Source organism: Salipiger sp. ABN3_019, assembly GCF_056158605.1.
In genome coordinates, this window is record NZ_JBSWTP010000006.1 from 112,298 (window position 1) to 298,023 (window position 185,726).

The 185,726-nt window shown below is 63.2% G+C and carries 153 protein-coding genes and 6 pseudogenes (1 of these 159 cut by a window edge); 72 read left to right on the forward strand and 87 right to left on the reverse strand.

Annotation, left to right across the window (positions count from 1 at the left end):
- The 13 genes from ACXAD2_RS06905 to ACXAD2_RS06965 all read right to left on the reverse strand — a co-directional run.
- On the reverse strand, positions 1-919 hold the 5' portion of the coding sequence (locus tag ACXAD2_RS06905; protein WP_475168556.1) for a HEAT repeat domain-containing protein. The gene continues 635 nt to the left of window position 1, outside the view; the window shows 919 of its 1,554 coding nt (coding positions 1-919); the start codon lies at positions 917-919; its stop codon lies off the left edge, out of view.
- Between the two features lie 531 nt (positions 920-1,450).
- Positions 1,451-2,755, reverse strand: a complete 1,305-nt coding sequence (locus ACXAD2_RS06910) for a hypothetical protein (protein ID WP_475168557.1) — start codon at positions 2,753-2,755, stop codon at positions 1,451-1,453.
- A complete protein-coding gene (locus ACXAD2_RS06915) occupies positions 2,752-4,374 on the reverse strand; it encodes a VWA domain-containing protein (RefSeq protein ID WP_475168560.1) in 1,623 nt (540 codons plus the stop codon). The genes ACXAD2_RS06910 and ACXAD2_RS06915 overlap by 4 nt, the downstream gene beginning before the upstream one ends.
- On the reverse strand, positions 4,371-5,396 hold the full coding sequence (locus ACXAD2_RS06920; protein ID WP_475168562.1) for a VWA domain-containing protein: 1,026 nt from the start codon (positions 5,394-5,396) through the stop codon (positions 4,371-4,373). Before ACXAD2_RS06920 ends, ACXAD2_RS06915 begins: the two co-directional genes overlap by 4 nt.
- A complete protein-coding gene (locus ACXAD2_RS06925; RefSeq protein ID WP_475168563.1) occupies positions 5,393-5,890 on the reverse strand; it encodes a DUF4381 domain-containing protein in 498 nt (165 codons plus the stop codon). The genes ACXAD2_RS06920 and ACXAD2_RS06925 overlap by 4 nt, the downstream gene beginning before the upstream one ends.
- Positions 5,887-6,864, reverse strand: a complete 978-nt coding sequence (locus ACXAD2_RS06930; protein ID WP_475168565.1) for a DUF58 domain-containing protein — start codon at positions 6,862-6,864, stop codon at positions 5,887-5,889. The genes ACXAD2_RS06925 and ACXAD2_RS06930 overlap by 4 nt, the downstream gene beginning before the upstream one ends.
- A gap of 9 nt (positions 6,865-6,873) precedes the next feature.
- Complete coding sequence (locus ACXAD2_RS06935) at positions 6,874-7,878, reverse strand: AAA family ATPase (RefSeq protein ID WP_475168568.1); 1,005 nt, start codon at positions 7,876-7,878, stop codon at positions 6,874-6,876.
- A 284-nt stretch (positions 7,879-8,162) separates the two neighbouring features.
- On the reverse strand, positions 8,163-8,462 hold the full coding sequence (locus tag ACXAD2_RS06940) for a hypothetical protein (RefSeq protein ID WP_475168570.1): 300 nt from the start codon (positions 8,460-8,462) through the stop codon (positions 8,163-8,165).
- A complete protein-coding gene (locus tag ACXAD2_RS06945; protein WP_475168572.1) occupies positions 8,447-9,418 on the reverse strand; it encodes an HAD family hydrolase in 972 nt (323 codons plus the stop codon). Before ACXAD2_RS06945 ends, ACXAD2_RS06940 begins: the two co-directional genes overlap by 16 nt.
- 98 nt (positions 9,419-9,516) lie before the next feature.
- Complete coding sequence (locus ACXAD2_RS06950; protein ID WP_475168574.1) at positions 9,517-11,121, reverse strand: arylsulfatase; 1,605 nt, start codon at positions 11,119-11,121, stop codon at positions 9,517-9,519.
- 194 nt (positions 11,122-11,315) lie between these two features.
- Entirely contained in the window at positions 11,316-11,675 is a 360-nt protein-coding gene (locus ACXAD2_RS06955; RefSeq protein WP_475168577.1) for a response regulator, read from the reverse strand.
- A gap of 55 nt (positions 11,676-11,730) precedes the next feature.
- A complete protein-coding gene (locus ACXAD2_RS06960) occupies positions 11,731-12,321 on the reverse strand; it encodes a response regulator transcription factor (RefSeq protein WP_475168580.1) in 591 nt (196 codons plus the stop codon).
- A 35-nt stretch (positions 12,322-12,356) separates the two neighbouring features.
- Positions 12,357-13,784: an ATP-binding protein gene (locus ACXAD2_RS06965; RefSeq protein ID WP_475168583.1), complete on the reverse strand. Its 1,428-nt coding sequence runs from the start codon at positions 13,782-13,784 to the stop codon at positions 12,357-12,359.
- 339 nt (positions 13,785-14,123) lie between these two features.
- On the opposite strand from ACXAD2_RS06965, the gene ACXAD2_RS06970 reads away from it, so the two are divergent.
- Positions 14,124-15,242, forward strand: a complete 1,119-nt coding sequence (locus tag ACXAD2_RS06970) for a hypothetical protein (protein WP_475168585.1) — start codon at positions 14,124-14,126, stop codon at positions 15,240-15,242.
- Here the strand turns inward: ACXAD2_RS06970 and ACXAD2_RS06975 are convergent.
- Together ACXAD2_RS06975 and ACXAD2_RS06980 are read right to left on the reverse strand one after the other, a co-directional pair.
- Positions 15,189-15,695 carry a hypothetical protein gene (locus tag ACXAD2_RS06975; protein ID WP_475168588.1) on the reverse strand — a complete coding sequence of 169 codons (507 nt, stop codon included), beginning with the start codon at positions 15,693-15,695 and terminating at the stop codon, positions 15,189-15,191. The genes ACXAD2_RS06970 and ACXAD2_RS06975 overlap by 54 nt on opposite strands.
- Positions 15,696-15,782: 87 nt before the next feature.
- The gene (locus tag ACXAD2_RS06980; RefSeq protein ID WP_475168590.1) at positions 15,783-17,285 is read right to left on the reverse strand and encodes an arylsulfatase; all 1,503 of its coding nucleotides are present in this window, start codon (positions 17,283-17,285) and stop codon (positions 15,783-15,785) included.
- An 89-nt stretch (positions 17,286-17,374) separates the two neighbouring features.
- Here ACXAD2_RS06980 and ACXAD2_RS06985 point away from each other — a divergent pair, with 89 nt between their 5' ends.
- On the forward strand, positions 17,375-18,016 hold the full coding sequence (locus ACXAD2_RS06985) for a Crp/Fnr family transcriptional regulator (protein ID WP_475168591.1): 642 nt from the start codon (positions 17,375-17,377) through the stop codon (positions 18,014-18,016).
- 95 nt (positions 18,017-18,111) lie between these two features.
- Here ACXAD2_RS06985 and ACXAD2_RS06990 read toward each other — a convergent pair whose 3' ends face one another.
- Genes ACXAD2_RS06990 through ACXAD2_RS07000 form a run of 3 tightly spaced genes read right to left on the reverse strand, consistent with a single transcriptional unit; the run spans position 18,112 to position 32,439 of the window.
- Entirely contained in the window at positions 18,112-28,305 is a 10,194-nt protein-coding gene (locus ACXAD2_RS06990; RefSeq protein ID WP_475168593.1) for a hypothetical protein, read from the reverse strand.
- A 20-nt stretch (positions 28,306-28,325) separates the two neighbouring features.
- Complete coding sequence (locus ACXAD2_RS06995; protein ID WP_475168594.1) at positions 28,326-31,739, reverse strand: hypothetical protein; 3,414 nt, start codon at positions 31,737-31,739, stop codon at positions 28,326-28,328.
- A 19-nt stretch (positions 31,740-31,758) separates the two neighbouring features.
- Positions 31,759-32,439, reverse strand: coding sequence for an OmpA family protein (locus ACXAD2_RS07000; RefSeq protein ID WP_475168598.1), 681 nt, complete (start codon positions 32,437-32,439; stop codon positions 31,759-31,761).
- A 141-nt stretch (positions 32,440-32,580) separates the two neighbouring features.
- Between ACXAD2_RS07000 and ACXAD2_RS07005 the strand changes: the two genes are divergently transcribed.
- The 4 genes from ACXAD2_RS07005 (at position 32,581) to ACXAD2_RS07020 (ending at position 39,439) form a co-directional block, all read left to right on the forward strand.
- Positions 32,581-34,011, forward strand: a complete 1,431-nt coding sequence (locus ACXAD2_RS07005) for a TolC family protein (protein ID WP_475168599.1) — start codon at positions 32,581-32,583, stop codon at positions 34,009-34,011.
- 26 nt (positions 34,012-34,037) lie between these two features.
- Positions 34,038-36,263: a type I secretion system permease/ATPase gene (locus tag ACXAD2_RS07010; protein ID WP_475168601.1), complete on the forward strand. Its 2,226-nt coding sequence runs from the start codon at positions 34,038-34,040 to the stop codon at positions 36,261-36,263.
- Complete coding sequence (locus ACXAD2_RS07015) at positions 36,260-37,582, forward strand: HlyD family type I secretion periplasmic adaptor subunit (RefSeq protein WP_475168604.1); 1,323 nt, start codon at positions 36,260-36,262, stop codon at positions 37,580-37,582. The genes ACXAD2_RS07010 and ACXAD2_RS07015 overlap by 4 nt, the downstream gene beginning before the upstream one ends.
- Before the next feature lie 1,461 nt (positions 37,583-39,043).
- Positions 39,044-39,439 (forward strand): hypothetical protein, encoded by a 396-nt coding sequence (locus ACXAD2_RS07020; RefSeq protein WP_475168609.1) that lies wholly within the window; start codon positions 39,044-39,046, stop codon positions 39,437-39,439.
- A 151-nt stretch (positions 39,440-39,590) separates the two neighbouring features.
- Here the strand turns inward: ACXAD2_RS07020 and ACXAD2_RS07025 are convergent, their stop codons facing one another.
- Positions 39,591-39,848 (reverse strand): hypothetical protein, encoded by a 258-nt coding sequence (locus ACXAD2_RS07025; RefSeq protein WP_475168614.1) that lies wholly within the window; start codon positions 39,846-39,848, stop codon positions 39,591-39,593.
- Between the two features lie 245 nt (positions 39,849-40,093).
- Between ACXAD2_RS07025 and ACXAD2_RS07030 the strand changes: the two genes are divergently transcribed.
- Entirely contained in the window at positions 40,094-41,185 is a 1,092-nt protein-coding gene (locus ACXAD2_RS07030) for a helix-turn-helix transcriptional regulator (RefSeq protein ID WP_475168617.1), read from the forward strand.
- A 269-nt stretch (positions 41,186-41,454) separates the two neighbouring features.
- Here the strand turns inward: ACXAD2_RS07030 and ACXAD2_RS07035 are convergent, their stop codons facing one another.
- Positions 41,455-41,661: a hypothetical protein gene (locus ACXAD2_RS07035; RefSeq protein ID WP_475168620.1), complete on the reverse strand. Its 207-nt coding sequence runs from the start codon at positions 41,659-41,661 to the stop codon at positions 41,455-41,457.
- A gap of 649 nt (positions 41,662-42,310) precedes the next feature.
- On the opposite strand from ACXAD2_RS07035, the gene ACXAD2_RS07040 reads away from it, so the two are divergent.
- The 5 genes from ACXAD2_RS07040 to ACXAD2_RS07060 all read left to right on the forward strand — a co-directional run bounded on the left by ACXAD2_RS07040 (position 42,311) and on the right by ACXAD2_RS07060 (position 50,410).
- Entirely contained in the window at positions 42,311-44,455 is a 2,145-nt protein-coding gene (locus ACXAD2_RS07040; protein ID WP_475168622.1) for an FG-GAP-like repeat-containing protein, read from the forward strand.
- A gap of 393 nt (positions 44,456-44,848) precedes the next feature.
- Positions 44,849-47,149 (forward strand): FdhF/YdeP family oxidoreductase, encoded by a 2,301-nt coding sequence (locus ACXAD2_RS07045; protein ID WP_475168624.1) that lies wholly within the window; start codon positions 44,849-44,851, stop codon positions 47,147-47,149.
- Positions 47,146-47,922 (forward strand): formate dehydrogenase accessory sulfurtransferase FdhD, encoded by a 777-nt coding sequence (gene fdhD, locus ACXAD2_RS07050; protein WP_475168627.1) that lies wholly within the window; start codon positions 47,146-47,148, stop codon positions 47,920-47,922. The genes ACXAD2_RS07045 and fdhD overlap by 4 nt, the downstream gene beginning before the upstream one ends.
- A 448-nt stretch (positions 47,923-48,370) precedes the next feature.
- Positions 48,371-48,694 (forward strand): PRC-barrel domain-containing protein, encoded by a 324-nt coding sequence (locus ACXAD2_RS07055; protein ID WP_475168629.1) that lies wholly within the window; start codon positions 48,371-48,373, stop codon positions 48,692-48,694.
- Positions 48,695-48,826: 132 nt separating this feature from the next.
- The gene (locus ACXAD2_RS07060; protein ID WP_475168632.1) at positions 48,827-50,410 is read left to right on the forward strand and encodes a sodium:solute symporter family transporter; all 1,584 of its coding nucleotides are present in this window, start codon (positions 48,827-48,829) and stop codon (positions 50,408-50,410) included.
- An 845-nt stretch (positions 50,411-51,255) separates the two neighbouring features.
- On the opposite strand, the gene ACXAD2_RS07065 is transcribed toward ACXAD2_RS07060, so the two are convergent.
- From ACXAD2_RS07065 to rfbC, 6 genes are all read right to left on the reverse strand, one after another.
- Positions 51,256-52,629: a phosphomannomutase gene (locus ACXAD2_RS07065; RefSeq protein WP_475168634.1), complete on the reverse strand. Its 1,374-nt coding sequence runs from the start codon at positions 52,627-52,629 to the stop codon at positions 51,256-51,258.
- An 82-nt stretch (positions 52,630-52,711) separates the two neighbouring features.
- A complete protein-coding gene (gene kdsA, locus ACXAD2_RS07070; protein WP_475168635.1) occupies positions 52,712-53,533 on the reverse strand; it encodes a 3-deoxy-8-phosphooctulonate synthase in 822 nt (273 codons plus the stop codon).
- Positions 53,530-54,318, reverse strand: a complete 789-nt coding sequence (locus ACXAD2_RS07075; RefSeq protein WP_475168638.1) for a 3-deoxy-manno-octulosonate cytidylyltransferase — start codon at positions 54,316-54,318, stop codon at positions 53,530-53,532. Before ACXAD2_RS07075 ends, kdsA begins: the two co-directional genes overlap by 4 nt.
- Positions 54,319-54,513: 195 nt before the next feature.
- Positions 54,514-55,392 (reverse strand): glucose-1-phosphate thymidylyltransferase RfbA, encoded by an 879-nt coding sequence (gene rfbA, locus ACXAD2_RS07080; protein WP_475168640.1) that lies wholly within the window; start codon positions 55,390-55,392, stop codon positions 54,514-54,516.
- Between the two features lie 2 nt (positions 55,393-55,394).
- Positions 55,395-56,441, reverse strand: a complete 1,047-nt coding sequence (gene rfbB, locus ACXAD2_RS07085) for a dTDP-glucose 4,6-dehydratase (RefSeq protein WP_475168641.1) — start codon at positions 56,439-56,441, stop codon at positions 55,395-55,397.
- Positions 56,438-57,007: a dTDP-4-dehydrorhamnose 3,5-epimerase gene (gene rfbC / locus ACXAD2_RS07090; protein ID WP_475168643.1), complete on the reverse strand. Its 570-nt coding sequence runs from the start codon at positions 57,005-57,007 to the stop codon at positions 56,438-56,440. Before rfbC ends, rfbB begins: the two co-directional genes overlap by 4 nt.
- 1,053 nt (positions 57,008-58,060) lie before the next feature.
- Between rfbC and ACXAD2_RS07095 the strand changes: the two genes are divergently transcribed.
- The 6 genes from ACXAD2_RS07095 to ACXAD2_RS07120 all read left to right on the forward strand — a co-directional run bounded on the left by ACXAD2_RS07095 (position 58,061) and on the right by ACXAD2_RS07120 (position 66,535).
- On the forward strand, positions 58,061-58,699 hold the full coding sequence (locus ACXAD2_RS07095) for a hypothetical protein (RefSeq protein WP_475168644.1): 639 nt from the start codon (positions 58,061-58,063) through the stop codon (positions 58,697-58,699).
- On the forward strand, positions 58,696-61,116 hold the full coding sequence (bcsA, locus tag ACXAD2_RS07100; protein ID WP_475168645.1) for a UDP-forming cellulose synthase catalytic subunit: 2,421 nt from the start codon (positions 58,696-58,698) through the stop codon (positions 61,114-61,116). The genes ACXAD2_RS07095 and bcsA overlap by 4 nt, the downstream gene beginning before the upstream one ends.
- 4 nt (positions 61,117-61,120) lie before the next feature.
- On the forward strand, positions 61,121-63,367 hold the full coding sequence (locus ACXAD2_RS07105) for a cellulose biosynthesis cyclic di-GMP-binding regulatory protein BcsB (RefSeq protein WP_475168647.1): 2,247 nt from the start codon (positions 61,121-61,123) through the stop codon (positions 63,365-63,367).
- Complete coding sequence (locus tag ACXAD2_RS07110; protein WP_475168651.1) at positions 63,364-64,437, forward strand: family 8 glycosyl hydrolase; 1,074 nt, start codon at positions 63,364-63,366, stop codon at positions 64,435-64,437. Before ACXAD2_RS07105 ends, ACXAD2_RS07110 begins: the two co-directional genes overlap by 4 nt.
- Positions 64,434-65,879, forward strand: coding sequence for a hypothetical protein (locus ACXAD2_RS07115; protein WP_475168653.1), 1,446 nt, complete (start codon positions 64,434-64,436; stop codon positions 65,877-65,879). The genes ACXAD2_RS07110 and ACXAD2_RS07115 overlap by 4 nt, the downstream gene beginning before the upstream one ends.
- A gap of 524 nt (positions 65,880-66,403) precedes the next feature.
- Complete coding sequence (locus ACXAD2_RS07120) at positions 66,404-66,535, forward strand: hypothetical protein (RefSeq protein ID WP_475168655.1); 132 nt, start codon at positions 66,404-66,406, stop codon at positions 66,533-66,535.
- Positions 66,536-66,713: 178 nt separating this feature from the next.
- On the opposite strand, the gene ACXAD2_RS07125 is transcribed toward ACXAD2_RS07120, so the two are convergent.
- From ACXAD2_RS07125 to ACXAD2_RS07135, 3 genes are all read right to left on the reverse strand, one after another.
- The gene (locus ACXAD2_RS07125; RefSeq protein ID WP_475168657.1) at positions 66,714-67,472 is read right to left on the reverse strand and encodes an anti-sigma factor; all 759 of its coding nucleotides are present in this window, start codon (positions 67,470-67,472) and stop codon (positions 66,714-66,716) included.
- Positions 67,469-67,933: a sigma-70 family RNA polymerase sigma factor gene (locus ACXAD2_RS07130; protein WP_475168868.1), complete on the reverse strand. Its 465-nt coding sequence runs from the start codon at positions 67,931-67,933 to the stop codon at positions 67,469-67,471. The genes ACXAD2_RS07125 and ACXAD2_RS07130 overlap by 4 nt, the downstream gene beginning before the upstream one ends.
- A 398-nt stretch (positions 67,934-68,331) precedes the next feature.
- The gene (locus tag ACXAD2_RS07135; protein ID WP_475168660.1) at positions 68,332-69,138 is read right to left on the reverse strand and encodes a DUF4394 domain-containing protein; all 807 of its coding nucleotides are present in this window, start codon (positions 69,136-69,138) and stop codon (positions 68,332-68,334) included.
- Between the two features lie 456 nt (positions 69,139-69,594).
- On the opposite strand from ACXAD2_RS07135, the gene ACXAD2_RS07140 reads away from it, so the two are divergent.
- From ACXAD2_RS07140 to ACXAD2_RS07165, 6 genes are all read left to right on the forward strand, one after another.
- The gene (locus ACXAD2_RS07140; protein WP_475168662.1) at positions 69,595-72,696 is read left to right on the forward strand and encodes an autotransporter outer membrane beta-barrel domain-containing protein; all 3,102 of its coding nucleotides are present in this window, start codon (positions 69,595-69,597) and stop codon (positions 72,694-72,696) included.
- A 753-nt stretch (positions 72,697-73,449) separates the two neighbouring features.
- Positions 73,450-74,238 (forward strand): hypothetical protein, encoded by a 789-nt coding sequence (locus ACXAD2_RS07145; RefSeq protein WP_475168665.1) that lies wholly within the window; start codon positions 73,450-73,452, stop codon positions 74,236-74,238.
- On the forward strand, positions 74,235-75,512 hold the full coding sequence (locus ACXAD2_RS07150) for a TolC family protein (RefSeq protein ID WP_475168668.1): 1,278 nt from the start codon (positions 74,235-74,237) through the stop codon (positions 75,510-75,512). Before ACXAD2_RS07145 ends, ACXAD2_RS07150 begins: the two co-directional genes overlap by 4 nt.
- A 33-nt stretch (positions 75,513-75,545) precedes the next feature.
- Positions 75,546-77,678 carry a type I secretion system permease/ATPase gene (locus ACXAD2_RS07155; RefSeq protein WP_475168669.1) on the forward strand — a complete coding sequence of 711 codons (2,133 nt, stop codon included), beginning with the start codon at positions 75,546-75,548 and terminating at the stop codon, positions 77,676-77,678.
- A complete protein-coding gene (locus tag ACXAD2_RS07160) occupies positions 77,678-78,850 on the forward strand; it encodes an HlyD family type I secretion periplasmic adaptor subunit (protein WP_475168671.1) in 1,173 nt (390 codons plus the stop codon). Before ACXAD2_RS07155 ends, ACXAD2_RS07160 begins: the two co-directional genes overlap by 1 nt.
- 14 nt (positions 78,851-78,864) lie before the next feature.
- On the forward strand, positions 78,865-80,226 hold the full coding sequence (locus ACXAD2_RS07165) for a BamA/TamA family outer membrane protein (RefSeq protein ID WP_475168674.1): 1,362 nt from the start codon (positions 78,865-78,867) through the stop codon (positions 80,224-80,226).
- 155 nt (positions 80,227-80,381) lie between these two features.
- Here ACXAD2_RS07165 and ACXAD2_RS07170 read toward each other — a convergent pair whose 3' ends face one another.
- The 3 genes from ACXAD2_RS07170 to ACXAD2_RS07180 all read right to left on the reverse strand — a co-directional run bounded on the left by ACXAD2_RS07170 (position 80,382) and on the right by ACXAD2_RS07180 (position 84,671).
- On the reverse strand, positions 80,382-81,644 hold the full coding sequence (locus ACXAD2_RS07170) for a glycosyltransferase family protein (protein WP_475168677.1): 1,263 nt from the start codon (positions 81,642-81,644) through the stop codon (positions 80,382-80,384).
- A gap of 150 nt (positions 81,645-81,794) precedes the next feature.
- Entirely contained in the window at positions 81,795-82,436 is a 642-nt protein-coding gene (locus ACXAD2_RS07175) for a response regulator transcription factor (RefSeq protein ID WP_475168679.1), read from the reverse strand.
- A 129-nt stretch (positions 82,437-82,565) separates the two neighbouring features.
- On the reverse strand, positions 82,566-84,671 hold the full coding sequence (locus ACXAD2_RS07180; RefSeq protein WP_475168681.1) for a hybrid sensor histidine kinase/response regulator: 2,106 nt from the start codon (positions 84,669-84,671) through the stop codon (positions 82,566-82,568).
- Between the two features lie 487 nt (positions 84,672-85,158).
- Here ACXAD2_RS07180 and ACXAD2_RS07185 point away from each other — a divergent pair, with 487 nt between their 5' ends.
- Entirely contained in the window at positions 85,159-87,882 is a 2,724-nt protein-coding gene (locus tag ACXAD2_RS07185; protein ID WP_475168683.1) for a BapA prefix-like domain-containing protein, read from the forward strand.
- A 527-nt stretch (positions 87,883-88,409) separates the two neighbouring features.
- Complete coding sequence (locus ACXAD2_RS07190) at positions 88,410-89,399, forward strand: response regulator (RefSeq protein WP_475168684.1); 990 nt, start codon at positions 88,410-88,412, stop codon at positions 89,397-89,399.
- 321 nt (positions 89,400-89,720) lie between these two features.
- On the opposite strand, the gene ACXAD2_RS07195 is transcribed toward ACXAD2_RS07190, so the two are convergent.
- From ACXAD2_RS07195 to ACXAD2_RS07220, 6 genes are all read right to left on the reverse strand, one after another.
- Positions 89,721-90,478 (reverse strand): IS5 family transposase gene (locus ACXAD2_RS07195; RefSeq protein ID WP_475168685.1). Its coding sequence is split into 2 segments (ribosomal slippage): positions 89,721-90,142 and positions 90,142-90,478, totalling 759 coding nucleotides; the frame shifts between segments, so codons are not numbered across the junction.
- A gap of 62 nt (positions 90,479-90,540) precedes the next feature.
- Positions 90,541-91,674, reverse strand: coding sequence for a sensor histidine kinase (locus ACXAD2_RS07200; RefSeq protein WP_475168687.1), 1,134 nt, complete (start codon positions 91,672-91,674; stop codon positions 90,541-90,543).
- A complete protein-coding gene (locus ACXAD2_RS07205) occupies positions 91,671-92,684 on the reverse strand; it encodes an anti-sigma regulatory factor (RefSeq protein WP_475168690.1) in 1,014 nt (337 codons plus the stop codon). Before ACXAD2_RS07205 ends, ACXAD2_RS07200 begins: the two co-directional genes overlap by 4 nt.
- A complete protein-coding gene (locus ACXAD2_RS07210; RefSeq protein ID WP_475168693.1) occupies positions 92,681-93,100 on the reverse strand; it encodes an ATP-binding protein in 420 nt (139 codons plus the stop codon). The genes ACXAD2_RS07205 and ACXAD2_RS07210 overlap by 4 nt, the downstream gene beginning before the upstream one ends.
- Positions 93,093-93,437, reverse strand: coding sequence for an STAS domain-containing protein (locus tag ACXAD2_RS07215; RefSeq protein ID WP_224906250.1), 345 nt, complete (start codon positions 93,435-93,437; stop codon positions 93,093-93,095). Before ACXAD2_RS07215 ends, ACXAD2_RS07210 begins: the two co-directional genes overlap by 8 nt.
- A 10-nt stretch (positions 93,438-93,447) precedes the next feature.
- On the reverse strand, positions 93,448-94,323 hold the full coding sequence (locus ACXAD2_RS07220; protein ID WP_475168695.1) for an STAS domain-containing protein: 876 nt from the start codon (positions 94,321-94,323) through the stop codon (positions 93,448-93,450).
- Between the two features lie 672 nt (positions 94,324-94,995).
- Between ACXAD2_RS07220 and ACXAD2_RS07225 the strand changes: the two genes are divergently transcribed.
- Positions 94,996-95,343, forward strand: coding sequence for a PRC-barrel domain-containing protein (locus ACXAD2_RS07225; protein ID WP_475168697.1), 348 nt, complete (start codon positions 94,996-94,998; stop codon positions 95,341-95,343).
- Between the two features lie 1,041 nt (positions 95,344-96,384).
- Here the strand turns inward: ACXAD2_RS07225 and ACXAD2_RS07230 are convergent.
- Entirely contained in the window at positions 96,385-97,146 is a 762-nt protein-coding gene (locus ACXAD2_RS07230) for a MauE/DoxX family redox-associated membrane protein (protein ID WP_475168699.1), read from the reverse strand.
- Between the two features lie 689 nt (positions 97,147-97,835).
- On the opposite strand from ACXAD2_RS07230, the gene ACXAD2_RS07235 reads away from it, so the two are divergent.
- Positions 97,836-98,165, forward strand: coding sequence for a hypothetical protein (locus ACXAD2_RS07235; protein ID WP_475168702.1), 330 nt, complete (start codon positions 97,836-97,838; stop codon positions 98,163-98,165).
- Between the two features lie 134 nt (positions 98,166-98,299).
- Positions 98,300-98,509 (forward strand): hypothetical protein, encoded by a 210-nt coding sequence (locus ACXAD2_RS07240; protein ID WP_475168704.1) that lies wholly within the window; start codon positions 98,300-98,302, stop codon positions 98,507-98,509.
- Between the two features lie 226 nt (positions 98,510-98,735).
- On the opposite strand, the gene ACXAD2_RS07245 is transcribed toward ACXAD2_RS07240, so the two are convergent.
- Positions 98,736-99,386 carry a PRC-barrel domain-containing protein gene (locus ACXAD2_RS07245; protein WP_475168707.1) on the reverse strand — a complete coding sequence of 217 codons (651 nt, stop codon included), beginning with the start codon at positions 99,384-99,386 and terminating at the stop codon, positions 98,736-98,738.
- A gap of 263 nt (positions 99,387-99,649) precedes the next feature.
- The gene (locus ACXAD2_RS07250; protein WP_475168709.1) at positions 99,650-100,420 is read right to left on the reverse strand and encodes a hypothetical protein; all 771 of its coding nucleotides are present in this window, start codon (positions 100,418-100,420) and stop codon (positions 99,650-99,652) included.
- Positions 100,421-100,532: 112 nt separating this feature from the next.
- Between ACXAD2_RS07250 and ACXAD2_RS07255 the strand changes: the two genes are divergently transcribed.
- Positions 100,533-100,727, forward strand: a complete 195-nt coding sequence (locus tag ACXAD2_RS07255) for a hypothetical protein (protein WP_475168713.1) — start codon at positions 100,533-100,535, stop codon at positions 100,725-100,727.
- Positions 100,728-100,977: 250 nt separating this feature from the next.
- Here the strand turns inward: ACXAD2_RS07255 and ACXAD2_RS07260 are convergent, their stop codons facing one another.
- Positions 100,978-101,271, reverse strand: coding sequence for a helix-turn-helix domain-containing protein (locus ACXAD2_RS07260; RefSeq protein WP_475168716.1), 294 nt, complete (start codon positions 101,269-101,271; stop codon positions 100,978-100,980).
- Positions 101,268-101,609, reverse strand: coding sequence for a type II toxin-antitoxin system RelE/ParE family toxin (locus ACXAD2_RS07265; RefSeq protein WP_164185549.1), 342 nt, complete (start codon positions 101,607-101,609; stop codon positions 101,268-101,270). Before ACXAD2_RS07265 ends, ACXAD2_RS07260 begins: the two co-directional genes overlap by 4 nt.
- A gap of 109 nt (positions 101,610-101,718) precedes the next feature.
- On the opposite strand from ACXAD2_RS07265, the gene ACXAD2_RS07270 reads away from it, so the two are divergent.
- The gene (locus ACXAD2_RS07270) at positions 101,719-101,952 is read left to right on the forward strand and encodes a DUF6429 family protein (RefSeq protein ID WP_475168717.1); all 234 of its coding nucleotides are present in this window, start codon (positions 101,719-101,721) and stop codon (positions 101,950-101,952) included.
- 612 nt (positions 101,953-102,564) lie between these two features.
- Positions 102,565-102,888: a hypothetical protein gene (locus tag ACXAD2_RS07275; protein ID WP_475168718.1), complete on the forward strand. Its 324-nt coding sequence runs from the start codon at positions 102,565-102,567 to the stop codon at positions 102,886-102,888.
- Positions 102,889-103,105: 217 nt separating this feature from the next.
- On the opposite strand, the gene ACXAD2_RS07280 is transcribed toward ACXAD2_RS07275, so the two are convergent.
- A complete protein-coding gene (locus ACXAD2_RS07280) occupies positions 103,106-103,336 on the reverse strand; it encodes a type II toxin-antitoxin system ParD family antitoxin (RefSeq protein WP_475168720.1) in 231 nt (76 codons plus the stop codon).
- A 370-nt stretch (positions 103,337-103,706) separates the two neighbouring features.
- The gene (locus ACXAD2_RS07285; protein WP_475168721.1) at positions 103,707-103,877 is read right to left on the reverse strand and encodes a hypothetical protein; all 171 of its coding nucleotides are present in this window, start codon (positions 103,875-103,877) and stop codon (positions 103,707-103,709) included.
- Positions 103,878-104,508: 631 nt separating this feature from the next.
- Here ACXAD2_RS07285 and ACXAD2_RS07290 point away from each other — a divergent pair.
- The 7 genes and pseudogenes from ACXAD2_RS07290 to ACXAD2_RS07320 all read left to right on the forward strand — a co-directional run.
- Positions 104,509-104,760: a type II toxin-antitoxin system RelE family toxin gene (locus tag ACXAD2_RS07290; RefSeq protein ID WP_475168724.1), complete on the forward strand. Its 252-nt coding sequence runs from the start codon at positions 104,509-104,511 to the stop codon at positions 104,758-104,760.
- An 11-nt stretch (positions 104,761-104,771) separates the two neighbouring features.
- Positions 104,772-105,101, forward strand: coding sequence for a helix-turn-helix transcriptional regulator (locus ACXAD2_RS07295; RefSeq protein ID WP_475168726.1), 330 nt, complete (start codon positions 104,772-104,774; stop codon positions 105,099-105,101).
- A gap of 1,159 nt (positions 105,102-106,260) precedes the next feature.
- Positions 106,261-106,584 (forward strand): IS66 family insertion sequence element accessory protein TnpB, encoded by a 324-nt coding sequence (gene tnpB / locus ACXAD2_RS07300; RefSeq protein ID WP_475168730.1) that lies wholly within the window; start codon positions 106,261-106,263, stop codon positions 106,582-106,584.
- Positions 106,585-106,607: 23 nt separating this feature from the next.
- A pseudogene (gene tnpC, locus ACXAD2_RS07305) lies at positions 106,608-107,990 on the forward strand (IS66 family transposase); the annotation flags it as partial.
- Between the two features lie 153 nt (positions 107,991-108,143).
- A complete protein-coding gene (istA, locus tag ACXAD2_RS07310) occupies positions 108,144-109,376 on the forward strand; it encodes an IS21 family transposase (protein WP_475168869.1) in 1,233 nt (410 codons plus the stop codon).
- Positions 109,373-110,215: pseudogene (gene istB, locus ACXAD2_RS07315) on the forward strand (IS21-like element helper ATPase IstB). Before istA ends, istB begins: the two are co-directional and overlap by 4 nt.
- Positions 110,216-110,293: 78 nt before the next feature.
- Positions 110,294-110,458: pseudogene (locus ACXAD2_RS07320) on the forward strand (transposase domain-containing protein); the annotation flags it as partial.
- Here the strand turns inward: ACXAD2_RS07320 and tnpA are convergent.
- Positions 110,401-110,808: an IS66-like element accessory protein TnpA gene (gene tnpA, locus ACXAD2_RS07325; RefSeq protein ID WP_475168732.1), complete on the reverse strand. Its 408-nt coding sequence runs from the start codon at positions 110,806-110,808 to the stop codon at positions 110,401-110,403. The pseudogene ACXAD2_RS07320 and the gene tnpA overlap by 58 nt on opposite strands.
- Before the next feature lie 414 nt (positions 110,809-111,222).
- On the opposite strand from tnpA, the gene ACXAD2_RS07330 reads away from it, so the two are divergent.
- Entirely contained in the window at positions 111,223-111,435 is a 213-nt protein-coding gene (locus tag ACXAD2_RS07330) for a hypothetical protein (RefSeq protein ID WP_475168735.1), read from the forward strand.
- A 506-nt stretch (positions 111,436-111,941) separates the two neighbouring features.
- Here the strand turns inward: ACXAD2_RS07330 and ACXAD2_RS07335 are convergent.
- From ACXAD2_RS07335 to ACXAD2_RS07370, 8 genes are read right to left on the reverse strand one after another with little or no spacing between them, the layout of a single operon-like run.
- Entirely contained in the window at positions 111,942-112,616 is a 675-nt protein-coding gene (locus ACXAD2_RS07335) for a hypothetical protein (RefSeq protein ID WP_475168738.1), read from the reverse strand.
- Positions 112,617-112,634: 18 nt separating this feature from the next.
- The gene (locus ACXAD2_RS07340) at positions 112,635-113,003 is read right to left on the reverse strand and encodes a response regulator (RefSeq protein WP_475168741.1); all 369 of its coding nucleotides are present in this window, start codon (positions 113,001-113,003) and stop codon (positions 112,635-112,637) included.
- Complete coding sequence (locus tag ACXAD2_RS07345; RefSeq protein WP_475168743.1) at positions 113,000-114,997, reverse strand: ATP-binding protein; 1,998 nt, start codon at positions 114,995-114,997, stop codon at positions 113,000-113,002. Before ACXAD2_RS07345 ends, ACXAD2_RS07340 begins: the two co-directional genes overlap by 4 nt.
- Before the next feature lie 3 nt (positions 114,998-115,000).
- Positions 115,001-115,933, reverse strand: coding sequence for a response regulator (locus ACXAD2_RS07350; RefSeq protein ID WP_475168748.1), 933 nt, complete (start codon positions 115,931-115,933; stop codon positions 115,001-115,003).
- A gap of 13 nt (positions 115,934-115,946) precedes the next feature.
- Positions 115,947-117,356 carry a hypothetical protein gene (locus ACXAD2_RS07355; protein ID WP_475168752.1) on the reverse strand — a complete coding sequence of 470 codons (1,410 nt, stop codon included), beginning with the start codon at positions 117,354-117,356 and terminating at the stop codon, positions 115,947-115,949.
- Positions 117,353-119,272: a glycosyltransferase family 2 protein gene (locus ACXAD2_RS07360; protein WP_475168757.1), complete on the reverse strand. Its 1,920-nt coding sequence runs from the start codon at positions 119,270-119,272 to the stop codon at positions 117,353-117,355. The genes ACXAD2_RS07355 and ACXAD2_RS07360 overlap by 4 nt, the downstream gene beginning before the upstream one ends.
- 6 nt (positions 119,273-119,278) lie before the next feature.
- Positions 119,279-121,210 carry a hypothetical protein gene (locus tag ACXAD2_RS07365; RefSeq protein ID WP_475168759.1) on the reverse strand — a complete coding sequence of 644 codons (1,932 nt, stop codon included), beginning with the start codon at positions 121,208-121,210 and terminating at the stop codon, positions 119,279-119,281.
- 24 nt (positions 121,211-121,234) lie between these two features.
- A complete protein-coding gene (locus ACXAD2_RS07370; protein ID WP_475168762.1) occupies positions 121,235-121,588 on the reverse strand; it encodes an Hpt domain-containing protein in 354 nt (117 codons plus the stop codon).
- 844 nt (positions 121,589-122,432) lie between these two features.
- On the opposite strand from ACXAD2_RS07370, the gene ACXAD2_RS07375 reads away from it, so the two are divergent.
- On the forward strand, positions 122,433-123,050 hold the full coding sequence (locus tag ACXAD2_RS07375) for a response regulator transcription factor (RefSeq protein ID WP_475168764.1): 618 nt from the start codon (positions 122,433-122,435) through the stop codon (positions 123,048-123,050).
- Between the two features lie 161 nt (positions 123,051-123,211).
- Complete coding sequence (locus ACXAD2_RS07380) at positions 123,212-124,294, forward strand: IS5 family transposase (RefSeq protein WP_475168766.1); 1,083 nt, start codon at positions 123,212-123,214, stop codon at positions 124,292-124,294.
- Between the two features lie 58 nt (positions 124,295-124,352).
- Here the strand turns inward: ACXAD2_RS07380 and ACXAD2_RS07385 are convergent, their stop codons facing one another.
- On the reverse strand, positions 124,353-124,571 hold the full coding sequence (locus ACXAD2_RS07385; RefSeq protein ID WP_475168767.1) for a hypothetical protein: 219 nt from the start codon (positions 124,569-124,571) through the stop codon (positions 124,353-124,355).
- 723 nt (positions 124,572-125,294) lie between these two features.
- Here ACXAD2_RS07385 and ACXAD2_RS07390 point away from each other — a divergent pair.
- Positions 125,295-125,573 (forward strand): H-NS histone family protein, encoded by a 279-nt coding sequence (locus ACXAD2_RS07390; RefSeq protein WP_475168768.1) that lies wholly within the window; start codon positions 125,295-125,297, stop codon positions 125,571-125,573.
- Here ACXAD2_RS07390 and ACXAD2_RS07395 read toward each other — a convergent pair.
- On the reverse strand, positions 125,566-125,724 hold the full coding sequence (locus ACXAD2_RS07395; RefSeq protein WP_475168875.1) for a hypothetical protein: 159 nt from the start codon (positions 125,722-125,724) through the stop codon (positions 125,566-125,568). The two genes, ACXAD2_RS07390 and ACXAD2_RS07395, sit on opposite strands and share 8 nt — an antisense overlap.
- A gap of 190 nt (positions 125,725-125,914) precedes the next feature.
- Here ACXAD2_RS07395 and ACXAD2_RS07400 point away from each other — a divergent pair, with 190 nt between their 5' ends.
- The 11 genes and pseudogenes from ACXAD2_RS07400 to rodA all read left to right on the forward strand — a co-directional run bounded on the left by ACXAD2_RS07400 (position 125,915) and on the right by rodA (position 139,867).
- The gene (locus ACXAD2_RS07400) at positions 125,915-127,081 is read left to right on the forward strand and encodes a DUF3500 domain-containing protein (RefSeq protein ID WP_475168771.1); all 1,167 of its coding nucleotides are present in this window, start codon (positions 125,915-125,917) and stop codon (positions 127,079-127,081) included.
- Positions 127,078-127,635: a hypothetical protein gene (locus tag ACXAD2_RS07405; RefSeq protein WP_475165364.1), complete on the forward strand. Its 558-nt coding sequence runs from the start codon at positions 127,078-127,080 to the stop codon at positions 127,633-127,635. The genes ACXAD2_RS07400 and ACXAD2_RS07405 overlap by 4 nt, the downstream gene beginning before the upstream one ends.
- A gap of 554 nt (positions 127,636-128,189) precedes the next feature.
- Positions 128,190-129,014 (forward strand): ion transporter, encoded by an 825-nt coding sequence (locus ACXAD2_RS07410; protein ID WP_475168772.1) that lies wholly within the window; start codon positions 128,190-128,192, stop codon positions 129,012-129,014.
- A 1,029-nt stretch (positions 129,015-130,043) separates the two neighbouring features.
- Positions 130,044-130,418, forward strand: a complete 375-nt coding sequence (locus ACXAD2_RS07415) for a hypothetical protein (RefSeq protein ID WP_475168775.1) — start codon at positions 130,044-130,046, stop codon at positions 130,416-130,418.
- 168 nt (positions 130,419-130,586) lie between these two features.
- The gene (locus ACXAD2_RS07420) at positions 130,587-132,314 is read left to right on the forward strand and encodes a cation:proton antiporter domain-containing protein (RefSeq protein ID WP_475168776.1); all 1,728 of its coding nucleotides are present in this window, start codon (positions 130,587-130,589) and stop codon (positions 132,312-132,314) included.
- Positions 132,311-132,943: an exopolysaccharide biosynthesis protein gene (locus tag ACXAD2_RS07425; RefSeq protein ID WP_475168777.1), complete on the forward strand. Its 633-nt coding sequence runs from the start codon at positions 132,311-132,313 to the stop codon at positions 132,941-132,943. The genes ACXAD2_RS07420 and ACXAD2_RS07425 overlap by 4 nt, the downstream gene beginning before the upstream one ends.
- Positions 132,944-133,202: 259 nt before the next feature.
- Positions 133,203-133,760: pseudogene (locus ACXAD2_RS07430) on the forward strand (TerC family protein); the annotation flags it as partial.
- Between the two features lie 73 nt (positions 133,761-133,833).
- A complete protein-coding gene (locus ACXAD2_RS07435; protein ID WP_475168779.1) occupies positions 133,834-134,184 on the forward strand; it encodes a TerC family protein in 351 nt (116 codons plus the stop codon).
- 6 nt (positions 134,185-134,190) lie between these two features.
- The gene (locus ACXAD2_RS07440) at positions 134,191-135,468 is read left to right on the forward strand and encodes a hemolysin family protein (RefSeq protein WP_475168781.1); all 1,278 of its coding nucleotides are present in this window, start codon (positions 134,191-134,193) and stop codon (positions 135,466-135,468) included.
- A gap of 596 nt (positions 135,469-136,064) precedes the next feature.
- Positions 136,065-138,659, forward strand: a complete 2,595-nt coding sequence (secD, locus tag ACXAD2_RS07445) for a protein translocase subunit SecD (RefSeq protein WP_475168783.1) — start codon at positions 136,065-136,067, stop codon at positions 138,657-138,659.
- Positions 138,660-138,725: 66 nt separating this feature from the next.
- Positions 138,726-139,867, forward strand: a pseudogene (gene rodA, locus ACXAD2_RS07450) (rod shape-determining protein RodA).
- 498 nt (positions 139,868-140,365) lie between these two features.
- On the opposite strand, the gene ACXAD2_RS07455 reads toward rodA, so the two are convergent.
- From ACXAD2_RS07455 to ACXAD2_RS07465, 3 genes are all read right to left on the reverse strand, one after another.
- Positions 140,366-140,779 carry a RidA family protein gene (locus ACXAD2_RS07455; protein WP_475168784.1) on the reverse strand — a complete coding sequence of 138 codons (414 nt, stop codon included), beginning with the start codon at positions 140,777-140,779 and terminating at the stop codon, positions 140,366-140,368.
- A gap of 170 nt (positions 140,780-140,949) precedes the next feature.
- Complete coding sequence (locus ACXAD2_RS07460; protein ID WP_475168786.1) at positions 140,950-141,336, reverse strand: ester cyclase; 387 nt, start codon at positions 141,334-141,336, stop codon at positions 140,950-140,952.
- 416 nt (positions 141,337-141,752) lie between these two features.
- The gene (locus ACXAD2_RS07465; RefSeq protein ID WP_475168788.1) at positions 141,753-142,703 is read right to left on the reverse strand and encodes a DMT family transporter; all 951 of its coding nucleotides are present in this window, start codon (positions 142,701-142,703) and stop codon (positions 141,753-141,755) included.
- Positions 142,704-142,801: 98 nt separating this feature from the next.
- Here ACXAD2_RS07465 and ACXAD2_RS07470 point away from each other — a divergent pair, with 98 nt between their 5' ends.
- Both ACXAD2_RS07470 and ACXAD2_RS07475 read left to right on the forward strand, forming a co-directional pair.
- Positions 142,802-143,584: an AraC family ligand binding domain-containing protein gene (locus ACXAD2_RS07470; RefSeq protein ID WP_475168790.1), complete on the forward strand. Its 783-nt coding sequence runs from the start codon at positions 142,802-142,804 to the stop codon at positions 143,582-143,584.
- A gap of 910 nt (positions 143,585-144,494) precedes the next feature.
- Positions 144,495-145,451, forward strand: coding sequence for a DMT family transporter (locus ACXAD2_RS07475; protein WP_475168792.1), 957 nt, complete (start codon positions 144,495-144,497; stop codon positions 145,449-145,451).
- 82 nt (positions 145,452-145,533) lie between these two features.
- Here ACXAD2_RS07475 and ACXAD2_RS07480 read toward each other — a convergent pair whose 3' ends face one another.
- From ACXAD2_RS07480 to ACXAD2_RS07490, 3 genes are all read right to left on the reverse strand, one after another.
- Positions 145,534-145,707: a class II aldolase/adducin family protein gene (locus ACXAD2_RS07480; RefSeq protein WP_475168870.1), complete on the reverse strand. Its 174-nt coding sequence runs from the start codon at positions 145,705-145,707 to the stop codon at positions 145,534-145,536.
- 410 nt (positions 145,708-146,117) lie between these two features.
- Positions 146,118-146,441, reverse strand: coding sequence for a hypothetical protein (locus ACXAD2_RS07485; RefSeq protein WP_475168794.1), 324 nt, complete (start codon positions 146,439-146,441; stop codon positions 146,118-146,120).
- Positions 146,442-146,569: 128 nt separating this feature from the next.
- Positions 146,570-147,289 (reverse strand): FadR/GntR family transcriptional regulator, encoded by a 720-nt coding sequence (locus tag ACXAD2_RS07490; RefSeq protein WP_475168797.1) that lies wholly within the window; start codon positions 147,287-147,289, stop codon positions 146,570-146,572.
- A gap of 91 nt (positions 147,290-147,380) precedes the next feature.
- Here ACXAD2_RS07490 and ACXAD2_RS07495 point away from each other — a divergent pair, with 91 nt between their 5' ends.
- The 4 genes from ACXAD2_RS07495 to ACXAD2_RS07510 all read left to right on the forward strand — a co-directional run bounded on the left by ACXAD2_RS07495 (position 147,381) and on the right by ACXAD2_RS07510 (position 151,219).
- Positions 147,381-148,136 (forward strand): sulfite exporter TauE/SafE family protein, encoded by a 756-nt coding sequence (locus ACXAD2_RS07495; RefSeq protein ID WP_475168800.1) that lies wholly within the window; start codon positions 147,381-147,383, stop codon positions 148,134-148,136.
- A 53-nt stretch (positions 148,137-148,189) separates the two neighbouring features.
- Positions 148,190-149,335, forward strand: coding sequence for an HPP family protein (locus ACXAD2_RS07500; protein ID WP_475168803.1), 1,146 nt, complete (start codon positions 148,190-148,192; stop codon positions 149,333-149,335).
- Between the two features lie 913 nt (positions 149,336-150,248).
- Positions 150,249-150,566, forward strand: a complete 318-nt coding sequence (locus ACXAD2_RS07505; protein WP_475168806.1) for an H-NS histone family protein — start codon at positions 150,249-150,251, stop codon at positions 150,564-150,566.
- A 170-nt stretch (positions 150,567-150,736) separates the two neighbouring features.
- On the forward strand, positions 150,737-151,219 hold the full coding sequence (locus tag ACXAD2_RS07510; protein WP_475168871.1) for a plasmid pRiA4b ORF-3 family protein: 483 nt from the start codon (positions 150,737-150,739) through the stop codon (positions 151,217-151,219).
- 46 nt (positions 151,220-151,265) lie between these two features.
- Here ACXAD2_RS07510 and ACXAD2_RS07515 read toward each other — a convergent pair whose 3' ends face one another.
- Together ACXAD2_RS07515 and ACXAD2_RS07520 are read right to left on the reverse strand one after the other, a co-directional pair.
- Positions 151,266-151,862 (reverse strand): RES family NAD+ phosphorylase, encoded by a 597-nt coding sequence (locus ACXAD2_RS07515; protein ID WP_475168810.1) that lies wholly within the window; start codon positions 151,860-151,862, stop codon positions 151,266-151,268.
- Positions 151,863-152,525: an antitoxin Xre/MbcA/ParS-like domain-containing protein gene (locus ACXAD2_RS07520; RefSeq protein WP_475168812.1), complete on the reverse strand. Its 663-nt coding sequence runs from the start codon at positions 152,523-152,525 to the stop codon at positions 151,863-151,865.
- A gap of 244 nt (positions 152,526-152,769) precedes the next feature.
- Here ACXAD2_RS07520 and ACXAD2_RS07525 point away from each other — a divergent pair, with 244 nt between their 5' ends.
- Positions 152,770-152,976 carry a cold-shock protein gene (locus tag ACXAD2_RS07525; RefSeq protein ID WP_475168813.1) on the forward strand — a complete coding sequence of 69 codons (207 nt, stop codon included), beginning with the start codon at positions 152,770-152,772 and terminating at the stop codon, positions 152,974-152,976.
- Positions 152,977-153,597: 621 nt separating this feature from the next.
- A complete protein-coding gene (locus ACXAD2_RS07530) occupies positions 153,598-154,776 on the forward strand; it encodes an MFS transporter (RefSeq protein ID WP_475168816.1) in 1,179 nt (392 codons plus the stop codon).
- A gap of 158 nt (positions 154,777-154,934) precedes the next feature.
- On the opposite strand, the gene ACXAD2_RS07535 is transcribed toward ACXAD2_RS07530, so the two are convergent.
- Positions 154,935-155,692 (reverse strand): IS5 family transposase gene (locus tag ACXAD2_RS07535; RefSeq protein WP_475168685.1). Its coding sequence is split into 2 segments (ribosomal slippage): positions 154,935-155,356 and positions 155,356-155,692, totalling 759 coding nucleotides; the frame shifts between segments, so codons are not numbered across the junction.
- 27 nt (positions 155,693-155,719) lie between these two features.
- Positions 155,720-155,932 (reverse strand): WGR domain-containing protein, encoded by a 213-nt coding sequence (locus ACXAD2_RS07540; protein ID WP_475168817.1) that lies wholly within the window; start codon positions 155,930-155,932, stop codon positions 155,720-155,722.
- A 449-nt stretch (positions 155,933-156,381) separates the two neighbouring features.
- Here ACXAD2_RS07540 and ACXAD2_RS07545 point away from each other — a divergent pair, with 449 nt between their 5' ends.
- Together ACXAD2_RS07545 and ACXAD2_RS07550 are read left to right on the forward strand one after the other, a co-directional pair.
- Positions 156,382-156,705: a hypothetical protein gene (locus ACXAD2_RS07545; RefSeq protein WP_475168819.1), complete on the forward strand. Its 324-nt coding sequence runs from the start codon at positions 156,382-156,384 to the stop codon at positions 156,703-156,705.
- Positions 156,706-157,120: 415 nt separating this feature from the next.
- The gene (locus ACXAD2_RS07550) at positions 157,121-157,489 is read left to right on the forward strand and encodes a hypothetical protein (protein ID WP_475168822.1); all 369 of its coding nucleotides are present in this window, start codon (positions 157,121-157,123) and stop codon (positions 157,487-157,489) included.
- Between the two features lie 361 nt (positions 157,490-157,850).
- Here the strand turns inward: ACXAD2_RS07550 and ACXAD2_RS07555 are convergent, their stop codons facing one another.
- The 8 genes from ACXAD2_RS07555 to ACXAD2_RS07590 form a co-directional block, all read right to left on the reverse strand.
- The gene (locus tag ACXAD2_RS07555; protein ID WP_475168823.1) at positions 157,851-159,068 is read right to left on the reverse strand and encodes a relaxase/mobilization nuclease domain-containing protein; all 1,218 of its coding nucleotides are present in this window, start codon (positions 159,066-159,068) and stop codon (positions 157,851-157,853) included.
- Positions 159,061-159,612 (reverse strand): plasmid mobilization relaxosome protein MobC, encoded by a 552-nt coding sequence (gene mobC / locus ACXAD2_RS07560; RefSeq protein ID WP_475168826.1) that lies wholly within the window; start codon positions 159,610-159,612, stop codon positions 159,061-159,063. Before mobC ends, ACXAD2_RS07555 begins: the two co-directional genes overlap by 8 nt.
- 438 nt (positions 159,613-160,050) lie before the next feature.
- Positions 160,051-161,151 carry a ParB/RepB/Spo0J family partition protein gene (locus ACXAD2_RS07565; protein ID WP_475168829.1) on the reverse strand — a complete coding sequence of 367 codons (1,101 nt, stop codon included), beginning with the start codon at positions 161,149-161,151 and terminating at the stop codon, positions 160,051-160,053.
- Between the two features lie 2 nt (positions 161,152-161,153).
- Positions 161,154-162,089: a ParA family protein gene (locus ACXAD2_RS07570; RefSeq protein ID WP_475168830.1), complete on the reverse strand. Its 936-nt coding sequence runs from the start codon at positions 162,087-162,089 to the stop codon at positions 161,154-161,156.
- 171 nt (positions 162,090-162,260) lie between these two features.
- On the reverse strand, positions 162,261-163,145 hold the full coding sequence (locus tag ACXAD2_RS07575; RefSeq protein WP_475168832.1) for an ArdC family protein: 885 nt from the start codon (positions 163,143-163,145) through the stop codon (positions 162,261-162,263).
- Positions 163,146-164,149: 1,004 nt separating this feature from the next.
- A complete protein-coding gene (locus ACXAD2_RS07580) occupies positions 164,150-164,731 on the reverse strand; it encodes a hypothetical protein (RefSeq protein ID WP_475168834.1) in 582 nt (193 codons plus the stop codon).
- A 164-nt stretch (positions 164,732-164,895) separates the two neighbouring features.
- Positions 164,896-165,219, reverse strand: a complete 324-nt coding sequence (locus ACXAD2_RS07585; RefSeq protein ID WP_475168836.1) for a YnfA family protein — start codon at positions 165,217-165,219, stop codon at positions 164,896-164,898.
- A complete protein-coding gene (locus ACXAD2_RS07590; RefSeq protein WP_386375959.1) occupies positions 165,219-165,647 on the reverse strand; it encodes a MerR family transcriptional regulator in 429 nt (142 codons plus the stop codon). The genes ACXAD2_RS07585 and ACXAD2_RS07590 overlap by 1 nt, the downstream gene beginning before the upstream one ends.
- A 134-nt stretch (positions 165,648-165,781) precedes the next feature.
- Between ACXAD2_RS07590 and ACXAD2_RS07595 the strand changes: the two genes are divergently transcribed.
- Positions 165,782-168,067: a heavy metal translocating P-type ATPase gene (locus tag ACXAD2_RS07595; RefSeq protein WP_475168838.1), complete on the forward strand. Its 2,286-nt coding sequence runs from the start codon at positions 165,782-165,784 to the stop codon at positions 168,065-168,067.
- 11 nt (positions 168,068-168,078) lie between these two features.
- A pseudogene (locus ACXAD2_RS07600) lies at positions 168,079-168,545 on the forward strand (DUF411 domain-containing protein).
- A gap of 321 nt (positions 168,546-168,866) precedes the next feature.
- Here ACXAD2_RS07600 and ACXAD2_RS07605 read toward each other — a convergent pair.
- The gene (locus ACXAD2_RS07605) at positions 168,867-169,571 is read right to left on the reverse strand and encodes a Crp/Fnr family transcriptional regulator (protein WP_475168839.1); all 705 of its coding nucleotides are present in this window, start codon (positions 169,569-169,571) and stop codon (positions 168,867-168,869) included.
- 156 nt (positions 169,572-169,727) lie between these two features.
- On the opposite strand from ACXAD2_RS07605, the gene ACXAD2_RS07610 reads away from it, so the two are divergent.
- Entirely contained in the window at positions 169,728-172,061 is a 2,334-nt protein-coding gene (locus ACXAD2_RS07610) for an arylsulfatase (protein WP_475168840.1), read from the forward strand.
- 424 nt (positions 172,062-172,485) lie between these two features.
- On the opposite strand, the gene ACXAD2_RS07615 is transcribed toward ACXAD2_RS07610, so the two are convergent.
- The 4 genes from ACXAD2_RS07615 to ACXAD2_RS07630 form a co-directional block, all read right to left on the reverse strand.
- The gene (locus ACXAD2_RS07615; RefSeq protein WP_475168841.1) at positions 172,486-172,881 is read right to left on the reverse strand and encodes a (R)-mandelonitrile lyase; all 396 of its coding nucleotides are present in this window, start codon (positions 172,879-172,881) and stop codon (positions 172,486-172,488) included.
- Positions 172,882-172,931: 50 nt separating this feature from the next.
- On the reverse strand, positions 172,932-173,693 hold the full coding sequence (locus ACXAD2_RS07620) for a carboxymuconolactone decarboxylase family protein (RefSeq protein WP_475168842.1): 762 nt from the start codon (positions 173,691-173,693) through the stop codon (positions 172,932-172,934).
- Between the two features lie 78 nt (positions 173,694-173,771).
- Positions 173,772-174,227 (reverse strand): (R)-mandelonitrile lyase, encoded by a 456-nt coding sequence (locus tag ACXAD2_RS07625; protein ID WP_475168843.1) that lies wholly within the window; start codon positions 174,225-174,227, stop codon positions 173,772-173,774.
- A 69-nt stretch (positions 174,228-174,296) separates the two neighbouring features.
- A complete protein-coding gene (locus ACXAD2_RS07630; RefSeq protein WP_475168845.1) occupies positions 174,297-175,373 on the reverse strand; it encodes an alpha/beta hydrolase in 1,077 nt (358 codons plus the stop codon).
- 179 nt (positions 175,374-175,552) lie between these two features.
- On the opposite strand from ACXAD2_RS07630, the gene ACXAD2_RS07635 reads away from it, so the two are divergent.
- Positions 175,553-176,449, forward strand: a complete 897-nt coding sequence (locus tag ACXAD2_RS07635; RefSeq protein WP_475168847.1) for a LysR family transcriptional regulator — start codon at positions 175,553-175,555, stop codon at positions 176,447-176,449.
- A 359-nt stretch (positions 176,450-176,808) separates the two neighbouring features.
- Here ACXAD2_RS07635 and ACXAD2_RS07640 read toward each other — a convergent pair whose 3' ends face one another.
- From ACXAD2_RS07640 to ACXAD2_RS07655, 4 genes are read right to left on the reverse strand one after another with little or no spacing between them, the layout of a single operon-like run.
- Entirely contained in the window at positions 176,809-177,768 is a 960-nt protein-coding gene (locus tag ACXAD2_RS07640; protein ID WP_475168848.1) for an ABC transporter substrate-binding protein, read from the reverse strand.
- A gap of 12 nt (positions 177,769-177,780) precedes the next feature.
- On the reverse strand, positions 177,781-178,578 hold the full coding sequence (locus ACXAD2_RS07645) for an ABC transporter ATP-binding protein (RefSeq protein ID WP_475168849.1): 798 nt from the start codon (positions 178,576-178,578) through the stop codon (positions 177,781-177,783).
- Entirely contained in the window at positions 178,575-179,402 is an 828-nt protein-coding gene (locus ACXAD2_RS07650; RefSeq protein WP_475168850.1) for an ABC transporter permease, read from the reverse strand. Before ACXAD2_RS07650 ends, ACXAD2_RS07645 begins: the two co-directional genes overlap by 4 nt.
- Positions 179,393-180,016, reverse strand: a complete 624-nt coding sequence (locus ACXAD2_RS07655; RefSeq protein WP_475168852.1) for an aryl-sulfate sulfotransferase — start codon at positions 180,014-180,016, stop codon at positions 179,393-179,395. Before ACXAD2_RS07655 ends, ACXAD2_RS07650 begins: the two co-directional genes overlap by 10 nt.
- Before the next feature lie 256 nt (positions 180,017-180,272).
- Here ACXAD2_RS07655 and ACXAD2_RS07660 point away from each other — a divergent pair, with 256 nt between their 5' ends.
- Entirely contained in the window at positions 180,273-180,530 is a 258-nt protein-coding gene (locus ACXAD2_RS07660) for a hypothetical protein (protein ID WP_475168853.1), read from the forward strand.
- A 161-nt stretch (positions 180,531-180,691) separates the two neighbouring features.
- Positions 180,692-181,720, forward strand: coding sequence for a substrate-binding domain-containing protein (locus tag ACXAD2_RS07665; RefSeq protein WP_475168855.1), 1,029 nt, complete (start codon positions 180,692-180,694; stop codon positions 181,718-181,720).
- A gap of 192 nt (positions 181,721-181,912) precedes the next feature.
- Here the strand turns inward: ACXAD2_RS07665 and ACXAD2_RS07670 are convergent, their stop codons facing one another.
- From ACXAD2_RS07670 to ACXAD2_RS07680, 3 genes are all read right to left on the reverse strand, one after another.
- Positions 181,913-182,050: a hypothetical protein gene (locus ACXAD2_RS07670; protein ID WP_475168857.1), complete on the reverse strand. Its 138-nt coding sequence runs from the start codon at positions 182,048-182,050 to the stop codon at positions 181,913-181,915.
- A gap of 120 nt (positions 182,051-182,170) precedes the next feature.
- Positions 182,171-182,542 carry a DMT family transporter gene (locus ACXAD2_RS07675; protein ID WP_475168858.1) on the reverse strand — a complete coding sequence of 124 codons (372 nt, stop codon included), beginning with the start codon at positions 182,540-182,542 and terminating at the stop codon, positions 182,171-182,173.
- A gap of 2 nt (positions 182,543-182,544) precedes the next feature.
- On the reverse strand, positions 182,545-183,066 hold the full coding sequence (locus ACXAD2_RS07680) for an N-acetyltransferase family protein (RefSeq protein ID WP_475168859.1): 522 nt from the start codon (positions 183,064-183,066) through the stop codon (positions 182,545-182,547).
- Positions 183,067-183,347: 281 nt separating this feature from the next.
- Between ACXAD2_RS07680 and ACXAD2_RS07685 the strand changes: the two genes are divergently transcribed.
- Positions 183,348-184,148, forward strand: coding sequence for an isochorismatase family protein (locus tag ACXAD2_RS07685; RefSeq protein WP_475168861.1), 801 nt, complete (start codon positions 183,348-183,350; stop codon positions 184,146-184,148).
- A 66-nt stretch (positions 184,149-184,214) separates the two neighbouring features.
- Positions 184,215-184,814: a helix-turn-helix domain-containing protein gene (locus tag ACXAD2_RS07690; RefSeq protein WP_475168862.1), complete on the forward strand. Its 600-nt coding sequence runs from the start codon at positions 184,215-184,217 to the stop codon at positions 184,812-184,814.
- A gap of 149 nt (positions 184,815-184,963) precedes the next feature.
- Here the strand turns inward: ACXAD2_RS07690 and ACXAD2_RS07695 are convergent, their stop codons facing one another.
- Positions 184,964-185,491 carry a tyrosine-type recombinase/integrase gene (locus tag ACXAD2_RS07695; RefSeq protein WP_475168873.1) on the reverse strand — a complete coding sequence of 176 codons (528 nt, stop codon included), beginning with the start codon at positions 185,489-185,491 and terminating at the stop codon, positions 184,964-184,966.
- Between the last annotated feature and the right edge of the window lie 235 nt (positions 185,492-185,726).

Consider the following 185,726-nt stretch of genomic DNA (forward strand, 5'->3'; position numbering starts at 1 on the left):
GCGCGGCACGGGCGGGATCGCGGCGGCCATGGGCGAGGATCTGGCCGTAATGCGCGCCGCGGTGGGTGCTGTCGGGGAACCACTCTTTGAGCTTGGCCGCCGCCCATTCGGGGCTTTGGTCCTCGTGGCAGGTGGTGCAGGCGTCGGGCGCGCCGGTCTCGGCGCTGAGGTCCGGGCGCGGGATGCGGAAGGAATGATCTGTCCGCCAGTCGTTGCCCATATAGACGCGCTCGGTCATGTGGCAGGTCTTGCACTCCGCGCCTGCCGAGCCCTCGGGATGATGCGTGTGCTCGGGCCCGTCGAAGACCTTGAGCGGCAGCGAGGGGAACTCGGGATTGCCCGCCGGACTGTGGCACTGGGTGCAGACGGCGTTGCCCTCGGCGATCAGCTCGGCCTCATGCGGCAGGTGGCAGTTCGAGCAGCTGACCCCTTCGGCGTACATCTTCGATTGCAGGAACGAGCCGTAGACATAGACCTCGTCGAGGATCTGCCCGTCCGCCTCATAGGCGCCCTCGCGCAGCAGCGAGAGGTTGTAGCTGTCGTGATAGGGTGTGCCGTGCAGCGGGTTGCCGTCGGTGAAGGGCTCGCGGCGGGAATGGCAGGTGGCGCATTGCTCGATCATCTGCGCGGGCTGCGACATGTCGACGGTGAAGCCATAGGCCGGGGGCGGGGCCTCTCGCGTCGTCTCGTAGCTCTCGGCCCAGGTGACATGCGCCGAGCCGGGGCCGTGGCAGGCCTCGCAGCCGACGCCGATCTCGACCTGCGTCGAGGCGAAGCTGCGGCTCTGCGGATCATAGCCCGCCTCGAAGCCGGTGGCGTGGCAGGCGGCGCAGCGGCTGTTCCACGTCTTGTAGGGGCCGGTCCAATGCAGCCCATCGTCGGGCGCGTAGTTCTGTTCGGGGTAGAGGTGGCCAGCCACCTTTTTCCGTGTCCCAGACCACGTCGAAGCTCTGCAGGCGGCCCGGCGCGGTCTCGAGGATGTATTGCTGCAGCGGCTCGACGCCGATCACCGAATGCACGTCGTACTCGGTGGTGACCCCGTCGCGCTCGGTGACGCTGACATGGGCCTTGCCCTCGGGCGTGAGGCTGAAGCGCGCCTGCATGTCGCCGAGGGTGAACTCGGTACCATCGAAATTGGCAGTGATGTTGTCCGGCGTCGCCTCGGTCCAGGCCAGGGCGTGATGTGAGCCTTCCCATGCTGCGCCTGCTGCCTCGTGGCAGGTGATGCAGCGCTCGGAGCCGAGGTAATCCTGAGCGTGAGCGGGGATCGCAGCCACGACTAGTGCTCCGCCCGTCAGAATGAGAGTTCCTATGCCGCAGAGCTTAGGACATGCGTCCGCGTCTCTGCGCTCGGCTTGAGCTTCCGTGTGGCTAGGAACACCATTTGCGAAGGAGCGGAGAGGCAGGCGTTTTCTCTTAAGCACAGATCATTTCCACGGTTGTTTTCAGCTCAGGCGCGGTCAAAAGCTCGAGGCGCTTCTTTAGGATTGAGAGGCGGAAGGGCACTGACTTCGGAATTCTTGTGACGGCTCGGTCGCGCGACCTCCAGCGCTCCCCGCAGCGACGTCCAGGCAGTGTCGCTGGGATTGGCAGCCCCGCCGCCTCCGTAGCGCTGCGCGCCAAGCGCCAGCAGCGCCGCCTCGACCGGCGCGGCGTGGCGCGGGTCCGGCCCCTCGACCCGCCCGGCCCAGAGATCGAGCGCCGGGCGCAGCGCGGCATGATCGCGCCGCCCGATCACCTGCATCAGCGCGCGCCAGGCATGCCGCTCCGAGGCAAGCTCGGCAGCGCGCCGCAGCGCCCGTCGCCGCGATACCGCGGGCAGCAGCCAGCGCAGCGCCAGCCACAGCAGGCCAAGCGCCAGCGCCGCAGCCAGCGCCAGCAGCGCGATGCGCCGGGGATCGAGCGGCGTGCTGCGCCCCGGCGGCGGGCCGTCGATCTGTAGCTCCAACCCCTCGGCAGAGGCCGTCTTCACCACCCCTTCATCGGTGTCGAACCAGTCGAGCGTGATCTCGGGCAGCTGCCCCCCGCCCCCGGCCTCGGCGAGATAGGTCACGCTTTCGGTCCGGGTGCCGCTGAGCGTGCCGCGATCGTCCCGCTCGGACAGCCGCGGCTCGTCCGGATAGGCGGCAACCCCGGGCAGTTCGACCGGGCCCAGCACCTGCGGCAGGAACATCGGCGAGAGCCCCTCGACCGCCACCGTCACCTGCCGTTTGAGGCTGTCACCGGGCACCATGGCGGCCGGATCCCCCTCGACCTCCTGCGTGAGCGTCAGATCGGCGGCGGCGATGAAGGGATCGAGCCCCTCAGCCCCCTCGGGGACCACCCCGGCGAAGGTGATCGGCCCGGTGCTCAGCGCGGTCTGCCGCGCCTCGCCGGTGGCAGTGTCCTGCCAGGTGACCAGCACCTCCTGCGGCGGCAGCGCCATCTGCCCCGGGACCATGGGCGAGATACGGTAATGGCGCGAGATGCCGGACCATGTCTCGCCGTTGATCCGTTCCGAGACCGGGTTGGTGGAGCGCGAGGGCAGCCGCACCAGCAGGTTCGGCGCCTCGAGGCTCGGCCAGACCGGAGGCTTGGGCATGAAGCTCGGCACCAGCACCGTCAGGCGCAGGCTGAGCGGCTGGCCGGGGATCGCCTCGGTCTCGGGGAAGTCGACGACTAGCTGCGGCAGATCCTCCGCGCCCGGCGCTTCTGCATCCTGCGCCACGGCAAATCCCGGCAGAAGGAGAAGGACAAGCCAAAGCAGGCGCCTCATGGCTCGCCCTCCTGCGCCGCCGGAGTCTCGGGGGCCTCGGGGGGCTCAGCGGTCTGCGGCGCGGCATCAGAGCCGGTCGCAGGCGCAGGCCCCGATCCGCCGGAGGACGGCGGCGCGGCCGCTTCCAGCGCGAAACGCATGCGCAGGAAATCCTCGGTGCGGGTGTCGACGGTGTTCATCCACTGATCGGCGGTCAGCAGCCCGCTGCCCTCCTCGCTGCCTTGCTCGCGCAGGGTTTCCTCACCCTGCTCGCTTTCGTTGTCATAGACCTCTTCGTCCGCGCCGATGCCGCGATCCTCGCCGGTGTCCGACTGCGCCTGCTGGTCCTCGACATAGGTGACGATGCGCTGCGCGGTCTCGAGGTTCTCTGCCGCGCCCGGATAGTCCGGGTCGCGCGCCAGTGCCGTCTCGAAGGCCCGCACCCCGTCGCGGTAGTGCCGCCCCTTGATGTTGGCCATGCCCTGGATGAACGCCGCCTGCGCTGTCTCGACACGGTCCAGCACCTCGATCGCGGCATCGTACTGACCGTCCCGGTAGAGCGCGTAGCCGCGCCAGAGCGGATCGACATAAAGCTCGGCGGCGCGCTCGAAATGCCTGCGGTCAAAGGCGATGCGGCCCTGCTGATCCGGGGTCAGGAACCAATCAGCCACCCCCTCTGACCGCGCTGCCTGCGGCTGGCCCAGCACCGCCAGCGCCGCGAGCGCCGCCCACCGCATGGTCCAGCCGCGGCGGAACCACAGCAGCAGCAGCAGCGCCGCCGGCCAGGCCAGCCAATGCGCCCGGTCCTCCCACGGCTGCTCGACGTCATCCAGCTGCGCCCGGCGATAAGCGGCGTTGAGCAGCCCGTCGAGCCGGCGGATATCCGAGGGATCGGGCGAGACCGCGACCACCGGCACCGACAGCGCATCGAGGCCGCGGTCGCGGCTGCCCTCGGGGCGGGTCGCCAGCACCGCCACCGGCACCGCACTGGCATCGAGCGGAGCGGCATCCGCCGGATCGAGGCTGTCAGTGACAAAGAGAATGCCGCCCGGTGCCCCCTCGTCGGCCAGGATACCCTCGGCCAGCGCCAGTGCCTCTGCCGCCACCGCGCCCTCGCGCGGCATCACCTCGGGGCTGAGCCCCTCGAGATAGGGCACCATGACCTGCGCGTCCTCGGTCATCGGCAGCAACACGTGGGCGGTGCCCGCATAGGCCACCAGCGCCGTGCGCGCCCCGGCGCGCAACTCTAGGAAGTCGCGGATCTTCTGCTTGCCACGTTCGAGCCGCGAGGGCGCCACGTCGCTCTGCTCCATGCCCGGGGTCACGGCCAGAACGATCACCGCCGGGGCGGATTGCGCAGCGAAGGGGTCGGGCTGGCGCGACCATGTCGGCCCGGCCGCGCCGAGCGCGCCGAGGATCAGGATCGCGGCGGTGCTGTCGATCGGCGTGAGGCGGCGGCGCTGCGGGCGGCCCACGGTCAGCGCCTCGCGCAGGTGCGGGGCGATGCCCTCGACCTGCATCGCCCCGCGCTGCAGCGGGCGGCGCACCCACCACCAGACCAGTACGATCAGCGGGATCAGCAGCAGCCAGAGCGGGCGCAGGAAATGGAAGGCCTCGAGGAAAAGCGGCAGGTCGGTCATGCGGCCTCCTCCGCCCGCCCGGCGGCTCGCGCCGCAGGGCTCCGCTGGGACCGCCGCCGACCGCGCAGCTGCAGCCAGAGCACCGAGGCGAGCCCGAGCAAAGCTGACAACCCCATCGGGATCCACGCCAGCGACCGGCGCGGCCGGAACGACAGGGTCTCGGTCTCGCGCGGGGCCAGCGCGTCGATGCGGTCATAGACCGCTTGCAGCGTCGAAGCATCTTCGGCGAAGAAATATTGCCCGCCGGTGCGGTCCGCCACCGCCTGCAGCGTCGCCAGATCGACGCGGTTCTCGCCCGTGGCCTCGGGATCGCCGACGCCGATGGTGAAAATCTCGACCCCGCGGTCGGCGGCGATCTCGGCGGCGTTGACCGGGCTCATACGGCTGGCGGTGTCTGAGCCGTCCGACAGCAGGATCAGCAGCCGCTGGTCGATGTCGCTGGCCTCGAAGGTGCGGATCGCGAGGCCGATGGCGTCGCCAAGCGCGGTATGCGGCCCGGCCATGCCGACCTCGGTGCGATCCAGGAGCTCGGTGATCGTGGTCAGATCGTCGGTCAGCGGCGCCTGCAGGTAGGCGGCGGTGCCGAAGACCACCAGCGCCATGCGATCGCCGTCGCGCCCGGCGACGAAGTCGCGCACCACCTGCCGCACCCCGGCAAGCCGCTGGAGCCGCTCACCGTCCGGGGCTTCGAAATCCTTGGCGTCCATCGAGCCCGAGATGTCGATCGCCAGCACCACGTCGCGGGCGGCGGTCTCGATGGTGATCGGGGCGCCCACCCGCTCGGGCCGCGCCAGCGCCAGCACCAGCAGGGCCCAGCACAGCGCCGCCGTGAGCACCGAGATCACCGGGCGCGACAGCACCACCGCCCCGGCGCGCGGCTCGGCCCCCGCCGCCTCGGCCATGCGGCGGAAGAACGGAAAGCGCAGCGCGCTCTCGCGCTCGCGGTGCGGCGGCACCAGCCACCAGACCAGCAGTGGCAAGGGCAGCAGCAACAGCAGCCAGGGCGCGGCGAGCGAGATCATGTCGCCACCCCTCGGTCCGCTGCCGCCGGCGCGGCTCGATGACGCTTCAGCCAGCGCTCGACGGCGCGGCGCAGTTCGGGCGACGGGGCGGCACCCGGCGTTTTATAGGGCGCGCGGCGCAGCTCCTCGCCGGCGGCCTCGGGAAAGCGCTCGGGCCCGGTGCGGCTGAGAAAGCCGGTCCACTCCGCCCCGGTGAGCGCGGCGACCTCGACCCTTGGATAGGCGGCGAGCGCGGCGCGGCGCAGGATGGCGGCAAGCTCGGCGGTGGTTTCGGCCCGCGCCGCCCCGGCCAGCGCCTCGCGCCGGTAGGCCGCCGCCTGATGGCGGCGATGCCAGCGCCAGAGCCCCCATGCGACCAGTGCCGCCAGCACCAGCGCCAGCACCAGCCAGCCCCAGGTCTGCGGCACCAGCGGCACCGGCACCGGCGGCACCGGGTCGATCAGCTGGTTGATCATCCCGACGAGGCTTTGGATTTCCGGCGTCTCCTCGTTCATCGCGGGCCGAGCCCCAGCAGGCGGCGCATCTGCGGCAGGGTCTCATCGCCCGCCGAGAGCGGCAGGATCGGCACCCCGAAGCGCCGCTGCCAGTCGAGCACATCGGCCAGCCGGCCCTTCGACATCTCGATCAGCCCCTTGCGGGTACCGGGCGCAGCGGTGTCTATCTCGGCCTGCAGCGCGCCGTCGGTGACGATCAGCTTCAGCCCCGCCGGGATCTCGCCCGCGCTGGGGTCGGTGACCGGCACAAGGATCAGATCGTTGTGCCGCGCCAGCCCCGAGACGATGCGGTCGGTCTCGGCGTCGATGCCGTCGAAGTCGCTGAGCACGATGATCAGGTGGTTGCGCGCGGCGATGCGGGCGACGGCGCGCAGCACCCGCGTCAAGCCGATGGGGGCCGGGTTGGGCGCCTCGGCATGCAGCAGGCCATTGGCCTCGGCCAGCGCGGTGAGGAAGCGGTTGAGCGCGGCGCGGCTGCGCTGCGGGCGGACCTCGGCGATCATCTTGTCGCCAAAGACGATGCCGCCCACCCGGTCGCCCTGATCGAGGATGCGGAAGGCGGTCATCGCGGCGGCCTCGGCGGCGGTGACGGATTTCATCGCGCGGCGGGTGCCGAAGAACATCGACATGCGTTGGTCGACGACGATCAGCGCAGGGCGGTCACGCTCTTCGGTCATCACCCGGACATGCGGCGTGCCGGTGCGGGCGGTGACCTTCCAGTCGATGGCGCGGATGTCGTCGCCGGGCAGGTAATCGCGCAATTCCTCGAAGTTGAGTCCACGCCCGCGCAAGCGCGAGGCGTGGCGGCCGTTGAGCACCGATTGCGCCGGCTGGCGCGGCAGGAAGCTGAGACCGCGCGCCGGACCCTCGAGGCTGCGCAGATAAGCGAGATCGGTGCGAACGCGCGGATCCTCCGTGACCTGCGCGGGTTTGCGCAGGGTGCCGGTGCGGATACTGACGGCGCGGTCCTTCATCTTGCCTCCCTAGGGCAACGCCACCTGCCGGACGATCTCGGACACCACGGCATCCGGGCTGATGCCCTCGCCCTGCGCCTCGTACGACAGGCCAAGCCGGTGGCGCAGCACGTCGGGCACCACGGCGCGGATATCCTCGGGGTCGACATAATCGCGCCCCGCCAGCCAGGCGTGGGTGCGGCCGCATCTGTCGAGCGCGAGCGAGGCGCGCGGGCTCGCCCCGACCTCGATCCAGCGCTTGAGGTCATCGCCGAACTCCGCCGGAACGCGGGTGGCATTGACCAGATCGGCGATGTAGCGCTCCATCTCGGGCGCGACGCGCAGCGCGGCGATCTCGCGGCGGGCGGCAAACACCGCTTCCTGCGGGATAGGAAAATGGGTCTCGGAGCCAGCCTTGCCGCTGCCCTCCTGCGCCGCAATCTCCTCGGCGCGCACGAGGCGGATCACCTCGACCTCATCCTCGACCGGCGGATAGGTGATGTTCACATGCATCAGGAACCGGTCCATCTGCGCCTCGGGCAGTGGATAGGTGCCCTCCTGCTCGATGGGGTTCTGCGTCGCCATGACCATGAACAGTGGCTCCATCTTGTGGGTGGTGCCGGCCACGGTCACCTGCCGCTCTTCCATCGCCTCGAGCAGCGCCGCCTGCACCTTGGCGGGCGCGCGGTTGATCTCGTCCGCCAGCACGAGGTTGGCAAAGATCGGCCCGGCCTCGAACCGGAACTCGCCGCCGCCCTCGCCCTGGAAATAGACCTCGGTGCCGGTGACGTCCGAGGGCAACAGGTCGGGGGTGAACTGGATGCGGGAAAAATCGCATTCGAGGTTGCGCGCCAGCGCCTTGATCGCGCGGGTCTTGGCAAGGCCCGGAAGCCCCTCGACGAGCAGGTTGCCATTGGCGAGAAGCCCGATCAGCAACCGCTCGATCACCTCGCGCTGGCCGATGATCGCCTCGCCCATGCGGGCGCGCAGGGCCTCGATCTGCGCCCGCGTGCCCCTTTCGGCCATGCCTTCCATGATCCCGATTCCTTTCAAGTCTTCCAAGAAAACGAAGAACCCAAGCTGCGTTTTGGATCTCACCCAAGGCCCACAGTGCATATGCCTTCAACCACATGGACCGGGGAGCTCCTCTGGAGCGGTCTCCCTAGGACTGCTGAGACCCACTGCTGCGGAAGCCCGTCAACATCGACGAGCTAGCCTCAGCGTGCCAAGTGCGTTGTCGATCCGAGCACCCGATACGTACATTCTCGCGCACCCAATTCAGGACGTTTTCCAGATAGCTCCGATTCTCGCCATCGCTTTCAGTGCTGTAGATAGTGCCGCGGACTTGGCCGATCTGCTTCTGCAAGAGCGTAGCGGCGTCGATTCCCGGCCGAAGTGTCATCAGCTGCTGCGCCTCTGCTGGCATCCAGCCGCGGTGTCGGCGCGCCGCGCAGGATGCCGCCGCCATAGGCACCGAGCTCACCCCAACCAAGGTTGTCGGTGAGCATGAGCACGACATTGGGCTTTGCGCTCGCTTCGGTCTGCGCGAATGCTGAGCCTGCGATGCAGACTCCGGCCACCGCCAGCAGCGTGGCGCCTGCGATCACTCCCCGGGCCATACCTTGCTCCAATCCTGTGCCATGTCGACGATCAGCCAGCCGCGGTCTTCGCCCTCATCGAGGCCGCGGGCGAGTTGGCCGACGTGGCTGTCCCGGTCATAGGCGAACTCGCGATCCGCGTCGGTGTGATGCACCAGCATGCCGAAGCGGGCACCGTCGCCTGCCGTGGTGTATTCGAGCATCTGGAAGTCGCCGTCCGAGTTGCCCGCCGCAAAGATCGGGCGTTGCCCGATGTGGCGCATGATGCCGACCGGCTTGCCTTCCTTGTCGTCGAGGAAGGTGATGCCGCCGTTCTTCGTTAGCGTCGGCGCGCCGCCATCGGCCGTGTAGGTGGTGTCGCCCTCGGTGCCGACGACCTGCCACGGCGGGATGCCATAGGTGTCCTCGGCAAAGGCGCGGATGAAGTCGATGCCGCCGCCCGAGACGATGTAGGTGGTGAACCCCTCATCGCGCAGGTAGCTCAGGAGCTCGAGCATGGGTTGGTAGATCATCTCGCCATAGGGCATGCCCGTCGAGGGATGCGTGGCGCTCTCCAGCCAGGCGCCGGCGCTGGACTGGAAGTCTTCGACGCTGACCCCGGAATGCGAAGCGTTGATCACCTCGAGCAGCCCCTCCATGCCGCCGGCGAGGATGCCTTCGAGATCGCCCTCTGCGCCTGCCTTCAGGGCATCCGAGGTCAGGATCGAAGGGTCGCTTGCGGCTTTCTCCTTCAGCACGTCGATGGCGTAGAGAAGCTGGAAGTAGACCGGCTGTTCGGCCCAGAGGCAGCCATCGTTGTCGAAAGTGGCAATGCGGTTGGCCTGTGGAACGAACTCTTCGGAGGACGGGTCGGTGACCGTCTCCACAAACTCGATGATCGCCGACTTCGCCTCGGTATCATTCCAGGATGGCAGCGGGTCGGCGTACGCTGCAACGGCCAAAAGCGTCAGGCAGGTGGTAGCGGTGAACAGGCGCATGGGAAACGACCTTTCGCAAAAATTCGCGGTGGCGGACTTGGGGCCGGCCCTGCGCTCATTGCGCAGGGCCGGCCTTCTCAATCGTCACGAGCCCGCGGTCATTGCGTGCCGCCCGCTTGCGAGAGCTTCTCCATAACCTTGTCGAGGCTGAAGGAGGCCGCTTCCTGACGCGGCGGGAATTCCTGGAAGGTTTCAAGGAAGTTCGCCACATAGGATTGCGCCGGCACCAGCATGTAGGCGCGGTCGAGCATCCAATCGTAGTAGGTGTTCGAGGTCCGGTAGCCACGCTCGTAGGGATCGCGGCGCAGGTTGAAGATCAGCGGCGTGCGCAGGGGCGTCAGCGGCTCGATCCAGGCGCGGAACGTGCTCCACGCCTTTTGCTCCAGGAAGGTGATCTTCCAATCGGCATAACGCAGAGCCATCAGGTCGCCATCATCGGAGAAATAGAAGATCTCCTTTCGCGGGCTCTCCTCGGTTTCACCGGTCAGCAATGGCAGGATGTTGTAGCCATCGAGGTGGACCTTATAGTCGCGGCCTTCGCCCACTTCAGCGACAGTGATGCCGCCGAGCAGGTCATCCTTGATCGTCTCGTTCCCGGCCGCGGCCAGGAAGGTTGGCAGCCAGTCCATGTGGTGGACGATCTCGTTGACGACCTCGTCCTCGGGGATGTGACCCGGCCAGCGCACCATCGCGGGCACACGCCAGGCGCCTTCCCAATTGGTGTTCTTCTCACCCCAGAAGGGCGTCATCCCCGCATCCGGCCAAGTGTTCATATGCGGGCCGTTGTCGGTGGAGTAGAAGACGATCGTGTTGTCGGTGATACCAAGCTCATCGAGCTTGTCGAGGAACACGCCGATATCAGCATCATGCTCGAGCATACCGGCCGTATATTCGTCGACCGGTTTGCCGACGGTTTCGTTGGCCAGTGCCCGGTTCTCTTCACTGACGTGCGTGCGGAAGTGCATGCGAGTGCCGCTCCACCACACGAACCAAGGCGTGCCCTGCTCGTTCGCGCGCTCGATGAAATCGATCGCCGCAGCGGTGGTCTCGTCATCCACGGTTTCCATGCGCGTCTTTGTGAGCGGTCCGGTATCCTCGATTTCACCGTCAGCATAGGAATGGATGACGCCACGAGGACCAAAGGCCTCCCGGAAGGTCTGTCCGTCGCCGATCATCATGTCGGCCGGGTAGTCCTCGTTCTCGGGCTCTTCCTCGGCGTTGAGGTGGTAGAGGTTGCCGAAGAACTCATCGAACCCATGGTTGGTCGGCAGGTGCTCGTCGCGGTCGCCGAGGTGGTTTTTCCCGAACTGACCGGTGGCGTACCCCTCGGCCTTGAGCAGGCCCGCGATGGTCGGATCCTCGACCTGCATCCCCTCCTGTGCGCCGGGCAGACCCACTTTGGACAGGCCGGTGCGGAACACCGACTGGCCCATGATGAAGGAGGAACGGCCGGCGGTACAGGATTGCTCACCGTAGTAGTCGGTGAAGATCATGCCCTCTTTAGCGATCCGGTCGATGTTGGGCGTCTCGTAGCCCATCAGCCCCCGCGTGTATGCGGAAATGTTGGACTGGCCGACGTCATCGCCCCAGATGACCAGAATGTTCGGCTTTCCGGCGGAGTTCGACGAAGTCTCAGGCTCGGTCGTCTGCAATTCCTGGGCAACGACCTGACCGCCCGATATCCCAAAGGAAATCACGGCCATCAAAAGTAAGCGTACTTGAAGTCTCGGTGACATAAGTGTCTCCCTTTCATCGAAATACTTCTGGCGCCGCCTGTCGCTTGAAAACGAGCAAGATAAAGGTCCTGGCAAAGCCGGTGCCATGTGGGCAGCTTCGCTTCCCTGGCGTAATCTGGATAGTTAGACCAAGTACCTACTCCGCTCCCTGGCTCTTCACCTCAGCTTGAGAGCAACGCCGTGAGATCAGCACGAGAAATCGGCTTGTTGATGTAGGATATGGCCCCCGCCGCGAGGCAGGCCTCTCGAGCCCCTGCAATGTCGCGGCCTGTCATTACGACGATCCGGAGTTGAGGCGCGCGGAGGAGGATTTCCTTGATCAGATCCGCGCCCGTGATGCCTGGAAGGTGCAGGTCGAGCAGCAGAAGCGCCGGGGCCTGAGCTATTTCACTTGCAAGCACTGCCTCACCGTCTCCAAAGACGGTGACATCGAATCCCAGGGACCGCACTGCGCGAGAAAGTGCCCGACTCACGGCGGCGTCATCTTCGACAATCAGAGCGGTTGCGGCATGAGTATCCATGGCGAGAGTCTACGAGACTCACGATCAGCCTTACTAGTTGGCCTCAAGGCCTACATCAGGATAGATCGATGCGTTTTGTAACACTGACTCGAACGAGTTCCGCAACGCTGCGCACGCCCATTTTTTTCATGACCCGCGCTCTGTGAACTTTGACAGTTTTCTCAGACAGACCAAGATCATGCGCGATCTGTTTGTTCAGATCTCCAGCGACAACTGCATCCATCACTTCAGCTTCGCGTGGGGTCAGATTCTTCAACCGCTCCTCGTAACGCGCCGCGTCGCGCGAGAAAGATTTGCTCTCGGCGACATGTTCTTTGGCAGCAGCAATGGCCGCAAGAAATTGCTCTGGCTTTACAGGCTTCGTGAGAAAATCAAACGCGCCTTCCTTCATCGCTTGCACACCCATTCCAATATCGCCACGGCCGGTGAGGAATATCACTGGCAAGCTCGGCGCGATCGCTGCGATTCGCTGCTTCAATTCAAAGCCATTCATTTTCGGGAGGTACATGTCGAGTATCGCGCAGGCAGGAGGCTGTGGCGAAAGTTCTATCAGTAACTCCTCGCCGCTTGAATGTGCCCGGACGTCGAGACCCGTGCTTTTCAGCAAGCGACTGAGCGCACGGCGTACGCTGTCATCATCATCCACGATATGAACTCGAAACGTCTCTTGCAGTTCTCGGGTCAAGGCGCAGGCAAGGCCAGCTCAACACAAGCCCCCTCCTTCGTGCTCCGAGTGAAGCGCAACTCGCCGCCATGCGCCTCTGCGATGTTCTGGCTAATTGAAAGCCCCAGTCCCATCCCTTGTGACTTTGATGTCGCGAATGGCTTGAAAGGGTCATCGGTCAGCGCATCAGGCAAGCCCGGACCATTGTCGGACACGGTCAGCAAGCGCCGGCTATTCATATCTAGGCCCGTCGTGATGATCATCTTCCGCGTCTGTTGATCCGCCATCGCGTCGGCGGCGTTAAGAACGAGATTGAGAAGCACCTGCTGCAACTGTTGCACATCTGCTTCCACGATGAGTATTTCGCGCGACAAGCGCAACTGCACGTCCACTCCACGAGCGACCATTTCGTTCGAGATGAGCCGCATGGTCGAGCGCGCGACATCATTTAGATCCGCGCGTTCCAAACCACCGCTATCATTGGCCATGAGACGCCGAAGATTGACTATGATATCTGCTGCGCGCCTGTCATCCTCCGCAATATCTAGAAGCACCTCGCCGACCTCGATCAGATCGGGCTGTGCTTGCGCGAGGAGCGCTGCGCCTGCCTCGGCATTCGCGAGTATGGATGTAAGGGGTTGGTTCAGCTCATGTGCGATAGCTCCGGAAAGTTCCCCAAGTTGAGCGATACGAGACAGTCTGGCCATCTCAATTCTGCGCTTTATGAGCTCCTCGCTGCTTCTCCGGCGACGGCGCTCCAAGGCGATGAGCGCTGCGATGGTGCTCGACTGAAGCAGAATGATCGCAATGGCCGCAAGAATTTGTGGTCCATACCGCTCCCAAACGCTCGGATCGTAAAAGAGAAGCTGACTACCCGCCGGCCGCCTCTCAGGGTCCAGATCAAAGCGCTTGAGCTCTCGCCAGTCCAGAACAGCCGACACCGGCACCAGAACACCCGACTCTGCCGCGGAGGGATCGTCCAAAATCTTCAATGCCTGTTCCGCAATCGCAGCGCCAGTGGCTTCGAAGGTTGAGAAACTGCCCCCTGCGACCCCGCGACCGATGTTGGAACTATAGACACCGTAAGTGGGCGCCCCCGAAACTTCCGAGATGGCCGCCAAGGCATCTGCGGGCACGAACCTTCGGCCGTCTGCATCCTCGAAGATGGTCAACACCAAGAGAATGTCCGAAGGATGAAGAGCGGCCGCACGGGCCTTGAACCCCTCTAGCGTCAGACCCGAGACCATTTCAACGCTCGGCTGCGAGACATCCGCCAGTTCCTCGACAGCAAATGACCGCCATCTCTCATCGAAAGCGGCGGATCCAGTGAAGACCACAGCGCGCGTCGCTTCGGGTTGCATTTGACGCGCTAGTTCAAATGTCCCGCGCAAATCAAATATTGAAATGACGCCAGACAGACCTTCGATTTCGGAATACTGTTTCAAAGTTGCATCTTGAACACCTCCAAACACAAGAGGAGCGCTAGGTGCTATTGAACGCCTTAACTCTATGCCCAAGCGAAGCGCTTCGGGGCCCACTGTTACAATGACGTCGAAGCTTTGATCTCGATATTTGGCAACCATGGATTCAAGAAAAGTCCGCTCGTCGGCGTTTGTTGGAAACCTCTGCGCGTCCCGGTACTCTCCATATATCTCGTATCTTGGCTTCCTTTCGGCAGACGAAAACACCGACGCAAATCCGGTTTCAACCGCAACGTTTGCGGCGAGCGTGCTAGATCCAGAGTAGATGGCTAGAATTCTTAGCTGTTTCGTCGAGGGCTCCTCTTGCGCCAAGACTGGAGAACAAGTCACCGATACAACCAGAATAAAACACGCGCCGGCCTGAGAGCACCGCGACGCAAGAGCCTTAAATTTTCGTCCGAGTTTGCGCAGTGTCTTTTCCCCCGCGCGGCAGCTAAAGACCAAAACTACGAAAAATACACACACGGCGAACCAGAAATTCTCGCCTTATCACTAACTTACACTGATCACCGCCAGCATGATGGTTTCCGTTGGCGGGTCAAGCCCCCGCAATCCAAACGTTTCACTTGCACGAAACCTGATGCGGCCCCACCATTGCTGGACCTTCCGCATCGAGGTCTCATGCTTTCCGGGTTTTCCGAAGGCGCCGCGCAAACCTATCTTGCACGGGGTCTCACCACCAAGTTGATAATAGAAGCAGCGGCACAAGAGCCTGCCCCAGACTTTGTTCTGGAGGCGTTCTCGAAGAAAACCGGACGAAACCTGATCGCGCTCGGCAGAGTGGCAGCGCGTCTCCGGCGGCACCCAGGTTGCATCTATGCCAGAGCTGAAGAACACGAAAAAAGGTTGTTTCTCAGCCTCGTTGTTCGATGTGCGAGTCGTGACTCTCGGCTGAAGTATGTCGCCGCAGCGGATGGCTTCGAGCAGGACTTGTTACGCTACATCCACAGGACAGTGGAAATATCAAACGGACAGGCGACAAATTCTATCCTCGTATTGACCCGACATTCGATCCAGAGATGGATCGAGCGTCGGGGTGCAGGCGATCCACGCGTCGAATTACTGCGCAAGATTGATCACTCGGTCCTCCTGGCGCTCACAAGCTGTGATCTTTTCACACAAGCGCTCCACATTTCTCGCTACGAACTGCGTGACAGAAAAGGTCAATCTGCGAGGTTTGGCGTCCCGGATCGCAACGGTGGAATCTGGGTATCCGCGCTCTCCGGTTTTTCGCACAAATCCACCTCGGGACAGAAAAAAGGTAAATTGCAACACGGCGCTCTGGTGTCATTCTTGACCTACTTGGGCGCGAGCCAATTGAGCGATGAGCAGGGAACCTATAGGGATCACGTACTAGAGTTCGGCCTTTTATCGGCCGCGCGCAATTACCCAAATCAATTTCTTCCGAAAGACGAGAGATAATATCCTGACGGAGCACTCGCGATAGCGCGAAGATCGCTTTTCCAGAAGGCATCGACCCCGAGAGATGGTTATCAGGAGGTTTCGTCGTATGACGGCGCTTTGCTGTTGACCGGCGGCGTCCTCGAAAATGATCTCCACACCGGGTGGAGGTCCGCCTCCCGGCGCATTGATCTGCGCAACTGTTATGCCATCGACCTCCAGCTCACCTGTTGCGACGGCGTAGTCGCCTCGGTCCACAACATCTTCTGCGGCGCCCAAACGCACCAGGATCGACAGATCGATCGTGTCTTCGCTCGGCGTATAGTCGGTGATTACGTCGGCGACCGTCAGGTCGCCGAGCAAAAACATATCTGCTCCCGTACCTCCGGTGAGAGTATCTGCCCCGAGCCCACCGGACAGGGTGTCTGCGAAGGAGGACCCAACAAAGACATAGTTCTCCGTACCGTCGTCCACCGCGATCTCGGTCGCTGCCCTAGGAATTCTCTCTATCGTTATCACACAGGAAAGGGAGCAACACTAAGCATTGCCCCCTTCTATTATTTACTGTTTCGGAGTGAAGGAGCCGGCTTCCTGCCGCTGCGGATATTCTTCAAAGGTTGACATGAAATCGGCGACAAGGCCTCCGACTGGCCCGAATGCCCACATGCGACGAAGTTGCCATTCGTCGTAGTGCGACGAGTCAATCGGTGCCATCTCGAAGGGGTCTGCCTTCAAATCGATGAGCAAAGGAGCCTTGAGCTGGGTTTGTGGTCGACGCCAAGCATCCATACCTTCATGTTCCTGAATGCTGAAGTGCGCTTTGAAGCGGCCGTAGCGAACAGCGCCCAAGCTGCCGTCATCGACGAACGCGAAGAAGTTCTGACGCGGCCACTCTCCTGCGTCTTCTGCGCCCGTTAGATTAGGGAGAAGGTTGTAACCATCGATGTGAACATTGAAGGTCTTGTCGCCAGCAGCATATCCGTCAAGAAGCTTCTGTTTGATGTCAGGCTCACCCACGGCCGCGAGAAGTGTTGGGAACATATCTTCAAGAGAAAGGATCTCATTGCTCACCTGACCGGGTTCGATTTGGCCTGGCCATTTAATCATGAATGGCACACGGATGCCGCCTTCCCAAGTGGTTGCTTTCTCGCCGCGAAAAGGTGACGTGCCGCCATCGGGCCAAGTGAACTTTTCGGCACCATTGTCGGTAGTGTAAATAACAATAGTGTTGTCCGCTGCGCCGAGTTCGTCGAGCTTGTCGAGCAGCGTCCCGACCATGCCATCGTGCTCGGTCATGCCATCAGCGTAGACACCGAGTCCTGTTGCCCCTTCACTTTCCTCCTTGAGATGCGTGAAAATGTGCATGCGAGTAGTATTGTACCACACGAACCAGGGTGTATCGCTTTCCTCTTGGCGCTCGATGAAGTCCATAGCAGCGGTGAGGAACTCCTCATCTACGGTTTCCATGCGCTTCGAATTTAGGGGACCGGTGTCTTCTACTTGGCCATCTGCCGTCGCCTTGAGAACGCCGCGCGGACCATACTGCTCTCTGAACTCCGGATCCTGCGGGTAATCGGAATTTTCGGGCTCTTCTTCAGCGTTGAGGTGGTAAAGGTTTCCGAAGAACTCGTCGAATCCATGATTGGTTGGCAGATACTCGTCACGGTCACCAAGGTGGTTCTTGCCGAATTGGCCGGTAGCGTAGCCGAGCGGCTTCAGCATCTCCGCAATGGTAGGGTCTTCAGGTTGCAGACCAAGGGGATCGCCCGGCATGCCGATTTTGAGAAGACCCGTTCGCTTTGGTGACTGCCCTGTGATGAACGCGGCCCGGCCGGCAGTACAGCTTTGCTGCCCGTAAGCGTCAGTGAAACGCATACCGTCTTCGGCGATACTATCGATGTTAGGGGTCGAATACCCCATCATTCCATTGTTGTATGCGCTGGTATTAAACCACCCAATGTCGTCCCCCATGATGACTAGAATATTGGGTTTCGTGTCGTCCTGCGCCACTGCCATCGAGGCGGAAATCAGCGTTGCAACAACTGCACAAGAAAATCGGTCCATCGAATCGACTCCAGATTGATCGAAGTGCTTGAACGTTATCGGTTTACGCAGCAGAAAAATGGGTAAACTTTCCCATTCTAGGTTGGAAAATGAGAAATTTTACACAGGTCTTTGCGCGCACGGGTTGGCTCTCGCGTACGCCGGCGCAATTCAGACGCGCTCTGCTGTCGCGCGTCGACGTGATTAGTTTGGCAAAGAACGAGTCCGTCTACCGTGTCGAAGACCCTACGGGAGGCATTTATGGGGTCGCGAGCGGCGCAGTTGAACTCCACCTTCCAAACTTGCGCGACGACAGGTCTTTGTGCCACGTGGCCGGCACAGGGTACTGGTTTGGCGATCTCTCGGCTGTTTCAGGAAAACCGCGCATGTTCGAAGTTCGCGCAAGAGATGACACGGCCTTGGTGCGGCTCACCCGCGCCGAAATGGGGCGGCTGATGGAAGATATTCCCGAAGGTTGGAGGTATCTCTCTTTGATGTTGGCTGACAACCTTGCTTTGGCACTGCGTTGCATCGAGGCAATGAAAGCAGAAGATCCAGCGATGCGCATCAGAGGCATATTGCAAAACCTAGTCGCTGATCTGGGAGGCGATCACCGTACGGTTGATCTGGCCCAAGACGACATCGCAGCCATAGCAGGCCTATCTCGTAAGTCGACAAACGCTGCACTCAAGAAGTTGAGTGCCGCCGGGGACATCACAGTAGCATACCGATCGGTACGCCTAAATGTCTGATTTTTGCTCTCTGCTATACGCACCGGTACCCGGCTCTGCCCCAGTGTGCGCGTCGCTAATGATCAGGCTGCCCCTCCCTGCCCCCGCGCCTGAGTTCAGAGGGTCGCAACTTGTTGCTGCCCGGCAGCGTCTTCGAAAATGATCTCCACACTGGATGGAAGACCGCCTCCCGGCGCATTGATCTGCGCAACTTTGATGCCATCGACCTCCAGCTCACCTGTGGCGGCGGCGTAGTCAACTCGGTCCTCAACATCTTCTGCGGCGCCCAAACGCACCAAGATCGATAGATCGATCGTGTCTTCGCCCTGCGAATAGTCGGTGATTACGTCGGCGACCGTCAGGTCGCCGAGCGAGAACACATCTGCTCCCGTGCCTCCCGTGAGTGTATCTGCCCCGAGCCCACCAGACAGGGTGTCTGCGAAGGCGGACCCGATAAGGACATCGTTTCCCGTTCCGCCGTCCACCGCGAATCCGGTCGTTGCCCCGCTCAGATCGATCAGGTCGTCACCGCCCAAAAGGGTGAAGCCTGCGATGTCGGTATAGGGGCGCGCCAGGTCCACGATCACTGCGTCATCGCCATTGGTCCCCTTTGCGCTGTCTGTTCCCCCGCTCTGCCCCGTGACCTCCGACAGGATGTCGCGGCCGTCCGCATCCGAGCTGCCTGTGGCGACCATTTGCAGTGTATCGATGTTGAGTACCGCGCTGGCTGACGCAGAGGCGCTGGGTGTGCCGTCATCCACGATGTCGAAGCGCAACACCGGAGAGCCGGCATACCCGGCCGGGACACTGACCTCGATATCGCCCTCAGCGTTCAGCGACAGGCTGACATCCGGATCATCGCTTTTAGGGTTGGAGAGTGCGAAACGGTCGCCTTCTGCGTCCGATGTTCCGGTCAGAAGGTCCGTGGCCGCAATCGTGTAGCCTGCCTGTCCGAAAATATCGAAACTCTGCTCGGGCCCCGGAACCGGTGCCGAGTTCAGCTCGACCTCGAAGCTTTGTGGCACGGACGATCCGTGGTTTGTGGAGACCGTGATCAGCCCGTCAAGCGCCGTCGCCGTGCCTGCAGGCAAAGTTACGGAAAGCGCTGCGACCATCGCCGCAAACGTCGCTGTATCTGTGGTGCCGCGCGTATAGGTCAGCGTATCGCGCGCAGCATTGAAGGTGCCCGCAGACGCGCTCACGCCTGCCGGCAAGGTGCGTCCGAAGGCCACGACAACTTCTTCAAGCGTCTCCCACGTGTTTGATATCGGGTCTGGTAGGATCTCGGCCTCGATACCAAACTCTACGACGACCGCTGCACCGGTTTCGGCAATCGGGATCGAGCTCTGGGCGGTGACCTCGAGGTCCAGCTCCCCATTCACCGTGATCTCGAAACCGCCCGCCTCGCTGCCACCTTCATTGGTCGTGACCGAGATCGTGCCGGTGATCGGCGTCCCATTGCTGGCGAAATTGGCGGGTAAGCTGATTTCGAGCGTCTGGAACTCCGCAAGGCTCCCTTCGAATGCAAGTATGCCGCCGGTCGCAGATGCCATACGCGCGCCGCTCGTCCAGCTTGTTCCGTCGGGGACGCCGGTGAGCGTGTAAGTGACACTGTTAACTTCTTCCGAGCCATCCAAATCCGTGACCTCGATGGTGACGTCGTTGGTCGGGACATAGACAAGTGCAGCATCGGTTTCCTGAAGTTGCACCGACGGGGTGTCGACGGTCACTTGAAGGTCGGGTGCGGGTTCGATCGTCAATTCGAGCTGAAGCGGCTCGGACTCCTCGGTGTCGAGGTAGATTGCGCCTGCGTCCGTAGAGTCGATGCTCACAGCGACCACGGAAAGAGAAACACCGCCCCCGAAATCTGCGGGAGGCACATAGGTGACGATCCCGTCAGGCAGAAGGACCACCCCCGGCCCGCCGGCGCCGGCGGCAGGGATGGTCACTACGCCGTCTTCAGGCTCCAGCGCGACTCCATCGAGCAGGATTTCGCCAAGTGGGGTGCCGTTCTGATCTACCGGCAAGGTGATCCGGAACTCCATTTGCTCGTGCGGATCCGGGGTCGTGCCGCCAAGCGTGATACGATAGCTCTGCCCGTCGTCCTCGAAGCCAGTTTCCGGCGCAATCTGACCGTCGAGCCCCGGAATGTCGGCGTCGGGGCGAACGCGCACAATAAAGTCTCTGCTCGCCGTGTTGGTATCGGCGTTCGAAAGTTCAAGCGTCTGGATGGTGATGGTAACCGGAAACTCGGCAGGAATGCCGTTGATACTGTCCGGCGTTCTCGCGTGGTCAGGATCGAGTGAGAAATAGACGCTGGAGTAGGCAGTTTGCGAGATCGTGTAGGTGCCGTCACCGTTGTCGATGAACCCGCTGCCACTTGGTCCGGTCACTGTCAGGCCTGGCGCATTGCTGAGATCGAGGACGATCGACGTCGTCTCCGACCCGTCCTGATCCGGCGTTTGCGGCTGCACGATCTCAAAGGGCGGAAACGGGATATCCTCGATGATCGTGAGCACGGGGACCGACTGGCCGACATCAAGATAAGGCAGTCCCGTGTCGGGATCGAGCACCGAATCTTCCAGCGTGAACACCGGAATATCCGCGACTGCGTTGATAAGGACGGTGCGGTTCACCGCGTTTGTCTTGGTGGAGCCGTCGATGTCCTCGGTTGTTGCGGCCACCCTGATCTGAATGCTGTCGCCGCCAAAATTTTCCGTGGCGTTCATGTAGAGCCCGTCCAGATCATCCGGTGAGACCGCAAAGACGGCTCCTGAGGCAAAGACTTCCGTGCCATCAGCAAGAAAGAGTCGCGCGCCGTCCACGCCGCCGCCGATGAGGCGTATCTGGACATCACCCACAAGCCGCTCACCGCCGTCTATCTCGCCGATCTCGATGCCGAGCGCATAGGAGGTGTCTTCGTCGAACGCCGCGGCGCCTGTCAGGGTGATATCGGGACCATCCGCGATGGGCGTGATATTGATGTCGAAAGCGCCCGTCGTCGACTGGGTCGTTCGACAGTTCACATTGATCAGCTCGGTCGAGAACGTCAGCTGATCGAGGCTGTCGTAGGGATCGTCAGCGCCCAGCGTCTCGTCGGGATCAAACGGGTTCTCCGGACTCGATTGGTGTTCCGGGGGCGTGAACAAGATGCTCCCTGCGGTCATCGTCGGGTCGCCCGGATCAACGCCCAGCTTGCCGAGATCGACCACCCATTTGCCCGATGCCGGGTCGATAAAGACGGCGCCGGAAGGATCGCTGCTGAGCGTAGCTCCTGCGGGCAAGTCGATGGCCAACGTGAAGCTGCCAACCACGCCGTTCGGCAGGTTCACCAGATCATCGATGCTGTCGTAAAAGCCAGGTACGGCCTCCACTCTTATCTGGAACGCAATTTCGGTGTCTTCATCCCCGCTGCCGACCAAAGACAGGGTCGGGGTTGGCAGCTTCTGATTGTCCCCACACGGCAGGTCTTCACCGCCCGAGACCGGCAGTACGATGATCGTGAAATCGGTGGTGACGACAGCGCCGCCCGGAAGACTGTCCAGATATGTGAGGTTCGCATCCGCGTCTGGCCCCGGCAATGTGCCGATCTCCTGATCGTCCTCAAGAACGATCGCATGTAGTTGCATCTCGTGGTAAGTCACCTCGGTCACCGAGCCGGACACAAACTCGAGCTCGGCGAGCCGATCGCCTGGAACCAGGTAAGTCTCGCCTGTCTCATCTACCGGCGTTCCGCCGACGAAGAGTGTGCCGGGCTGCACGCCGGTGATGAAATAGTAGATCGTCTCGGAGCCGTCATAGTTGCCCGACGCGTCGGTGATCTCGGTCATCTGCCCGGCAAGCGGCGTCGCGGCATCAAATTCGCTGCCAGCCGATACATTGCCATAACCGTTACGCACCGCTGCCTCGGAAAGGGTCTGCTCGAGCCTGAACACCGAGTTTGCGTAGCCCGCATATCCGTAGATCAGCTCATAGCGGTAGCCGCCACCTGCCCTATAGCTCTCGTCCACCTCTGCTTCGGCAATCGTCGGGTTCGCGGGATCGGCAGGGTCGGACATCTGTACTTCGACGATCGGCACGTCGGCGATGCCCTGAACGCTGATGGTCACCGTGCCTGTCGCTTGAAGCGTCTCGGTCGGCTCGATGGTTTCGTAATAAACAATGGTCACGTCGAACTGCAGCGTCTCGTTGCTGTCCTGCCCCGGCAGAACCCAGAGGTTCTGCGCCTCCGAAGGAGACAGAACCAATTGCCCAGCTGTCGGAAAAAGCTCGGTGCCCCCCGCTGCTGGATCCCCGGCAAAGAAACGCGGAGATCGTCCGAAGGTATCGACCGGAATGTTCTCGAGCCGAACGACATTGTAGATCGCCTCGGGAGATCCGGGCGAGTTGTTGGAATTGTCGATGATGTTCCCGTCGATGACCACCTGCACAGCAGTGTCTTCGCGCGTCTCGGCAGCTTCAGATGGATCGCCGCCATCCGCCACCGGCTCAACTCGGATCGAAACCGAGGAGTTCGTAACGCGGGTGGTGCCGTCGTCTTCCGTAGTCACGACGTCGACAGAAGCCGCGACATCCCCGGCGAAATGGGTGGGAATGCCACGTATTTCGACATCAGACCACTGGATAACGCCATTTTCGTAATTCGCCTCGAGGCTCCAGGTGTTCAGACCCGGCGGGCTGTTGAGCGCGGTGATAAGCGCAGGAACCTTTGGACCAGTGGGGTTCTCGGTGTCTGGAACATAAACCGTCATGAAGCTGGGCACGTTGCGCAGCACCAGCGCGGTGATCTGCTCGGAGCCATCCTGATCGCGCAGCTCGGGCACGATCTCGAAGGCAAAGACCCCGCCTGCGTCGTCGATCTCCTGCTCGTTGCCCACGATCGGGAACGAGATGATCGCGAAGTTGTTCACTGGATCGACATCCACATCTAGCGTGACGTCAGCGCCCTGAGAATCTTCGGTGGCTGTGTTCGTGTCGCGGGAAGTCAGCTCAATTCTCAGGTCTTCCCCGAAGAACGCCCCTGCCGCCGAGTAAGGATCGCCCTCAATCCGATCCACGTCATAGTCTTCATAAAGGGTGGGCAACAACTCAAGCGAGGCATTGAATTCGGTAACGTCGGGCACGAAACTGACAGTCAACGTCCCCATGACGTTGTCGTAGATCGCACTTTCAACCTTGGCCCACTCACCATCGCCGAGAGGTGACGTGCCATCAGTTCCGAAGAACGCCCCGCGATCCACGACGCCGCCACCTCCGACATGACCCGCGATCCAATCGGTCGGGATGTTGCGGATGAAGAGCGTTTCAAGCTCCTCAGAGCCGTCGGTGTCCGGAGTCGCGGCGTCGACTGAGACAAAGAGCTGGACCTGCCCGTCAGCGGGGTTGCTTTCGCCCGCGGGGCTGGACCCATCGTCGGTGCTTTCAAGCAGGGTCAGGACGTCGGCAACGGTGACCGATCCGCCGTCGGCGCTGCCAGAAATCATCTGAGCCGATCCGGTGCCGACCTCGCCAGCGCGAAGAACGAAGGCCGCCGCGTTGAGCACCGCCTCCGCAACCGGAGCGACGGTCTGGGTGAAACTGAATTGCTGCTGCGCGGTGTTGTCGCCGAGGTCGTATTCCTGACCCGAGAGGTTGAGTTCAGCCCACTCCAACGTCCCGTCAAGGCTTAGAACGCCGCTGAAGTGCTGCGGGAACGTGACTGACAGCCCCGCAAGGGCATCAGTGAACTGCGCGGTCGTGACACCAGCCACGGGCAGAATTGTGATGGTCGCGGTCGTGTCCGAAAGAGGCGTGAGCGAGATGTCGAGATACCCTGCGAAGGCCGGATCCGAATAGGCCACGCCAAGGTCCCGGGAGACGTCGAAATCATCCGAGGCCGTCGCGACCGAAAGATCGAATGAGAGCGACGTGAAGGCTTCGGAGCCATCGGTGTCGGTGAGGCCGATACCGTTCAAATTCAGCGAGACGATCCGCTCCCCCGCGGTGTTCTCCTGGGCCGAACTGTCGCCGGATGCATTGGTGATCGGGTCGACGACCGCATCGACATCGACATCGACCACGCCCGAGGCACTGGCGGTGTCGGTCGTCAGCCCGCTGGCCACATCCCGGGCGGTGACCGTCGCGACAAGATCAGCGCCGAGTGCCGGCAACCCGTCCACGTCGGTGTCGTCATTCGCCAAGGACGTAACGAGGATCGCGCCTTCAAAACTGGTCATCCCAGGGGCCAGTGAAAGGGTCAGCGTCGTGCCGGAGAGATTTGCCGAGGTAATGCTGGTCGTGTCGCCGCTAAGCAGGTCCAAGGGAATGTCGCCACTCGGCAGCCAGCCCGCGGGAATGTTCTCGACGACAATCTGGGTCAGGTCTTCCGACCCATCGGTATCCGGCGTCGAGGCCGCAATGCGCAGCGCGAACTGGGTGTCTTCCTTGACGACATATGCCCCGCTTGCATCCTGCGTCACCTCCGGTGAGGCGAGGTCGACGGAGAGATCGATCACGGGTTCCGCGACCGGCTCGATGTTGACGGCGAAAGTCTCGGTGGTGGCGCCGCCTTCATTCGTCTGCACCGATACGGTGACCTCGATGATCCCGGAAAAATGCGGCGGGAGTCCAGTGAGCGTGAGCGCCTGAAGCTGCGCGGCGGACAAGCCCGCAATCTGGTCACTGGGTCCGGTCAGCGCAAAGTTGGTGCTGCCGTCGCTGATCACTGTGCTGTCCGCAGGAAGACCTGAGAAGCTGACGTCGATCTGCTGCAGCGTTTCCGAGCCATCTATGTCGGTGATCTCCACATCGAGACCAAGCGCGATGCTCCGCCCCTGCCCCACCGGGGGTGGCCCGACGTAGTCTTCCTGCTGAGTGATGTCCGCAGCCTCAATGACCACATCGGCTTCTGGCGCAACCGTGATCGCGATAGGCTCGCCCTGCAGTCCCCCCTCGTCTGTGCTGAAGGTCACATTGCCGGTGATCGGACCGTTCGTTCCCTGCCCTGCCCCCCGGCTCTCGGTCGAAAAGTCATCGGGCAGGCGCAAGATGACCGCGCGATATTCCTCGATCGTCGCAAAGGTTCCACTGTATCCACTGCCCGCGAGGGCGGTGAAGCTCAGGCCTCCATCCGTAGAGATCAGCGTGCCATCCGGGAGGTTCGAGAGCGTGAGAACAATGCTGTCGACCACTTCCGAGCCGTCAATGTCGCTGACGGACGCGTCCCAGGCGTTGCTCAGCAGAACATCGCGTGGGGCCTGAGAGGACGCGTCTTCGTCCCGATTCCCGGGAGCGTCGTTCTCGGTCTGGACAATCACACCGTTGCCGGCGAGCACAAGGTCCTCTTCGGCGGCGACCGTGACATCCAGCCTGCCAAGCGCAAAGCCAGACTCGTCCGTGCTTGCGCCGACCAGCGCAAAAAACTCCGCCGGCGGGTTCTCCGTAGAGAAATCTTGCGGCAATTCAATGACGAGAGCTGCGTATTGCTCCAAGGCCGTCTGCCCCGAATCGCCCGTCAGCACCAGCGTGTCCGAGCTTGCAACATTGAAACTGGTCCCGCCATCGAGCGAGATACGCATGCCTTCTGGAAGGATGTTGAAGACGACGGTTATTCGCGTAACGCTCTCCGAGCCATCCACGTCGGTTGCCACTGGCACGACTTCGTCCGCCGGGCGGAAGGTGACCGTTCCGTCGGTCTCCGCAAGTGCGAGTGTCCCGTTCGGAACCTCGACATCTCCCTCAGCCTCGACAGTGATCGGCACAACCACCGCATCCTCGGACGTGGGCTCAACGCCAAAGGTCGCGACAGGCGACGTCGCAGGGTTCTCGGTCGAGTAGTCGCGAGGGAAGACCATGACGAGATCTTCGGCCTCGGCGACCGTAAGGGGTGCAGCTGGTGTCCACGTAAAGGTGCCATCAGGGGCAAGCGTGCCGACCGGGGTTCCGCCCTGCAGAAGCTGGAAGTTGCTCGCGGGATCAGCGCCATCGTAGTGCAGGCCGGTGATCGTGACAGAGGTGATCCCGGTCACCGCAGGATTGCCACCATCGGCACTGTCGATATCCAGACTGTCGCCAATCCTGACCTGCAGGATATCGTCCGTCTCGCGGGATATGATCACCCCGCCGATAACATCAGGGGTTGGTGTGATCTCGACGGTTTGCCGCGCAATTTCTGTCCCCTCGGGCGTCTGCACAAAGACGACGGTCCCGAAACTGCCGTTGTAGTTGCCCGGCAGAGACACTGACAGGGCGTTGACCTCCGCTACTGTGCCCGACCAGAGGTTCGTAGCCGGATCATAGACACCGCCATTGACCATGCTGCCGTCTGGCAGGCCGAGGAACAGCACGCGCACCGTGGGCGCAAAGGGGGTGTCGGGATCCTCGATCTCCGAGCCGTCGGCGTCATCGATCGAGAGCGCGATCTGCAGATCGACGCTCACCCCGCCAGAGCCGTCCACCGCGCCCCCGTCTTCCTGATCCGTGATTGTGGCCGGCGCCGCGAGCTCGATATCCTCGCGGGCCGCGACATGCAGCTCGCGCTCCGCCTGCGCCCAGCCATCCGTGGGATCGGCATCGGGACCGGCGGCGGCGCCAGCAGCGATATCCTCGCCGGTCTGCGCCGAGAGCCGGAATGTCAGAGGAAGAGCTGCATCAGGCGGCACCCCGCCGATATCGATACGGTTCTCGGTTGAGAAATCCTCGGGAAGCATGAAAGAGATGGTCTCATAGGCCGCCGCGATGTCCGTGACTGGACCTTCTTCGAGCGTGATCGTCATGGTCACTGAACCGTCGGCGGCCCTCGCGAACGCGACAACTGCGCCTGGATCGACCGAAAGCTGCAGATAGCTTGGGTCGATCGGATCGATGAGCGGAGCGCCGGCCGCATCAGTCGCGGGCAGGCCCTCGACGACGAGAACCAGCGTCTGGAGCGCCTCGGACCCATCCGCATCTGTCGCAAGCGCGACCAGCAGGTCGGCGGGCCGGATGGGCGCGGCATCGTCTTCAAGCCGATCCGCGAAAGCCATGCTGGCGTTGATCCCGACGTCCCCCTCCGGCGAAATCGTGAGCGTGACATTTTCGGTCTGCCCAAGGCTGTCCTCGTTCGAGGCAACGCTCAGAGCGCCCGTGATCGGACCTCCAGGCAGCGGACTCTGGGTCGAGTAATCTGCCGGGAACCCGAGGGTGAGGGCGGCATATTGCGCGTATGTGCCCTGAAAGGTGAACCCTCCTCCGGCAGTCTCATCGTAGGACACCATACCGCCGAGCGGCGTTGCGATCTGCACGTCCGAAGGAAGACCCGACAAAATAAGCGTAACGGTATCGATGACCTCGCTGCCGTCTGCATCAGAAATGCTCGCCTGCCAAGCCTCGGCCGGGCGAAGGATAACCGCGGCATCGGTTTCCGCGCCAACCAGATCCGTCACGTCAAAATCGATGTCGCCAGTTGGAGTGGCGATGATGGAGAGCCCAGTTTCGACGCTCCCTTCGGGGCTGACTGCCCGAACGGTCGCAGTGATCGGCGCGCCCGCCTCCGTCGAGAAGTCTCCCGGAAGCAGCAGGCTGACCACTTCAGCCTCAGCCATGCTCCCGCGCCATACGCCCGTTGACGGATCGTAACTGCCCTGCGTGAAGCTCGCTCCGAGTGGCAGCCCCTCAAACTGAATCTCGACGGTCGTGCTGTCCTCTGACCCATCCAGGTCGGAAGCAGTGACACTGATCCCGAGATCGATTGTCACCCCGCCGCCATCGGGACCGTCCCCATCCTCCTGCACGGCGATTGCGCTCTGCGCGACGCTCAGGTCCACGTCGAGCTCATATCCAATCTCGATGGTTCGCTGACGGGTCATTTCACCATCGCCCAGCCTATCCGTGCCGGGATCCTGGTCCTCGTCGGTGCGTGCCGACAGCCGGAACGTCAGCGGCAGGGATGTCGCCCCAGCGTTCGTGCTGGAAAAGTCGCTCCTGTTGGCCGTGGAGAAATCTTGGGGGAGCGTGAAACTGATCTGATTGTAGGCGGCCGCTACGTCGCCGACACTGGCCGCGTCGAGCGTGAGCGTCATTGTGACCGTGCCATCTCCGGCAAGCGCGAACTCCGCTACGCCACCGCCATCGTTCAGCAAAAGATAAGACCCATCGACCGGAGGAAGCGGATCGAGTGGAGCGCCGCTCTGGTCCGTCGCCGGCAGCCCTGCGATGGTCAGGACAAGCTGCTCCAGAGATTCCGAGCCGTCTGCATCGGACGCAAAGGCTTCGATGACATCCCCGGCGCGGATGACTGTCACCTCATCCGTCTCGACGGGCGCCACAAAGGGCTTGGTGTTGTCGATCCGCACGTCCCCTTCCGGCGTCACCGTCAGGCTGAGGGGGGGCCGGCGGTGGCAGCGCCTTCGGTCGATACCGCTGAGAGTGTGCCAGTGATGGGACCTTCTGTGCGCTGCCCCGGTCCCCGGCTCTCGGTGGAGAAATCAGCCGGAAAGACGAACGCGAGCTCGGTGTACTGCGCTGCCGTGCCCGTGAAGACCAATGCCCCGCCAGATACCACATCGTAGGTGAGCGTGTCGGTCGGCACGTTCAGCACCGTCACGCCCGGTGGCATGTCCTCCAGCGTCAGAGTGATGGTCTGAAGCTCTTCGCGTGGAAGGTTCGTGTCGAAATCGCTGATCTCGACCCGCCAGACGTCCGAAGGGCTCAGGCGCACCGGCCGGTCGGTCTCGGAGAGCGCCGCGTCTTCGATGCCGAAATCGATGTCCGGAGCGGGCGTGATCTCGATGATCTGGTCGCCCAGCACCACACCTTCCGGACTACGCGCCTCGATTTCCAGAGACACCGTGCCCGAGTAGTCGCCCGGCAGCCGCAGGCTGAGGGCCTCCGCCTCTGCCTCACTGCCCTGCCAGATCCCTGTTGCCGGATCGTACCGGTCCGTCAGGTCGGTGCTGCCGTTTAGAAACACCGTCCCTGCGGGCAAGGTCTCGAAGCGGATCGTCACCGTGATGTCGTCTTCCGAACCGTCGATATCGTTCGCCGCGATGTCTATGCCGAGAGCGACCTCGACACCTGTCCCGTCGCCAGCGAGGCCGTCTTCGATTCTATTCAAGGACGCTGGCACATCGAGCGTGAGATCCGCTTCGGCTGCAATGTCCACCACGCGCTCCGCAATCGCGAACCCGTCATCTGCGGTCTCAATCCGCAGGTCCGCCTCTTCATCGGTAAGGCCGATGAGCCGCAGTGTCAGCGGCAGCGAAGTTCCAGCCGAAAGATCGCTGCGGTTTTCCGTCGAGAAGTCCGCCGGCAGCTCAAATTCAAGGGCAGAATAGGCTTGCAAGACATCGCCGACCTGTGCCTGCGTCAGCAAGATATATGCGGTGACGGTTCCATTCGGCAGGCTGTCGAGCAGCGACTGCGCGCCTGTTGGCAACGCAAGGCCGAGCGATGCGAGGGTCGATCCTCCTGGCAAGCCTTCGATCACAAGCATGGTACCCACAAGGCTTTCGGAACCGTCGAGGTCGGTGATCTCGGGAAGCATAAGCTCAGAGGGGGACACCCGGGTTGGCGCGTCCGTCTCATCCGCAACCGTATCAGGCAGATCTCGGATCACGAGATCTCCTTCGGGCGTGATCCGGAGCGATATTGGAACATTCTGCCCGCCGGTCGGGTCTTCGCTCGAAGTGGCGCTGATCGTGCCTGTCAGTGCGCCACTTGCTCCGGAGAGCGGACTCTCGGTGGAATAATCTGCGGGGAAGGTAAGGGTCAAAGAGGCGTATTGTTCGGCCGTTCCCGAAAAGGTTAGCGTGCCACCTGTCACGGCGTCGTAGGTGATAGCACCGGTCGGAACTCCTGCCATGATCACGCCCGGCGGCAGCCCCTCGAGTGTGAAGGTCACGCTCTGCAGGGCTTCAGACGGCTCCCCAGGATCGTCATCAGAAATTGACGCGTTCCATGCCGAGGACGGGATCACGACCACTGGCGCGTCGGTCTCTGCCGCAACCAGTTCTTTGACGTCAAAGTCGACGTCTCCTGTCGGGGAGATGCGGATCGTTTGACTGGTCTCGGTTGCCCCCTCCGGGCCGATGGCCCGAATGACCGAGGTGATCGTCCCCGAGTAGTCGCCGGGAAGCGTCAGGACCAGCGCATTCGCCTCGGCCATGGTCCCGGCCCAAAGGCCGATGCCTGCGTCGAAACTGCCGCCATTGAAATAGGCGAATGGCGGCACCCCCGAGTATTGGATCTCGACGATGGTGCTGTCCTCTGACCCATCCACATCGGTGGCCGCAACGCTGATCCCGAGCGCAAGACGCACGCCAGATTCATCCCCGCCCCAGCTGTCCTCTTCGGCTTCGATCAGTGCCGGCGCGGAGAGATCAACGTCGAGCTCATAGGCAAGGGTCACGCCAAAATCGCCGGTGACCACACCCCCCTCGTCCGTGAGCGCTGTGACAGTGCCGATGATCGCGGTTGCGGGGTTCGCGGTTGAGAAATCCGTCGGCAGTCTCACCACCAGTTTCGCGTAATCCCCCGGTGACCCGGAGAATGCAAAGGGCTCGTCCTGTTCGGAAAAGGACACGCCGCCATCTCGCGAAATCAGCGTCCCCGCGGGAAGGCCGATGAGCTCCAACGACACGGTGGTGACGCTTTCCGAACCATCAGCGTCAGTCGCTCCCGGCACCAGTGCGTCGATGGGGCGAAAATCGACCGGGCCATCCGTCTCGGCCAGCTCCAGCACCCCCGGCCCATCCATCGCGACGTCGCCTTCGACCGAAAGCCCGATGGTGAAGTCAGAGCTGACATCGTCGCCAAAGCGCGAGGTGACATGGAACGTTCCCTGAAGCGCGCCCGGCTCGAAGTCCGAGCGGCTGTCTGTTGAGAAATCCGCCGGCAACGTGATCAGGAGCGCGCCGATCTGCGAGGCCGATCCGGTCGCCTCGAACACGAGCAGCCCGTTCTCCGCCAGCGTGAACGTGCCGAAGCTGGCGCTCGTGCCGACCGGCAGGTCAACGATCCTGGCACTTACGAAAGCCGAGCTTGTGTCGCCATTCCCGACCTCGGAGGTCAGCGTGAAATAGTCCCCCAGCCTGAAGGTCACCGGCTCATCGGTCTCGGCGAGCCGAACGTCCGACGTCTCAAGGGGGACAATCTCGAAGCCCCTCGTCCCTTCGCGACCGCCGTAGCGGTCTTCGAAACGCTCAGGTTCGGGATAAGCGACCGGCAGCAGGAGCGGATTGAAGGCGAGGCCGAAAAGCGGATCAAGGACGCGTAGCGTGAGCTCGAGGCCACTGCCGGGGGACCCGTCCGTGACCTGGCGTCCGAGGGAAATGGTGCCGTTCCAGGTCTCGGCGGGTTGGGCAATGTCGAGCAACGCCACCGACTCCACGCTTTGCCCATCGGAGACAAGGGTGAAGTCATGATCCGTCGCCTCGAGAAGCACGATCAGTGTTCCGTCAGTCAGGACCAGGATCAGTGCATTGTCGAGCACGAGCACCCTTGCTACCTCGATCCCGGCAGGGATGCTCAAGGCGTCCTGAGCCTCGGTATTGAGGAATGTTACGCCGTCAATGGCGAGACCAGCCCGCCCGGCGTCGAGCACCTGACGAAGCTTATCAACCAGCGTCGCGCCTGCCACATTCGGCGAGAATACGAGATCCCCATCGGCCATGAATTCGCTCCTCGTCAATACCATCCCCCCATAGACGGGGGCAAAGAACCGCTTCTGAAGATCCTCGATGCTGCCCCGGAAACGCGGGGGCGCGATGTTCAGTCCGATCAAGGTCATACCCGTGCTTACGCACGGCTTAGTTTGCCTGCAGCGCCACCTTCATCCTGGCGAAGTTGCATAGACACCTTTGCGCATATTCGACCTTACGCACGGCATCGTCCCTGAATCCCAACGCCGTTCCGCAATCCTCTCGGGCCGCGCCCGCCATTTGGTACGCCGGGCCGTTCACTCCAGATTGGCGAAGCTGCTCGTAGGCACCCGCGGCTTCGGCCAACCGTGACCTGAGGTCCTGCGCGAGTTCGGCGCCAACCGAGGCCTCTGTCAGTCCGAGATCACGCCAGCTTCGGCAGGCCGCGAAAATATCATCGAGCGTAACGGTGACCCGGCGGTTGCGCCTCTCGGGGCCGGCGACGGCGACCAGCAGCTCGTTCTTACCGCGGCTCGCCACCGTGCCGATCCGGGAAACTGGCACGCCTTCGGCGATCAGAGCTTCCTGCACTGCACGAGCCCGCGCGAGACCGAGCTGCTGGTTATACCCTTGGCTGCCCACCGCATCGGTGAACCCGACCACGACCGTCGGCTTGTAACTTGGGCTCGACAAAAGGCGTCTGGCAATCTCCTTGATCTCTGCCCGCGCAGACGGATCAAGCACCGAGGAGTTGAACCTGAAGTTGACCGTGCCGATGTCCTGCGCCCGCAGCGGCAACACGAAAGCAAGAGAGGCGAGGAGGCACAGCACGAAAGTTCGGATGCTCATGGGCTTACATTTCCTTTGGAATCCCTTCACAAGGTGTCGTTGGGTAAACCTTTTTGCAACTCTCTTCTCGGTTGAGCGCAAATAAACACGTAGTTGCACGCGCAACGGTTGATTTGAGGGATTTTTCCGGGTCAGGTTTTCATGACTATTTCAGCGGAGAGGTTCGAAATCTTGCTTAACCGCCCTATCGCGCTCAGCCTTATTGCGTTTCTGTCGCTTACATCTCAGGCTCAGGCCTTCGAAGTTCGGCAGGCCATAGTCTATGTTCTGGAGAGCAATCCAGATATTCAGGCTGCGGAATACAACAAGCAGGCCCGTGAATTCGAACTCGGGCAGGCCCGCTCATTTCGAGCTCCGAAATTTTCACTCAATGGATGGGCCGGCAGCAGCCGAGACCTTGGAGAAAACAGCAGCGGCACCGGCGATTACGTCGATGGCTACGAGCTCAATGCCGAGGTCTCTCAGCGGCTTTTCGACGGCTATTGGACGCGGTCCGAGATCGAGCACCAGGCTTACCGAGTGGACGCGGCGGCCCTGCGGGTGCTCGAACGCTCGGAATTTCTGGGACTCGAAGCGACGCGGCTCTACGCCGATGTGCTGCGGATGCGCGAGCAAGTCAGCGTCGCGCAGTCCAACCTTGCCTACCACCGCGACGCCGTTGCTCGCCTTCAGCGCGCTTTTGACAACGACGTCGTCAGTGCCAGCGACCTGTTGCAAGGCGAGGAACGCTTGCTGACCGCCGAGGACATCTTGCTAGAGTTTGAGCTCGATCTCGCGGACACTGAAGCATTCTTCGTCGAAGTGGTGGGCGTCGAGCCGACCAGCTTGAGTTCGGTGCCTTCAGTCTCAAGCGCCGTCGCCCCGTCTTTTGATCGTGCTCTCGCGACCGCGCGCGCGCGCAACCCAACCATCCGCTTTTCGCAGGCAGACGTCGGGGCATCCGAAGCCCTTTCGCGACGCGCGCAAAGCAACCGCTTCCCGACCCTCGATCTGGTCATGGGCGGCCGCTACGGCGAGGATGTCGACGGCGTCACCGGAGAGGTGAACGATCTCTCGGTGGGCTTGCGGTTCAATTACGAATTCCAGGGCACTTCCAACCGATCAGAGCGGGAGGCAAACGCGCGCCGTGTAAACGAAAGCCGCGCACGCCTGCTATCGCAGACCCGGCTGGTCGAACGTGAGATGCGGCAGAGCTGGAACGCCAGAGAGCAGGTACGTAAGCGCGTTTCGGTCCTGAGCTCGCGGGTCAATGAGTTGCAAGACCTGCGCCAGACCTACGAGACCGAGTTCGGCATCGGCGCGCGGTCGCTTCTGGACGTGCTGAACACCCAGAATGCCTATGTGCGTGCCCGAGCCGAACTCATCAACGCGCGCTCGCTCAGCACCTACATCGACTATCGCGTGCTCGCCGCGTCGGGGGTGTTGTTGGCAACACTTGGCATCGAGCCTCCCGAAGACGCCAAGCCATATGCGCGCGACCAGGTCGGCGCGCCACCGGTCGCCGCCGCGGAGACCCAAGACCGCTTCGACGCGCAATCGTTCAGCGATTGGCGCAAGTCCATCGGCAGGTGATCCTCGAAGGGAGGCAAGGAGAGGGCATGTCAGAACCAGCCGAAACCTCCCAGGCCAGCGGACCACGGCTTCGCATTGCCCCAAGAGTTGCGCAATCGGAGCCAACCGGAAGCGCCCCTCCGGAATGGCAGTTCCCCCGGCCCGAAGGCGACCCGCTCGCAGCCTGCCTGCTCGACGCAATGCGCCATTTAGGGCGGGATCTATCGCTGGAAACACTGCGCAGCGGACTGCCGCTGCCGCCCGATGGAGCACTGTCGCCGGAATTGGCGCTGCGCGCGGCGGACACGCAAGGCTTCGACGCGATGATGGTCAGCCGAAGGCAACTCGACTCATTGCCGAACGAGGTTTTGCCAGCCATCCTTTTCCTGGCGTCGCGCGAGGCCTGTCTGTTGCTGGGGCGGCAGGACGATGGGTGCGCCCTGGTGTTCTGGCCCAGCCGAGGCGAGGAGAGGCAGCCCATTGCGCTTACGGAATTGCAGGAAGCATATGTCGGGCACGCGCTCCTGCTGCGTCAGCGCAGCGAGACCTCCCATACCTCAGAAAGAGCGGAGACGGCACGACACTGGTTCTGGGGCGCGGCTCGGGCAAATTGGCCCGACTATCTGCAGGTTGTCCTGGCCTCCGGCGCAGTCAACCTCCTCGCCCTCGCGGTGCCGCTTTTTACCATGAATGTCTATGATCGGGTGTTTCCAAACGCGGCGCTGACGACGCTCTGGTCGCTTGTGGCGGGGGTGGCGATCGCGCTTCTCCTCGACGCCGGGCTGAAATGGCTGCGTGCCGGCATCGTGGACGCGGCCGGCAAACGGCTCGACCTGACGGTTTCTGCAGCTCTGTTCCGCCACATATCCGGGCTACGGCTAGAAGCGATGGACCGATCCTCAGGTGCGCTGATGAACGCGCTGAAGGATTTCGAGCAGGTCCGCGACTTCTTCGGTTCTCAAACCGTCGCCTCATTCACCGACCTGGTCTTCAGCATACTTTTCCTGGTCGTGATCTTTTACATCGGCGGTCCGCTTGTCCTGCCGCCAGCAATCGCCTTGGCTGCCATCCTGCTTATCGGTCTGGCGATCCTCATCCCTTTGCGTCAGGCCGCCAACTGGGCGCGGCACAGCAGCGGTGTCAAGAACGCCGTTGCCGTTGAAGCCATCACAGCGCTCGAGACGCTCAAGGCGACTACCGGTCACGGCCGCATGCAGGGCCGTTGGGAACGTCAAGTCCTGGAGAGCGCCACAGCGCAGGAGGGCAGCCGGACGCTCGCGACCTTGGCAACCACCTCGACCGCCTTTATTCAGCAGTGCTCATCCATCGGCATTGTCATTATCGGGGTCTACATGGCCCTTGAAGGGCATATCACCATGGGCGCGGTGATTGCAGCGGTGATCCTCTCGGGCCGAGCGCTTGCGCCCAGTGGCGCCCTCTCCAGTCTGTTCCTGCGCGGTAGCTACGCCATGGCCACCCTGCGTAGCCTCGACTCGCTTATGTGCCTCGAGTTTGATGCCTTGCCGCGCCTGTCCACGGTTAATGCCTCCAATCTGCATGGCGCGCTGACGCTTGAGGCCGCCACTCTGCGGTATCCGGCGGCGCCGCTGGACGCGCTCGACGCCATCACGCTCGAAATTCCGGACGGCGCACATATCGGCGTGCTTGGGTCCGTCGGCGCTGGCAAGAGCAGTCTCGTGCGCCTGATGTCGGGGCTCTATCGCCCGACGGGCGGACTGGTCTGCCTTGGCGGCATCAATTTGCAGCAAATCGACAGCGCCCAGCTTCGAGCCATGATCCAATTGGTTCCCCAGGACGCCGTTCTCTTTTCCGGAACTCTGGCTGAGAATATCGCCTTCGGAGTGCCGGGTGCGCGCGACAGTGACGTCCTGAGCGCCGCCCGGGAGGCTGGTGCGGATCGGATTGCCGCGCAGCACCCAGATGGCTTCGCCATGCGCATCTCCGAGCGCGGCAGCAACCTCTCAGGGGGGCAGCGCCAGTTGGTTGCGCTGGCGCGTGCACTGCTGATGCGCCCCAAGATCCTGGTACTGGACGAGCCGACCTCTGCCATGGATCAGGCCAGCGAACAGCTTTTCGTCGAGCGCCTTAGAACTGTACTGGACCGACGCCCGATGACCCTCATCGTCTCGACCCACCGCATGGGACTTCTTGCGCTGACCGACAGGCTGATTGTGCTCGATCAGGGTAAACTCGTTCAGGATGGACCCAAGAGCGAGGTTTTGGACAGGCTTGCTGGCGGGGCACGGTCATGAGTGCGGACCGAAGCTGGCAACTCCAAGACTTCGCGCCCGGGGCGGCGGCCGCGCGCCTCCATCGTCCCTCGCGCGTGCTAACCTTCGCGTTGCTGCTTGTTCTCATCCTGGCCGGCAGCGGCATCTCGTGGGCCGCCTTCGCCCATATCGAAGAGGTCGCCCGCGCGCCCGGACGTGTCGTGCCATCAGGCCGCGCACGGATCGTTGAAAGCCTGGACGGCGGCATCGTGCGGGAAATTCATGTCGCCGAGGGGAGCAAGGTCACGCGGGGCGACATCCTCGTGCGGATCGACGATACAGCAAGCTCTTCGAGCCTCGGCGAGCTTCAGGCTCAGCGCAATGCGCTTGCCGCCCGCAGCCTCATGCTCGAGTCCGAGGCGCGCGGCGCCGTGGAGCTCGACTTTGGCCTCTCCGGGCTCGATCCGGATTCTGCGCTTGCCTTGCGTGAAACCGCGCTGCTTGCCAGCAGGCGTGCCGCCTACATGGGCCAGCGTGCCGTTCTGCAAGCACAAGTGGATCAGGCGAGCCAGGAGATCAGCAAGCTGCAAACTGCCATTGAGCGCAATGCCGAAGGGCTCGCACTTCTGGACGAGGAGATCAATCTTAAGGCCAGCTCCGGTGTCGTCCCGCGGGCGCAGATGCTTCCGCTCGAACGCGAAGAATCCGGGCTGCTGCAGGCGCGCGATGGGCAAACAGTCGCCCTCGTGCAAGCCCGTGCAGCCCTGCGCGAGGGCGAGGCGCGTCTCGAAGAGGTTGCGCTGAACCGCCGTGCCGAAGTCACCGCCGAGAGGGCAGAAACCCGGAACCAGCTCGAGGTTATCGACGAATCCATCCGCCGCGCGACGGACGCCGTTGCTCGCGCGAACCTTCGCGCGCCGGTAGATGGCATCGTCACCGAGCTCAATGTCAATACAGTCGACGAGGTCATCAAACCCGACGAGGAAGTGCTGCGGATTGTCCCGGCTGGCGATACGCTTCAAGTTGAAGCGCGCCTACGTCCCGAAGATGTGGCCTTCGTGCGGCCGGGCCTCGAAGCACGCGTCAAGCTCACCTCCTTCGACTTCACCATCTACGGTGCCCTCGACGGGACCGTAGAGCGCATCGGAGCCGACGCGATGACCGACGAGGCGAGTGGGGAAATCTACTTCCCGGTGATCGTCGAGACCGCGACGTCGACATTGAGCCGCGGCAGTCAGACCCTTGAGATCAAGCCGGGCATGGTTGCCTCTGTTGATATCCTGACGGGCGAACGAACTGTGCTCGACTACCTGCTGAAACCGTTGCGCAAGGCCCAAGCTGAAGCGCTGCGCGAGCGCTGACCAGATGCTGAAACTCCAGTCCCGAAGTTCACGAAGTGAAGCGTCAGTATATGATGCGCGGCAAGATAACCGATTTCGACCACTGGTGAAATCTGCTGATTGGTCGCGGCGATGCCAAATGCATCGATTGATATACTGGCTTGGAGGGGCGGGCCCGAGGCGCAGCAAACCTCGGCTGCGCCTCGCTGTATTTTGGATCCGTGAGTGGCGTTTCCATCAAACAACATAAAGCTGCAACTTTCCCGGTCAATACAACTTTCAAGTACTAGAAATACTAGGTGAAATGGCGCGCGCCAGTGGGCGAAACGATCACGCCTAGCATGAAAGGTTCCATCAAGAAGCGTAGGCCTTATTCAGCCCATCAGCAGCATCTGAAGTCGAAACCCTCTGCCCGGCCCCTAGTCGAACCCCCGGTAGTTTTCCCAAGAGCGCAACCTGCTCATCAAGTTTTGAGGAAAAAGAGGACCGGCTCGCCCGGCGCCAGACGACGACCCGTTCTGGCAGTACGAATTGGTGCCAGGGCATGGCGAGCGCGGTACGATCAAGAGCGAAATTGCAAGGATGTGTTCCCGATGGCCAAGACTAGCTCCGTCCAGCCATCCTCTGGGTCGACCGCGCTCAAGGTAGTTATATCATAAACTGCCCTTTTGTCCCTACTGGCTTCGAAGCCATTCAAACGGGAAGGTAGCTTTCGGCTTTGCGACATAAGGCTGGAGATCATGGCACGAAGAGGCTCCAAGCAGGATCATGCCGGATGAGAATTTTGTTCCATTGTCGAAAGTTAATTGACCGGTCGCCTGCGTCGCATCAAGCTTTCCGCGAGGTGGTATGTGCGTGCCAGACCGGAGTGATATTGGCGGCAGGCAGGTTCGTGTGGAGGATTGGCATTGCGATCTGCGTGGTTGATCAAAACGGGGGCCATACTGATGGTCTCGGGAATTACGCTCTGCTCCTCCGCAGCGCATGCACAGGCCGTGGTGGATCTTGTTGGCGGCTCAATCGAAAGCCGCGCTTCGGGCGCCCTTGCGCTCCTCGGGCTGGCTGCAGTCCCCAGCGAAACTGCAAGCACACTTACTCTGGACACCGGCAGGCGGCCGGACAGGGGCGTGGACTTCCGGGCGGGACAACTTGGCGGCGGCTTCACCTTCAGTGATGATATTCCGCTCTATCTGGAAGGCTATTGGGGCTGGAACCGTTATGATCCCGTCTTCGTGGCGTCCTCTGGCGCCGAACAGCGCAGGCTTCCGGTGAATTGGAACAGCTTCGCAGCCTCAGGCGCGATCGGCTGGGACTTCAGGCTGACAGAGACTCTTGCGCTCAGGCCCCTGCTTATGGTTGCACTCGGCACCATTGCGAGCGACGCCACGCTCGGCGCATTCTATGTGGGCAAGAAGCTCGAAAAGGATGTGAACTTCCTATTGGACGGCAACCTGACGGCGGGGGGGGCTCGGAACCGCTCTGGTGCTCGACTACAACCGCAAGCGGGAGAACGACTGGGAAGTCGATGTGACCCTTCGCCAGAACTACCTCTACCTCGAGCCGATCTGGGGCGACAGGGACGTAGTGGGCAGTGCCGAGGCCATCACGACGGCGATATGGTCCCGGCTTCGGGTCCCCACGCGCGAGACCGCATTTGAACGGCCAATCCGCGCTGTGGGGGAATTCTCACTCGGCCATTATGGCGGCGATCAGGAAGAGATCTTCAATTCACCATGGATCGCACAGGTCGGGCTGGGCGCCGAAATAGATGTTTCGCAGACCAAAATCCCTTGGGTCACCACGGCCCGCACAATCGTCCGGTACACCAAAGGTGAAAATCTCGAGGGCTACGCGCTGGGGCTTGCGGTCAGTTTCTGACGTTCCGCAGGTTGAGAGCTTCGGCCGAAGCCCGGCTTTACGCTCACACGCAGACCATGCCCCTCTGGTGCTCGACAACTCAGCTCCTCGGCCTCACGTTACCCGCTCTTTCGCCCGCCGCTTGCCTCGTATCGAACACGTCGCGGGGTGGTCAGTAGACATCCATCGAGGCTGGCCCAACGTCCATCTCGGCGAACTGGTGCTGTTCGGCCTCCTGCTCAATGCGGCGTCTAAGCATACGTGCTTTGCGCCAGGCGGCGACCAGATCTTGGCTCACCCCCCTGCCCTTTACGTGGTCGGCGCTCAGGACCAGAGCTGACCAGTAGGTTTCGTAATGCCTCAGCGCGTGCAGCAAAGCCGCAACCTCCTGCCCGTCGAAGCTGGTCTCCAATTTCCGGTCCTGCGACATCGAATCCCCCGTGTCCCTGTTTCCCTGCGCCCGTTCGAAGCGCGCGAAGAGTTTGGAGCATCGCGCAAGGCAGTCTACCTATGGGAAACCATAGGTCGCCCCCGCCGGCCTCTTCCGACAAGTCCAGTCCATAAAACGTTTTTATATTTTCAACACCTTGGCGCAGGGTATCGCCACGCCCGGCAAGTGAATTGACGACCGGCGCCACAGTTTGCAGACTGACCATGCGGCAATCGGTGTGCTTAATGAGTTCCACTCTCTCCCATCACGACATCTACGACGCGGCGCTGGACCAGTCCCTGTTCGAGACCCTGCCGGGGCGACTGGCGCGGGCGCTGGACGTGCCCTCGGCCATGTTCTTCTGGCTGCATCCCGGCGACATCCAGGAAATCACCGCCGGCACCCAGCCCGAGGCGAACTCGGATTACAACGCCTTCCTCGAGGATGATCCCTGGATGGCGCAGGTCAGCGACGACAAGATCGGCCAGGGCGCGTTCCGCCTGTCGCGCTTCGTCAGCGCCGCGACCTTCGAGAAAAGCGCCATGTACAACGACTACATCGTTAAGAACCGGCTTGACCGGTTCTGGTGCGCCGGGCTGATCCAGAAAACCCGCGACGGCATCGTCGCCACTGCCTTCCACAAGGGCAGGACCGCGGGCGATTTTAGCGATTCGGACATGCGCTACGTCAATCGCCACGCCGCGGATCTGGGGCGGCTGCATGCGATCCGGCGCGAGCTGCTCCGCACCGGCATCCGCGAGATCGCCGCCCCTGACCGCAGCCTGCGCGACGAGGTGCCGACCTTCGAGCTCGACCACGAGGGCCGGCTGATCCGCATCAACGGGCTGGCCGAGACCCTGCTGTCGCTGCACCCGCGGCTGATCGTGAAATACGACCGCAGCCTCGCCATCGCCGGCCCGGGCGCAGAGGCGTTGCGGCGGCGGGTCGCGGCGGCCACCGGCCAGAGGGCGAGCGCGGCCGGCACCGTCGATCTGCCGGGCTTGCGCGCGGTGGATGGTCGGCTGTTGCCGGCGATCCGGCTGAATCTGCTGCCGCGGCACGAGGGCGGGCGGCGGGTTCTGGTGATCGTCACCACCGAAGACCCCACGGGGCTGCGCAACAGCATCGCCTCGCCCGAGGAAGTCGTTCAGCTGACCCCGCGCGAGCTCGACGTGCTTCACGGGCTGGCGCGGGGATACCGGCGCGATCAGCTCGCCCATGCGCTGGGGCTGGCGCTGCCGACGGTGGATTTGCACGGCGCCTCACTGCGCCGCAAGCTCGGCGCCCGCACCATTCCCGAAGCCGTCGCGATCGCCTTCCGGCTTGGGCTGCTGTGAACCCGGACGGACCGGCGGGTCGGCGGCGCGTGACTGTCTGCCGCATTTCGACCATCTTCCCTGACAGCTTCGCATTCGTAGCACAAACTTAGCATGTGCGGCGAACGGCGAAAGGTCCCGCGCTGCTGACCTCCATGCCGCGCGCGGCGAACGGCAGTCCGGAGCACCATCAGGCCTTTCAAGCGTCGCCCCGCCGCCCCGCGATCAGGATATAGACTATTCCGGCAGGGCCGGGTCGGTGAAAAAGACATGCGGTCTTACGCTCATTTTCAGAATTCGCCCACATTGATCTCGACACTTTCTTTTTCCCAATTTTTTTCCGGAGAGAACCAGTGCTTTCCCAGATTTTCCGCGCGCCCGCCGCCCTCCCAATTCTCTTGCTCAGCGCCATCCGGACGTACGTCGAAAAGATTACTGCCACTGAGTGCTTTAATGCGAAAAAGCCGAGACAAGAATTCATCTCGTGAATCCAGCATGGTAGCTGGGTGGCATGAGCGGACCGGTCCCGCAGAGCTACAACACAAAGAACTGGCCAGCCTACAACGAAGCGCTTAAGCAGCGTGGCTCTATGAAATGTGCGGGAATGACGTCCAGCCGATCCGAGATATCTTCGCCGATGCAGTGCAGGCAGCCCGCGCTCAATCGATGGCGTCTTCGCACACTTTGACAAAGACGGCGACAGAACTGTGTCCCGCGAGGAGATAATGACCGCCCGCCGCGGCGAGGAGTAACTCCTGATGGCCCCGGACGAGCGCGAAGCATTCTTCCGGGACACCATGAAAAGGCAGCCGGTTGTCCCAGGTCAACAGCAAAGCCGTATGCTTGACGATGCTCTTGCGATGGTGCCAGCGCCATCGCGGAAGCCCTCAAGACGACTATTTCTGGCGCGTCTACCTACCGGCTCGGGCAGCTCATTCCCGGGCCGGCGTCGGGTGGCGCGCTGCTTGCTGCGAGCAAGACAGTTTCGAATAAAATGCCTTCATTGCGCATTCGGCAGCGATGCCCCGCAACTCTGATGGTGCAGTAAGTTGAATATGTCTTGCAGGCTTGACCCGTGAGAGTGGAGCATGCACATTTCGCACATTCTTTGAGCGAATTTGAGTCGCGCATTCTAGGGAGGTGACTATGCCTGCTAACCCCTTGTCTGTTTCTGTTTTTTCTTTTCCCGAGAGACTTTTTGCGGCACCCGTGTCCGTTGGTCGAACCGAAGCCGAGGACCTGACAATCGGTGCTGGATTTGCAGCGCGCTCGAACCCACATGCATCCGGAAAATCCTATCTTCAGGCAACTGGCGACGCCTCGCAGGCTGGCGGAATATTCTCAGGGCCTGGCGCGATATATCATCCCTCCGGGACGTACGATATCACCATTGGCTACTTTGATGAGACAGACGGAGTTTCCGAAATGGAACTCGTCGTCAATGACATCCTCGTTGCATCATTCACCTGGGCTTCCCTTCTCGGCACCGAAATCGTAACGCCGCAGACACGTGCCGAGTTCATCGCGTTCAATGTCGCCCTGGAGGCCGGCGATACAATCGAGTTTCGAGGGTCCGGCGACGGCAGTGAACCCCTGCGCACAGACTACATAGATATTGTTGCCACAACGCCTCCCTACGGCGAAACGATCCGGATCGAGGCAGAGGACTTCATTGTTGTGGAAGGGTTTTCGGTTGTTCAAAATGGCGCAGCCTCAGGCATGAAAACCCTTCAGCACACTGCCGGGGGAGGTGCCCGGGCTGAATATGTTGTCCAGCACAGCGGGCTCTTCGATCTGACCATCGCCTATTTCGATGAAACCGACGGCATCTCAAATTTGAGCTATGGAATCAACTACGGCACTCGTGGGTCATGGCAGTTCAATGATACAACCGGCGATGCCATCGCAAGCAAGGGCAGCCTTCGAACGATTACCTTCAGCGATCTTAGGCTCGAGGCTGGCGATGTTCTGAACCTCTCCGGTGCCGGTGACGGCAGAGAACCTCTGCGGATCGACTATATTGACCTTTTTTCCGCGGAACCTCCGCCCTCTCCGATACCAACGCCTGACGTCTGGTTTGCGGAAGCGAGCACCACCACCACTGCCGACTTCGTCACAGCGGTCTACAATGATGGCACTGCAACCTTCATTGAGAACGCGGCCGGCATCCGGACTGACTATCGCACGCTCATGTCGATCGATTACGACGGCGACGGGGACGACGATTTCATTGAAGTCCAGGGGCCCTTTGACATCTACCCATATACCGAGCCGGACCGTGTCGAAACGATCAACTTTGCGTTCCGACCCAAGGAAAATGTTGGAGGTGGAGAGTTCATCCCCACCCCCAGCCATATTCTCCAAATCGACATCGACGTCGATACCGAAGATCGCGAAGATGCCTCCCTTCCTGAAGACATGATCATGCTTCACGATGTCGGCGACGCCGACGGGGATGGCGATCTGGACCTGCTTGCGACCAGCTACCTCGGAGAACGGCTCATCGTCTTCGGCAATGATGGGTCCGGAAATTTCAGCGTTCTGTCCCAAAGCCCTGCAACGGTGGGTGACGGGAACAACGACGCGCGGTTTGCCGACTTCAACGGTGACGGCCTTCAAGATGTCGTGGTCTTCTCTGCCTACGATTACAATGCCATGACAATCATGCTCAATGATGGCTCTGGCTCTTATGTAGCCACGGAGTCATACGCTCCAAGCGACGCTCCGATGGGTGACCCGCATGTTGCCGATATCGACCATGACGGCGACATGGATGTCCTCTTCGTGGTTGGCGGCGAAGGACGGGGCATTTACGGCTGGCTCAACGACGGCTCCGGGTACAGCCAAGCGGGCGACAAGCTCTACATCGATCCGATTGATGGTGCACTCGGATCATTTGAAGTCGCTGACTTTGACGGGGATGGTCTGGTGGAGTTGGTGACGGCCGGCATTACCCAAGACCCCGCGAACACCTTCGCCGGGCTTCGGACCTATAAGGTGGTGAACACCACTACCGGAAAACAATTCGCTCTCGGCAGCGCACAGGTCTCCTTGCTGCAGCAACTAAGCGGAAATGTTCAGGCTGCGGCAGACTATGATCTCGATGGCGATGTCGACCTGCTTCTGGCCACAGGGATCTACACGGAGACCGAGCTCAAATTTCTGGAAAACAACGGGACTGGCTTCTTCAACAACAGGGGCGCGATCGTCGAGCCCTTCGAGGCTTCCGACTACTCATGGGGCCCCAGGGTGCATACGGCCTTCTTCGATGATGGCACCCTGCTTTCGTAAATGACATCCCTCATCGACAAGACCGGTCGGCGGAGGCGTGAGTCCGCCAGCCGGGAATGCCGCGACTACGCCCGCGCCTCGCTGCTTTGGAACAGAGCTCCGGAAACATCCGTCGGGCACCCCGGGCCATGAACACGGGGCAATCTTCAGCTCACGGTCATTACTGCGAGGAACGGAGCCGCTTACCCGTTTCTAGAGACGAGGAAGATGCTCAGGCAACCGCCCTTGAGAGCTCAAGGGTAGCCGCAACAAGCTCCGCTTTCTCAGTTTCGCCATTTCCTTTCTGAGGGCTTCTAGCGTTGTGCGTCAGGCTTCACAGCCTTGGCACCGGCGGAACCATCGCCGCCAAGTGCCCGTTGGACCGGAAACCCCAGTACCCGCAGGAGCGATTTCATGGACAGGATTCCAGCCGACGATCACCGCGCCGAAGCGCAGGATCCGGACACGCCCTTCGACAAACATCCGGCGGGCGGATGGGGCTCGCTCCGGGGCGTGGCGCGCATCGCTGGCGAGACCGGGCTGCCGACTGTGGCGACCAAAGTTCTTGCCAAACTCAACAAGCCCGGCGGGGTCATGTGCTCGTCCTGCGCGTGGGCCAAGCCCGCCAAACCCAACACATTCGAGTTCTGCGAAAATGGCGCGAAGGCTACGCTCTGGGAGCTTGATCGCAACCGCGCGGGGGCTGAATTCTTTGCGCAACACAGCGTCGAGGATCTGCGCGGCTGGCACGACCACGATCTCGAGAAATCCGGGCGGCTCACCGAGCCGCTGCGCTATGAACCCGCGCTCGATAAGTATGTTCCGGTCAGCTGGGGCGAGGCCTTTGCCGAGATCGGACGCGAGCTGCGCGGCATGGCGCCGGAAAAAGCGGTGTTTTACGCTTCGGGCCATGCGGGGCTAGAGGCTTCTTATCTTTATGCGCTTTTCGCACGGGCGATGGGGCACCAAAACCTGCCGCAAAGCTCGAACATGTGCCACGAGACCACCAGCGTGAACCTGCAGACTTTCATCGGTACGCCCGTGGGCACCTGCACGCTCGAGGATTTTGAGCATTGCGACACGATCTTCTTTTTCGGCCAGAACACCGGCACCAACAGCCCCCGCTTCCTGCATGTGCTGAAAGAGGCCGTGGAGCGCGGCTGCCGGATCGTCACCTTCAACCCGGTGCGCGAACGCGGACTGATCGAGTTCACCGACCCGCAAAGCCCCAAGCAGATGTCCCTCGGCAAGCCGACGCAGATCTCGGAGAAATACTACCAGCTGCGCCCCGGCGGAGACATCGCGGTGATCGCGGGGCTGATGAAATGCGTGCTCGAGGCCGAAGACGCCGCGCCTGGCACAGTGCTCGACCAAGACTTCATCGCGGCGCATACCACCGGCTTTGCCGAGACCCAGCTGGCGGTGCGCGCCGCCGATTGGGCCGAGATCGAGCGCCACTCTGGATTGACCGAGGCGATGATCCGCGAGGCGGCGGAGGTCTATCTCTCGGCTAGGAACGCAATCGGCATCTACGGCATGGGCATGACCCAGCATGTGAACGGCTGGCTGAATCTCGGGATGCTGTGTAACCTACTGATGATGCGAGGTAATATCGGCAAACTTGGAGCGGGCATCTCGCCGGTGCGCGGCCATTCAAATGTGCAGGGCCAGCGCACCGTGGGCATCGGTGAGAAATCCTCGCATATGCCCGCTGACAAGCTGCGCGATCTTTTCGGGATCGAGGCCCCCACCCGCGAGGGGCTTAACGCTGTGCGCTCCTGCGAGGGTATTTTGGATGGCAGCGTCGAGGCAATGATCTCACTCGGTGGCAACCTGATCCGGGCCCTACCCGACCGCGAGCGCATGGAGGCGGCTTGGCCTAGCCTGCGGCTGACGGTGCACGTGTCAACTAAACTCAACCGCTCGCATCTGGTGCCCGGTGAGGTCAGCTACATCCTGCCCTGCCTTGGCCGAACCGACCGTGACATTCAGGTGACCGGCCCGCAGGCTGTGTCCATGGAGGATACCTTCTCGCATATATACGGCTCACTTGGCGGCGCCGAGCCCCCCTCGGAACACGTACGCTCGGAACTGGCCATCGTCGCTGGCATGGCCAAGGCGACGCTGCCGGAAGACCCACGGCTCGACTGGGACGGCTGGACGGCAAACTATGATCTGGTGCGCGACCTGATCGCCCGCACGTTCCCGGATGATTTTGCTGATTTCAACGAAAGGCTGATGCAGCCCGGCGGCTTTTACCGCGGTAATCCGGCGCGCGATCGGGTCTGGAAGACGGAAAGCGGCAAGGCCCAATTCACGCCCCCGACCACGCTTTCGGCGCTCGGCGCGGCCCCTCTGGACGAGGAGGTGATGACGCTAATCACCCTGCGCTCGAACGATCAATTCAACACCACGATCTACGGTTTTTCCGATCGGCTGCGAGGGCTGAGTGGCGCACGTGAGATCGTCATGATCAATCGCCGCGAGATGCGGCGGCTCGGGCTGACCGAGGGCCAGAAGGTGGCGCTTGTAACCGCCATCGAAGATGGGGTGACGCGGCGGGTAGAGGGCTTTGCCGTCACGCCCTACGATCTGCCCGACGGCTGCATCGCGGGCTATTACCCCGAGCTTAATCCACTAGTGCCGCTCGCTTATCACGAGAAGAACTCGCAGACCCCCGCTTATAAGGGCACGCCGGTGAGGATCGTCGCATGAGCCTGCACCAGACCCTGACCGGCACGCGCCCTGCCTTGCCGCCGCTGATCGAGGAAACCCCGGTGGCGCTGACCTGCGATGGCAGCACGCTGGCGGTGATGATGGCCACCCCCGACGATCTGAAGGATTTCGCGCTCGGCTTCGCCCTGACCGAAGGTATCCTTCACCGTCCGGACGAGCTGCGCGAGCTGGAGATCGTGTGCCACACCGACGGGATGGAAGCGCGCATGTGGCTGGCGCCTGAAGCGTCGAGCCGGGTGATGAGCCGCCAGCGCGCCATGGTCGGTCCGGTGGGCTGCGGGCTGTGCGGTATCGACAGCCTCGCCAAGGTCGCGCGCGAGCTACCCACGCTGCCTGAGGGTCCGCGCTTCGACGCTGCCGAGCTTGCCGAGGCGCCGGACCAACTGCGCGACCACCAGCCCCGGCATGACCGCACCCGCGCCTGCCACGCCGCGGGCTTTTTGGTGCCGGGGCGCGGCATTGCCTTGGCACGCGAGGACGTGGGGCGGCACAACGCGCTGGACAAGCTCGCCGGGGCTCTTTGCCGCGCCGGGCTTGACCCGGCGCAGGGTGCGGTAGTGATCTCGTCGCGGGTTTCCGCCGAGATGGTCCAGAAAACCGTTGCCATCGGGGCGACGGCCCTCGTCGCGCCCTCCGCCGCCACCGACTATGCGCTGCGCATCGCTCAGTCGGTCGGGCTCACGCTTGTTGCCCGAGGAAGCACGCGCGAGCCTTCCTGTCTAGTTGGAAGCGCTAGGGTCAACTGGCGGTAATGCCCCCGACGTAGGTGATGTATGGTACGTTTACGGTTCGGGAACCGTGTCGCCACGCTGGGGTGGGCAGCGAACGGGCAGGACCGCGCCGCAACCCGGCGGTCCAGATCAGAGAGTGTGATGAACGACAGGTCCAACGGCGAGACGCGACGCAAACCCGGCGAAATTCCTGCCATTTCGGTCCTTCTGAGCGCTGTCTGCTTTGAACCGTCCTGCTGGTTGCCGTGTCGCTTGTCACCTCGTAGGCCTCATCAGGATTGGCTATATCGCGAGGCAGCAGGTCACGCAGGCGTTCACGCCTCTGCACTCCGCATCGCAATATCACTCGGTTCGTATTCCCGGCACGAGTGACAGGCCGCACAAGCCTAAGAAATCTTTTGCAAAAAAGGAACTCTCGGCAGCCACGCGGCGTTGAACTTTAGCAACTTTAGGAATTGTGGAGATGACAATGCGCTATCTAGGATTGCATGCCCTTGCCTTCGTGATGATCGGCGGTGCCGCCGCGGCCCAGACGATGGACATCAGTAACCTGAGCTCGATCGACGATGCGGACATAATGACCGCGGAAGGCGACAAGGTCGGCGAGGTCGAGGAAATCCTGGTCGACAAGTCGGGCACCCCGGTTGCCGCCGTAATCGAGGTCGGTGGGTTCTTAGATATCGGCGACGAAGACGTGGTCATTATGCTCGAGGACATGACCTACGAAGACGGCGACTTCACCACCCAGCTCTCCGAAGGACAGCTCGAAAGTTTGCCAGTCTGGGACGACTGATGCCCCGCCGCGCGCCTTCTGGCGCGCGGCTTTTTCACGCCCGACACGGCATGCCTGAACCATCTGCCCGAACCTGCGCTTGCTTAGGCAATGGCCCCGCCAGCCCGCCTGTTTCGATATTGGAGAATTAAATTGGAATCCGTACAGGCCAACATCACGGCGCTCGATATTGCGGTCATCATCGGTTACCTTCTATTGGTGCTGGTCATCGGCATATGGGTCTCGATGCGCACCAAAACTGGAGAAGACCTCTTTCTCGGCGGACGTTCTCTGGCTTGGGGAGCCATCGGCTTTTCGCTGTTCGCCTCCAATATCTCCACAACCACAATAATCGGGCTGACCGGCTCGGCCTATGCGACCGGCATAGCCAGTTCGGCCTTCGAATGGATGTCGGGCATCCCGTTGCTTATGCTCGCCTTCATTTTCGCGCCTCTCTACCTCAAGGCCAAGATCACTACGACACCCGAGTGGCTCGACTGCCGCTATTCACGTCGCGTGCGCCTGTATTTCTCTGCACTGACCATCTTCTTCACCGTCGTCGTGGAAACAGCGGGCGGCCTTTACGCCGGAGGCGTGGTGCTGACTACGTTCTTCCCCGACGTGCCACTCTGGGCCAGCTGCCTCGCAATCGGCATGTTTGCCGGCGGTTACGCGGCCTCTGGCGGCCTCAAGGCGGTGGTATACACCGACGTTCTGCAGGCGATCATCCTCCTAATCGGGTGCTCAATCACCGCCTTTCTTATGTTCCGCTCGCTCGATTTTTCCTGGACCGCGGTGCGCGACGCACTTCCCGAGGGCCACCTCGACTTGGTCAAGCCGATAGACGACCCGAGCCTGCCCTGGCCAGGCCTGTTCCTCGGGGTCTGGATGCTCGGCTTCTGGTACTGGGTCACCAACCAATACGTCGTGCAGAGGGTGCTCGGCGCGCGCAGCCTGCAGGACGCGCAGCGCGGGGCGCTGCTCGGCGGGCTGCTCAAATGCGTGCCGCTCTTTATCATGGTGCTACCGGGCGCGATGGCGGTGCCTCTGTTGCCTGATTTGCCCGAACAGGACATGGTGTTCCCCGTGATGATCACGCAAATCCTACCGGCCGGTCTGACAGGGCTCGTCCTCGCGGGGCTGGTCGCGGCGATCATGTCCACGGTCGACTCCACGCTCAATAGCTCCTCGACGCTGGTGGTGCATGACTTCATCACCAAGCCCGCAGAACCGGTCGAGCCGACGATGGCCCGCAAGTACGGCAGTATCTGCACACTGGTGTTCATGATCATGGCGGTGCTCGTCGCGCCCCTCATCCAGTACGCAGGTGGTATCTGGTCCTACCTGCAACAGGCCTTTTCGATCATCGTACCGCCCATCGTGGCGATCTATTTCCTCGGCGCGGTTAGCCGCCGTGTGAGCGAGCGCTCGGCCTTCGCAACGCTCATCACCATGCATGCGCTGGGAGTGGTGCTGTTTGCTCTAGGGCAGACCGGTGTCTGGCCGCTGCACTACACCGTCACTGCCGGGGTGATGACCATCGCCTCCTGCCTTCTGCATCTTAGCCTCTCGGCAACTGTCTACCCGTCCCGCGAAGCGCCCGAGGAAATGCTCATCTGGAAGCCCGCCGCGGCGTTTTCTAAGGCGGATGGCACGACATCGGGATTGCTCGACGTACGCCTGTGGGGGCTGGTGCTGGTAGCCATGATGGCCGCAATTCTCTTCGCCTTCTGGTAGACCCCTTCTCGGGTCGCATGATCGTGGAGCACGCTGACTAAGTCGGCAGGCTCTCTCTGCGTTGCCCCAAGACAGCTCTAGTCCCAAAATTCGACATTCACTTCATTTACAGTCCTGCGATCCTCGCCCGGTCTCACTGCGAGCAACGCGATAGCTCTCAGTTCTTGGATTAGGCTATGCACTCCATCGGCGTCCGTCAGATGCTCCTTTCTCCAGCTGTGCTTGCCACAGTAACAGTGGATTGGTGGGAAGGCAGTTCATCCCACTAGGCCATGCGAAGCCTCCTTTGGCCATCTGTCAGACAAAGAAATCCTACGCAGCCTTGGCACCACCGTCTCGCCAGAAAACGACAAATCTGCCGACCCGTTTCGGCAAAGGAGCGAACTTCTTCATCACTTTGGAGAGAGATTCTCCTGATCTTCGGCGCGCCGCAAGCCCTCCGAAAAAGCCACTTCCTCCACGCGCTCGAGAAAAAAACTCCTCGCCTTTTCGGTAAGTCCGTACCGGCTGATGTAGTCCGCCACTACGTCGCCCAAAGACACAGTTTTCGTCCTCATGGCACTCCTTTCTCTCGGCACATCATACAAATGAAATGCTGAACGAAAGGTTAAGGCTGCGCCTCAATGCGACGCCCCGCACATACCGGGACTACCGAATGCCTCCCTAAAGTCTTCAAGGCTAAGCTCGTCGATCTCCAGAACTGACTTACGTAGATTGGAAGATCAGACTTTGCGGTCAGGCGTGAGTTCACGACCTTAGCCAGACAAATCAGCGCCATCTCAGAAAGCCTGAGAGCCCCTTGGCAAAGCAAAACGCTTAGCCATGAAATTGGGTCTGCCACATCATTATCCTAGGATGGCGCTGCGAAGTTCTACCAGCCCGCGCTCCATCAACTCCTCGGCTCCGGCCCTGTCCGAGGCCTCAACGTAGAGCCGCAATTCCGGCGCGTTGCCCGAGGGGCGCACATGGACGATGCGCCCATCGGGCAGCGTCATACGCACACCATCGGTGAGATCGCAGCCCACCTCCGCGGCGCCGAGCCGCGACAGAAACTCCGCCCGCGCGCCCGCGTCCTCGCGCAGCTGCGCCACGAAGGGCTGCGAGGCTTCCTGCGGCACCTCCTGCAGCCGGTCGGCCATGGTCACCACCGGCGGCTCGGCGCCGACCCGTGCCGAAACCGGGCCCTCCCCGGCGGCGATCAGCACCGTGATCAGCGGCAGCATGCAATCGCGGGTGGGCAGCGGCGCGAGGCTGCCGTCGGGCCCGGCGGCCTCGAACCCCAGCAGAAAGCCGCCATTGGCCTCATAGCCGACGACCTTGCCGCCCAGATCTTCCATGCCGGCGATGACGAAGGGCGAGCCGATGCGGGTGGTCAGCACCCGGCCAAAGCCCTTGCGGGTGACGCCCGAATTCGACGAGATCGGCGTGACCACCGCCTCGGCCCCCAGCGCTTCGGCGGTGATCTGGCCCATGATGTCGCCGGGCACAATTGTGCCGGTCTCATCGGCCAGCAGCGGCCGGTCGCTGTCGCCATCGGTCGACACCAGCGCGTCGAGCCCATGCTCGGTGACCCAGGCTTTGATCTGCGCGCGGGTGTCGGGGTCCACCGCCTCGGTGTCGACGGGGATGAAATGCGAGGAGCGGCCAAGCTCCAGCACCTCGGCGCCGAGGCCTTCGAGCATCGCCCGCAGATCGTCGCGGCCGACGGCGGAATGGGCATAAAGGCCGATGCGCTTGCCCGCCAGCGCCGTGCTTCCGAGCGTGCCAGTGTAGCGCGCGACGAAACAGGCCGCGGCCTGCTGGTCCTGCTCCAGCGCGCCTTCCGCGCTGCCAGCCGGGCGCCCGAGCGCCGCCGCGATCGCCGCCTCGTCGGCCTTGGTGATCTCGCCGGAGCGGGTGTAGAACTTCAGCCCGTTTCGGTCGGCGGGGATGTGGCTGCCGGTGACCATGATCGCCCCGGCGCCCGCCTCCTGCGCCGCCAGCGCCAGCGCCGGGGTCGGCAGCGCGCCGCAGTCGATCACCCTCAGCCCTTCGGCGCGGGCGGCAGAGATGATGTCATCGGCGATGCGCGGGCTGGAGGGGCGCAGGTCCTGCCCGACGCAGAGCGTGCCGCCGTGATCGCAGGCGGCGGCAAAGGCGCGCACATGGTCCGCCACCAGATCCGGCGTCAGCTCCACCACCAGGCCGCGCAGGCCGCTGGTTCCAAACTTCGGTGCCATCTTCTACCTCTCCATGTCCTATGTCCGGCCGCCAGAGGCCCCACCCGGGCGCGCCTGCCTCAGCCCGTCTTGTCAGCCCACCTCAGCTGGTCTTGGCGATCTCGTCGAGCGCCCGCAGCTTGGCCAGCAGGCCGCCCAGCTGATCGATCGGCACCATATTGGGCCCGTCCGAGGGCGCGTTGTCCGGATCCTCATGGGTTTCGATGAAGACCGCGGCGCAGCCCACGGCGACGGCGGCACGCGCCAGCGTCGGCACATACTGCCGCTGGCCGCCCGAGGAGCTGCCCTGCCCGCCCGGCAGCTGCACCGAATGGGTCGCGTCGAACACCACCGGGTAGCCGGTCTCGGCCATGATCGGCAGGCTGCGCATGTCCGAGACCAGCATATTGTAGCCAAAGCTGGCGCCGCGCTCGCAGAGCAGCAGCCGCTCGTTGCCGGTGCTGGCGATCTTGGCGGCCACATTGGCCATGTCCCACGGCGCGAGGAACTGGCCCTTCTTGACGTTGATCGCCGCGCCGGTCTCGCCCGCGGCGAGCAGCAGATCGGTCTGGCGCGACAGGAACGCGGGGATCTGCAGGATGTCCACCGCCTGCGCCACCGCGGCGCATTGCTCGGCGGTGTGGATGTCGGTGAGCACCGGCACGCCGAACTCGGCGCCGATCTGCGACAGGATCGTGAGGCCCGCCTCCATGCCGAGCCCGCGCTTGCCGGAAAGCGACGAGCGGTTGGCCTTGTCGAAACTGCCCTTGAACACCCAAGGCGTGCGCGCGGCCTCGGCGGCGGCGGCGATCTTTTCGGCCAGCATGCGCGCGTGATCGAGGCTTTCGAGCTGGCAGGGCCCGGCGATCAGCGCCAGCGGCGCGTCGTTGGCAAAGGTGACGTCTTTGACCGTTACGGGTTTCATGCGATGCCTTCCTTTTGCAGCACGGCCTCGATGCGGGCCACGTCGACGGGGTTGTTGAGCTCCCAGAACACCCGGCCGCGCGCCTCGACCGCAACGCAGGTGACCGGCGTGCCATTCTCCAGAAACCGCAGCTGCTCGAGCCCTTCGGCGCGCTCCAGCGGCCCCTCGGGCCAGGCGGCATATTGCGCCAGCGCCGCGGGGCGATAGCCATAGACCCCCACATGATGCCAGACCTCGGGCGGGGTTTCGAGGTTGCCCACATAGGGCAGCACTTCTTTGGAGAAATAGAGCGCCGTGCCGTCGCTGCGCATCACCGCAGTGGTGCCCCCCACCCGGCCCGCGTGACGGTCCGAGACGAAATTGGCCAGCGTCTCGGGATCGGTCTTCAGCACCGGGGTGGCCATTTCGACCGCCGGGTTCTGCATCGCCTCGATCAGCGCCTCGATGAACCACGGCGGGGTCAGCGGCGCGTCGCCCTGCAGGTTGATGACGATGTCCGGCGCCTGCTCCAGCTGCGCCACGCCCTCGGCGCAGCGCTCGGTGCCGTTGCGCGCCGCCTCCGAGGTCATCAGCACCTCGGCGCCAAAGCCGCGCGCCGCCTCGGCGATGCGCGCGTCATCGGTCAGCACATAGACCGCCGAGACGCCCTTGACGCTCTGCGCTGCCTCCCAGGCACGCTGGATCAGCGATTTTTTCTCGCCATTGGCGCCGGTCAATTCGACCAGCGGCTTGCCCGGGTAACGCGATGAGGCATAGCGGGCGGGGATGAAGATGACCGCGCTCATGATCGCTCCCCGGCGCAGCACGATTGTACGGAAAAGACCGCCCAGAGGGCGGCAGAGTGAGATTGACGCATCGGGACCACCCGCCTCAAGAAATTTCCTGCTGGATAGCGCGGCGGCAGGCGGCGGATCAACCGAAACCGCCTTGAGGTGGTCCGCGGTCTGGCCTGATGCGTGACCAGAAGGGTGCTGGTGCCTTTAGGAGGTCAGCAGCGCCTCGAGATAGGCACCATAGCCGTTCTTGCGGAATTTCTCGGCGCGTGCCGCCAGCGCTGCGCGGTCGAGCCAGCCCATCTGGAAAGCAATCTCATCGGGGCTGCCCACCTGCTGGCCCTGGCGCTCGGTGAGCGTGCGCACGAAGTTGCCCGCGTCCAGCAAGGACCCATGGGTGCCGGTGTCGAGCCAGGCATAGCCGCGGCCCATGCGCTTCACGTCGAGCGCGCCCTCGTGCAGATACATCTCCAAAAGCGTGGTGATCTCCAGCTCGCCGCGCGGCGAGGGCTGCACCTGACGCGCCCGCTCGGGGGCCGTGCCATCGAGGAAATAAAGCCCGGTCACCGCGTAGTTCGACGGCGGCACCGCGGGTTTCTCGATGATCGAAGTGGCGCGGAAATCCTCGTCGAAATCCACCACGCCGTAGCGCTCGGGATCGGCCACGTGATAGCCAAAGACCGTGCCGCCGCTCTCTCGCGCATCGGCCTCGGCCATCATGTCCGGCAGCCCGTGGCCGAAGAAGATATTATCGCCCAGCACCAGCGCCGAGGGCGCGCCATCAAGGAAGTCTTCGGCCAGCAGATAGGCCTGCGCCAGCCCGTCGGGGCTGGGCTGCACCACATAGGTCAGCGAGATGCCCCATTGGCTGCCGTCGCCCAGCGTGCGCTGGAACTGCGCCTGATCCTGCGGCGTGGTGATCAGGCAGATCTCGCGGATCCCGGCCAGCATCAGCACCGAGAGCGGGTAGTAGATCATCGGCTTGTCGTAGACCGGCAGCAGCTGTTTCGACACGCCGATGGTGATCGGATAGAGCCGCGTGCCCGAACCGCCGGCCAGAATGATGCCCTTGCGTTGCTGTGCCATGTTTACCCCTTCCCCAGCCGCTGCCCGACGCCGTGCCGCGCCTGCAGCGGGCGCCACCAGGCCTCGTTGCCCAGATACCAGTCCACGGTCTTCTCGAGGCCTTCCTCGACGGTCACCGAGGGGCGCCAGCCGAGCTCGTCGCGGATCCGGCTCGGGTCGATCGCATAGCGCGCGTCATGGCCCGGGCGGTCGCTGACGAAGCAAATCTGATCGGCGTAGCTGCCGCTCTCCTTCGGGCGTTTGCTATCGAGGATCGCGCAGAGCGTTTTCACCAGCTCGAGGTTGCTGCGCTCGTTCTCGCCGCCGATGTTGTAGCTGCGCCCCAGCGCGCCCTTTTCCACCACCAGCAAAAGCGCGTCGGCGTGATCCTCGACGTAGAGCCAGTCGCGGATGTTGTCGCCCGTGCCGTAGATCGGCAGCGGCTTTCCGGCCAGCGCGTTCAGGATCACCACCGGGATGAGCTTTTCGGGGAAGTGATAGGGCCCGTAGTTGTTGCTGCAGTTGGTCAGCACCACCGGCAGCCCGTAGGTCTCATGCCAGGCGCGCACCAGATGGTCCGAGCTGGCCTTGGACGCCGAATAGGGCGAGCGCGGATCATAGGGCGTGTCTTCGGTGAACTTCACCTGCGGATCGGCGGGCAGCGAGCCAAAGACCTCATCGGTGGAGATATGGTGGAAGCGAAAGCGCTCGGGCTTGCCTTGCGCCGCCCAATAGGCCCGCGCGGCTTCGAGCATATTGTAGGTGCCGGTGATATTGGTCTCGATGAAATCGCCCGGCCCGTCGATCGAGCGGTCCACATGGCTCTCGGCGGCGAGATGCATCACCGCGTCGGGGGTATGCGCCGCAAACACCCGGTCGAGCGCCGCGCGGTCGCGGATGTCGGCCTGCTCGAAGGCGTAGGCTGGGCTGTCCGACACGGAGGCGACATTGTCGAGACAGGCGGCATAGGTCAGCGCATCAACGTTCACCACCTCATGGCCGCGCGCCACCGCCAGCCGCACCACGGCCGAGCCGATAAATCCGGCGCCGCCGGTGATCAGCAGTTTCATGCGAAAGACCCCTCAAAGGTGAACGGGCTGTCGATGTCCTTCAGCCGCGGCGCGTCGGCGTCTTTCTCGGAAAGCACCGCCTCTCCCGCGAAGGGCCAGTCGATGCCGATGTCCGGGTCGTTCCAGACCACAGCGCCCTCGGTCTCGGGGGCGTAAGTGTCCGAGCATTTGTAGATGATCTCGGTCTCGGGCTGCAGCGTCACAAAGCCATGGGCAAAGCCCGCCGGCACCAGCAGCTGGCGTCCGTTCTCGAAGCTGAGCTCATAGCCCACCCATTGGCCGTAGGTGGGCGAGCCTTTGCGGATGTCGACGGCGACATCGAAGAGCGCCCCGCGCCCGCAGCGCACCAGCTTGTCCTGCGCCCGCGGCGGCGCCTGAAAATGCAGCCCGCGCACCGTGCCGGGGGTCATCGAGAGCGAGTGGTTGTCCTGCACGAAATCGTAGTGGAGCCCCGCCTCGGCGAAGGCCTTGCGGCTGTAGCATTCGGAAAAAAATCCGCGGTGGTCACCGAACCGCCGCGGGGTCAGGACCAGAACGCCCTGCAGTTTCGTCGGTTCGATTTTCACCCGTCGCGCCCTTCAAATCAGCAAACACCGCTTGACTAACACAACTCCGATCATGCTTCCCGCACCGCTCCCAACAAAATGAACAGCGTGTCTTCTTGGCATGCTCAGAAGAGACTCCCAGCTGACCTCCAACTCAAAAATGAAAATTCACACTGGCTCGCGCCCCACCGGATGGCCGGTAGTGAGAGGGGTGAGAAGCGTCTCAGGTCGTGAGGCTGCTCATTGATCTGGTGGGCAAATAAAAGATCGAAGGCGGCTATGTCGCACAGCACGTCAATTAGCAAGACGTGCATCGGGTCCATGAAGCGAAAGACCTGCTGTTCCCAGATTTTGCCAGCAAGGCATGCGGCGCGCACAATCCTTTGATGGCCCGCTGCTTTTCACCTGCACGCCCTCGCTCCGAGAAGGTACATGTTCCTCCCCGTGAAACGGCTTCGACACTTTACACACGAATGACAATGGTTCGACACTTCGCACACACCGACCTCCATCATGCGTGTCAGGCCGCCATGCGGCGTCCGCCCTACCCTGCTCTGGATTCGATTGAGCGCCAATTCGTTGAATGTCAGCTCAGAATTTACCCCATCCCGCCATAACCCATGAATCCGACGGTCGGGTTACTCCCATCCGAGCCCACTTGGCAGCGCCAGGGGGCGCCGCTCGGACCGATCCTCATGTAGACCGAGCTTCTTGCGCCCGCGGCTTTCGATCCGACGACCTTCAGTCTGCCCGAGGTTTCCGCCCACAGCTTGGCCCGGCATGCCGCCACGGCCGCATCGCTCGCGGAGAAGCTGCCCTCGACGAAGCCCTTGGTCAGTGGTTGAATTTGCTGACCATCCGCACAGGCGGCGACGAAGGCAAGCACCACGATAAGGCTAAGGCTGCACGTTTTCTGGCGCGTACCAAATCAGCAACGCATGGCCCTGCAGCGAGACTTCGCCTATAGACCTGCTATCTGAGTCCGCTCAAGCTAGTTACAAGCGCTTGATGCTAGGTTTGGTTTCCACGTTTATGCCCTGTCAGAGCAGTAGAATGGCGGCAAAGGTCGCCCGCATGACTTGCCTCCTCTTGCTGGGGTTTCCATGCCTTTTGCTTGCGGCCTGCGCGAGCTTTCCGCTCAGCTACACCGAGTTTCAAGCGCGCCTTGACGACGCGCCCTACCAGTATCAGCCTCTGTCGAGCGCGTGGATCTCGGTGCCGGAGGCCGAGATGGTGCTGGAGCGCCGCTACCGCTCTATCACCGAGCAGCGCATCCTACTGCCCAATCTGACCGCCATGCGCGGCGAAAATTTCATCCTGCTGCAGTCCGAACGCTCGCCGCTCTCGCTTGGCGGGCGCTTCCGTCCGGCCGATCTGCTGGCCTCGTCGCAGGGCACGCCGCCGCCCTTCGAACGCTTCGAGGAGCTGACGTTCCGCACCACCGAGGACGCGCTCGGCATGATGAGCTGGGCGCGCTGGACCAACAATGCCGGGCTCAACTGCGTGCTGGCGTTCCGCCGTCTCGAGGCCACTAGCCGCACCGTGCTGCGCGGCACGCCGGCCATGGACATGATGCTGCGCAACTGTCTCCATGGCAGCGAGGAAGAGGCGCTGGCCCCGATCGGGCCCGCAGCGGTCGGATTTGCCGCAAGCCCGCTTGATCCCGTCGCTGCCCCACAAATGCTCTCACCGCTGGCGGGGCCGCTTCCATGAAGTCATCCAATGCGCAGCCCGCCACCTCTCTCCTGCTGTTCGGAGTTTGGGTGGTGCTTACCGTGCCGTTGCTGTTTCTGGCCTCGGTGCCGATCTCGGTCAGCACGCAGGGCCTGCTGGCGCTGATCGCCTGTGTGCTGATCTACGCGTTAAAACCGCTGGTCGGCACGCGGATCTCGATACGCTTCGTGGTGATGTCGATCGCCGGAGTGTTCGTGCTGCGCTACTGGCTCTGGCGCGCCTTCGAGACGCTGCCGTCGCCGGACGATCCGGTCTCGCTGATCGCGGCGCTGATCCTGTTCGGGGCCGAGACTTTCACCGTCGGGCTGTTCTTTCTCACCGCGCTGGTCACCGCCGATCCTGTAACCCACCCGCGACCCGCGCCGATCAAGCTCAGCGACGTGCCGACGGTCGATATCCTTGTGCCGAGCTACGACGAGAGCCCCGAGCTGCTGGCGGTCACGCTGGCCGCAGCCAAGCGCATCTCGTACCCCGATGACAAGAAGACCGTCGTGCTCTGCGATGACGGTGGCACCGATCAGCGCTGCGCCCATAGTGATCCGGCGATTTCGGAAAAGGCGCAGGCGCGCCGGGCAAACCTGCAGGCGCTCTGCCGCGAGCTCGGCGTGGTCTACACCACCCGTCCAAAGAACGAGCACGCCAAGGCCGGCAACCTCAATGCAGCCCTGCAGAAGGTCAGCGGAGAGCTTGTGCTGATCCTCGATGCGGACCACGTGCCGACGCCGGATTTCCTTGCGCGAACCGTCGGCTACTTCGCCGAACGCCCGCGGCTGTTTCTGGTGCAGACCCCGCACTTCTTCACCAACCGCGACCCGATCGAACGCAACCTCGCCCTTCCCGAGAACTGCCCCTCGGAGAACGAGATGTTCTATTCTGAGATCCACCGGGGGCTCGACCGGCTGGGCGGCGCGTTCTTCTGCGGGTCGGCCGCGCTGTTGCGGCGCCGGGCGCTCGACGAGGTCGGCGGCATCTCAGGCGAGACCATCACCGAGGACGCCGAAACCGCGCTCGACATCCATGCCCGCGGCTGGGAGAGCATGTATCTCGATCACGCCATGATCGCGGGTCTGCAACCCGAGACCTTCGCCTCTTTCATCCAGCAGCGCGGCCGCTGGGCGACGGGGATGATCCAGATGCTGATCCTCAAGAACCCGATCTTCCGCAGCGGGCTCTCGCTGCCACAGCGGCTGTGCTACCTCAATTCCATGAGTTTCTGGCTGTTCCCACTGGTCCGCACGATCTTTTTGCTCAGCCCGCTGTTCTACCTGTTCTTCGGCCTCGAGATTTTCGTCGTCGAGCCCGAAGAGGTCTTCGTCTACATCCTGCCCTACCTGCTGATCGGCTTCATGGTGCAGAATGCGCTGTTCTCCGAGGTGCGATGGCCGCAGATTTCCGAGGTCTACGAAATCGCGCAGACCCCCTATCTGCTCAAGGCGCTGGTCGAGACCGTGCTACGCCCGCGCGCGGCGACCTTCAAGGTGACCGCCAAGGACGGCAGCCTCGAGCATGCGTTCCTGTCGCCGATCTACCGCCCGCTCACGCTTCTGGTGCTGCTGCTGCTGGCGGGGCTCGCCGCCGGGGCCTACCGCTGGTACGCCTTTCCCGGCGACCGCTCGGTCGTGCAGATCGTCGGGGCCTGGGCGCTCTACAATTTTGTGCTGGCGGCTTTCGCCCTGCGCGCGGTTTTCGAGCGCCCGCGCCGGCTGCTGCGGCCGCGCACCGCGGTTTCCGCCTCGGGGCGGATCACCCGAGCCGAACCCGCCGGCAGCGCCAATCTCACTGCCGATCCTGTTGGCAACTTCAGCGCCGAACACGGCGCCCCGGAGGCGCAGCGCGAGGATCAGGTGGCGATCGTTTCCGCCAGCCCCGAGCGCCTGCAGCTGCAGGTCAAGGACCTCGCGCATGAGGCTTGGAGCGCCGAGCAAATCGGCGCCAATGTCACGCTCTACCCGAGCCTGCCCAAGGCCCCAGACCTCGAAACCGCCCTGCCGCTGACCGTCTCCGAAGTCCGCGCGGGGGTCGACGGCACCATGATCGAACTCAGGGTCGCCCCGGAGCAGATGGTACAGGCGGCACGGCTGACGGCCCATGTGGTCTACGGCGACAGCCGCAGGTGGCAGTTCTTCCGCAAGCTGCACGCGCAGAGCAGCACACTGGTCGCCGGTCTGCTCTATGTTCTGGCCAAGAGTGCGATCGCCCTGCCGCGCACCATCTTCGACTTCGCGCGCGAGCTGACGCGGCGCAGCGGCGAGCCCGAGGCCGATGAAACCCTGTTCGAGGATGCCTTCACAGCGTCCGCAAGGGCCACCGAGCGGGCAGCTGTCCCAGCGACCGTTGCGGTGACGGTTCCGGCGATTGCCGCGCAGCCCGACGACTACCTCAGGGTCGAGGAGTAGCGCCATGCATGCGACCAGACGACTGATCCTGGCCATCCTTCCCGCCCTCGCGCTGCAGACTTCCTGGACCGGCGCGCAGCAGATCCAGCTTGATGCGTTCCCGCCCGCCGGGACCTCGCGCGATGCCCCGTTGCGCCCGCAACCCGGGCTTCCGGGCGAGCCCGCCAACCGGCAGCAATGGCCCGCCCCCGACACAGCCGCCGGACCGGCCTCCGGCGAAAGCGAGCAGGCCAGCGATGTGCTGCTGCCGCTGCGTCCGCGCAGCCCGCAGGACGGCGAGACCGCCGGCCACCGCATGCAGGGCGAATACCCAGCGGAGGGCTTCTGGCTGTTTCTACCTCGGCAGATCGACGGCGCGATGCTGGAGGTGGCGACGCTGAGCTCGATCAACCTGCTGCCCGAGCGTTCGCATGCCACGGTCATGGTCAACGGCACCGAGATCGGCACCATCCGGCTCGACAACTTTTCGGCGGCGGGCACGGCACCGCTCGCCGTTCCCGACGGTGTGCTGAAGGCCGGGCGCAACCTTGTGGAGCTGCGCCTCGAACAGGTCCACCGGGTGCTCTGCGGGCCGGATGCCTCGTTTGGGCTCTGGACGGATATCATCGCGCACCGCAGCGGCATCACGGTGCCACGGTCCGATCTTGGCCCCGACCCGCTGGGCTTCATGGCCGCCATCGCGGCGCAGCTCGGTCAGGGCGGGAATTTCGAGCTGGCGAACGCGAATTTCGTGCAGGTGATCAATGCCTCGCCGTCGGTGGCGCGGATCGAAAGCCTGTTCGGCGGGCTGCCGCCGGAGATCACCGTCGACGACTACTATTCCGTGGCCCCGCCCGGCACCACGCTGGCGCGGGTGACCGCCCTGCCCGAGCAATACGCGATGCCCGACCTGCCGGCGTTTCGCCACGGCGGCGACGGCGCCATCGTGCTGCTCACCAACAGCGGCGAGGCCGAAAAGATCGAGGCGCTGCTGACCGGCGCGCTCGGCGAATTGCGCTACGAGAAGACCCTGCCCGAAGCGACCCCCGGTGCGCCGCAGACCCTGTCTGATCTCGGCGTCGGCACGCTCGAAGGGCGCGGGCATTACATCGACCAGTCGATTTCGTTCCGATTGCCGTGGGACTGGCTGGTGCTCGCCTCGCAAGAGGCGCGCCTGCGGCTGGACTATGCCTTTGCAGAGGATCTGCCCGCCGGCTCGCTGCTGCTGGTGAAGCTGAACGGCGAGACCGTGCGCCTGCTGCCGCTGGACGATCCCGCGCAGGCCGGACGGCGGCTTGATCCGCTGCCGATCCCCTTCGCCGCCAGCAAGCTGCAGCCCGGGGTGAACGAATTGAGCTTCGAGGCGCTCGTGCCTGGCGAGCCCGCCGATGCCGCCTGCGCGCCCAGATCCGAGCCGGTCTTCCAGGTCTTCGACACCACCCGGCTCGATGTCCCGGCAAGCCCGAGCATGACGCTGCCGCGGATCGACCGCACCCTTGCCTCGCTCGACGTCTCGCGGATTTCCATGAGCGAGGCGGCGCAGCGCAGCCTGCCCATCGGCCTACTGCCGCAGATCGCCTCGATCTACGCCCCGGACGAGCGCGGCGCGGCGGCGCAGAATGGCCTGCCGCGGATCGGCAGCATCCGGATCGGGATCCCCGCCGACCTGTCGAGCATTCCCGGCGATATCGTCAGCAAGAACGTCTCGATGCTCGAGGAGGTGCTGCTTTCGGCGCCGGCGCCCACCGGACAGGGCCCGGACCCTTGGGCCACCGTCGATCAGCGCGGCTGGTGGCGGGTCTTCGTCGACCGCCGCGAGGCCATCGGCCGGCTGCGCGAGCTGAAGGGCAAGATCGCCTCGCTCTGGCGCGGCCCCGAATCCGATCTCGACAGCTGGCTGCTGGACCGCTCCGCCGAGGCGATGCTGATCCAGCCGAGCATGGAGACCCCCGAAGACCTGTGGCTGGTGGTGCGCCCCAACACAGATTACGAGCGACTGGTTGCCTCGTTGGTGGACATGCATGACCGCTCGGAAGGGCCGAAGGGACAGGTCTCGCTGTTTGGCTTCGACGGCAAGTGGCAGGTCTGGAGATCGGCCAACCGCCCGCTCAGCCTGCTGGAGCCGCTGACCCTGCGGAACGCCCGCGCCGTTGTCGGCAACTATGTTACACTCTCGCCGGGAAGGTACATCGCCCCCCTTTTCCTGCTCGCCATCGGCTGCGCACTGTCGGCAATGGGGCTCCTGATCGTGAGCCGACGGAGAAAGACATGAACCGGCGCAGTTTGCTTTCGGGAATGGCAGCCCTGGCCGCGCTGAATGGCGCTGCCCCGGAGGTTGCGGCCCAGGCCCTCGGGCTGGAGGCGAAGCTGGAAGATGTCTGGCTGGCGTGGCGGTCCTCGAACCTGGATGCGACCGGCCGCGTCGTCGATCAGTTGCAGCGCAGATCCAGCCATTCCGAGGGCCAGGGCTACGGCATGCTGTTGGCGGCGACCCTCGGCGACCAGCGCTCATTCGACAGTATGGAGACCTGGGCGCGGCTGAACCTCGCCATCCGCTCGGACAACCTGATGGCCTGGCGCTGGTTCCCCGACGATCCGGTGAAGGTGCCCGACCTCAACAACGCCAGCGACGGCGATCTCTTCCGGGCCTGGGCGCTGCTGCGCGCCGCGCGCCGGTTCAACGTCCCCGAGTACCGCGAGACCGCGCGGCTCATAGTCGCCGACATCGTGGCGTCCTGCATCGCGCCGCATCCCGGCGGTGAAGGCTTGGATCCGCTGCTGATCCCGGGTGCCCAGGGGTTCGAGACCGACACCGGCTTCATCTACAACCCGTGTTACGCCATGCCGCTGGCCATGACCGAGCTTGCCACCGACCTCGATGCGCCTGTCCTCGCGCAGGCCGCCCGCGGTGCCGTCGAGGTGGCGCGGACACTGGCGCAGGACGGCGTCGTGCCCGATTGGGTCGAGGTGACACCCAGCGGCATCCGCGCCGCCGAGGGGTATTCCTTCGATTCCGGCTACGAGGCCATGCGTCTGCCGCTCTACCTGATCTGGTCCGGGCTGCGCGATCACCCCGCCGTATATCGCTACGCCGAGGCACAGGAGCAGGTAGCCCCGGGCCTGGTCGCCACGGTTATTGACCGCGAGACCGGGCGCGCGCTCTCGACCAGCAACGATCCGGGCTACAAGGCGATCTCGGCGCTCGCCAAATGCACTGTGCGGCAGAGCGTCGGATCTCGAATCCCGCCCTTCTCGACCGGATCGCCCTACTATCCGGGAACGCTGCAACTTTTTACCATGATCGCCCAGATCGAAGCCTCGCCGATGTGTATCCCGATATGAGCAAACTCAGGCACATAGGTCTTTCGCTCGTCGCTGCCTGCTGCCTCACCGGCGCACCGGCGCTGTCGCAGTCTCCCACCGACGCCGACCTTCAGGCGCTGCGCTTCTACATGTCCGAGAACAACCAGCAGGCGGTCACCTCCGAGATCCGACGGCTGCAGCTGCAATACCCCGGCTGGGTGGTTCCCGATGATCTGGGCCAGCTCGAACGCAACGTGCCCGGCGAGATGATCGACCGCATCTACCGGCAGGTCGAAGCCGGGGAATTCGAAGCCGCGCGCGGGACCATCGCCGACATCAGCCGGGAATACCCCAATTGGGCCCCCTCGGCGGAGCTGCTGGAAACCCTGGCGCTCTCTGAGGCGCAGGCCAGTTTCGATACCGCGGTCGCCGCGAACAACCCCGACGTAGCCATCCGCGTCGCGCGCAACAATTCCGCCCTGCTGCGCTGCGAGCGGGTCAACAATGCCTGGCTTCTGGCCGAGCAATACCAGTCCATCGGCGATGTCACCTCGGCACTCGGGGTCTACACCGGCATCACCCGCAGCTGCTCCGACCCCGACATCCTTGTCGCGACGCTGGAGAAATCCGCGGATATCGCCAGCCTCGCGCAGCTCGAGCGGCTCGCCGATCTCACCCGCGAACAGGCCCCCGCCGCCGCCGTCCGCCTGACCTCGATCGAGGACAGGCTCCGCGCCGGGATGCTGGCGCAGGCGCAGGCCGAGACCGGCGCGCGCCCGCTCGATCCCCTGACCCCGCTCGAGATCGCGCCGGGCGCGCCCGGCGCGGCGGGGGTCCCCCCGGCCGTCAGCCTGCGCCCGGTGGGCCGGCCGCAGCGCGCCGCAGCGCTGCAGTCGCCGGCACCGAGCACCACCCGCACCGCGCCCGCCTCTGCCGGGCTGTCGCAGGCGCGCGGCGCCGCCGAGCGCGGCGATTGGGCCAGCTGCCTAGCCGCCACTGCCACCGCGCGCAATCCCGAGACCGTTGCGCAGCGCGGCTGGTGCGCGCTCAACGCGGACCGGCCCATGCAGGCGCTTTCAGATTTCGCCGATGCCGCCAGCCGCGCGCCGTCCGCGCAGGGCCGCCGCGATGCCCGCTATGGGCAGGCGCTGGTCATGCTGCAGCTGAACATGGTGGACGAAGCCGCGGGCGTCGCGGCGGCGACGCATTTCACCCCGGATCAGCGGCTTGAGATCGAAAGCCAGATTCTCGACAAGCGTGGCGTCGCCGCCTACAACCGCCGGGACTACGGTCGCGCCATTGCCTATTTCGACGAGCTTGAGCGCGTTACCGGCGTGGTGCGCCGCGATCTCGCGCTGCTGCGCGGCTACGCCTACCTGAACTCGGGACAGAAGGCACAGGCCCGCGCCGAATTCCAGCAGCTTCACGATCAGATGGCGACACCGGCCTCGCGCCGCGCGCTGTCCGAGGCCCTGCGCTGACCTTACCTGCGGGCGGGCACCCCTCCGCGGTTCAGGTCGCTCGTTGGCAGACTTTGTTGCTGCCGCCTCTCCCGATGCGGGCCGCCCGTTGGCAGGGCAGGTCTTGGCACCCTCCGGTTCAGGCTCTGCAGCGCTGGCCGCTCCTTGGCAGGCTGGTGGCGCGGCTCTCCTGTTGGCGAGCCGCTTTTGCAGGCCCTCGTCCGGCCATCGCCCGCAAACTCGCCTTAAAACAGCCCCTTGCCAACAGCCCCGCAGGCCATGCGGCACGCACCGGGCGGCCGCGGCGCGCGGGGGGCTGGCCGGTCTGGGGCCCGCGGGGCTCTCCGAGAACCAATCCTAAAGGATAGGTTCGAGATACCCGCGGGCCGGGCCCTCTCCGTTCGCGCTATCCGGTGCCTCCCTTTTCGCCCTGATCTAGCCCGGCGCGGGGCTGCTCCTCGGCGATGGCGCGGGGTATCCATGTCTTCAGAGCGGGACAGCAAGTGACCTGCTCTGAAATTCAGGAAGACCCGGAGGACGACACCATGAGCCAGCTCGAAATCGAACGCGCCGCACAGCAGAAATCCCGCCGCTGGATCCGTGCCCAGGCCTTCGAACTCATCGTCGGCGCCGCGGTCCTGGTGACCGTCATCAGCTTCCTGAGCAGCGCTGCCTGAGCAGCCACGCAAGCGGCGGAAGGCACCTAGCGCTGCCTTCCCGCGATGTGGTGAAGAGCCCCGTCACCACATCCCACCTCCACAGCCACACCACTACTTCCCCTCAGGCCAGACGTTCCGATGGTCCTGACGGCAGCCCCCTCCCGTTGCGGGTCGCCCCCCTTTCATCCTCACCCCCTTAGGTCACCGGCTCCTTGGCAAGCCCCTTGCCGAGGATCGGACCCGTCGGCAGGTTGGTCGGCGAGCCGCCCGCAGGCTCGAAGGTGATCTCATAAAGCTGCGTCGGATGCGGCTCGGGCAGACCCTCGACGCTCAGCACCCGTGACAGCCCGGCAGAGAGCAGGCCAAGCGACACCGGCTGGCCATCTTCCTCGGGCTTGGTCCAGACCTGCATCACTTGCCCGGCGGGCACATCCGGCCGTTCCAGCAGGGTGACGCGGGTCGTGTTGTCCGAGCTGCTTTCGACGAGTGCGATGGCCTCGCCGCGATCATCCAGCAGCACCGCCACCACCCGCGACTCCGGCTGCGACAGCAGCGACCAACCGAGCAGCGCGGCCAGCAGCAGGCTGGCGGCGATGCCACCGACGGCGGCACTGCGCCAGCGGGCGACGCGCGCGCGCAGCGGCACCAGCGCGATGACGTCGGCGCCAGTGGTTTCATGCTGGGCAGTTTCAGGCTGGGTGATTTCGGGCGCGGCGGGCGGCACCGCCTCGACCGGGCGCTCCAGCCGCGGCGCAAGGCGCTCCCAGAAGCCATCGGGCAGCGGAACCTCCTCGGCGGTCTCGTCGAGCGGGGCGAAACGCTGGCGCGCCCGCTCGAGCCGCGCGGCGACCTCGGGATCGCCGGCAGCCAGCGTTTCGAGCCGCGCCACATCGACCTCGGACGCCAGCCCGAGGACGACCTCGTCGATCAGCAGGTCAAGAGAACGTTCCGTCATGACAGACACTCCCTCAGCTTGAGCAGGCCGCGGCGGATGCGCGCCTTCACTGTCCCCAGCGGTGTCGCTAGCCGCCCGGCGATCTCGCCATGGCTGTGGCCCAGCACATGCGCCGACAGGATCGCCAGCCGCGTCGCCTCGTCCAGCCCTTCCAAACAGTGCCGCAGATCCGATGCGCTTGGCAGCCGGTCGAAGGCGGCATCGACCACTCCGCGCTCCGAGGCGCGGTCGATGACCTCGGGGGCCGTTGCCACCTCGCGGTCCTCGCTGCGCAGCATGGTCAGGCAGCGGTTGCGCAGAATGGTGTAGATCCAACCCCTGGCGCTGCCCCGGCCCGGGTCGAACTGATGCGCCCGGAGCCAGACCAGCGCCAGCGCCTCCTGCACCGCATCCTCGGCGAGATCGGCGCGGCCCAGCATGCGCCGCGCGATGCCTAGCATGCGCCCGCCTTCCGCCGACATGATGCCGTGCAGGGCCGCGGTGTCGCCGCCTGCGCAGGCCCTGATCAAGGCTGCATGATCCGTCACGTGACCTGTCGCTCCCCCTGTGCCACCCTGTTGCGAAGCGGCCATGTCCAAGGGCTAGAGGCCATGATGCGGCCTGTCAAATTCTGCGGTGCCGCGGGCGCCTGCGCGCCCAGTTCGATAGGCCTGGTTCGAGCTGCCCGGTTCGCATTGCCCAGTCCGATCTGCTCGGTCCCAACCGCCCATTCCTGACCGCCCGGCTCACTCCGCCAGTCCGCGCCGGAAGCGCACGCTCAGCGGGCGCTCAGCGGGCGCTCAGCGGGCGCGGAGACCCCGCGCCCGCCGGAGCGGCTTGCCCTGGCGTCCTCTGCCGCGGGGCTTCGCGTTGCCCGGCCTTACATGCCGGTGGTCATGAAGGTGATGTCGCGCAGCATCGCATCGCCGGCGTCCTCGATGTCCCAGCTCTCCTGAACCAAGCCATCCTCGAGCGAGACGGTGTGCAGCTGGCCCGCCGCCACCAGCCAGGCGGTGTTGCCGCCCTCGGCGTCGGTGGCGATATCGAAGGCGTAATGCTCCGCGCCCTCGATGCCGAGCTTGCCGATCGCCGCCAGCGTGCCGTCATTGGGCGAGGTCTGCTGGATCAGCGCGATAATGGTGCTGTCGATGTCATACATCGCGGTGCTTTCGGGCTTGCCGTAGCTGTTGATATAGGCCGCCGCGACGATGGCCGGAGCCTCGCCCGCATGCATGTCGGCCTCTTCGAAGGCCAGCGAGCCGTCGACCGTCACGCCGCCGCTCTCGATATCGACGCGGTGGTTCGTGATGCCCGACATGAAGCGCAGCTTGTCCGCCATCGGATTGAAGTCGACGATCACCGGGGCGTCGCCCTCGATCATAAGCTCCTTGTCCATGGTCGAGATCACCGTGGCGGCGCCGGTCTCGGGGTCGATCTCGACGATCTCGAAGCTGTCGGTGACGCCGATCAGCTGACCGTTCGAGGGGCGCAGATCGATGCCGAGCAGCCGGTCGACGCCAGAGACTTCCATGGAGCTGGTCACCGTGGCGGTGGTGGCGTCGATCATATGCAGCATCTTGTCGCCGCTCAGTCCGATCGCCGTCAGCGCGCCGTGATCATCGGCAAGCGCGCCCGTGGCGGCAGAGGTGGTCAGCAGCAGGGTCAGGGCGGAAATATGCTTGGGCATGGGTCGGTCTCCTCAGGTCTCGGCGCGGCCAATCCGCGGCCTTGATACCCAGAGGACTCGGCGGCGGTCGGGTTTGGATGCATCCCAGAAAAAAATTGTCCCGTCCGAGATGTCTGAGGGCATGGGCGCACTGGCTCGCCCGCGCGGGGCCCATGGCCGGCCCCGTGACTCGCCCCGTACATGGCCCCCTGTGTGTGACCCCCCTATGCATGGCCCCATGCGTGCCCCCGCAACGCCCCGCCCGACCGGCGCCGACGGGCCTTTGCGCTATCGTCGGGCGGACACATACTTTGGGTTATAGACTTTTAGATTTCTTTTGCTGTATTATCGCTGTGGCGCGGTATACCCTGCGCGAAAGACTCCCCCCCTCGCCCAGCCCCGCGGGCGCCGGGATGCCCGCAAGACCGTATCAGCGCGACCGGGAGCGCAGCGTGAATCGCAAAAGGAGAGACCTTGGTGTCTGACTCGAAGGGCAAGGATCGCAACAGCGAGCAGCGACTGTCGAAAGAGACAGCCGCCGCCGAGCCCTATGCGCCGCACCGCACGCCGTCTTCGTCGCGCAGCGATTTCGGCCAAACCGCCGCTGCCGCCAATGCCGCGGCGATCGGCATGGGGCTGGCGGCGCAGACCGGCACCGCCTCTGCCCGCGAGGCGCTGCGCGACCCGAATTTCGAGCCCCCCCGTTCAACCGGCACCCCCGCCGCAGATGCGGCCCCCGGCGCTGCGCTGGCAGCCGACGGTGCGGGACGCACGGCTGCCGCGAGCGACATGTCCGACAGCTCTGAGCCCTCCGCACCCGGCGCCACGGCCACCACGCCGACCGCCGCGCTGCAGGCAAAGACGGACCCCACCGCGCCCGCCGGACAGGCAGGGCCGGTTGCCGCCACGCCAGACGCACCCGTGGCTCCCGAAGGCGAGAGCACGCCGACACAGGGCGACACCGCCGCGCCGACGTCCGAGGTCGCAGCCCCCCAGACAACTACCGCCAAGCCCGCGCCACTGGCCCCCGCCAGCGACACCCCCACCTCCACCGCAAACCCCACCACAAGCCCCGCAGCAACCGAGGCCCCCGGCACCCCAGTATCCCCTCCCGCAGCGGACCCGGCAGAGAACGCCGAACGGGCCCAGGCCGACACGCCCCCCGGGACGGAGGAAACCCTCGCCGGCGACGATGGCCCGCTGGATGGGCTTGCCGGAGAAGAGGAGATCGTCACCGGCACGCTCGATGTGGTCACCGGAGAAGACGGGCTTCTCGACTCCACCCTCGATATCGTCGCGGGAGATGACGGTCTGCTGGATAGCCTCACCGGCGAAGAAGGCATCGTCACCGGCGCGCTCGATGCGGTCGCCGGAGAGGACGGGCTTCTCAACTCCACCCTCGATATCGTGGCGGGGGACGATGGCCTGCTGGATAGCCTCACCGGCGAAGAAGGCATCGTCACCGGCGCGCTCGATGCGGTCGCCGGAGAGGACGGGCTCCTCGACTCCACCCTCGATATCGTGGCGGGGGACGATGGCCTGCTGGATAGCCTCACCGGCGAAGACGGTATCGTCACCGGTGCGCTCGATGCGGTCACCGGAGAAGATGGGCTTCTCAATTCCACGCTCGATACAGTCGCGGGAGACGACGGCCTGCTCGACAACCTCACCGGCGAAGAGGGCATAGTCACCGGCACGCTCGATGTGGTCACCGGAGAAGACGGGCTTCTCAACTCCACCCTCGACATCGTTGCAGGCGAAGACGGCCTTCTCGACAGCCTCACAGGCGAAGAAGGTATCGTCACCGGCGCGCTTGATGCGGTCACTGGCGAAGACGGGCTTCTAGACTCCACACTCGATATCGTGGCGGGGGACGATGGCCTGCTCGACAGCCTCACCGGCGAGGAAGGTATCGTCACCGGTGCGCTTGATGCGGTCGCCGGCGAAGACGGGCTCCTAGACAACACGCTCGATATCGTCGCAGGCGACGACGGCCTTCTCGACAGCCTCACCGGCGAAGAAGGTATCGTCACCGGTGCGCTCGACGAAGTCACCGGCGAAGACGGGCTCCTCGACAACACGCTCGACGTCGTCGCGGGGGACGATGGTCTGCTGGATAGCCTCACCGGCGAAGACGGTATCGTCACCGGTGCGCTCGATGCAGTCACCGGAGAGGACGCGCTCCTCGAGAACACCCTCGATATCGTTGCGGGGGACGACGGCCTGCTGGACAGCCTCACCGGCGAAGAAGGCATCGTCACCGGTACGCTCGATCCGGTCACCGGAGAGGACGGGCTCCTAGACAACACTCTCGATATCGTCGTGGGGGACGATGGCCTGCTGGATAGCCTCACCGGCGAAGAAGGCATCGTCACCGGTGCGCTCGATGCGGTCGCCGGAGAAGACGGGCTTCTCGACTCTACGCTCGATACAGTCGCCGGCGATGACGGCCTGCTCGACAGCCTCACTGGCGACGAGGGCATCGTCACCGGTACGCTCGATGCCGTCACCGGCGAGGACGGTCTTCTAGGCTCCACGCTCGATATCGCTGCGGGGGACGACGGCCTGCTCGACAGCCTCACAGGCGACGAGGGTATCGTCACCGGTGCGCTCGACGAAGTGACCGGCGAGGACGGGCTTCTCGAGAGCACACTCGACATCGTCGCGGGGGATGGTGGGCTGCTGGGGTCGCTCATCGGTGCCGGCAGTGACGGTTCGCCCGCGGCAACGCGCCCCGAGCGCGACCCGGTCGGTGTCATCGCGCAGATCGCCGGGCTCGACGCCAGCCTCACCGAAGCCGACACCCCCGCCGAGCCCTCGGTCACCGACCCGGCGCCGGAGCCCGAGCCCGAGGCAGGTCTCCTCGACACGCTGCTCGGGGACGCCGAGCCGGACCTTGCCGCGCTGGCCGATACCTTGGTGCCGGACCTGTCGCTGAACATCTTGGGCCAGGGTCCGGGCGCGCTGGCGGACCCCGAGCTTGACGCGCAAACCCCGGACCCTGCGCCGGAAGCGGAAACTGGAGCCGCGGCCGCCCAACCCGCGACGGCCGAGGACGATTTTGTCGAATCGCTGCTCTCGAGCAGCGGCGAGGACATGCTGCTCGATGATGTGCTTGGCGGGCTGCTTGGCGAAGACGATCCGTTCGGCGTCGCCAGCGACGGCGAGGGCAGTGCCGCGCCGGACGACAGCACGGCCGAGCTTCTCGCCGGCCTCGGGCTCGACGACGGGCTGGGCGGGGCGCTGGTGGAACAGCCTGGGGCGGATAGCCACGAAGATGCCGACGACAGCGCCGAGATCGACGCCCTGCTCACCGAGATTCTCGGCAGCGCGGTGGATGGCGACATTCTGTCGGGCGCCCAGGGCGCCTTTGACGCGCTCTTCGAGACCGCCGAGGATCCGGCTGGCGACCCCTTCGCCGAGGAACCGGCGGGCACGGTGGCCGAAGGCGACGACAGCCTGCTGGGCGAGGACGCGATCGACGGCACCCTGGCCGGCCTCTTCGACACCGGCGCGGGTGAAGGGCTGCTGGGCGGGCTGCTGCGCGACGGCGGCGGCAGCGACGACGAACACGCGTAACGGCGCGGCGCAATTTGCCCGGCGCAATGCGTCTGACCGACAGCGCCCTGACCAGCTGCCGGTTTTGAGCTGATGTTTTCTTCTGGCCCGGCGCGTCGCTCTTGCCTGACACCCTGCTCTGGCCTGAGCGTTTCCCCCGGCCCATCGTTACGCGCAGGCCCGACGACTTACTCAATTCCAGCCTCCAATCCGACGGACAAGACCCTTGGTCAGCGCTGAAATCACTGCACAATCACGGGTAAGGTGCCCCGTGCGCGACATCCGCCAACGGCTCCCCGCCCTGACGCTGCGCAACAGCGGCCGGGGCCTGTTGCCATTTGCGACCCATCCCCTGCGCCACGCCGTTAGCGCAAATATGTTTCGGCGCGCGAAATTTATTGGGCCGCCCGCCCAATTTCAGACCAAATTCCCCGTGATACTTGCATGTAGGTGGCGAAAACCGGTACCTGTGACTGCTTCGCATATCCCACGCGGCGATGAAAAAATTATTGCACCTGTGGGTTGATTGCGGCAAAAATATAGATCTAAATCAGATACATGTTTCGTGATCGGGTAGCGCTTCACGACCCTTCCCGGAGAGTACGAAATTGCGAAAGTCTGTGTTTGTGTGCGCCGTTGGGCTGCATTCTTAAGAGGAGCATGTGGGGCAAGACACTGCCGTCCATTCGGTGAGGAGTGATTGGTATGGCAATAGAGTTAATTTCGCGCCCCTTGTCTGGACATTTGTCCGGAGAGCCCGGGGCATCAAAGGTCGTGACGTCGCATCTTGCGCTGAACGAAATCTCGGAGGTTCGCCTTTTCGAGGCGCAATCCGGTGTTGCTGGATTTCGGAAAATTGGCCCTGATCTGGAAATATCTTTCACGGACGGTCGTAATCTTCATCTCGGCAACTTCTTTGTTGCGGGCCCCGACGGGGAATTCAGCACGGTTGTTTCCAGCGATGGCGCAGAGCTCGTATCGGGGCTCCTGGTGCCGGAGCCCGACGCCGAGGCCCTGACATTCCGGTTCGAGGGCGCCGCTGATTCTTCTGCTGTTTCCTCTCCGGCGTCGCCGCCGCTAGCGCGCGCCGATGCCGAGGCAGCGCCGTCGCTGTCCTTCGCCGCCGAAAGCGGTGCTGCGCCCGAGGGTGGCGCTGACACGGGCCCGGGCGGTCTGCCCGGCGGTCTTGGGCTTGCCGGCGGGCTTGCCAGCGGCCTTGGCGGCCTGTCGCTGCTTTCGACTGGCGAGGGGTCAAATTCAAGCTCTGCCGCCGAGGCCGCCCCGCTCGACCACCAGGACGAAGCATTCGACGAGGCGTTTGCCGATGCCGCTTTCAGCGATGGCGCAGAGCTGAACGATGCCGAGATCATCGCGCTGCTCGGCATCGACACGGACCCCGAAGACACTCTGGATCACGCGCTCGGAGCGCTCGTGTCGCCCGGCACCGAAAGCGCGGTCGGCGGCCCGCTGCTGCTTGCGAGCACCGATGACGCCCCCACCGCGCTCAGCCCGCTGGCCTTTGACGACCTCCTCCCAGACACCCCCATCGAAAGCGACCTATGATACGACCCCGACTCCCCGGCATTCGCGGGCTTCTCAGCCGTACCGGCGCCGCCGCAGCGCTGGCGCTCTGCCTGGCGCCTGCCCCGCTCGCGGCGCAGATGAGCCTGACGCAGGCGCTTGGGCTGGCGACCGAGCTTGACCCGACGGTCACCGCCAAGCGCCAACAGGTGGCCAGCCGCACGCTCGGGATCCAGGCCGCGCGCGATGCCTATTATCCCAGCGTCAACGTGTCGGCGGACAGCAATACCACCGATGCCAACGGCCCCGGGATCACCCTGACCATCTCGCAGGTGCTCTATGACTGGGGGATGATCCGCAGCCAGATCAAATCCGCGACGCAGGCCCGGGTGCGGGCTGTCTCGGACCTGAAGATGGCGGTCGAGGCGCTGACCCTCGACGTCGCCGAGGCGTTCCTCGATGTCGAGATCGCCGACCGCAAGATCGCGCTGACCCAGGAGTATGCCAGCTATGCCGGCCGGCTTGCGCAGCAGGCCGAGGATCGCGCCCGCGCCGGGCTCGGCGACAATGGCGAGGTGGCCCGGGCCCGGCTCGAAATCGCCCGCGCCGAGGACCGCATGGCCACGCTGCGCTCGGACCGCGCCCTGAGCCTGTCGCAGATCGCCTTCCTGACCGGGCGCGACCCCGGCGGCGTGGTGCCGCCGCCGATGCTCGGCTATTCCGGCCGCTACGGCAGCGGCGCGCAGATCGCGCAAGCGGTGCAGATCGCGCCGGAATACCTGTCGAGCCAGGCGCGCGCCGCCGAGGCCGAAGCCGAGGTTCAGCGCACCAAGGCTGCGCGGCTGCCTACGATCAGCCTGCAGGCCGAGGGGCGCACCGATCTCAACGGCGGGCGCACCCGCACGGCGCTTGGCATCGCCGCCGGGGTAGACCTGAATGCATCGAACATCGGCGGGCGCAGCATCCAGATCTCGCAGCGCGATTTCGAGGCGGCAAAATTCAATCTTCAGGGCGTCGAGCGTCAGCTTACCAACGTCGCGCTGACCTCGCTCCAGCAACTGCGCGCGCTCAGCGCTACCGAAGCCGCCCGCGCCACGCAGCTCGAGGAATTGCGCCGCGTGCTCGACACCTACGAGGAACAGTTCACCGCCGGTCAGCGCGACCTGATCGACGTGCTGACCACCGGACGCGACCTTTACGATGCGCAGATCGACCAGGTCGAGACCTACGAAGACCGCAAGCGAACCGAATATGAGGCAGCGCATGACCTGGGAGTCCTGGGCACGCTGATCCTTGAAGCCACCCGAACCCAGTGATGTGACCTGATTGACGAGTTTCGGAGAAGCCATATGACCGACCCAGCGCAGACAGACCCGCTTGTCGCAGGGCTCATCGAGCTATGCCGCAGCCAGGGGGTATCGACTTCCGCGGTACGGCTGACCGATGGGCTGCCAATGCCTAAGGATGGCAGCATCTCAATGGAGACCGCAGCCGCGGCGCTGCGCCGGGTCAACATGAGCTGCCGGACCAGCCGCGAACCGCTGTCCTCTTTCCCAGCGCACAGCCTGCCGATCCTGCTGTTCCTGCGCTGCGGTCGCACCGTAGTGCTCGAGAAGCTGAGCAAGGTCAGCGCCACGGTGGTGCTGCCCGAGGCCGACGGCGGCCGTGCGATCTGGGGCCGGCGCGAACTCGAGACGTTGCATGACGGCCGGGTGCTTGTGTCGAAGCCGATCGACATCACCTCGGACCGGCTCGATGAAGAGAGCCCCGACCGGCGCCACTGGATTTTCGGTCCGGTGCTGCGCAACTGGTGGGTCTATCGCGACGTCGTAATCGCATCTTTTGCCGCCAACCTGCTGGCCATCGCCACTGCGCTTTTCTCGATGCAGGTCTATGACCGGGTGGTGCCCAGCAACGCCTTCGACACGCTCTGGATCCTCGCCTCGGGTGTCGCGTTAGCGATCCTCCTTGAGCTCGTGCTGCGGATCACCCGTGCTGCGCTGGTGGACATTTCCGGGCGTGACCTCGACCTGCAGCTTTCTGCCAGGCTGTTCAACAAGGTTGCCAACATGCGGCTGGCACATCAGCCGGCCTCGACCGGGGTCTTCGCCAACCAAGTGCGTGACTTTGCGACGGTGCGTGAATTCTTCACCTCAGGCACGGTCACCGCGCTATGCGACATTCCCTTTGTGTTGATCTTCATCGCGGTGATCTGGTTCATCGGCGGCCCGATCGCGCTTGTGACCATGGCCGGCGTGGTGCTGACCGTGGTGCCTGGGCTGCTCATGCAGTCGCGCCTCGCGCGGGCCTCGCGCGAGAACACCCGCGAGGCGGCGGCGCTGAACGGGCTGCTGCTGGAAACAATCTCGAACCTCGAGACGGTCAAGGCCGCACGCGCCGAGACCCGGCTGCAGCGCGCGCATTCCCAGCTCTCGGCGACCATGGCCAACACCGCGGTGCGCACCCGGCGGCTGACCACGCTGATGACCCAGCTGGTCGGCGGGGTTCAGAAATTCGCCTATGCCGGGGTCATCATCTGCGGCGTCTACCTGATCAGCGCCGGCGAGCTCACCGTCGGCAGCCTGATCGCCTGCACCATGCTCTCGAGCCGCACCCTGACCCCGATGAGCCAGGTCTCCGGGCTGCTGGCGCGCTGGCAGCAGGTGCGCGCGGCGCTCGAAGGGCTCGACCGCATCATGGCGCTGCCGGTCGAGCGCCCGGAGGACCGCCATTTCGTGCGCGCCACCGATCTGACCGGAAGCTACCGCGTCGAGGATCTCGCGTTTCGCCACGACCCCGCCGCCCCGCCGATTCTGCAGATCCCCGACTTGCGCATCAAGGCGGGCGAGCGCATCGCGCTGCTCGGCGGCAACGGCGCGGGCAAATCCACCTTCCTGCGGCTGATGGCCGGCTATGTCGACGCCCAGCAGGGCAGCATCCTGCTCGACGACCTCGCGCTTGGCCAGATCGACCCACTCGACCGCCGCCGCCAGATCGGCTACCTGCCGCAGTCCGTGGCGCTGTTCCAGGGCACGCTGCGCGACAACCTGCTGCTCGACCACGGGCTGCACAGCGATGACGATCTGCTGGCGGCACTGGATGCGGTCGGGCTCGGCAGCTTCGTGCGGCGGCATGTGCGCGGGCTCGACCTGCAGCTCAGCGGCAATGGCAATGTCTCGGGCGGGCAGCGGCAGTCCATCGGCCTGGCCCGGGTGCTGCTGCAGGATCCGCGCGTGGTGCTGCTCGATGAGCCGACCGCTGCGCTTGACCACATCACCGAGGCCCGGGTGATCGCCCACCTCAAGACCTGGCTCGAGGGCCGCACCGTCATCATCTCGACCCACAAGCGCGAGCTGCTGGCGCTGACCCAGCGCACGCTGGTGCTGAAGGACGGCAAGGTCGCGCGCGACGGAGATCTGGTGCAGATCCTCAACGCCGCCCGCGCCCGCACGGTGCAGAACGCCAAGGTGAAGGCCGTCTGATGAGCACGCCCGAGTATTTCGACCCAAGCCATGTCGACGGCAGCTTCCGCCGCCAGACGCTCGCTAAGTCGCGGCTCACAATCCAGGTCGTCGTGCTCAGCCTGATGGCCGCGATCGGCTGGGCGGCGGTCGCCCAGGTCAACGAGGTCACGCGCGGCGATGGCCGGGTGATCCCGGCGCGGCGCATGCAGACCATCCAGAGCCTCGAGGGCGGCATCCTCTCCGAGCTCAAGGTGCGCGAGGGCGACATCGTGCAGCAGGGGCAGGTGCTGGCCCAGCTCGATCCGACCCGCTCGCAATCCGCCTTCATGGCGGCGCAGTCGCAGATCACCGCGCTCACCGCCGAGGTCGCCCGGCTCGAGGCCGAGGTGCTCGAACACCCCGAGTTGGCGTTCGGCGACACCCCGAACGAGGCCGAGCGCACCGAGCTGCGGCTGTTCACCGCGCGCCGCACCAAGCTCGAAGCCTCGCTCACCGCGCTGGAAAGCGAACGCAGCGCCATCCAGGAGCAAATCGCCATCACCGCGCCGCTCGCCGAGCGCGGCTCGGTCAGCCGCATCGACCTGCTGCAGCTGCAGCAGAAGAAGGCCGAGCTTGACGGCCGCATCGGCGAGGCCCGCAACGCCTATGTGCAGGACGCCTACAAGGACCTGGCGCAGCGCCGCGCCAAGCTGGCGACGCTGCAGGAAGAGGTGGTGCAGAAGCGCGACGAGCTGCAGCGCACCGATGTGCGCTCTCCGGTCGAGGGCCGGGTCAACAATATCGCCATCACCACGCTGGGCGGGGTCGTGCAACCCGGCGAGCCGATCATGGAGATCACCCCGATCGACGACCAGCTGGTGATCGAAACCAAGGTTCTGCCCCGCGACGTCGCCTTTGTCGCGCCGGGGATGGCCGCCAGCGTGAAGATCACCGCCTATGACTTCTCGACCTACGGCGATTTGCGTGGCACTGTAATGCAAATCTCCGAAGATACGGTGGAAGAAGAAACCAAACAGGGGCCGCAGGATTTCTACAGGGTCATGGTCGGAACTGAGCAGAACTACCTCGAACGCTACGGCGAGAAATTTCACATTCGTCCCGGCATGGTGGCGCAGGTCGACATCGAAAGTGGCGACCGCTCCGTGCTCAGCTATCTGACCCGTCCGCTGTTGAACGCGCGGCTGCGCTGACAGGAATGCCTGCTGTGACGACCTATTCGCATGTCCGCGTGCTGCGCGCGCCCCGCCCGCCGGAACCCCCGACCTCGCGCCGGATCGCGATGGCGGCCGGTGCCGCGACGCTGGCGCTCGGACTGCTGGCCCTTGCCGCCCCCGGCGCGGCAAAGGTGTACCGCGAGGTCGAGGTGCGCGGCGCCCGCTTCGTCCCCGAGGATGACATCCGCGCCACCTGCGACGCCCGGCCCGGCGTCAATTACGCCGAGTTCGACCTGCGCGCCATCCAGGACTGCCTGATGCTCACCGGCGTGTTCGAGCGCGTGCAGCTGCGCGGCGAGGGCGACACGCTGTTCATCGACGTGACCGAGATCGACACCCGCCCGGGACGGCTCGAGGGCGCGCTGTCCTACATCACGCAGGATGGCTTCCTGGCCGAGGCCTCCTACGAGCAATACGACCTGCTGCCCGGCACCTTCGGCTCGGCGCATCTGTCCTTCAACCGGCAGGTCCGCGAGCTGCAGGGCCATCTCTACGGCGCCGACGCCTTTGGCGACACGCTCGATCTCGGACTCGACACGATCTGGCGCGAGACCGACTATGACGACCGCAGCTACTCCGATGGCGGCTTCCGCATCGAGCCCTACCTTGCCTGGACGCCCACCGAGGATTTCCGGCTTGAGGCCGGGCTCGGCTGGCGCGACTACCGCATGTACGAGGTCGAAGACGATGCCAGCCTGCTGCTGCAGCGCGAAAAGACCGATGGCATCTCGGCGCCCTACACGCGGCTCGCGCTGACTTTCGGGGCCAGCGCCGAGTTGGTGTTCGGCGAGGATTGGGCCCGCCCGGCCTATTCCATCGAACTGCAGCAGTATTTCTGGAACCTGGGCAGCGATGACGCGCTCTCGGACAGCCGCGTCGAGCTGCGCGCGCGCTCGCCGCTGGCGCCCGAGCTGAGGCTCCTGACCACGCTGCGCGGCGGCAGCGTCACCGGGCTGCACGGCAACGACACCCGCGCCACCGACCGCTTCTTCCCCGGTGCCGACACCTTCCGCGGCTTCGCGCCGCGCGGTATCGGTCCGCGCGACGGCGACGATATGCTGGGCGGCAACAAGTATTTCGTCGCCTCCTTCGAGCTGCAGCATGACTTCGGCACGGTGCTGTCGCTGCCACTGCGCGGCGGGGTGTTCCTCGATACCGGCGCGGCCTGGGGGCTTGATAACACGCTGGACGGGCAGATCGACAACTCGCGCCACATGCGCAGCAGCTCGGGGCTCTCGCTGACCTTCGACGTCGCCGAAATCCCTGTCTCGCTCTACCTCGCGAAACCGCTGCGCAAGCAATCCGGCGACGAGACCCAAGCCTTCGGCCTGTCCTTCAGCGCCCGTTTCTGAGCGCCGGAAGGCCGCGCAGGACCGCGCTTGGCAAGGACGGGTCGAGCGGACAGCGCGGCAAGGTGCGGGCTCTTTCGCTCGGCTGGCAAACACGGATCGCGTCGGGGGCCTCGGGGGCCGAGGGGCAGATCGAGCCCCCCGCTCTCGAGCCCTTTTCAGCGACCTGCCGGGCCGCCGTCGGCCGCGGCGCGGGCGTCGCGACGATCCATGGCCTGCCGGAACAGCCCCATGTAGCGCGGCGCCACCGCAGGCAGGCTGTAGTGCAGCCGCGCCAGGTAGCGCGCCTTCTGGCCATAGCGCAGACGCCGCGCCGGATCACCGGCCACCGCCTCGATCTCGGCGATCCAGGCATCGTCGTCGTCGGGCAGCAGCCGGCCGTTGATGTCATCGAGAATCAGCTCGGCGGCATAGCCCCGGTTCGGCGCCAGCACGCAGCCGCCGCGGCCGAGGATCTCGACCAGCCCCCAGTTGGCGACACCGAACTGCAGCGGATAGAGGAAGAGGTCGATCCCCGCGAGCTGCTGCGCGAATTCCTCGTAGGGCAGCTTGCCCGGAAAGCGGATCACCTCAGCGGCGCGCGGATAGAGCTTCATCAGGTGATCGCGGAAGCTGGCGACCGCGCCGCCGTATTTCCGTTCCACCCATTGTTGCTCGTAGCCGTAGGTGCTGCCCTCGGCACCGCCAAGCGCGACGAACTCAGCTAGCAGGCCGCGCGCAGCGAGCTTGTCGACCAGCCGCACGAAGACCTCGAACCCTTTCGAGCTCGACAGATCCCGCGCCGAGAAGCCGATGGTGAAGGGCCGCGCCCTGCCCTCGGTGTCAGAGGCGCTGGTGGGCCGATCCTCGAAAGCGAAGCCCTCGAGCTGCACCTCGATATTGCCCTGCAATGCCGCGGGAAACATCTGCTTGGCGTGGTGGCTGGGGCAGATCACCAGATCGCTGCGCAGCGCCTGGTGGAAGTTCAGCATCTCGAGGTTCTTGTCGCCCATGCGCTGCGACTGGTCGGGCGGGTAGTCGGAGCTCCAGCCGTGGGCGCGGTAGCTCGGGAATTCGATGTAGCTGACGATTGCCGCCCCGGTTTCGCCATAGAGAAAATGCGGCGCCCCCCAGAGCGAATGCGCGACGATCACGTCGATCTTCTTCTTTTGCTCGAATTGCTGCACCGCGCGCAGCAGCCCTCGCCCGATCCGTGCCGAACGCTCGAGCTTGGCGGTGTAATAGTAGCTTTGCGGTCCGACCACCGGCCCGTCGGGCTTGAACGCCAGGATGTGCTCGCCCCGCTCGGTGTTGCGAGCGCGGTGGCCGGGGGTGGTGAGGAAATAGGTCTCGGCCAGCTTGGCCTGGCGTAGGTAGTCGCACAGCTGCCCGAACTGCCCCGGATAGACCGCCCCGGCGAACACGATGACCGGCTTTTGCATGCACTCCCCCCTTGCCGCATGGCCCCGGCACAGCGGGGACGCGAGCCGAAGTTAGGAGACTACACACCAGAGCGATACATACTTTGGAGAGGAGTGCTGCAATTGCGGCAGATCCGCCACGCTCCGCCTTCGGGTCAGGTCAGCATGCGGTCAGATCAGGTTCATGTCGCGGGCGACGATGACCGCCTGCGTGCGGTTGCTCGCCTCGAGCTTCGAGCAGATCGACTTCACGTGCATCTTCACCGTCGCCTCTTTGAGCCCCAGTGCGGCACCGATGTCGCGGTTTGACTTGCCTTCGGCCAGCTCTGCCAGCACATCCGCTTCGCGCTCGGACAGATGCGCCGTCGCGCGCGGCTCGCGCGGGGTCACGCGCTGGCGCTCGATCAGTTCCACGGGGATGTAGCGCCCGCCCGCCGCCATGAAGCGGATCTCGTTGGAGAACGCCTTGAGCGAGGTGGTCTTCAGCACGAACCCAGCGCCGTTCATCGCCAGCACTTCGGGCACCAGATGCGCCGGCGGATTGCTGGTCAGTAGCGCCACTGGCTTGCCGTCATTGCGATCGATCGCCTTTGCCAGCCCCTCGAGCCCGTTCATCCCCGGCATGTTCAGATCAAGCAGGATCAGATCGTAGGGCCCGTCACGGTCGACCGCTGCCAGCGCCTGTTCGAGGTCGGGCGCGGTCGAGGCGCTCACGTCGTCGAGGTTCTCGATGAACTGGGCGAACATCTCGAGGACCATGGCGTGGTCATCGGCGATGAGGATGCGAACCTGCTCCGCAGTCTTGCTGGTCATGCTTTTACTTTCTCTTCCTGCACGGGTTCCGCGATCAGCCCTTCCCCACTGCCAACGCGTATCGTGCATCAATATGACAAGCTCTGCCGCGATCCGCCAGCGGCGGCGGGCAGGCCAGCGCGGGCAGGCTCAGCCAGCCTCGCCGCGCAGCCGCGCGCCGGTGCCCTGCACCGCCGCTTCCAGCGCTCCGAGATCAGCGGTCAGATCCCCCGCGCCCGCCTTCACCGCATCCTCGAGCGCGCGCAGGCGCCGCTCTACCAGCGCGAGGCCGGTCAGCCCGCAGGCGCCGGTTGCGGCGTGGAGCGTGCAAGCCGTGGTCTCGCCGACACCGGCGCGCACCGCGACCAGCGCCTGCTCGGCCTCGGCAAGCGCGCGCGTCATAAAGGCCAGTGCCCGGTCGCGGCCAAGCTCGCTTTCGAGCTCGGCGACCACATCGGCATCAAGCAGCGGGTCGCTGCCGGCGGGTGCCCCGCGCCGGGGTGCATGCGTCGGTGCCGGAGTGGCTGCGGGCGTCATGGAAGGCGTAGGTGCCCGCTTGGGTGCCCTTGTCGCCTCCTGAGGATCCGGCCCGGAGGGCTGCGCCGCGCGCAGCGCGCCAAGCGCGGTGCAAAGTTCACCGGGGCGGATCGGTTTTTCCAGCACCGTGACCATGCCCGCCTTGAGACAGGCGGCGCGGATCCGGTCGTCGGCATGGGCGGTCAGCCCGACAATGCGCGGCGCGCCGGGCACGATGCCGGGCCCCGACCGCACCCGGATGCGCCGCGCCAGCTCGACGCCATGCATCCCGGGCAGGGTGACATCCGACAGCACGAGCTCGATGCGGTCCGCACCCTCCTCTGCCAGCAGCCCGAGCGCTTCGGGACCGCTGCCCGCCGCTGTGACCTCGGCCCCGGCATTGCGCAGCACCTGGCACAGCCAGGTGCGGCTCGCGGGGCTGTCCTCGACCAGCAGGATGCGCGCGCCCTGCAACCGCGGGTCCGCCGCGGCGGGGCGCGGCGCGGGCGGCACCGAATCCGCCGCAGCCGCCGTATCGGCGGGCAGGCTGAAACGCGCCCGCAGCACCGTTCCGATCACCCCCGCCGCGCCCTTACCCGCCGCGCCCCCGCCCGCCACACCAGAGGCCAGGCGGTCCTCGACCTCGAGCTTCCCGCCAAGCTGCAGCAACGCATGCGCCAGCACGTCGAGCCCACCTGATGGCCGGCTCGATGTCCGACCCTCCACCGGTTTCGCAGTGCCCTCCTCCGGCGCGATACCGCCGCGCTCAGCGGCAAGCCCGAGCGCCGCTTCAAGCCGGTCGCGCTGCGCCTGCGGCAGACCGCCGCCAAGGTCGCGCACCTCCAGCAGCACCTCCTGTAACGGCGCATCCGCGCCCTGCCCTGACCCCTCCGGCGCGGCGGGCAGCGGTGCCTGCCGGAAGGTCACCTCGATCTCGGGGCCACCGTATTTCACCGCATTGTCGAGCATGTTCTGAAACAGCGCGCGCACGAAGCGCACCGGGCCGACCAGCGGCTCGGGCCCCGAGACCCTGCTGCTCAGGCGGATCTCGGCACCGCGCGCGGTGGCCACCGGGTGCAGCACCGCGATCAGCGCATCAAGCTCCTGCGCCGCCGAAAACGCCGTGTCCGGCTGTAAACCGCTGAAGCTCTGTTCGCCGCGCAGCACCGAGAGCACGTTGCTGACGTGCTGCAGCGACAGATCGGCAGCTCGGCGCAGGCGCGCCAGCGCCCCAGGCTCGGGGGCATCGCCAGCGATCAGCCCTTCCGCCGACGCCAGCAACGATTGGATCGGGGTCCGCAGGTCATGCGCAACCCGTAGCAGGGTCGCCGCTCGCGCCCGGTTGCGCAGCCATGTCGCCTCATCCTCGGAGTCCGACAGGCGCAGAAAGAATCCGGTGGCCGGTCCCACCGGCAGCGCCACCAGCTCACCCTCCAAAGGCTGTCCGCCGCGGTTCGCACAGACCCGGACGCTACCAGCGCGCCGCGCCCGTGCCATCATGTCGGGCCACTCCCCCTCTAGCGCGAGAGGGCCCTGACCGCCGAACACCTGCTGCAGCGGCGCGGACCCGAGCCCCAGCGCCTTGGCAGGAGCATTGGCAAGTAGGATGTTCCCCGTTTCGCTGGCAAGCAGCGCCGCTCTCCGATCAGTTGCGATCAGCCGCGCGATGACCTGCACCACGGGACGGTAGACCGAGAGATCCTCGTCGCTACTGGCGGTCTTGCGGATTTTATCAGCCATGCATCCTGTCCTCCCTGCCACGGCCGGTCATCGCTATCATCTTCCGGCAGCTGCGGAGCCCAAGTATAGGCGCGGACTGCCGAAAAGGCTCCCACCGGGCGCAAAAGATTTGCGGCAGCGCAAATTGACCACATACTTTAGTATGTTCACTTAGCGCCTACACCCGGGCGATGCGATGGATCGGGCGCGAATGCCACTGCGCGTAACCCGGCCAAATCCCCTCAACCCGCGGCGCCAAGCGCTCGCGCCTGCCAAAAACCCAAGGAATTTCCGCTATTCCCGCGCGATTTGTTTCCACAACTGCCGTCAATCCGCCCCTGATTTGCAAATTACCCGCGGCATCGGAGGGCAATGCCGGAAATTTCGAGACCCACCCAAAGGGATGTTGACGAACTAATCTTTAGTATGTTTTGCTACATACTAATTAATGTAATTCATCTAAGTTTCCTCGCGGCAGGTCACGCGAGGCTATCGAAGGGGTTTAGAGATGGCTGACACGGTTATTCAGGCAGGTCCGGAAATCGGCATTCGCATCGACGCGGTCTCCGAAGACATTGCGCGCTATGGTCGTCAGGGCAAGACGCTGATCGTCGATCTGAAGAACGGCGACCGGGTGATCATCAAGGATTTCTATACCCCTGCGGAGAACGACTCCCTGCACAGCCTGATTCTCGGCGATTCCACCGAAGCCGGAGTTGAGGGTGAGCTCGACGAGGCCGCCGGCCTCGGCATGAACATGGAGGAGCAGGCGGCACTGGCAGCAGCCGGCATCGCCGGCCTGGGGCTTGCCCTGTCCGGCGGCGGCGGAGGCAGCAGCTCGCGGAGCGACAGCACCGACGGAACTGACGGTACGGACACAACCGACGGAACCGACGGGACGGATACCACCGACGGTACCGATGGCACGGATACAACCGACGGCACCGATGGCACGGACACAACTGACGGCACCGACGGGACGGACACCACCGACGGAACCGATGGCACGGATACCACCGACGGAACCGACGGCACGGACACAACCGACGGTACCGATGTCACGGATACAACTGACGGCACCGATGGCACGGACACAACTGACGGCACCGACGGGACGGACACCACCGACGGAACCGACGGCACGGATACCACCGACGGAACCGACGGCACGGACACAACCGACGGTACCGATGTCACGGATACAACTGACGGCACCGATGGCACGGACACAACTGACGGCACCGACGGGACGGACACCACCGACGGAACCGACGGCACGGATACCACCGACGGTACCGATGGCACGGACCCCACTGATGGCACCGATGGCACGGATACCACCGACGGAACCGACGGCACGGACACAACCGACGGTACCGATGGAACGGATACCACCGACGGTACCGATGGCACGGACCCCACTGATGGCACCGATGGCACGGATACCACCGACGGAACCGACGGGACGGACACAACCGACGGTACCGATGGCACGGACACAACTGACGGCACCGACGGCACGGACACAACCGACGGTACCGATGGAACGGATACCACCGACGGTACCGATGGCACGGACACAACCGATGGCACCGATGGCACGGATACCACCGACGGAACCGACGGGACGGACACAACCGACGGTACCGATGGCACGGATACCACTGATGGAACGGATGGCACCGACCCTACCGATGGCACCGACGGCGCTTCCACGCAGGGCGTGCTCGACCCGCTGGTTGCCGATGCCGGGCTACTCGGCGGGCTGACAGGGAACGAAAGCGCGCTCGGCGAGGTGACCGGCTCTGACGGGCTGCTCGGCGACATCGCCGGCCCGGAGGCTCCGCTTAGCGAAACCGTCGAGCAACTCTTCGGCCAGCCCCTGGTCGGAGATGGCAGCATCAGCCGGGAAACCGGGCTCGCCGACGCCGTGATTGCGGATGACGGGCTGCTCGGGGACATCACCGGTAACTCTGGCGCGCTTGGCGAGGTCACCGGCTCGGACGGCCTGCTTGGCGAGATCGCCGGCAACGACGGTGCGCTCAGCGCCATCACCGGGGCCGACGGTCTGGTCGGCGAGCTGACCGGAACCGGACTGCTCGGCGAAGGCTATGGCAGCGACGATCCGGGTGAGGAGCCGGGTACCGGCGAACTGCTCGACGGCGTCATTGGCGAGGATGGGCTGCTCTCCAGCCTGCTCGGCGAGGGCGAAGAGCCCGGTGACGGCGGCAGCCAGGGTCTGGTTGATCCGCTGATCGCGGACGGCGGGCTGCTCGGCGATATCACCGGCAACGACGGCGCCCTTGGGGAGGTCACCGGCTCGGACGGCCTGCTCGGCGCGATCGCCGGCAACGACGGCGCGCTCAGCGCCATCACCGGGGCCGACGGGTTGGTCGGCGAGCTGACCGGATTTGGCCTGCTGGGTGACGGTAACGCCGGCGGCGACGATCCGTCGGAAGACCCGGGGACCGACGAGCTGCTCGACCGGATCATCGGCGAGGATGGGCTGCTCTCCGGCCTGCTCGGCGAGGGCGACGCGCCCGGCGATCCCGGCGACGGCGGCAGCCAGGGTCTGGTCGATCCGCTGATCGCGGATGGCGGGCTGCTCGGCGATATCACCGGCAACTCTGGCGCGCTCGGCGAGATCACCGGCTCTGACGGCCTGCTCGGCGAAATCGCCGGCCCTGATAGCCCGCTGAGTGACCTGACCGAAGAGCTCTTTGGCCAGCCGCTGCTCGGCGACGACATGATCTCCCCCGAGATCGGCCTCAGCGATGGGATCATCGCCGATGGCGGGCTGCTCGGAGACGTCACCGGCAACTCGGGCGCGCTCGGCGAGATCACTGGCTCGGACGGCCTGCTCGGCGAACTCATTGGCAATGACGGCGCGCTTGGCGACATCACCGGGGCCAACGGGCTGGTCGGCGAGCTGACCTCCACCGGCACCATGGGCGAGACCGATGGCGGCGGCACACCGCAGGAGGACCCGCTCGGCGACCTGCTCGACGGGCTGCTCGGAGGCGACGGCGATAGTGCCGGAGACCTGCTTGGCGGCGGGCTTGAAGACGGGCTCAGCGAGACGCTGCTCGGTGACCAGGGCCCGGTGGGCGGCTTGCTGGGTGGCGGTGGATCGCTGCTCGGCGGCTTCTCCGGGGATCACGGGGATAGCCCCTCCTCCGGTCCTGACCTGCTCGACGGACTTTCCGGCCCAACAGACGAAGATTTCAGCTGACCCCACTCACGGATCCAGTTGAAACGGCCTGCCCTGCTGCCCCTTCCCCCCTTCGGGCGGGGCAGGCCACCTAACTCCCACACATACATCACAGACGTCATGTGACCAAGGAGTGCCAATTGATGCCCGCTCACCTCACCTCCGCCGCCGCACTAACATCCCAGTCGAACAGCGCGTCGCAACGAGTAGCCGCCACAAAGCCACCGGCAGCGCAGCGTGTTGCGAGTTTCGAACACGCCTGCGTCGAGACCCAAGTGGCCGCCATTCTTAGCACGACATTGGCAAAGGAGGAGCAGGCCGAGAATCCCGCTCTATCGTCCGCCCGCCCCGAACAGGACTGCGCCGACCCGTCCCAGACTTACTCGCGCTTCTGTGCCGGATGGTGGCTTTTGCCCGGTGCCTGCCTCGGCTCGCTATCCTGGGTCGGACTCTTGGCAGCCCTGCTCTGACCGAGGGCTAAGCCCGACAACGCCAAAGAACGTGCGAACAAACGCGTCACAAGCCACTGCCATCATGAGGAATCACCCATGCGCATACTCGCTGTTGACGACAGCCCCCTGATGCAAGATCTCCTGCCGTTGCTGCTCGAGAGCGACATGGTGGTCCACAGCGCGGCCAGCGGCCGCGAAGCACTTCGTCTGCTGAATGGATCGGAACTGGCATTTGACTGCCTGCTGCTGGATATCGAGATGCCGGAAATGGATGGCATTGAACTCTGCCGCCATATCCGCGCCCTTCCGCGCTACGCTTCGACCCCGATCATCATGTTGACAGCGCGCACCGATGGCGGAGATATTGAGGCCGCATTTGCCGCCGGGGCCAATGACTACATCCTCAAGAACCTCAGCGCCCGCTCGCTCAACGGTCGGCTGCGGGTCGCCGAGCGCCTGCGCGCCGCACCCGAGATCGTTCGCGTTGGAACGCAGCATCTGCAGGCGCCGCGCGGCACTCATCCTTTCGGCTACAAAGACAGTATCGCGCTGCCCTCCAGCGAGGCGTTAGTCAACTCATTTTCGCTCGGAAATTATTTGGCGCAGTTGCCTCGTAAGGACATCCAGCGGAGCCGCATTTTTGGCGCGCAAATCCATGACTTTGCAAGCCTATATGCCAATACAACCACGGGAGAGCTGACCGCACTCTTGGAGCAAGTCGCACAAGGTCTGCATTCCGCGAGCGAGGCGCCTCGGCTACTCACCAGCTACGAGGGCAGCGGTACCTTTATCTGCATCGCGCGCAGTTCAGACCTGCCATCACCCAATCGTATGGAGGCCAGACTCAGCGACTATCTGAACAGCCTCTTGCCGCTCACCGAACCAACTCAAAATATCAGCCGAATGCCGGCGGCCGTGGGAGCGCCCGTACCGCCGTTTTCCAACAAGACGCAGCGTGTGAGAAAATCCCTCCTGCGTGTCCGCGCTCGGCTAAAAGCGCGCTGCGTGCAGCACGAACCTCGAGATAGTCGCTTTCGCTATCCGCTGGAAACAGTCGCCGCCCAGGTCAACGCATCCTCTATTTAGCTTGTCGCGCTGAAAGGCGTGAGGATGCAGGACCGCGATTTGAGTCTCGTCTTAGCCCCGAGTTGATCAGGCAAGGTCTTCAGCGCAACCATGGTGCTGCGCTGTGTCACAGGGCCGCAGATGGAGCTTGGCGCCTGAAGCTCCGAGAAGGCTCCTTTCCAATCTCGCACAGGCGCCTCGATATCCTTGGCATGATGAGTTTTCGCAAGCTTTAGCAGTCGAATGGTGCGGCCTCAGGAACAAGGCGTTCCATCCGCCGAGACCGCGCCATCTAGCCAATGAATTCTAGGCAGCAACCTTAGGCTCTGGACTCATTGAGTTTCAGAGCCAGTAGATGACGACTGCTGCGAGAGCGATGACAGAGAAGAATGTCGTGGGGCATCTGTCGTATCTGGTTGCGACACGCCGCCAGTCCTTGAGCCTGCCGAACATGATCTCGATCCGGTTGCGCCGTTTGTAGCGCCGCTTGTCGTATCTGACAGTCGCCTTGCGCTGTTTTCGGCCAGGTATGCAGGCGCGTATACCCTTGTCTTGCAGGGCTTCCCGGTACCAATCGGCGTCATAGCCCCGGTCCCCGAGCAGCCAGTCTACATCTGGCAGACCGCTCAACAGGGCCCGCGCCCCGATGTAATCGCTCACCTGCCCGGCAGACACGAAGAAGTTGAGCGGCCGGCCTTTGCTGTCGCAGATGGCATGCAGCTTGGTGTTCATGCCGCCCTTGGTGCGGCCAATCAGTCGGCCACGCCCCCTTTTTTCACGCCCAGGCTGGACGCGGTGCGATGTGCCTTGAGGTAGGTTGCGTCGATCATCACGGTCTTCTTCTCACCGTGTTCGGCGGCCAGCCCGGCCATCATCTGTGCGAAGATGCCCTTATCACTCCACCGCTTCCAGCGGTTGTAGAGTGTCTTGTGGGGACCATACTCTTTGGGCGCATCCCGCCAGCGTAACCCATTGCGGTTGATAAAGATAATCCCGCTCAACACGCGGCGATCATCGACGCGAGGCTTGCCGTGGGACTTCGGGAAGTAGGGCGCGAGGCGCGCCATCTGCACATCGCTCAGCCAAAAGAGATCAGACATGTCACCGCTCAGTTTTGGCGCGGTGAATCATCTCACGCAGCTGAAATCAATGGGTCCAGAGCCTAGGACTGCGGAGGAAACCTAATCTGGACGCTCATGCCGTTTGTCCCATTCACGGTCAAGGTCGCGTCATTCTGGAAGGTCAGGGTCCGGATCATCCGCCAGCCAAGCGAATTCGACCGCTCGGGTCTCTCAGCATCCTCCGGCAGACCGACACCGTTGTCTGACACGAGCAGCGCGATGCCCTGCTTCAGATCTCCGGACACCTCAACCCGGATGAGACCTTTGTCGCGGCCGGCGAAGGCGTACTTGAACGCATTGGTGATGAGCTCACCGACAATTAGCCCGATGTCGATGGCAAGCTTGCTATTGAGCGTCAACTCGCCACAGACAACCTCGATGCTGGCCTGAAGGGTCCCACCGCTGAATGCCCGCTCCGAATTTCTGGCGACCTCATGAAGCATTTCCGATAGTTCAACATTCCCAGCATCGGTGCCGCGCTGCATCAGCTCGTGAGCCTTGGCCAGCGATCCGACGCGCACCTCAAGTTCGGTAAGGATCTGATGGGTTTCTTCCTGCGCTGCCTGCGACTTGCTCATTCTTATGAGGGCGACAATGAGAGCCAGATTGTTTCCTGTTCGATGGTGCAGTTCCTTCATCAGAAGGTCGCGATCTGCGATTTCCTCAGCGAGTTCCCGGTTTTGCTTGCTGAGCGATGCGGCGGGGTCCTTGGCCTCCAGCTCCCTCAGAGCTTCGGTCGCCTGACTGACGAGCTGGGCGCTCACCGGCAAGCGTGTGGAGGGCAGGAACGCAGCGTCGATCCGCGTCCCCTCGTGTCCAGTTTCGACATCGAAACGCGTCGCTATTCGCTGCACCCCACGCAGGCCCAGTCCCATACCCGCAGCAGAGGTCGGAGCGCCGTCGCGGATAAGGTTTTCTTTAGGTATGCCCTTCCCCTGGTCGGTTACAACAAGCCCGAGCGCCGTTCGGCCATCAACCTCGGTGATGGAAAAAGTCGCACGGCCCTTCTGGCCATGTTCGATGGCGTTACGACCAAGTTCGATAACCGCGGTCACCGTGCGCGTCCGCTCGAAAGCGCCAAACTGCAGCACGTTGGTGAGCGTCATTGCCACGTCGCGCAGACGAGCAACATCTGATCCCTTTTCCAACGTCAGGGTTGTCAGCTTCTCTTTCATTCTTGTTCTTGGCTCTGGCTTATCCGCATCACGACTATGCTGGCGTCATCCCTGCCGCGAAAAGCTCGGTCTAGAAAGAAGCCGGCAATCAGCAGCGGACTTTTCCTGAGCAGCCCCATTGGGAAATGGGCTTCCCGCAGAGTTTTCAATCCGTCGCTGTGCAGGATCACCATGTCTCCGGGATGTAGCTGCGCGATTTCCTCGTAGCCCCGCGTGGCCGCGCCGCCGATCCGGCCGTCCCGCACGGCCAAACGGCGAACCCCGCCCTCGCTGATCAGCACAGTCGAGATATTTCCGAGACCTGCGTAGCGCATTTCCATCTCGGGCTCGTCAATATGAACCAGAGCCGCCACAGCGCCGCGCCGCCCGATGAGCTGCTCGGTGATCTGGCGCATGAGTTTGCCCGGTTCGGAAGACAGGCCCCCAGCGGCAAGCGCGGCTTCAGTGACTTCGGCGGCAGCCTCCGCGGCCAACGGGCCGTGCCCGAGACCATCGCAGAGCAGCACATCGGTCGCCTGAGGAATTTGTCGAATTTGGAAATCGTCTCCGCAGGTGTCCTCGTGTGGGTGGCAAACGCGCAAACCCACCACCTCGACACGGGTATCCACTCCTTTGGCCTGCTTGCCGAAGGTGCAGACAATGGTGGTGCCGTTCTCGGGAGAGCTGAAGATGTCGAAGGTGTCTGACAGACGAACGATGGCCCCGAGGCCAAGCCCTGCGGACTCCGTGGAGCTTTCGCCGTCCTGGAACATCCGGTCGATATCCGGGATGCCCGGCCCGCGATCGGTGAAGATCATGGCGATGAGCTCGGCACCGGGGGCCCGCACGAGTTCGATCAACGCCCGGCCGCGCTCGGCGTAACGCAGGATATTCGTGGTGGCCTCTGTCGCGACGATCGCGAGTTCGTCCAGACGTGTCTCGGGCAGGCCGATCCCGGCGCCATGGCGCCGCGCCAGCCGCCGCACCACGGCGACGGCGCTCCGATCATCAATCTCGACCCACTGGTTCATAGCTTCACGCTCATGGAAACGGTTGTACCCTTCCCGGGCGCGGACCGGACCTCGAACCCATGTGAGAGCCGCTTGGCGCCGCCAAGCCCCCTGCCCAGCCCTCCCGCGGTCGTGTACCCCTCGGTCATGGCCAGCGTCACATCTTCGATCCCCGGACCGTCGTCCCGGCATTCGACGCGCAGATACTCGTTACGAGTATCGAGATAAATCGAAATCCGGCCACCACCACCATGCACGATGGTGTTGCGAGCAATTTCGCTCACCGCCGTCGCGAAACGCGTGACGCGCATTACCGAAAGCCCGCGTTCCTTGAGAATTCGCGCGACCGCCTGCCGCGCGGCTACGACGTCCCGGCTGGTTGCGAGCGTGATCTCCGCGAGCGCGGGCGTGCCTGATGTCCCTTCGGGATCAGGCACGCCGTAACTGGGAAAGCGCGTGGGTCAGGCTGAGCGCCGTGCGGATCTCGGGCAGGTACATCCCCAGTTCGACCAGGGTCACGGCCACCGCCGGGCGCATCCCGACAACGTAGGTCTCGGCCGCCAGCAGACGCGAGATCCCCGCAAGCTGGGCAATGACGCGCCCGACAAACGTATCGACGATCTCCAGCGAACTGATGTCGAGGATCACGCCCTTGACGTTCTCCTTGGCAATCCGGTTCGAGAGCGTCTCCTGCAACTCCACGATTTCGGTATCGGTGACGTCGTCCTGAATGGAGACGAGAAGCGCGTTCTCGACCAGATTTATGGACGTCACACCCGACACGTCAGGAGGCCTCGGTGGTCTTGATCACATAGCCGACCTTTCGCAGCGCATCGGACAGCGCGGTGCGGATGCTCGACCGGGTCGACACAGTGCCCACGTCGATGCCGAGCTGCACCATGGTCTGGGCGATCATCGGGCTGATGCCGCTGATGATGCATTCGGCCCCCATCAGACGCACGGCGGCTGCAGCCCGCAGAAGGTGCTGTGCCACTTGCGTGTCGACGGTGCCGACGCCGGTGATGTCCATGATCACCACCTCGGCCTGACGTTCGAGGATGGTCTGCAGCAGGTTCTCCATGACCTCCTGCGCCCGGGCGGAATCCAGCGTGCCGATCAGCGGCAACGTGAGAACCCGGTCCCAGAGTTCGACCACGGGGGTCGACAGTTCGAGCATTTCCTGGCGCTGACGCTCGATGATCTGGTCGCGCTCGCCGATGAAAATCTCGTTGGTATAGATCGCGAAGGCATCGACGAGGCGGGTCACCATGAGAACGTCGCGAATGAGCTTTCCGCCCTCGACGCCGGGCATGGCCTCGAGCCGCTTGAACAGCGGCGCCTTGAGGGCCAGCACAAAGGTCGCCATTTCAGTCGGCGTGACGCCGCGGCTGACGCGTTCCTTGCTGACGTCGGCCAGAACAGCGCGCAGGTCTTCCCAGGCGTCATCGTCCAGGCTGAACTCCTCGTTCACGACACCGGCCCGAACGCCCTTGCCGAAGGCTTTCAGGAGTTCCTGGTTCTGCGCGCGACTTTCAGAGTCGGAGAACAGGTCGGAGCGTTTTACACCCTCCTTCACCTGGGTGCCGAGCCACTCTTCCACGACCCCGGAGAAATCGGTTTCGAGGATGGTCAGAATATTTGCCGTCGCCGTCTGCGGCATGTTCGGGAACCCCAGTAAATTTGTGATGGGACAGGTAAGACAAGGTTGTCACGAAGAGTCAACGCCTACCAGTATTTCAATACCTTGCCAGGATATTCCGGGGGCAACGGCCACTGAGTGCTGTGCGGCTGCGAGCGCCCTCTCAAGCAGTTCGTCGCAACTGCCACCCTCCCTAGGATTCCAGAACGGCCTGATCTCTTGTTACAAGCACGAACATGGCCGCCTCGGCATTGCCCGGCCTCGGTCTATTGCCGTGCGCAAGCCTTCCAACGCTCTGTGTCGCAGGTCAGGTACGAGGGAACGGCGATACGCAAGGGCCAATAGAAGACAGTCGAACGTTCCCTCACTCGGCAAGGGCCGGTCGAGGATGACACGCCGCATCTGCCTCCCCGACGGGATCGATACCGTCAGGGGGCGGTGGTTGCAGCGAAAACGCCCGGCGGATGCGTTCCCATTCTGAGAAATACGGGGGCCACCGGAACACCAGCGGCAGACCCAATGCGGAGAGGCTCAACGCGATCAGCTTGCAGGCGACACGGCAAAGGACACCTCCGAGTTCAATCTGCGCAAACTCGGCGGATAGGCGCTCTCGGCTGCCGTCCGGCCGAGCCTGCTGCGGAACATTGCCCCTACCCGCCCGTTCTACCGGACACATCAGGAGGAGATGTCACAATGCATGATAACTCGACAATGATTTCGTCCGACGAAGTCAATGGCACTGCGGTCTATTCCCGCACCGGCGAACACATCGGCACGATCGACCACCTCACCATCGACAAGGCGAGCGGCAAGGTGGCCTATGCGGTGATGGGCTTCGGCGGTTTTCTGGGGATGGGCGAAGACCACCACCCGATCCCCTGGGCCAAGCTGAACTACGACACCAGCCGTGGCGGCTATGTGACCGACATCACGTCCGAGCAGCTGGAGGGGGCGCCTGAGCGACGGGACGACTGGCACCGCGACCGCGACTGGGAGGCCCGCACGCACGACTACTACGGCGTGCCAAACTACTGGGTTTAAGTAGTCCCCCTCCAACGAGCAGGAAACGCGTGGGCCCGGCCGAGAGGCCGGGTCCTGCCATTCTTGAATGCTGCCCGTTCGAGAGGCGCGCTACACTGCGAGGTGTCATCCAGGGCAACTCATCAGCCCTCGCCCTCGTCGAGCCGGTCCACCGGCCAGCCTACGCAGAAGCCGTACAGCACCGTAGACAGAACGATCACCAGCGACCAGATTTTAAATGCCCTTGGCGACCATGACTACGACGATTGTTCTCTTGGTCCTCACTTTGCTGCGGGTCCTCGAGCGGAAGCTGGGCAGGCGCGAGCGCGAGGATTGATTTTCAGGCCGCCGAAGAAGTGGAGAGCCGGATATCAGGGCTTAAGCTTGGCGACTTAGGCTACTTGCCGAGTGTAAGGACTTTCCCATCCTAGATTTGGGAGCTCTCCAGATTCTCTGGCGTAGCTTGCAACCAGCCGCGTTTTCCTTGGCGCCGCTTCACGGACATCCTCCAGCGAAAGGCTGCGCAAACTGGCTGAAGCGGGCATCGCCGCTTGCGTAGCCCTAACCGTTTCGCCGATACTCATTTCAAGGTGAAAAAAGCATCAGGCAAGGCATCGGGCGAAGGCATCGTTACGCTGGAGGGTGACATGTCAGCCGAATGGACCAACGTCCAAATCATGGAATGCGAAGGCGCGGACGGTCTTCCGATCACCGTGTTCAGGCAGTCTGACGGGAATTGACAACGCCTCGTCTTGGGGAACGGGCGAGAGGTTCTTCAGAACCCTGACGGAACTTTAAAGATTCCGGAAGCCGCAAGCGTTCTCTACGTGATGGGCGTGAGCAGTCACCCCAAGCAGCGCAGCCTGCCAGAGAATGCAGGCTAGTCGGCCTATCGCCTTGGGGTGTCTGCGCTCGGCTCTGGCACAGGTATGGTACGTAAATCGCACATCAGTGCGGAGCACTGTCCTATACGCGGCGAGAATGAGCCGCGTATCTGATCCTCCTTGCCGGAGACCTTAGCCAAGCGCAGAAGTCTTTTCGCCTTCCCGTCATCGGTTGCCGTCAGGCCGCAATAATATGCTGCAACCCTATCCAGAGCCCCATCCCGAGCATCATGAGGTTCTCGGTGAGCGATACAAACCCCAACGGCACATTGCTCCCGCCGCCGACACATGCGCACTTCAGCTCTCGTTTGTCGACATAGACGGCCTTGAACACGGAGACCGCTCCGACTGTGCCGATGAACAGAGCGAGCGGCGCAGAAAGCCATGTCAGCGCGCCAGCGATCATCAGCACCCCGGCGAGGGTTTCGGCGAACGGGTAGATGTAACCGTATCTGACCCAGCGGCGGGCAAGCAGGTCATAGTTCAGGAACATCGTCGAGAACCCTTCCACGTCCTGAAGTTTCTGGATGCCGAGCAAAGTCATCGAGATCGCGATAAACCACTCGAGGACTCGGACGCTCAGGACGGTTCCGAGCGCCGCCCAGCCGACGGCCAGCGCCATCAGGAAGGCAACGCCAAAGATTGCGATCACCGGCGTATAGGTGGTCTCGCCCTCCTCGCGCAGGGGTCTGCCAAAATACTTGCGTAGGGCGTCGTAGCCACCGATCCGCTCATTGTCGATCCACGCTTGCGGCGTCGTCTGCACATCGTGCCGCTGCTTGAAGCGCTCGGTTTCGTCGTGGCTCTCGAGTAGGTGGTCCTCGACCTCGAACCCCTCTCGCTCCAGAAGATCCTTCGACTTGAGGCCGAAGGGGCAAAGATGGTCGGGCATGGCCATTCGGTATAGCTGCGCTGACTTCCTCTGAGCATCAAGGGGCATCGATCTCCTCCGGTAAATGTCGCTCCTAGTTCCTCAACGACCTTCCAGCGCGGGAAGGTTCCGAACAGAACCAGTACCGCGGCTTGAAACGACGATGCTGCCGCGTCGACCACAGCTTCTAGTGTGCTGGGGTTCTTCCGCGCGCGGGTGGAAAGCGAACAAACGTCGCAAGAGCGAGCAAGAAATTGCCCCAGAGATGGGCCATCCCCGGGGCTGCTATAGATACAATCAGTGTAGCTGCAATGATATGCCCTCGCCACTCATGCCGGGTAATTCCGGACGAAACTCAGAGGGATTCTTCAGGCGCGTTCGTCCACTCACGGACTATTTAATGTTGCGTCATTTCTCGTTTGCCGTCGAGTCCTCTCGGCTCTGGGTTGCCGACAAATTTATCTTGCTCAACCGCTTGACCGTTTCGATCCATGGCTGGAGGTCACAGTGCCCGCGCTCACTGGCTCGCGGGCCTTTAAACGACGCTCCTACGCTGCGAGAGCAGATCGCGATCGCCGGAGACGCGCTAACTTTTGCAAGATGACCCGACCGGTAACAGGGCGAACCCAGGGAGCTAGAGGTCAAGTTCTGATCCCTTCCGACACTCCCGCAAGGCGGTCAAAGGAAGCGCACTTTTTCGGGACCCCTCCAGCGCTGGAAGACCGTTGAGGCCGAAAGCGACAAGAATGGAGGTGCCGATGACCTATTCCCGTTTCGCCCTCATGATCCTCGCCTCGGCGGTGATCATGTTCGGACTGATGTATCTCAACACCTACGCTTTCAAGCATGTCTTCTTCAGCGAGAGCCGCAAGGCTCTGGGCTCGACTCCCGCATGGCACCTCTCTGCCGCCGAGATCGAGGCAAACGCGTCGCGCATCCATGCGCTGATCAACGGCAAGACGATCAGCGCGGACACCGCAGTACAGGTGGCACTCATCAACAACCGGGCACTGCAGGCTAACTTCACTGACCTTGGTCTTTCCTCCGCCGAGCTCTGGGAAGCGGCGATGTATGTCTTGGAGAGTTGAGCATGCGGTGGCATGGCCTGAGCGCATTCGAGGCGCCGGCGATCGGCACGAACTTGCCATGACCAAGCGCGTGCGAAACTGCGGCCTGGAGGTTAGCGTTGCTGTCGAAAGCTCACCACATCTGGAGGATCGCTATGACCAATCGGGAATGGGAACTATTCGAAGCTCAAGGCGCCCGTGAAGTCTGGCGCCAGGAAATGCCCGGCTCTGATGGAGGCTCCGAGTTCCGCTATCGCGGAGAAGAATACACCGAGCTCGATGGGAAGCGCACGAAGGTCGAGGAAACCCGCGAATTCAAGACACAATCCGATGCGCTGGCTTGGCTGGCCGGTGAAGCCGGATAGAATTGATGATCGGCCCAGTTGAGCCGTTCGCGCGGACCATGCAGCAAGGTCTGTTGGAACTATCCGAAGGGGCCGTGCTCTCATCAGAAAAAGAAGGTCAGGCGCATGAGCATCCAACAATCTTACCGGCTTTGGCAATTCGACCGTAGCAGCTACGCACGGCGCCCGACTGAAATTTCAGCCGGGCGCTGGCAAAATTCGGCAACTCAGACGCGGAGGAAACGCGTCATTCTGTAGGTGCGGCGCCCATCGTTCCGGCTTCGTCACCCGTACTACCGGTCTCGCTGTTCATGTCGGTTCCCGTTGCGCCCATTGCGTCACCCGTCGCTGGGGGCGGGGTCTCCTTGTCTCGGTATTGGTATTCAGGCGCGGCATCTGCTTCCTCTCGCGTCATGGCGAGTTGAATGGCGTTACCGTCGTACTGGATGTCCAACTGGCTATAGTCGACCGCGATGTCCTTTTCGCCGATGCCAAGGAAGCCGCCGACACCTAGGATTACGGCTGTGATCTGTCCGTCCTCGGTGATGATGAAATCCTTGATGCTGCCGATGGTCTCGCCGTCCGGTGAGGTCACCGACGTGCTGAGCAGCCAATCGCCGAGCATCTCGGCGCTGTCCTGTTGCGGCACGACAGCGTCCGAGGGCGCCACCGTAGTTTCGCTGTCTGCGCTTTCGGCCGCCATGCCTTCGGCCGGAGCGGACTCGGTCGCCATGTCACCGACTGCGGGCGCGTCCCCCGCCATCTCAGCGTCCGGAGTTTCGCCCTCCGTCTGTTCGGCGGGGGCTTGGTCCGTTGGCTGGATGGTCGTTTCCTGAGCCCAGGCCGAACCTGTCACGATGGGAAGAGCGATAGCAGTGATATAGAGATACTTTTTCATGGTCTTGGTCCTCCTGTCAGACAAACAAGTGTTGGCAGGAGATGGTTCAGCTGGCTTCTTATCATTTGTTCAAATTGGTGCCGAAGACGCTATTTCTTGCCGAATTATCGGTCGCATAGTGGCAATCCGGCGCGCAACGTGGTGCACGCACCAACGCGGTGGAACTGGGGGTATCCGTTTAGGGTTGAGACCTCTTGTGCAGCTCTTCTCAGGCCCCAAGTGGAGCAGGTAGGCGCACGTTCATTGCGATTTTACGGCATAGCCTATAGCCGTGGAAAATCGCGAGCGTTTGGCCAAGCTTGGGAAGGATCGTGCGACACAATCGGCGCTTCCAAATCGACCGCCAGCTCGATCACCCACGCCGCGACCGACCTGTCCGAAGGGCAGATGTCGATATTGACGTCACGGTCCAGACGCCGACGGAATGCGCGGAGATCACCCTCTTCACCCAACGACGTCCGGCAGGCGTCATGGGCTAAAACGATATGCGGCGTGACCCGCCGCGCCTGCAGCATATCGATCACGGCGCGCAGTGCCTCCAGATTTGCGACCCTTCCCTCCCGGCACATCACATCCATGCCATCGACGATAGCGAGGTCCCGGCGCCAAGCCCGCTGCGTCGCTTCAGGGTCATTGAAGGAGGCCCCGGACGCCTCCTGACTTGGCGACTCCGCTCTGGGATGGGCGCGATCGGGGTCGCCGACGACCAGACCAACTCGGGAGGCGTCTTCCCCGCCGAGAGACTTAATCACCTGCGCAGAGAGCTGTTCCGAGGCCGCGTCCGGGTGCGCGTGAGAGGCGCGCAATTGAGCGGAGTTCGCATCAGCAAGGCGGCCCGTCGCAACGAGCTCCGAAGTTTCCGCACACATGGAAGCTGGATATCTTCGCAACCAGGCAAGCGGCTTTCGAAGGATGTCGAATAAGTACCTGAGAAACATTTTTCGTGTAATTGATGCGGCGTAGCGCAAAGATGATAGAGAGCCCGCCTGCAGCAGCGGCACCGATACGGCTCCAGCCAATTGCCGCGATGCCATCACTTTCGCACCATCACTTTGGCGAACTCCAGCGTCATGATGAATGGGAGCCGCGACGGTGAAGCAATCCCTTTGCAGCCTGCAGATTTTCGTGGATTGAGGACACGGCCCAATGGATGATTTTGTCATTGTCTGCGGCCCGAAAGGGCATGTCTGGCATGGTGCTCACATTCTGGTAACAGAACGGGCCGAGAACCATGTCGTGACAAGTCTGGGCACCTTCAGACGCGACCGCTACGGCACACTCCGCCTCGAGACCGACCCTGCCTTCCACATTGAGGAGGACCCGGACGTAGAGCAGACTTGACCATGGTGCCCGTCAACTACTTGGGATGTCGCGAAGAGCTTTGACTTGGATCGAAACCAACTCTGCAAGGCCTCAGCTGATCCAGCGTCCTTCATGTCCGAAATTTGCTACATATTTCGGACAATCGAAGCGAGAGTGCGGTTCCGCATCGATGCAGGCAACCCCTACGGTATCGAAGCACCGTGGCACCAATCATCAGGGTGCGGCGGCGACAATGCCGGCGACGGTCGCCAGCGCCTTTCCTGGCTGCTCACCTACCACGCAGGAGATCTTGGACGACCGAGGGCTGCTTGGCGATGAGCGCCAGCAACACCTGCGCCGGCCCGGTAGGGTGGCGTCTTCCCTGTTCCCAGTTCAGCAAGGTACCTTTTGCGACACCGATACTCCTAGCAAATTCGGATTGGGACAGCCCGGTCTTTTGACGGACCTTGGCGACGTCAACGCTGGTGACGGCGACGTCATGCACCTTGGCGCCGGCCTGCTGGCCCTCTGCGAAGGCCAGCGCCTCTTCGAGGCCCTTGGTCACAGATTCAAATGCGCTCATCTGTCGTCTCCGTACCTGGCGATGATCGCCTTGCTCATCTCTACGGCCGCGGCCTGCTCCGACTTCGAGAGGTTGGCCTTCTCGTTCTTGGCGAACGCCGTGATCAGGAAGATCGGCATATGAATGCCGCCGAACACGTAGATCGTCCTGAACCCACCGCTCTTGCCGCCGCCTTCCCGCGGGATACGAACCTTGCGCAGACCACCGCCAAGCGACACGCCTGCTTCTGGGTTCGCGGCAATGAAGGTGATCGCCGCCGCCCGCTCCTCGTCCGACATGATCGCCTTTGCGCGCTTCTGGAACTCGGGAAGCTCGACCACTGTCTGCAATCGTGTCATCTTCTGCTACCATATATGCGTCACTGACATATACGTCAACGGCGTACTAGCGAAGTCCGGCCTTTGCAAGTCCCCGGCCTGGTTCTCAATCGCCAAAGGAGCTTCATCCATGGACCCAGACGACGACAGGATCGACGACGCGGTGCTCGCGCTGCTTTGGTTGACACTGCACGACGAACGCCGAGCGTGGAAGGGAATGGATTGGGCGGCCCTGGATCGCCTTTACGAAAAAGGGCTCATCCACAACCCCGCCACGCGCGCCAAGTCCATCATGCTCACCGACGAGGGTTTGAAGGTTTCCGAAGCGCTGTTTCGCAAAATGTTCGCGCGCTCTGGCGGCTAGCTGGCGCGCGAAGTGAACTGCATCGAGGATGCGGGCTTAGCTAACAGGCCGCTGAAAAAGTCTGCTAAGTGGAACGATTTTTCTTGAGCTGGAGCTCGATGCACCCAGGTTTGCGAAGAGGCAGTCCGAGTAGCCCCTTTCAGTCTCAGATTGCGAGCAGTTTCGGCAGCCAAGCGAGGTTGCAGGCCACCATCGCCAAGGTGAAGCGCCGAACCTTATGGTCTCCGAGACATGGCGGTACCACTAAATCTGGGCACCTTCCCGACGCAGATAGCATTGCACCCCCATAACCGGAGTAGCGCGCGCCACATCTGGCAGCGAGACATTGTGAAAGAGATTCCATTCGGAGAAAAGGAAGAGCGCCGAGGTACCTGACAAGGTGATCGGCAGCTCGTTGCGCCTGCCTGCGGTCCCGGGTGATGAGCGACGTCTGACCGCATCGACTGACCGGTCCCTCAGGTGCCCATCGACATCGCGGGATCAGCAGCCAGCTCGAGCGATCCGGCTTCTGATCCCGGTATGTTGCGGGTTTCCGCCGAAGGTTCCCAGCAGCACTTCGACGACAGGGAGATGTTCGTCTATAGGTTGTGCCGTTGAGCAATGGAGAGGCGCATGGCAGAAGAAATCCTGACCCTAACAGAAGTCGATGAGGAGGGGGTTTTCGACAAGATCGGAGCGCGGTTCGACAAGGTCGAACCTGGGACGACGCTACGTGTGCGCATGCCTCTCGAGCTCGGCGTGACGTTCCTGGAGGAGATGGGCTCGACCGACCCAACCCCCGAGGGTCAGGTGGTGCAGGTTTCCGCAGATTTCTCCGCCTTCATGCAGCAACATAGCCTTGCGTGCGCCAAGTATAACCTGAGCATGTTTAAGGAACGAGAGGCGTTCCTAGCGGTGTTAACCATGAAAAAGCGTCCGGCTGGATCACTGGCCTGACGAGGCCCGCACCTCCGATACCATCTGAATTCTTAGAGACGCGCACGGAAAAGCTCTCGGGGCGAGCCGCAACCTGTTCCATCATCGCTTCAACCTCGGCAAGGAGCGACATTGCACTTTCAGGATTGTCCAAAGCAATAAAATCCGCGACATCGACCAGATCGGTGCGCGCCGCCGGCAGAATGACAAGGCGCCGCCAAAGTCAGGACTTCGCCTCTTATCGGGCGCGAAGCTCCGCGAATACCTGGTCAGCCGAAATGCCAGGACCACTCTCCAGCCCCGCCTTGATCGCATCGCGAAGGGTCTCAAGTTCGCGCCGTTCAGTATCCCGGTTTCGAACCCAGTCACGCAAAGCTTCGCGCACGACTTCGCTCGTCGAGGCATATTCGCCCCCTGCGACCGTCTGGCGAAGCACGTCGGCTAGCTCCGCAGGCATCGTGATCGTCATTCTCTCGATCCCAGGCAATGTCTTACCTCCTATAGCCGTGCACTTACTTGATCATACTTATGATGATCTTAACAGCTTACTGGGTCTGCACTTCCGTGAAACCGAGGTCTAAATCCTAAGGTGAGGCGAGCATCAAGCGCTCCACGGGCTGAAGAACGGCCTGTGCGGCGCGCTAGCTCTAAAATATCAGCAACTCAGGATCGTGCAGCGCCGCGCGAGACAGCAGGTAACGCGCGAAAATACCGCCAGCGGATGACTAGTTTCCGATTCCTTTTCAAACAGATACCCGCCGCATTCACGCATCTTCTGCAGACACAAAGAAGCCCGCCAGACGAGACCTGGCGGGGTTTCGAATGTCTTGCGAGCAGGTTCAGAGAGAGGCGCTTGCCTGTCGACGTTCACGGACAGTGCCGACAGCATCCATGAGGATTTCTGGGTCTTCGCCTCTAGCAGAGACCTTCCGAGCGATGTCGAAATCGGACAGGCCGCACTCGAGAAGCTTTTCGACCGCCTGAGATTGTTCGCGGGTAAAAATGCCCATGGTGGTGTTCTCCTATTTGTTCGCCCACGCAAAGCTCCGCACAGGGACGAAATCATCGTCCTGGAAAGCATTCTGCATGTGTGGGGTGCCGGCGAAGCGGCCGGCGGAAGAAAGCTTCTAGCACAAATGGCCATTCCGGCCAAGCGAGTTGAGAGTGTCAATTATGCGTCACATGTGTCGCATTCTCGCATCACCCGGGACCCCACTCACCATACGTCATGGAGGCTGCGACATTTCGCCCCTAGGTCGATCTTGAGCACGGCGTGCAACGAATGGTTGGATCAGCAGCTGTCCCGCACGCCGGTCCAATATCGGCTTTCCCCAGAGCCCTTCAGCGTGCCGTGCTCACCCCGGCCTCAACTCGTGTGCTCATGAGCGACGTCGATCTGCGCGGTCAGTCGCGCCGGGCCGCGCTGCCCCTGCAAGAAGACCGGCCGCCCGCTGGCTGTCCTCGGAGCGCATTCGAGCTAGCACGGCCTCCAAGAGGGCCGCAATCTCGCGACCTTAGGCGTGTGCCAGCTTTCGCCCTGACAAGTGCGCAGGGTCCATTTTCTGGGTTGGCCTGCCCCCTTGTAGCCTTGCGCTACAACGCTCCTTGCAATAGGGCAAAATGTAGCGTAAAGCTACATCCATGAAGACGATCACCTACAGGACCGCCGCCCTTCGCACGCTCCGCAAAATGCCGCGCAACGAGGCGAAGCGGATCACCGAAAAGGTGGAACTCTACGCGACCGACCCCGAAGCGTTGTCGAACAACGTCAAGTCCCTGAAAGGCCGCGAAGGCATCCGGCTGCGGGTGGGCGACTGCAGAGTGATCATGGACGATCAAGGCGAGGTGCTAGACGTCCTAAAAATTGGGCCGCGTGGCGGCGTGTATGACTGACGGAGGTCAACATGAATGAGATGATCACCATCCCCCGCACAGAATACGAAGCGCTCATCGAAGCCAGAGACGACCTTGAAGATATCGCGGCGTTTGATCGCGCGAAGGCCGATGCCGGAGAGAGCATCCCTTCGGATGCTGTTGCTCGCATCATCGAAGGCGAAAGCCCCTTGCGCGTGTTCCGCGAACTCCGTGGCTTGACTCAAGCTGAGCTCGCGTCTCGTGCGGAAGTGCATCGCGTGACCGTGGCCGAGATCGAAACTGGCCGAAAGAACGGCTCTCTAGAAGCCCTCAAAAGGCTTGCCGCTGCGCTGTCCGTCACCGTGGACGATCTGATCTGAAGGATTAGAAGAGCACCGGCGTCGTGCCCGGCGTCGCTTTCAGAAGGCCGGTTTGCTCCAGCCAAATCTCCCGGCATCCAAGTCTTGGCAGGTTCGGCACCGATCCGATCAAGGACCTGGTTGGGCAAGGTCGCAGGGGATTTCGTTTCCATCATGTCAGAAGATTGCCACATATTTCGGACATCGGCCCACGCGCTCGGCCCGGCGGTACCCCTCTAATCTCCGTGATGGGCATCGCCATGCCATGGTGGGATCTTCGCCTGTCGATCCGGTCGATGCCGCGAACGGTCGGGAGCGCCCTTCCCGCCCGCCTACTTACCGCGCAAGAGGTCCTGAACGACCGGGGGCTGCTTGGCGACCCACGTGCGTAGGCGTGTCCCTGTATTCGGGCTCGCCTGCGCGGGAAACCCAGCGGGCTCCAGCAAGCTGGTGACCCACTCCCATCGTAGACATCGACATGGCATCAAAACCTGCGCAACATACCAACGAGCGCGGCTCGGAGCATGATCTCAAGGCGATCTTTGCACCCGTTGCCCGATAAGAGGGGCCCCATACCTCATGTGCCCGCGTCGCGCTCACCCTCGGCTGCCAGCCGATGCCTGCCCCCGAAGCGAAGAGCTCTCCGAGCGTGGCGTCGCTCGCAATGGTGCCGAGTGCAACCATAAGCAGGGGCCTGAGCGCAAGAGTCTCTGTCAGCCTGAAGTCCCAGCCGATCGCGCCTGAGGCTGCGAAGCTGTTCCAACTCACCGGAAGCCTGCGCTGTTCGGCTCCAGAGGACGCCACGAAGACGGGATCATAACGGTTCCAGCCCAAATAGCCTTCCAGATAGAGCGGAATATCATCACTGAAGGTGAAGCCGCCGCCAAGTTGTCCCGCCCGGAAGTCCACGCCCCTGTCCGGCCGCCTGCCGGTGTCCAGAATAAGTGTGCTTGCAGTTTCGCTGGGGACGGCAGCCAGCCCGAGCAGCGCAAGGGCGCCCGAAGCGCGGCTTTCGATTGAGCCGCCAAGAAGATCCACCACGGCCTGTGCATGCGCTGCGGAGGAGCAGAGCATAATTATGCGAAGCAAGTGTGTGCGCATTTACCTATAATTGCTTGATAAAAAAGCATAATATCCGGGTATAAGTAGCTCGCTCCGCATAATCATCGTCGCCACATAGTTGCGGTTATGCAGAGCACTGCATAACCGCAAAGGCCATGATGGTCTCGCGGCGCTGGTGCAGTCGATGCTGGCCGAGGACCCGTTCACTGGCACGGTCTTCGTGTTCCGCTCGAAGCGCGCCGACCGGTTGAAGATCCTGTTCTGGGACGGCAGTGGTTTGGTCATGGCCTACAAGCGGCTTGAGGAAAGCACATTCACCTGGCCTTCGATCCGTGACGGGGCCATGACCCTGAACCGCGCACAGTTCGAGGCCATGTTCGCCGGCCTGGACTGGCGCCGGGTGCGGTCACTGGAGGTCCGCCGTCCGGCTGTGGCAGAGTGACTCACCGCGCTGAATAGCCGGACATCGGCACCCCGGGCGCAGTATCATCCGCCCATGTCCAGCGCGCCGCCGTGCTGGCGCTGTTGCAGGAGAACGACGCGCTGAAGGACGCCAACCGGCGGCTGGAGCATCTCATTGCCGAGCTGAACCATGTCGTGCATGGCAAGCGGTCCGAGAAGCTGAGCGATGATGACCGGCAGCTGGCCTTTGAGGACCTGGAAACCGCCGTCGCCGAGGTCGAGACCCGCAAGGAGCAGGCCGCGCCGTCCACCACGACGCCGCGCCGGTCACGGCAGCGCAACCTCGGCCATCTGCCTGCGGGCTTGCCACGCATCGAGCGTGTGATTGAGCCAGCCAGCCTCGATTGCCCTTGCGGCTGCGGCCGCATGCATCGGATTGGCGAGGACCGCACCGAGCGCCTCGACATCATCCCGGCGCAGCTTCGCGTGCTGGTCGACATCCGGCCGAAGTATGCCTGCCGCATCTGTTCGGATGGCGTCACTCAGGCACCTGCCGCGTCCTGGCTGATTGAAGGCGGTCTTCCAACTGAGGGTGCCATTGCACATGTGTTGGTCTCGAAGTTCGCGGACCACCTGCCATTTTACAGGCAGAGCCAGATCCTGGCGCGCTCCGGCATCCAGGTCGACCGCAGCACACTGGCGGACTGGGCCGGCACTGCAGCCTTCCATCTTGGCCCCGTGGTCGATCGGCTAACCGAGCATCTCAAATCCTCGGGCAAACTGTTCATGGACGAGACCACGGCCCCGGTGCTGGATCCAGGCCGAGGGCGAACCAAGACGGGATACTTCTGGGCGCTTGCCCGAGATGACCGCGGATGGGGCGGAGAAGACCCGCCCGGTGTCGTGTTCACCTACCATCTCAGCCGCGCCGGGGCGCATGCAGAGCAGATCCTCCAGGGCTTCGACGGCACCCTCCAGCTCGACGGCTACACCGGTTACGACCGCCTCACACGCACGTCCCGCAAGGGCGGCGCGCCGATCACGGTTGCCCACTGCTGGGCACACGCTCGCCGCAAGCTGAAGGAAGTCTTCGACCGGGATGGATCCGAGATCGCTGCCGAGGGGCTGCGCCGCATTGCCGAGCTCTACCGCATCGAGGCCGAGATCCGCGGCATGGGCCCGGGCCAACGCCTGTCGGCCCGCCAGACCCGCAGCGTGCCCCTCGTGGCCGAGTTCGGTGATTGGCTGCAGGCACAGCGCCTGCGTGTCTCGGCCAAGTTGCGCCTGGGCGAAAAGCTGACCTACATCCATCGCCAGTGGCGCGGCCTGCAGACCTTCCTTCACGACGGCCGCGTCGAGATCGACTCCAATGCCGTCGAGAACCTGATCCGCCCGATTGCGCTCACGCGGAAGAATGCTCTCTTCGCCGGCCACGACGAGGGTGGCTGTAACCGCCGAACGTAATCTCCCCGAAACCGCCGTTTGAATTTTCCCCAGACGAGAGCGTCAGGGCCAATTCCGAACTTCATCTATTCGGAATTGGCTCTGTCGCGGGACACAGGCCTGATGCTCCGAACGGAGAACGACAGGGGCAGGCAGGTGAAGGGACTGAGGGAGATTGTCTTGATCCAGGATTTGAAGAACCAGGGTCTCAGCATCACCGCGATCGCGCGGAAGGTTGGCTGCGACCGGAAGACGGTGCGGAAATATCTCGAGCTGGGGCTGGAAGCTCCGGTTTATGGGCCGCGGCAGCCACGGGCCCGAGTGATCGAGCCCTATGAGCGCTATCTGCAGGAACGCGTTCAGGCCTTTCCCGATCTCAGCGGCGCACGGCTTCTGCGCGAGATCCGGGAACTGGGTTATGAGGGTGCCTACACCGCGGTGACGGACTTCCTGCGCGAGGTGCGCCCGGCGCGGCACACCCCGTTCGAGCGGCGGTTCGAGACCCCACCCGGCAAGCAGGCCCAGGTCGACTTCGCGGAGTTCACGGTGGAGTTCACCGACGAGCCGGGCGTGGTTCGCAAGGTCTGGTTGTTCTCGCTGGTGCTGGGGCACAGCCGCTGGCTCTGGGGGCGGTTCGTCGCCAGCCAGAACCTGCAATCGGTGCTGCGCTGCCATATCGCGGCCTTCGCAGCGCTCGGCGGCGTGCCGGAGGAGATCCTCTATGACCGGATGAAGACTGCGGTGATCGACGAAGACGAGGCCGGAGTGGTCACCTATAACGCCGCGCTGGTCGCGTTGTTGAACCACTACGGCGCGGTGCCGCGGGCTTGCCAGCCGTATCGGGCCAAGACCAAGGGTAAGGTCGAGCGGCCCTTCCGCTACATCCGGCAGGACTTCTTCCTGGCTCGCACATTCCGCAACATCGACGATCTCAACACCCAGTTTGAGGCCTGGCGGTCCGAGGTCGCCAATTCCCGGGTTCATGCCACGACCCGACGCGTGGTGGACGCGGCCTTCGCCGACGAGAAGCCAAGTCTGAAGCCGCTCCCGGCGATCCCTTACAGCGCCGTGCTGACGGTCGATCGGCGGGTGAGCAAGGAGGGGATGATCTCGGTCGGCGGCAACTTCTATTCCGTGCCCGACACCACCCGCCGCCGGACACTCGAGGTCCAGCATCACGCCGAAGAGCTTCGGATCTTCGAGGACGGGCAGCTAATTGCGCGCCACCCGATCTTGGAAGGCAAGGCTCGCCGTCGTATTGACCCCGCTCATCGCAAGGCGCCGCCGAGGAGACCCGCTCCACCGCCGTCATCGCAAGGGCTTCGGCGCCCGCTCGACTTCTGTGATGTGGTAGGCCGACGCCTGGCCGCTGCGGGGTCGCAATCATGAGCGATCTTCTGGACCGCATCCGCGGCGCCCTCGTCGGCCTGAAGCTGCCGCGTGCGCTGGAGGCACTCGATCACACGGTGCGGCAGCTCGAGGCGGGCGAGATCACCGCGATCGAAGCGATCGACGGGCTTCTTAGCGAGGAGTACGCCACCCGCGAGACGCGCCGGATCGACGTCGCGCTGCGCACGGCCAAGCTGCTGCCGGTCAAGACGCTCGAAGGCTTCGACTTCCGCTTCCAGCCTTCGCTCGATCGGGAGCGGATCGCAGCACTGGCCCAGCTCGACTTCATCCGGCGCGCCGAGGTCGTTCACTTCCTCGGGCCGCCGGGCACCGGCAAGAGCCATCTCGCCACCGCTCTCGGCGTCGCGGCCGTCAAGGCCGGGCGAAGCGTATATCGCGCCACCCTCGCAGAGCTGATCGCCGCGTTGAGCTAGGCCGAACGCGAGGGACGACTGGCTGAGAAAATCCGGTTCTATGCCCGGGCTGCGCTGCTCATCGTCGACGAGATCGGCTATCTGCCGATCACCACCGGCGGCGCCAATCTGTTCTTCCAACTCGTCAACGCCCGATACGAAAAGGGCGCCATGATCCTGACCTCCAACCGTGGCTTCGCTGAATGGGGCGAGGTGTTCGGCGATCCGGTCGTCGCGACAGCCCTACTCGATCGCCTCCTACATCATGCTGTCGTCATCCAGATCGAAGGGGCCAGCTATCGGCTACGCGCCCATGCCGATCTCATCCCAGAGCATGTCAGGGCAAACGCCCCCATCGCTCCGCCGCCACCCCCAAAGCGTCGCGGGCGTCCTCCAAAGCATCACAACGGAGGCGCCGATCACTGAAGCCGGCTGATCGCCGCGACCGCCGTAGTGGGGAATTTTACTTCGGCGCTTTTGGGGAAAATTAAGACGGCGTTGACAGGTGGCCGCACCTGGGCCCGCATCGCCTCCCTGATCGCCACCGCGAAGATCAACGGCGTCGAGCCCTTCGCCTACATCAACGCCACCCTCGAAGCCATCGCCGCCGGTCACCCCGCCAGCAGGATCGACGAGCTCCTGCCATGGAACTTCAACCCGTCAAGCTGAACAGGCGTGCCGCGGTGACAGCGCTTACCTCCGTCCATGCCGCTGTCGAACCTCAAGCATCTCCCGTTGGTCAACCGCAACTCCACCGGAACCGATCTGGTCGGCGTGGGCGCTGGAGCTACCGACTCCGGGAAAACGACTGGAACGAAGTAAGTGCCGTGACCGGGCGACCAGAGACCCTTTCGCTTCAGGTCCCGCCGCCACCCGTAAATCTGAGAGCGTGTCACCTCGTAGCGCTGAGCGACCTGGGTCACCGTCGCCCCGTCAGCACCAGCCGCCAGCACGATCTCGAGCTTTTCGTCGTCGCTCCACCGTCGGCGTCGCTCAACGCCCAGAACTTCGCCCAGCATGACCCCTCCATCTAAGACACGTCGCAAAGGACGGCGTTAAGCACGTGTCTTAGATCAGGTCGCTTCCAACCGGCAGGCGGCCTCAACCGGTCGGTTACCGTCGAATGAAGATCAATGAACACTCTTGCCGAGAACGCGAGTGTGCACGACCTTCCCGATACCGGGTGTCATTACAGACATCATGTCGCTGCAGTGTGGTTAAATCCGTCCTCACTTCTCAGAGACCCGGTCGCGCTCAAGTGCGAGGCTATCACGGCCAAGGCGATTCGACGTGCCGAACCCACGCTCGCTTCGAGAATTCGATGATCCTGCCACTCAGGGATGATAGCTGCGAAGGACATACATCTTGACCTGACGGCAGCTTGGCCTTGTGAATGAGTTCGATGAAAAACGTGGACGGTGGGATGGCGGAAAATGGTTGAAGACGTGAGCGTCGAAACTCTATCCCTTTGGCAAAAGCTAGACTTTCTGATCGTAGCGGTCACTTTTTACCTGGCGTTCGCATGCATGTTAGCGGCCGCTTCGACCGACAGTTTGCTCCTCGCCACTTTTGAACTCTCCATCATTGCCGGCAGCCTGCCCTTTGGCTGCTTGACCTGGGTGCGCATCCGCAAAGCCGCGAAATGAAAGCACAACTCAAACATCGACGCTAGTCGGGGTAGAACACCGATCGAGGCCCATCAGAGCCCTGACCTACAGGCGGCAGCATGATCAACAGGCAAGCTTAGCAGCGCCGCGAACCACCTCTCCGGGAAATGGGTCTACCTCAGTCACATCTAGCACCTTGCCCTGGTTGTAATACTTGACACCGGGAGGGCCTTAGCAATAAGCGTTTCCAAATCTGTAAGGGAGCCCGATGTTGGACTTTATCCTTTTATGTCTTGGCCTGCTCGCAGCGGCCATTGGCGCTTGGGCTGGCTTACGTGGTCGCACTACAGTTTTGGTATTCTGCTTGTCGATTGCGATCGGCTCTATCGCCGGAATGGTGATGATTTGATAGGCCTTGCCACTTAAGCGAGCTCGCCCCCTCGACATTCGCCAACTGAGATGTCCCAATATAGAGAATTTTTGGCAACAGTCTGTCGTACGGGGAGGACGCAACGTGCGATACAAGGCGGATATCGAAACCGAACTCAATAATTTGACCAGATTCCAATCTTGAGAGAGGTTATGTGATTATTGAACTGATATACTCCACCAAACTCGATGAAGCTGTTAGCACCAATTGGAAGAACACGTGAGGGAGCTAAGGCGAGGGTGGCCTCGCCACTGCTCGGTGAGGAACCCTGCAGTTGCGTCATAGTGATCGATCCGTCGTCGTGGTTGATTCCAAAGGTAGCATCCACTTTGACGAGACTCTCTCCTCCGCTGTATCGCGCATAACTCGCATCAACCCCCAACCAGCCCTTCGCCCATGACGCCTCGTACGGGCGTCCCCATGACAATCCTGGCCTAAGAGCAGAACGCCACCGTCCGGATACATCCGCCCCGCCGAGACCAAATTCCAAGGCTAAGAGGTTCTGCTCACTCAAAATATTCAGCGGGATCTGAATGAAGAAAAGGCCAGAGCTGTCATCGGCTAAGAGATTTTTGCCCGCATCAATCCCTAGAGTGACATTTTCGGTCATGCCATGTTCGTAATAAAAGGAGCCATAGTCGCCGTAGTCAAAACCACCAACAGTGGATTGGATCGAAACCGATAGGAACGAACTGCCTTGTTCACGCGGCCACGCACTCGCCAATACAACTGAAGGTTCGGATACCACAAGGCAGAACACCAAAGCCCGGTAACGCTGTCTGTGGATCATTATCTTATGTCCCCACTCTCATGTGGTTAAAGTGACGGATCGGATGTAATCCGCAAGCTTTAGCGGTTTGAAGGGTTTGTGCAGAACGTGGTCAGCACCTAGGCTACGAAACTCGGCCTCCGCCTCCGCCGAGGTACGCGCTGTACACATAACGACGGTAGCTTTTCCGTTATCTGTGTTGGCGCGTGCAGCGCGCAGTACATCTAGACCATCCGGAGGTGGCATCATAACATCCAAAAGCATGACATCGAAAGACTGCGTTTCCAGAAGAGCGAGCGCTTCGACGCCCGATCCGGCAAAAGTCGCCTCGATGTCGTCCTCCATTATAATCGCCAGTTCGATTAACTCTCGGATGTCAGCTTCATCGTCTACGAAAAGAACTTTCATGCGGTAGCATCTTTCGTGCTTCTACGGCGCGGGAACGTCACCTCGAACGTCGTACCACTGCACCGAAAGCCATCGGCCTTAGCCTTGGAAGTGACGGAGATTTCGCCCTTCTGCCGATGAACCAGTTCCCGAGTGATTGCGAGGCCAAGGCCGGTGCCGCTGACCTGCGTCTCTTGGTTGTGAATTGGCTTGGTGAAGCGGTCGAAGAGCCTGTCCATAGAGCCACTTGGAATACCAGGGCCCCGATCTCGGATATAGAACGTGACTCTTTCAGGGGTAGTCCGGGCCCCGACATGCACCTTTCCGCCGGTAGGTGAATACTTGATCGCATTGGAGATCAGATTTGAGAAAATCTGCTGCAACCGGACACGATCCAAAATAAGCGTGGCGTCGTCGTCTGAATCTAGTGGCGTCGCAATTATGCTCACGTCACGACCTATGCCGTATCCTGAGTTGCTGGCTACGGCCTCATCCAAGGCCTGGCTTGCCATCACTGGCTCAAGCTGAATGGAAAGCTGCTGCTGATCAATCGCCTGCAAAGTCAGAATGTCGTTGACCAGCACCAAAAGCCTATCGGCGTTGCGGGCGGCCATGTTAACGAGTTTTATAGCGTTCGATGGTAGCTGTTCTTTGTACCGGTCACGCAAAAGTTCGAGCGCCCCTGCAAGCGATGTCAATGGTGTTCGCAGCTCATGATTAACAGAAGTGATGAAGGACATACGCGCCTCGGAAAGGCGCTCATTTGCGGAGACGTCCGTGAGAACGCAGTAGGCGATATCGGAGCCGTAGAGATGAAGTTTCATGACCCGGCACTCCACAATCTGGTCAATAGGCTCCGAGTTCGCCGGAAGATTAAGTATATAGGAGGTAGGTTCCTCGGCCATTTGTGCCACAGAAGGAAGTCGGTCACGCAACCGCCTGACTGCAGTTTGGTCATTGAAGACATTTAGGAAATTTCGGGCAGCTAGGTTCGAGCGTTGCAGGGTGCCGATATCATCGAAAACGACGATACCGTCCCCGACATTCTCAAAAATCGCATCGAACTCTCGTTGTGTCGTCTCGATCTTGAGCCGGTCCTGTTCTGATCGCCTCAGGCCATTAGCTAACATGATCGACTGAGTTCTTGCGCGTACTGCCGAAAAAAGAACTGTCAGAAACAGCAGGCTCGCGGTCGCGCCGAAGGCTAGAGTACGTTCCCAATAGCTACGCATTATCGCTGTGCGGGATCGGCTTACCTCAACCAGCAGTCCGAGGGATTCTATTGGGTTGCTGGCGGTCATCAGCCGGTCAGGATCCAGATCGCCGAGGATGGTTTCCGTTTCGAATGCTATTTCGCCATTGGTTGCCACGATCCGCACGAGCATATCTTCGTCTAGGTTTTGCAGCGACAGAAGTTCTGCGAAGTACTCTTCGCCCAGCGAAGAAGCGATGACGCCGCGAACAGCTCCGGACCAACTGATGACTGGCCAAGCGATGGGGGTCAAGCGGCGTCCAGTTCCGCGCGATGTGATCGGCTCGCCGATCACAAACTCACTTGGTGACAGGCCGATGGCCTTCTGAAAATAGTTGCGGTCCGATAAGTTCAGGCCGACCAAGCTTTCGACTGAAGCCCACAACACGAAGCCGTCGGCGTCCAGAACAAGCAAGGCGTCGATCTGTGGAATCTCGGCCACCGTGCGCTGCAGCCTGTTTCCATAGATTGCGTCGATATTAGTCGGCAACTCAAACGGCGTGTATGCAATCTCTTGTATCGTTGCCCACATCATTAGATTGGCCACTTCCAAAGATGCGTCCAGCGACTGTTCGAAGAGTTCCGCGAAATGTCTCAACTGCTCCTCTTCTCGGTCTTCGGTGCGATCGTAGTCGGCCCAGCACAAGATAACCATGCCGCTCATAAAGAGCGCAGTAATGCTGACCATCAATATCTGAAACCCAACCCTAGACTTACGCTGCGGCTCGACATCTTCTTCGGGGAAGAACTCGGGGCGTGACATACCTTATCTCGGCTCCACCTCTGAACCCACGATCTGGATGAGCGACCTCGCGGGCTCAAAGGTCCGATCCGCCGCAGCGATTGCTTTGCCAAGGGCCGTCGCTGCAGGACCATTGCCCGGCGGCATCACCGTAGCGGCGATCGAAACAGGATGACTAGCCCAACCCTCGCGCACGCAGACAGCGCTTTCTGCGACGGCACAAATGAAGCGTTCAGCGAGAGATGTCATCTCATCTTCTCTGAGGTCGAGAGTAGCGAGACAGAATAAATCGCCAGCCCAATGGCAGAACATATGCGCGGCGGACAGGTGCACCGCTCCGAGTGGAGCAGCCAAGGTGCGGTAAAGCACCGCAGCCTCATCAGGCGGCAGGACAGCACCATATTTTGGGCTCATTACTCGAAAAACAATTAATCCCACTCGACTAAATTCTCTTTCAGGAATCGCTTGTAGAGCTGCTTGGAATCCCGCCTTATTGTTAAGGATTTCCGTCATCTCAGCAGTGAGTTCTCCAATTTGTCGTCGCCCGCTTCCCGTGGGTCGTCGGCGCTCAAGCTCAGCCTTCAAGCGAAGACAGTTGCGCATGCGGGACCGCAATTCCATTCGGTCGAATGGCTTGGTGACGTAGTCATTGGCCCCCGCCACAAATGCATGGTTAAGTGTTTCCATATCCGCACGGCTTGTCAGCATGATGATCGGTGTATCAACCAGACGGCCAAGTTCGCGGATACGCGCGCACAAATCAACACCATCAATTTCAGGCATCATGACATCAAGTAGTAAGAGGTCTGGCGTAACAGCTCCTGAGCTCAGGTCCTCGAGCGCCTTGCGCGGGCTTTGGTAACAAACAACGCTTTCATAACCGATGTCTGCCAAAGAAGCTCTTATGTATTCTTGCGCGACGTCAGAATCGTCTACTGACATGATGTGGTATGCCATGTAAAATCCCCCTTCAGAACCCTGCCTGCTCGAATACACGCCAGCGGCTATTTTCGTAGATTTGTGTGTAGCCCGGAAGGCGATCTTGCTCGAGCTCAGGAAAGCGAAGCAAAATGCGATCCTTAATTTGCGTTTGGACTTCCGACTTCGGTACAACGACATATGGCGCTTGCAGCAACCCCCCTTCAAGCGCCCAATCGTAGACTGGATCACCTGAAATGACGAGCTGGTCTACATCGCCTATGGTGACCACGATTTCTGGATTACGCTCTGCATCAACCATAACGCCGAGCTTGCCGTCGAGGAATGCAGCTACCTGCGCAGTTGGATTTGGAGTTTCGCCGCCAACCGCCATATTTGCCTTCCACCATTCGCGACTTTCCGGGATCAATGTCTCGCGAAAAACATGCGTTGCGTATACAAGCGTTGCAGCGAAAAGCGCTACGGCAATTGGGGTGCGCACCTCAGACGGAGGCCAGAAGCGTATCCCAATGGCAACAACTGCCATAGTCGGAGCGATGGCAACAATCGGATCACTTTCAACGTAGAGATAGATATTGAGGGCATAGGCACCAAGCACAGACCCCAGAGCCGCAAAGAGCGGCATGAAAAGACTTGGCGTCATGATCGTGCGGAACACCACCGCAAGCGCCACTGGCACGATCCCCAATAGCACGCGTAGATGCTCAGCTGCAGCAATCTGCGAAGGTCCTTCGACAATCTGCGGCACCAAGGTACTGTTGAAAATCTTGGAAACGAAAAAAAGCGACCCAAGAGCAGCTGCTACCGGGTAGAACATGGCAAAAAGGTAGCCGAACGAGGAATTTGAAATCAAGCTTGGCCGCGCCGCGACTATCAAGAACGGAAGCGCACCGAGACTGATCATCAGACCATAGTTGTCCGATAGAGCGACGATCATTAGCCCGACAGCCACTTTCATCATGTCCGGAGCATTGCCGGTAATCCGCAGATTTACGATTCCCCGCGCAAAGACCCATGTCCCCAGCATTGTTAACATACTTTCGGGACCGTCAGCTAAGGCCCTAAGAAAATAAGGATTAAGGCCGAGTAGGGCGACAATCATGCAGCTTCCCGTCAACGAGACCCCGGCATTGAGCCAAAGGTTTCGCAGCCAAAGGACTAGTATGGCTGCTCCGAGGGCCGCTGACAAAATGAAAGGCGAGGGAACGCCGGTTCGTCCCGCAAAAGACTGGACCATTAGAGTAAGGGCATAAGGCACCGGCGGATAGAAGGCATCGAAAGGTATGAAGTGCCCCGCACTGCCGTTGTGCACAATCGCCTTGGCCCAGAGCTGGGTAACATCGGAGGACATGAACCCATGTGCTTCCATCCATCCAAGCACAAGCATCAGAGCCAGGCAGAGCACTAGGGCGAGAGCGGTCCATCCAGCAGCGCGCGTCATGTCATCGGGTCCCGAGCCCCGACCGCTTTATCGAAGCTCGCGGTGCTTTTAGCATTGGCTTCAGCGAGCTCTTTAGCGGTATGTTTCGACAGGCCATGATTGGTTTTCTCCCAATAAAAGGGATTGGAGACCAGCTGCCAGAGTGCTTTGTAGGCTGCGATGGTCATCAATACCCAGTAGCCGACCACCGTCACACCCCAGGGCGCGAGATCAGTCCAGTTTCTCCGAAAAGGAGCCACCATGGTCAGATATATTAAAAGACCATTTCCGGCGAGCAGGTTCACCAGGGACAGATATAGAACCGGCAGCGGGAAGTAGGCCTCGATCGCCAAAGATCCGAAAACAAGCCAGACCGCGAAAATCAGCCAGAAGAGAGGGTTGAGCAGACCAGAGAGGACTGTACCGCCGATGAAAAATACAAAACCGAATACCCCTGCCGATCCAACTGATCTCCAAAGGTGAACTGGACGCCGGGAATGCACCAAGAAGGTTTGCATATAACCTTTGATCCAGCGTGACCGCTGCCTGATCCAGTTGGGTATTGAGACGTTGGCTTCCTCATAGGTCGTGCTGTCGATCACGCCGACCCGGTAGCCTTTCTGGGTTAGGCGAATGCCCAGATCGGCATCTTCGGTGACGTTGAATGGATCCCATGCGTTCAGTTCACGCAGGACGTCCATACGGAAATGGTTCGACGTCCCGCCTAGCGGTATCGGGATGCCCATTCTCTCAAGGCCAGGCAACATCAAGTCGAACCACAAGGAATAATCTAGTGTGAACATCCGCGTAAGCCAATTCTCGCGGGCATTGTAATAATTCAGCCGACACTGGATACAAGCGGTATTGGAAGAGGACTGGTTGAAAGCAGCCACGACCTTTCGAAGCTGGTCGGGTTCCGGCTTGTCTTCGGCATCAAAAATCACCAAGAGATCGCCTTGCGCATAGCGTAGCGCGAAGTTGCAGGCTTTTGGCTTCGTCTGAGGATGAGACTGGGGTACGCGCACGATCTCGAACACGCCTTCAAGATCGAGCTTTTCTGCGGCTTCGATTGTTTCGAGGTCGCCCTCTTCGAGAACAATCTTGATATCAAGTTTCGCCAATGGATAATCGAGATTGCGCAAGGCTTGGGCGAGGATCGGCAATACCTCGGGTTCGCGAAACATTGGGACTAGGACAGTGTAGATCGGCAGATCTTCGTCGCGAAGCAGCTGCGCTTCGGCGGCAATCGCTCGCGACGATGTCTCCTGTGCCGCTCCGCCGATCCAAACCAGCATCCCCTTAAACAGGAAATTTCCAGTATAGAAAATGGTCAGGAGAACATTAAGCGCGATTAGGGTCGTAATCGGCGCAAAGGCGAACCCCAGCAACAGCGCCGAAAGTATAAGGTAGATCACCAATATCTGCGGCGGCGTCACCACCTGCTGCGCCGACATGTCAGGGTCCAGTTCAGCAAGGGCGTAGACAGCCTCGTGGGAGTGCTGGTCTCGGAAGGACTGTTGTAGCGCTGCCGAGATCTGCAAGTGTGACGCCACGACGATGCGTGCATTGGTGCCATAGAGTTCGCGTATATGAAGCAGCGTTCGCGGCCCGGGACGGGAGGTGGCCACGGTAACGCCCTTCGCGTCTTTCTTCAGTGGGATAGTCGAAAAGCGGTTCATTTGCCCGGAATCAAAACGACGCACCAATTCATCGTCGGCCCGATCTTGGTCCAGATCGACCAGCGGAAGGTCATGATATATCGCGATCTGTTCGTACAGCTCTCGCGAAGTCAGCCAGCGCCGAGAAAGCAAGACCTGTATCAACGATACGTTCCAGAGCTCGGCAAGGCCTTCGGCCTCATCAAGCTGCTCTGCCTTCAAGACGCCTCGTTCAAGCAGCAGTGTCCCGATCGCTTGACTCTCCGCATCAAGCTGCATCTGATATTAGCCTTTCAAATCGCCACCGCGATTTCGGTAGATTCGTTGGAATACCACAAGTATGACCAATGTCAGCAGCGCCCAGAGCATACCGACAATCCAAGGACGATATTTTGCAAGAACCTGAGCAAGACTGACGCGATCCGGGTAGCTGACGGAAAGCACCGGGTTCGTCCTCATTGAAGTTGACACGATCATTCCCTCCTGCCCGAGCAACGCCAAGTCACCACGATTGAAGATCAGCGGCGTTCGCTCCGTCGGTTCGGGCGCGGGGCCGCGCCCTGGGCGAAGCCAAAGGCCCTCCTCTTCGTTACGAGTCACGATTTGCACTACACCCAAGCGGTCAAGTTCATCACCCGCGAATACGATTTCACCCTCGCTATCTGAAATCTCAACGCGGCCAGCGTCAAAGCTGATGGTGGGCTCTTCGTCGGCTGGAGAGCTGTCCGAAACCACAAGGAATGGCATCCCGGGCTCAATAGCGCTGATAGAGGCGCGGGGTACGATGTTAGCCCGGTCCGGAATCATACTGCCCGCAACGGTGGCGATCCAAGGCAGGGTTTCGCGGAGGTCAAGCGCAGGATCGAGCACGATCTGCACACCATCGCCATAGTCTCGGCGAAGCGTGAAGAAGTGACTTCCAGTGTTGGATTCAGTTAGGTGTAGAGCACTGCCTGGCAGGATCTGCGCCGGGTAACCCTGCGGCTTGAACCGACAGTCCCCCCCTGTGGGTTGGCGCTGAAACGAGATCCGCAGCTGGTTGTCCCTTGCGATCAGGCCCGGCGGGACATCGAAAGTCAAACGCTCAGGCATACCGGAGGACAACGGCCGATTGCCCAGCAGCGCTTCGTTGAGGAAGACCGAGGCGGTTGCGCCTCGTCCCTCGGCATCAAGCGCCGCTGCCATTACGAGGCTTACCGCCCCCACCGTCTTACCCGCCGGCAAATCGGAAGACTGGAAGGGGACAAGCACATCGTGGGTCGACACGACCGCTCGAGGCGTCAAGTCGGCAGCCAACGCCGTGAGCGGTAGTATGTCCTCGTCCAAGTTGTCCCGCGCGATCGCTGTAGTGATGGCGCTCTCGCCGCCGGCTAGACGGGACCACCTTGTCGCCAGTTGCCATAGTCCAAGCTGCGGATCGGTGCCACGCACCACGAGTTCAGGGAAATCCGCGCCGCTTTTGACTTTCATCTCGCTTTGTACCCCAGAGGTTCCAACATCGATCTGCACGGTGCCTTCCGTCCAATTCTGCCCCGTGTTCGTCTCTGGTGAGACGAACCGGAGGTTGCCCGCCTCGGCGCCGAACAACGCAGAAGCCCGTGTTGTTGCAGCCAATAGACCAAGCGAAGGCTGGCCGGGCAAAACGACGCGCATGCGTTCAGGGCGGAAGACAGAAAATTGAGCAGGCGTTTTGATGCGTTCGGGGTCAAGTGCCAGTGTCACTGTCAATTCCGGCGCGATCTGGATGAAATCGCCAGACGCCCGTTCATCGACACAGACCCGGTCAGAGAAAGCACCTGAATAAGTAAGCCCGATCGCGAGAAAACCGGAAGAGACCGCAGCGGCGTCGAACGGCACCTCTAGGCTGAAAGTTTCCTGTCGGTCTCCGAGACCCTCGGTCAAGGCCGGCCTGCCGGCCACAGAAACTTGAAGGTACCGATCCACTGGTACCGTGGCACCGTGTGAGATTTTCAGAGTAATAATCCCGTTGAGCAAGGGCGTCGCGTCTGGAACCGGTATGAAGACTGTAGCTTGCCCCGAAAGCTGGCGAAAGATCAGCCCGGTTCCAAAGCCTGCCTCGCGTAGCGTGATGCTTCTCTTAATAGATTTCGAAGACATTTCGACGGTAGTGGAGGGCAGATCGTTCGCAATCTCTTGCGCCCATGCCCCAAATGGCATGACGGCAATGACGCCGGCAGCAATACTGGCAAATTTCACGAGAGGTTCATCCCTTGACTTCACTCAGCAATCCGCGAGCTTCGAAGTTGCAACAGCAAGCATATCACAAACCAATTCTTGAATGAATGAGCGGCTTTCCTCATCTAGAGGCGTGCCACGATCATCGGATACTTCTGCGATTGCCAAACCCCGGCGGGCTGCGACTTCAATGTCATAAAGCTCAAGCATCGCGGCACTCCCAGCGATGTCATGCAGCATCCTGTGCAGCATGCGAGAGCGGCTCTCCTCGGTATCCTCATCCTCGATGCCGGCCAGAACATCTGAGATCGTCCGGACGCGCTGGGGCATTTCCGAGAGAAATCGCTTGCGGATACAAGCTACGCGCTCGGAGAACGCCATGCCTTCAGTTTTTGTCATATCTGCTCTCTTCCATCTGCCTCAAGCCTAAGCCCAAAAAGCTCTTGCGGAAAGAGAAAGTAGGCAGCCCTTAGAGCCCATGGTCGCGGTGTGAGCCTGAGTGGGCTGGCGGCCTCTTCGGCCGAACTCCGTTCGGGGACGCGCCCGCCCAGCGGGTGCCGAGCCTCAGCTACAGGCGATAGACTACATGCAGGATAACACGTTCACCGGATTGGATGTCCAGAAGGCGCCGATCTCAGTCGCAGCTGGGCAAGGAGAACGCTGCGGCGTGACTCACCTCTGGAAACTGTCGCACATCGACCTGATCATGTGCGCAAACTGGTCGGCAAAGTCGCCGCTGGCAGAACATAAAATACCACTAGCTTTTGAACTTCCAGCGCTTATAATGAAATAAACACCATCAAAAACAATCAATACACAACACCCATGCCAGGAGATTAATGTGGGCAATAACTACTGAAAAATAAAGGAAGCATTCCCCTTCTCTGCCTGCTATCTAATCTTCCTTTAAAACGAAGACTCAAAGCAGTGATAAAAGGCGCGCCAATATGGAAAAGATTCGCGCAATGGACACAGGCTCACCAATATTTGTAGGATCGGATCGCATCAAATACGGTCATTGAAGACACCTGATTGAACCGCTGATAAATTAAGGGCCGCAAATGCAGGTGAACTTCTATAAATAAAGCCAGAGACTTAGCAGAGGGTTCTCACGATATTTATGGTGATACCGTAAATGGAACCCTCAATAATATCACAAATAATGTAGTCGTTAATCGATATAATAACTCAGCCCAACCCTCACCAAAGGCCATTAAGAACCGCGAAAGGCTCGGGTTCTACAATGAAAATTCTGATTGCTGATGATGAAGCACTTCTAAGAGAAGCGTTAGGCGCAACTCTTGAGAAAGAACACTTCATTTCTACAACAGTTTGCCGAGATGTGGATCAATCTCTCGAGCTATTACGTGAGAGGGATCAGAGGTTTGACGTTATCGTATTGGACTTCAATATGCCAGGCATGGATGGATTTTCCGGGCTGCGAAAAGTGAACCGACTGGCGAAGAGAACGCCCATTGGGGTCCTATCTGCAACTTGCAATTTAGCCACCGCACGAGAGTGTTATCAGAAAGGTGCGTCAGGCTTCATCCCCAAGAGCTTGGGCATGTCTGAAGTCGTCAGCGCAATAAGATTGCTCGCCCTGGGGGAGATTTATTTCCCGAGTGAGTGGTTTGCGATGAGACACCATTTGGAAGAGAACAAAAGAAAGACATTCGGGCTTTCTCCTCGAGAGAGTGAGATGTTATCGGGCTTACTCCAAGGACTCTCGAACAAGGAGCTCGCACTAAGGTCTGGACTGCAAGAAGTAACTGTTAAAATGCATATTAAATCTGTATTTCAAAAGCTAGGAGCTAAAAATAGGACCCAGGCCGCGCTCAAGGCGCGCGACCTCGACCTTTAGACTGAGGACTTCGGCTACGGGGGTTTCCAACCAGAAGTCTTCGCGCATGTCGAATGTCTCGCCTATCCGTGCTTTCGCCCCAAGGAAGTTGGACACCTCCGGAAACCACTAGCTGATTGATGATCATCGTGATTCACTGTCCGTAACGGGTGGAGGGGATCATGGCCAAGCAATCAGGGTTCTGGAGCGTCGACGACCGGCTGGCGGAGATTTCGGCGGGTGGCGATCCGCTCGAGACCCTGAACAGCACGGTGGATTTCGAACGTTTCCGTCCGATCCTTGAGCGAGCGGCTGGCTGCCCGCGCAGTTCGAAGGGCGGTCGTCCGCCGCTGGATGCGGTGCTGAAGTTCAGGATGCTGGTGCTGCAAAGCCTGCATGGCCTCAGCCTCGAGGCGACCGAGCGCATGGTCAGGGATCGGCTCAGTTGGATGCGCTTCTGTGGGTTGGGCATCGCTGACACCGTGCGCGATGCGAACACGCTGTGGGACTTCCGGGAGGCGCTCATCAAGGCCGACGCGCTCGATGAGTTGTTCGAGGAGTTGGACCAGGCGATCAACCAAGCGGGGTTCATTCCGCGCGCCGGTCAGATCATCGACGCGAGCCTCATCGCTGCCCCGCGCCAGCGCAACTCCGACGGCGAAAAGACGGCGATCAAGGCGGGCAAGACCGCGTCCGAGATCTGGCCGGACAGGCCCGCTAAGGCGGCGCAGAAGGACACCAACGCGCGCTGGACAGTCAAGTATTCCAAGGCGAAGACGCGCGCGGACGGCAGCAAGCCGGTCGATCTCGCGATCCCGACCTTCGGCTACAAGAGTTATATCTCCATCGACCGCCAGAATGGGATCATCCGTCGCCAAATCATTACCGACGCGGCACAGCATGATGGCGCGCGTCTGCGCGAGGGGCTTGTTCAGACGGTGAATACCGGGCGCAAAGTCTGGGCGGATACCGCCTATCGGTCGGCCGAGAACGAAGCCTGGCTCGCTAACAACGGCATGGTCAGCGAGATCCACCGCAAGAAGCCGCGCGGGCGCCCCATGTCGAAACCCACATCCCGTGCCAACTGTCGCAAATCCGTTGTCCGCTCGAAGGTCGAGCACGTCTTCGGCCACCAAAAGGACCGCATGGGACTGATCATCCGCACCATCGGTCTGCCGCGTGCAAAGGCTGCTATCACGATGGCAAACATGGTCTACAACATGGGTCGATTGCGATGGCTTCTCAGCCGAGTTGCCCCCGCCTGACGCCAACCCAGCCAGAAGACCCGCCTAACGAATTAAACGTGCCGCGCCAGCGAGCGCATTAGCGCATTCGACCGGACGATCGGTGGCCGCCGAACGGGTTATCGGAGGTCTCCAGTTGATCGGTTGCCCTTTTCGGCTGCCTTCTTTTGAGGTTGACCTGCGCGCAAGCTTCGGCCCTGGTCGGCACGGCGGCCTTTTCCTGAAAAAACTTTCGGGCTCGCAGCAAGGCGCTGCACTGTTGGCTTTCGAGAGTTTTCACATGCACCGAGCGGTACATGTTCCCCTGCTTCATCTATGCGCGGCCCCGCTCATCATTGCGATCGGTCTTGTTCACCTGAGGCTCGAGAGAGGCCTTCGAGTGCCTTGTCTCTATGGAGATCACCGGGGGCCAGTCCCTGCCAGACCTTCGAAAAACTATCGCGACAGTGATCCTGCGTCAACTCCGGTCCGCTCGGCACGAACCCCGATGCTGCTGACCGCGAAGGCGAGGTCATTGAGATGACTCGGCACACTCATCTCTAGGCAGAACTGGCTGTTCTCTTCGCCAACGCAAATGGCGATCTCTTCGACCCCTACATCCAATCCTACACAATGCTTCATTCTCCATTTCTTTCCCAGATGCTAGCGGTTTATTTTCTTAGACCAGGTTTTACCATCAGCTCGAGGCGTAGAATCTACCGCATATGTATTGGAAGAGGTGCGCAAGCTCGCATATACCTACCGACCTTAAAACAAGGAAGTCTTTCTACTTAAGTGTCTCTGAAATGATCCAACTTCCGAAATACCACTGAAGGGCGATTTTTACCTGCACCTAAATGTCTTGGCATCAGTCAAATTTCTCCAAGCAAACATGGCAGCATCAAACCCAATCCAGATAATGCTACTAAGGTCACATTATCGCGACTTGCAGTCAGCTTTCATTCCCACGACATAGGGCCCATCCCAATTTAGAACAATGCCCCCGCAACTCGATCTACAATCAATATCAAGAGAAGATCTGGTGGCGCTGAGCAAGAAAGTTGACAAAGCTCTCGCCGACTATGACGTCCGCAAGAAAGCCGAAGCTCGAGCCGCCGCCGAGGCTCTTGCAAAGGAAGCCGGGTATTCCCGCTCGGAATTGATGGAGGCCGGCAGCACCAAAGGCTCGAAGGGCACGCCCAAGTACGCACACCCCGAGAACTCGGCCCAAACGTGGACTGACCGAGGACGAAAGCCGAAATGGGTTGAGGAACACCTTGCTGCCGGTGGTGATCTCGAAGCCTTGGCAATCGTTAAGTAAGCGTATCGATTTTGGAACTAACCCCGACCGAAAAGGCGGGGTTAGTTCTGGCGCAAGCTGTATTGTTTCGGGCAGCATCTGAATAGCCCCGCTCGGTGATCTGCGCGACCGCGTCCCGCTCGAACTGATCGCTGAACTTGCTGCTGCTCATCATGGCCTCCTTGCCTCAAAATTAGCGAAGAAGGCGTCCACGGTACACGGGGCTATTCATTTCATGCCAATCAGAGCCGGATTGGGAAGCTTGTGGTGTGCTTGGTCGGTTGCCGGGCATCACCTTGCTTTTTTTCTTGGTGCCCCCGATGCTGAGGGCTGAATGCAGTGACTCCACAAATGGATTGCCAATGTCTCATCGTTTTGAACTTGTCGGCGTCGCTGCGCTGGCCGCTTTTCTGGTCTCACCGGTCTTTGCTCAAGGTCACGATGGCCCGCCGCCGATGTCGGAGGAGAATCAGGCGCTGAGCGAAGCGCTTCAGGAGCGCATGGGCGACACCAGCACCTTGATGGAGACAGTGCCGATCCCGGACAGCGCTGCCGAATGCGGTGACACGCCGGGCTATGACCGGATGCTTTGCCTGATTGATCTGCTTAGGGCGGACGTGTCGGAGGATGTCCTCGAACACCTGCAACTGGAGTATTCTCGCACCGAGGCGGAATACTGGAGCAACCTGCCTGCGGGAGCCTTCCCCAAGCGTCCGGGTGTTCTGCTGGGCGAGCTGAACACCAAGCAGCGCGGGCTGGTCAAGGCGATCATGATGGAAGCCACGAGCCGTGAAATCGACGAGGGCTGGGACGAGATGATCCAGACACTCAACGCCGACGACTACATCAACACCGTCAGCACCGACTACAAGGCCGGCTATTCCTCTTTCAACACCAAGTTCGCCTTCCTGGGCACGCCCGGGCCGACCGGTGTCTGGGAGCTATACTACGGCGGGCACCACATGGCCTTTGCCAATACCTTTGTCGATGGGGAGTTGGCTGGGGCCACGCCGTCCTTCCGGGGCGTCGAACCTTTCCCCTATTTCGAAATGAACGGCCGGGTTAACCAGCCCCTGACGCAGGAACGTGACGCCTTTGCTACGCTGCTCAGCGCACTGTCGGAGGATCAACGCGCAGTTGCCGAACTGGAAGGAACCTACCGCGACATCCTCGCCGGGCCGCAAGCCGATGACGCGATCCCGGACAGCTTCGAGGGCCTGCCGGTCTCCGAATTGGGCGAGGATCAGACCGCCCTGCTTCTGGCCGCGATTGAGACCTATGTCGGTGATATTTCCGACACCGAGGCCGCAGCGTACACGGAAAGATACACATCCGAATTGCCCGAGACCTATCTCGGTTATTCCGGCACGCCGCAACTGAGTGCGGAGGATGATTACGTCCGGGTGCATGGGCCGTCGCTCTGGATCGAGTTCTCGCTTCAATCGAACAAGTCCACTGACAAGGTGGGGAACCACCCGCATTCTGTCTGGCGCGATCTGGCGGACGATTACGGCGGACAGAAAGAGTGATCTGGCGGTCCGGCCTGCTCGCGCTTGTGGTATTTATTGGCAGTATCGGGGCTGTTCTGGCACATGCCTTGCCCGGCAGCGTTCTTCTGTTGCGCCAGCAAGGATCCGCATTGCAGTTGACGATCCAATTCCCATTGGACGATCTCATTGTCGCGGCGCCGGAACTCTCTGCGTTGGAGGAAGTGGCGGCAGGCCAACCGTGGCCGCAGGAACTGACCACGGCCCTAGCGCGCTATCTCGAGCGTCATCTTCTCTTGACAGATGAGGATGCGCCCTTGGACCTGACAATGACCGATGCGCGCATTCAGTCCACTTACCATGACCACCTGGGTCAATTTTCCTTGGTCGTCAGCCAGTGGCACGTGACGGGCTCCGTGGATCGCTCACCCCGTCTGGTGCTAACCTATGACGCTGTGATGCACGAGGTGCGCAATCATCGTGCCGCGGTTCTATGGGGTGAGCAGAACGGAGAATTGCGTCCGATTTCAGAGTTCGGCTACTTCGGCGCAGCTGATGGCGTTCCGCTCAATCCGACCGCGGCCGGTCCGGAGTGAGCGAGCGCCAGAACCAGCTCCGATATCTATCGTCTTCGAAGTGACTTGAGCTCCGGCAAGCGCCAGGTAGAAACCCGGCATTTACATGTTTATGCGGTCCAAACGGACCTTGGTGTGAGATGCAGCGAATGTCTGCAAAGTCCGCAAATTGTGAGTTCGCCTTTGCCTCGGCTTCGCAACCGCAGCGAATGGCCGGTCGTGGGAAGATGCCCCACCGCGGCGGAATTGGGACCTGCCACCAGCGCGGCAACGTAGCTGTCGCTCAGCATGCGGGGCGAAAGGCCGCGGGTCATCACCGCCTAAATCTTACCGGACCTCGAGCGTCGTAAATGGTCCACGGTAAAGGGACTGGTCTCCTCGCTCATCTTGTGCGCATGCGACGGAAACCAACGATCCTCGAGGGTCTCTGCACTGCTACGCGGCTTCCCACGACAGATTGCCAAGCCATTCCTCGCAATCGTGATCACACCAAAGCGGCGATGCGTTCCTTCGGGCTGGCACATCACCTCCGCCGAACCTAGATGCCTCAGGATTTCACAGGGAGCCGACGCAGGATGCGCCAGACCATTTCCGATTTTCTCGACCGACCCACAACGCGTTACACGATCATGGGGGTGATCCTATTCAACGCGATCATTCTCGGGCTCGAGACTTCCGGGGCGGTGATGAACGTCGCTGGCGACCTGATCGTCGCGCTAGACACGGTCTGTCTTGCGATCTTCGTGGCTGAGCTCGCTGCCAAGCTCTACGCGCGCGGATTGCGCTTCTTTCGCGATGCTTGGAACGTCTTCGATCTTCTGGTGGTTGGCATCGCCCTTGCCCCGGCCACCGGAGGGCTCGCGGTGCTGCGCGCGCTCCGAATTCTCCGGCTGCTCCGGGTGATCTCGGTTGCGCCGACGCTGCGCCGGGTGGTGGAAGGATTCATCTCGGCGCTACCTGGGATGGCTTCGGTGTTTCTGCTGATGGGGGTGATCTTCTATATCGCCGCCGTGATTGCGACCAAGCTGTTTGCCGCAACCTTCCCCGAGTGGTTCGGCTCGCTGGGCCAATCCCTTTACACGCTGTTCCAGGTCATGACGCTGGAGAGCTGGTCGATGGGCATAGTCCGCCCGGTGATGGAGGTACACCCCGAGGCATGGATGTTCTTCGTGCCTTTCATCCTGATTACAACCTTCGCAGTGGTGAACCTCGTGGTCGGCCTCATCGTCAATTCGATGCAGGACGCCCATGCCGAGGAAACAAATGCCGCCACGGACACCTACCGCGATGAGGTCATCCGGCGCCTCGCAGCCATCGAAGAGCACCTGAAGGATACAGATGGAGCTAAGGATCTGCGTGCCGCCGGCCTGAGTGGCGAACGGGTCCGGGCAAGTCGATAGGTCGGCAGAAGGACGTCCGGGTCGACGAGGTCGAAAGATTCAGGGCTGGCGGAACCCGTCGCCACTTGGATGCGAACCATCGCTGGGTTCCGTTCCTTGCTGCGTCGATGTTCCACTTGCTGGCCAGCCCGCCACCTCGCAAGCGACCGATACCTTGTCTCCCATTCCTCGCGGCAGTCCCGTCGCGCCAGGGTGTCTTCCCAAGAGCATCCACGAACCAGCACAGGACGGAGCCGACCTCATCGTCATGCCCACCTGATTAGCGCTGAATGGGCTCGAGGTCAGGATCACTATGGCGGGACCGCCCAGCCTGGCGTGCGCGAAAAAGCGTCGATGTTGCCATAGTGTGTCGCGGCCCGGCCTTGGCGCTCGCAAGCCAATGCAGCATACAACTCCGCTACAGCGAACAAACTGCCCAAGCATGTACCGAGATGCGCGCGAGGTTCCCCGACGCGACCTTCGCGTGAGGCGGAAACACGCCCAGACTTCATCAGTTTGAAGACACGCACACCTTGAAGGAGAGGTCGGCGATGCTACCTCTGGTTGGCAACATATCCACTCACGGTATGGACGATCAGAGGCGCACTTTCCTTTTTCGGGAAGTGCGCCTCATTCGTGACGGGACCTCTCTCCACAGGCAGCGCTGATTGTAGCCGGTGGCGTCCGAGGCCCGGACCATGCTGCCTCACTAAATGACGATGCCCAAAAGACCCTTTCCCGAACACGAAGTGCGACACCCCAGCGGAGAGACCTCCGGCTCGCTCCATGTCACCGCGACGTCGGCAGCCCCGCGTCACCCGCGCCTTGAAGCGGTGTCTGCCCACCCGCGCGACGCCCTCAAGGGCGCCCCGCACCCCCGCGTCTCGCGGCAGGGCGAACTGCACCCCCGCGTGCATGCAGCCCCGGCGCATCCGCGGCGCACCCGGCGTCCATGACGTTTTGGTATCCAAGCCTCGCGCGCCAAAACTTTTTTCCCCAGCGATGATGCGCCCATTGCATTCACCGCCGCCGCGCCCATCTCCACAACATATGTCTGCAATCCTGTCCCGCCTTGCCCCCACCTTCCGCCTGCTGCTCTGCAGCCTGATCGTAGCGATCGGGCTCATGCAGGCTGATGTCTCGGCGCGCAGTCAGGGGCAAAGTCTGGCACAGGAGCGGGCCGAGCTATCGGCAGCGGTGCGCACCACGCTCACTGCGGATGCGGCCATTCTCGCGCCGGCGATCTCGCTCATCGACCATCACAAGCCGCGCGCGGCGGCGCCGGCCGCGGGGGCGCTGCCGGCGCTCCCCGAGCTGACGCCGCCGCCGCCGCGCTACCTGCTGCTGGCCGCGCCGCGCGCGCCGCCGCTGGCCGAGGGGCTGCCGCCCGGCAGACCCCGCGCAAGAAGCCCTCCGCAAGCCTGACATCCGAAACCCCGACCCGCCCCGCGCGGGCCGGGTGAACTGCGTTGGCGCGCCGCCTTTGGCGGAGCTCCGGCGCCGGGGTGCCCGCGTTGACCATTGCGCGCCCGGCCCTACGCCCGCGCAGTTGTCTCGCTCTATGTCGACGCTTCCAGTCAAGGGCATCCCAACTTGCTTCACGACACCCCTCTCATCGCAACCATCGTTGCGGGCCTCGTGCTCGCATGCCTCCTAGGCCTTGCCGCGCAGCGACTGCGGCTGCCTGCGCTCGCCGGCTACCTGCTGGCCGGCGTTCTTATCGGCCCGTTCACCCCCGGCTATGTCGCCGACCAGCACCTTGCGTCGGAGCTTGCCGAGATCGGTGTCATCCTGCTGATGTTCGGGGTCGGGCTGCATTTTTCGCTGAAGGATCTGAGCGACGTCAAGGCGATCGCCATTCCCGGCGCCATCGGCCAGTTCCTCGCCGCCACGCTGGTCGGCGCCACGCTCGGCTGGGGGCTCGGCTGGGGCTGGGGCGGCGGGCTGATCTTCGGCCTCGCGCTCTCCGTCGCCTCGACCGTGGTGCTGCTGCGCGCGCTGCAGGACCGGCGGCTGATCGAGACCGAGCGCGGCCGCATCGCCGTGGGCTGGCTGATCGTCGAGGATCTGGTGATGGTCCTCGCGCTGGTGCTGCTGCCGCCGCTCGCCGGGCTGCTCGGCGGCACCGCCCCGATGCCGGCCGCCGTGGAGGGCTCTGCCCTGTCCGGTGCGCTCGGCCTCAGCCCCCTCCTCGCGACCCTGCTGCTGACCGGCTTCAAGGTAGTCAGCTTCGTCGCGCTGATGCTGATCGTCGGCCGGCGGGTCATCCCGCGCGCGCTGCAATACGTCGCCGGCACCGGCTCGCGCGAGCTGTTCAGCCTGGCGATGCTGGCCATCGCGCTGGGGGTCGCCTTCGGCTCGGCGCATCTCTTCGGGGTGTCGCTGGCGCTTGGCGCCTTCTTCGCCGGCATGGTGATGGCCGAGTCGCCGCTGTCGAGCCGCGCCGCCTCGGACACGCTGCCGCTGCGCGATGCCTTCGCGGTGCTGTTCTTCGTCTTGGTCGGCATGCTCTTCGATCCCCGCGCGCTGATCGAGGCGCCGCTGGCGCTGGCCGCGACCGTGGCGATCATCGTCGGTGCCAAATCGCTTGTCGCCTACGGCATCGTCCGCAGCTTCGGGCATGACCGGCAGACCGCGCTGACCATCGCCGCCAGCCTTGCGCAGATCGGCGAGTTCTCGTTCATCCTCGCGGTGCTGGGCACCAGCCTCGGGCTGCTGCCGACCGAGGGCCAGGACCTGATCCTCGGCGGCGCGATGCTGTCGATCCTCGTCAATCCGGCGCTGTTCCGCGGCATCGACTGGCTGGCGCGCCGGCGCCAGCCCGAGCTGCCCGAGGGCGCGCCGGTGCCGGAGGTGCCGCCCGCCGATGCCGCCGCCGAGCTTGCGGATCACGTGGTGCTTGTCGGCTACGGGCGGATCGGCAGCCAGGTCGCCGCCGCGCTGGCGCGCGAGGGCGGGCAGGTGCTGGTGATCGACGACCAGCCCGAGCGCTGCGCCGAGGCGCGCGCCGCGGGCCATGCGGCGCGCGTCGGGCTTGCGCAGGACGAGGCGCTGCCGGCGCGGGCCAACATCGCCGCGGCGCGGGTGCTGGTGCTGACCATCCCCAGCGCGCTCGAGGCCGGGACGCTGGCGCGCCGCGCCTGCGAGGCCAACCCGCGGCTCGAGATCCTTGGCCGCGCCGATGCCGAGGGCGAGGTGGCGCATCTCTATGACAGCGGCGTCGATCACATCGTGCGCGGCGACATCGAGGTGGCCCGCGGACTGGCCGAGCTGGTCGCTTCGCCGAGAGTTCGCAGCGCCGCGCGGGGCAACGCGGCATGATGCACGCCTCGCCCCCCAAGGTGCCGCTTTCGGCGCTGCTGCTCGGCCACCGCGCCGGCGCCGGTCACCCGCCGGCCGGAACCGCGGCCGAGCGCGTCTCGATCGGCGACCTCTTGACGCTGCTCGCCGGCCGCAGCGGCGCGGCGCTGATGCTGGTCTTCGCCCTGCCCAACGTGGTGCCGATGCCCCCCGGTGTCTCGGGGCTGCTCGGCTGGCCGCTGGTCTACCTGTCGTGGCAGCTGATGCTGCGCCGTCCGCCCTGGCTGCCGCGGATCATCCTCGAGCGGTCGACCAGCGTGGCGGGCTTCCACGCGCTGATCGCCCGTGTCGCGCCGCTGCTGGAGCGCGCCGAACGGCTGCTGCGCCCGCGGCTGCCGCTGATGACCACACCGCTCGCGATGCGCGCAGCCGGTGCCGTCTGCCTTGGGCTCTCGGTGATCCTGCTGCTGCCGATCCCGCTCGGGAACATGCTGCCAGCGCTGGCGATCAGCCTCTTTGCGCTGGGGCTGCTCGAACGCGACGGGCTGTGCCTGCTGCTCGGCTTTGCGGTGGCCGGGCTTTCGGTCGCGCTGGTCTGGGGCGTGCTCTGGACCCTGCTCAAGGCGGTGGTGCTGCTATGGCCACTCTGACCCCCGCCCCCGCAACACCGCGCGTGCAGAAATGCCCGCGCGGCGCCCTTGTTCTTCCCCTCCGTCACTCCCACCTCGAGAGCCGTGGGCCGGGCTCCTCTGGCGAGCGCCAAAGCGCACGTGATGTCGGACCGCATCGAGAGCGCTCGATGCCCGGCCCGGATCGCCAGACGACCCCCCGCGGACCTCGAGCCTCGTTCCTTCGATGAGGTCCATTATGGAAATCCTTCTTACCCTGTTTCTGGGGCAGCCGCTGTGGATGTGGCTGACCTTCCTTGCCATCGTGATCGGGCTGCTGGTGCTCGATCTCGGCGTCTTCAACCGCGACGACCACGTGATCGGCGTGGCCGAAAGCCTGAAGACCTCGGCGCTCTACATCACGCTCGGCCTTGCCTTCGGCGGCTTCGTGTGGTGGCAGCTGGGCACCGAGCCCGCGGCGCAGTACCTGACCGCCTTCGTGGTGGAAAAGACGCTGGCGCTCGACAACATCTTCGTCATCGCGCTGATCTTCGGCTTCTTCGCCATCCCCGCCGCCTACCAGCACCGGGCGCTGTTCTGGGGCATCCTCGGGGTGATCGTGCTGCGCGGCATCATGATCGGCCTCGGCGCCACGCTGGTCGAGCAGTACCACTGGGTGCTCTACGTCTTCGCCGGCTTCCTGATCCTCACCGGGATCAAGATGCTGTTTGCCGGCGGCGAGGAAGAGCATGACCTTGCCAGCAACCCCGTGGTGCGCTTCCTCAAGCGCCGGCTGCGCGTCACCGACGAGATCCACGGCCACGCCTTCACGGTGCGCAGACCCGACCCCGCAACCGGCAAGCTCATACGCTACGCCACGCCGCTGCTGCTGGCGCTGATCGTGATCGAGCTGGCGGATTCTGGTGTTCGCGGTGGACTCGGTGCCGGCGGTCTTCACCATCACCACCGATCCCTACATCGTCTACACCTCGAACATCTTCGCGACCCTCGGACTCCGGGCGCTCTACTTCGCGCTGTCAGCGATCCTGCGGCGGTTCACCTACCTGAAATACGCGCTGTCGGTGCTGCTGGTGTTCATCGGCTCCAAGGTCTTCATCGCCGACCTGATGGGCTGGGAGAAGTTCCCGCCGGTCTGGTCGCTGGGCATCACCTTCGCCATACTGACTGTGGGCGTGGTCTATTCGCTGTGGAAGACCGGCGGCGATGCCGGCACCCCGCCCGAGACCGGCCCCCACACCCACCCCGCACACGAGGCCCGGTAACCGCCCATGTATCTCGAGATTGCCATTGTTCTGGCGCTGATCCTCGTCAACGGCCTGCTCGCAATGTCCGAGCTGGCCATCGTCTCGGCCCGGCCCGCGCGGCTGAAGGTCATGGCCGAGGAGGGCCGCGGCGGTGCCGCCACCGCGCTGCGGCTTGCCGAGGATCCGGGCCGCTTCCTGTCCTCGGTGCAGATCGGCATCACGCTGGTCGGGGTGCTCTCGGGCGCTTTCTCGGGTGCCACGCTGGGCGCCCGGCTGGCGGCCAGCCTCAGCGACTGGGGCCTCTCGCCTGCGGCGGCGCAATCGCTCGGCGTCGGCGGGGTGGTGGTGGTCATCACCTACCTGTCGCTGATCGTCGGCGAGCTGGTCCCCAAGCAGATCGCCCTGCGCGCCCCCGAGGCCGTGGCGGCGAGCGTCGCGCCGCTGATGCGCGGCATCGCGCTGGTCGCCGCGCCGCTGGTCTGGCTGCTCGACCGCTCGGGCAAGGCGGTGCTCGCGCTGCTCGGCCAGTCCGGCGACCGCGGCTCCGACGTCAGCGACGCCGAGGTGCGGCAGGTGCTGACCGAGGCGCGCAGCGCCGGGGTGCTCGAACATGCCGAGACGCAGATGATCGCCGGGGTCATGCGCGTCGCCGACCGCGCCGCGCGCGACCTGATGACCCCGCGGCACGAGGTCGCGCTGCTCGACCTCAGCGACCCGCCGGCGCAGCTTTTTGCGCAGCTGCGCGACCACCGGCTGACCCGCATGCCGGTGCGCGAAGGGGCCAAGGGCGAGGTGATCGGCGTGCTTGCCGCGCATGACCTGCTGAGCCCCGATGGCACGCTCCTCGACCCGCGCTCGCGCCTGCTCGAGGCGCCGGTGGTGCGCGACGGAATGCCCGCGCTCAACCTCATCGAGACGCTGCGCGGCGCGCCCGCCCACATGGTGCTGGTCTACGACGAATACGGCCAGTTCGAGGGCATCGTGACGCCGATGAACATCCTCGAGGCCATCGCCGGGGATTTCGGCGGCGACGCGCACGAGGCGGAGGAGTTGGTCACCCGCGCCGACGGCTCGATGCTGGTGGCGGGCGCGATGCCGGTGGACGAGTTCGCCGACCATCTCGGCGTGACGCTGACGCCGGGCCGCGCCTATTCCACCGTCGCCGGGCTGGTGCTCGACGAGATGGGCCGCCTGCCACAGGTCGGCGAGGTGCTGAGCTGGCACGCCTGGACCATCGAGGTCGTCGACCTTGACGGGCGGCGCATCGACAAGCTGCTGGTCAGCCGCGAGGAGCTCTCATGACATCGGGCGGGACACCTGTCGCCACCCTGTCGCACCGCGGCTCCCGCGGCGCTGAGCCTTGCTTGTGAGACCAGCACCATGAGGATCGGGGTCACGCGGATTGCCGGCAAGATCGGGGCGCTCGTCGCCCTTCTTGTCGTGCTGTCTGCGGTCGTTGCGCATCCCTCGTCGCACATGCCACGGGCCGGCGCCCTGGCCGCCGAGGCGACGATCGACGGCCCGGCCCACCCCGGGGTGCAGGGCATCTTGCCACCGGCGGCAGCCGAACGCGCAAGCCTGCGCGCCATCGACGCCGCGGGGCCAGACCCGCTCTGGCTGCGCGCAATGCCGCCCCAGCCATCTCATCAGGTGCCGCCCCGCGCGTCGGCGCGATGCGCGTTTCCCGCGCCCGCCTGCGCCCTTGCAGGCGAGAGGGGTTGCCCAGCCCACCCGCCGCGCGCCCCTCCCTTCGCATGATCCCATGATCTCCTGAGCCCCATCTGCCGCTGGCCTCATCAGCGCCCGCGCCGGGGTAACTCTTCCGAACTTCTCTTCTCACCAAGACATAACGACACGTCTCTTGTTGCTCCGGCATCGGGAGCTGTCCGGAAACCATCATGCAAAGACCAACTTTCTGGAAACGCCTCGGCATATGGGGCGTCTGCCTCCTCTGCCTCTGGCTGGCCCTGCCCAACGCCTTCTACGCCCGCGTCGAGCAGCACAACGACCTCGCCGCACAAACCGCGACGGGCACCACAGCCCCCGTCTCAAGCACCGACGGCTGGCCAAGCTGGCTCTCCTCCGACCTCGCGAACCTCGGGCTCGACCTGCGCGGCGGCGCGCATCTGCTGGCCGAGGTCGACGTGGACGGCGTCGCCCGCGAGCGCATGGACGGGCTGTGGCCCGAGCTGCGCGACGCGCTGCGGGAGCTGCGCGCGCAGGTCGGCACGCTGCGCCGGCTCGATGCCCCCAAAGGTGAGCTGCGCGTCTCGATCTCCGAGCCGCAGGGCATGGATGCCGCGCTGCAGGCCGCGCGCAGCTTCGCCTCGCCGGTCTCGACACTCGCCGGAGCGGGGCAGTCCGATATCGAGGCCGTGGACGAGAACGGCACGCTGGTCCTGCGCTACACCGAGGCCGGGCGCTCCGAGCTGACCGACCGCGTCGTGGCGCAGAGCCTCGAGATCATCCGCCGCCGCATCGACGAAGCCGGCACCCGCGAGCCCACCATCCTGCGCCAGGGCCAGGACCGCATCCTTATCCAGGTGCCGGGCATCGACAGCGCCGAGACCCTCAAGAGCCTCATTGGCACCACCGCGAAGCTCTCGTTCAACGCCGTGCTCGCCGGCGCGGGGCCGGACGCGGTCACCCTGCCCTCGGCCAGCCAGCCCGAACAGAGCTACAGCCTCGACCCGCGCGCCGTGGTCACCGGCGAGGACCTGACCGACAGCCAGCCCAGCTTTGATCAGAACGGCCGCCCCGCTGTCACCTTCCGCTTCGACAGCTCGGGCGCCCGGGCCTTCGGCGACTTCACCGCCACGCATATCGGCGAGCCCTTCGCCATCGTGCTCGACGGCGAGGTGCTCTCGGCCCCGGTGATCCAGAGCCACATCCCCGGCGGCTCCGGCATCATCACCGGCCAGTTCACCGTCGAAGAGGCGACCGAGCTCTCGACCCTGCTGCGCGCCGGCGCGCTGCCCGCCGAGCTGCAGTTCCTCGAAGAGCGCACCATCGGGCCGGAGCTCGGGCAGGACAGCATCACCGCCGGCGCCCGCGCCGCCGTCGTCGGGCTGGTCGCGGTCTGTGCGCTGATGGTGCTGAGCTACGGCGGCTTCGGCCTTGTCGCCACCTTCGCGCTCGGCATGAACATGGCGATGCTGCTGGGGCTCCTGTCGGCCATCGGCGCCACGCTCACCCTGCCCGGCATCGCCGGGATCGTGCTGACCATGGGCATGGCGGTGGATGCCAACGTGCTGATCTTCGAACGCATCCGCGAGGAGCTGCGGGCCGAGAAATCGGTCTGGCGCGCCGTTGGCAAGGGCTTCGACAACGCCTTCTCGGCCATCCTCGACTCGAACCTCACCGGCCTGCTGACCGCCGGGCTGATGTTCTGGCTCGGCTCCGGGCCGGTGCGCGGCTTTGCAGTCACCATGGGGCTCGGCATCCTCACCTCGATGTTCACGGCAATCTTCGTCACCAAGCTGGTGCTGCAAAGCTGGCTGGAATGGCGCAAGCCGCGCAGCCTGAGGATGTCGGGCCTGCTGAGCCGCCTGCCCGAGAAGACCACGATCAACTTCTTCCGCGCGCAATATGCCACCTTTGGCGCCTCGGTGCTGGCGGTGGTGGTTTCGGTCTTCCTGATCTGCAGCATGGGGCTCAACCTCGGCATCGACTTCAAGGGCGGCACCAGCATCCGCGCCGAGACCGACCAAAGCCTCGACATCGGTGCCTATCGCACGGCGCTGGCCGGGATCGGCATGCAGGAGGCGGTGATCACCGAGGTCTTCGACCCGACCTTCGCGCCCGACCAGCAGGTGGTCTCGATCCGCATCGGCGCCGAGGGCGGCGACGCCGCGCTCTCGCAGGAGACGCTGACCAAGGTGCAGGACGCACTGCGCCAGACCGATCCGGGCATCGCCTTCACCTCGGTCGAGACGATCGGCGGCAAGGTGTCCGCGGAACTGCTCTGGATGGCCCTGCTGGCGGTCGGTGCGGCGACGGCGGGGATCCTCGTCTACGTCTGGTTCCGCTTCGAATGGCAGTTCTCGGTCGGGGCGGTGGCGGCGCTGGTGCATGACGTGGTGGTCACGCTCGGGGTCTTCTCGCTGTTCCAGCTGAAGGTCGACCTGACCATCGTCGCGGCGCTGCTGACCATCCTCGGCTACTCGATCAACGACACGGTGGTGGTCTTCGACCGGGTGCGCGAGAACCTGCGCAAGTTCCGCCTGATGCCGCTGCGCGAGCTGCTCAACCTCTCGGCCAACGAGACGCTGAGCCGGACGCTGATGACCTCGCTGACCACTCTGGTGGCGCTGATCGCGCTGCTGGTGCTGGGCGGCGACGTGATCCGCGGCTTCGTCTTCGCGATCACCTTCGGCATCGTCATCGGCACATGGTCGTCGATCTACGTCGCCAAGAACATCGTGCTGATGCTCGGCGTCGACCGGCGCAGCCGGGAGGAGCGCGAGGCCGCGCTGGCCGCAACCCACAGCTGAGCCCCGGCTCGCCGACCCGCCCGCAAGAGCGGGCGGGCCCAAACCCTTGTCCAGAGCAGATCGGCCATGTCCTACCTCATCAGCACCCACAGGGCGGAGCCCAGGGGGCTTCGCAAACTTCTTCATCTCAACTGGCCGCTCGCCGTCCTGCTGACCGCCATCGCCTGCGTCGGTTTTCTCACGCTCTACTCGCTCGCCGGCGGCTCGGCGGAGCCCTGGATGGCGTCCCAGGTCAAGCGTTTCGGGCTCGGGCTCTGCGTCATGCTGGCGGTTGCCATGACCCCGATCTGGGTCTGGCGGAGCGTCTCGTTTCTCTTCTACCTCGGGCTCCTGCTGCTGGTGCTGGTGCTGGTCGATCTCATCGGCTTCGCCGGCGGCGGGGCGCAACGCTAGGTGGATCTCGGCGTGATCCGCCTGCAGCCCTCGGAGCCGATGAAGATCGACATCGTCATGGTGCTCGCCGCCTATTACGACTGGCTGCCGGTCTCGCGCGTGTCGCACCCGCTGTGGCTGGCGATCCCGGTGGCGCTGATCCTGCTGCCCGCCGCGCTGATCCTCGAGCAGCCCGACCTCGGCACCGCGCTGCTGGTGGTCGCGGGCGGCGGCGCGGTGATGTTCCTCGCCGGGGTCCACTGGCTCTATTTCGCAACGGTCCTCGGCGGCATCGGCGGGCTGGTGCGCTGGTGATGGAGAGCCGCGGCACGCCCTGGCAGCTTTTGAAGGACTACCAGTACCGGCGCATCGACACCTTCCTAGACCCCACGAGCGACCCGCTCGGCGCCGGCTACAACATCGCGCAGGCCAAGATTGCGCTTGGCTCGGGCGGCTGGTCGGGGCGCGGCTACATGCAAGGCACGCAAACCCGGCTCAATTTCCTGCCCGAGAAGCACACCGACTTCATCCTCACCGCGATCGGCGAGGAGTTCGGCTTTCTCGGCACGGCAAGCCTGCTCAGCCTCTACATGCTGACGCTGGTCTTCAGCACGGCGACGGGTCTGCGCACCACCGACCGCTTCGGCTCGCTCCCGGCGTTCGGCATGGTCATGACCTTCTTTCTCTACTTCTTCATCAACATGGGCATGGTCATGGGGATGCTGCCGGTGGTCGGCGTGCCGCTGCCGCTGGTCAGTTACGGCGGCTCGGCGATAATCGCGCTGATGGTCGCCTTCGGCTTCATCCAATGCGCCCATGTGCATCGCCCGCGCTGAGCGGGCGGTGCCGACAACGCGGTCTCGGTGCCCGGTGCCCGCCACAGGCGTCCACGATCTGACCTGAAAATCTGGACCCAAGCCGTGACCCGAGCCCCCAAAGCCGCGCTCATGCATGAAATCTCGGTGCCGAACCTGCCATGCATCTTGCGCAGGCCAGATTTGCGTCGGGGAAGCTTGCGCTGCGCCGCGGCAATTCCTATCTGGGGAGTACAGCACGGCGACGTGCTGGCGGAATTTGCCGGGCTCTCTCCTCCTCCCTGAGCCCCGCATTTCAGCGGCGGCCCCTCTCCTCCTCCCTTGGGGTCGCCGCACTCCACCCCCCTCCTATTTTCCGACCGCCCATCTCGCCGAACGCGTCCGCTATCCGCCGCAGTCAGTCCTGATACACTAGGCATTGGGCCGCGTCGTTCCTTGCCAGGTTATTGGCCTGATGCGCCCTTAGCTGACCGCGGCGTTGATCTGGCCGGATGACCACACCTCGATCAAAGCCGGCGTTCATTCTCGCAGGGCAGCGACCGCCTTGATCTCGACCTTGAGTTCGGGCCGGCTCAGCCCAGAGATGCCTATGATTGACCAGGCAGGGAACGGGCTCTTGATGAAGCGCTGTTTGACTTCCATGAAGTCAGAAAGCGTCTCTTCGATGTCCACGTGATAACTGGTGACGTCGACTAGATCGCTCAGATCCAGCCCGGCGATCCGCAGGAGTTCCTTGATACGTTTCAGGGCCCATTCGGATTGGCCGGCGACGTCTTCTGGGGCACTTCCATCCGGACGAGCACCGACCTGCCCGGAGATGAACAGGAACCCTCGCGATTTGACGGCGGGAGAGAAACCGTATTTTTCGAACGCCGCCCGATAGCCTTCGAACATCTCATTACCTTGCGGAATTTGCAGAACTTCTGCTGCCATGCCTACTTCTTTCGTTTTGTTGCGGAAGGGACGAAACGGCAGCGCGTTTTTTAGAGGAGCTCCCTAAATCCTCAGGCTCAAGATGCCACGCTCAGGGCTGCGACCCGCTACGGTCGTTGGCGTACCGCGTGCCAGGGAAGAACTTCGAGCCCATGCCGGCCTGCAATGTGTCAGATTTGCGCGGCAATACTTGTCTTGTCGATGACGGACCAGACGTTCTGTATCTTTCGATCCTGGAACTCGTAAAACACGTTCTCGTAGAAGCGAACCCTTTTGCCGTTCACTGCCATGCCGAAGAGGTAGCCTACCGGGGTGCAGTCGAATGCCAAGCGGCTGGCAATCATGGGCGGGTCGCAGACAAGACCTGCGATGTTGAAATGGAGATCGGGTATCGCGCGGAAGTCCGCAACGAGCATGTTTGCGTAGCCGTCGAGACCGATCGAGACCCCGTTGTATTGCACCTGGTCGGCGACATAGAGATGAAGATCCTGCCAGCCCTGCCTGTTCAAACACGCGATATACCCCTGATAGGATTCAATGATCTCGTCTCGCCCCACTGCTCCCGCCTCTGTATTCCGCCTCGACGGACTGTAACCTGCGGGAGAGAAGACGCAACGGCACAACCGGCGAGTTCGTCCGCTCTGAGGTCGACCGACGCCGCATTGCCGAGAATCTGCACCTAGGGCTTCGCGATCGCTCACACACTGCGGCACTGCGCAACCAAAAACGCTTGTCGCTGTTTCGTCATGAAGAAACCGGATACAATGCGTAGCGGCGCCTGGATAAGCACGAGACATCGCAATGCTACCTGCCGGCGATGCACAAGCGTGAGCGCTACAACAAGGAACGGCCGCATAGTGCGCTCGGATATCGAGTACCTGCGCCTAAGCTCTTCAGCCCAGTAGATCGAAGGTCAGCCGGCATCAGCATTTCACCCGGACCACCTGCTGGGTTCAGCTCATCTTCCTGCCGGTCAGGCACGCTCACACATTGGCACCCGGTCGGCGCGCAGCGCCCGGCGGCTGATGATCCACTCTTGCGCCTGCACGACGATCATGCCGACAAGCACTAACGCGCCCCCCAGAAGAAACTCCGATGTCAGAGCGTCCCCCAGCAGGACGGCTCCGCTGACCACGCCGAAGACCGGGGTCATAAAGCTGAGCACCCCGAGCCGCGAAGAACGGTAAATCTGCAGCATGCGGAACCAGACGAGGAAGCTGAGGCTGCAGACAACTATCGTCTGGAATGAGAGGCTGACCATCACCGCAGGCGTCGGTTCGAGCGACAGCCGCCCCGTCAGTGTGCAGAAGCCAAGCGCCGCTGCCCCCGCGATAGCCAACTGGTAGAAGAGCGTCTGCGCCGGCGGCGCCTCGGAGACGCGGGTGGTGCGGATCACCACGGTCGTCATCCCCCAGCAGACGCCCGCAGCCAGTCCGAGCACGTCACCGAGGAGCAGCCCGGGGGTCAGCGCGGCGCCCGGCCCGTGCAGCTCGGGCAACACGAAGATCGCAGCGACGCCGACAAAGGTGATCGCCACCCCGACCCATTGCACCGCCCCCATGCGTTCGTCGGGCTGCGCCACATGCAGGCCAATCGCCGCGAAAATCGGTGCGGTATAGAGAAATACCGCCATATGCGAAGCCGTAGTCCAGCGCAGGCCCTCGGCAACCAGAAGGAACTCGAGCGCAAAGAGCGCCCCCGCAAGCAGGCCGGGCCCGAAAAACAGCCCGCGGTGCCAGCGGTCGCGCAGAAACACCCGGCTCAGCGCCAGGACAATCAACGCGGCACAGGCCGAACGAAGGCCGATCTGCAGCATTGGATCGACCGAGTCCGCGACGATCTTCATAGCGCTCTGCTGCAGCCCCCATATCAGGCACAGCAGGATCATCACGGCGATGGCGGTGGTATCAATGGGTCGTTTCATGGGCGCACCTTGGCAGGCAAATCATGAGCCCTATTTAGACTGGCCGAATACCTATATATAGCAACGATACGCCAAACGATCGTCCCGGACCGCCAGCAATGACCCCAGCCCAGAGCGCGCCGCACCTGCGCCATCCGCCTTTTCGCGATAAGCTGCCCGCGCCGATCTACTTCCGGCTCGAGAGCATGCCTGACAACGCCACATACCCGGTGATGCAGCATCCGTGGGGAGAGTTCGTATATTCCTTCAGTGGCGTTACCGAGTTGCGGCTCGCGGGGCAGCACCTGCTCGCGCCCCCACACATGGGCTTTTGGATCCCGCCCCACGTAGAGCACGTGGGCTTCAACCGGCGCGCCGCGGTGCATTTCTCGGCGTATATCAGCGAAAAGTTCTGCGACGCGCTGCCGGATCGCACATGTTCGCTTCTTGTCACCCCATTGCTGCGCGCCATCCTCAATAGCCTCTCGGAAACCCGGTTCACTAATACCGAGACGCAATCCCGCCTGTTGCGCGTCATGGTCGACGAGCTCGAAACTTGTTCAATTGCCGACAGTTTCGTGCCGGAAACCAGTGATGTGTTGCTGGCCCCCGTGCTTGAGGCACTTCGCGATGCGCCTGCCGATCCACGCAGCAATGCGCAACTCGCCCGGGCTTTTGGGATGAGTGAGCGGACGCTGGTCCGACGCTGTACGCAAGAACTTGGCATGTCGCTCAGTGAATGGCGCCAGCGCGTGCGCGTGGTTCGGGGAATCTCGTTGTTGCAGGACGGGGCCAGCGTCGAGAGCGTGGCGCTCGATCTCGGCTACGGCACGGCCTCGGCCTTCATCGCCATGTTTCGGCGCATCACCGGCAGCAGCCCTGCGCGTTTCGTAGGCCGATAGAGATCCCACCTGGTCCGACCACGCCGCCGGACACGACAACGCCCCCCACTTCGTTGGCACCTACGTATGCGCGTCAGGTTTAGCCGTCGCCGCGCGGGGCAAATTCCATGGGTCCACTGAGCTGAGCACCACAGCGCGTAGTCCCAATGGGTGAATCATTCGACTCCAGCTGACCCTAGGTCAGCCCTTTTGTTGCGCAAACTGCCAATTGTTTCACCGTAATACGCCAAAGCACTGCGAGGGGCTATGTGCGGTGCCAGTGTTGTCTCGAGATTTTCATGTGCACCCGCTAATCTGCCTCGGTAGGCTTGGGGAGGCGAGCATGCACATCTCGGTATCACGTACTGACACAGGCTACAGCGTGAAGCTCCTGTCAGCGCAGCGTGCCATCCAGGGCGAGGTCTGCTTTAGACTGAAATCTGATGCCGTGGAATTTGCCGAGCTTTGGCGTGATTGGGTCGGTGCTCAAAGTATCGTTGCATAGGCACACCCTAGGGCAAGAAAAGTGAGACCGCTGCACAGCAGTCCGTCCCCAATGCCCTGACAAAACGCCGGTCATCAAACCCAACGCTGATACCGACCGGCCCGATGCTTCCGCCCACTATATGTCAAAGTCGAGTCCACCTCGCGATGGTAAGACGATACCCGACACAATCCGGTCCGAACCGCTGGGACAGCCTTGGCCGGCGATGTACATGAGCCCAAGCGATGGTCTTCAACTCTGCCATCCGTCTCATCTCCCCGTCACGGATGTTTGGAGACGAGAGATGCACCTTGATCTCGAACGGGTCCGCCGCAAGACCGCGCGTGCCCAGTGGCAGTATCTGCCTTCGCCGAAAAATCGCTGCCCGCCGGGTCCGGGCGACTCTGCCCTCTTGCCAAATAAGGGCGCTCCGCTCATGGCATGCGGATGCAAACCACCAACGCCCCTCTCTCGCCCCCCATCGCATCGCCGCAGCTCGACCGGCCGCTGCTCGGCGCGGTGCTCATGCTTGGCTTCTGCGCCACGGCGCCGCTCATCGATGTCGGCGCGAAGCTCGCGACGCGCAGCCTGCCCGTTGCCGAGATCACCGTAGCGCGCTTCGTCGTGCAGGGCGTGCTGATGGTCGCGCTGGCGTTGGTCCTGCGCATCCGCCTGCGCCTGACCCCGCGCGAACTGGTCCTGACAATCGCCCGCGCGGCGCTGTCGCTAATCGCGACCATCGGTTTCGTTGGGGCCATGGTGCGAATGCCAATCGCGGACGCGCTGGCGATCGCCCAGATCGAACCTTTCGTGCTGATGTTCCTCGGCTGGGCCCTGCTGGGCGAAAGCGTCGGGCCGCGCCGGATCCTCGCCTCCATCGTGGCGTTCGGCGGTGCGCTTCTGGTGGTTCAGCCAGGGCTGGCTAGTCACGGCGTCGCGGCCATCCTGCCGCTGATTACGGCGGTGGCCTTCGCTGGCTACATGTTGGTCACCCGGCAGCTTCGCAGTCTGGCCCCAGTGGCGCAGCAGGCCACGACCGCCATCGCTGCGGTGATCCTTGGGCTGCCCTTCCTGTGGCTTTTGCCAGACAGCCTCGGCGGCGGGGCCACTTGGCCACAGGGCGTGGCGTGGGTCCATCTCGGCGGCATGGGCCTCGCGGCGACCCTCTCGCACATCTTTCTAACCTACGCGCTGAGGCTCGCACCCTCGGCGCTGATCGCCCCCTTGGGATATCTTGAGCTTGCCTCGGCAACCGTCCTGGGCTGGCTGGTGTTCGGTGACTTCCCCGCGACCATGGTCTGGGCGGGGATCGCGCTGATCGTGGGCTCCGGGCTATATCTGATCCATCGCGAGCAGCTGGCGCACCGCCGCCCGCAGGTGCCGGTCACCTCGAGCACGCTTTAGGCATTAGCCCTGCCCCTGCGCATCATACAGAGGATCGCGGCAGCCTCTTTCTCGCTCAGCATGCGCGGCGACAGGCCACGCGTCATGATTTCCCGTCTGGCCCCGCCTCGAGCTCTTCGATGGCGCGAACTGCAGCTTCGAGATTCTCGCCTGCCGCAACTGCCCCATGGTTGGCCAGCATCCCAGCCCATTGCTTGTCCGGCAGCCCTTGGATCGTGTTGTGGATCGCCAGATCGCCGGGCAAGAGATAGTGCAGAACTGTATCCCCCCGAGCTTCATGACCGGATAGGGCGTCAGTGGCGACAGAAAGTCATGCAGATCCGCATCGAGTATCAAAAACATAGCCACGCGATAACACACGGCAGATGCACGGCATTCCGGACGGCGCCAAGGACCTCATAAAGCGCGCTGTGCAGCGGCATATCCTTTGTCGGCGCATCGCCCTCGACATCGGTCAATTGCGCCTCGAGCCGTGGGACAGCCCCCGAGTGGAAAACGTAGAGGCGCAGCCGCAGACCTGTTCGCGTAGGGGCGCGAACTCGTTCATGTTCGCGCCACCAGCACAGAAATCACTTGACGAAAATCGGAGCACCGTTTGCCGCCGAAACGCGCGCGCCGATCACTTCGCCGAGGTTTTAGGAAGCACGCCCCCGTGGTCCTCTGCCGTCACCCCATCCCACCATAGCCCATGAAGCCGACGGTCGGGTTGCTGCCATCCGAGCCCACCTGGCAGCGCCAAGGGGCACCGCTCGGACCGATCCGCATGTAGACCGAGCTTCTTGCGCCCGAGGCTTGCGATCCAACGACCTTCAGCCTGCCCGAGGTTTCCGCCGCCAGCTTGGCCCTGCATGCCTGCACGGCCGCATCGCTCGCGGAAAAGCTGCCTTCGACGAATCCCTTGGTCAGCGGTTGTATCTGCGGGTCCTTGGCACAGGCGGCGACGGCGGCAAGCGCGGCAAGCAGCTCGATAGTCCGGGCGAAATCGACCATCAGGGTGGCCTCCTCTCATGGCAATCCCGGCCAGCCTGCGGCACCGGGGGATCCGGCTCAAGGGGGGCTGGCGAACTCGTGTCCGCTCGTTTCCGCACGCCGATCGCGGTCCGGCGCCGCCTTGCCGATCATGCGCGCCGCGACCGGACCGCCGCCGCCGGCAGCCCGGCCGCGCGCATTGCCTCCGAGATGGTTTCGAGATGCAGCCGCATCGCCGCCGCCGCGCGGTCTGGCTCTCGCCCTGCGATCGCCGCCGCAATAGCCTCGTGCTGGGCGCTATGGCGCTCGGTGAACTCGGTGACGCCAAGCCTGCGGTAGGTCAGCTCCCACTCACGCTGCCAGGCCGCGTGACGCCGCACCCCTGCAAGATAGTCGAGAAGCCCCAGCAGGATCGGGTTGCCGGTCACCTCGGCAATGCCACGGTGAAAGGCCGCGTCGAGCTGCTCGCTCTCGGGCCGCATACGTGCCCTGCGGCCGCGCTGCGCCAGGTCTGCCAGATAGGCCGCCTGCTCTGCGGTCGCGAGCCGCGCCGCCTCGGCGGCCACCGAGGGCTCGATTGTCTGCCGCGCCTGCATGAGCTGCATCGGCGCGGCACCCTGCACCAGGATCTGCTCGCGGATCGGATGGCCGAGCGGCCGCGGACCGCAGAAGGTGCCTTGCCCGACATGCCGCCAGAGCTCGCCCTCGCGCTCGAGCACCTGCAACGCGCCGCGCAGCGTCTCGCGGCTGCAGCCGAGCTGGCGGGCAAGTGTGCGCTCCGCGGGCAGCCGCGCGCCGACCTCAGAGGCCAGTTCCGCCACCAGCCCGCGGAGCTCCGACAGGACCACCTGCCCCCGCTTCGATGTCATGCCGTGCCTCCCGCTCCGGACCGGTTATCAGACCAATTTGCAGACCAATGCCATGCCATGCAACACCGCGCCGCTCTCGAGGAGGACCCAGATGCTGACCACGACCATCCTTGCCCTTGCCGGTTTCGGCGCGGGGGCGCTCAACGCCATCGCCGGCGGCGGCACATTCCTGACCTTTCCGGCGCTGGTCTGGGTCGGCGTGCCGCCGATCATGGCCAATGCCACCGCCACTTTCGCCGCCCTGCCCGGCTATGCCGGAAGCAGCTGGGCCTATCGTCGCGACATTGAGGCAGGCGACGCACCAAGCCTGCGCGCGCTCGTCGTCACCGCCATGCTTGGCGGGGCCCTCGGCGCGCTGCTGCTGCTGGTGACCCCCGAGGACCTGTTTTCCGGCGTCATTCCCTGGCTTCTGCTGATCGCCACGCTGCCCTTTGCCACCGGTCCCGCGCTTCTGCGCGGGCTGCTCGCCTCGGGGCGCCGCCTGCCCGATGCCGTCTCGCCGGCGCTGCTGCTGCTCGTCTCGATCTACGGCGGCTATTTCAACGGCGGGCTGGGGATCCTTCTGCTGGCCGCTTTCGGGCTCATCGGCATGAGCGACCTGCACCGGATGAACGGGCTGAAGACGCTGGCCTCTCTGGTGCTGTCGGTCGTCTCGGTCGTCACCTACAGCCTTGCCGGGCTGATCGAGTGGAGCGCGCTGGTCGTCACCGGCCTTGGCTGCGCCACGGGCGGCTACGTCGGGGCGCATATGGCCCGCAAGGTGCAGGACCTGTCGCTGCTGCGGACCTTCATCGTCACCGTCGGGCTGGTCACCACCATCGTCTTCTTCGCGCAGGCCTACGGTTGAACTTTTCGCAGAATGCTGAATTTTTGCGCGGCAGGCACAGAAGGCAGTTCACCATGCAGATTCTCCGTTCGCTCGGGCCGGCCGTGGCGCACGTCTCCCTCGGCGAGGCGCTCCGCGCCGGTCTCGGTGCTCTGCTCGGCCTTGGCATCACCGGGCTGGTCTTGCTCTCGCCGCAGGTCGACCTGAGCCTCGGACTCTATCTCGTCGCGCCCTTCGGCGCGACCTCGGTGCTGCTTTTCGCGGTGCCCAACAGCCCGCTCGCCCAGCCCTGGTCCGCCATCGTCGGCAATACCGTGGCGGCGCTTGTGGGCGTTGCCACCTGCCTGCTGGTCGCCGATCTGGCGCTGCGCATCGCGCTCGCCGTGGGGCTGGCGATCACCGCGACAATCCTGTGTCGCGCAGTGCATCCGCCAGCGGGGGCGGTGGCGATGACCGCCGCCATGAGCCCCGAGGCCATCGACCAGCTCGGCTTCTGGTTCGCGCTAAGCCCGATCGCCGCGGGCACCACCGCGCTGGCCGTGCTCGCCGCGCTCTACGCCCGGCTGACCGGGCGGCACTACCCGTTCCGGCAGTTCGACGCCCCCGGCCAGCACGGCACCGGGGACCGCAGCCCCTCCGAGCGTCTCGGGCTCTCGGAGACAGAGCTTTCCGGGCTGCTGGAGCGCTACCGGCAGTCGTTCAACCTCGGAGTTGAGGATCTGGCCCGGCTCATCGGCGCCGCCGAACTTCAAGCCGCGAGCCACCATGCAGGCCCGCTCACGGCCGACGACATCATGTCGCGAGATCTGGTCACAGTTGGGAGCGACACCGGCATTGCCGAGGTCGCCGAGCTGTTCCGGCGGCATCGGTTCACCTCGCTGCCGGTGGTCGGACCGGGGCAGAGGTTTCTCGGGGTGATCTTCCAGATTCACCTGATCACCCGCGCCCGCGAGGACGCAGAGCGGCTCGAACGCGGATTCCTGCCCGCTTTCCGGCGGCTCGTTGATCTCGGGCGCGAGACCCCGGTGAGTGCCTCGGACATCATGAAGGTCGCCGGCCCGCGCGCGACGCGCGCCTCGCCGGTCGCCGCGCTGCTGCCGATGATGGCGGATGGGGATGTTGATGCCATCCCGGTGCTGGAGCGCGGACGCATCGTCGGCATCGTCACGCGGACAGACATGATCGCCGCGCTGGCGCGCCAGGCGCTCCGAGAGCGCTGAGACCACCGCCGAAGAGACGCGCAGACAAAAAAATGGCCGAGACAAGCTCGGCCGAAGTCCAACAGGGAGGTAGGGAAAAATGAGCTTTTCAGCTCAAATCCGAACCCTGCGCCCTATCTATGGGCGAAATGCAAACTTCTCAACAAGAAGCACAATGCGTGCGCAGCATACCCGGCACCCGGGTCGCGCGATCCCGCTGATGGTCTGCTCCTCAGTGGGGCCGAAACCCAAGCTTCCAGACACTCGGCCGAAGCTCCGGTCGTGCGCACATCTTGGGCGTCGAACGTCCCATGCATCTTGCGCAGGACAGGTTTGCGTGGGGGAAGCTTGCGCTGCACCGCGGCAATTTCTATCTAGGAGCTACAGCACGGCGACGTGCTGGCGGAATTTGCCGGGCTCTCTCCTCCTCCCTGAGCCCTGCATTTCAGCGGCGGCCCCTCTCCTCCTCCCTTGGGGTCGCCGCGCTCCCGCCCCATCAATTCCGAACCAACACACCCAGCCGAACCTGTCCGGCATTGGTTTTTTTCACCTTTTGGTATGTCGCACTCATCGTGAACGACGCACGGCTCCTTGCGCCATCAGCTGAGTGCGGCGAGACAGTTCATCGCGATTTCTCCAGCTCGATCCTACACGTGGATGACTGCCCTGGATCACGCTTGCGTCGGCGAGTAGTTTAGACCGAGCGACCGGTTGCCACCTTGGAAGGCTATGAACTCTGGCGATGGCGACTATAAGGTCTGAACGCTGCGACTAGGCGTGGCAGGGAACACCGGGTACGCCGTGCCGCTAAATCCAACCCGGATTAAATCCAAGTAATCATTGCAAATGCCGCGGAAACCCCGCTCATGTTCTCCATGTCAATTGTCAGGCGCATCTTGCTGCAATACACATTCAGGAAAATCTGGAGCGAGAAATGTCCAAATTCGACCTTGATGCCCTTTCTCTTGAAGACCTGCAGAAACTCGAAAAGCAGGTGGCGACGGCTATCGCCAGTTTTGAAGCGCGCCAAAAGGCCGCCGCTTTCGAAAAGGTCGACGCAATTGCCAAAGAGCTTGGCTATTCTCTCTCTGACCTTGCCGAGTTCCGTGCCGCGCCCAAACGCCCGGCCTCGATCCCGAAGTATCGCCATCCGGAGAATCCCGAGGTCACATGGAGCGGACGTGGTCGGAAGCCGGCCTGGCTTGCGGAAGAGATTGCCGCCGGAAAAAAGCTTGAGGATTTTGCCATCTGAGCTCGGAGCCCCGAAAGCATGGTTCAGGAACGAAATGCGGTTCGCCTGCTTGTCACGCTAGAGGACATCGATCCGCCAATCTGGAGGCGGCTGGTCCTTCCGTCAGCCTGGACACTCGCGACCGCCTGCATCTCGTTCTTCAAGCTGCGTTCAGCTGGACCGACAGCCATCTGCATGAATTCCACATCGGCGGACTCCGCTACGGCGATCCGGAGCTCCTCGACGTTGGTTTCGGCACCGCAGCGACTTTCAACTACCGAACCGTGCGCATGGCGAATTTCATCGATCGCGACATTGCCTTCACCTATGTCTATGACTTTGGCGACAACTGGCGGCACCGCGTCGTCCTCGAGGATATCTTGGCCCTCGATCCCCTGCCCCGCCATGCGGAATGCCTCGAAGGTGCGCGGGCAGGACCACCAGATGACGTCGGTGGTCCTTGGTCTTACGCTGAGTTTCTCGAAACCCTGCAAGACGCTGAGCACGAGGATCACGAGAGCAACCTGCGTTGGGCCGGGGGGCATTTCGATCCAGAGTGGTTCGACCTCGCGCTGATCAACAAGGACATCCGGAACACCTTCCGCGCCAATGTTCGTAGGCGCTGGCATCAGCCCAAGCCCTTGATTGGCAAGAGCGCGAAGCATGGTGATTGACTTACCGTAGTCGGCCAGCGCCCGTCAGCACTGCCACTTTGACGCGCTATGTAAGGTCATCGTTCAAAGTCACACTCAGCCCCTCTAGCACATCACGGAGTGACCGGACGCACTCGAGCCCGATCGCCGGGTCAGCCATCAAGCACTGGTCAATGCTCCGGTCGTAGACCGCTATGCAACGTCCACGGGTAAGACGCGAAAGGTACATGATGCCGTCTAGCTCTGGAAATTCCGCGTGAAGCGCATCTGAAAACTCCTGCCCGGTCAGATGAGCCTTGGCCCCGACTGCATCTGTATCGAGGCCCATGCGCAGCGGGCCGACGCTCGTCAAATCAAGAAGGTTCAATGCCTTCTTGCTGTGAACTTCCGCGATTGCCCAATTCAACACCTCGGAGAGGTTTAAGATCCGGTCCGCAACGGGAATTGCTTCGAACCGGTCGCGAATGATCGTCTCGGCAAGCGATGTTTCAATCTGCTGCCCCACGTAGATGACCTTGAAGGCCCGAGTTCTGGAAGACCAGCGCGACGCGCCGAAACCCCGTCCTAAAGGCGTTTTCATATGCGCTGCCGGCATAATCCTGAGCCAACGTGTTAGTCTGATGGAGACCGTCAGATCTGCGACAACGGCAGAATCGAAGTGCATTTAGCCGATGCTCCGCTCCGCTGCCGCGACGACCGCAGTTTCTTCCCCCTTTGACAAAGCGGCGATGGGCGGCTCGTCATTGAAGTCCAGATGCGGCGTTGTCAGCCAACTCCAAGCCAGGCTTGCTGAACCATGTGCGATATTGAGGACACGGCCAATCCCCGCGATCGGCCTCCCCTCAACAAACTGAGCCATGGGAATGACGTGGGCAGCCTTGCCCTTTGGGATCGCGATGATCTCCCCCTTTGTTCGCCAGTTGTCGAGCGTAGAGCGCCGGACCCCCAAGGCTTCCGCCGCCTTGGAGGGCCCCATCACCTCGCCCGCCCAGGCTTCGAGCGGCAGTTTGACAGTGCGCTCCTGAAGCAAAGCAATGCCGTCCTTCGAAGAAACTATGGCCGACAGCCCTTGGCCAGCGAGAGTGACCGCCCCAGCTTCGTCGGACCCACGTTTCGAGCGCGGCGCCTTCAGTCGAACTTGCGCTTTGCGGGCTCGCGCGACCCGAAGATCGATGCCCTGCGCCGCGAGCACAGCTTTCGCGGCGGCGGTCATGACATCCGCAACCCGGCTCAGCGTCTCTTGGTCGACTGAGCCATCGTCCTGCATGAAAGCTTGAGCCAGAGCTTCCTGGTCAACCGTGACGACATCTCTCTTGTGCATTGACATCGCAGCCTCCTAGTTGCCCAGAGATATAGTCCAATACGTCCATTTTGTCCACCCGCGTGGAGATGAGCACTGAAACCTGGCAAAACCGCCTCACTCACCCGAACGACAATAAAACATGGGCTCAGCGCTGTGTCGCCGATGTCACGGCCCAAGGGCTTTCCTCGCAGAGCGCACGCCCTGAGGTCGCCCGGCGCGCGATCCCGCCTGCACTCACCGACAATTCCGCCCCTCAGGAGAGACTGCGATGCCCACCGGTACTGTCAAATGGTTCAATTCTGAAAAAGGTTACGGCTTTATCGCCCCCGATGACGGGGGCAAGGATGTCTTCGTCCACATCAGCGCGGTCGAGCGTTCCGGACTGACCGGCCTCAATGACAACCAGAAAGTCTCCTATGACCTGCGGGAGGGCCGCGATGGCCGCCAAATGGCGGCGGATCTCTCCCTCGCTTGAATCTGCCTTTCCCTGACTGCGCAGGCAAGAAAGCTAATTTTCGGGCTGGCCTGCGCAGGCTACTCGACGCGTCTCGGAAGGTTGGCGCGCACCATCGTCGGCATCGACATGACCGCGAAACCCGCGCAACATGGCAAAGAGCGCGGCTCGGCATATGATCTCTGGGCGATCCTTGCACCCGTTGCCCGAGAACCTCTTGCGACCACGCCGCGCTCACCCTCGGGCATCAGCCCAAGCATGGCTGCCCGATGCCGGCAACCGGGGCGAGAGGCTCTCCGTCATTGCACCGCCCGGCGCGCTCGCTCGGGGCACCGCGCTGCCCCCGGTTGACAGATATCCGGCGACCGATAGGGTGCGGGACATGAGGTAACGTCCTCACCCGTCATGGGAATGAATGTCCGGGAACGGCCCGGCCCTTGCAGGAGGGCTGAAAGTGCCGCTCAAACCAAATCTGAAATCCCACAGTGACGCGGCCAATCTGTCGGACGGCAATGCCACCTGCCAGCCGCGCTGCGGGAGCCGAGTGTCGGCGCTCGCTGTACAAACCGCTGCCACCTTTGCAACTGGCATCGCTGCTCCTGCAAAAGGGCCTTTCGGTCCAATTGCCGTGCCGAGATCACAATGACCGACACCAACCTCTCTACAGATGTCCCGGCGCAGCCGACACAGGCTTTGCACTCGACACCGATGCTGCGCTGGTTCACGGCCTCCGCCGCGTTGACGGTGCCGCAAGCTACTGCGCCCGTCGCATTCTCTCTCGTAGCCTTGTCCATCCTAGGCGACGCGCGCCTCGGGGCCGCGATGGTACTCGCCATGACGCTAGCGCAGGTCGTCGGGGCGATCCCGATCACCCGGCTGGGCCGGGGCAAACCCATCGCAGTCTTCCTGCGCATGCTGGTTCTCTTGCGCACCGCAGCTCTGGCCGGGATCGTCCTCGGCCTCTATGCCGAGGCGCCCTTCGCCGCCCTCATCGCGCTTTCCGCCTTGGCCGGGCTGGTCAACGGAGCGACCTATGGCTATCTGCGCGCCCTGCTCAATACTCTGACATCGGCGTCCCGGATGCCGCGAGCGTTGGGGATTGCGGCGACGCTGAACGAAGTCACCTTCGTATTGGGCCCGGTGCTGGCCTCCGGTCTCGGGGCCGTCTCCCCGGCCCTGGCTGTTGCCGCGATGGCGGTTCTGGGTGGGCTGCCCGCGCTGGTGATCTCGGGCGATGCGAGCATGCCTGCTGCACCTGAAACCCATACGACCGGCAGCCTGGTCACCCCGGAAATCCTCCTCTGGCTCACCTGCGCGGCGGCCGGCGGCGCGACCATCGCCGCCATCGAGATCGGCGCGGTCGCGCTCGCGCTGCAGTTCGGCTTTGATCCGACGATGGCCATCCTGTTCACTGTGCCGCTCTGCGTGGCCTCGGTGCTGGGCGGCATCTGGATCAGCATCCGCAATCGTGTCTCTTCGCCCCGCGCTGTCGTTATGCAGCTGGCGCTGTTTTCTCTCGGCATCGGAATGACAGCCCTTTCGGGCGCCCTGGTGCCGACAATACTTGGAGCGGTTCTTGCTGGCCTGATGCTCGCCCCTCTGGGCACGCATTACGCCTTGGTGCTCGATGCGCTCGCGCCGGCTCACCGCCGCGCCGAGCTTTTTGCCCTCTTGCGTACGGCGAATGCGGGCGGCGTCATTGTGACCAGTGCACTTCTGACCCTTCTCCCGCTGAATTTGGCTCTCGCGGCCGTTGCAGCGTGTATGCTCGTCACGACCGGCGCGGTCGCGCTCAGGACGGTCCGGCGTGGGGCGGCTTGAGCGGAGCAGAGATCGCGCGTTTCCGACATCCGCCCGCCCGTTGTCGGAAACATCGGGCGGAGCGTCAGGCGAACATGGCCAGCTGCTGGGGTTCAACCCAGTAGCCGCGCTGGCGCTTTGCCACCTCGAGGGTGGTTAGGCTCTGAACTCATTGAGTTTCAGAGCCAGTAGATGACGACTGCTGCGAGAGCGATGACAGAGAAGAATGTCGTGGGGCATCTGTCGTATCTGGTTGCGACACGCCGCCAGTCCTTGAGCCTGCCGAACATGATCTCGATCCGGTTGCGCCGTTTGTAGCGCCGCTTGTCGTATCTGACAGTCGCCTTGCGCTGTTTTCGGCCAGGTATGCAGGCGCGTATACCCTTGTCTTGCAGGGCTTCCCGGTACCAATCGGCGTCATAGCCCCGGTCCCCGAGCAGCCAGTCTACATCTGGCAGACCGCTCAACAGGGCCCGCGCCCCGATGTAATCGCTCACCTGCCCGGCAGACACGAAGAAGTTGAGCGGCCGGCCTTTGCTGTCGCAGATGGCATGCAGCTTGGTGTTCATGCCGCCCTTGGTGCGGCCAATCAGTCGGCCACGCCCCCTTTTTTCACGCCCAGGCTGGACGCGGTGCGATGTGCCTTGAGGTAGGTTGCGTCGATCATCACGGTCTTCTTCTCACCGTGTTCGGCGGCCAGCCCGGCCATCATCTGTGCGAAGATGCCCTTATCACTCCACCGCTTCCAGCGGTTGTAGAGTGTCTTGTGGGGACCATACTCTTTGGGCGCATCCCGCCAGCGTAACCCATTGCGGTTGATAAAGATAATCCCGCTCAACACGCGGCGATCATCGACGCGAGGCTTGCCGTGGGACTTCGGGAAGTAGGGCGCGAGGCGCGCCATCTGCACATCGCTCAGCCAAAAGAGATCAGACATGTCACCGCTCAGTTTTGGCGCGGTGAATCATCTCACGCAGCTGAAATCAATGGGTCCAGAGCCTAGCGCGGCGATCGCCTGCTCCCAATCAGCGAACCATTCCATGCGGCTCTGGCAACTCAAGCCGACGAGACCCCACTCCTGATGAAGGCTCCACTCGCCAAAGAGGTTCGGCAGGATTTCCATCCGGCAGAAGAGGATCCCAACCCCAGGGCGGCGTTTCTCGAGATAGGTGCGCATAGCTCTGGTTAGGTACTTACAGGACAGATCGGCAACCAAGTCTGCCTAGATCCCTGCTTGGTCCTTTGTGTTTTCAATACTGTCCCGCGCAACGGTAGCTGCGTGACGGGCAGCTTGCCGGTCTGACGTTGAATATATCCCGAAAAGCGCTGTCGCAAGCGGGGTTCGGTGCCACCACGTTGCTGTTCTTGAGACTTCACGAAATCCCGACCAGCGCATGCTAGAGGCAAAATCGTTCAAGTTCTGCCTTCGCTGAGCACGCCGAGAGGCCTCGGCTCGAAGGCCATCCATAAATGACAGTCCAAGCGATGCACAATTTCTGGTCCATCGGCAGTTCACCGCTGAGTTGTGTCATTTAAATCGACAACATGTTTAACGCGAATCCCAATTATGCAAGCCTCCGCCAAGCCACTCGGCACATCAAAGGCCCTGAAGTGAAAGGCAAAAGTATGAGAGAGTTTTCCCCGGTGATCCCGATTGCAGAGCTGAAGCCGACCCTCGATGCCGGAGGGAAAATTGAGGTCGAATGCGTGGAGGAGCCTACGCGCGTGAGCAACCAGTACCAGGCGGTCTGGAAGTTCTACGTGCTAGCTGAAAATGGAGGGCAGCAGCACCAACTCCTGGTCGTGCATGGCAGAGACGTCAAGCCAAGAACCATCCGAACCCTGACGGGTCTTCTTTCGTTCGCCATGGATCTTGGGGTCTCGCCGATATCCATTCCACGCCATGCTGGGGAACCTGCCGTGTGGGAGCCCTATAAGGGAGCAGCCTGATCCACGCTAAGCCACTGTCACAGTTGATAGGATGCTCGGCGAGCCCAACGATATGGTTGCAACCTCTGGCGATCAATCTCCGGCTCTCCGACGGTAGCGTGCTGACGGGAGGCTGAGCCCTATCGCGGCCACAACAAGGTGACGACGGGTACTACCGATTTGGCCCGCGTCACCCTCGTGATCCAGTCATGGGCTTCCAGCCCTATCTCTGCCTCTTCCAGAGCTCCGGGAAGAGGCGCGACCCGGGCTGGCACCCCACCTCAATCCTTCACCTCGATGGCCACCTTCAGCGACCTCGAATTTGCTCAAGTTCTTCGAGAGTTGTCGCGTCCGCCCGCACTCTCCGCCCGAAGGCGATATTGCGTGATGGTTGATCCAGGCCTATTTTTGGGAACGAGAACAGGAGCGCTGCGAGATGTCGGCCGTTACGTCGAAAGTCCTGGCATTGGTTAACGCGCCTTACAGCGCGGGCGTGTCTGCGTGGGAACTTGCCCTGTGCATCTCCAGCCTTGATGCAATGAACAAGGCTTATGGACCCACCTTCTCATTTTTCACGGAGGTGGAAGCGGAGGCGCAGCACGCTTTCGTCGAGGAAATGCACCTCGATACCAGCGCCGTGAAAGCTGTGGCACAGCACCTCGCTGCCAAGGTACCCTTCCCTATCGCACTCGCCGCGCAAACACGCCATCTCCGAGCCGCCGGGACGAACTCTTCTAGGTACCGATGGAGATCATCGCTGCGTTACCGCTCGAACCATGGAGCTTTTGCGGCGGCTCCGCGCTGATGCGTCAGCTCGGGCATCGGGAAATCCACGACATCGCCGTCCCAAAGCACCTGCCCTATCTGAATCCCAGGACACAAGGCTTCGAGCCAAGTCTTCCTTGAACAGCCACCTCAAGGCGAGCAACTTCACAGGTGCCGCCCAGCTCGTCGCAAAGCTCAGTCGTGGGCATCGACAAGTCCGCAAAACCCTCGCAACATAACGCTGAGCGCGACCCGGGGCATATTCTAAGGCGATCTTTACACCCAATGCCCGGGAGGGGCCCCATTCCTCTTGCGACCGGGTCGCGCTCGACCCGCCACTGGGGCGCTTCGACGGTCGCCGCCCCTATCGCCCAGCGTGGCCCACCTCGACAGAACGACCCCTACCGCTCAGGACCACGATCATTCTGGTGATCCTTGCCCTCGGCCCCGCGATCCTGATCTCGCTCGCGAGACCCAAGTTCCGCGCCACCCTTGCGCCCACCGACGCCCCTCCCCCTGCCCTCGATGTCGAGGGTCAACGCCATCTTCCCGCGCTGCGTCGTGACATCGGTGAGCCTTGCAGAGAATTTACGTGTCGCTTCGGCCAACTGGCGATCTTCGGGATCCTGCGACTGCGCGAGGATGCGCACCGCATTTCCGTAGGTCGTCATCACCCGGCTCCGCCGGGCCACCAGCGCGTCATCCCAAGGCTTTTGCGGCAGGCGTCCATCATTGTCCTCGAGATCGCGCTTCACCTCCCGGGTCTTGCGCGCATCGACGAGAGGTTTCCCACCACGCTGGCGAATTTTATAAACCGGGGTTGCCTCGCCCCGGCGCGTCGCGCCGCGCGCATGGCGCGGCGTCGACTCCGCCTCTATCCCGCGCTGCCGCAGCTTCTCGGCAAAGGTATCGCGCAAGTGCTGCAGGTCAGGCTTTCCAAACCTCAGCTTCACCCCGTCCTCGCCGACGGTGCGCAAGGTCAGGTGGACATGCGGATGATGCGTGTCGGAGTGCAGCGCCATCACATAGTCATGCCGACCCTGGAATTCCTGCTCGGCCAGCGCTCGCACCGCGTCCTTCACGGCCTCTGCGTTGACGCTGCCCGGCATGGAGAACATGACGCTGGTGGTGATCCGGGTTCGGTCCGACGCGTACCCGACGGCCCGCGCGTCATCGTGCTTCTCGAGCCACTCGCGAAACACCGATGCCACTTCGCGAGAGCCGTTGAAGCTCTCGCCGCGATCATTCTCGATCTCGATCTTGCCGTTCCGGCTGATGTAGGCGAGATGCTCGGACACCCGCAGCGCCTCGGTCCCGCGCGAGACCTTGATCGGATTGCCATGCTTGTCGACCCTGGCGGGTTTCGAGACTTTCACCATCACCTCGGGAGCGCCCTTTACGACGCGGGCCAGCCGAGCCTTGTCCGACCCGGAAATCGCCTGCGCCTGATCGGCCGCTCCACGGCGCCCTCGCGCCACCTCAGCCCCGCTCTTATCACCGGGCGCTGTCCTGCCCGATGCCTTTCCGACCTGAGCACCACCCGGGCTCTTCTGGGTCCGTGCGCTCCGGGGCTGGCTCCAGCAGTCCTCGAACCCGAGCTCGGGTTTGAACTCACTCATCTCTATCTCCCAGAACCTGGACCTGGTACCGCCCCGCCGCGACCGCCCTCAGCTCTTTGCGCAGGCTCGCCACTTCCGCTGTCAAAGCCCGAACCTCTTCGGCCGTGAGCGCCGCCCCTGCCCCGGTCAGCACGCCCCGGTTTAGTGCATGGGCGATCTGGTTGACGTTCACCGCCACCCCGCTGAGCTGACGAAAGGCACGCTGAAACGCCGGACGGTCATTTGGTAGCGGCTGCGGGCCGCCCCGGTAGCGCGCCCGGATCATCGACGCCGCCCAGGTCGCAACCGAGACGCGGCGCTCGCGTGCTTCCTCGTCCAGGGCATCCCGAACGTCCTTGTCGAGGCGTACCGTCACCTTGCCCTCTCGCCGGGCGCGAGACGGCACGCGCTCCGCCGTCGGGGTCGCCTCCCCCTCCACGACATTCTCCACGAGCACGCGCAGCAAACCGGACAGGGTCAACCCGGCCTCCTCCGCGACGGCTTCGAGCCTGGCGCGGATGTCGGGCGTGACGCGGGTTTGGATGAGGGCAGATTTCTCGGGCATTAGTCATTTTGTAATACATTGCCAGCGCAAGCGCTATCCTGCATTAGTCCCTACCCAACCCCAAAATGTGGCCAGTGGCCACATTTCCGCGCGCGGACCCCAAGCCCTTGCGCCAGCCGAACCTGCCCGAGAATGGGCCCGCAGGGTCCATTGCGAGGACCGTTTCGGGCGCCCCCCTCGGAATGAGCACCCTGCCTGATTTCCAGCAAGCCGGTCCGGTCTCCCCAAAAAGGAAACGCGCCGCCCAGAGCGACGCGTTCAAAATGAACCTCAGCTTATCGGCCCGCAAATGGTGACCGCTTGTGGTGCAAACCATCGGCCTTTCGGCCACTGCCGCCAACAGGCGGCAGACCATCAAACGTGGGGGCCGATCCGCCGCTTCGCGCCGGCGCAGTTCAACTCTCCTCGCGCTGTGTTCATCGTCGTTTCACGCGCCGCCTATGACCGGCGCACCTCAACGAGCCCCAACTCCGACAGCGCGATCTCTTCGACCATTTCGTCCTCTCGAAAGCTCACCAAGACCGACGTGGGCGAAGACGCCGCCCGCTCGAGCAGCACCTCCCCGAGCCGGTCCCCGTGTCGTGCAACAAGCGTGACGGAGACGGACCCGCCTTCCGCCGCCTTCGGTGCCTGTGCTGAGGGTTGGGCCGTCCCGGGAAGAGAGGGTTGGTGGAGAGTTTGGTCCGACAGCTCCGGCGGCCCGCTTGGGTGATCTGTTTCGCCCACCTCGCTCAAGAGCGGGTGCACCCCCATTGCGAGACCCTGCGCCTCAACCGCCTCATGTGGCACCTCTTCTGGTTCGATGGTGGGCTGGGACGGCCTCTGAGCGGCGGTTCCTAAGGAGCCAGACGCGATGCTGGATTTCAGCGCCGCGACCGATGCCCGCGAAATCTCCGTCGGGTCTGTCTCGGCGAGATAGGCGCGAACCGCTTCCGCGTCATCCTTCCAAAGCGCATGCAGATCGGACAGCGTTCGGATCGTCACGTTCTGCGCAGCTGCCACCCGCAACTCCTCGGGCATCTGCGCGAGTGCCGCAAAACGCGAAATTGCCGCCTCGCTCCAGCCGAGCGCCTCCGCAATCGCGCTGCGCGACTGCCCTGCCGCGCGCATGGCGGCCACCGCCTCGGCGACCTCCAGTGTCGTCAAGTCCGCCCGCTGCACATTCTCCGTCAGCTGCGCCATACGCAATTCTGCGGTCATCTCTCGGATGACCACCGGGATGGTCTTGAGCCCTGCGCGCTGCGCGGCCTGGAACCGGCGCTCGCCCATAATGATCCGATGCTTGCCGTCCTCATCCGACGGCTGCACCGTAATCGCCTGCAGAACGCCCTGCGCCTTGATACTCGCAGACAGGGATGCGAGCTGCTCCTCATCGAAATGGCGCCGCGGCTGCTCCGGGTCGGGCACGATGTCCTCGAGCGGCATCTCCCGCTGCGCCGGAGGCAAAGGCGCGTTCTTGCGCATCAAGGCGCTCAGCTGTCCGCTGGCGGCGAGACGGTCCAGGGTCTCCGTCGTGCTGTTGAACTTCTTGGGGGCCATGGTCAGTCTTCCTTCTTCTTGATCGCCTGCATGAACCATTCAAAAAATGCGCCGAACTCGGACGCAGCTTCCTTGCCGCTCCGCGTCGGCACCTCGAACACCGGGATGCCCTGCGCCTCGGCTTCCTCGTAGCCGGTGCGATTGCGGATCGCGTGCGGGATGATGAGGTTTGAGTAGGCCTCGATCACCTGGCGCAGTGTCTCGCGCTCAGTCTTCTTCACCGCGTCGAACCGCGATGGCAGAAGACCGAGGAACCCGATTTCCATGTTGATCTGCTGCACCTGCACATAGGCGCGCAGCACCGCCTCGACGCCATCGAGCGAAAACCGCTTGAGCTCGATCGGTGCCAGCATGAAGTCCGCCGAGATAAGGGCGCCATAAACCAGCCCGGTGAAGGCGGGCGGCGTGTCGATGATGCAGAAGTCCGCACCGCCCAATCCGCCCAGGACCTCGACCGCTGAGCGCAGCCCTTCATCGTCCGAGTTGACCGGCACATCGCGGTCTCCCTCGATCAGCACCAGTTCGCCCGGTGCCACGGTGAACTCTGGGGACTTGCGGCTCTCGACCATCTCCAGCGCGTTGCCGATAATTCGCGCATCCTGTAGCGCGCTGGTGAGATTACGCTGCCCATCGAGATCGACCGCGATCACCGAATGGCCGGCTCGTATGAGATAATAGGCGAGTTGCGACGCGGTGGTTGTTTTGCCCACCCCGCCCTTGTTGTTTGCGATGACGATCGTCTGCACCGCCTGCTCCTTTCGTATCGTTCTAAATGGAGCCGCGGCGCAAGGGTGCGTCGCGGGAAAATCTGGCGCAGCGCTCCGGGCAGGTGCGCCCAAGATCAGACGTCCGGCGAGGATCGGCATGCGGCAGGTTTGCAAAGGAACGATTGGAAAACCGTCCTCCCTCCGGCCCGTCATGAGCGCGGCGCCCGACATGCCGGGCGGCTGACCGGGGGCCTTGGGGGCCGCGGCGAGACGATCGTCTCGGCGCGGCAAAATTTGGGACCCGGTCGCGTGACGGCGCCACTCAATGCACACGCTTAAGGAGAGCGCAAACGCAAAGGGGCCCGCGCAAGCGGGCCCCTCTCTCTATCGGCTTGATTTCGCTTACGCTGCGACAGCTTGGCTTCCACCGGCCTTCGCCGCCGCGATCAGAAAATCCGCCGCCTTTTGCGCAGCGCTTGCTGCCCTGAAGATCGCGCGCTTGTCCTCTTTCAGCGCCTTGAGCCAGTCCTCGAGGTAAGAGGCCGCCTCCTCGATGGTCGGCTCGATGCCGATTTTCGCCCCGAGGAAGCAGCTGCCGATCTCCGCCACAAGCTCCTCCCGCGCATAGTCGGCCTTGGTCGATCCGAGCTTGAAACGGTCGAGCCGCGAGCGATGACCTGACCAGTGGATTCCTTCATGGCAGAGGGTTGCCGCGTGCGCCTCGGGAGAAATGAATGCCGAAACCGGCGGCATCTGGATACGGTCTTCCGAGGGAATGTAGCAGGCCCGGTCGCCACCATAGGTGATCTTTGCGCCGATCGCGGCAAAGAACGCATCGACCTCCGGCAGGGCTTGCGTGCCAAGATCCTCCTGCACCTCGGGCGCGCCGTAGTAGTGGTCGGGCAGACCCTCGATTTGGTCAGCATTGAAGACCCGATAGGCCCGGGCATAGGGAATGGTCACCTCATCGCCCGCATCGTTCTCCCGCGCGATGGTGCCGTATTTGACCACCGTGGAAGATTTCGAGCCCTTGCGCACATGCGCGCCCAGGTCCTTGGCCTGCCGGAACGTGAACCAATGCGCCGAGGTAAACCCGTTCGACTGCGCCGCCAGCCAAAGCATCAGCACGTTTATGCCGCGGTAAGGCTCGCCGCTGGACCGCAGGGGGAACTGACCGGTCTGACCACCGCCGGACCACGGTTGCCGCCACGGCGCGGTGCCGGCCTCCATCGCCTCGATGATCTGATCGGTGACGTGCTGGTAGATGTCGAAATCGGACTTTGCCATTTGTGGCCTCCTGTCTGGTGAGGCGGTCGGGCTTGGTGCCTGCGTCCCGCCGATGGGCTCGGCCTCGCCACTCTGATTTGGCGAAAACCATGTTTTCGGCGGAACAGAGTGGGGTGGGCGAAGCCCGGCCCACGGGCCTGAGCCGGAAAGTCAAAGGATCGCAGACGGGGATGGTGCGGCCCGCAGGCCGAAGGCCGAGGACACGGTCCCCGGCGGAGACGACGCGCATCACGCGGCGCTTGTCTTTTGACTTTCCGGGGCAGGTCTGTTGGCGGACAACCTATTGGATGATGCCAGGGCGGGGGTGAGCGGGCGCAGCGCGTCGATCCCCCGCCCTGACTTTCGAGATCATGCGAGACGCGCGCCCCGCGCGGCTCACCTTCTCTTTCATCCGAATGAAAATTTCCGACACGCCGCTGACTATCTGACCCCGCAACAGGCCGAGCATCGCGAGGGAAGACCGTCACCCGAAGGGACGAGACTTGCCCGCTGCATCGACCATGCCGGCGCGACGCGTCCGGGCTCGTAGAGACCGGACGCATCGCACTCGGCCGGCAGGGAGATCAGGGGGCAAGGCTCGGGGAGCGCGCCGGCAACGCCGGGGCGTTCCTAGGGCCCAATCCTGGGTGCCCCCGGTCGCGGGCAACTGCACGCGACCGGGGGCGGCCGGGAGTTGCCTAGGCCTCCGATCCGCGTGACAAAGAATTACCGACGGGCCACACTTTCTCTAGCTCTATACGCATGACGCCCGGTTCCGAAAACGTGACCTGCCTTGCCGCCTATCGCGCGGAGAGGACACCTGCGACCCGTCAGTTGCAGACAACAACTGATAGCAACGGGTAACAGTGGACAATAGCGCCGCTACGCCCTATATACTTGGGCATAGAAGTTCATGATCGACTGAAAGAGCTTCCCCGCCACCGTCAGGTGGTCCAACCGGAAGGGTGGATAATCAAGAGGATGTCGAGTTAGCCAAGGGGTCCTCGCGGGCCCCTTCGGTGTTTCTAACGCCTGTACTTCACCATGCGCCCCTTCAGGCCCTCGGACAAAACAGCCGCCAGCTTGGTCTTGGTACCCTTTTGCGGTTGCACCGTGTGGTAAGCGCTTTCGACGAAAAGCTCCAAGTGATGCCGCGCCCCATTGTAGCGGCCCTTCTTGCGGCGGACCTTGAAGAAGGCAGTGTAACACAGCCCGTCCTCGGCGATGAAGGACATGTTGTAAACAGCATAGTTGCGTTCGCTGGCCGTGACGTACAGGCGATGCTGATCGAGGGTGCGCATCAGGTCGGGAAGGTTATGGGAGGCCTCAAGCCGCGCCATATCGAGGACACGCGGGCGGGTGCCGTCCATGATGCGCAACAGACCGCCCGGGTGGGCCATGTCGAGATTGGTAGTCCAGCAGTGGCAGCTGTAACTAATCAGCAGGCCGATGCTTTCACCCTCGGGCAGGGTCCAGCGTTCGATATGCGGGGCGAGGTGCTGGACCTCGATCTCCTCCGCGTCGATGTGGACGAGACCCAAATCCGCGCATGGCGCCCCATCCTGGGTCAGCAGCTCTCCGGCGGGTGAAAGGTAATATGGTCTCATGCGATGGACGTACCACCAGCGGCAGAGAAGCCGCCAGCGCGATTTACGCAAATGCTGCGCAAGAGTTCGCGCCCGAAGGCGTGGTCTTGGAAGGAGACGAAGAGAGCTTCGGCGCAGAGCTGCCGTTTAGGATTTGCGCGGCGAAGGTCGGTAGCGAGCCCTTATCAACCTGCGCGTGGTGCGAGAAGGATCACTGCGGCGCCGATCAGGCACAGGCAGGCACCGGCGATGTCCCATACGTCAGGCCGCTGCCCCTCTGCGCTCCACATCCAGAAAAGCGACGCGGCGATATAGACGCCGCCATAGGCGGCATAGGCTCGACCGGCGAAACCTGCCTCTACCTGTGCCAGAAGCCACCCGAACAGCACAAGGCTCGCAATCCCTGGCAGCAGCCAGAAGATCGACGCGCCCCGCCACCATGCCCAGATCGCAAAGCAGCCGGCAATCTCGGCCAGCGCAGCGAACGGATAGATCAACGCGGTCGGCATCAGGAACCGGGCCGGTCGTGATCGGAGAGGCACTCTTCGTGGTCGCGTAACACCTCAAGAATGCGGCAGTTGGCAACTCGGTCGGACCTGCACTCGCTGATCATTCGTTGCAATTCCATCCGGAGCGCCTCAAGCCGAGAGATGCGCGCCTCCACCTCGCGGAGCTGTTTCTGAGCGACCGCATCGACCTGCGCACAGGACCTTTCTGGGCTGTCAGATAGGTCCAGAAGCTCTCGTATCGCCTCCAATGAGAAGCCGAGTTGTCGAGAGTGCCGGATAAAGGCGAGCCGGTCGAGTTCCAGTGTCCCGTAGCGACGCTGGCCGCCTTCGCTCCGCCCGGGCTCGGGCATCAAACCTATCTGTTCGTAATAGCGGATCGTCTGCACGTTGGTGCCGGTCCTCCTTGCCAGCGTCCCAATGGACAACATAATCGTCTCCTTCCGTCGTTAGCGTCGCGTCCCCGAGGCCAAAGATACGTAAAACCTCTTCGCGCGGCTTGAACCTACAGTTGCTGTAGGTCCTATATCGAGTTCCGATCGAAGAATCACGACGGAGAAGCATCATGGCAGACGGGAGCGCAGGACAACGCGAATGGCGCGTCACAGGCATGGATTGCGGGTCATGCGCCGCAAAGGTGCGCGGAGCGGTTGAGCGACTACCTGGCGTCGAAGGTGTCGATGTCGCCCTGATGGCCGAGCGGTTGCGACTGTCGCTCGATGAGACACAGACTCCGCCAGAGCACATCGAGAAGGCCGTGCGCGGCGTCGGCTTCGGGATCGCGCCAAAGGGCGCGCGGCCAGAGAAGCCCAAGGGCGGTTTTGTCCTGCCGGAGGGAGCCTTTCCGGATGCGGCGGAGGCCGCGGAAATCGACAGCGAGCCGGAGGAGCCCTCTGGGCCCGCCAGTGACGCGCCGATCTCCTGGTTGAAGACATCAAAGGGTCGCCTCGTGCTCGGGACCGGTGCCCTGCTCGCGGCAGCCTGGGCGTCACGGCTCGTCCTGCCGACTGAGATCGCGCATTGGGCGTTCGTCCTGGCGACACTGGTCGGGATCGTGCCCGTGGCGCAGCGCGCCTTCGCCATGACGCGGGCTGGCATGCCCTTCACCATCGAGATGCTGATGACCATCGCCGCCGGTGGCGCGCTGATCATCGGTGAGCCGGAAGAGGCGGCGCTCGTCGTTTTCCTCTTTGCCGTGGGCGAACTCCTGGAAGGCGTCTCTGCGGGCAAGGCGCGCGACGGCATTCGCGCACTCTCGAGACTCGTGCCGAAGACGGCACGGCTCGAAGTGGGCGGCAAGACACGGGAGATCGCGGCCGAGAGGCTCCAGTTGGGCCAGGTCGTGCAGGTCCGTCCGGGCGACCGCGTTCCCTGCGACGGCGAGGTGATCGATGGCACGTCGGGTGTGGATGAGAGCCCGGTGACCGGCGAGAGCGTCCCGAGCCTCAAGGAGCCGGGCGCGAAGGTCTTCGCCGGATCGATCAACACTGAAGCTCTGCTGCGCGTGCGGGTGCTGAGGTCGGCCGAGGACAACACCATCGCCCGCATTGTCCGCCTCGTGGAAGAGGCCGAGAGCGCCCGCGCGCCGACCGAGCGCTTCATCGACCGGTTCAGCCGGCTCTACATGCCCGCTGTAGTCGGGGTCGCTGTTCTTGTCGCTATCGTTCCGCCGCTGGCCTTCGGGCTGGCTTGGGGCGAATGGGTCTACCGGGCGCTTGCACTGCTGCTGATCGGCTGCCCCTGTGCGCTGGTGATCTCGGTGCCAGCCTCAATCACCTCGGCCCTGTCTACGGGAGCGCGCAACGGTCTGCTCATGAAGGGCGGCGCGGTGATCGAGGCGGCGGCCCGCACGACCCATGTCGCCTTCGACAAGACCGGGACGCTCACACATGGCAGGCCCCGCGTGACAGATGTCTCTGTGTTGAATGGAAGCGTCGACGACCTCATGGCGCTTGCCGCCGGGGTCGAGAGCGGGGCGAGCCACCCGCTCGGACAGGCGATCTGCGCCGAGGCCGAGCGGCGAGGCGTGGGCGCGGCGACAGCCACCGGCGGCCGCGCGCTTCCCGGCAAGGGGGCGGAAGCCTCCATCGACGGCGTGACCATCAGCGTGGGCTCCCCACGGCTGGCGAACGAGCGCGGCGCACTCACGGACAACCTGCGAACCCGCGTGGCGGCGCTGGAGGCCGAGGGCAAGACGGTGGTCATCGTGCTCTGCAATGACGTGCCTCAGGGTCTCATCGCGCTCAAGGACGAACCGCGGGACGACGCGGCGAACGCTATCGCGCAATTGCGCGGGCTCGGCATCTCTTCGGTCATGCTGACGGGGGACAACCCGCGCACGGCCCAAGCCATCGCTGAGGGGCTCGGGATCGAACATCGTTCGGAAATGATGCCGGAGGACAAGGTGACGGCGATCCGCGACCTGACGGAGGAGGCCCGGGTGATGATGATCGGCGACGGGATCAACGACGCGCCCGCGCTCGCCGCCGCGCATGTCGGCGTTGCCATGGGCTCGGGCACCGATGTCGCACTCGAGACCGCCGACGCGGCGATCCTGCGCAACCGCGTGACCGATGTGCCGGCCAAGATCCGCCTCGCCCGGGCCGCCATGTCGAACATCCGCCAGAACATCGCGATCGCCCTCGGGCTAAAGGCGGTCTTCCTCGTAACTACCGTTCTCGGCATCACCGGCCTCTGGATCGCGATCCTTGCGGATACCGGCGCCACGGTGCTGGTCACGATGAACGCGCTCCGGCTGCTGTTCTTCCGGCCCACCGGCACACCTGAAACTGCGGGGCACGTCGGTCTGACCGCTGAGACACGCCCCGATCACGCAGCCACAACGACCTGAAAGAAACCCTGATGACCCTCACCCGCCGCGCCGTGATGGCCTCCGCCGCTTGCTTCGCCGCGACGGCACCGACCGCCGGACTGTCTCAAAGCTCTCCCGCGATCCAAGTTCTAAAAGATCTAAACTGTGGCTGCTGCACCGCTTGATCGAGATCCTGAAAGAGAACGGATTGAAGGTCACCACCGAGCGCAGCTTCGGCACCCTCCTGATCCGGCACAAGCTCGAGAACGGCATCCCCCAGAACATGATCTCCTGCCACACCGGCGAAATCTAGGGCTACATGATCGAAGGACACGTGCCGACGGCCGACATTCGACGGCTGCTATCCGAGCGCCCCGATGCCGTCGGTCTCGCCGTGCCCGGGATGCCTTACGGATCACCAGGCATGGGGCCAGAGGATGAGCGGGAAGCCTACGACGTGTTCATGATCCTCGGAGATGGCAGGACGGAAATCTTCTCCAGCTACGAGGCTGCCTAACGGCACCGATCTCAGGATCGCCGTGGGGCCACTGCACAAATCTCACACCGCGCAGTCGCAGCGAAAGTCAGGAAAGTCCGCACTGCCGACCTCGGACCGTTCAAAATGCTGCAGCCTGCATGAATGGCCGCTTCGGTGAGACGGCGGAGCGGCCCCGCGACGACCGGTTAGGGCCGAGAGCGACGGCCGCTGCTGCCCGCCATGGGTACCGCTCGCTGCACTGCCGCAAGCCCGCTCCGAGCCCTTTTGCGACATTCAGGCAAGGCCGCAGAGAACGCCGATGCATAGTGGTGCTTGACGCAATAACGGTTGCTGGGGCGCTCATCTTCCACCGCGGCTCAAGCCAGCCTCCATCATTCTCGCGAGCTTCGTCGGGTTGAATGTAACCGATCCATAGGCGTCACGTCTGATCAGCCCATCGCGCTCGAGATCGCGGAACGCAGGACCGATGCTATTGCGCGACAGGCCGGACATCTCGCCGAGATCCTGCTGTGAACAGGGGATCGAAATGTCGGCGTCATAGAGCATCTCGGGCCCCGCGAGCCGCACGAGCGTGCTGGCAAGTTTGGTTCGGGCGTCGCCCTTGAGCAGCGAGGCGGCGTACATGAGCGCATTGTCGAGATGAAGCACGGTCAGTTGGGCGAGCAGGCGCCACATGACTGGGAAAACCTCTTCAAGCTCTTCCAAGCGCTGCAGCGAGACATAGCAGACACGCAGGTCTGTGCGGGCCCGGATTTCGACGCGACGGGGAGAGCCGGTAACTGCGGCGGCCTCTCCGACCCACCAGCCGGGACGCGCGATATGGCCGAGGACCGGTGGCTCGTAACCCGAGGCGGCCATGACGTCGGCGAACCCTTCGGCGATGCCGTAGACCCCTCCCGGCGGGTCACCCAGCGAGTAGAGCCGGTCGCCACGCGAGACGGAACGGAACTCCGAGACTTCCATCCATGCATTGCGGAACGGCTCAGGCTGCGCGGACAGCCAGCCGCGACGGTGGAAAATCGCTCCTGGATCGCCTTTCGTCATGAAAAATCCCAACATGATGCACAATATTGTGCAGGTTAGCCGCGGTCGCTGTGCTAATCAATTGCGTGACGCGGTGCCCACCGCGCTTCAATTTTGATCGATCTCCTTTTCAAGAATCCAACGTCACCCGCAGACGTTGAAGGCAAAGGTACTGATATGAAGCGATTTTTCATCGCAGTGGCTGCAGCGGCCCTCGCGACACAGGCTCACGCCCAGGATTGGCCCGACCGCAGCAAACTGCCGGTGCCGCTCGCGCCCTTCGAGGGCACCATTGGGGAAACCTACGAGGAGTCCGAATCCGATTGGCAGGAGCCGATCGCTGCACCCGAAGGTGCGCCCAACGTCATCGTCATCCTGCTCGACGACGTGGGGTTCGGCCAGACGTCGACCTTCGGTGGGCTGATCCCGACCCCGGCGCTCGACCAGCTCGCGGCGGAGGGGCTCCGCTTCACCCGGTTCCACACCACCGCCATCTGCGGACCCTCGCGCGCCGCGCTGCTCACCGGGCGCAACCACCACAGCTCGGGCAACGGCTTCCTGATGGAATGGGCCACGGGCTTCCCGAGCTACTCGACCATGCTGCCGAAGGAGACGGCGACCATCGCCGAGATCCTCAAGGACAACGGCTACGCCACTTGGTGGTTCGGCAAGAACCACAACACCCCCGACTGGGAGCAGACCGTCACCGGCCCGTTCGACCGCTGGCCCACCGGCATGGGCTTCGACTACTTCTACGGCTTCAACTCCGGGGAGACGCACCAGTACTACCCGGTGCTCTTCGAGAACACCGTCCCGGTCGAACCGGAGACGACGCCCGAAGAGGGTTACCACTTCATGACCGACATGACCGACAAGGCGATCGCTCGAATGAAGTTCGCCAAGTCGGTCGCGCCGAATAAACCCTTCTTCATGTATTTCGCGCCTGGCGCCATGCACGCGCCGCACCATGTCACCGCCGAGTGGCGCCAGCAGTTCGACGGCGCCTTCGATATGGGTTGGGAGGAATACCGCAACCAGGTCTTCGCCCGGCAACAGGAGATGGGGCTTCTCCCCGAGGGCACCGAGCTCACCCCGCGCCCCGACTGGGTCCCCGCCTGGGACACGCTCAACGACGATCAGAAAGAGGTCTACAACGCGCTCTTCGAGAATTTCGCCGGCTACTTCGCCTTCACCGATCAAGAGGTTGGCCGGTTGCTCGACGCGGTGAAGGAACTGCCTGACGCGGAGAACACGATGGTGGTCTACATCGTCGGCGACAATGGCGCCTCCTCCGAGGGCGGGCCTGATGGTACGCTCAACGAGATCATGAACCTCAATGGTATCCCCTCGGATATCGACGACATCAAGGAAAAACTGGAGAAGCTGGGCGGGCCGGAATCCGAACCGCACTACCCTGTTGGCTGGGCCTGGGCGGGCAATACGCCGTTCCAGTGGGTCAAGCAGGTCGCCTCGCACCTCGGGGGCACCCGCAACCCGATGGTGATCAGCTGGCCCGCCAGGATCCAGCATGACGACGCGCCGCGCACCGCCTTCCTGCACCTCGTCGACGTGGTGCCGACCATCCTCGAGGCGGCACATATCCCCATGCCCGACAGCGTCAACGGTATCGAGCAGAAGCCGCTCGAGGGCGAGAGCTTCCTCGACAGCTTCACCGACCCTGAGTTCAAGGGCCGCACGCAGCAGTATTTCGAGGTCTTCTCAAACCGCTCGATGTATGCGGACGGCTGGAAGGCCAATGCGCAGCACACCTTCCCCTGGCGGCAGGACTTCGCGCCAGGCAACTGGGACCAGGACAAGTGGGAACTCTACAACCTCGACGAGGATTTCTCGGAGGCCAACGACCTCGCCGCCGAGAACCCCGAGAAGCTGGAAGAGCTGAAGGCGATGCTGGATGAGGCCTTCGAGAAATACGGCGTGCTGCCGCTAGATGACCGGGGCGCGGGCCGTCTCGCCATCGCCAAGCCGCCGGTGCCGGGCGCAATCGAGGGCAACACGACCTTCACCTATTACGAGGGCGCGATCCGCATCGCCGAGCCTGCCGCACCGCCGATGAAGAACCGCTCCTGGACGCTGACCGCCAAGGTCGAGACGGAGGGGGCCGAAACCGAGGGCGTGATCATGGGCTTCGGCGGTGTCGCGGCGGGCATGGTGCTCTACCTCGACGGAGGCGTGCCGATTTTCGACTACAACCTCTTCGAGGAGCACACCGTGGTGCAGGGCAGCGAGCCGTTGGCTGCCGGTGAGGCCGAGATCACCCTCGACTTCGCCTACCAGGGCGCCGAAGGTGAGGCCGGCAAGGGCGCCGAAATCACCCTGTCGGTCAATGGCACCGAGGTCGCGACGGGCTCGATGGAGTCCACCGTCGCGGGTCGCTTCGGCATCGACACCTTCGGCATCGGCGAGGACAGCGGGCAACCCGTGACTGCAGCCTACAAGCCGCCCTTCGTCTTTACCGGTGGGATCGAGAGCGTGGTTGTCGAGGTGGAGTGACTGCGGAGCTATCAGGCAATGGCCGTTCGCTGCCCCGCGGCGAACGGCAGCAAGGTCCGCTGTGCCGAAGCAAACATTTCGCTGCGTGTGCGTGCAGCGCAAATTTGGCTCTTCCGCAATGGGCTCGGAGCCGACATGCGGCGCCGCGGCGGATCGTGCGCCTGGCAGGCAGCGGCGGCCGTCGCACCCGGCCCACTCCTGCCACTCATCAAAGACGCCTTTGCTGTGGTGCAGCCTCACCAGACCGGCCGTTCGCCGTGGTTGCAAAGCCGAGGCATGGGCGAACTCACGCTCGGAGCTTATGGACGTTCGTCGATGGCGTCTCAAAGGAAACCGTCGCTCACGTCCACGCTCCGGAGCGCCGGAACTCGGCCTTGCAGCCATCGCCGCGCTGCCACCACAATATGCGGCAGCGCGGTTGCCTTCAGCCGGTGTAGTCCGCATCGGAGACCTTCTCCAGCCAGGTCACCGGCGTGCCGTCGATGCTTTCCTGGATGGCGATGTGCGACATGGCAGTATCGGGCGATGCGCCGTGCCAGTGTTTCTCTTCGGCGGCGAAGAAGACCACGTCGCCCGCTGTGACTTCTTCGATGGGTCCGCCTTCGCGCTGCACCCGGCCGCGGCCAAAGGTGATGATGATGGTCTGTCCCGCCGGATGGGTGTGCCATGCGGTTCGGGCCGCGGGCTCGAAGGTGACATGGGCACCGCTGGTGCGGCCCGGCGCGTCGGCTTGAAACATGGGGTCGATCCGCACGGTTCCGGTAAAGTAGTTCTCGGGACCGGGGGCGGAGGGCGTGCTGCCAGCTCGGATGATCTTCATGGAATGTCTCCGTTGGTGAGGCGGCGGGGCCGTGGCCGCGCCGCAGGATTTCAGTCTGCGCGGCTCTCGAACACCTGCCGCGCCACGGGCATCGCCGAGAACACCTTGGGCCAGCCCGCATAGAAGGCAAGATGCGAGAGCATCGCGCCTGCCTCGCCCTGCGTAAGCCCGTTGTCCATCGCGCGGTTCAGGTGAAAGGTCATCTGCTCGGCTTGGCCGGCGGTGATCAGCGCGGCGACGGTGACCATGCTGCGGTCGCGGGACGCAAGGGCCGGGCGCAGCCAGAGGTCGTTGAACAGCAGCTCGCGCGTGGTGTCGACGACGCCGAGGCTGACATTGGCGAAATTGGACTGAACCGTCTCTTCCCGCGCGGCTTCGGCCTCTTCGTCCAGCGGCAGGAGATCGGGGGCGAGAGCGGGCAGGTCTTCGGCGGTCACGCCGCGCGCGTCATAGACCGGGGCCATGGCCTCGGCGGCTGCGGTGGCGTTGCCCCAGCCGGTGTAGAACGCGAGATGGGTGATGGTTTCCGACAGTTCCGCCGGGGTCACGCCCGCGTCGAGTGCCAGTTCGGTGTGAGGGCCGAGCGTGTCCGCCTCGTGGCGTGTGACCAGCGCCGCGAAGGTGACGAGCGCGCGGTCGCGCATCGAGAGGCTCTCATCGGTCCAGACCGAGCCGAAGAGGTCTTCGGTGGCATAGCCGGCGAGGGCCGGAGCCACCGCATCGGCGGCGGCAGGAAGGGTCCGGGCAAGGTCCTGCGCCGAGGCGGTGGTGCTGGCGAAAGCGAAGGCGGAGGCAATGATCTGGGTTTTCATGGGAGCATCCTTAGTATCGGTGACTTGGCGCAGTGGCGGGGTCCGGTCACACCGGTCTCCCGTTGCAGGCATTCGGTCTCAGCTGCCGTAGTCCTCGTCGGTCACGAGCTCCCCCCATGTCACCGCGGAGCCGTCCTGAACCGCCTGAACCGCGTAGTGGGTGACAGAGGTTCCTTCCGTCGCGCCGTGCCAATGGTTTACGCCCGCCGGGGCGAACACCACATCGCCGGTGCGCATCACCTGTTTGTCCGCACCTTCCTCCTGGTACCAGCCGGTCCCTGCGGTCACGACGAGGTATTGGCCCACCGGATGCGTGTGCCACGCCGATCGGGCGCCGGGCATGAAGGTCACTTCACCTGCGCTGACATCGTTCATCTCGGGGCCGAAGACCGGCGCGACGAAGACCGTGCCGGTGAAGGTCTCGGGGCTGCCGATCTGGCCGCCCCGCTCCAGAGGCGTGGTCTGCGTCATCTGCTGGGCGAAAGCTGCGGGGGCGGCGAGGCTCAGTGCAAGCGCGGCGAGGGTCATCTTCATTGGGGCGTCTCCATGATCGGGAAAGGGGCGATGAGACCTGCCCGCACATTCGGGGGCAGGCCCGGGGACTTACGCGAGGTGGCCTTCGAAAAACGCCTGAAGGCGGTCGAAGGGGATGATGTCCTTCTGATCGTAGAGGTCGCAGTGATCCGCGCCGTCGATGATCACCAACTCCTTGGGGTCGCGTGCTGCGGCATAGGCGTCTTCGCTGAAATAGCGGGAATGCGCCTCGGACCCGGCGATGATCAGCGCCGGACGCGGCGAGATCTCATGGATGTAGGTGAGCTGTGGCATGTTCATGAAGGACATGGCCGAGGTGACGTTCCAGCCGCCGTTCGAGTTCAGCGAGCGCGGGTGATAGCCGCGGTCCGTCTTGTAGTAGGCGTGATACATGGCGATCACCGGGTTATCGATGCCGTCCAGCGTGTCGGGCAGACCACCGGCCAGCTTCGGAGCCTCCTCCGACGCGGCGTCTTCCCAACGTTGCAGGCTCATGGCGGTCAGCGCCTCGGTGCGATCTTCCTCGGTCATCGCATCGAAATAGCCGCGGGCGTTGACCCGGCTCATGTCGTACATGGACGTCACCGCCACTGCCTTGACCCGCTTGTCGGGCGAGGCGGCGCTGAGCGCCATGCCGCCAAAGCCGCAGATGCCGATCATACCTATGCGGTCGCGGTCCACCGCATCCTGTAGGCCAAGAAAATCGACCGCGGCCATGAAGTCCTCGGTGTTGATGTCGGGCGAGGCGACGTAGCGCGGCGCTCCGCCACTTTCGCCGATGTAGGAGGGATCGAACGCCACGGCGGCAAAGCCGCGCTCGGCCATCTCCTGGGCATAGAGGCCCGCGGCCTGCTCCTTGACGGCGCCGAAGGGGCCCGCGACCGCAAGGGCCGGAAGAGGCGCGTCGCCGCGGTCTTTCGGCAGGTAGAGATCACCCACCAGCGCGATGCCGTAGCGGTTGGTGAAGCTGACCTTGCGGTGGTCGACGCGGTCGCTCTGCGGGAAGGTCTTGTCCCACTCAGTGGTCGCCTGCTCCAGCGCCGCTTCGGCGCTCAGCGAGGCCATGCCAAGCGCAGCGGCGCCCATTCCGGCAGTCAGCAGCAGCTCGCGGCGGGCGGGGTTTTGGGGATCGGTCGGGGTGGTCATCTTGGGAACTCCGGTTCGGATGTGTCGTCTGCCCTCCAATCTGGAGCCGCTCCCGGGGCTGGATAAGGCCACCTTGCCTTATCGTTGCTATGAGCTGGATTCATGCTTGGGCGGCGCTTTTCCTTTGCGTCAGGCCGTTCGTTGCCTCAGAACACCGCGAGCCACAGAAGGAGCGCGCCATGGACCGTGACTTGCTCGGCGATCTTTCGACCCTGCTCGCCGTCACCGAAGAGGGCAATTTCACCCGCGCCGGGCACCGTCTCGGCGTGTCGCAATCCGCCGTGAGCCACACGATCCGGCGGCTCGAAGACAAGATCGGCGTGCGGCTGCTCAACCGCAGTGCGCGGAAGGTGACCCCTACCGATGCGGGCGAACAGCTTCTCGCAGCGCTGCGCCCCAGCTTCCAGCAGCTCGGCAACCGAATCGAGGAAATCCGCACGCTTGGCGAGCGTCCCTCGGGGCTGGTGCGGGTGACCTCCAGCGTGCCCGCCACCCGCGACATCTTGTGGCCGGTGGCTTCGCAACTGGTGCGCGACTATCCCGACGTGCGCATCGAGATCAGCAGCGAAGGCCGGCTTTCTGACCTTGCCGAAGACCGCTTTGACTGTGCAATCCGGCTCGGCGAACACCTAAGCCCCGACATGATTGCAGTCCCCGTCGGGCCACAGTTGGAAATGGCAGCGGTCGCCAGCGCGGACTACCTCGCGCGGCGCGGCACGCCGACGCACCCCGACGATCTTGATGCCCATGACTGTATCCTGATGCGGCATCGATCCGACGGGCCGGTCTATGACTGGGAGTTCGAGATCGAAGGCACTGAGATGGTGAAGAAGCTGACCGGTCCGTTCATCCTGAACGACCCCGGCCTTGTGATGGAAGCGGTGCGGGCTGGTCACGGGTTCGGCTACCTGCCGCTGCCGGAAGTCCGCGCTGACCTCGAGACCGGACGTGCGCGCCGGGTCCTCGCGGACTTCTGCCCGCCCTTCGACGGCTACCATCTGTGCTACATGGGGCGGCGGAATCTTAGCTCGGCGCTACGGCTTTTGATCGACCGGCTGCGTTCGGCACGATCATGACATGCGTTCATGAAAGTGTTCTTCGGGTTGCCAAAAATGACGCCGTCGTTTGGCTAAATCCAAGGGTGCGACGCCAAAACGCTGCTCGCTGACAGCACTGGCGCTCAGGAGACATTGTAGCAGGTCAAGCCGTCTGATCTGTCGACCGACCGTCGGAAAAGGGCTCGATTCCGTTATGCGGCGATGCAGAACAAGCCTCAATCTTGGCTGGATGATCGGATGGCCACCGCGGCGAAAATCCGAAATCCGCCCTTTCGGTAATAACTTCGGCTCTGCGAATAGAGTACAGCGTTCTTGGCTTTGGCCTTGCAGCGGCCAAGCAGGTGGCCTCTGCTCCCAATGGGGCAGAGGCCTGTCACTCAGGGCAGATCGACGGCGTCCGGCGCCGCCTTCTTAAGCGCATCCGGCGCGAAATGACCAAGCATTGCATCGGTGGTGACGACCTCGCCCTTGACCACGCCCTTGGAAAGGACCCACGCCGCCTCTGCCACCAGCAGGTCGGCGAGTCCGGTGTCGAGCTTGAGGCCCACGTCGACGTCCTTCCACATCGCGCCCAGAGCCTCGGGCGTCATGGCGCCCTGCATGGAGGCGCTGACCGCTTCCATCGCGGCCTGCGGATCGGCCTTCACATCCGCATCGGCCCTGGCCAATGCACCCATGAAGGCATCCAGCGCGGCGGCGCGTTCGCCGGTCATTTTTGGCGAGGCAGCGAGGATGTAGTGCACCTCGTACCCCGGTACGCGCAGCTCCGCATAGGTGTCGCCAAGCGTGGATTCCGCCGCGCCGTAGAAGGTCGGGAAGGGCACGATGGCGTCCAGATCTCCACGAGCCAGGGCGGGCACCAGATCCGGCGGGGCCGCGCCCACGACCTCGGCCTGCACGCCGGCATGTTTCAGCACCTCGTCGAGATAGAAGTTCACGTTGGTGCCGATGGTGGTACCGATCCGCTTGCCCGCAAGATCCTCCGGGCTGGCCACGGCACCGCCCTCCGTGTTCACGATGACGCGCGACCCGGTGTAGCGCGCCAGGTCGCCGACCACCGCGAACTCCGCCCCGGTCAGCGCCCCGACTGCGGCGGGAAACTCGGCCATGAAGGTCACGTCGACCTGACCGCCGACCAGAGCCTCGAACCCCTCGCGCCCAGTGTTGAAGGCGACGAAGGTGATGTCGAGGCCCGCATCATTGAAGTAGCCCTTCTGGATCGCGACATCGACCTGCGACGTCTGCGGATTGGGTGTCCAGGCAAAGGTCATCTCTTCTGCGCTGGCGGCGAAGGGCGCCAGCAGAGCGGCAGCAAAGGCAAAGGTGTAAAGGTTCATCTCAGTTCTCCTTCAGAGGGCGTCAGCAAGCATGGTCTTGGGGTGGAGGAGGCCGAGGATCTCGTCCCGGATCTCCAGAAGTTCGTTGCCCGACCGGCTGAGGGCTCGGGGCCTCTCCTGCGTCATGTGGTAATGGCGCATGAGGCGGCCAGGCGCATGGCTCATCACCTGGACGTGGTCCGCCAGAAGCAGCGCCTCGTCGACGTCATGGGTGACGAACAGCACCGTCGCCTTGTGCTTGCGCCAGATGCCGAGCAGCAGGTCGTGCATCACCAACCGGGTCTGGGCGTCAAGCGCACCGAAGGGTTCGTCCATCAAGAGCACCTTGGGTTCCACCGCGAAGGTCCGTGCTATGGCGACCCGTTGCTTCATCCCGCCGGAAAGTTGCTGCGGATACTTGTCGGCATGTGCCTCAAGCCCCACTTCGGCCAGCGCGGCGCGGGCGCGATCCATCTCCTCCCGCTTCGAGAGGCCAAACTGCTTCAGCCCGTAGCGGACATTGTTCAGCGCCGTGAACCAGGGGAATAGCGCGTATTGCTGGAAGATCACGCCAACCTCGGGCGAGGGCCCGGTGATGGCCCGGCCGTCCAGCCGGATGGCGCCTTCCGCCGGGGTGACGAAGCCCGCAATGGCGTTCATCAGCGTGGACTTCCCGCAGCCCGAGGGGCCAATCAGAGCGGTGAAGGTGCCGGGTTCGAGGACATGGGACGTCCTCTCCAGTGCGGTCACGCGCCCCTGCTTGCCGGTAAAGCGGATCACGACGTCGTCGATCTCCACGCGACCTTTGGGTTGAGTTGCGTCGGTCATCATCCCTGCTCCCAGTGAACGAGTTTCTTTCCGATCCAGTGCACGATCAGGTCCGCGAAAGCCCCGAGGATGCCCAGCAGGATCAGGAGTGAGAACATGCGGTCCGTTCGGACGTACTGCCGCGCCTCCTGAAGCCGGAACCCGATACCCGAGGACGCGCCGGAAAGTTCGGCCGCGACGAGGCTGAGGAAGGCCAGCGCCACGCCAAGCCGGATGCCCGCAAAGATGTGCGGGGCGGCGGCGGGCAGGACGACCGTGAGGAACTCCCGCAGCCTGGACGCGCCGAGAGTGCGGGAGGCGCGAAGGTAGGTTTCGGGGACGTATTGCATGCCGTGATGCGTGTTGAACCAGACCGTCAGGAAGACGGTGTAGGAGACCACGAAGTACTTCGATCCCTCGCCGATTCCGAACCAGACGATGGCTACGGGGACCAACGCGATGGCGGGGATGGGCCGCAGCAGGTTGAGGAACGGGTTCAGCAGGGTGCGGACCAGCGCCACCCGCCCGGTCATCAGGCCGAGTGTCACACCAAGCGTCCCGCCGATCGAAAAGCCGACCGCCGCCCGGCCGAGCGATTTCGCGAGGTCGGTCTGCAGCGTGCCGTTCTGCCACATCTCGACCGTGGCGGACCAGACGGACCAGGGAGCCGGGAAGATCGCCTCCTTCACCACGCCCGACAGGCCGACAAGCGTCCAGATGCCAAGGATGAAGGCCAAAGAGATCAGCGGCAGGCCAAGGGTCGCGCCGGAGCGCAGGCCCTTCGTCAGCAGTTGCGCGAAGCGCGGCGTCGCGGAGTTTTGGGTGCCGGGGTTCTCCGTCACAGCCATGACACCTGCTCCGCCGCGTAACGATGTGCGCGGAAGCAACCGTTGTGCGAGCCCTTGATGAACTGGTTCAGCGGCGCCGGGTACTCGGCGAAGTCCGGGATCACGAACTCCCACGCTATCTCTCCGGCCTGCGTCACCTCGAAAAGCCGCCCGAAAGCGCTTTCGCAGATCAGCGTGTTGCCGTTGGCCAGCCGCTGCGCGCTGCCCATGAACGGAGAGAAAAAGCTGGGCGCGTTCGGGTCTGCATAGGCCCAGACCGTCTCCATCGTCTTCGGATCGAATTGAAGGGCGCGGGAATAGGGGTTCGACGATCCGACCCGCAGGTTGCCATTGTCGAAGACCAGCACCGTGCCGTCGTCCATCATGATCGGCGTGTGCTGCTGGGCGACAACATCGGTCCCGGCATGCCAGACGATGCGCCCCGTGGCCTTCTCGACCGCGATCACGCCCGACGTCGTCCGCAGGCTCATCAGGATAAGCCCGTCCTTCGTCTCGGATACGCCGTTGATCATCGGCCAATGACGGCGGTCGAAGATCGGGTGTACGGGCAGGTCTGCGGGGTCGATGTGATCCCAGATGCACCACTCCCAGACGACCTCGCCCTTCCGGTTCACCTGCCGGACGATGTCGGACTGAAAGAATCCCGTCCGCGCCGTCCTTGCCGGGATCGCCGCCGCAGATGCGCTTGGCGAGATGGGCGGGCAACTCGGCGGCCACTGTGTAGAGCAGGTCTCCGTTCGGCAGCCATTGCGCGTCGTGATGGTGATAGATGTCCTCGTGCCGCCAGACGATCTCTCCGTCGGGGGTGGCCTCGTAGAAGTCGCCGCCGTGCCAGAGATCCCAGGCGGGATAGAGTGCGGCGGAGGTCGCATGGCTGCCGTTGTAGCCGAGGTTGCCGTTTGGCAGGATCACCGCGTCGCGGCCAGGGCGGACCGGCATGGCCCACTGATGCGCGATACGGCCTTCTATATCGACCATATCGACCACGCCGCCGCCGGTCTGGCGGGCATAAAGCGTATATCCTCCGGCCGTCTTGGAGCGGTCCAGCGCGGTCAGGCCCAGCCTGCGCCGCTCCAGCGTCACGGCGCTGCTGTGTTCGGGGTCGAAAGTGCCATTCAGTTTGTCTAACATTCTATCCTCCGGCTCGCAGTAAAACGTTTTAATGACTTTTCGCCTTGCGCGGCGCCCTGTTAAAACGTTTTAATTGCGTCAGAAGGTAGAAAATGTCGAAGCGGCGCGTCAGTGGGCGAAATTCAGGCCCAGATGCGCACAAAATAGGCGATTGCTGTATGACTGAAGCCCCCGTGACCCCGAAAAAACGGGCAACCGTGAAGGATGTCGCCCAACTCGCCGGTGTATCGGCGGGGACGGTTTCCAACGCGCTCAGCGGGAAGCGGCGTGTTGACTCTGACACCCAGGCAAGGATCACGGCGGCCATCGATGCGCTCGGCTACGTTCCCAATCTCGCGGCGCGGGGCATGCGGACGGGTCGGGCGGGCACGATCGCGATCTTCTCCTCCATGCCGGTTGCGGTGGCGGCAGGCCAGTCCCGGCTTGGCTTCCTGATGGAGATCGCGGCCTCGGCGGCGGTATCGGCAATGGAGAACAACGTCGCGCTTCTGCTGATCCCGCCGATTACGGAGCCGGCGACGGCACTTGGCACCATTGGCTTCGACGGCGCGATCCTCGTCGAACCTTCTGCCGACGACCCTTATCTTGAATTGCTTGCCGCGCGAGGCGTACCAACCGTCGTGATCGGCCCGGCAGAGGACATGCCGAGCCTCGCCGTGACGCTCGACTATCGCAAGATGGCGTCACTACTCTGCGATCACCTTGTCGCAAGCGGGGCGCGTCGCTTCATGCTGGTCATCGGCCAGAGCGCCCGGGCCTCGAACATCATATTCCGGGAGGTCTACACAGAGCGGTGTCGTACCCTCGGCATGGAACCGGAGGTCATCGTCATCCCTGAAGCCGCCGGGGAAGCCGGTGCCCAGGCAGCGCTTGAGGCGCATATCGCGACCCGGGGGGCCCCCGACGGCGTGCTCGTTCCAATTGACGCAATGGCCACGGGTGTGATGGCGGCACTCCGATCGCACGGACTGGCCGTACCCCAGTCCGTGAAAGTGGCGACACGATATGATGGGCTCCGCGCCCGCAGCGAAACGCCGCCTCTTACGGCGCTCAATCTTCATCTTGATGAAGTGGCCAAGCTGGCGACGCGCCTGCTTGTGGACAGGATTGAAAGTGGCGCGTCAGCTACGTCGGTGACCGCTCCTGAGCCAGCATTGGTTGTACGTGGCGCAACAGGATCACCTTGAGGGACTCACGTTCGACACTCTCGGTACGAATGATGCATTTGGGCTCGAACCGGTCATGCGGCGCTGCGGCGAGTTCTACACATGGCGAGTAGCCGCGCCCGTCGCTCTCGGCCCAGATCTGCCGTTCCGTCCCTGGCCGAATGCCGCTGTGTAGCTTCACCAGACCGGCCATTCGTCCATCGCGCAGCATTTTCAGATGATGAAGGTCGGCAGGGCGGACTTTTCGATCGTTCGGTGATCAGCCAGTGCAATTGCAGCATGGCGATGGAATTGCTTGTTGCTGCAATAAACTGGGATCGGCGCCACAGCGCAGATCACGGAATCCGTCATTCAAGACTGCACCAGTACTCAGAGCCGAACACCCATTCGCTACAACTAGCCGGAGCGCCGCCGTTGCAGACCTTTCAGCCCGGCGCATGTCCTGCTGGAGTTGCTTGCGAAAAGGCGTGATCAGAGGCGGTTGGCCGCCACGATGATCGCCCCTGCGACGAGTAGCCCCGCCCCAACAAGAGAGGGCAGCACGGCGATGGTGCCCGCCGCGCCGATCTTCTGGTACCCGAGCAGGCTGGCGAAGACGAAGAACGAGCCCAGAAGACCCGGAAGCAGCGCCGTGCCGCGGAGGTTGCCGGTCACTTCGGCGAGCCCCTGCAGCCCGTTGCGCCCGATCAGCAGCGCCGAGAGCACCACCAGCCCGATCGCCGAGTTGAGTACCAGCGCCACGAGGATGCTGGAGGTCTGGCTGCTCAGCCGCGCCATGAGGCTGTTCTGCAGCACCAGCGCGCCGCCTGCGGCGATCAGAATGGCGAGGATGACCAGTGGCATCGTCAAGCCTGGGCATCTGGCACAGCGCGGTCGTCGAGCTTGACCTGCAGGAAGGTCAGATCGAGCCAGCCGCCGAACTTCGTGCCGACCTCGGGCAGCCGGCCCACGGTCTCGAAGCCGAGCTTTTCGTGCAGCCGGATCGAGGCGGTGTTTCCCGACTCGACCCCGGCTACCATGACGTGCTTGCCAAGCGCGCGCGCGGCCGCCATCAGCTGCAGCATCAACGCCCGGCCGATGCCGCCCCCGCGCTGGCCGCTCGCGACATAAACCGAATGCTCGACCGTGTGACGGTAACCGTCGAACGCCCGCCAGTCGCCAAAGGTGGCGTAGCCCAGCACTTCTCCGCCTTCGGAGACTGCCACCAGGACCGGGTAGCCCGCGCGCTTGCGGTCAGCCATCCAGGCGCGGCGATTGTCCTCGTCGACGATAGCGTCGTTCCAGATGGCGGTCGTATGGCGCACGGCGTCGTTGTAGATCGCGGTGATTGCCTCGATGTCTTGCGCTTCGGCGTCGCGTATCAGCATGGGAGCCTCGGTGAGTCACTGTGTTACTCGCACTTGCTACTATAGTACACATAAATGCAATGGCATTGAGAGACCCTAGCTACAAGGGTAGTGAATTTTTGCGTCCTCAGGGGGAGATGGCGGTCATGGGCGGGCGAAAATTCGCACAAATGAGCACTATAATGCATTTCAAATGGGCAGAAATCGCCATCATGCAAATGCAATTTCTACTATAGTATGCGAATCGATCGTTTCCAGCCATGCCGTGCCCGACCACTGATGGTCGGAGAACGGAGATCGAGATGACTGAAGACACTAGGTACACCAACGTATCGCGCCGCGGCGCGATGCTCGGAATGGCGGCTGCAGGTGGCGCCGCGATGATGGCAGGAGCACCGGCACAGGCAGCGAGCACCGACGAGGAGCGGCTCAAGGGCGGGGCGCGGGCCATTCCGGACCTGGCGCCGCATTGGCAGGGGCTGGATCTGCGGGAAATTCTCTCGCGTCCCGCGGCCTACATGTCGGTGAGCCAGGTAAAATCGCTCTATGAGCCCTGGGGTGTGCAGGCCGCCGAGCGGCACTGGGAACGCGGCAGCCTGCCGGCGACGGTCAGGGTCGCCGAGGCGGCGCGCGCTGCCGGAAACTTCGTTTCGTTTAACTGGATTGGATACCCAGTGTACCGGGCGGACCATCCCAAGAACGACTTCGACGCGGCGCAATACGCCTCGTGGACCGCGGCGGCGACGCAGACCCCAGAGCAGGCGGCTGCAGACAATGACCTTGCGGACGAGCTCCGCGCGCTGGTGCAGCCGGGCGATAACGAGTTCAGCGAGGTTGCGCTGCAGTCGGCGTGGTTCGGGACTCCGTTGCCGCTCGAACTGACACGCAAGCGGGTGCAGACGATCGTGCTGACGGGCATTCACCTTGATTGGTGCATTGAGGGCAACGCCCGCATCGCACGCGACAATGGGTATCTGCCCATCGTCATCGGCGATGCCTGTGGCTGCGTGCGACCGGATCAGGAAGCGGCAGCGATGGATCGTATCAACGCCTTTTTCGCACCGGTGATATCGTCCGAAGAATTTGTGCGCTTGGTTTCCTGATCTTAGCGGTTGGCGAAGCGGCCCCAGGTTCAGTACATCGGGGGGACAGAGAGAGGCTCGAACGCTATGACCGATCCCGCAACCCCCGTTGCCCCCGCGGATCAGACGCCCGTTGTCATTCCGCAGAGCTTTGCGGAACGGCTTTTCGAGCTGCGCAAGGGCGCCGGCTGGAGCCGCCAGCAGCTGGCCGAACGTGCCGGTGTCTCGCAAGGCATGATCAACAAGCTCGAGCGCGGACAGAGCAGCCCGACGATCGAGATGGTGGGCAAGCTCTCGGCGGCCTTCGGCATGACGGTGTCCGAGATCGTCGCCCAGCCGGCGGCGACCGAGCTGCGCGTGGCGCGGCAGGCGACGCGCTCGACCTTCTTCGACACGAAGACCCGTCTATCGCGCGAAACGGTTTCACCCGACGGCGCGAATACCGGCATGGATGTCACTAAAGTTGTGCTCCCACCCCGAGCCGAAGCTCAGTTTCCTGCTGAGGCCTATACCTTCATCAGCCAGTTAATCTGGGTACTCGACGGCGAGCTGACGATGCTTTGCGGAGCGGAGACCGAGATCCTCGGCGCGGGCGACTGCATGTCGCTCGGCCCGCCGAGCGCGGTCACGTTCCGGAACGCGACAGACCGCTACGCAACCTATGTCGTGATTGTGCGACGGCACTGATCAGCGCCACAATGATCACCCGTCGCACTCCTGTTTGTGCAGTGCCTCAAACCCGAGAGTCTCAATCGGGCTCGAATCCCACGTCGGCACGTAGCTCCTCGCACGTCCGGTCTCGGTTGGCGAACGGCGTGCGCCGTTCGCCGAAGGTATCAAATGTCGACCGACTCCGCGATGCTCAGAGCATCCTCAAGTTCAACGCCCAAGTACCGGACCGTACTGTCCACCTTGGTGTGACCGAGCAGGAGCTGGACCGCGCGAAGATTTCCTGTTTTGCGGTAGATTTGTGCAGCCTTGGTGCGCCTCAAGGAGTGCGTGCCGTAGCCGCTCGGCTCGAGACCGATCGCCGTGACCCAATCTCGGACGAGCCGCGCGTATTGTCGCGTCGAAATGTGCGGCCTGGCATGAAACCGGCTCGGGAACAGGAAGGCGCAGCCGATCATCTCCGGCCGCTTCACCCACGCCGAGATCGAAGCTCGGGTGTTTTCCGTGACTTCGAACTGAACGGGGCGGCGCGTCTTGCTCTGGATGACCGATACGCGTTCGCGGACACGATCGCCGACAACGAACTGGGCGACCCTCAGACCGACAAGGTCGCAGCCTCTCAACTTGCTGTCGATGGCGAGATTGAACAGAGCGAGATCGCGAAGGTTGCTCGCGAGTTCGAGGCGCGCACGGATCGCCCAGACCTATTTCGGTAGCAGAGGCCGTTTCTGGCCAACGAGCCTGCCACGGTTCCAAGGGCGTCGCTTCGGCTTGATGGCGGGGAGTTGGATTCTGGACATGAGACTTTCTCCATCCGTCCCTCCCGGCCCAGGCGTCGACATCGCGTGACCCCGAGATATTAAGCGATGTCGCATATGACCGGTGAAGAAGATTGGCTCCGGGGCGCCGCCGCCGCGCTGCAGCAAGGCC

Excerpts from the sequence above, each read along its gene's own strand:
- ACXAD2_RS06910 (WP_475168557.1), bottom strand. The coding sequence starts at position 2,755 with ATGAGGCGCCTGCTTTGGCTTGTCCTTCTCCTTCTGCCGGGATTTGCC.
- ACXAD2_RS06915 (WP_475168560.1), bottom strand. The coding sequence starts at position 4,374 with ATGACCGACCTGCCGCTTTTCCTCGAGGCCTTCCATTTCCTGCGCCCG.
- ACXAD2_RS06920 (WP_475168562.1), bottom strand. The coding sequence starts at position 5,396 with ATGATCTCGCTCGCCGCGCCCTGGCTGCTGTTGCTGCTGCCCTTGCCA.
- ACXAD2_RS06925 (WP_475168563.1), bottom strand. The coding sequence starts at position 5,890 with ATGAACGAGGAGACGCCGGAAATCCAAAGCCTCGTCGGGATGATCAAC.
- ACXAD2_RS06930 (WP_475168565.1), bottom strand. The coding sequence starts at position 6,864 with ATGAAGGACCGCGCCGTCAGTATCCGCACCGGCACCCTGCGCAAACCC.
- ACXAD2_RS06935 (WP_475168568.1), bottom strand. The coding sequence starts at position 7,878 with ATGGAAGGCATGGCCGAAAGGGGCACGCGGGCGCAGATCGAGGCCCTG.
- ACXAD2_RS06940 (WP_475168570.1), bottom strand. The coding sequence starts at position 8,462 with ATGGCCCGGGGAGTGATCGCAGGCGCCACGCTGCTGGCGGTGGCCGGA.
- ACXAD2_RS06945 (WP_475168572.1), bottom strand. The coding sequence starts at position 9,418 with ATGCGCCTGTTCACCGCTACCACCTGCCTGACGCTTTTGGCCGTTGCA.
- ACXAD2_RS06950 (WP_475168574.1), bottom strand. The coding sequence starts at position 11,121 with ATGGCCGTGATTTCCTTTGGGATATCGGGCGGTCAGGTCGTTGCCCAG.
- ACXAD2_RS06955 (WP_475168577.1), bottom strand. The coding sequence starts at position 11,675 with ATGGATACTCATGCCGCAACCGCTCTGATTGTCGAAGATGACGCCGCC.
- ACXAD2_RS06980 (WP_475168590.1), bottom strand. The coding sequence starts at position 17,285 with ATGGACCGATTTTCTTGTGCAGTTGTTGCAACGCTGATTTCCGCCTCG.
- ACXAD2_RS06985 (WP_475168591.1), top strand. The coding sequence starts at position 17,375 with ATGAGAAATTTTACACAGGTCTTTGCGCGCACGGGTTGGCTCTCGCGT.
- ACXAD2_RS06995 (WP_475168594.1), bottom strand. The coding sequence starts at position 31,739 with ATGACCTTGATCGGACTGAACATCGCGCCCCCGCGTTTCCGGGGCAGC.
- ACXAD2_RS07000 (WP_475168598.1), bottom strand. The coding sequence starts at position 32,439 with ATGAGCATCCGAACTTTCGTGCTGTGCCTCCTCGCCTCTCTTGCTTTC.
- ACXAD2_RS07005 (WP_475168599.1), top strand. The coding sequence starts at position 32,581 with ATGACTATTTCAGCGGAGAGGTTCGAAATCTTGCTTAACCGCCCTATC.
- ACXAD2_RS07010 (WP_475168601.1), top strand. The coding sequence starts at position 34,038 with ATGTCAGAACCAGCCGAAACCTCCCAGGCCAGCGGACCACGGCTTCGC.
- ACXAD2_RS07015 (WP_475168604.1), top strand. The coding sequence starts at position 36,260 with ATGAGTGCGGACCGAAGCTGGCAACTCCAAGACTTCGCGCCCGGGGCG.
- ACXAD2_RS07025 (WP_475168614.1), bottom strand. The coding sequence starts at position 39,848 with ATGTCGCAGGACCGGAAATTGGAGACCAGCTTCGACGGGCAGGAGGTT.
- ACXAD2_RS07030 (WP_475168617.1), top strand. The coding sequence starts at position 40,094 with ATGAGTTCCACTCTCTCCCATCACGACATCTACGACGCGGCGCTGGAC.
- ACXAD2_RS07035 (WP_475168620.1), bottom strand. The coding sequence starts at position 41,661 with ATGCTGGATTCACGAGATGAATTCTTGTCTCGGCTTTTTCGCATTAAA.
- ACXAD2_RS07040 (WP_475168622.1), top strand. The coding sequence starts at position 42,311 with ATGCCTGCTAACCCCTTGTCTGTTTCTGTTTTTTCTTTTCCCGAGAGA.
- ACXAD2_RS07045 (WP_475168624.1), top strand. The coding sequence starts at position 44,849 with ATGGACAGGATTCCAGCCGACGATCACCGCGCCGAAGCGCAGGATCCG.
- fdhD (WP_475168627.1), top strand. The coding sequence starts at position 47,146 with ATGAGCCTGCACCAGACCCTGACCGGCACGCGCCCTGCCTTGCCGCCG.
- ACXAD2_RS07055 (WP_475168629.1), top strand. The coding sequence starts at position 48,371 with ATGCGCTATCTAGGATTGCATGCCCTTGCCTTCGTGATGATCGGCGGT.
- ACXAD2_RS07065 (WP_475168634.1), bottom strand. The coding sequence starts at position 52,629 with ATGGCACCGAAGTTTGGAACCAGCGGCCTGCGCGGCCTGGTGGTGGAG.
- kdsA (WP_475168635.1), bottom strand. The coding sequence starts at position 53,533 with ATGAAACCCGTAACGGTCAAAGACGTCACCTTTGCCAACGACGCGCCG.
- ACXAD2_RS07075 (WP_475168638.1), bottom strand. The coding sequence starts at position 54,318 with ATGAGCGCGGTCATCTTCATCCCCGCCCGCTATGCCTCATCGCGTTAC.
- rfbA (WP_475168640.1), bottom strand. The coding sequence starts at position 55,392 with ATGGCACAGCAACGCAAGGGCATCATTCTGGCCGGCGGTTCGGGCACG.
- rfbB (WP_475168641.1), bottom strand. The coding sequence starts at position 56,441 with ATGAAACTGCTGATCACCGGCGGCGCCGGATTTATCGGCTCGGCCGTG.
- ACXAD2_RS07095 (WP_475168644.1), top strand. The coding sequence starts at position 58,061 with ATGACTTGCCTCCTCTTGCTGGGGTTTCCATGCCTTTTGCTTGCGGCC.
- bcsA (WP_475168645.1), top strand. The coding sequence starts at position 58,696 with ATGAAGTCATCCAATGCGCAGCCCGCCACCTCTCTCCTGCTGTTCGGA.
- ACXAD2_RS07105 (WP_475168647.1), top strand. The coding sequence starts at position 61,121 with ATGCATGCGACCAGACGACTGATCCTGGCCATCCTTCCCGCCCTCGCG.
- ACXAD2_RS07110 (WP_475168651.1), top strand. The coding sequence starts at position 63,364 with ATGAACCGGCGCAGTTTGCTTTCGGGAATGGCAGCCCTGGCCGCGCTG.
- ACXAD2_RS07115 (WP_475168653.1), top strand. The coding sequence starts at position 64,434 with ATGAGCAAACTCAGGCACATAGGTCTTTCGCTCGTCGCTGCCTGCTGC.
- ACXAD2_RS07120 (WP_475168655.1), top strand. The coding sequence starts at position 66,404 with ATGAGCCAGCTCGAAATCGAACGCGCCGCACAGCAGAAATCCCGCCGC.
- ACXAD2_RS07125 (WP_475168657.1), bottom strand. The coding sequence starts at position 67,472 with ATGACGGAACGTTCTCTTGACCTGCTGATCGACGAGGTCGTCCTCGGG.
- ACXAD2_RS07130 (WP_475168868.1), bottom strand. The coding sequence starts at position 67,933 with ATGTCGGCGGAAGGCGGGCGCATGCTAGGCATCGCGCGGCGCATGCTG.
- ACXAD2_RS07135 (WP_475168660.1), bottom strand. The coding sequence starts at position 69,138 with ATGCCCAAGCATATTTCCGCCCTGACCCTGCTGCTGACCACCTCTGCC.
- ACXAD2_RS07150 (WP_475168668.1), top strand. The coding sequence starts at position 74,235 with ATGATACGACCCCGACTCCCCGGCATTCGCGGGCTTCTCAGCCGTACC.
- ACXAD2_RS07155 (WP_475168669.1), top strand. The coding sequence starts at position 75,546 with ATGACCGACCCAGCGCAGACAGACCCGCTTGTCGCAGGGCTCATCGAG.
- ACXAD2_RS07160 (WP_475168671.1), top strand. The coding sequence starts at position 77,678 with ATGAGCACGCCCGAGTATTTCGACCCAAGCCATGTCGACGGCAGCTTC.
- ACXAD2_RS07170 (WP_475168677.1), bottom strand. The coding sequence starts at position 81,644 with ATGCAAAAGCCGGTCATCGTGTTCGCCGGGGCGGTCTATCCGGGGCAG.
- ACXAD2_RS07175 (WP_475168679.1), bottom strand. The coding sequence starts at position 82,436 with ATGACCAGCAAGACTGCGGAGCAGGTTCGCATCCTCATCGCCGATGAC.
- ACXAD2_RS07180 (WP_475168681.1), bottom strand. The coding sequence starts at position 84,671 with ATGGCTGATAAAATCCGCAAGACCGCCAGTAGCGACGAGGATCTCTCG.
- ACXAD2_RS07185 (WP_475168683.1), top strand. The coding sequence starts at position 85,159 with ATGGCTGACACGGTTATTCAGGCAGGTCCGGAAATCGGCATTCGCATC.
- ACXAD2_RS07190 (WP_475168684.1), top strand. The coding sequence starts at position 88,410 with ATGCGCATACTCGCTGTTGACGACAGCCCCCTGATGCAAGATCTCCTG.
- ACXAD2_RS07200 (WP_475168687.1), bottom strand. The coding sequence starts at position 91,674 with ATGAAAGAGAAGCTGACAACCCTGACGTTGGAAAAGGGATCAGATGTT.
- ACXAD2_RS07205 (WP_475168690.1), bottom strand. The coding sequence starts at position 92,684 with ATGAACCAGTGGGTCGAGATTGATGATCGGAGCGCCGTCGCCGTGGTG.
- ACXAD2_RS07220 (WP_475168695.1), bottom strand. The coding sequence starts at position 94,323 with ATGCCGCAGACGGCGACGGCAAATATTCTGACCATCCTCGAAACCGAT.
- ACXAD2_RS07225 (WP_475168697.1), top strand. The coding sequence starts at position 94,996 with ATGCATGATAACTCGACAATGATTTCGTCCGACGAAGTCAATGGCACT.
- ACXAD2_RS07230 (WP_475168699.1), bottom strand. The coding sequence starts at position 97,146 with ATGCCCCTTGATGCTCAGAGGAAGTCAGCGCAGCTATACCGAATGGCC.
- ACXAD2_RS07235 (WP_475168702.1), top strand. The coding sequence starts at position 97,836 with ATGACCTATTCCCGTTTCGCCCTCATGATCCTCGCCTCGGCGGTGATC.
- ACXAD2_RS07240 (WP_475168704.1), top strand. The coding sequence starts at position 98,300 with ATGACCAATCGGGAATGGGAACTATTCGAAGCTCAAGGCGCCCGTGAA.
- ACXAD2_RS07245 (WP_475168707.1), bottom strand. The coding sequence starts at position 99,386 with ATGAAAAAGTATCTCTATATCACTGCTATCGCTCTTCCCATCGTGACA.
- ACXAD2_RS07250 (WP_475168709.1), bottom strand. The coding sequence starts at position 100,420 with ATGGCATCGCGGCAATTGGCTGGAGCCGTATCGGTGCCGCTGCTGCAG.
- ACXAD2_RS07255 (WP_475168713.1), top strand. The coding sequence starts at position 100,533 with ATGGATGATTTTGTCATTGTCTGCGGCCCGAAAGGGCATGTCTGGCAT.
- ACXAD2_RS07260 (WP_475168716.1), bottom strand. The coding sequence starts at position 101,271 with ATGAGCGCATTTGAATCTGTGACCAAGGGCCTCGAAGAGGCGCTGGCC.
- ACXAD2_RS07265 (WP_164185549.1), bottom strand. The coding sequence starts at position 101,609 with ATGACACGATTGCAGACAGTGGTCGAGCTTCCCGAGTTCCAGAAGCGC.
- ACXAD2_RS07270 (WP_475168717.1), top strand. The coding sequence starts at position 101,719 with ATGGACCCAGACGACGACAGGATCGACGACGCGGTGCTCGCGCTGCTT.
- ACXAD2_RS07275 (WP_475168718.1), top strand. The coding sequence starts at position 102,565 with ATGGCAGAAGAAATCCTGACCCTAACAGAAGTCGATGAGGAGGGGGTT.
- ACXAD2_RS07280 (WP_475168720.1), bottom strand. The coding sequence starts at position 103,336 with ATGACGATCACGATGCCTGCGGAGCTAGCCGACGTGCTTCGCCAGACG.
- ACXAD2_RS07285 (WP_475168721.1), bottom strand. The coding sequence starts at position 103,877 with ATGGGCATTTTTACCCGCGAACAATCTCAGGCGGTCGAAAAGCTTCTC.
- ACXAD2_RS07290 (WP_475168724.1), top strand. The coding sequence starts at position 104,509 with ATGAAGACGATCACCTACAGGACCGCCGCCCTTCGCACGCTCCGCAAA.
- ACXAD2_RS07295 (WP_475168726.1), top strand. The coding sequence starts at position 104,772 with ATGAATGAGATGATCACCATCCCCCGCACAGAATACGAAGCGCTCATC.
- tnpA (WP_475168732.1), bottom strand. The coding sequence starts at position 110,808 with ATGCTGGGCGAAGTTCTGGGCGTTGAGCGACGCCGACGGTGGAGCGAC.
- ACXAD2_RS07330 (WP_475168735.1), top strand. The coding sequence starts at position 111,223 with ATGGTTGAAGACGTGAGCGTCGAAACTCTATCCCTTTGGCAAAAGCTA.
- ACXAD2_RS07335 (WP_475168738.1), bottom strand. The coding sequence starts at position 112,616 with ATGATCCACAGACAGCGTTACCGGGCTTTGGTGTTCTGCCTTGTGGTA.
- ACXAD2_RS07340 (WP_475168741.1), bottom strand. The coding sequence starts at position 113,003 with ATGAAAGTTCTTTTCGTAGACGATGAAGCTGACATCCGAGAGTTAATC.
- ACXAD2_RS07345 (WP_475168743.1), bottom strand. The coding sequence starts at position 114,997 with ATGTCACGCCCCGAGTTCTTCCCCGAAGAAGATGTCGAGCCGCAGCGT.
- ACXAD2_RS07350 (WP_475168748.1), bottom strand. The coding sequence starts at position 115,933 with ATGGCATACCACATCATGTCAGTAGACGATTCTGACGTCGCGCAAGAA.
- ACXAD2_RS07355 (WP_475168752.1), bottom strand. The coding sequence starts at position 117,356 with ATGACGCGCGCTGCTGGATGGACCGCTCTCGCCCTAGTGCTCTGCCTG.
- ACXAD2_RS07360 (WP_475168757.1), bottom strand. The coding sequence starts at position 119,272 with ATGCAGCTTGATGCGGAGAGTCAAGCGATCGGGACACTGCTGCTTGAA.
- ACXAD2_RS07370 (WP_475168762.1), bottom strand. The coding sequence starts at position 121,588 with ATGACAAAAACTGAAGGCATGGCGTTCTCCGAGCGCGTAGCTTGTATC.
- ACXAD2_RS07375 (WP_475168764.1), top strand. The coding sequence starts at position 122,433 with ATGAAAATTCTGATTGCTGATGATGAAGCACTTCTAAGAGAAGCGTTA.
- ACXAD2_RS07380 (WP_475168766.1), top strand. The coding sequence starts at position 123,212 with ATGGCCAAGCAATCAGGGTTCTGGAGCGTCGACGACCGGCTGGCGGAG.
- ACXAD2_RS07385 (WP_475168767.1), bottom strand. The coding sequence starts at position 124,571 with ATGTACCGCTCGGTGCATGTGAAAACTCTCGAAAGCCAACAGTGCAGC.
- ACXAD2_RS07395 (WP_475168875.1), bottom strand. The coding sequence starts at position 125,724 with ATGAGCAGCAGCAAGTTCAGCGATCAGTTCGAGCGGGACGCGGTCGCG.
- ACXAD2_RS07400 (WP_475168771.1), top strand. The coding sequence starts at position 125,915 with ATGTCTCATCGTTTTGAACTTGTCGGCGTCGCTGCGCTGGCCGCTTTT.
- ACXAD2_RS07410 (WP_475168772.1), top strand. The coding sequence starts at position 128,190 with ATGCGCCAGACCATTTCCGATTTTCTCGACCGACCCACAACGCGTTAC.
- ACXAD2_RS07415 (WP_475168775.1), top strand. The coding sequence starts at position 130,044 with ATGTCTGCAATCCTGTCCCGCCTTGCCCCCACCTTCCGCCTGCTGCTC.
- ACXAD2_RS07425 (WP_475168777.1), top strand. The coding sequence starts at position 132,311 with ATGATGCACGCCTCGCCCCCCAAGGTGCCGCTTTCGGCGCTGCTGCTC.
- ACXAD2_RS07440 (WP_475168781.1), top strand. The coding sequence starts at position 134,191 with ATGTATCTCGAGATTGCCATTGTTCTGGCGCTGATCCTCGTCAACGGC.
- secD (WP_475168783.1), top strand. The coding sequence starts at position 136,065 with ATGCAAAGACCAACTTTCTGGAAACGCCTCGGCATATGGGGCGTCTGC.
- ACXAD2_RS07455 (WP_475168784.1), bottom strand. The coding sequence starts at position 140,779 with ATGGCAGCAGAAGTTCTGCAAATTCCGCAAGGTAATGAGATGTTCGAA.
- ACXAD2_RS07465 (WP_475168788.1), bottom strand. The coding sequence starts at position 142,703 with ATGAAACGACCCATTGATACCACCGCCATCGCCGTGATGATCCTGCTG.
- ACXAD2_RS07470 (WP_475168790.1), top strand. The coding sequence starts at position 142,802 with ATGACCCCAGCCCAGAGCGCGCCGCACCTGCGCCATCCGCCTTTTCGC.
- ACXAD2_RS07475 (WP_475168792.1), top strand. The coding sequence starts at position 144,495 with ATGCAAACCACCAACGCCCCTCTCTCGCCCCCCATCGCATCGCCGCAG.
- ACXAD2_RS07485 (WP_475168794.1), bottom strand. The coding sequence starts at position 146,441 with ATGGTCGATTTCGCCCGGACTATCGAGCTGCTTGCCGCGCTTGCCGCC.
- ACXAD2_RS07490 (WP_475168797.1), bottom strand. The coding sequence starts at position 147,289 with ATGACATCGAAGCGGGGGCAGGTGGTCCTGTCGGAGCTCCGCGGGCTG.
- ACXAD2_RS07495 (WP_475168800.1), top strand. The coding sequence starts at position 147,381 with ATGCTGACCACGACCATCCTTGCCCTTGCCGGTTTCGGCGCGGGGGCG.
- ACXAD2_RS07500 (WP_475168803.1), top strand. The coding sequence starts at position 148,190 with ATGCAGATTCTCCGTTCGCTCGGGCCGGCCGTGGCGCACGTCTCCCTC.
- ACXAD2_RS07505 (WP_475168806.1), top strand. The coding sequence starts at position 150,249 with ATGTCCAAATTCGACCTTGATGCCCTTTCTCTTGAAGACCTGCAGAAA.
- ACXAD2_RS07515 (WP_475168810.1), bottom strand. The coding sequence starts at position 151,862 with ATGCACTTCGATTCTGCCGTTGTCGCAGATCTGACGGTCTCCATCAGA.
- ACXAD2_RS07520 (WP_475168812.1), bottom strand. The coding sequence starts at position 152,525 with ATGTCAATGCACAAGAGAGATGTCGTCACGGTTGACCAGGAAGCTCTG.
- ACXAD2_RS07525 (WP_475168813.1), top strand. The coding sequence starts at position 152,770 with ATGCCCACCGGTACTGTCAAATGGTTCAATTCTGAAAAAGGTTACGGC.
- ACXAD2_RS07530 (WP_475168816.1), top strand. The coding sequence starts at position 153,598 with ATGACCGACACCAACCTCTCTACAGATGTCCCGGCGCAGCCGACACAG.
- ACXAD2_RS07540 (WP_475168817.1), bottom strand. The coding sequence starts at position 155,932 with ATGCGCACCTATCTCGAGAAACGCCGCCCTGGGGTTGGGATCCTCTTC.
- ACXAD2_RS07545 (WP_475168819.1), top strand. The coding sequence starts at position 156,382 with ATGAGAGAGTTTTCCCCGGTGATCCCGATTGCAGAGCTGAAGCCGACC.
- ACXAD2_RS07550 (WP_475168822.1), top strand. The coding sequence starts at position 157,121 with ATGTCGGCCGTTACGTCGAAAGTCCTGGCATTGGTTAACGCGCCTTAC.
- ACXAD2_RS07555 (WP_475168823.1), bottom strand. The coding sequence starts at position 159,068 with ATGAGTGAGTTCAAACCCGAGCTCGGGTTCGAGGACTGCTGGAGCCAG.
- mobC (WP_475168826.1), bottom strand. The coding sequence starts at position 159,612 with ATGCCCGAGAAATCTGCCCTCATCCAAACCCGCGTCACGCCCGACATC.
- ACXAD2_RS07565 (WP_475168829.1), bottom strand. The coding sequence starts at position 161,151 with ATGGCCCCCAAGAAGTTCAACAGCACGACGGAGACCCTGGACCGTCTC.
- ACXAD2_RS07570 (WP_475168830.1), bottom strand. The coding sequence starts at position 162,089 with ATGTCGGGCGCCGCGCTCATGACGGGCCGGAGGGAGGACGGTTTTCCA.
- ACXAD2_RS07575 (WP_475168832.1), bottom strand. The coding sequence starts at position 163,145 with ATGGCAAAGTCCGATTTCGACATCTACCAGCACGTCACCGATCAGATC.
- ACXAD2_RS07580 (WP_475168834.1), bottom strand. The coding sequence starts at position 164,731 with ATGAGACCATATTACCTTTCACCCGCCGGAGAGCTGCTGACCCAGGAT.
- ACXAD2_RS07585 (WP_475168836.1), bottom strand. The coding sequence starts at position 165,219 with ATGCCGACCGCGTTGATCTATCCGTTCGCTGCGCTGGCCGAGATTGCC.
- ACXAD2_RS07590 (WP_386375959.1), bottom strand. The coding sequence starts at position 165,647 with ATGTTGTCCATTGGGACGCTGGCAAGGAGGACCGGCACCAACGTGCAG.
- ACXAD2_RS07595 (WP_475168838.1), top strand. The coding sequence starts at position 165,782 with ATGGCAGACGGGAGCGCAGGACAACGCGAATGGCGCGTCACAGGCATG.
- ACXAD2_RS07605 (WP_475168839.1), bottom strand. The coding sequence starts at position 169,571 with ATGACGAAAGGCGATCCAGGAGCGATTTTCCACCGTCGCGGCTGGCTG.
- ACXAD2_RS07610 (WP_475168840.1), top strand. The coding sequence starts at position 169,728 with ATGAAGCGATTTTTCATCGCAGTGGCTGCAGCGGCCCTCGCGACACAG.
- ACXAD2_RS07615 (WP_475168841.1), bottom strand. The coding sequence starts at position 172,881 with ATGAAGATCATCCGAGCTGGCAGCACGCCCTCCGCCCCCGGTCCCGAG.
- ACXAD2_RS07620 (WP_475168842.1), bottom strand. The coding sequence starts at position 173,693 with ATGAAAACCCAGATCATTGCCTCCGCCTTCGCTTTCGCCAGCACCACC.
- ACXAD2_RS07625 (WP_475168843.1), bottom strand. The coding sequence starts at position 174,227 with ATGAAGATGACCCTCGCCGCGCTTGCACTGAGCCTCGCCGCCCCCGCA.
- ACXAD2_RS07630 (WP_475168845.1), bottom strand. The coding sequence starts at position 175,373 with ATGACCACCCCGACCGATCCCCAAAACCCCGCCCGCCGCGAGCTGCTG.
- ACXAD2_RS07635 (WP_475168847.1), top strand. The coding sequence starts at position 175,553 with ATGGACCGTGACTTGCTCGGCGATCTTTCGACCCTGCTCGCCGTCACC.
- ACXAD2_RS07640 (WP_475168848.1), bottom strand. The coding sequence starts at position 177,768 with ATGAACCTTTACACCTTTGCCTTTGCTGCCGCTCTGCTGGCGCCCTTC.
- ACXAD2_RS07645 (WP_475168849.1), bottom strand. The coding sequence starts at position 178,578 with ATGATGACCGACGCAACTCAACCCAAAGGTCGCGTGGAGATCGACGAC.
- ACXAD2_RS07650 (WP_475168850.1), bottom strand. The coding sequence starts at position 179,402 with ATGGCTGTGACGGAGAACCCCGGCACCCAAAACTCCGCGACGCCGCGC.
- ACXAD2_RS07660 (WP_475168853.1), top strand. The coding sequence starts at position 180,273 with ATGGCTGCCGTTGTAGCCGAGGTTGCCGTTTGGCAGGATCACCGCGTC.
- ACXAD2_RS07665 (WP_475168855.1), top strand. The coding sequence starts at position 180,692 with ATGACTGAAGCCCCCGTGACCCCGAAAAAACGGGCAACCGTGAAGGAT.
- ACXAD2_RS07670 (WP_475168857.1), bottom strand. The coding sequence starts at position 182,050 with ATGACGGATTCCGTGATCTGCGCTGTGGCGCCGATCCCAGTTTATTGC.
- ACXAD2_RS07675 (WP_475168858.1), bottom strand. The coding sequence starts at position 182,542 with ATGCCACTGGTCATCCTCGCCATTCTGATCGCCGCAGGCGGCGCGCTG.
- ACXAD2_RS07680 (WP_475168859.1), bottom strand. The coding sequence starts at position 183,066 with ATGCTGATACGCGACGCCGAAGCGCAAGACATCGAGGCAATCACCGCG.
- ACXAD2_RS07685 (WP_475168861.1), top strand. The coding sequence starts at position 183,348 with ATGACTGAAGACACTAGGTACACCAACGTATCGCGCCGCGGCGCGATG.
- ACXAD2_RS07690 (WP_475168862.1), top strand. The coding sequence starts at position 184,215 with ATGACCGATCCCGCAACCCCCGTTGCCCCCGCGGATCAGACGCCCGTT.